This window comes from Pseudomonas sp. HD6515, from assembly GCF_024971855.1.
Lineage (GTDB): Bacteria > Pseudomonadota > Gammaproteobacteria > Pseudomonadales > Pseudomonadaceae > Aquipseudomonas > Aquipseudomonas alloputida.
Map to the genome: position 1 here is coordinate 5,538,014 of NZ_CP079827.1, position 230,686 is coordinate 5,768,699.

General features: G+C 61.5%; 197 protein-coding genes, 2 tRNA genes, 3 pseudogenes and 1 riboswitch (1 of these 203 only partly in view). Of the genes and pseudogenes, 90 read left to right on the forward strand and 112 right to left on the reverse strand.

Annotation, left to right across the window (positions count from 1 at the left end; translation table 11 throughout):
- From KW568_RS25530 to KW568_RS25540, 3 genes are all read right to left on the reverse strand, one after another.
- A protein-coding gene (locus KW568_RS25530; RefSeq protein ID WP_004576857.1) for a PolC-type DNA polymerase III crosses the window boundary here: on the reverse strand, positions 1-535 show its 5' portion. It extends 101 nt beyond the left edge of the window; the window shows 535 of its 636 coding nt (coding positions 1-535); its start codon is at positions 533-535; its stop codon lies beyond the left edge, outside the window.
- A 9-nt stretch (positions 536-544) separates the two neighbouring features.
- Positions 545-1,024 (reverse strand): NYN domain-containing protein, encoded by a 480-nt coding sequence (locus KW568_RS25535; RefSeq protein WP_004576858.1) that lies wholly within the window; start codon positions 1,022-1,024, stop codon positions 545-547.
- A gap of 161 nt (positions 1,025-1,185) precedes the next feature.
- Complete coding sequence (locus KW568_RS25540; protein WP_003249808.1) at positions 1,186-1,944, reverse strand: DUF2076 domain-containing protein; 759 nt, start codon at positions 1,942-1,944, stop codon at positions 1,186-1,188.
- Positions 1,945-2,111: 167 nt separating this feature from the next.
- Here KW568_RS25540 and KW568_RS25545 point away from each other — a divergent pair, with 167 nt between their 5' ends.
- Together KW568_RS25545 and KW568_RS25550 are read left to right on the forward strand one after the other, a co-directional pair.
- Positions 2,112-2,768: a YciC family protein gene (locus KW568_RS25545; RefSeq protein ID WP_004576859.1), complete on the forward strand. Its 657-nt coding sequence runs from the start codon at positions 2,112-2,114 to the stop codon at positions 2,766-2,768.
- A gap of 86 nt (positions 2,769-2,854) precedes the next feature.
- Positions 2,855-3,373 carry a hypothetical protein gene (locus tag KW568_RS25550; RefSeq protein ID WP_003249804.1) on the forward strand — a complete coding sequence of 173 codons (519 nt, stop codon included), beginning with the start codon at positions 2,855-2,857 and terminating at the stop codon, positions 3,371-3,373.
- 69 nt (positions 3,374-3,442) lie between these two features.
- Here KW568_RS25550 and hrpB read toward each other — a convergent pair whose 3' ends face one another.
- Positions 3,443-5,971 (reverse strand): ATP-dependent helicase HrpB, encoded by a 2,529-nt coding sequence (gene hrpB, locus KW568_RS25555; protein WP_004576860.1) that lies wholly within the window; start codon positions 5,969-5,971, stop codon positions 3,443-3,445.
- A gap of 115 nt (positions 5,972-6,086) precedes the next feature.
- Between hrpB and KW568_RS25560 the strand changes: the two genes are divergently transcribed.
- Positions 6,087-6,506 carry a hypothetical protein gene (locus tag KW568_RS25560; protein ID WP_003249801.1) on the forward strand — a complete coding sequence of 140 codons (420 nt, stop codon included), beginning with the start codon at positions 6,087-6,089 and terminating at the stop codon, positions 6,504-6,506.
- A 22-nt stretch (positions 6,507-6,528) separates the two neighbouring features.
- Positions 6,529-7,401 carry a cation diffusion facilitator family transporter gene (locus KW568_RS25565; protein WP_003249799.1) on the forward strand — a complete coding sequence of 291 codons (873 nt, stop codon included), beginning with the start codon at positions 6,529-6,531 and terminating at the stop codon, positions 7,399-7,401.
- A 27-nt stretch (positions 7,402-7,428) separates the two neighbouring features.
- Here the strand turns inward: KW568_RS25565 and KW568_RS25570 are convergent, their stop codons facing one another.
- Entirely contained in the window at positions 7,429-8,265 is an 837-nt protein-coding gene (locus tag KW568_RS25570; RefSeq protein WP_004576861.1) for a DUF6515 family protein, read from the reverse strand.
- 395 nt (positions 8,266-8,660) lie between these two features.
- Between KW568_RS25570 and KW568_RS25575 the strand changes: the two genes are divergently transcribed.
- Together KW568_RS25575 and KW568_RS25580 are read left to right on the forward strand one after the other, a co-directional pair.
- On the forward strand, positions 8,661-9,137 hold the full coding sequence (locus tag KW568_RS25575) for an Lrp/AsnC family transcriptional regulator (protein ID WP_003249795.1): 477 nt from the start codon (positions 8,661-8,663) through the stop codon (positions 9,135-9,137).
- Positions 9,138-9,191: 54 nt separating this feature from the next.
- Positions 9,192-9,395 carry a DUF2788 domain-containing protein gene (locus KW568_RS25580; RefSeq protein ID WP_003249787.1) on the forward strand — a complete coding sequence of 68 codons (204 nt, stop codon included), beginning with the start codon at positions 9,192-9,194 and terminating at the stop codon, positions 9,393-9,395.
- A gap of 114 nt (positions 9,396-9,509) precedes the next feature.
- On the opposite strand, the gene KW568_RS25585 is transcribed toward KW568_RS25580, so the two are convergent.
- The 4 genes from KW568_RS25585 to KW568_RS25600 all read right to left on the reverse strand — a co-directional run bounded on the left by KW568_RS25585 (position 9,510) and on the right by KW568_RS25600 (position 15,570).
- Positions 9,510-10,142: a pseudouridine synthase gene (locus tag KW568_RS25585; protein ID WP_003249785.1), complete on the reverse strand. Its 633-nt coding sequence runs from the start codon at positions 10,140-10,142 to the stop codon at positions 9,510-9,512.
- A 6-nt stretch (positions 10,143-10,148) separates the two neighbouring features.
- Positions 10,149-11,612, reverse strand: a complete 1,464-nt coding sequence (gene amn, locus KW568_RS25590; RefSeq protein ID WP_003249782.1) for an AMP nucleosidase — start codon at positions 11,610-11,612, stop codon at positions 10,149-10,151.
- A gap of 105 nt (positions 11,613-11,717) precedes the next feature.
- Positions 11,718-13,370: an acyl-CoA dehydrogenase family protein gene (locus KW568_RS25595; protein WP_004576862.1), complete on the reverse strand. Its 1,653-nt coding sequence runs from the start codon at positions 13,368-13,370 to the stop codon at positions 11,718-11,720.
- A gap of 211 nt (positions 13,371-13,581) precedes the next feature.
- Positions 13,582-15,570: a hybrid sensor histidine kinase/response regulator gene (locus KW568_RS25600; protein ID WP_004576912.1), complete on the reverse strand. Its 1,989-nt coding sequence runs from the start codon at positions 15,568-15,570 to the stop codon at positions 13,582-13,584.
- Positions 15,571-15,835: 265 nt separating this feature from the next.
- Between KW568_RS25600 and KW568_RS25605 the strand changes: the two genes are divergently transcribed.
- The 4 genes from KW568_RS25605 (at position 15,836) to KW568_RS25620 (ending at position 19,360) form a co-directional block, all read left to right on the forward strand.
- Positions 15,836-16,633, forward strand: coding sequence for a hydroxymethylpyrimidine/phosphomethylpyrimidine kinase (locus tag KW568_RS25605; protein ID WP_003249777.1), 798 nt, complete (start codon positions 15,836-15,838; stop codon positions 16,631-16,633).
- Positions 16,634-16,646: 13 nt separating this feature from the next.
- The gene (thiE, locus tag KW568_RS25610; RefSeq protein ID WP_004576913.1) at positions 16,647-17,270 is read left to right on the forward strand and encodes a thiamine phosphate synthase; all 624 of its coding nucleotides are present in this window, start codon (positions 16,647-16,649) and stop codon (positions 17,268-17,270) included.
- 16 nt (positions 17,271-17,286) lie between these two features.
- Positions 17,287-18,570, forward strand: a complete 1,284-nt coding sequence (gene hemL, locus KW568_RS25615; RefSeq protein ID WP_003249773.1) for a glutamate-1-semialdehyde 2,1-aminomutase — start codon at positions 17,287-17,289, stop codon at positions 18,568-18,570.
- A 244-nt stretch (positions 18,571-18,814) separates the two neighbouring features.
- Positions 18,815-19,360 carry a tetratricopeptide repeat protein gene (locus KW568_RS25620; RefSeq protein ID WP_004576914.1) on the forward strand — a complete coding sequence of 182 codons (546 nt, stop codon included), beginning with the start codon at positions 18,815-18,817 and terminating at the stop codon, positions 19,358-19,360.
- A 3-nt stretch (positions 19,361-19,363) separates the two neighbouring features.
- On the opposite strand, the gene KW568_RS25625 is transcribed toward KW568_RS25620, so the two are convergent.
- The gene (locus KW568_RS25625) at positions 19,364-19,690 is read right to left on the reverse strand and encodes a DUF1820 family protein (protein WP_003249769.1); all 327 of its coding nucleotides are present in this window, start codon (positions 19,688-19,690) and stop codon (positions 19,364-19,366) included.
- A gap of 232 nt (positions 19,691-19,922) precedes the next feature.
- Between KW568_RS25625 and KW568_RS25630 the strand changes: the two genes are divergently transcribed.
- From KW568_RS25630 to lnt, 4 genes are read left to right on the forward strand one after another with little or no spacing between them, the layout of a single operon-like run.
- Positions 19,923-20,921, forward strand: coding sequence for a PhoH family protein (locus KW568_RS25630; protein ID WP_004576915.1), 999 nt, complete (start codon positions 19,923-19,925; stop codon positions 20,919-20,921).
- A complete protein-coding gene (gene ybeY, locus KW568_RS25635) occupies positions 20,914-21,387 on the forward strand; it encodes an rRNA maturation RNase YbeY (RefSeq protein ID WP_003249763.1) in 474 nt (157 codons plus the stop codon). The genes KW568_RS25630 and ybeY overlap by 8 nt, the downstream gene beginning before the upstream one ends.
- 25 nt (positions 21,388-21,412) lie before the next feature.
- Positions 21,413-22,252 carry an HlyC/CorC family transporter gene (locus tag KW568_RS25640; RefSeq protein ID WP_003249762.1) on the forward strand — a complete coding sequence of 280 codons (840 nt, stop codon included), beginning with the start codon at positions 21,413-21,415 and terminating at the stop codon, positions 22,250-22,252.
- A gap of 8 nt (positions 22,253-22,260) precedes the next feature.
- Positions 22,261-23,778 (forward strand): apolipoprotein N-acyltransferase, encoded by a 1,518-nt coding sequence (gene lnt / locus KW568_RS25645; protein ID WP_004576916.1) that lies wholly within the window; start codon positions 22,261-22,263, stop codon positions 23,776-23,778.
- Between the two features lie 146 nt (positions 23,779-23,924).
- Here lnt and KW568_RS25650 read toward each other — a convergent pair whose 3' ends face one another.
- Complete coding sequence (locus KW568_RS25650; RefSeq protein WP_004576917.1) at positions 23,925-24,686, reverse strand: YdcF family protein; 762 nt, start codon at positions 24,684-24,686, stop codon at positions 23,925-23,927.
- Positions 24,687-24,820: 134 nt separating this feature from the next.
- The gene (locus tag KW568_RS25655) at positions 24,821-25,135 is read right to left on the reverse strand and encodes a hypothetical protein (protein ID WP_003249755.1); all 315 of its coding nucleotides are present in this window, start codon (positions 25,133-25,135) and stop codon (positions 24,821-24,823) included.
- 227 nt (positions 25,136-25,362) lie between these two features.
- Between KW568_RS25655 and leuS the strand changes: the two genes are divergently transcribed.
- The 5 genes from leuS to KW568_RS25680 all read left to right on the forward strand — a co-directional run bounded on the left by leuS (position 25,363) and on the right by KW568_RS25680 (position 31,740).
- Entirely contained in the window at positions 25,363-27,969 is a 2,607-nt protein-coding gene (gene leuS / locus KW568_RS25660; protein WP_004576918.1) for a leucine--tRNA ligase, read from the forward strand.
- Positions 27,970-28,030: 61 nt separating this feature from the next.
- Positions 28,031-28,636 carry an LPS assembly lipoprotein LptE gene (gene lptE / locus KW568_RS25665; RefSeq protein ID WP_004576919.1) on the forward strand — a complete coding sequence of 202 codons (606 nt, stop codon included), beginning with the start codon at positions 28,031-28,033 and terminating at the stop codon, positions 28,634-28,636.
- Between the two features lie 39 nt (positions 28,637-28,675).
- A complete protein-coding gene (holA, locus tag KW568_RS25670; protein ID WP_259537164.1) occupies positions 28,676-29,713 on the forward strand; it encodes a DNA polymerase III subunit delta in 1,038 nt (345 codons plus the stop codon).
- Positions 29,714-30,198: 485 nt separating this feature from the next.
- Entirely contained in the window at positions 30,199-30,363 is a 165-nt protein-coding gene (gene arfA / locus KW568_RS25675; RefSeq protein WP_003249747.1) for an alternative ribosome rescue factor ArfA, read from the forward strand.
- A gap of 60 nt (positions 30,364-30,423) precedes the next feature.
- The gene (locus KW568_RS25680) at positions 30,424-31,740 is read left to right on the forward strand and encodes a lytic murein transglycosylase (RefSeq protein WP_003249746.1); all 1,317 of its coding nucleotides are present in this window, start codon (positions 30,424-30,426) and stop codon (positions 31,738-31,740) included.
- Between the two features lie 33 nt (positions 31,741-31,773).
- Here the strand turns inward: KW568_RS25680 and KW568_RS25685 are convergent, their stop codons facing one another.
- The 13 genes from KW568_RS25685 to KW568_RS25745 all read right to left on the reverse strand — a co-directional run bounded on the left by KW568_RS25685 (position 31,774) and on the right by KW568_RS25745 (position 44,157).
- Complete coding sequence (locus KW568_RS25685) at positions 31,774-32,712, reverse strand: LD-carboxypeptidase (RefSeq protein ID WP_004576855.1); 939 nt, start codon at positions 32,710-32,712, stop codon at positions 31,774-31,776.
- A 98-nt stretch (positions 32,713-32,810) separates the two neighbouring features.
- The gene (gene lipA, locus KW568_RS25690) at positions 32,811-33,827 is read right to left on the reverse strand and encodes a lipoyl synthase (RefSeq protein WP_003249742.1); all 1,017 of its coding nucleotides are present in this window, start codon (positions 33,825-33,827) and stop codon (positions 32,811-32,813) included.
- A 2-nt stretch (positions 33,828-33,829) separates the two neighbouring features.
- Positions 33,830-34,477 carry a lipoyl(octanoyl) transferase LipB gene (gene lipB / locus KW568_RS25695; RefSeq protein ID WP_003249738.1) on the reverse strand — a complete coding sequence of 216 codons (648 nt, stop codon included), beginning with the start codon at positions 34,475-34,477 and terminating at the stop codon, positions 33,830-33,832.
- Complete coding sequence (locus KW568_RS25700) at positions 34,477-34,752, reverse strand: DUF493 domain-containing protein (RefSeq protein WP_003249736.1); 276 nt, start codon at positions 34,750-34,752, stop codon at positions 34,477-34,479. The genes lipB and KW568_RS25700 overlap by 1 nt, the downstream gene beginning before the upstream one ends.
- Positions 34,753-34,825: 73 nt before the next feature.
- Positions 34,826-35,986, reverse strand: coding sequence for a D-alanyl-D-alanine carboxypeptidase family protein (locus KW568_RS25705; protein WP_003249733.1), 1,161 nt, complete (start codon positions 35,984-35,986; stop codon positions 34,826-34,828).
- 220 nt (positions 35,987-36,206) lie between these two features.
- On the reverse strand, positions 36,207-37,208 hold the full coding sequence (locus tag KW568_RS25710) for a septal ring lytic transglycosylase RlpA family protein (protein WP_003249731.1): 1,002 nt from the start codon (positions 37,206-37,208) through the stop codon (positions 36,207-36,209).
- A complete protein-coding gene (gene mltB, locus KW568_RS25715; protein WP_003249729.1) occupies positions 37,208-38,218 on the reverse strand; it encodes a lytic murein transglycosylase B in 1,011 nt (336 codons plus the stop codon). The genes KW568_RS25710 and mltB overlap by 1 nt, the downstream gene beginning before the upstream one ends.
- Before the next feature lie 17 nt (positions 38,219-38,235).
- Complete coding sequence (gene rodA, locus KW568_RS25720) at positions 38,236-39,339, reverse strand: rod shape-determining protein RodA (protein ID WP_003249727.1); 1,104 nt, start codon at positions 39,337-39,339, stop codon at positions 38,236-38,238.
- A gap of 38 nt (positions 39,340-39,377) precedes the next feature.
- The gene (gene mrdA, locus KW568_RS25725; protein ID WP_003249725.1) at positions 39,378-41,267 is read right to left on the reverse strand and encodes a penicillin-binding protein 2; all 1,890 of its coding nucleotides are present in this window, start codon (positions 41,265-41,267) and stop codon (positions 39,378-39,380) included.
- 16 nt (positions 41,268-41,283) lie between these two features.
- Positions 41,284-41,751: a 23S rRNA (pseudouridine(1915)-N(3))-methyltransferase RlmH gene (rlmH, locus tag KW568_RS25730; protein ID WP_003249722.1), complete on the reverse strand. Its 468-nt coding sequence runs from the start codon at positions 41,749-41,751 to the stop codon at positions 41,284-41,286.
- A gap of 10 nt (positions 41,752-41,761) precedes the next feature.
- Positions 41,762-42,181 carry a ribosome silencing factor gene (gene rsfS / locus KW568_RS25735; protein WP_003249719.1) on the reverse strand — a complete coding sequence of 140 codons (420 nt, stop codon included), beginning with the start codon at positions 42,179-42,181 and terminating at the stop codon, positions 41,762-41,764.
- Positions 42,182-42,224: 43 nt separating this feature from the next.
- Complete coding sequence (gene nadD, locus KW568_RS25740; protein WP_010955423.1) at positions 42,225-42,917, reverse strand: nicotinate-nucleotide adenylyltransferase; 693 nt, start codon at positions 42,915-42,917, stop codon at positions 42,225-42,227.
- Entirely contained in the window at positions 42,886-44,157 is a 1,272-nt protein-coding gene (locus tag KW568_RS25745) for a glutamate-5-semialdehyde dehydrogenase (RefSeq protein ID WP_004576854.1), read from the reverse strand. The genes nadD and KW568_RS25745 overlap by 32 nt, the downstream gene beginning before the upstream one ends.
- Before the next feature lie 330 nt (positions 44,158-44,487).
- Here KW568_RS25745 and KW568_RS25750 point away from each other — a divergent pair.
- The 4 genes and pseudogenes from KW568_RS25750 to KW568_RS25765 all read left to right on the forward strand — a co-directional run.
- Positions 44,488-44,778 (forward strand): annotated as a pseudogene (locus tag KW568_RS25750) (DNA-3-methyladenine glycosylase); the annotation flags it as partial.
- Between the two features lie 43 nt (positions 44,779-44,821).
- Positions 44,822-46,465 (forward strand): recombinase family protein, encoded by a 1,644-nt coding sequence (locus KW568_RS25755; protein WP_079390327.1) that lies wholly within the window; start codon positions 44,822-44,824, stop codon positions 46,463-46,465.
- Positions 46,466-46,759: 294 nt separating this feature from the next.
- Positions 46,760-47,134 (forward strand): plasmid mobilization relaxosome protein MobC, encoded by a 375-nt coding sequence (gene mobC / locus KW568_RS25760; RefSeq protein WP_207385569.1) that lies wholly within the window; start codon positions 46,760-46,762, stop codon positions 47,132-47,134.
- Between the two features lie 11 nt (positions 47,135-47,145).
- On the forward strand, positions 47,146-49,080 hold the full coding sequence (locus KW568_RS25765; RefSeq protein ID WP_161791718.1) for a relaxase/mobilization nuclease domain-containing protein: 1,935 nt from the start codon (positions 47,146-47,148) through the stop codon (positions 49,078-49,080).
- Positions 49,081-49,728: 648 nt separating this feature from the next.
- Here KW568_RS25765 and KW568_RS25770 read toward each other — a convergent pair.
- Both KW568_RS25770 and KW568_RS25775 read right to left on the reverse strand, forming a co-directional pair.
- A complete protein-coding gene (locus KW568_RS25770) occupies positions 49,729-51,309 on the reverse strand; it encodes a replication endonuclease (protein ID WP_259537172.1) in 1,581 nt (526 codons plus the stop codon).
- A 224-nt stretch (positions 51,310-51,533) separates the two neighbouring features.
- Positions 51,534-51,767, reverse strand: a complete 234-nt coding sequence (locus KW568_RS25775; protein ID WP_131727727.1) for a hypothetical protein — start codon at positions 51,765-51,767, stop codon at positions 51,534-51,536.
- A gap of 728 nt (positions 51,768-52,495) precedes the next feature.
- Between KW568_RS25775 and KW568_RS25780 the strand changes: the two are divergent.
- Both KW568_RS25780 and KW568_RS25785 read left to right on the forward strand, forming a co-directional pair.
- Positions 52,496-52,885 (forward strand): annotated as a pseudogene (locus tag KW568_RS25780) (DNA-3-methyladenine glycosylase); the annotation flags it as partial.
- A gap of 2 nt (positions 52,886-52,887) precedes the next feature.
- Positions 52,888-54,204 (forward strand): bifunctional DedA family/phosphatase PAP2 family protein, encoded by a 1,317-nt coding sequence (locus KW568_RS25785; RefSeq protein WP_004576853.1) that lies wholly within the window; start codon positions 52,888-52,890, stop codon positions 54,202-54,204.
- A 43-nt stretch (positions 54,205-54,247) separates the two neighbouring features.
- On the opposite strand, the gene KW568_RS25790 is transcribed toward KW568_RS25785, so the two are convergent.
- The 3 genes from KW568_RS25790 to KW568_RS25800 are packed head-to-tail and all read right to left on the reverse strand — an operon-like array spanning position 54,248 to position 55,923.
- Positions 54,248-54,838 carry an LON peptidase substrate-binding domain-containing protein gene (locus tag KW568_RS25790; RefSeq protein WP_003249708.1) on the reverse strand — a complete coding sequence of 197 codons (591 nt, stop codon included), beginning with the start codon at positions 54,836-54,838 and terminating at the stop codon, positions 54,248-54,250.
- A gap of 9 nt (positions 54,839-54,847) precedes the next feature.
- A complete protein-coding gene (locus KW568_RS25795) occupies positions 54,848-55,564 on the reverse strand; it encodes an LrgB family protein (protein WP_004576852.1) in 717 nt (238 codons plus the stop codon).
- Positions 55,561-55,923, reverse strand: a complete 363-nt coding sequence (locus tag KW568_RS25800) for a CidA/LrgA family protein (RefSeq protein WP_004576851.1) — start codon at positions 55,921-55,923, stop codon at positions 55,561-55,563. Before KW568_RS25800 ends, KW568_RS25795 begins: the two co-directional genes overlap by 4 nt.
- Before the next feature lie 143 nt (positions 55,924-56,066).
- Here KW568_RS25800 and KW568_RS25805 point away from each other — a divergent pair, with 143 nt between their 5' ends.
- From KW568_RS25805 to KW568_RS25845, 9 genes are all read left to right on the forward strand, one after another.
- On the forward strand, positions 56,067-56,522 hold the full coding sequence (locus tag KW568_RS25805; protein ID WP_003249703.1) for a MaoC family dehydratase: 456 nt from the start codon (positions 56,067-56,069) through the stop codon (positions 56,520-56,522).
- Between the two features lie 117 nt (positions 56,523-56,639).
- Entirely contained in the window at positions 56,640-57,518 is an 879-nt protein-coding gene (gene prmA, locus KW568_RS25810; RefSeq protein WP_004577055.1) for a 50S ribosomal protein L11 methyltransferase, read from the forward strand.
- 42 nt (positions 57,519-57,560) lie between these two features.
- The gene (locus KW568_RS25815; protein WP_004577054.1) at positions 57,561-58,916 is read left to right on the forward strand and encodes a DUF3426 domain-containing protein; all 1,356 of its coding nucleotides are present in this window, start codon (positions 57,561-57,563) and stop codon (positions 58,914-58,916) included.
- Positions 58,917-59,123: 207 nt separating this feature from the next.
- Positions 59,124-60,137, forward strand: coding sequence for a tRNA dihydrouridine synthase DusB (gene dusB, locus KW568_RS25820; protein WP_003249695.1), 1,014 nt, complete (start codon positions 59,124-59,126; stop codon positions 60,135-60,137).
- Positions 60,134-60,454, forward strand: coding sequence for a DNA-binding transcriptional regulator Fis (gene fis / locus KW568_RS25825; RefSeq protein WP_003249693.1), 321 nt, complete (start codon positions 60,134-60,136; stop codon positions 60,452-60,454). Before dusB ends, fis begins: the two co-directional genes overlap by 4 nt.
- An 81-nt stretch (positions 60,455-60,535) precedes the next feature.
- The gene (purH, locus tag KW568_RS25830) at positions 60,536-62,143 is read left to right on the forward strand and encodes a bifunctional phosphoribosylaminoimidazolecarboxamide formyltransferase/IMP cyclohydrolase (RefSeq protein WP_003249687.1); all 1,608 of its coding nucleotides are present in this window, start codon (positions 60,536-60,538) and stop codon (positions 62,141-62,143) included.
- A 146-nt stretch (positions 62,144-62,289) separates the two neighbouring features.
- Positions 62,290-63,585 carry a phosphoribosylamine--glycine ligase gene (gene purD, locus KW568_RS25835; protein WP_003249685.1) on the forward strand — a complete coding sequence of 432 codons (1,296 nt, stop codon included), beginning with the start codon at positions 62,290-62,292 and terminating at the stop codon, positions 63,583-63,585.
- Positions 63,586-63,720: 135 nt separating this feature from the next.
- Positions 63,721-66,492 carry a hybrid sensor histidine kinase/response regulator gene (locus KW568_RS25840; protein WP_259537183.1) on the forward strand — a complete coding sequence of 924 codons (2,772 nt, stop codon included), beginning with the start codon at positions 63,721-63,723 and terminating at the stop codon, positions 66,490-66,492.
- A 75-nt stretch (positions 66,493-66,567) separates the two neighbouring features.
- Positions 66,568-67,164: a MarC family protein gene (locus tag KW568_RS25845; protein WP_003249681.1), complete on the forward strand. Its 597-nt coding sequence runs from the start codon at positions 66,568-66,570 to the stop codon at positions 67,162-67,164.
- Positions 67,165-67,182: 18 nt separating this feature from the next.
- Here the strand turns inward: KW568_RS25845 and KW568_RS25850 are convergent, their stop codons facing one another.
- The 7 genes from KW568_RS25850 to cobG all read right to left on the reverse strand — a co-directional run bounded on the left by KW568_RS25850 (position 67,183) and on the right by cobG (position 73,741).
- Positions 67,183-67,839, reverse strand: a complete 657-nt coding sequence (locus tag KW568_RS25850) for a hypothetical protein (protein ID WP_004577052.1) — start codon at positions 67,837-67,839, stop codon at positions 67,183-67,185.
- Positions 67,832-68,521, reverse strand: coding sequence for a hypothetical protein (locus KW568_RS25855; RefSeq protein ID WP_004577051.1), 690 nt, complete (start codon positions 68,519-68,521; stop codon positions 67,832-67,834). Before KW568_RS25855 ends, KW568_RS25850 begins: the two co-directional genes overlap by 8 nt.
- Before the next feature lie 51 nt (positions 68,522-68,572).
- On the reverse strand, positions 68,573-69,256 hold the full coding sequence (locus tag KW568_RS25860; RefSeq protein ID WP_003249674.1) for a hypothetical protein: 684 nt from the start codon (positions 69,254-69,256) through the stop codon (positions 68,573-68,575).
- 118 nt (positions 69,257-69,374) lie between these two features.
- The gene (cobJ, locus tag KW568_RS25865; RefSeq protein WP_259537186.1) at positions 69,375-71,072 is read right to left on the reverse strand and encodes a precorrin-3B C(17)-methyltransferase; all 1,698 of its coding nucleotides are present in this window, start codon (positions 71,070-71,072) and stop codon (positions 69,375-69,377) included.
- Positions 71,060-71,794, reverse strand: a complete 735-nt coding sequence (locus KW568_RS25870) for a precorrin-2 C(20)-methyltransferase (protein WP_176393456.1) — start codon at positions 71,792-71,794, stop codon at positions 71,060-71,062. Before KW568_RS25870 ends, cobJ begins: the two co-directional genes overlap by 13 nt.
- The gene (locus KW568_RS25875) at positions 71,791-72,417 is read right to left on the reverse strand and encodes a precorrin-8X methylmutase (protein ID WP_003249670.1); all 627 of its coding nucleotides are present in this window, start codon (positions 72,415-72,417) and stop codon (positions 71,791-71,793) included. The genes KW568_RS25870 and KW568_RS25875 overlap by 4 nt, the downstream gene beginning before the upstream one ends.
- The gene (cobG, locus tag KW568_RS25880; RefSeq protein WP_033726902.1) at positions 72,410-73,741 is read right to left on the reverse strand and encodes a precorrin-3B synthase; all 1,332 of its coding nucleotides are present in this window, start codon (positions 73,739-73,741) and stop codon (positions 72,410-72,412) included. Before cobG ends, KW568_RS25875 begins: the two co-directional genes overlap by 8 nt.
- A 243-nt stretch (positions 73,742-73,984) precedes the next feature.
- Here cobG and KW568_RS25885 point away from each other — a divergent pair, with 243 nt between their 5' ends.
- The 5 genes from KW568_RS25885 (at position 73,985) to KW568_RS25905 (ending at position 78,446) form a co-directional block, all read left to right on the forward strand.
- On the forward strand, positions 73,985-75,196 hold the full coding sequence (locus KW568_RS25885; protein ID WP_004577048.1) for a bifunctional cobalt-precorrin-7 (C(5))-methyltransferase/cobalt-precorrin-6B (C(15))-methyltransferase: 1,212 nt from the start codon (positions 73,985-73,987) through the stop codon (positions 75,194-75,196).
- The gene (locus KW568_RS25890; protein WP_004577047.1) at positions 75,189-76,283 is read left to right on the forward strand and encodes a cobalt-precorrin-5B (C(1))-methyltransferase; all 1,095 of its coding nucleotides are present in this window, start codon (positions 75,189-75,191) and stop codon (positions 76,281-76,283) included. Before KW568_RS25885 ends, KW568_RS25890 begins: the two co-directional genes overlap by 8 nt.
- Entirely contained in the window at positions 76,280-76,999 is a 720-nt protein-coding gene (locus KW568_RS25895; protein ID WP_004577046.1) for a cobalt-precorrin-6A reductase, read from the forward strand. Before KW568_RS25890 ends, KW568_RS25895 begins: the two co-directional genes overlap by 4 nt.
- Positions 77,000-77,127: 128 nt before the next feature.
- The gene (locus KW568_RS25900) at positions 77,128-77,565 is read left to right on the forward strand and encodes an NfeD family protein (RefSeq protein ID WP_003249659.1); all 438 of its coding nucleotides are present in this window, start codon (positions 77,128-77,130) and stop codon (positions 77,563-77,565) included.
- Between the two features lie 26 nt (positions 77,566-77,591).
- A complete protein-coding gene (locus KW568_RS25905) occupies positions 77,592-78,446 on the forward strand; it encodes an SPFH domain-containing protein (protein WP_012053830.1) in 855 nt (284 codons plus the stop codon).
- 111 nt (positions 78,447-78,557) lie between these two features.
- Here KW568_RS25905 and KW568_RS25910 read toward each other — a convergent pair.
- Positions 78,558-79,912, reverse strand: a protein-coding gene (locus KW568_RS25910; protein WP_085983016.1) for an IS3 family transposase whose coding sequence is annotated in 2 segments (ribosomal slippage) — positions 78,558-79,436 and positions 79,439-79,912 — 1,353 coding nt in all. Because the reading frame shifts where the segments join, the coding sequence is not laid out codon by codon here.
- Between the two features lie 190 nt (positions 79,913-80,102).
- On the opposite strand from KW568_RS25910, the gene KW568_RS25915 reads away from it, so the two are divergent.
- From KW568_RS25915 to cycA, 6 genes are all read left to right on the forward strand, one after another.
- Positions 80,103-80,492: a DUF2946 domain-containing protein gene (locus tag KW568_RS25915; protein ID WP_003249655.1), complete on the forward strand. Its 390-nt coding sequence runs from the start codon at positions 80,103-80,105 to the stop codon at positions 80,490-80,492.
- 47 nt (positions 80,493-80,539) lie between these two features.
- Positions 80,540-81,025 carry a copper chaperone PCu(A)C gene (locus KW568_RS25920; protein ID WP_004577044.1) on the forward strand — a complete coding sequence of 162 codons (486 nt, stop codon included), beginning with the start codon at positions 80,540-80,542 and terminating at the stop codon, positions 81,023-81,025.
- 22 nt (positions 81,026-81,047) lie between these two features.
- A complete protein-coding gene (locus KW568_RS25925) occupies positions 81,048-81,479 on the forward strand; it encodes a DUF2946 domain-containing protein (RefSeq protein WP_004577043.1) in 432 nt (143 codons plus the stop codon).
- A 66-nt stretch (positions 81,480-81,545) separates the two neighbouring features.
- Positions 81,546-83,612 carry a TonB-dependent copper receptor gene (locus KW568_RS25930; RefSeq protein ID WP_004577042.1) on the forward strand — a complete coding sequence of 689 codons (2,067 nt, stop codon included), beginning with the start codon at positions 81,546-81,548 and terminating at the stop codon, positions 83,610-83,612.
- A gap of 56 nt (positions 83,613-83,668) precedes the next feature.
- Positions 83,669-85,036 (forward strand): PepSY domain-containing protein, encoded by a 1,368-nt coding sequence (locus tag KW568_RS25935; RefSeq protein WP_004577041.1) that lies wholly within the window; start codon positions 83,669-83,671, stop codon positions 85,034-85,036.
- A gap of 220 nt (positions 85,037-85,256) precedes the next feature.
- Positions 85,257-86,663 carry a D-serine/D-alanine/glycine transporter gene (cycA, locus tag KW568_RS25940; protein WP_003249645.1) on the forward strand — a complete coding sequence of 469 codons (1,407 nt, stop codon included), beginning with the start codon at positions 85,257-85,259 and terminating at the stop codon, positions 86,661-86,663.
- Positions 86,664-86,745: 82 nt separating this feature from the next.
- Here cycA and KW568_RS25945 read toward each other — a convergent pair.
- Positions 86,746-88,100, reverse strand: a protein-coding gene (locus KW568_RS25945; protein WP_085983016.1) for an IS3 family transposase whose coding sequence is annotated in 2 segments (ribosomal slippage) — positions 86,746-87,624 and positions 87,627-88,100 — 1,353 coding nt in all. Because the reading frame shifts where the segments join, the coding sequence is not laid out codon by codon here.
- 321 nt (positions 88,101-88,421) lie between these two features.
- Here KW568_RS25945 and urtA point away from each other — a divergent pair.
- From urtA to KW568_RS25975, 6 genes are all read left to right on the forward strand, one after another.
- Positions 88,422-89,687 carry an urea ABC transporter substrate-binding protein gene (urtA, locus tag KW568_RS25950; RefSeq protein ID WP_003249642.1) on the forward strand — a complete coding sequence of 422 codons (1,266 nt, stop codon included), beginning with the start codon at positions 88,422-88,424 and terminating at the stop codon, positions 89,685-89,687.
- Between the two features lie 140 nt (positions 89,688-89,827).
- The gene (gene urtB, locus KW568_RS25955) at positions 89,828-91,315 is read left to right on the forward strand and encodes an urea ABC transporter permease subunit UrtB (protein WP_004576469.1); all 1,488 of its coding nucleotides are present in this window, start codon (positions 89,828-89,830) and stop codon (positions 91,313-91,315) included.
- The gene (urtC, locus tag KW568_RS25960) at positions 91,315-92,394 is read left to right on the forward strand and encodes an urea ABC transporter permease subunit UrtC (RefSeq protein WP_004576470.1); all 1,080 of its coding nucleotides are present in this window, start codon (positions 91,315-91,317) and stop codon (positions 92,392-92,394) included. Before urtB ends, urtC begins: the two co-directional genes overlap by 1 nt.
- Complete coding sequence (urtD, locus tag KW568_RS25965) at positions 92,391-93,248, forward strand: urea ABC transporter ATP-binding protein UrtD (RefSeq protein WP_003249637.1); 858 nt, start codon at positions 92,391-92,393, stop codon at positions 93,246-93,248. The genes urtC and urtD overlap by 4 nt, the downstream gene beginning before the upstream one ends.
- Before the next feature lie 153 nt (positions 93,249-93,401).
- A complete protein-coding gene (gene urtE / locus KW568_RS25970; RefSeq protein WP_003249634.1) occupies positions 93,402-94,100 on the forward strand; it encodes an urea ABC transporter ATP-binding subunit UrtE in 699 nt (232 codons plus the stop codon).
- Between the two features lie 31 nt (positions 94,101-94,131).
- Positions 94,132-94,647, forward strand: coding sequence for a GNAT family N-acetyltransferase (locus tag KW568_RS25975; RefSeq protein WP_003249631.1), 516 nt, complete (start codon positions 94,132-94,134; stop codon positions 94,645-94,647).
- A gap of 143 nt (positions 94,648-94,790) precedes the next feature.
- Here KW568_RS25975 and KW568_RS25980 read toward each other — a convergent pair whose 3' ends face one another.
- Entirely contained in the window at positions 94,791-95,096 is a 306-nt protein-coding gene (locus KW568_RS25980; protein WP_003249630.1) for a chaperone modulator CbpM, read from the reverse strand.
- A gap of 2 nt (positions 95,097-95,098) precedes the next feature.
- Positions 95,099-96,058, reverse strand: coding sequence for a curved DNA-binding protein (cbpA, locus tag KW568_RS25985; protein WP_003249627.1), 960 nt, complete (start codon positions 96,056-96,058; stop codon positions 95,099-95,101).
- A 164-nt stretch (positions 96,059-96,222) separates the two neighbouring features.
- Here cbpA and KW568_RS25990 point away from each other — a divergent pair, with 164 nt between their 5' ends.
- Positions 96,223-97,494 carry an Hsp70 family protein gene (locus KW568_RS25990; protein ID WP_004576471.1) on the forward strand — a complete coding sequence of 424 codons (1,272 nt, stop codon included), beginning with the start codon at positions 96,223-96,225 and terminating at the stop codon, positions 97,492-97,494.
- 504 nt (positions 97,495-97,998) lie between these two features.
- Here KW568_RS25990 and KW568_RS25995 read toward each other — a convergent pair.
- From KW568_RS25995 to KW568_RS26005, 3 genes are all read right to left on the reverse strand, one after another.
- Positions 97,999-99,006 carry an AI-2E family transporter gene (locus KW568_RS25995; protein WP_003249623.1) on the reverse strand — a complete coding sequence of 336 codons (1,008 nt, stop codon included), beginning with the start codon at positions 99,004-99,006 and terminating at the stop codon, positions 97,999-98,001.
- A gap of 69 nt (positions 99,007-99,075) precedes the next feature.
- On the reverse strand, positions 99,076-99,363 hold the full coding sequence (locus tag KW568_RS26000) for a PsiF family protein (protein WP_004576959.1): 288 nt from the start codon (positions 99,361-99,363) through the stop codon (positions 99,076-99,078).
- 63 nt (positions 99,364-99,426) lie between these two features.
- Positions 99,427-100,215 carry a helix-turn-helix transcriptional regulator gene (locus KW568_RS26005; RefSeq protein ID WP_003249619.1) on the reverse strand — a complete coding sequence of 263 codons (789 nt, stop codon included), beginning with the start codon at positions 100,213-100,215 and terminating at the stop codon, positions 99,427-99,429.
- A 224-nt stretch (positions 100,216-100,439) separates the two neighbouring features.
- On the opposite strand from KW568_RS26005, the gene KW568_RS26010 reads away from it, so the two are divergent.
- Entirely contained in the window at positions 100,440-101,321 is an 882-nt protein-coding gene (locus tag KW568_RS26010) for a DMT family transporter (RefSeq protein ID WP_004576960.1), read from the forward strand.
- A gap of 1 nt (position 101,322) precedes the next feature.
- Here KW568_RS26010 and KW568_RS26015 read toward each other — a convergent pair whose 3' ends face one another.
- A complete protein-coding gene (locus KW568_RS26015) occupies positions 101,323-102,213 on the reverse strand; it encodes a triacylglycerol lipase (RefSeq protein ID WP_003249615.1) in 891 nt (296 codons plus the stop codon).
- 123 nt (positions 102,214-102,336) lie between these two features.
- Here KW568_RS26015 and osmE point away from each other — a divergent pair, with 123 nt between their 5' ends.
- The gene (osmE, locus tag KW568_RS26020; protein WP_004576961.1) at positions 102,337-102,678 is read left to right on the forward strand and encodes an osmotically-inducible lipoprotein OsmE; all 342 of its coding nucleotides are present in this window, start codon (positions 102,337-102,339) and stop codon (positions 102,676-102,678) included.
- Positions 102,679-102,721: 43 nt separating this feature from the next.
- Positions 102,722-103,252, forward strand: coding sequence for a bacterioferritin (locus KW568_RS26025; RefSeq protein WP_004576962.1), 531 nt, complete (start codon positions 102,722-102,724; stop codon positions 103,250-103,252).
- A gap of 39 nt (positions 103,253-103,291) precedes the next feature.
- Here the strand turns inward: KW568_RS26025 and KW568_RS26030 are convergent, their stop codons facing one another.
- A complete protein-coding gene (locus KW568_RS26030; protein ID WP_004576963.1) occupies positions 103,292-105,358 on the reverse strand; it encodes an AsmA family protein in 2,067 nt (688 codons plus the stop codon).
- Between the two features lie 340 nt (positions 105,359-105,698).
- Here KW568_RS26030 and KW568_RS26035 point away from each other — a divergent pair, with 340 nt between their 5' ends.
- From KW568_RS26035 to KW568_RS26050, 4 genes are all read left to right on the forward strand, one after another.
- Positions 105,699-106,106 (forward strand): hypothetical protein, encoded by a 408-nt coding sequence (locus KW568_RS26035; protein WP_004576965.1) that lies wholly within the window; start codon positions 105,699-105,701, stop codon positions 106,104-106,106.
- Between the two features lie 122 nt (positions 106,107-106,228).
- Complete coding sequence (locus tag KW568_RS26040; RefSeq protein ID WP_003249603.1) at positions 106,229-106,864, forward strand: TetR family transcriptional regulator; 636 nt, start codon at positions 106,229-106,231, stop codon at positions 106,862-106,864.
- Positions 106,865-106,916: 52 nt separating this feature from the next.
- Positions 106,917-108,017 carry an AGE family epimerase/isomerase gene (locus tag KW568_RS26045; protein ID WP_004576966.1) on the forward strand — a complete coding sequence of 367 codons (1,101 nt, stop codon included), beginning with the start codon at positions 106,917-106,919 and terminating at the stop codon, positions 108,015-108,017.
- A 94-nt stretch (positions 108,018-108,111) separates the two neighbouring features.
- The gene (locus KW568_RS26050; RefSeq protein ID WP_004576967.1) at positions 108,112-108,360 is read left to right on the forward strand and encodes a hypothetical protein; all 249 of its coding nucleotides are present in this window, start codon (positions 108,112-108,114) and stop codon (positions 108,358-108,360) included.
- Positions 108,361-108,409: 49 nt separating this feature from the next.
- On the opposite strand, the gene KW568_RS26055 is transcribed toward KW568_RS26050, so the two are convergent.
- The 6 genes from KW568_RS26055 to KW568_RS26080 form a co-directional block, all read right to left on the reverse strand.
- The gene (locus tag KW568_RS26055; RefSeq protein ID WP_004576968.1) at positions 108,410-109,174 is read right to left on the reverse strand and encodes an SDR family oxidoreductase; all 765 of its coding nucleotides are present in this window, start codon (positions 109,172-109,174) and stop codon (positions 108,410-108,412) included.
- Between the two features lie 593 nt (positions 109,175-109,767).
- Complete coding sequence (locus tag KW568_RS26060) at positions 109,768-110,484, reverse strand: ABC transporter ATP-binding protein (RefSeq protein WP_004576969.1); 717 nt, start codon at positions 110,482-110,484, stop codon at positions 109,768-109,770.
- A complete protein-coding gene (locus KW568_RS26065) occupies positions 110,481-111,356 on the reverse strand; it encodes an ATP-binding cassette domain-containing protein (protein ID WP_004576970.1) in 876 nt (291 codons plus the stop codon). Before KW568_RS26065 ends, KW568_RS26060 begins: the two co-directional genes overlap by 4 nt.
- A complete protein-coding gene (gene livM, locus KW568_RS26070; RefSeq protein ID WP_003249592.1) occupies positions 111,353-112,654 on the reverse strand; it encodes a high-affinity branched-chain amino acid ABC transporter permease LivM in 1,302 nt (433 codons plus the stop codon). Before livM ends, KW568_RS26065 begins: the two co-directional genes overlap by 4 nt.
- A gap of 2 nt (positions 112,655-112,656) precedes the next feature.
- Positions 112,657-113,571, reverse strand: coding sequence for an ABC transporter permease subunit (locus KW568_RS26075; RefSeq protein WP_003249590.1), 915 nt, complete (start codon positions 113,569-113,571; stop codon positions 112,657-112,659).
- Between the two features lie 154 nt (positions 113,572-113,725).
- Positions 113,726-114,862, reverse strand: a complete 1,137-nt coding sequence (locus KW568_RS26080; protein ID WP_003249588.1) for a branched-chain amino acid ABC transporter substrate-binding protein — start codon at positions 114,860-114,862, stop codon at positions 113,726-113,728.
- 512 nt (positions 114,863-115,374) lie between these two features.
- Between KW568_RS26080 and pncB the strand changes: the two genes are divergently transcribed.
- Together pncB and nadE are read left to right on the forward strand one after the other, a co-directional pair.
- Positions 115,375-116,580: a nicotinate phosphoribosyltransferase gene (gene pncB / locus KW568_RS26085; protein WP_004576971.1), complete on the forward strand. Its 1,206-nt coding sequence runs from the start codon at positions 115,375-115,377 to the stop codon at positions 116,578-116,580.
- A 3-nt stretch (positions 116,581-116,583) separates the two neighbouring features.
- Positions 116,584-117,411, forward strand: coding sequence for an ammonia-dependent NAD(+) synthetase (gene nadE, locus KW568_RS26090; protein ID WP_003249583.1), 828 nt, complete (start codon positions 116,584-116,586; stop codon positions 117,409-117,411).
- A gap of 102 nt (positions 117,412-117,513) precedes the next feature.
- Here nadE and azu read toward each other — a convergent pair whose 3' ends face one another.
- A complete protein-coding gene (gene azu / locus KW568_RS26095; protein WP_003249580.1) occupies positions 117,514-117,963 on the reverse strand; it encodes an azurin in 450 nt (149 codons plus the stop codon).
- A 350-nt stretch (positions 117,964-118,313) separates the two neighbouring features.
- On the opposite strand from azu, the gene KW568_RS26100 reads away from it, so the two are divergent.
- A complete protein-coding gene (locus tag KW568_RS26100) occupies positions 118,314-118,901 on the forward strand; it encodes a TIGR00730 family Rossman fold protein (RefSeq protein WP_003249578.1) in 588 nt (195 codons plus the stop codon).
- A gap of 364 nt (positions 118,902-119,265) precedes the next feature.
- Entirely contained in the window at positions 119,266-120,594 is a 1,329-nt protein-coding gene (locus KW568_RS26105; RefSeq protein ID WP_004577239.1) for an IS110-like element ISPpu9 family transposase, read from the forward strand.
- Between the two features lie 125 nt (positions 120,595-120,719).
- Here the strand turns inward: KW568_RS26105 and KW568_RS26110 are convergent, their stop codons facing one another.
- Together KW568_RS26110 and KW568_RS26115 are read right to left on the reverse strand one after the other, a co-directional pair.
- Entirely contained in the window at positions 120,720-123,020 is a 2,301-nt protein-coding gene (locus KW568_RS26110) for a YgiQ family radical SAM protein (protein WP_003249577.1), read from the reverse strand.
- Between the two features lie 284 nt (positions 123,021-123,304).
- On the reverse strand, positions 123,305-123,520 hold the full coding sequence (locus KW568_RS26115; RefSeq protein WP_019438726.1) for a DUF3077 domain-containing protein: 216 nt from the start codon (positions 123,518-123,520) through the stop codon (positions 123,305-123,307).
- Positions 123,521-124,150: 630 nt separating this feature from the next.
- On the opposite strand from KW568_RS26115, the gene KW568_RS26120 reads away from it, so the two are divergent.
- Positions 124,151-125,305, forward strand: coding sequence for a YcaO-like family protein (locus KW568_RS26120; RefSeq protein ID WP_004577526.1), 1,155 nt, complete (start codon positions 124,151-124,153; stop codon positions 125,303-125,305).
- 1 nt (position 125,306) lies between these two features.
- Positions 125,307-126,962, forward strand: coding sequence for an ATP-binding cassette domain-containing protein (locus KW568_RS26125; protein WP_004577527.1), 1,656 nt, complete (start codon positions 125,307-125,309; stop codon positions 126,960-126,962).
- 24 nt (positions 126,963-126,986) lie between these two features.
- Here the strand turns inward: KW568_RS26125 and dnaB are convergent, their stop codons facing one another.
- The 7 genes from dnaB to rnr form a co-directional block, all read right to left on the reverse strand.
- Entirely contained in the window at positions 126,987-128,384 is a 1,398-nt protein-coding gene (gene dnaB, locus KW568_RS26130) for a replicative DNA helicase (protein WP_003249571.1), read from the reverse strand.
- Positions 128,385-128,497: 113 nt separating this feature from the next.
- A complete protein-coding gene (gene rplI / locus KW568_RS26135; protein WP_003249568.1) occupies positions 128,498-128,944 on the reverse strand; it encodes a 50S ribosomal protein L9 in 447 nt (148 codons plus the stop codon).
- Between the two features lie 20 nt (positions 128,945-128,964).
- Positions 128,965-129,828, reverse strand: coding sequence for a hypothetical protein (locus KW568_RS26140; RefSeq protein ID WP_003249565.1), 864 nt, complete (start codon positions 129,826-129,828; stop codon positions 128,965-128,967).
- A gap of 33 nt (positions 129,829-129,861) precedes the next feature.
- A complete protein-coding gene (gene rpsR / locus KW568_RS26145; RefSeq protein ID WP_003249563.1) occupies positions 129,862-130,092 on the reverse strand; it encodes a 30S ribosomal protein S18 in 231 nt (76 codons plus the stop codon).
- A gap of 28 nt (positions 130,093-130,120) precedes the next feature.
- Positions 130,121-130,546 (reverse strand): 30S ribosomal protein S6, encoded by a 426-nt coding sequence (gene rpsF, locus KW568_RS26150; RefSeq protein ID WP_003249557.1) that lies wholly within the window; start codon positions 130,544-130,546, stop codon positions 130,121-130,123.
- A gap of 290 nt (positions 130,547-130,836) precedes the next feature.
- Positions 130,837-131,583, reverse strand: coding sequence for a 23S rRNA (guanosine(2251)-2'-O)-methyltransferase RlmB (gene rlmB, locus KW568_RS26155; protein ID WP_003249554.1), 747 nt, complete (start codon positions 131,581-131,583; stop codon positions 130,837-130,839).
- Positions 131,580-134,153, reverse strand: a complete 2,574-nt coding sequence (gene rnr / locus KW568_RS26160) for a ribonuclease R (RefSeq protein ID WP_003249552.1) — start codon at positions 134,151-134,153, stop codon at positions 131,580-131,582. Before rnr ends, rlmB begins: the two co-directional genes overlap by 4 nt.
- A gap of 272 nt (positions 134,154-134,425) precedes the next feature.
- On the opposite strand from rnr, the gene KW568_RS26165 reads away from it, so the two are divergent.
- The 4 genes from KW568_RS26165 (at position 134,426) to KW568_RS26180 (ending at position 137,511) form a co-directional block, all read left to right on the forward strand.
- A tRNA-Leu gene (locus tag KW568_RS26165) sits at positions 134,426-134,512 on the forward strand.
- A gap of 88 nt (positions 134,513-134,600) precedes the next feature.
- Positions 134,601-134,687: transfer RNA gene (locus KW568_RS26170), tRNA-Leu, on the forward strand.
- A 245-nt stretch (positions 134,688-134,932) separates the two neighbouring features.
- Entirely contained in the window at positions 134,933-135,946 is a 1,014-nt protein-coding gene (locus KW568_RS26175) for an extracellular solute-binding protein (RefSeq protein WP_003249550.1), read from the forward strand.
- Positions 135,946-137,511: an iron ABC transporter permease gene (locus KW568_RS26180; RefSeq protein WP_003249548.1), complete on the forward strand. Its 1,566-nt coding sequence runs from the start codon at positions 135,946-135,948 to the stop codon at positions 137,509-137,511. Before KW568_RS26175 ends, KW568_RS26180 begins: the two co-directional genes overlap by 1 nt.
- 82 nt (positions 137,512-137,593) lie before the next feature.
- Here the strand turns inward: KW568_RS26180 and KW568_RS26185 are convergent, their stop codons facing one another.
- The 14 genes and pseudogenes from KW568_RS26185 to KW568_RS26245 all read right to left on the reverse strand — a co-directional run bounded on the left by KW568_RS26185 (position 137,594) and on the right by KW568_RS26245 (position 152,810).
- A complete protein-coding gene (locus tag KW568_RS26185) occupies positions 137,594-138,061 on the reverse strand; it encodes a DUF2867 domain-containing protein (protein ID WP_004577528.1) in 468 nt (155 codons plus the stop codon).
- A gap of 184 nt (positions 138,062-138,245) precedes the next feature.
- Complete coding sequence (locus tag KW568_RS31245; RefSeq protein WP_371044508.1) at positions 138,246-139,130, reverse strand: methyl-accepting chemotaxis protein; 885 nt, start codon at positions 139,128-139,130, stop codon at positions 138,246-138,248.
- A gap of 21 nt (positions 139,131-139,151) precedes the next feature.
- Positions 139,152-139,844: pseudogene (locus KW568_RS31250) on the reverse strand (methyl-accepting chemotaxis protein); the annotation flags it as partial.
- A 677-nt stretch (positions 139,845-140,521) separates the two neighbouring features.
- Positions 140,522-141,814 (reverse strand): adenylosuccinate synthase, encoded by a 1,293-nt coding sequence (locus KW568_RS26195; RefSeq protein ID WP_003249542.1) that lies wholly within the window; start codon positions 141,812-141,814, stop codon positions 140,522-140,524.
- 56 nt (positions 141,815-141,870) lie between these two features.
- Positions 141,871-143,058: an ATP phosphoribosyltransferase regulatory subunit gene (locus KW568_RS26200; RefSeq protein WP_003249540.1), complete on the reverse strand. Its 1,188-nt coding sequence runs from the start codon at positions 143,056-143,058 to the stop codon at positions 141,871-141,873.
- A 301-nt stretch (positions 143,059-143,359) separates the two neighbouring features.
- On the reverse strand, positions 143,360-144,229 hold the full coding sequence (gene hflC, locus KW568_RS26205) for a protease modulator HflC (protein WP_003249538.1): 870 nt from the start codon (positions 144,227-144,229) through the stop codon (positions 143,360-143,362).
- A complete protein-coding gene (hflK, locus tag KW568_RS26210; protein ID WP_003249536.1) occupies positions 144,229-145,410 on the reverse strand; it encodes an FtsH protease activity modulator HflK in 1,182 nt (393 codons plus the stop codon). The genes hflC and hflK overlap by 1 nt, the downstream gene beginning before the upstream one ends.
- A 96-nt stretch (positions 145,411-145,506) precedes the next feature.
- Complete coding sequence (gene hflX / locus KW568_RS26215) at positions 145,507-146,808, reverse strand: ribosome rescue GTPase HflX (protein ID WP_003249534.1); 1,302 nt, start codon at positions 146,806-146,808, stop codon at positions 145,507-145,509.
- Positions 146,809-146,820: 12 nt separating this feature from the next.
- The gene (hfq, locus tag KW568_RS26220; protein WP_003249532.1) at positions 146,821-147,081 is read right to left on the reverse strand and encodes an RNA chaperone Hfq; all 261 of its coding nucleotides are present in this window, start codon (positions 147,079-147,081) and stop codon (positions 146,821-146,823) included.
- 94 nt (positions 147,082-147,175) lie between these two features.
- The gene (miaA, locus tag KW568_RS26225; protein ID WP_004577530.1) at positions 147,176-148,147 is read right to left on the reverse strand and encodes a tRNA (adenosine(37)-N6)-dimethylallyltransferase MiaA; all 972 of its coding nucleotides are present in this window, start codon (positions 148,145-148,147) and stop codon (positions 147,176-147,178) included.
- Between the two features lies 1 nt (position 148,148).
- Entirely contained in the window at positions 148,149-150,047 is a 1,899-nt protein-coding gene (gene mutL, locus KW568_RS26230; RefSeq protein WP_004577531.1) for a DNA mismatch repair endonuclease MutL, read from the reverse strand.
- Complete coding sequence (locus KW568_RS26235) at positions 150,047-151,477, reverse strand: N-acetylmuramoyl-L-alanine amidase (RefSeq protein ID WP_003249525.1); 1,431 nt, start codon at positions 151,475-151,477, stop codon at positions 150,047-150,049. The genes mutL and KW568_RS26235 overlap by 1 nt, the downstream gene beginning before the upstream one ends.
- Before the next feature lie 11 nt (positions 151,478-151,488).
- Positions 151,489-151,947, reverse strand: a complete 459-nt coding sequence (gene tsaE / locus KW568_RS26240; protein ID WP_373419674.1) for a tRNA (adenosine(37)-N6)-threonylcarbamoyltransferase complex ATPase subunit type 1 TsaE — start codon at positions 151,945-151,947, stop codon at positions 151,489-151,491.
- Positions 151,948-151,949: 2 nt separating this feature from the next.
- Positions 151,950-152,810: an NAD(P)H-hydrate dehydratase gene (locus KW568_RS26245; protein ID WP_004577533.1), complete on the reverse strand. Its 861-nt coding sequence runs from the start codon at positions 152,808-152,810 to the stop codon at positions 151,950-151,952.
- Positions 152,811-152,875: 65 nt separating this feature from the next.
- Here KW568_RS26245 and queG point away from each other — a divergent pair, with 65 nt between their 5' ends.
- The gene (gene queG / locus KW568_RS26250; protein WP_004577534.1) at positions 152,876-153,940 is read left to right on the forward strand and encodes a tRNA epoxyqueuosine(34) reductase QueG; all 1,065 of its coding nucleotides are present in this window, start codon (positions 152,876-152,878) and stop codon (positions 153,938-153,940) included.
- A gap of 140 nt (positions 153,941-154,080) precedes the next feature.
- Here queG and KW568_RS26255 read toward each other — a convergent pair whose 3' ends face one another.
- On the reverse strand, positions 154,081-154,692 hold the full coding sequence (locus tag KW568_RS26255) for a trimeric intracellular cation channel family protein (protein ID WP_003249516.1): 612 nt from the start codon (positions 154,690-154,692) through the stop codon (positions 154,081-154,083).
- Between the two features lie 91 nt (positions 154,693-154,783).
- Positions 154,784-155,326, reverse strand: a complete 543-nt coding sequence (gene orn / locus KW568_RS26260; RefSeq protein WP_003249514.1) for an oligoribonuclease — start codon at positions 155,324-155,326, stop codon at positions 154,784-154,786.
- Between the two features lie 152 nt (positions 155,327-155,478).
- Between orn and rsgA the strand changes: the two genes are divergently transcribed.
- Complete coding sequence (rsgA, locus tag KW568_RS26265; RefSeq protein WP_004577535.1) at positions 155,479-156,510, forward strand: small ribosomal subunit biogenesis GTPase RsgA; 1,032 nt, start codon at positions 155,479-155,481, stop codon at positions 156,508-156,510.
- A 307-nt stretch (positions 156,511-156,817) separates the two neighbouring features.
- On the opposite strand, the gene motB is transcribed toward rsgA, so the two are convergent.
- The gene (motB, locus tag KW568_RS26270; RefSeq protein ID WP_003249509.1) at positions 156,818-157,858 is read right to left on the reverse strand and encodes a flagellar motor protein MotB; all 1,041 of its coding nucleotides are present in this window, start codon (positions 157,856-157,858) and stop codon (positions 156,818-156,820) included.
- 3 nt (positions 157,859-157,861) lie between these two features.
- Positions 157,862-158,713: a flagellar motor stator protein MotA gene (gene motA / locus KW568_RS26275; protein WP_003249507.1), complete on the reverse strand. Its 852-nt coding sequence runs from the start codon at positions 158,711-158,713 to the stop codon at positions 157,862-157,864.
- A gap of 130 nt (positions 158,714-158,843) precedes the next feature.
- Between motA and KW568_RS26280 the strand changes: the two genes are divergently transcribed.
- From KW568_RS26280 to asd, 3 genes are read left to right on the forward strand one after another with little or no spacing between them, the layout of a single operon-like run.
- The gene (locus KW568_RS26280) at positions 158,844-160,379 is read left to right on the forward strand and encodes an HDOD domain-containing protein (RefSeq protein WP_003249505.1); all 1,536 of its coding nucleotides are present in this window, start codon (positions 158,844-158,846) and stop codon (positions 160,377-160,379) included.
- A 44-nt stretch (positions 160,380-160,423) separates the two neighbouring features.
- The gene (locus KW568_RS26285; RefSeq protein ID WP_003249503.1) at positions 160,424-161,233 is read left to right on the forward strand and encodes a rhodanese-like domain-containing protein; all 810 of its coding nucleotides are present in this window, start codon (positions 160,424-160,426) and stop codon (positions 161,231-161,233) included.
- 9 nt (positions 161,234-161,242) lie between these two features.
- Entirely contained in the window at positions 161,243-162,106 is an 864-nt protein-coding gene (gene asd, locus KW568_RS26290) for an archaetidylserine decarboxylase (protein WP_003249501.1), read from the forward strand.
- A 76-nt stretch (positions 162,107-162,182) separates the two neighbouring features.
- On the opposite strand, the gene serB is transcribed toward asd, so the two are convergent.
- Positions 162,183-163,397, reverse strand: coding sequence for a phosphoserine phosphatase SerB (serB, locus tag KW568_RS26295; protein ID WP_003249498.1), 1,215 nt, complete (start codon positions 163,395-163,397; stop codon positions 162,183-162,185).
- A gap of 134 nt (positions 163,398-163,531) precedes the next feature.
- On the opposite strand from serB, the gene KW568_RS26300 reads away from it, so the two are divergent.
- Positions 163,532-164,989 carry an AhpA/YtjB family protein gene (locus KW568_RS26300; RefSeq protein ID WP_004576414.1) on the forward strand — a complete coding sequence of 486 codons (1,458 nt, stop codon included), beginning with the start codon at positions 163,532-163,534 and terminating at the stop codon, positions 164,987-164,989.
- 560 nt (positions 164,990-165,549) lie between these two features.
- On the opposite strand, the gene KW568_RS26305 is transcribed toward KW568_RS26300, so the two are convergent.
- From KW568_RS26305 to KW568_RS26345, 9 genes are all read right to left on the reverse strand, one after another.
- Positions 165,550-166,260 (reverse strand): membrane integrity-associated transporter subunit PqiC, encoded by a 711-nt coding sequence (locus tag KW568_RS26305; protein ID WP_003249494.1) that lies wholly within the window; start codon positions 166,258-166,260, stop codon positions 165,550-165,552.
- Between the two features lie 172 nt (positions 166,261-166,432).
- The gene (gene parC, locus KW568_RS26310) at positions 166,433-168,691 is read right to left on the reverse strand and encodes a DNA topoisomerase IV subunit A (RefSeq protein ID WP_003249492.1); all 2,259 of its coding nucleotides are present in this window, start codon (positions 168,689-168,691) and stop codon (positions 166,433-166,435) included.
- A 10-nt stretch (positions 168,692-168,701) separates the two neighbouring features.
- On the reverse strand, positions 168,702-169,220 hold the full coding sequence (locus tag KW568_RS26315; protein ID WP_004577399.1) for a TIGR02281 family clan AA aspartic protease: 519 nt from the start codon (positions 169,218-169,220) through the stop codon (positions 168,702-168,704).
- Positions 169,217-170,203 (reverse strand): esterase-like activity of phytase family protein, encoded by a 987-nt coding sequence (locus KW568_RS26320; RefSeq protein ID WP_004577398.1) that lies wholly within the window; start codon positions 170,201-170,203, stop codon positions 169,217-169,219. Before KW568_RS26320 ends, KW568_RS26315 begins: the two co-directional genes overlap by 4 nt.
- Positions 170,200-172,104 (reverse strand): DNA topoisomerase IV subunit B, encoded by a 1,905-nt coding sequence (parE, locus tag KW568_RS26325; RefSeq protein ID WP_003249486.1) that lies wholly within the window; start codon positions 172,102-172,104, stop codon positions 170,200-170,202. Before parE ends, KW568_RS26320 begins: the two co-directional genes overlap by 4 nt.
- A gap of 35 nt (positions 172,105-172,139) precedes the next feature.
- Entirely contained in the window at positions 172,140-172,748 is a 609-nt protein-coding gene (locus KW568_RS26330) for a YqiA/YcfP family alpha/beta fold hydrolase (protein ID WP_003249484.1), read from the reverse strand.
- A gap of 240 nt (positions 172,749-172,988) precedes the next feature.
- Positions 172,989-173,789: a 3',5'-cyclic-AMP phosphodiesterase gene (gene cpdA, locus KW568_RS26335; RefSeq protein WP_004577397.1), complete on the reverse strand. Its 801-nt coding sequence runs from the start codon at positions 173,787-173,789 to the stop codon at positions 172,989-172,991.
- Between the two features lie 85 nt (positions 173,790-173,874).
- Positions 173,875-174,327 carry a DUF1249 domain-containing protein gene (locus KW568_RS26340; protein WP_003249480.1) on the reverse strand — a complete coding sequence of 151 codons (453 nt, stop codon included), beginning with the start codon at positions 174,325-174,327 and terminating at the stop codon, positions 173,875-173,877.
- Positions 174,318-174,935, reverse strand: a complete 618-nt coding sequence (locus KW568_RS26345; RefSeq protein ID WP_003249478.1) for an NUDIX domain-containing protein — start codon at positions 174,933-174,935, stop codon at positions 174,318-174,320. Before KW568_RS26345 ends, KW568_RS26340 begins: the two co-directional genes overlap by 10 nt.
- Before the next feature lie 185 nt (positions 174,936-175,120).
- On the opposite strand from KW568_RS26345, the gene KW568_RS26350 reads away from it, so the two are divergent.
- On the forward strand, positions 175,121-175,867 hold the full coding sequence (locus KW568_RS26350) for an RsiV family protein (protein ID WP_004577396.1): 747 nt from the start codon (positions 175,121-175,123) through the stop codon (positions 175,865-175,867).
- Here KW568_RS26350 and cytX read toward each other — a convergent pair.
- Positions 175,836-177,119 (reverse strand): putative hydroxymethylpyrimidine transporter CytX, encoded by a 1,284-nt coding sequence (gene cytX, locus KW568_RS26355; protein ID WP_003249474.1) that lies wholly within the window; start codon positions 177,117-177,119, stop codon positions 175,836-175,838. The genes KW568_RS26350 and cytX overlap by 32 nt on opposite strands.
- 165 nt (positions 177,120-177,284) lie before the next feature.
- Positions 177,285-179,165: a phosphomethylpyrimidine synthase ThiC gene (gene thiC, locus KW568_RS26360; protein ID WP_003249473.1), complete on the reverse strand. Its 1,881-nt coding sequence runs from the start codon at positions 179,163-179,165 to the stop codon at positions 177,285-177,287.
- Between the two features lie 155 nt (positions 179,166-179,320).
- A riboswitch (TPP riboswitch) is annotated at positions 179,321-179,427 on the reverse strand.
- 160 nt (positions 179,428-179,587) lie between these two features.
- Between thiC and KW568_RS26365 the strand changes: the two genes are divergently transcribed.
- Positions 179,588-181,021: a TolC family outer membrane protein gene (locus tag KW568_RS26365; RefSeq protein WP_003249472.1), complete on the forward strand. Its 1,434-nt coding sequence runs from the start codon at positions 179,588-179,590 to the stop codon at positions 181,019-181,021.
- A gap of 134 nt (positions 181,022-181,155) precedes the next feature.
- On the opposite strand, the gene KW568_RS26370 is transcribed toward KW568_RS26365, so the two are convergent.
- The 6 genes from KW568_RS26370 to KW568_RS26395 form a co-directional block, all read right to left on the reverse strand.
- On the reverse strand, positions 181,156-186,567 hold the full coding sequence (locus KW568_RS26370) for a S8 family serine peptidase (RefSeq protein ID WP_232435461.1): 5,412 nt from the start codon (positions 186,565-186,567) through the stop codon (positions 181,156-181,158).
- Between the two features lie 5 nt (positions 186,568-186,572).
- Positions 186,573-187,346 carry a hypothetical protein gene (locus KW568_RS26375; protein WP_127644108.1) on the reverse strand — a complete coding sequence of 258 codons (774 nt, stop codon included), beginning with the start codon at positions 187,344-187,346 and terminating at the stop codon, positions 186,573-186,575.
- Positions 187,347-187,372: 26 nt separating this feature from the next.
- Positions 187,373-188,791: an HlyD family type I secretion periplasmic adaptor subunit gene (locus KW568_RS26380; protein ID WP_033727065.1), complete on the reverse strand. Its 1,419-nt coding sequence runs from the start codon at positions 188,789-188,791 to the stop codon at positions 187,373-187,375.
- The gene (locus KW568_RS26385; RefSeq protein ID WP_004577392.1) at positions 188,788-190,932 is read right to left on the reverse strand and encodes a type I secretion system permease/ATPase; all 2,145 of its coding nucleotides are present in this window, start codon (positions 190,930-190,932) and stop codon (positions 188,788-188,790) included. The genes KW568_RS26380 and KW568_RS26385 overlap by 4 nt, the downstream gene beginning before the upstream one ends.
- Positions 190,933-191,170: 238 nt before the next feature.
- The gene (gene waaA / locus KW568_RS26390) at positions 191,171-192,442 is read right to left on the reverse strand and encodes a lipid IV(A) 3-deoxy-D-manno-octulosonic acid transferase (RefSeq protein WP_004577391.1); all 1,272 of its coding nucleotides are present in this window, start codon (positions 192,440-192,442) and stop codon (positions 191,171-191,173) included.
- 11 nt (positions 192,443-192,453) lie between these two features.
- Complete coding sequence (locus KW568_RS26395) at positions 192,454-193,344, reverse strand: LysR family transcriptional regulator (RefSeq protein ID WP_003249460.1); 891 nt, start codon at positions 193,342-193,344, stop codon at positions 192,454-192,456.
- Positions 193,345-193,430: 86 nt separating this feature from the next.
- On the opposite strand from KW568_RS26395, the gene KW568_RS26400 reads away from it, so the two are divergent.
- The 4 genes from KW568_RS26400 (at position 193,431) to KW568_RS26415 (ending at position 196,863) form a co-directional block, all read left to right on the forward strand.
- Complete coding sequence (locus KW568_RS26400) at positions 193,431-193,763, forward strand: multidrug efflux SMR transporter (RefSeq protein ID WP_004577390.1); 333 nt, start codon at positions 193,431-193,433, stop codon at positions 193,761-193,763.
- An 88-nt stretch (positions 193,764-193,851) separates the two neighbouring features.
- Positions 193,852-195,027 carry an FAD-binding oxidoreductase gene (locus KW568_RS26405; protein ID WP_003249456.1) on the forward strand — a complete coding sequence of 392 codons (1,176 nt, stop codon included), beginning with the start codon at positions 193,852-193,854 and terminating at the stop codon, positions 195,025-195,027.
- Positions 195,024-195,836 carry an aldo/keto reductase gene (locus KW568_RS26410; protein WP_004577389.1) on the forward strand — a complete coding sequence of 271 codons (813 nt, stop codon included), beginning with the start codon at positions 195,024-195,026 and terminating at the stop codon, positions 195,834-195,836. The genes KW568_RS26405 and KW568_RS26410 overlap by 4 nt, the downstream gene beginning before the upstream one ends.
- A gap of 58 nt (positions 195,837-195,894) precedes the next feature.
- A complete protein-coding gene (locus KW568_RS26415) occupies positions 195,895-196,863 on the forward strand; it encodes a hypothetical protein (RefSeq protein ID WP_003249451.1) in 969 nt (322 codons plus the stop codon).
- A gap of 81 nt (positions 196,864-196,944) precedes the next feature.
- Here the strand turns inward: KW568_RS26415 and hldE are convergent, their stop codons facing one another.
- From hldE to KW568_RS26430, 3 genes are all read right to left on the reverse strand, one after another.
- Entirely contained in the window at positions 196,945-198,366 is a 1,422-nt protein-coding gene (gene hldE / locus KW568_RS26420) for a bifunctional D-glycero-beta-D-manno-heptose-7-phosphate kinase/D-glycero-beta-D-manno-heptose 1-phosphate adenylyltransferase HldE (RefSeq protein WP_003249449.1), read from the reverse strand.
- A 130-nt stretch (positions 198,367-198,496) separates the two neighbouring features.
- Positions 198,497-200,305, reverse strand: a complete 1,809-nt coding sequence (gene msbA, locus KW568_RS26425) for a lipid A export permease/ATP-binding protein MsbA (protein WP_003249447.1) — start codon at positions 200,303-200,305, stop codon at positions 198,497-198,499.
- Between the two features lie 15 nt (positions 200,306-200,320).
- Positions 200,321-201,496: an O-antigen ligase gene (locus KW568_RS26430; protein WP_004576601.1), complete on the reverse strand. Its 1,176-nt coding sequence runs from the start codon at positions 201,494-201,496 to the stop codon at positions 200,321-200,323.
- A gap of 100 nt (positions 201,497-201,596) precedes the next feature.
- On the opposite strand from KW568_RS26430, the gene KW568_RS26435 reads away from it, so the two are divergent.
- A complete protein-coding gene (locus KW568_RS26435) occupies positions 201,597-202,202 on the forward strand; it encodes a hypothetical protein (RefSeq protein WP_003249444.1) in 606 nt (201 codons plus the stop codon).
- A gap of 2 nt (positions 202,203-202,204) precedes the next feature.
- Here KW568_RS26435 and KW568_RS26440 read toward each other — a convergent pair whose 3' ends face one another.
- The 9 genes from KW568_RS26440 to putP form a co-directional block, all read right to left on the reverse strand.
- Complete coding sequence (locus KW568_RS26440; protein WP_003249442.1) at positions 202,205-203,296, reverse strand: glycosyltransferase; 1,092 nt, start codon at positions 203,294-203,296, stop codon at positions 202,205-202,207.
- A gap of 37 nt (positions 203,297-203,333) precedes the next feature.
- Positions 203,334-204,107, reverse strand: coding sequence for a glycosyltransferase family 2 protein (locus KW568_RS26445; RefSeq protein WP_033726749.1), 774 nt, complete (start codon positions 204,105-204,107; stop codon positions 203,334-203,336).
- 65 nt (positions 204,108-204,172) lie between these two features.
- Complete coding sequence (locus KW568_RS26450) at positions 204,173-205,129, reverse strand: glycosyltransferase (protein WP_003249439.1); 957 nt, start codon at positions 205,127-205,129, stop codon at positions 204,173-204,175.
- Positions 205,130-205,177: 48 nt separating this feature from the next.
- Entirely contained in the window at positions 205,178-206,581 is a 1,404-nt protein-coding gene (locus tag KW568_RS26455; RefSeq protein WP_004576604.1) for a PIG-L deacetylase family protein, read from the reverse strand.
- Positions 206,578-207,474, reverse strand: a complete 897-nt coding sequence (locus KW568_RS26460) for an antimicrobial resistance protein Mig-14 (RefSeq protein WP_003249434.1) — start codon at positions 207,472-207,474, stop codon at positions 206,578-206,580. Before KW568_RS26460 ends, KW568_RS26455 begins: the two co-directional genes overlap by 4 nt.
- A complete protein-coding gene (locus KW568_RS26465; RefSeq protein WP_004576605.1) occupies positions 207,474-208,604 on the reverse strand; it encodes a glycosyltransferase in 1,131 nt (376 codons plus the stop codon). Before KW568_RS26465 ends, KW568_RS26460 begins: the two co-directional genes overlap by 1 nt.
- The gene (locus tag KW568_RS26470; RefSeq protein ID WP_003249431.1) at positions 208,588-210,345 is read right to left on the reverse strand and encodes a carbamoyltransferase; all 1,758 of its coding nucleotides are present in this window, start codon (positions 210,343-210,345) and stop codon (positions 208,588-208,590) included. Before KW568_RS26470 ends, KW568_RS26465 begins: the two co-directional genes overlap by 17 nt.
- A 192-nt stretch (positions 210,346-210,537) precedes the next feature.
- Entirely contained in the window at positions 210,538-211,374 is an 837-nt protein-coding gene (locus tag KW568_RS26475) for a 23S rRNA (adenine(2030)-N(6))-methyltransferase RlmJ (RefSeq protein ID WP_003249430.1), read from the reverse strand.
- Between the two features lie 106 nt (positions 211,375-211,480).
- Complete coding sequence (putP, locus tag KW568_RS26480; RefSeq protein WP_003249420.1) at positions 211,481-212,959, reverse strand: sodium/proline symporter PutP; 1,479 nt, start codon at positions 212,957-212,959, stop codon at positions 211,481-211,483.
- Between the two features lie 355 nt (positions 212,960-213,314).
- Here putP and putA point away from each other — a divergent pair, with 355 nt between their 5' ends.
- Positions 213,315-217,268, forward strand: a complete 3,954-nt coding sequence (gene putA, locus KW568_RS26485) for a trifunctional transcriptional regulator/proline dehydrogenase/L-glutamate gamma-semialdehyde dehydrogenase (protein WP_004576606.1) — start codon at positions 213,315-213,317, stop codon at positions 217,266-217,268.
- 537 nt (positions 217,269-217,805) lie between these two features.
- On the opposite strand, the gene KW568_RS26490 is transcribed toward putA, so the two are convergent.
- Positions 217,806-218,489: a hypothetical protein gene (locus KW568_RS26490; RefSeq protein ID WP_004576607.1), complete on the reverse strand. Its 684-nt coding sequence runs from the start codon at positions 218,487-218,489 to the stop codon at positions 217,806-217,808.
- 142 nt (positions 218,490-218,631) lie between these two features.
- Between KW568_RS26490 and KW568_RS26495 the strand changes: the two genes are divergently transcribed.
- From KW568_RS26495 to yccS, 7 genes are all read left to right on the forward strand, one after another.
- The gene (locus tag KW568_RS26495; protein WP_003249414.1) at positions 218,632-220,434 is read left to right on the forward strand and encodes an acyl-CoA dehydrogenase; all 1,803 of its coding nucleotides are present in this window, start codon (positions 218,632-218,634) and stop codon (positions 220,432-220,434) included.
- A gap of 31 nt (positions 220,435-220,465) precedes the next feature.
- A complete protein-coding gene (locus KW568_RS26500) occupies positions 220,466-221,908 on the forward strand; it encodes a TldD/PmbA family protein (protein ID WP_004576608.1) in 1,443 nt (480 codons plus the stop codon).
- Complete coding sequence (locus tag KW568_RS26505) at positions 221,908-223,227, forward strand: TldD/PmbA family protein (protein WP_004576609.1); 1,320 nt, start codon at positions 221,908-221,910, stop codon at positions 223,225-223,227. The genes KW568_RS26500 and KW568_RS26505 overlap by 1 nt, the downstream gene beginning before the upstream one ends.
- Positions 223,228-223,336: 109 nt before the next feature.
- A complete protein-coding gene (gene mdtD / locus KW568_RS26510) occupies positions 223,337-224,764 on the forward strand; it encodes a multidrug transporter subunit MdtD (RefSeq protein ID WP_003249408.1) in 1,428 nt (475 codons plus the stop codon).
- A gap of 112 nt (positions 224,765-224,876) precedes the next feature.
- Entirely contained in the window at positions 224,877-226,214 is a 1,338-nt protein-coding gene (gene dbpA / locus KW568_RS26515) for an ATP-dependent RNA helicase DbpA (RefSeq protein ID WP_230065385.1), read from the forward strand.
- A 121-nt stretch (positions 226,215-226,335) separates the two neighbouring features.
- The gene (locus KW568_RS26520) at positions 226,336-227,517 is read left to right on the forward strand and encodes an NAD(P)/FAD-dependent oxidoreductase (protein WP_004576610.1); all 1,182 of its coding nucleotides are present in this window, start codon (positions 226,336-226,338) and stop codon (positions 227,515-227,517) included.
- Positions 227,518-227,600: 83 nt separating this feature from the next.
- On the forward strand, positions 227,601-229,784 hold the full coding sequence (yccS, locus tag KW568_RS26525) for a YccS family putative transporter (protein ID WP_003249401.1): 2,184 nt from the start codon (positions 227,601-227,603) through the stop codon (positions 229,782-229,784).
- Positions 229,785-229,802: 18 nt separating this feature from the next.
- Here the strand turns inward: yccS and KW568_RS26530 are convergent, their stop codons facing one another.
- A complete protein-coding gene (locus KW568_RS26530) occupies positions 229,803-230,540 on the reverse strand; it encodes an ABC transporter substrate-binding protein (RefSeq protein ID WP_004576611.1) in 738 nt (245 codons plus the stop codon).
- Positions 230,541-230,686: the final 146 nt, after the last annotated feature.

Consider the following 230,686-nt stretch of genomic DNA (forward strand, 5'->3'; position numbering starts at 1 on the left):
GCGACAGTTGCTGAACCCCGTGGTCCTGGTGCAACACACCCGCCAGATGCTGCAGCAGGTTGGCGGCCATTTCGGCATCGGCCATGGCCCGGTGCGCGGTCCCCGTGTCTGGCAACCCAGCCCAGCGTGTCAAAGTGCCCAGCTTGTGGTTCGGCGCGGCGGGCAGCAGGCGCCGTGACAGCAACAGGGAACACGCGAAGGGCTGGCTGCGGCTGCGGCCAATACGGCTCAGCTCGTAATCCCAGAACTTCTGGTCGAAAGCAGCGTTGTGCGCCAACAATGGGGTGCCACCGACGAACTCGGCCACCTCGTTCATCACTTTCTCCACCGGCGGCGCACTGCGCAGCATGGCGGTGGTGATGCCGGTCAGCCCTGCGACGAAGGCCGGCACCGGCACGCCAGCGTTCATCAGGCTCTGGTAGCGCTCGACAATGCGCCCACCCTCAAGCATTACCACCGCCACCTCGGTGGCACGGCAGCCGGTACCGGGGGAAATGCCGGTGGTTTCAAAGTCGATGACAGCGATACGTTCCATGAAAAGACCTTAGTGTTTGAGCAACAGCGCGCCTTCGATGGGCACGTAGCGGGTGGCAGCACGGATCAGTGACAACGCCGTCAGCCCCGGCACGCCATACACCACCGCTTCGGTGCCATGGCGCTGGATTACCCGCTCCAGCAGCAGGTCGAAGTCACCGTCACCGGAGGCCAGCACCACCTGGTCGACCCGGCTGGCCGCGTCGATCACATCCAGGGTAATGCCCACATCCCAGTCACCTTTGGCCGAGCCATCGCTGCGCTGGATGAACGGTTTGAGGCGCACATCGAAACCGAGGTTGCGCAAGATCTGCTGGAACTGCTGCTGTTTGCTGTCGCCACGGTCGATGGCATAGGCCACGGCCTCGACGATCTGGCCTTCGCGGCTGACATCGGCCCACAGGGCCGTGTAGTTGAAATGGCAGCCGTGGGCCTGGCGCACGGTGTAATAGAGGTTCTGCACATCGGCGAACAGCGCGATCTTTTTCACCTGGGAACCTCATTTTTGGCCTGGAGTGCTGGGGGGGCTGCTGCGCAGACCTTCGCGGACACGCCCGCTCCCACAGGTATCGCGCGTACACCTGTGGGAGCGGGCGTGCCCGCGAAGGGGCGCAAAGCGCCCCCGGAAATGCCAGCAGTATGCCAGACCTGTCAGACGTAAGAATCGTCGTCCGAGAAGAACCCACCGTCATCGCTGCCAAAACCACCGTCGGCGTATCCGCCCTGGTCACTGCCCCAGCCACCGTTGTCAGCCACTTGCTGCTGCCCGCCCTGGTCGTTCCAGCCGCCACTGTCGCTGGCTGGCGCCGGCTCTTCCTTGATGACCTCGACCACTTCTTCCGGTTGCGAGTTGTGGTTGAACAGGCTGCTGATACCCTGCGCCAGCAGCACACCACCGGCCACACCGGCGGCGGTCTGCATAGCCCCGCCAAGGAAGCTGCTGGCCCCGCTGCGCGCAGGCGCGGCGCCATAGCCAGGCTGCGGCGCCTGAGGTTGGCCAAAACCAGGGGCCGACGGCTCGCGCCAGCCACCACCGGACGCTACAGGGGGCGCCGAAGGGCGCTGTGGCTGCACCGCCGGCGCTGCGTTGCGCCCACCCGAACCAAAGATGCTGGACAAGAAACCACCCCCGCCATTGCTCGGCGCACTGCTGGTGGCTTGTGCCGCCTGAGCCTGGGCACGGGCCTGCTGCAGCTCGGCTTCCAGCTGCTTGTTCTGTTCGTCGAGGCGCTTGATCGCGGCCTCCTGCACCAAAATCGCCTGGGCCATGTAGTAAGGCGCCGCCGGTTGCTGACGCACGTGCTGCTCGATGCACGCCTGGGCTTGCGCGTCACGCGGCTGGCTCGGGTCTTCGGCTTGCTTGAGGCGGCCGAACAGGCCGTCAATCAGGGTTTGTTCTTCAGTGTTCATGGGGCGACCTCGTGGGGTAGCGGGACATCGGACAGCGTCAAAGATGGGGCGTACAGGCGCGGGATTCAATCACTGCTGCGGTGAAACTTTTTTCAGCAAGTGACAGCCCCAGGCCTGCTTTGGGCTAAAGTTAGGCCCCTGTTTTTACTGCCATGCGATGTTGACTGATGAATCCGCTGAGCGTTTTGCGCGACTCCTTGTACTTCTTCCGCCGTCACCTGCCAAACATCCTGCAGCTGTGCCTGCCGCTGGTGGTGGTGGAAGCCCTGGTTACCCAATTGCTGTACCGGCAGCTGGGCGACCAGGCATCACCGGCCTACGGCATGCTGGTCAGCCTGTTGTTCTACCCGCTGTACAGCGCAGCCCTGATCCTGTACCTGGACACGCGCAGCAACGGCCAGGAAATCGCCAAGCGCGACCTGTTCGCCCGCGCCCTGCAGCTGTGGCCGCAACTGGCCCTGCTGATCCTGATCAGCTCGCTACTGATCATGGCCGGCCTTGCGCTGTTCATCTTCCCGGGGGTGTGGATCATGATCAACCTGGTGTTCGCCGAGTACCTGCTGGTGCTGCGCGGCCGGCCGGTGGTACAGGCGATGCGCGACAGCGCAAGCATGACCACCGGGCATTTCATGCGCATCATGATCTGCGTGGTAGGCGTGCTAGCACCGATCTGGCTGATCGACGGGCTGCTGCTGATGGCCTTCCCCGAGCCATCACCTGGGATGGAACTGGCCATGGACAGCCTCAGCGGCTTCCTGCAACTGTTCAGCACCGTGGTGCTGTATCGCCTGTTCATGTTGCTGGAAGGCGAAGCCAGCACCTGAGGCCACCGGGGAATGTTTTCGGCCTGCCGGGCTGCCCAGCCTTGGCGCCAGAGTGCACATCCTCAATGCTGTTCTAGGAGTGCACCATGAACGAAACCATTCAGGCCAGGTACGCCAGGTCTTTTCGCGGCAAGTTGTACATGCGCGCCGTCGACCGGGACATCCCACTACGCCTCAGCCGCAGTTCAGACAAGTTCAGCTGGGGCATTACCCCAGAGGATGACTGGTTGCAGGCGGGGGGAAGGCAGGACTCGCCGGTGATGGACTTTCATTACCACTCGCGGACCAACGATCGCCTGCACTACCGCATCAGCATGCCTGGGCGCCCGGAGACCAAGAAACTAGGGGTCAGCCGCAATGGTTATCTGGGCTTTTACTGGCATGCAGACGTTAGCGAATACTGGAAAATCGAGCCGCTGGCGCTGACAGATGAAGGCCTTGTCTGCCATCTGCGCGACCAGCGGGGCTACAGGGTCGGCGCCCTCACGGATACGCCGCACAGGAGTGGGGAGTGGGTAGCCTTGCTCAACGTCGAGGAAGGCGAAGTGATCACTTTCCTATTGAGGCAAGCAGATCAAGCTTCACTGGCGGGTGCAATACGATGAATGGCACGACCACTGACACGTCGTGCCCAGCACATGATTTTTTCGGCCTGCCGCACTCGGTGCTGTGCATCAGCGCCCTCTCGGCTTGGCCCGCGCCGTAGCCTCGGCCACCAGAGGGTCGTCCGGCCAGTAATGCTTCGGATAGCGCCCTTTCAGGTCTTTCTTCACCTCGGCATAGGTCGTGCGCCAGAAGCTGGCCAGGTCCTGGGTCACCTGCACCGGCCGACGTGCCGGTGACAGCAGGTGCAGCTTGACCTGCTGCCGGCCGTTGGCGATGCGCGGGGTATCGGCAAGGCCGAACAGTTCTTGCAGACGCACGGCGAGAATCGGCGGGGTTTCGCTGTAATCCAGGCGGATGTTCGAGCCGGACGGCACGGCCAGATGCGCCGGGGCCTGTTCTTCCAGGCGTTGCGGCAGCGGCCAGGGCAGCAGGTTGCGCAGCATCGACGGCAAGTCCAGCGCGGCAAAGTGGCTGAGGCGCGATACTTTGCTCAGGTAAGGCTGCAACCAGTCTTCCAGGCTGGCCAGCAGGGCTTCGTCCCCCAGGTCAGGCCATTCGCTGTGGCCATCCTTCTGCAGGTCGAGCTGACGCAGCAGCGCCACACGTGCCTGCCATTGCCGCAGTTCCGGCGTCCAGGTCAGCAGGTTCAAACCTTTGCGCCGGACCAGGCCAAGCAGCGCTCGGGCCCGGGCTTCATCATCCAGCCCGGGCAGCGGCTCGCGGCTGAGGACCAGTTCGCCAACCTTCACCTGGCGCTCGGCGCGCAACACCTGCTCGCGCTCGTCCCAATCAAGGATATCGACCCGCTCGACCTGTTCGGCCAGCACACCCTCGAGCAACGCCGGATCGAATTCGGCGGCCAGATAGATCCGCTCCTCACGCTGCCCCTGGCGGCTACCCAGGTCGGCGATCACCAGCCATGGGCACTTCATCAATGCATCGACTTCGCCAAACAGGGCCGCACGGCCGTTGGCGAGCCGATACTCCGCCCCGCCCGCCCGGCGCTGCTGGGCGACCCGGTCAGGGTAGGCCAGCGCCAACAGGGCGCCCAGCCAGCGTGGGTGGTCCGGGTCGGCAACCGGTGCACCGACCTTGCCACGCAACAGGCCACGGTATTGCCGGGCCAGCTGACGAGCACGCTGCACACCCCCCTGGCCGCCACGCGCAGCCTTGCTCTCACCGCTGACCAGCGCAAGCCGGCTGTGCAAGTCGGCACCACCGCCACGCTGGATGTCCCGCTCCCCCAGCAGTGCAGCCACATCGCAGGCCATCTGTGCCAGGCCCAGGTCCTGACCCCGCAGCAACAAGTGCGCGATGCGTGGGTGAGCCGGCAGTTCGGCCATGGCCTGGCCATGTTCGCTGAGGGTGTCGCGGCTGCCCGGCCGGAAGGCGCTGAGTCGCGCCAACAGGTCCTGGGCCTGGGCGAACGCTGCAGCTGGCGGCTGGTCGAGCCAGCGCAACTGCTCGGGGGTTACACCCCAGCGCGCCAACTGCAGGGCCAGCCCGGCCAGGTCGGCCTGGAGAATCTCGGCACTGCCATGGGCGGCCAGCTGGTCATGCTGGGCCTCGGACCAAAGGCGGTAGCACACGCCGGGCTCCAGGCGGCCGGCACGCCCAGCGCGCTGGGTGGCACTGGCGCGGGAAATGCGCTGGGTGTCCAGGCGGGTCATGCCGCTGCCGGGGTCGAAGCGCGGCACCCGGGCCAGGCCTGCGTCGATCACCACGCGCACGCCATCGATGGTCAGGCTGGTTTCGGCGATGTTGGTGGCCAGCACCACCTTGCGCAGGCCCTTGGCCGGCGGGTCGATAGCGGCGCGCTGGGCATTGAGGTCGAGCTCGCCATGCAGCGGGCACAGCAGAATCTCGGGGCGCGCCCCCAGCGCCTCCTGAAGGCTTTGGTGAACCCGGCGGATCTCGGCTTGCCCAGGCAGGAACACCAGCACGCTGCCGGCCTGGTCAGCCAGCGCATGCAACACGCTGTCCACCACCCGTGGCTCGATGAACTCGCCTGGCTGGAACGGCCGCCCCCAGCGGATATCCACCGGATGCATGCGCCCTTCGCTGCTGACCACCGGGGCGTCGTCCAACAGCCGCGACAGGCGCTCACCTTCCAGCGTCGCCGACATCAGCAGAATCTTCAGGGGCGGGTCGTCACGCAGCAACTCGCGGCCGTTAAGGCTCAGCGCAAGCGCGAGATCGGCATCCAGGCTGCGTTCGTGATATTCGTCGAAAATCAGCAGGCCCACCCCTTCCAGCGCCGGGTCGGCTTGCAGGCGGCGTGTGAGGATGCCTTCGGTCACCACTTCAATACGGGTTTTCGGGCCGACCTTGCTGTCCAGACGGATGCGGTAACCCACCGTTTCCCCAACCTGCTCGCCCAGCTCACTGGCCAGCCGTTCGGCCGCTGCCCGCGCAGCCAGGCGCCGTGGCTCCAGCATGAGGATGCTCTGCCCGGCCAGCCACGGTTCGTGCAGCAGCGCCAGTGGCACGCGGGTGGTCTTGCCAGCGCCAGGCGGCGCTTCAAGCACCACTTCGTCACGCTTTTCCAGAGCCTGGCGCAGGGCGGGCAAGGCAGCATCAATGGGTAATGAAATCATGGTGGTCCTCGAACAGTCTCGCGAGTATAACGGCGAACCCAGCCTGCTCTATCATGGTCTTAGCATCAGGCGCAGGCGCTTCGCTTGCCCTGCTGAATACTTTTCGGAGATTTACATGCGTATCTCGACCCGCGTCATCGGTGGCGCCCTCATCGCCACCCTGCTGACCCAACTGACGGCCTGCGGCACCATTTTCTACCCGGACCGGCGCGGCCAAATCGGCGGCAAGATCGACCCTGTGGTTGCCGCCATGGATGCCATTGGCATCCTGTTCTATGTAATCCCGGGGCTGATTGCCTTCGGTATCGACTTTGCCACCGGCGCCATCTACTACCCAGGTGGCCGCACTGCCCAGGTTGACCCGGCCAAACTGCAAGAAGCCGTCAGCCCGGATGGCAAGGTCGACAACCTGAAGCTGCAAGCCATTCTGGAAAGCGAACTGGGCCAGCGCCTGCCGCTGAACGACCCACGGCTGATCCAGCACCGCGGCAGCATCGAACAACTGGCCAGTATGGGCCTGGTACCGGCAGCCTGAGCCACACGGACACTGACCACGGATGATCACTACTCCGGCTGAACACCAGCGCCTGCTCCGCCTGGCCACGCGCGCGTCACTGGCGGTGGCCAGCATCTTGGTGCTGAGCAAGGCGCTGGCCTGGTGGCTGAGCGGTTCGGTGAGCCTGCTGGCCGGGCTGACCGACTCGGCACTGGACGCAGTGGCCTCGTTCCTCAACCTGCTGGCGGTGCACTACGCCCTGCGCCCGGCAGACGACGATCACCGGTTCGGCCATGGCAAGGCCGAGGCCTTGGCCGGTATGGCGCAGGCGCTGTTCATCGGTGGCAGTGCGGTGCTGATCGGGGTGCAGGCGGTCGAGCGCCTGTCCACCCCGCAACCGCTGGGTGATACCTCAATCGGAATCGCGGTGATGCTGCTGTCGCTGGTGCTGACGGTCGCCCTGCTGGCGCTGCAGTACAAGGTCATCCGGCTCACCGGCTCTACTGCGGTACGGGCAGATTCCCTGCACTACCGTTCTGACTTGTTGCTCAACGGCAGCATTCTGCTGGCCCTGTTGCTGGCGCGTTTTGGCTGGCCGCAGCTGGATGCGCTGTTCGGCCTTGGCATCGCCTTTTACATCCTTTGGAGCGCGCTGCAAATTGCCCGCGAAAGTACGGCGATCCTGATGGACAAAGCGTTACCCGGCGACGTTGGCGAGGACATGGCCGCGCTGGTGCTGGCCGTTGCAGGCGTGAAAGGCGTGCATGACCTGCGCACGCGCGTGTCGGGCAACCAGTGGTTTGTGCAACTGCACCTGGAGCTGCCGGGGCAACTGCCGCTGCATGAGGCGCACAGCTTGTGCGTGGAGGCCTCGCGGGTGATCCGCCAGCGTTACCCACAGGCAGACGTGATGGTGCACGCCGACCCGGTATGAGGTAATTAATCCCTACCCCTGCAGGGTTCAGTTGATGCTGTAACCCCGACCACTGAAACAGGCCCCCAGCGCCCGCTGGTAGTGGCTGAGCACAGTTGCCGCCGGTGCGTACGTCGCCGTCGCCGGGTCGAAGCCTGACTGGCTCACCGCCCAGCGATGGCACTGGTAGCGGTCCTGCTCCTGCTGTTCCTGACCCTGGCCATACATCGGATAGGCCACCACGTCATACCCACCATTTGCCGGGGCCACCGGCACGGGCGACGGCACGCCGACCGGCGGATTGACCACCACATATTCCTGGCTGTCTGCCAGGTACTGGTAATAGGTATCGGCCACCAGAAAGAACAGCGCGCCCCCCAACCACACTTCCCGCGCATAAGGCGGCAGGTAATTGACCCGCACGCCGTACGGCGGGGTCACCACGATGTAACTGCCCCCGTGCGGGCGGTACCAGTAACCCCCGGAGTAGAAATAGTCAGCGCCCCGGTAGGGTACTTTCCAGTAGCGGTCAGAAAAATGGTCCACCGTGTGCCCCGGGCGATACTGCGGCCCAGGCCCCCAGCCATTGCCGTGGCCATCCGGGCGCCCGTGCCAGTCGCCACCGGGCCGTTGCCCCGGGCCACCGGCTTGCCAGTGGTGATCATCACCGTGGCGGCGGGGAATGTCCTGGTAATACCCCTGGCGCGGCGGTTGGGTCTGGCGCACTTCGTCGCGCGAGTTGAGCGAGCGCCCCGGCCCACCCTCACCTTGCACCTGCTGGCCACGTTCACCGGGCCCTTCGCCGGGCCCTTCAGCCAAGGCCCCAAGGCTGATGCTCAAACCCAGCAAACCAACACCTGCCAACTGCCAGATGCGCGACGTCATGGTGTTCCTCTCGGTAGAAAAAACTGCAACCAACGCCAGTCTACCGCGCCCACCACACAGGCCAATTAAAATTCCCGACATGAAAAAAGGGAGGCCACAGGGCCTCCCTTCAGGAATTGTCGTCCGTGCTCGGCACTTGTGGCGCCGGCTCACCTCACACCGTCTTCTGGAAGGTGTGTAGCCCGGGGGCCTGCAGATCCTGTTGGATGGCTGGCCGCAACCGCCCGCCTAGGGCGCGTCGCCGTGGACTGATGTCCGGGCAGTGATTCTGGTGATAAAGATACCGGACGGGTTGCGACAGAGGATTGCGAAGATTGCTCAGATAAATAGCACTTGCGCAATTTTTCACCCTGGATTGATAATTCGCAGCAATCCGAACAGAAAAGGCAAATGCCATGAGCAAACTTGACCGCTACGACCTGAGCATCCTCGCCGAATTGCAGCGCGATGCGCGCATTTCCAACCAGGAATTGGCCGAACGCATCGGCCTGTCGCCATCGCCATGCTCGCGTCGGGTCAAGCAACTGGAGGATGACGGCTACATTTCGCGCCAGGTGGCCCTGCTCGACCGCAAGAAGCTGGGCCTGAGCCTGACCGCCTATGTATTGATAGGCATGGACCGCCACACCCCGGAACGCTTTGAAACATTCGAGGCCGCCATCCGCAACCTGCCACAGGTGCTCGAATGCAGCCTGGTCACCGGCATGGATGCGGACTATCAGTTGAAAGTGGTGGTGCCGGACATGGACCACTACCAGAAACTGCTTCTAGGCAGCCTGACGCGTATCGAAGGCGTCACCAGCGTGCGTTCGAGCTTCGTGCTCAACCAGGTGTTGGCCAGCACCGAGCTGCCATTGACCCACCTGCGTTAAATGCTCACGCCAGCCGGCGTATAATCGGACGTTCAACCCGCCTGGAGAACATCGATGGATCCCGCCGTATTCGAAGAATGGATGATGATCATCCTGGTCACCGTGTTGATCGGGTTCATGGGCTTCATCGTCTGGGACCTGGCGAAAAAGTCCAAGGCGGGTAAGTTCGGGACGCTGATCCTGTTCTTTGTGCTGGGGCTTGGGGTGCTGGCCTTTATCATCAAGAGCGTGGTGGTGGGGTTTCTGGAAGGCGTATAAAAAATGTTGGGGACATTCGCGGTCACGCCCACTCCAACAGCGTTGGCGCTGCCTTCAAGTACTGCGCCGTCCCTGTGGGAGCGGGCGTGCCCGCGAACAGGCCCCTGACCTGAACTAAAGCTTGGCAGGGACCTCCCGCCAGCAACCCTGCTCCAGCCCATCCAGCGCCCAGTCACCAATGCGCACGCGCACCAGGCGCAAGGTCGGCAGCCCCACCGCCGCCGTCATACGCCGCACCTGGCGGTTACGCCCTTCGCGAATCACCAGCTCCAGCCAGCTGGTCGGCACACTTTTGCGAAACCGTACCGGCGGGTTGCGCGGCCACAGTTCGGGTTCTTCCAGGCGCCGCGCCTCAGCCGGCAAGGTCGGCCCATCATTCAGCGCCACACCATCGCGCAAACGCTGCAACTGCTCGTCACTCGGTTCGCCTTCTACCTGGACCCAGTAGGTCTTGGCCAGCTTGTGCTTCGGGTCGGCAATCCGCGCCTGCAACCCGCCATCGTTGGTCAACAACAGCAAGCCTTCACTGTCACGGTCCAGCCGCCCGGCCGGGTACACGCCCGGGATGTCGATGAAGTCCTTGAGCGTCGCGCGCCCTTCACCGTCGCTGAACTGGGTCAGCACGTCGAACGGTTTGTTGAACAGGATCAGGCGAGGCTCGGCAGGTGGCGCCTTGGCCTGGCGACGCGGGCCGGCGGCAGGCCGCGCCTGGGGGCGGCGCGGCTTGTTACGGGGTGGCAGTGACATGGATCCTCAGCGGAACGGCGGCTCATCGAAGCTGCGCAGTTTACGCGAGTGCAGCGAGTTGAGCTCGGTGCGCAGCAGGTCGAGGGCAGCAATGCCGATCTTCAGGTGCTGGCTGACCGCTCGGTTGTAGAAGGCGTTGGCCGAACCTGGCAGTTTGATCTCGCTGTGCAGCGGCTTGTCGGACACACACAGCAAGGTGCCGTAAGGCACGCGCAAACGGTAGCCCTGGGCAGCAATGGTGCCGCTTTCCATGTCCACCGCCACGGCACGCGACAGGTTGATCAGCGGGCGTTCCTGGGCCCAGCGCAACTCCCAGTTGCGGTCGTCGTAGGTCAGCACGGTGCCGGTGCGCAGGCGCTTTTTCAACTGCTCGCCACGCTCGCCAGTGACCTGTGCGGCAGCCTCCTGCAAGGCCATCTGCACTTCGGCCAGGGCCGGGATCGGGATATTCGGCGGCACGACCCGGTCGAGAATGCCGTCACGGCGCATATAGGCGTGTGCCAGCACGTAGTCGCCGATGGTCTGCGACTGCCGCAGGCCGCCGCAGTGGCCGATCATCAGCCAGCAATGCGGGCGCAGCACGGCCAGGTGATCGGTGATGTTCTTGGCGTTGGACGGGCCGACACCAATGTTGACCAAGGTAACGCCATTGCCGTCGGCGGCGATCAGGTGGTAGGCCGGCATCTGGAAGCGGTGCCAGACCACGCTGGCCACCAGAGCCTGGGTTTCGCCATGGTCCATGCCCTTTTCGATCACGACGTTGCCCGGCAGCACCATACGCACGAAGCGCGAGTCGTCACGCAGCTGTTCCAGGCCATGGCTGATGAACTGGTCGACATAGCGGTGGTAGTTGGTCAGCAGGATCCACGGCTGTACATGGCGCCAGTCGCTGCCGGTGTAGTGCACCAGGCGGCGCAGCGAGAAGTCGACCCGCGCGGCATCGAACAATGCCAGTGGCATGATTTCAGCATGGTCCCAGTCGTACAGGCCATCAGCGATGTTGTCGGTGGCCGCCGACAGGTCGGTGCTGGGGAACACCCGCGCCAACTGCGCAGCGGTAATGCCGCTGCCAGCCAATTCGTCGCCCTGGTCGACCACATAGGGATAAGGGATGTTCTGCTCGCTGACGCCAACTTCTACCGTAACGGTGTAGTCATGCATCAGCGGGCGCAGTTGCTCCAGCAGGTAGCCACGGAATGCAGCGGGCTGGGTGACGGTGACGCTGTAGGTGCCGGCAACCTGGACCTTGGCATAAGCGCGGGTGGTGGCGGCGACTTCGCCATGGCTGTAGTAGGTCAGGCGCAGTGCCGGGTAGCGGAACAGGTCGCGCTCATCGGTATCGGGCTCGGTACGGTCCTTCAGGTAACGCTTCAGGGCCTGACTCAGGGCACCTGTGGCCTGTTCATGCAAGGCCGCCAGACGGTCGACGGCCTGTTCTGGGGTATCAACGACTACAAAAGCGTGGCTCACACTGTGCTTCCTGTCTGGACATGCATGTGATCCATCTTGCCTGCCTTCTTGGTTAAATACACCCCCATTGATCGGTGTTGGGTGCATTCGCGGGCAAGCCCGCTGCTACAGCGGCCAGACAGGCGTAGCCCTGGTTACCAATGCCATCACATCCACACCTCGCGGCAGCGCCCCGTACACCCGGCCACCACCGGCCAAGCGGCTGCCGATAAACGCATCACTGACCTCCGTATTCCCCGCCTCCAGCAGCAGCTTGGCCTGCAACGCCAGGGCAATATCCTCGGTCAGTTGCCGCGCGCGGTACTGTATGTCACCGGTGTCGGCAAACGCCCCCTTGAGGTTGCCGATATGCGCTGCCAGGCGCGGGTCGCCATGCCCGTCACCCAGCTCGACAAACAGTGCATCGAGTACGCCCGGCTCCTTGGACAAGGCCCGCAGCACATCCAGGCACTGCACGTTGCCCGAGCCCTCCCAGGTCGAGTTGACCGGTGCCTCGCGGTACAGCCGTGGCAGAATGCTGTCTTCCACATAACCCGCGCCACCCAGGCATTCGGCGGCCTCGTTGATCATGGCCGGCGCACGTTTGCAGATCCAGTACTTGCCCACCGCCGTGACCAGCCGGGCGAAATGCGCCTGCTGCGGGTCGTCCAGTTGCTCCAGCGCCTGGCCCATGCGCAAGCTCAGGGCAAGCGCAGCCTCGCTTTCCAGGGCCAGGTCGGCCAGCACGTTCTGCATCAGAGGTTGCTCATTGAGCACCCGCCCGCCGACCTTGCGATGCGCGCAATGGTGGGCCGCCTGCGTCAACGCCTGGCGCATCAGTGCGCTGGAGCCGACCATGCAGTCGAACCGGGTCATGGCGACCATCTCGATGATGGTCGGCACGCCGCGTCCCTCTTCGCCAATCATCCATGCCAGCGCACCGCGGAACTCCACCTCGCTGGAGGCGTTGGAGCTGTTGCCCAGCTTGTTCTTCAGGCGCTGGATATAGAACTGGTTGCGGTTGTCATCGGGGCGGTGGCGCGGCAGTAGGAAGCAGCTCAGGCCTTTTTCGGTTTGCGCCAAGGTCAGAAAAGCGTCGCACATCGGCGCCGAGCAGAACCACTTGTGGCCAACCAGCTCATAAGCCTGCCCCGGGCCTGGCGCACCGACCGGATAGGCCCGGGTAGTGTTGGCGCGCACATCGGTGCCGCCCTGCTTTTCGGTCATGGCCATGCCCAGGGTGACCCCGGCCTTGTGCCGGTCGCCAATGTTGCGCGGGTCATATTCGCAGGCAAGGACCTTCGGCAGCCAGTATTCAGCCAGCTCAGGCTGCAAGCGCAATGCCGGCACGGCGGCAAAGGTCATGGTCAGCGGGCAACCGGTGCCGGCCTCGGCCTGGCTGTGCAGGTAGGTCATCGACGCCCGTGCAACATGGGCGCCAGCACGGGGTTCGGCCCATGGTAAAGAAGGCAGGCCATGTTCGACGGCGGTACGCATCAGCTCATGGTAGGCCGGGTGGAACTCGACCAGGTCGATGCGATGGCCATAGCGGTCGTGGCTGCTGAACTCGGGTTTGTGCGCGTTGGCCAGGAAGCCTGCTTGCATCAGCGGGCCGCCGGCCAGGGCACCATAGGCGTCGATCCGCGACTCGGCCCAGCCCGCGCCAAAACGCCTTGACCATTCTTGCAATGGCAGGTCGAGGCGGTACAGGTTGGCACCGTCGAGCGGCGGCGGCTGGTTGGTGACTTCGTGGGTTTCAGCGTACTGGTGCAGGCTCATCGGGGGGCTCCTGGATCCGGGTAGGCTTGAAAGACCCAGTGAAGCACTGCTTGCGGGGTAGTCAAAGGGGTATTAATGACTAAACGTGTGGTTGCAGGCGTGCGCGCGCGCGTAGAAGCGGGTTTACCCGCGAATACGGTGGCGGCGGCAACGGTGAACGGCGGGTGGATATCGGCCAGCAGACCCGGCCCTTTCGCGGGTGAACCCGCTCCTACAGCGAGCGCCGCACCTGCAGCAGGTTCGGGCTCATCTGCACCTGCGAAATCGCCATGTTCAAACTCAACTCGAAGCGGCTACCCAGCCCGCGCGTCGATTCATGCGCCAATCTGGCCCCCAGCAACTCCCCCATCTGCCGGCAAATCGACAACCCAATCCCCAAACCGCCATACCGCCGGGTCATCGAACCATCGACCTGGAAGAACCGCTGGTACAGGGTCGACTGCTCCAGATCATCGAAACCGATACCGCTGTCGCTGACGGTAAAGGTCAACGCCAGATCATCCGGCCCCACCCGGCGGCCGCGCACCTGGATCATCACACCGCCCTGATGGGTGAACTTCAAACCGTTGTCCACCAGGCAACCCAGGCAGTGCGCCAGCTTCTGCCCGTCACCGAGCAACCCGTCCGGCAGGTCGGCCGGAATGTCCAGGCTCAGGTACAGGCCTTTGCCCAGCGCCTGCCCCGCATAACCGGCGCGCAAGCCCTGCAACAGGGTGCGTAGGCTGAACGGTGCCGGCTGCGCCCGCAGGCGGCCGGCCTGCAGTTCGGACAGGGTAAGAATGGCATTGACCATATCCATCATGCCTTGGGCAGACCCCACTGCCGTGTGATGGTACTGAGCCATTTCGGTATCCATCGGCAGGGTGTGCATCAGCTCGAGCGAGCCAATCACCCCATTCATCGGGGTGCGCAGTTCATGCGTCACGCTGGCCAGGAACTCGTCCTTCAGGCGATTGCTCCTGGCCAGTTGCAGGTTCAGTTGCTCCAGCGTACGCCCAGTGTCGCGCAAGGTCTGTGCCTGCTGCTCGCGCAGGCTGTTGATGCGGTCGGCCAGCGCCAGCGACAGCAAAGCCACTTCCAAGGCCGAACCGAGCTGGCTGGCATACATGGTGATGAACACGTTCGGCAGGTAGCCCAGCACCATCAAGGTGTTGACCAGGCCACCCAGCAGGAACGCCGTCCAGGCGATGATGAACCAGCGCGCCACTCGCAAGCCGCGCCACCAGGCATACAGGCCGGCGCTGAAGACGCTTATGGTGAACAGCAGTGCCAGCAGCGTCGCCATGCGCAGCGCAATGCCGTAGGGCATGCTCACCGCCAGTACCATGACCAGCGCGCCACCCAGCATCAGCAGTTGCAACAGGCGATCGAAGCCACGGCTGATGCTGCCCAATTGCAGGAAGTGCCGGGCGAACTGGCAACCGAACAGGCCGGCAGCACCGATGAACAATGGCGTGGAGGCATTCGCCCACCAAGGGCTGTCTGGCCAGAAATAGGCTACACCGGCGCCATTCACCGAGACCTGGTAAAGGCCGAACGAAGCGATGTAAAGGATGTAATAGAGGTAGCTGACGTCACGCACGCTGAGGTAGATGAACAGGTTGTACACCAGCATCACCAGCAACACGCCGTAGATCATCCCCAGCACATACAGGCGCGTGGGCTGCTCTTCCAGATAGGCTTCAGGGGACCACAGCGCCAGCGGCGCTTGCACCGAACCCTGGCTTTGCAGCCGCAGGTACGCAGTGGTCACCTTGCCAGGTGGCAGTTGCAGTTCGAACAAGTAGTTGTTCTGCCGGATCTGCCGGCTGTCGTAGGGCAAGGCATCGCCCGTGCGCTGCGCCAGGCGGTACAAGCCGCTGCTGTCAGGCAAATACAGTTCGAGGTGATCCAGCGGCGGGTAGGCCAGCTCCAGCAGCCATTGCCGCGGGGCAGCGCTGGGCGCGGCAACGGGGCGCAGCTCGACCTTGAGCCAGAACACCGAGGTGGAGTAACCGGCGTTCAGCACATCCTCACGGTGGGGCTGAAAGTATTTGGCAAACCCGGGGGCACTGACCTGAGCGATGCTGGCATTGCCATCGGGGTCTTCATAAACCTGCATGGCCTTGCCCAGTGGGAGATGCCGGGTAGCGACGTCGAAATCGACCGCTCCGGCCAGCACGGGCAGCAAACCCATAAGCACAATCAGCAAATAGCGCATACAGCCCCAGCATGGCCTGCCCGGTCGCGTCGCGGTAGCCTCCCATCCGTTTGAGACGACGTGATCCTGCAGCACCCGTTTGTCGAGTTATCCGAGCACTCTAGCATAGCCTCACAACCTGGCAATCGGCCACATAAAAACACAAAGAAAAGGCTCTAAATCAATGCTTTCAATAGAAAAACAAACAACAACCTGACCGAACGATCAGTAAAACTCGTTTGTCGGACGATCCGCCCAAACAGGTTTGGTGGTAAGCTCGCCGACCATGAATACCTACAGCTCCCGCCCCGTTGTCCTCTGTCTCTCCGGCCACGACCCCAGTGGCGGCGCCGGCTTGCAGGCAGATATCGAAGCCCTGATCGCCCAAGGCTGCCACGCTGCACCTGCAGTGACCGCCCTGACCGTGCAGGATACCGTCAACGTTTCCGACTTCCGCGTGCTCGACCGCGAGTGGGTGCTGGCCCAGGCCAACGCCGTGCTGGCCGACTCCACGGTTGCCGCCGTCAAGTTGGGCATGCTCGGCTCGATCGAGATGGTCGACACCGTCGCCGAACTGCTGGCCGCCCACCCCCACCTGCCGCTGGTCTGCGACCCGGTGCTGCGTGCCGGTGGCGGTGGCCGCCTGGGCAAGGACGAAGTGGGCTATGCCCTGCGCGAACGCCTGCTGCCGCTGGCGACCATCGCCACGCCGAACCTGCCCGAAGCACGCATCCTCGCCGAACTGCCCGAAGGCAGCGCTGACGAATGTGCCGAGAAACTGTTGCCGTTCTGTAGACACCTGCTGATTACCGGCGGTCACGGCGACGAAGACGAAATCCACAACCGCCTGTACACCCAGGACGGCCAGCACTTCACCTGGACTTGCCAGCGCCTGCCAGGCAGCTACCACGGCTCGGGCTGCACCCTGGCCAGCGCCCTGGCCGGCCGCCTGGCGCTCGGCGAGCAGCTGGAAAGCGCCGTGCGCACCGCCCTGGACTACACCTGGCGCACCCTGCGTGACGCCGAGCAACTGGGCAAGGGCCAATACGTGCCGCGCCGCCTGCCCCTGGACTTCTGCTCCTGATACGAGGCCTTCAATGAAGCTACGCGGTCTGTACGCCATCACCGACAGCCAGCTGCTCGCCGGCCGTTTCCTGTCCCATGTCGAGGCGGCCCTGGAAGGCGGCGTGTGCCTGCTGCAGTACCGCGACAAGAGCGACGATGCAGCGCGCCGCCTGCGTGAAGCCGAAGGGCTGATGAAGCTCTGCGAGCGTTACGGCACCCAGTTGCTGATCAACGATGACGCCGAACTGGCCGCCCGCCTGGGTGTCGGCGTGCACCTGGGCCAGACCGACGGCCCACTGACCCCGGCCCGCGCATTGCTCGGCCGTCAGGCAATCATCGGTTCCACCTGCCACGCCAGCCTCGAACTGGCCGCCCAGGCTGCCAGCGAAGGCGCCAGCTACGTGGCCTTTGGCCGCTTCTTCAATTCTGTCACCAAGCCGGGCGCGCCCGCTGCCAATGTCGGCCTGCTTGAGCAGGCCCGCGCCCAGGTGAAACTGCCGATCGCCGTGATCGGTGGCATCACCCTCGACAACGCCGCCCCGCTGGTCGCCCACGGTGCCGACCTGCTGGCGGTGATCCACGGCTTGTTCGGTGCCGACAGCGCGCAGGAAGTCACCCGCCGCGCCCGCGCCTTCAACGCCTTGTTCGCATCCTGATTCGAGAGATACTTCCATGTCCCGTTCCGAAGCCCTGTTCGCCCAAGCCCAGAAGCACATCCCTGGCGGTGTCAACTCGCCAGTCCGCGCTTTCAAGAGCGTTGGCGGCACGCCGCTGTTCTTCAAGCATGCCGAAGGCGCCTATGTCGTTGACGAGGACGACAAACGCTACGTCGACTACGTCGGCTCCTGGGGCCCGATGATTCTCGGCCACGGCCACCCGGACGTGCTGGACTCGGTACGCAAGCAGCTGGAGCACGGCCTGTCCTACGGCGCGCCGACCGCCATGGAAACCGAGATGGCCGACCTGGTCTGCTCGATCGTACCGTCGATGGAAATGGTGCGCATGGTCAGCTCGGGCACTGAAGCCACCATGAGTGCCATCCGACTGGCCCGTGGCTACACTGGCCGTGATGCCATCATCAAGTTCGAAGGCTGCTACCACGGCCACTCCGACAGCCTGCTGGTAAAAGCCGGCTCCGGCTTGCTGACCCAAGGCGTGCCAAGTTCGGCAGGCGTGCCAGCGGACTTCGCCAAGCACACCCTGACCCTGCCGTTCAACGACATCGCCGCCGTCGAGAAGACCCTGGCCGAAGTTGGCCAGACCGTGGCCTGCATCATCGTGGAGCCAGTGGCCGGCAACATGAACTGCGTACCACCGGCACCGGGTTTCCTCGAGGGCCTGCGCGAGCAATGCGACAAGCATGGCGTGGTGCTGATCTTCGACGAAGTGATGACCGGTTTCCGCGTCTCGCTCGGCGGCGCCCAGGGCCATTACGGCATCAAGCCGGACCTGTCGACCTTCGGCAAGATCGTCGGTGGCGGCATGCCGGTCGGCTGTTTCGGCGGCAAGCGTGAAATCATGGGCTGCATCGCCCCGCTCGGCCCGGTCTACCAGGCCGGCACCCTGTCGGGCAATCCGCTGGCCATGGCCGCCGGCCTGACCACCCTCAAGCTGATCAGCCGCCCAGGCTTCCACGCCGAGCTGACCGACTACACCAGCCGCATGCTTGACGGCCTGCAGCAACGCGCCGATGCCGCTGGCGTGCCATTCGTCACCACCCAGGCCGGTGCCATGTTCGGCCTGTACTTCAGCGGCGCCGACGATATCGTCACCTTCGAAGACGTGATGGCCAGCGATGCCGAGCGCTTCAAGCGCTTCTTCCACCTGATGCTCGACGGTGGCGTGTACCTGGCACCGAGCGCATTCGAGGCGGGCTTCACCTCCATCGCCCATGGCGACAAGGAGCTGCAGATCACCCTGGATGCGGCTGAGAAAGCCTTTGCTGCCCTGAAGTGATGGCCAGCCTGTACCGGCCTCTTCGCGAGCAAACCCACGCCTACACTCATGAAAGCGACGCCCCCTTGTAGGCGCGGGCTCACCCGCGAAGAGGCCGGTACAGGCAATAATTACGCACGCACAATCAGCTGACTTCCCCAACCAAGCAGAAATTCGAGTAAAACTTTGTAAGGTTGGCGCTGCTTATCCCATAATGTGCCACCAGAGACATTGGCCGCAGCTTTGCAGAGGTAAGTCGATCCCCATGAACCGCACCGGCCGCGCCCTGACCCTGGGCTGCCTGTTGCTTCTTCAGCCCCTGCTGGCCCTGGCGGAGGGCGGTAACTCGTTGCTGATTCCGGCGACGGGCCGCTGCACCTTGAACGTTCAGCCTGAAGACCTGGCAAACGCCCTCAAGGCCTGCGAGCAGACGGCGACTGCGGGGGATGCCCAGGCGCAATTCGAACTGGGCGAGTATTACTACACGCAAACGCCAAAAAACCTGGGCAAAGCCCTGGACTGGTTCCAGAAGGCATCGCTGCAAGGCCAAGCCGACGCCCAATACCGTCTGGGTGCCATGTTCTTCCATGGCGAAGGGGTCAAGGCCAACAACGTACAGGCCTACATCCTGCTGAAAATGGCTGCGGTCAATGGTGCCGAAGATGCGCTGGACATGGCCGACGAAGTAACCGAGCAAATGCCCCGTGACGAACTGGAGCATGCCACCCAGGTGCTCGGCCAGATTTTCCGCAAGTACCTGCTCGAACTGCAGAACGCCGAAGGGCGCACGCCGTTCTCGCCGCTTCCCTGAAGGTCACTTTTCCGGCATTGGCATCGGGAACGGCATCACATTGCCGCCGCCCTTGGCCTCGCTGATCTTCGCCGTGCCCAGGCGCTCCACCTCATCGATGCGCACAATCGAGTGCATCGGCACGAAACTGCGGACCACTCCGTCGAACTGGCTCTTGAGCTTCTCCTCACTCGGGTCCACTACCAGTTGCGAGCGCTCTCCGAACACGAACTCCTCGATTTCCAGAAAGCCCCACAGGTCACTCTGGTAGATCTGCTTGGCGTACATCTCGAAGACCTGGCCCTGGTTCAGGAAGATCACTTTATAGATGGCGGGTTCGCGTTTGCTCATGTTCGACCAGATAACACATGCGTAAGAAAAGGTGGGCATGATACCTGTTCTGGCCTGTTCACGGGTGAACCCGCGCCCATAGGATCCCCACCGGCCTTGCCGGAGTGGGTTGACCCGCGGGAAGGCCAGAACAGCCCGTACATACCGTTGAACGTTTCAGTGCTTTCGCCACTGCCATTCAAGGGTTATTCTTGAGTTCAACTCCATCGCCGTCGAGCGGCTAAAAACGACCTTGAACGCACCCATAGAACCCCATCGTTTCATCCTCGAACCCTTCGAGGCCCACCGTTTCGCCAACTTGTGCGGCCAGTTCGACGAGCACCTGCGCCTGATCGAACAGCGCCTGGCCATCGAGATCCGCAACCGCGGCAATCAGTTCGAACTGATCGGCGAACCCAGGACCACCTCCGCTGCCGAACAGCTGCTGCGCCGTCTCTATCGCGAGACCAAGGCCACCGACCTGTCACCGGAAACCGTGCACCTGTACCTGCAGGAATCGGCTGTCGAAAACATCGACAACCCGGCCGTCAACGAGGTCAGCGTGTCGCTGCGCACGCGCAAGGGCAATATCCGCCCGCGCGGGCTCAACCAACAGCGCTACGTCAAGGAAATCCTGGCCAACGACATCAATTTCGGCATCGGCCCGGCCGGTACCGGCAAGACCTACCTGGCCGTAGCCTGCGCCGTGGACGCGCTGGAGCGCGAACAGGTGCGCCGCATCCTGCTGGTGCGCCCGGCGGTCGAGGCGGGTGAAAAGCTTGGTTTCCTGCCTGGCGACCTGGCACAGAAAATCGACCCGTACCTGCGCCCGCTGTACGACGCCCTGTACGAAATGCTCGGCTTCGAACACGTGGCCAAGCTGATCGAACGCCAGGTGATCGAAATCGCCCCTCTGGCCTACATGCGTGGCCGCACCCTGAACAACAGCTTCATCATCCTCGACGAAAGCCAGAACACCACGCTCGAGCAGATGAAGATGTTCCTGACCCGCATCGGCTTCGGCTCCACCGCGGTGATCACCGGTGACATCACCCAGGTCGACCTGCCCCGTGGCACCAAGTCGGGCCTGGCGCACGTCATCGAGGTGCTGAAGGACGTTCCGGGGATCAGCTTTACCCATTTCCAACCCAAGGATGTGGTTCGTCACCCACTGGTGCAGCGTATCGTCGAAGCCTACGACCGCTTCGAAGCCCGCCAGTCCAAGCCCGAGGCGCCCGGCAAAGATGCTTGAACTTGATATCCAACGGGCCACGGATGCTGCCACTCCAGAAGACGCCGCCTTGCGCCGCTGGTGTGAATTGGCGTTGCGCCAGCGCAGCGCCGACTCGGAAATGACCATTCGCCTGGTCGACGAAGCCGAAGGGCGGGAGCTGAACCACACCTACCGGCACAAGGACTACGCGACCAATGTGTTGTCGTTCCCGGCCGATGTGCCCGATGAGCTGCTCGATATCCCGCTGCTGGGCGACCTGGTGATCTGTGTAGCGGTGGTCGAGCGCGAAGCGGCCGAACAAGGCAAATCGCTGGAAGCGCACTGGGCGCACCTGGTCATCCACGGTTGCCTGCACTTGCTCGGCTATGACCACATCGAAGATGAGGAGGCCGAGGAAATGGAAAGCCTGGAACGGGAATTGCTGGCAGAACTGGGTCACCCTGACCCGTATGCCGATGATGAAACCGACTCAATCACACACTGATACACGAAGGATCACGAGAACCGCCATGAGCGAAGATCGATCGAGCAACGGGCAGAAGTCCTGGCTGGGTAAACTGACCCAGGCTTTTGCCCATGAGCCGAAAAACCGCCAGGAGCTGCTTGAGCTGCTGCGCGAAGCCCATCAGAACAAATTGCTGGACAGCGAAGCGCTGACCATCGTCGAAGGCGCCATTCAGGTCGCCGACCTGCAGGTTCGCGACATCATGGTGCCGCGCTCGCAGATGAACAGCATCAAGGCCGGCCAGTCGCCTCGCGAGTTCCTGCCGGCGGTGATCGATGCCGCGCACTCGCGCTACCCGGTAATCGGCGAAAGCCATGACGATGTGCTCGGGATCCTGCTCGCCAAAGACTTGCTGCCGTTGATCCTCAAGGAGAACGGCGACAGCTTCAACATCAAGGACCTGCTGCGCCCGGCCACCTTCGTACCCGAGTCCAAGCGCCTGAACGTGTTGCTGCGTGAATTCCGCGCCAACCACAACCACATGGCCATCGTCATCGACGAATATGGCGGCGTGGCGGGCCTGGTCACCATCGAGGACGTGCTGGAACAGATCGTCGGCGATATCGAAGACGAGCACGACGTCGAGGAAGACAGCTACATCAAACCACTGCCCAGCGGTGATTTCCTGGTCAAAGCGCTTACCCCGATCGAGAACTTCAACGAGTTCTTCGACAGCGAGTTCTCCGATGACGAGTTCGACACGGTCGGCGGCCTGGTGATGAGCGCCTTTGGCCACCTGCCCAAGCGCAACGAAACCACTGAGATCGGGTCTTACAAGTTCCGTATTCTCAACGCCGACAGCCGGCGGATACACTTGCTGCGCCTGACCCCGATCACCCGTTAAGGATAAACATGCGTTGGATCACCCGCCCCGGCTGGCCCGGTAACCTGCTGGCCCTGGCGGCCGGTGCTTCCACCCTCCTGGCCCTGGCGCCGTTCGACATCTGGCCGTTGGCGGTGTTGTCCATCGCGGTGCTCTACCTTGGCCTGCGCGAGCTCAGCCCGCGTCAGGCCATGTGGCGTGGCTGGTGGTTTGGGTTTGGCCTGTATGGCGCCGGCACCTGGTGGATCTACGTCAGCATGAACACCTACGGCGGCGCCTCGCCGCTGCTGGCAATCGTGTTGCTGCTGGCGTTCTTCGCCGCACTGGCCTGGTTCTTCGCCCTGCCCACCTGGCTATGGGCGCGCTGGCTACGCCGCAACGAAGCACCACTGGCCGACGCCTTGTGCTTCGCCGCCCTCTGGTTACTGCAAGAGGCCTTCCGCGGCTGGTTCCTGACCGGCTTCCCCTGGCTCTACGCCGGCTATAGCCAACTGGACGGCCCGTTGGCCGGCCTTGCGCCGCTGGGCGGCGTCTGGCTGATTTCCTTCACCCTCGCCCTCACCGCCGCCCTGCTGTGCAACCTGCACCGCCTGCGCACCCGCCCCTCGTTCCTGGCCGTGGCCAGCGTGCTGTTGCTGGCCCCCTGGGTGCTGGGCCTGGCGCTCAAGGGCCATGCCTGGACCATTCCGGCAGGCGAGCCGCTGAAAGTGGCAGCGATCCAGGGCAACGTCGAGCAGGACCTGAAATGGGACCCCGCGCACATCGACGCGCAACTGGCGCTATACCGCGACCTGAGCTTCAGTTCCAGGCCGGTGGACCTGCTGGTGTGGCCGGAAACCGCCGTTCCGGTGCTCAAGGACCAGGCCCAGGGCTACATCGACGTGATGGGCCGCTTCGCCGCCGAGCGCCACTCGGCGCTGATCACGGGCGTGCCGGTGCGTGAAGAAGTGCACCACCAGCGCCGCTACTACAACGGCATCACCGTCACTGGCGAAGGCGATGGCACCTACCTCAAGCAGAAGCTGGTGCCATTTGGCGAGTATGTGCCGCTGCAAGACGTGCTGCGTGGGGCCATCGAGTTCTTCAACCTGCCCATGTCGGACTTCGCCCGCGGCCCGGAAGATCAGCCGCTGCTGCAGGCCAAGGGCTACCAGATTGCGCCTTACATCTGCTACGAGGTGGTCTACCCCGAGTTCGCCGCCGGCCTGGCTGCGCGTAGCGACCTGCTGCTGACCATCAGCAACGACACCTGGTTCGGCAAATCGATCGGCCCCTTGCAGCACCTGCAGATGGCGCAGATGCGCGCGCTGGAAGCCGGCCGCTGGATGATCCGAGCCACCAACAACGGCGTGACCGCGCTGATCGACCCGTTTGGCCGCATTACCACGCAGGTTCCGCAGTTCCAGCAGGCCGTGCTGTATGGCGAGGTGGTGCCGATGCAGCAGCTGACGCCTTACCTGCAATGGCGCTCATGGCCGTTGGCAATTGTCTGTGCGTTGCTGCTGGGCTGGGCCTTGCTGGCAGGGCGTATTGCAAAAACCGTCTGATTGGCGATACGCGGCCACTGTAGGAGCGGGTTTACCCGCGAATACGGTAGTCGCGGCAACGGTGAACGGCGGGTGTAGATTGGCCGGCAGGGCAGGCCCTTTCGCGGGCAAGCCCGCTCCTACAGGGGATTATGTAAGCCGGTGAATCAGTAGAACACCCGATACCCCACCAACCCCACCACTTCATTGAACAACTGCCCGCTCTGCCACATCGCCCGGCTCTCTGGCAGCAGACCGCCAAACGGCCGCGCATGATCGCGCCCAAGGAACCCCACCGGCGCCGGCACCACCTCAAAACCCGCCTTTTCAAAACTCCAGCGGGAACGCTGCATATGCCAGGCCTGGGTCACCAGCACCACCCGGCGAAATCCCAGAGGCTGCAGCACTTTGGCCGTGAGCTGAGCATTTTCCCAGGTCGTGCGGCTGGCCTCTTCGCGCCATTTCACCTCGACCGCGAAATCTTCATGCAAGCGTTCCGCCATCAGCCTCGCCTCGCTGGGCGGCGTGCCGTAATGCAACCCACCACTGGTCAACACTGGCAGGCCCGAGGCCTTGGCCAGCCGCGCGGCAAAGCGCATACGTTCCAGTGCCGTGGCCGTGGGCTGGTCACTGCCACCCCAGGCCGGGTCCCCGCGCTCGCGCCCGGCGCCCAGCACCACAATGGCATCCGCCCGGCTCGCCAGGCCGGCCCAGTCGCTCACGGCCAGCGGCGGCTCACTTTCCAGCACACGGGCGGTTTCCTGCACCACCAGCGGCAGGCTCATCAACCACAGGCCACCCAGCCCTACGCTAAAGCAAAGCGCCGCCAACCGTGGCCGCCGCGTACGCAGCCACCATGCCGCAAGCAGCAGCAAGAACAGCACGCCCGGCGGCATCAGCCATTGTTTGATGAAGAATCGGATCGGCATCGGCCACACCTCCTTGGCAGGCGTGCAGCCTAGAAGGATCGACGCCGGTCAACAAGTGTGTACCGGCGTCGATCTTGAGTTGTGTGATAGTGAAGAACCGGCGCGCGATAGCCTGCGCCTGGCGTCCTGAACGGCTAGCGATGTGGCAGCGTCCTGGATCTCGCCGTACTGGCGGGGCGTTTCTTGTCCTTGAGCCAGATGATCTTGGCCGATGTCGGCTCCGCTTGTGGGTAACTGCCGACAGCGGCATTGTGGCGCTCCGGGAGGGAATCCAGGTAGGCCTTGATCACTTCGAACTCTGCGTGGCTCAAGCCACGCAACTCAAGCTCAGCTGGCATCTCGTCGCGCAATCGCACCGAGGTCCTGGCCGTTTCCAGTGCCAGGCCAAGCCGGTCGATCAGGCGCTCGTAAAGCTCCGGTCTGATTGCGGGTAGCTGCGTCTCTCCCATCCGTTCACCTCATTGAAGGTAAGAATATCTCCCCCCACACCTGAGCTTAGCGTCGCTGCAAAAAGCAGCCGTGCGCCGCGACCAGCGGCCATTCGCAACGAAGGTTTCCCACGATGCGCGGCGCTGCTGTATGCTACGGCGTTCACTCTAAACGACACCGGAGTGCCGGACGCAGCGAGGTTCCGCTGCCTGGAACAAGGTCTCTTCTCTCTCAGCCAAAAGTAGCCATGCACGAACAATACACGCCCCGTGATATCGAAGCCGCCGCCCAGAAGTTCTGGGACGAGCAACAATCGTTCGCTGTTACCGAACAGCCAGGCAAAGACACCTACTATTGCCTATCGATGTTCCCGTACCCGAGCGGCAAGCTACACATGGGCCACGTGCGCAACTACACCATCGGTGACGTGATTGCCCGCTACCAGCGCATGCTGGGCAAGAACGTCCTGCAACCGATGGGCTGGGACGCTTTCGGCATGCCCGCGGAAAACGCGGCGATGAAAAACAACGTCGCCCCGGCCAAGTGGACGTACGAAAACATCGACTACATGAAGACCCAGCTCAAGAGCCTGGGCCTGGCCATCGACTGGGCACGTGAAGTCACCACCTGCAAACCCGACTACTACCGTTGGGAGCAGTGGCTGTTCACCCGCCTGTTCGAAAAAGGCATCATCTACCGCAAGAACGGTACCGTGAACTGGGACCCGGCGGACCAGACCGTACTGGCCAACGAACAAGTCATCGACGGCCGTGGCTGGCGTTCGGGCGCGCTGATCGAAAAGCGCGAAATCCCGATGTACTACTTCCGCATCACCGATTACGCCGACGAGCTGCTGGAGAGCCTCGACGAGCTGCCGGGCTGGCCTGAGCAGGTCAAGACCATGCAGCGCAACTGGATTGGCAAATCGCGCGGTATGGAAGTCCAGTTCCCGTACGACCAGGCCAGCATCGGCCACGAAGGCACCCTCAAGGTCTTCACCACCCGTCCGGACACGCTGATGGGCGCCACCTACGTCGCCGTCGCCGCCGAGCACCCGCTGGCCACCCAGGCTGCGCAGGGCAACCCGGCGCTGCAGGCGTTCATCGATGAGTGCAAGAGCGGCAGCGTTGCCGAAGCCGACATGGCCACTCAGGAGAAGAAAGGCATGGCCACTTCCCTGCTGGTCGAGCACCCGCTCACTGGCGAGAAGCTGCCAGTATGGGTCGCCAACTACGTGCTGATGCACTACGGTGATGGCGCGGTCATGGCCGTGCCGGCCCACGACGAGCGCGACTTCGAGTTCGCCCACAAGTACAACCTGCCGGTCAAGGCCGTGGTGCGCACCAGCGCTGGCGATGAAGTCGGCAGCGAGTGGCAGGCCGCCTATGGCGAGCACGGCCAGCTGATCAACTCCGCCGAGTTCGACGGCCTGGACTTTGCTGGCGCCTTCGACGCCATCGAAGCGGCCCTGATCCGCAAGGAACTGGGCAAATCGCGTACCCAGTTCCGCCTGCGCGACTGGGGTATCAGCCGCCAGCGCTACTGGGGCTGCCCGATCCCGATCATCCACTGCCCGTCCTGCGGCGACGTCCCGGTGCCGGAAGACCAGCTGCCGGTCACCCTGCCGGAGAACGTGGTGCCGGACGGCGCCGGTTCGCCACTGGCGCGCATGCCTGAATTCTACGAATGCAGCTGCCCGAAATGCGGTGCTGCGGCCAAGCGCGAAACCGACACCATGGACACCTTCGTCGAGTCGTCCTGGTACTTCGCCCGCTACGCCTCGCCAAACTACGACAAAGGCCTGGTCGACCCCAAAGCCGCCAACCACTGGCTGCCGGTAGATCAGTACATCGGTGGTATCGAACACGCGATCCTGCACCTGCTGTACGCGCGCTTCTTCCACAAGCTGATGCGTGACGAAGGCCTGGTCACCTCGAACGAGCCATTCAAGAACCTGCTGACCCAGGGCATGGTGGTCGCCGAGACCTACTACCGCGTTGCCAGCAACGGCGGCAAGGACTGGTTCAACCCGGCCGATGTCGAAATCGAGCGTGATGCCAAAGCCAAGATCATTGGTGCCCGCCTGAAGACCGACGGCCTGCCGGTGGAAATCGGTGGCACCGAGAAGATGTCGAAGTCGAAAAACAACGGCGTCGACCCGCAGTCCATGATCGAAGCCTACGGTGCCGACACCTGCCGCCTGTTCATGATGTTCGCCTCGCCGCCCGACATGAGCCTGGAATGGTCCGACTCCGGCGTCGAAGGTGCCAGCCGCTTCCTGCGCCGTGTCTGGCGTCTGGCTCAGGCTCACGTCAGCCAGGGCCTGCCAGGCAAGCTGGATGTTGCCGCCCTGGACGACGCGCAAAAGGTCATCCGCCGCGCCATTCACGCTGCCATCAAGCAAGCTAGCACCGACGTGGGCCAGTTCCACAAGTTCAATACCGCCATCGCCCAGGTGATGACCGTGATGAACGTGCTGGAAAAGGCCCCGCAAGCCACCGAACAGGATCGCGCCCTGCTGCAGGAAGGCCTGGAAGCCGTCACCCTGCTGCTGGCGCCGATCACTCCGCACATCTCTCACGCGCTGTGGCAGCACCTGGGCCACGCAGGCTCGGTGATCGATGCCGCCTGGCCAAGCGTCGACGAACAGGCGCTGGTGCAGGACTCCATTACCTTGGTGGTTCAGGTCAACGGTAAGCTGCGCGGCCAGGTCGAGATGCCTGCCGCTGCCAGCCGCGAAGAAGTCGAAGCCGCTGCCCGCAGCAACGAGAATGTCCTGCGCTTCATCGATGGCCTGACCATCCGCAAGGTCATCGTGGTACCGGGCAAGCTGGTCAACATCGTCGCCAACTGATGAAAACGCCCACCCGCATTGGCTGCGGGTGGGCGGAACAGGCCCAAAAGGGAGCAACAACATGATCAAACGCAATTTGCTGGTAATCGGCCTGGCGGTCATGCTCAGCGCCTGCGGTTTCCAGCTGCGCGGCACCGGCTCCACCGAGCTGAGCGTAAAGGAAATGGACGTCAGCGCGCGCAATGCCTATGGCCCGACCGTGGTCCAGCTGCGTGAAGTGCTGGAACGTAGCGGCGTCAACGTGCACGCCGGCGCACCGTATCGCCTGGTGCTGACCAACGAACAGGAGCGCGAGCGCTCGGCTACCTACAACAGCGGCAACCGTACCGCCGAGTACGAGCTGACCACCAAGCTGGACTACAGCATTCTGGGCCTGAACAACCTGGAGCTGATGAGCGACAAGCTGGAGGTGCGCAAGGTCTACGTGCGTGACGGCTCGAACATCACCGGCTCCGAGCAGGAAGCCAAACGCGCCCGCGAAGAAATGCGCCGCGACCTGGTCAACGCCATGGTCGTACGTTTGCAAATGCTGTCCCCATCCCAGCTGGATGAGCTGCAGCGTAAAGCCGACGAGCGCGCCAAAGCCGAAGCTGCCGCGCTGGAGGCTGCCCGCCGCCAGCAAGCCGAGACGCCTCAGCAATCGCCACTGGAAGTACCGGGCAACTAAGCCCGCGAGGGGCGCCCTCGGGCGCCCCACCTGTTCCCCATGAAACTTGCCCCCGCCCAACTCAACAAGCACCTGCAAGGCGCCTTGGCACCGGTCTACGTGGTCAGCGGCGACGACCCGCTGCTGTGCCAGGAAGCCGCCGACGCCATCCGCAATGCCGCGCGTCAGCAAGGTTTCGATGAACGCCAGGTATTCAGTGCCGACGCCAACTTCGACTGGGGCACCCTGCTCCAGGCCGGTGCAAGCCTGTCACTGTTCGCCCAGCGTCGCCTACTGGAACTGCGCCTGCCCTCGGGCAAGCCCAGTGACAAGGGTGCCGCCGCCCTGATGGAATACTGCGCCAACCCCGCCGAAGACACACTGCTGCTGATCAGCCTGCCCAAGCTCGACAGCAGTGCGCAGAAGACCAAGTGGGGCAAGGCATTGATAGAAGGCGCCCATTGCCAGTTCATCCAGATCTGGCCGGTGGATGTGCACCAGCTCCCGCAGTGGATCAACCAGCGCCTGCAACAGGCCGGCCTGTCGGCCCAGCGTGATGCCGTCGACCTGATTGCCGCGCGCGTGGAAGGCAACCTGCTGGCAGCCGCGCAGGAAATCGAAAAACTCAAGCTACTGGCCGAAGGCAGCCAGATCACCGTGGAAACCGTGCAGGCTGCCGTCGCCGACAGCGCTCGCTTCGATGTCTTCGGCCTGGTCGATGCCATTCTCAACGGCGAGGCTGCGCATGCCCTGCGCATGCTCGAAGGCTTGCGCGGTGAAGGTGTGGAGCCGCCAGTCATCCTCTGGGCCTTGGCCCGTGAGCTGCGCCAACTGGCGGGGCTAGCCCAGCAGTTCAGCCAAGGCGTGCCATTGGACAAGGCGTTCAGCCAGGCCCGCCCGCCCATCTGGGACAAACGCCGACCGCTGGTCAGCAAAGCCCTGCAGCGCCTCTCGGCGCAACGCTGGGCGCAATTGCTGCAGGATGCCCAGCGAATCGATGCGCAGATCAAAGGGCAGGCTGAAGGTTCGCCGTGGATTGGCCTGGCGCGGCTGTCGCTGTTGATGGCTGGCCAGCGCCTGGCCCTCCCTCCCGAGTAACTGCGGCCACTGGTAGGAGCGGGTTTACCCGCGAAGAGGCCGGACCTGCTAATCAATCTCCACCCACCGCTCACCGTTGCCGCCGCCACCGTATTCGCGGGTAAACCCGCTCCTACACACGCATCGGTGGTTGGACGCAGGCCGTCGTAGGAGCGGGTTTACCCGCGAAAGGGCCGGGCCTGCTAACCAATCTCCACCCGCCGTTCACCGTTGCCGCCGCCACCGTATTCGCGGGTAAACCCGCTCCTACACACGCATCGGTGGTTGCGCACAGGCCGTCGTAGGAGCGGGTTTACCCGCGAAGAGGCCGGGCCTGCTAACCAATCTCCACCCGCCGTTCACCGTTGCAGCCGCCACCGTATTCGCGGGTAAACCCGCTCCTACACAAAGGCACCAGCGCCTCGACCATATACACAATCAATTGGCCCCCACCCTTCGGGGAGCCTACAGTGCGCCCGAAACTCACCCAACCCGGGAAGCCCACCATGAGCAAAAAGCCGAAAAAGCACGGCCCTAACAAGGCCAAGTCCATCGTTGCCCAGCCACTGTTCCGCTGCCGCCAGGAACAACCGAACAAGGGCAAAGGCAGCTACCGCCGCGAAGCCTTCCAATCGAGAGATTGGGAGGCTTCCTACTTTTTGGCTGCATGAAAGCATCGCAAGCGCAGGCATGATATGGTCGTCACCTGACCTGCAACTCTGGATCTGTGCATGCTCTTCCGTCTTATCCCCCGCTGGGAAACCCGCCAGCTGATCGCGGCCTCCAGCTTCATTCTGCTCGTGGCCTGTGCGGAAAAGCCCACCGCCGCCGACGCGCTGCCGCTGGCCCCTGCCCAACCCAATCCCGTGGTGACCGTGCCCGGCGCAACGCCCGACGTCAGCACTGACATCCAGCCCCTGCAAACCTTCGCCCAATGGCAAGCAGGCTTCCGCGAGCAGGCACTGCAAGCCGGCATTTCGCCGAGCACCTTCGACCGCGCCTTCCTCGGTGTCACCCCCGACCTGGACGTGATCAAGGCAGACCGCAGCCAGCCGGAGTTCACCCGCCCGGTGTGGGAATACCTCGAAGGCGCCCTGTCGCCCCTGCGTGTGCGCAACGGCAAGAAGCTGCTGGAGCAGAACGCCGAGCTGCTGACTCGCCTTGAGCAACGCTATGGCGTGGACCGCCAGGTGCTGGTCGCGGTGTGGGGCATGGAAAGCAACTTCGGCCAGTTCCAGGGCAACAAGTCGGTGATCCGCTCGCTGGCCACTTTGGCCTATGAGGGCCGCCGACCACAGTTCGCCCAGGACCAGCTGATTGCCGCGCTGCAGATCATCCAGCACGGTGACATCCAGCCTGAAGCCATGCGTGGCTCGTGGGCCGGCGCCATGGGCCAGACCCAGTTCATCCCGACCACCTACAACACCCATGCCGTGGACTTCGACGGCGATGGCCGCCGCGACATCTGGAACAGCACACCAGACGCCCTGGCCTCAACAGCGCACTACCTGCAAAGTTCGGGCTGGAAACGCGGCCAACCGTGGGGCTTCGAGGTACAGGTGCCGGCCGGCTTCGACTTCTGGCAGGCCGATGGCGCACTGCGCAAACCGGTGAGTGAATGGCTGGCGATGGGCGTGAAACTGCCAGCGGGTACCCAGCTGCCGCCAGGTAGCAACCAGCTGTCTGCCGCCCTGCTGCTGCCGGCCGGTGCACGCGGCCCGGCGTTCCTGGTGCTGGACAACTTCCGCGCCATCCTCAAGTACAACAACTCGTCGTCCTATGCCCTGGCGGTGAGCCTGCTCGGGGATCGCTTCAGCGGCTGGGGCTTCATTGCCGGCAGCTGGCCGAAAGAGGACCTGCCGCTCAGCCGCAGCGAGCGCATGGAGTTGCAGAACTTGCTGAACAGCCGCGGGCATGATGCGGGTAATGCCGATGGCATTATCGGGGCCAATACCCGCAAGGCAATCCGCAATGCCCAGCAAGGGCTGGGATGGCCGGCGGATGGCTACCCGACCCATAAGCTGCTTGAGAGCCTGCGCCAGCAGTAAGCATTCCGGGGCCGCTGCGCGGCCCCGGTAATCTCACGCCCTGACCAGATCCTGCTCCAGCACCAGTGTTTGCTGAACACTGTCCAGCCTCACCCGAGCCCCCAGGGGCAAGCATACATTCGGGTCACAGTGCCCGCTGCGCCAACCCGCCAGCACCGGCACACCCAGCGGTGCAAACGTATCCTCCAGCAACGGCGTCAGCGCCGCGGTGGTAATCCCGGCAAAGTCGCCCACCAACACGCCTTTGATCCCCTCCAGCTTGCCTGCCAGGCGTAACTGGGTCAGCAGCCGATCCACCCGGTACAACGGCTCGTTGACGTCCTCGATGAACAGGATGCAGCCCTGGGTATCCAGCTCGGCAAGGGTCCCCATGGTCGCCCCCAGCATCGACAGGTTGCCACCCAGCAGCGGTCCGCTGGCCCCCCCCGGCAGCACGCAGTCCAATGCGAAGCCCGCCGGGTGCGCGACCTGCTCGCCTGCCCTCACATGCCCACCCAGTTGCGCCAGCAACGACGACTCGGTCGGTGGCAACTTGGCCCCCAACAGGTCGGCATTGAGCATCCCCCCATGGAAGGTCAGCAGCCCGGCATGCCGGTAGATCGCCGTATGCAGCGCGGTGATGTCGCTGTAGCCGATCAGCGGCTTGGGGTTGCGCCGGATCAGTTCAAAGTCGAGCTGGTCAAGCAGGCGCATGCTGCCGTAGCCCCCACGCATGCACAGAATGGCGTCCATGGCCGGATCGGCAAACGCTGCATGCAAGTCCTGCAGGCGCTGCTGGTCCGGCCCCGCCAGGTAGCCCTGCGCCTGCAGGGCACCCGGGTAGATACGGCACCGGTAGCCGCGGTCAACGAACCACTGGCTAACCTTCTGCGCATCAAGCCGCGCCGCGCCCGCCGGGGCGACAATGGCAAAACATGCGTTGGCCGGCAGCGCGGCTGGCAGGGTGGGTTGGAAGGTTTTGGCGCAATACATCGCGACTCCTTGCAGCGCATGGGACACAAACAAAAATGCCGATGCCGCCCTTGGGCGCGCATCGGCATCTGTGGCTCTGCTCTAGGCTAGCGCATAGCTCAGAGCTTGATCTTGGCTTCGTGGGCCTGCTGGTCGGCGTGGTACGAAGAACGCACCAGCGGGCCAGAGGCAACGTTCTTGAAGCCCATCTTGTAACCTTCCTCGGCGAACCAGGCAAAGGTGTCCGGGTGAACGAAACGCTGCACCGGCAAGTGGCTACGCGACGGCTGCAGGTACTGACCAAGGGTGAGCATGTCGATGTCATGCTCGCGCATGCGATGCATCACTTCGATCACTTCCTCGTCGGTTTCGCCCAGGCCGAGCATCAGGCCGGACTTGGTCGGTACGTGTGGCACCAGCTGCTTGAATTTCTGCAGCAAGTCCAGCGACCAGTCATAGTCCGAGCCCGGGCGCGCGGCCTTGTACAGGCGCGGTACGGTCTCGAGGTTGTGGTTGAACACATCTGGTGGCTCTTGCGCGGTGATTTCCAGGGCAACGTCCATACGGCCACGGTAGTCCGGCACCAAGGTCTCCAACTGCACGCCCGGCGACAGCGCGCGGATTTCCCGGATGCAGTCAGCAAAGTGCTGGGCACCGCCGTCACGCAGGTCGTCGCGGTCCACCGAGGTGATCACCACATACTTCAGGCGCAGGTCGGCAATGGCAACCGCCAGGTTTTTCGGCTCGTCCAGATCCAGCGGCTTCGGTCGGCCATGGCCAACGTCGCAGAACGGGCAACGACGGGTGCAGATGTCACCCATGATCATGAAGGTGGCGGTACCACCCGAGAAGCACTCGCCCAGGTTCGGGCAGGAGGCCTCTTCGCATACGCTGTGCAGTTTGTGCTTGCGCAGCAGTTGTTTGATGCGGTCTACCTCGGGCGACACCGGGATACGCACGCGAATCCAGTCGGGCTTCTTTGGCAGCTCATCGGTAGGGATGATCTTCACCGGGATGCGCGCGACTTTGTCGGCACCACGCAGCTTGACCCCAGCTTCCACCTTCTTCGGCGCTGGGCGCGGGGTGGCATCCTGGGTAGGTATCAGGTTCGGCACGGCTTCTTGCACAGTTGTCATATTCAGTCGATTCCGCCCGTGAGGGTCGTCTGCTCAGCGTAGTCGAGGTGCTTGACCAGCTGTCCGCGCAGCCTTGTCCTGACCTCGTCGAGTTCGATCGGACCTGCCAGATCGCGCAGCTGGGTCATCGCCAGCCCCGCATAGCCGCAGGGGTTGATTCGGCGGAATGGCGCAAGGTCCATGTCCACGTTCAGGGCAAGGCCGTGAAACGAACGGCCGTTGCGAATTCGCAGGCCGAGGGAGGCGATTTTCGCTCCGTCGACATAGACACCCGGGGCATCGGGCTTGGCAGACGCCTGAACAGCATAGCTGGCGAGCAGGTCGATGAGGGCCAGCTCGATACGGCTGACCAGCTCACGCACGCCAAAGCCCAGCCGGCGCACATCCAGCAGCAGGTAGGCCACCAGCTGCCCGGGGCCATGGTAAGTGACCTGGCCGCCGCGGTCGGTCTGCACCACCGGGATGTCGCCCGGCACCAGCAGGTGCTCGGCCTTGCCGGCCTGCCCCTGGGTGAAGACCGCAGGGTGCTCGACCAGCCAGATTTCATCCTGGCTGTCCGGGCTGCGCTGCTCGGTAAAACGACGCATGGCCTCCAGCACCGGTTCATAGGGCTGCAGGCCAAGCTCGCGAAAACCGAGGCAGGCGGACATCAAAGCACCATTTTCACGATGCCGGTAGCGCGCAGGGCGCTGTTGATATCGTGCAACTGGTTCTCGCTTTCGGCAACGATGTGCAATTGCACGGTGGTGTACTTGCCTTCCTTGCTCTGGCGTTCGGCCAGGGTGGAAAGGTCGACTTTGGCGTGCTTGCTGAGAATCTCGATGACCGTGTCCTTGAAACCGACAACGGTGTCACCGATGACCTTGATCGGGTAATCGTCGCAAGGGAATTCGATCTTGTGCGACTTGACGTCTGGTTCGCTCATGGCGGAAACGGCCTCGTAAGCCGTGGCAACAACAACACCCCCGCGGTAGGCGCGGGGGCATGCAGGTCACGTATCAGTTGAACAACCCGTAGAAGAATAGACGGATGCTATCCCACATACGGCGGAAGAAACCACCTTCCTCGACGCCATCAAGGGCGATCAGGTCGGCGCTGTGAACCACTTTCTCGTCCAGTTTGACTTCCACTTTGCCGATCACGTCACCTTTGGCGATCGGTGCGGTGAGCTGCGGGTTCATGGTCATCGAAGCCTGCAGGCGCTTCAATTGGCCTTTAGGCATAGTCATGGTCAGGTCGTCAGCCAGGCCAGCCTTGATCTGGCTGGTAGCGCCCTTCCAGACCGGGGCCTGGGTCAGCTCGGTGCCCTTCTGGTAGAAGGTCTGGGTTTCGAAGAAGCGGAAACCGTAGGTCAGCAGCTTCTGGGTTTCGGCAGCACGCGATTGTTCGCTGTTGGTACCGAACACCACGGCGATCAGGCGCTGGCCGTCACGAACGGCCGACGCCACCATGCAGTAGCCGGCTTCGTCGGTGTGACCGGTTTTCAGGCCATCGACGGTCTTGTCGCGCCACAGCAGCAGGTTGCGGTTAGGCTGCTTGATGTTGTTCCAGAAAAACTCTTTCTGCGAGTAGATGGCGTAGTGGGCCGGGTCGACATTGATGATCGCACGGGCCAGGGTTGCCATGTCGTGCGCCGACGAGTAGTGCTCGGGGTTCGGCAGGCCGGTCGGGTTCATGAAGTGGCTGTTGGTCATGCCCAGGTCGGCAGCCGTCTTGTTCATCATGTCGGCAAAGGCGTCTTCGCTGCCGGCGATGTGCTCGGCCAAGGCGACCGAGGCGTCGTTACCGGACTGGATGATGATGCCGTGCAGCAAGTCGCTGACCGTGACCTGGCTGCCAACCTTGATGAACATGCGCGAACCGCCGGTACGCCAGGCGTTTTCGCTGACGGTAACCGGGTCGCTTTCACCGATCTGGCCGCGGCGGATGTCCAGGGTGGCGATGTAGGCGGTCATCAGCTTGGTCAGGCTGGCTGGCGGCAGGCGCTCGTCACCGTTGTTCTCGACCAGCACGTTGCCGCTGGACGCGTCCATGAGTACGTAGGACTTGGCTGCCAGTTGGGGTGGCGCAGGCGTCATCTGCTCCGCCGCGAAGGCGGCAGGCGTGATCAGCAGCAGTACAGGCAGGCAAAGTCGTTTGGCAAGGTTGGTGATGTTCATCCGTCTCTCGAAAATCGCTAATGGTCTGAGATGTTCCCTGGGCAAGATCATGTGCCCAGCGCCAGTCAGTCTAGTTTTATGGCCGTTGGCCTGGCCCGCGAACGTGCGGCTTTATGTCGCTGCGGGCAAAAGCGGTCATTGTACATGGCCGCGACCGGCAATTCATGACAAAACCGACAGTTTGGTGTTGCCGTCTTCACAGACGCGCCCGCCCCCACAGTCAGTCTGCTGTGACCAGCTTTGCCTGCCCCAAGTTCGCCAGGCGAATGCTGTCTTGTGCTTGCTGGATCTCACCCTGGCTGCCGATCGGCCCCAGGCGCACGCGGTGCAGGGTCTGCTGGTTACGCACGATCGAGCTGATGAACACGGGTGCATTGACCATGGTGCTGAGCTTGGCGCGCAGCAACTCGGCAGCGTCCGGGTTGGCGAACGCGCCTACCTGCAAGAAACTGCCACCGCTACCGCCGGGCACGTTATTGCCACCCACCTGCACCGGTACCACGGGCGCGGCGTGCTGCTGTGGCGGCGGGGTCCATTGCTCGACACGCCCGGTACTGGCCGGTATTGCCTGGGTCTGCGCCACTTGCGGCTCTTTCAGCACCATAGGTGGGGTCTGGCCACGCTGGGCCCACCACTGCTGCGGGTCGATGCCCTCGACGCGCACGTGCGCGGTACCGATCTCGGCATAACCGAGCTTTTTTGCCGCAGCGTAGGACAAATCGATGATGCGGTCGGAATAGAACGGGCCACGGTCGTTGACCCGCAGGATCACGCTGCGGTTATTGGCGAGGTTGGTCACCTTGACGTAGGCCGGCAGAGGCAGGGTCTTGTGAGCCGCGCTCATGCCATACAGGTCGTACAGTTCGCCATTGGCGGTGTTCTGCCCATGGAACTTGGTGCCGTACCACGACGCCGTACCCTCGGCGCGGTAGTTGCGCGAGTCCTGCATCGGGTAGTAGGTCTTGCCAAGCACCGTGTAGGGGTTGGCCTTGTAGTTACCGGTGTGCACGGTCGGGGTGGCATCGGGGATCTTGTTCACATCCACGTCCCACCACGGTGCGCCGTCCTTGTGCGCCCGGTTGATGTCCAGGCCCGGCTGGCTGCGCACGACGTTACCACTGCTTTTCGGGGCCGGCCGGTTGGAAGAGCAGCTGGCCAGCGCCACACCGACGGCGAGGCAGGTGAGCAGCTTGAAAGCGTTGCCAGAGATGATTGCGCGCATTACTTGACGCCCCGTACTTGAACCAGCTGTTCCGCAAGCTGATGTACCGCCATGGCATACATCACGCTGCGGTTGTAGCGAGTGATCGCGTAGAAGTTCTTCAGGCCCATCCAGTACTCGGGGCCGCTCTCGCCCTCGAGACGGAAGGCGGTAACCGGCAGATCATCGCGCAGCGAATCATGAACCGACCAGCCAAGCGTACGCAACTCCCCTACCGTTTTCACCGGCTCGATGCCGGTGGTCAGGCCCTCGTCGGCGCGCATGCCTTCCACCCAGGCGCGGCTGACCACACCCTCGCCGGCCACCCAGCCGTGGCGCTTGAAGTAGCTGGCCACACTGCCGATGGCATCGTCAGGGTTGTTCCAGATATTGATGTGGCCGTCCCCGTCGAAGTCCACCGCGTAGTTGCGGAAGCTGCTTGGCATGAACTGCGGCAGCCCCATGGCGCCAGCGTACGAGCCCTTGAGCGTCAAGGGGTCGAGCTGCTCATCCCGGGCCAGCAGCAGGAACTCACGCAGCTCCTTGCGGAAGAACTCGGCCCGTGGCGGGTAGTCGAAGCCCAGCGTCGACAGGGCGTCGATCACCCGGTAGTTGCCGGTATTGCGGCCAAAAAAGGTTTCCACGCCGATGATTGCGACAATGTACTGCGCAGGTACGCCGTACTCCTGCTCGGCACGTGCCAACACAGCCTCGTGCTGACGCCAGAAATCCACACCGCGAGCGATACGTGCATCGGTGATGAACATCGGCCGATAGTCCTTCCACGGTTTGACCCGCTCGGCCGGGCGCGATATGGCGTCGAGGATCGACTGCTTGCGCTGTACCTCACGGAACACACCCATCAGTTGCTCAGGCGCAAAACCATAGTCGCGGCTCATTTCGCCAACGAACGCGGCTACCTGGGGCGAGCCGTCGTATTCGCCGGCATGGGCCAGCTGTACAGCGCCGAACAGGCCCACCGCACCGATCCAAGGCGCACAACGGGCAGCCCAGTTACGCACTGCTTGCATGAAATTGTTCACCTTATTCAAACCTGCGCGATCCATTTGCGGTGCGTATGGATCGACATCAAAACGCCAAACGCTGACAGCAGCGTCACCAACGATGTTCCGCCATAGCTGATGAAAGGTAGCGGCACGCCCACCACGGGCAGAAGGCCACTTACCATTCCGATATTGACGAACACGTATACAAAAAAAGTCATGGTCAGGCTGCCCGCAAGCAGCTTGCCGAACAGGGTCTGCGCCTGGGCGGTGATCACCAGACCACGGCCGATCAGCAGCAGGTAGACAATCAGCAGCAGGCAGATGCCAACCAGGCCGAACTCCTCGCCGAGCACGGCGATGATGAAGTCGGTGTGGCTTTCCGGCAAAAAGTCCAGGTGCGACTGCGTGCCAAGCAGCCAGCCTTTGCCAAACACCCCGCCCGAGCCGATCGCCGCCTTGGACTGGATGATGTTCCAACCGGTGCCCAACGGGTCGCTTTCAGGGTCGAGGAAGGTCAATACCCGCTGCTTCTGGTAGTCGTGCATGACGAAGAACCACATGGCCACCGCGACGGGCACGGCTGCCGCCAGCACGCTGAGGATCCAGCGCCAGCGCAAGCCGCCCATGAACAGCACGAAGGCACCGGAGGCCAGGATCAGCAGCGCAGTCCCCAGGTCGGGCTGACGTACGATCAGCATGAACGGCACGCCGATCAGCACCAGGCTGATCGCCACGTGCTTCAAATGGGGCGGCAAGGTGCGCTTGGACAGGTACCAGGCGATGGTCGCCGGCATGATGATCTTCATGAATTCCGAGGGCTGGAAGCGGATCACCCCCGGAATGTTGATCCAGCGCGTGGCACCCATGGCGTTGTGGCCCATCACGTCCACCACTACCAGCAACAGCACCCCGGCCAGGTAGGCCAGCGGCACCCAACGCGCCATGAAGCGCGGCTCCAGCTGGGCGATGACGAACATCGACACCAGACCGATGCCAAACGAGGTGGCTTGCTTGAGCAGCAGGTCCCAGTTCTTGCCACTGGCCGAATACAGTACGAACAGGCTGCCGGCCGCAAGGGTCAGCAGAATGATCAGCAAGGGGCCGTCGATATGAATGCGTTGCAGAAAGCTCGCACGCCGACGCATCACATCCTCGCTGGAGAGCATGCGATCGAAATTGTTCATCACAGGGCCGATTCCTGGGTAACGGTGGCGGGCGCGAACTCGGGTTTGAGCCGGCCGTTTTCGTCGAGCAGCCAGGCGTCCATGATCTGGCGAACCACCGGAGCGGCGACACCCGAGCCGGACTCACCGTTCTCGACCATCACCGAAACCACGATTTTCGGGGCTTCGGCTGGGGCAAAAGCGACGAACAAGGCATGGTCGCGGTGGCGCTCCTGGAGTTTGTTGCGGTCATACTTCTCGCCCTGCTTGATCGCCACCACCTGGGCGGTGCCGCTCTTGCCGGCAATGCGGTACTGGGCACCGGCTGCTGCCTTGCGCGCGGTACCGCGGGCGTTGTGCATCACCTGTTCCATGCCATGGGTGACCTTGGCCCAGTCGGACTTGTCACGCAGCACGATGTCTTCCATGGGGTTGTCGTCCACCGGCGGCAGGCCTTCGATGGTCTTGGCCAGGTGTGGGCGGTTCCACACACCTTTGTTGGCGATCAATGCAGTGGCCTGGGCCAGCTGCAGCGGCGTGGCCTGCATGTAACCCTGGCCGATGCCGAGAATCAGGGTTTCGCCGGGGAACCAGGCCTGGCGTCGGGTGGCACGCTTCCATTCGCGCGACGGCATCAACCCGGCAGACTCCTCGAACATATCGAGGGATACCCGCTGGCCGATACCGAACTTGTTCATGTAGCTGGACAACCGATCGATGCCCATCTTGTGCGCAAGGTCATAGAAGTAGGTGTCGTTCGAGCGCATGATGGCGGTGTCCAGGTCGACCCAGCCATCACCGGAGCGGTTCCAGTTACGGTATTTATGGTCGTAGTTGGGCAACTGGTAGTAGCCAGGGTCGAACACCCTGCTGCTGGCATTCACGACGCCACTGTCCAGACCGGCAATAGCCACCGCCGGCTTGATGGTCGACCCCGGCGGGTACAGGCCACGCAGCACGCGGTTGAACAGCGGCCGATCGATCGAATCGCGCAATTCGGCATAGGCCTTGAAGCTGATGCCGGTGACGAACAGGTTGGGGTCGAAGCTAGGCTGACTCACCATCGCCAGTACCTCGCCGGTGCGCGGGTCGAGCGCAACCACTGCACCACGCCGGCCTCCCAGGGCGGCTTCAGCGGCCTCCTGCAGCTTGATGTCCAGGCTCAGCACAATGTCCTTGCCCGGCTTCGGGTCGGTGCGCTTGAGCACCCGCAGCACACGGCCACGGGCGTTGGTCTCGACTTCCTCGTAACCCACCTGACCGTGCAGGGCGGCCTCGTAGAAGCGCTCGATGCCGGTCTTGCCGATATGGTGGGTACCGCTGTAGTTCACCGGGTCGAGCGTTTTCAGCTCTTTCTCGTTGATCCGCCCTACATAACCCACCGAATGGGCAAAATGCGCACCCTGCGGGTAATGCCGCACCAGCTGGGCCACCACCTCGACACCCGGCAGGCGGAACTGGTTTACCGCCACGCGGGCAATCTGCTCTTCGTTGAGCTCGAACAGGATTGGCACCGGCTCGAATGGCCGGCGGCCTTGGCGCATGCGCTTCTCGAACAGGGCACGGTCGTCAGCGGTGAGCTCAAGCACTTCGACGATGGTATCCAGCACTTCCTGCCAGTTACCCGCACGTTCGCGGGTCATCGACAGGCTGAAGCTGGGCCGGTTGTCGGCAACGATCACCCCGTTGCGGTCGAAGATCAACCCGCGGGTCGGCGGGATCGGCTGCACATGCACCCGGTTGTTCTCCGACAGCGTGGAGTGGTAGTCGTACTGGATGATCTGCAGGTAGTACAGCCGTGCGATCAACACGCACACAAGCAGCATGATCGCGACTGCGCCGACCACGACGCGGTTGCGCACCAGGCGGGCGTCTTTCTCGTGGTCCTTGAGACGGATCGGCTGCGACATCGGACTGCTTACAGGCTCATTTGTGGTAAGGGTGCCCGGACAACACGGTCCAGGCGCGGTAGATCTGCTCGCCGATGAGTATCCTTACCAACGGGTGCGGCAACGTCAGCGGCGACAGCGACCAACGTTGCTCGGCGCGCGCGCAAACCTCAGGCGCCAGGCCCTCCGGGCCGCCCACCATCAAATTCACCGTGCGCGCATCCAGGCGCCAGCGGTCCAGCTCGGTGGCCAGCTGTTCGGTACTCCAGGGCTTGCCATGGACCTCGAGGGTGACAATGCGTTCCCCAGGCTGCACCTTGCTCAGCATGGCTTCGCCCTCCTGACGGATCAGGCGGGCGACGTCGGCATTCTTGCCACGGGTATTCAGCGGGATTTCCACCAGCTCCAGCGACAGCTCGGCGGGCAGGCGCTTGGCATATTCATGCCAGCCTTCCTCGACCCACTTCGGCATGCGCGAGCCGACCGCAATCAGGCGCAGACGCACAGCGCTTTCCTTATTCGCGGTCTTTGAGCTTGTCGGAGTACTCGTGGGCATGGTCCGGGCTGTGGTGCTTGCCATCGGCGGCACGGCTTTGCTCGGCACCCTGCCACAGGCGCTCAAGGTCGTAGAACTGGCGGGCAGCGGCGGTCATCATGTGCACGATGACGTCGTTCAGGTCCAGCAGCACCCAGTCGCTGTCGCCCTTGCCTTCTTCACCCAGTGGCTGGGCGCCTTTGGCCTTGACGGCTTCACGGACCTTTTCGGCCATCGCATTGATCTGGCGGTTGGAGGTACCGGTGGCAATGATCATGTAGTCGGTCAGGCTGTGCTTGTCGCGCACGTCGATGACCTGGATGTCCTGGGCCTTGACGTCTTCCAGCGCTGCCTTGGTCACTGCGACCAGTTCTTCGCCGTAAATTTTCTGCTTGGTCATATAAAACTCGTTCAACTCGTTGGATGAGGCGCCAGAGGCACCGTCAGTTGGGCGCACGATACAGTTCGTGCGCCTCGATATAGGCCAGTACGGCGTCCGGCACCAGGAACCTCACCGATTTGCCGCTGGCCAGCAGCTGTCGGATCTGTGTAGCCGACACCGCAAGCGGCGTCTGCCAGACGAACGAAATATTTCCCGCCGGGCCGGACATGGCGGTGGGATCGCTCTCCGAGCGCGCAGCCAACAGGTTGCGCAACTCGTCAGGGGGTTCTACGTCGGCATCCGGACGTTGCAGTACCAGGATGTGACAGTGTTGCAGCAATTCTTCCCAGCGATGCCAGGCGGGCAGACCACAGAAGGCATCCCAACCCAGCACCAGGAACAGCTGGTCGTGGCCGGACAGCTCGGCGCGGATCGATTCCAGCGTATCGATGGTGTACGACGGCTTGTCACGTTCCAGCTCGCGGGCATCGACGCTCAGGCAAGCGACGCCCTGCACCGCTTCACGGACCATGGCCAGGCGATCCTGCGCGGCCACCTGTGGCGTGTCGCGGTGCGGCGGCCGGGCATTGGGCAACAGGCGTAGCTCATCCAGCCCCATGAACTCGGCCACTTCCAGCGCGCTGCGCAAGTGGCCGATATGCACGGGGTCGAAGGTACCACCTAGAATGCCGATACGCCGGACTGCCTGGGCCTTGCTCAACTCAGCAGGACCCCTGGCCGCGCAACTGGCCATCGCCGATCACCACGTACTTCTCGCAGGTCAGGCCTTCCAGGCCGACAGGGCCGCGGGCATGCAGCTTGTCGGTGGAAATACCGATTTCCGCACCCAGGCCGTACTCGAAGCCGTCGGCAAAGCAGGTCGGGGTGTTGAGCATGACCGACGCCGAATCGACCTCAGCCATGAACTGACGGGCTTCACCCTGGTGTTCGCTGATGATCGAGTCGGTGTGGTGCGAGCCATAGTGGTTGATGTGCTCGATGGCCTGGTTCAGGCCGTCGACCACGCGAATCGACAGGATCGCATCGAGGTATTCCGTGTGCCAGTCGGCTTCGGTGGCCGGTTTGGCGCTGATGATAGCCTGGGTACGCTCGCAACCGCGCAGCTCCACGCCCTTCTCCACGAAGCGGCGGGCCATTTCTGGCAGGAAGCGCTCAGCCACTTGTTGGTCGACCAGCAGCGTTTCCATGGCACCGCAGATGCCGTAGCGGTAGGTCTTGGCGTTGAAAGCCACATTCCAGGCCTTGTCCAGGTCGGCATGCTGGCTGACATAGATGTGGCAGATGCCGTCCAGGTGCTTGATCACCGGCACGCGGGCATCGCGGCTGATGCGCTCGATCAGGCCACGGCCTCCGCGCGGTACGATGACATCGACGAATTCCGGCATGCTGATCAGCGCGCCCACCGCTTCGCGGTCGGTGGTTTCGACCACCTGCACCACCGCCGCCGGCAGGCCGGCTTCGGCCAGGCCACGCTGAATGCAGGTGGCAATGGCGCGATTGGAGTGGATGGCTTCGGAACCGCCACGCAGGATGGTTGCATTGCCCGACTTGAGGCACAGGCTGGCGGCATCAATGGTCACGTTCGGGCGCGATTCATAGATGATCCCGATCACCCCCAGCGGGGTACGCATCTTGCCTACCTGAATGCCCGATGGGCGGTAGCTCATGTCGCGAATGGCACCGACCGGGTCCGGCAGGCTGGCCACCTGGCGCAAGCCGGTGATCATGCCGTCGATACGCGCCGGGGTCAGCGCCAGACGGTCGAGCAGTGCGGGCTCCAGGCCACTGGCGCGGCCGGCGGCCAGGTCCAGCTCGTTGGCAGCGGTGAGCTCGGCACGAGCAGCGTCCAGCGCGTCGGCGGCGGCTTGCAGGGCGCGGTTCTTCTGCGCGGTGCTGGCACGGCCAATCACCCGGGAAGCCTCACGGGCAGCGCGACCCAGGCGGGTCATATAGTCAAGAACGGACTCAGTCATGGGTTCGGTGTCTTGGCGAAGGGGAAATCGGCTGATTATAACTGCCGCGCAGGTGTACGCCCAGCGGCGGGTGGCGGATGGTCGAAAATGGATGGGGCAATGTGTAGGAAAGATGTAACCGGGGTTATCGAGATTTCCATCGCCTGTTGCGGCCCTTTCGCGGGCACGCCCGCTCCCACAGGGATTTCACAAGGCCTGGGCCTATGCACCACCAGTGGGAGCGGGCATGCCCGCGAAAGGGCCGGCACTGCCAACATCACCCTCCAATTCAGCCTCGATTAAGCCATTCATTGCTATCATCCCCGCCTCTCCAGCCACGAACTGCCCCGCATGCCAGCCCTGCCCGACAGCTTTTTCGACCGCGACGCCCAGACCCTGGCCAAGGCCCTGCTGGGCAAGGTCATCCGTCACCGCCACGGCGACCTGTGGCTGGCCGCGCGGATCATCGAGACCGAGGCCTACTACCTTTCCGACAAAGGTAGCCACGCTTCGCTCGGCTACACCGAAAAACGCAAGGCGCTGTTCCTGGATGGGGGGCATATCTACATGTACTACGCCCGCGGCGGCGACTCGCTGAACTTCAGCGCCCACGGGCCGGGCAACGCGGTGCTGATCAAGTCTGTCGTATAATACCTGTAACGCCAAGGCTCACAGGTATCAAGCAATGCCGCGTCTAATCTCATACGTTCGTATGTCCACAAGCGAGCAGTTAAAGGGGTTTTCGCTGGAACGTCAGCGAAACCTGATTGCAGATTTTGCCCGAAAAAATGGGCTGTCGCTTGAAGATAGTCATATTCTTGAAGACATTGGACGTTCATCGTTTTCAGATGATACAGAGCAAAAAGAACTTACAAAATTCTTTGAAGACCTTGGAAATGATAAATTTCAAAAAGGTGATGTTTTTGCATTAGAAAATATTGATCGTCTTACACGTCGTGGTCCAATTGACGCTTTAATGAAGGTTAATCAAATAATTTCAAAGGGTTTGAAATTAGCGATTATCAGTGATAAAGAACAACGTATCCTTGAAGAAATTGACGTTTTTTCAATTATCACATTGTCTATTGACGCATCCCGTGCAAATAAAGAAAGTCAAGTTAAGTCAGATAAGGGATTACAGAATTGGGCTTTTAAGCGTGAGCTTGCTGCTACTCATAAAATTGCTATGACAGCCCAAGCACCAGCTTGGATTGATACAGAAACCTATTACATAATGGACGAAACAAAGAACAAGCAAGTAAAGCGTCGTCGTTATGTTTTGAATGAAGATCGAGCCAAAACGGTAAAACTGATTTTTGAACTATTCCAAAATGGTAATGGTTCATTGAAGATCAAGAATATTCTCAATGAACAAAATATCCCAACATTTAAAGGCATTGAATATTGGGAACCTTCTACCATCTCAAAGATAATTCGAAATCCAGCAACATATGGAATGTATCAACCAAAGAAACAAAACACCGGAAAACGTGACTTGGTGGCCATTGGTGAACCAATTGAAAACTATTTCCCAGCAGTGATAGGCAAAGAAGTTTTTGACCAGTGCCAACAGATTACAGCCACCAACACCACCAGAAAAGGACGTAGAGGTAAACTATTCACAAACCTTTTCACAGGTTTATTGAAGTGTGCCGATTGTGATGGTCCTATTCATTTGCTTAACCCCGGCATTGATAAACGTGCAAAAAACCCAAAACCCGTAAACTACTTGATTTGTAAAAAAGGTAAGTTTACCAAAGAGTGTATTACCAAAAGACTTCGCTATGAAGATTTTGAGAATGCAATGCTCAAAGCTATTCAAGAAATCAATCTTGCAGATGTTTTGCATGAAAATAATCCTCTTGAAAATCTAATCAAAAAACAAAGAAATCTACAAGCGGATATTGATAAAAAGAAAAAACTACTTGAAAACTTTGAAAGGAATTTTGTGGAAAACGATGGTGACTTACCATCGTTTATGATTGCACAAGCTAAACAAGCAGAAATTGACATTAAAGCTCTTGATATTGAAATCAAGTCAACTCAGTTTGAAATATCGCAATTGAATGTCTACAACTCAAACATAGACAATGCTATTGATGAATTAAAAACCAATGGCACCTATGAGGCACGTTCAAAAATCAATCTCATACTGCATGAAATAATTAAATATATTGTCATTGATTTTGAACTTGATGATTATGGTGTGATGTTTAAAAATGGTGCCAAAAGATTTATCAATAATGGCATTGTTCAAAATGTGTTCAGGACAGAAAGTAATAAACAACGTGATGATGAAATCAACGAGATTTTGAACCATAAGATTTGATTTGCCATCTGCTTTTTATTTCCAGAATTCAGCCACCTTCTTAGGTGGCTTTTTTATGCGTGCTATACGTTGCTATACGTTGCTATACACTTTCATTCTTTGTTATCTGGCTTATTGAAAGCTATACAACTTGAAAACATTTTAATATATGTTAACTTGATATTAGTAGTTCGAAAACATTACAGGCGAGCAATGTAAATGTATAGCAAGTTCACTTCGTTCACTTACTAACATTTACGCTCGATTTTTCGCACTACGTTTGAAAAATGTATAGCAATCAATATGGAGGATTGTATGAATAACAAAGTTAGAAAAAGTAATCAGTTGAATTTTAGACTTCCACAGGAAGATATTTTACTGCTCGAAAAGCAGAGAGCTACATTGAAAATGACTCAGGTAAAATTCATTTCTCACATTATAAATAATGGAGTAAATGAAATCATAGAAGTAAGCAGCCCAAAGTTAAGAGAGGATATAGTCACCATTGAAAAAATATTCAGCCAGATTGGCAACAATCTTAATCAAATAGCAGCAGCGTTGAATTCAGGGAAGCAACCAAGCCAAGACGTTTTAGATGTTCTGACTAAATTAGATAAGAACATGGGCTTATTGACGCAAAGACTTAACAGTTTGAAAAAGGAGAAAATAACAATCAAAGGCGATATATGATAAGGAAAAGATTGAGCACCCAGAAAAGCAGGTCAGGAGTATATAAAGCTTCTAAATACTTCCACAAAGATGATGGATGTGTATTGTTCGAAAGCAACATTTACACACCTATGAACTCATCTAAAAGACAAATTGCGAATGCCATTGCAACATCAATCGAAAATGATGTTGCTGTTAGAACAAAGGGCAGAAAGCAATCAGTTAGAAGTCAGCACGACATGGTCAGCTTTCACACCAATGATAACGTTACTACTGAACAAGCGAAGCAGATTGTAAAAGAACTATATGAAAAGACGCACAATCTATCAAACAGAAAGTATGCGTTAGGCGTTCATGTTGATACAGATGAGGTTCATGTTCATATTGTGTGGTCTTTAAAAGACTTCAATGGCAAGTGTTATAACGTCAGCAATGACTACCGAGTTATTGAAAGAGAATGCGAAAAGCTCGAACAAAAATATAATTTGATAGTTCCAGAAAATCGAATTTCAAGAGATATGGACGAACTCGACAAGATAAAAGACTTAACACTAGAAGAAAAGAAAAACATCATCAGTAAAAAATATAAAGACAAACATCCGCCATCCAATGAAAGAATGCTTGAAGTCCGAGGCATAATTTCGAACAAGCAACAGATGAAAGACGCCTTAAACGTTTACATTAATAGCTCTTCAAGCCCTTCCGATTTTATCAGCAGGATAACCGAGAATGGGTTTAATATCATTCACAATGGTAAATCATCTTTCTCCATTCAATATGAAGACCAGATATTCAAAGCTTCCGAGCTTAGCTTGTCTTACAAAACACTTAAAGTCAAATTAGGTGATGATACTGGCTTTGAGCAGACTTTGAAAAATAAGCACAACATTAAGAAATACGAAGATTGTTCTATTGCTTCAAATGAAGCAACCCCCGACTACATGAAAAAGATTAACCCGAAATCAGTGCTTGCCACGAAGTTCAAGTTTATTCAGCATAGTGACAAGGTTGAATATTTCTATAATTCAGCCAGTAGCAAAAAATCATTCGAGTATTACAAAGACCCGTCAAAGGTTTCATTCCATGATTTATCAAGACAGTCAGCAAAGGCTGGCATTCAAAGGCTTGTTGCTGACGCTAAACCACCACAATCATTCACAGTGAATGGCCCTGATTTCTTTAAGAAAAACATATGGCTTGAATTTCAATTGATGGGATTGGAAGCCAAAGGGTTCAAGCTCGAAGGTTACAAACCTACCCCAGCAGATTTAGAAGAGTTGAAGAAAATTCAAGAGCAATATGCTTCGATGAATAAGAAGCCAGATCCTAAACCAAAAGCTCCTACGGTGGCCGTAGAGCCACCTAAACCAGTTGAGCCTGTCGTGCCTACACCCGTTGAGAACGCACCAGAGAAGGCCACAGAACCAACAAGTCAGGTGGATCAGCACAAGGTGGCAGCCAGCAATGATGATTTGATTGATGACTTGATGAAAGAGTTTGAGCCAGCCACCCCTACACCAGTCGCACAAGCTCATAAGGAAGCCATAGAACCGTCAAAATCAACCGAGCCTGTCGTAGATGACCTTTACACACCGATGGCACCAGAGCCGCTTGCAGAGCCTGAAAACCATAAGGTCGATGGCGACTATTCAACATATTCGAATGATGAAATTGTTGAAGAATTTGAATGGTTGCAATCGAGACTAACGAAAAGCTTATTTCCGGGCAGCAGCACGCGAGACATTGCGGGGCATAGAGAAATGGACAACATTCCAGACAATCGTAATGGCATAAAAACTGGCGAGGTTAAGCGACAATATGAATTTAGGCAGAAGCTTTATAATCTATTTGATGAAATTAAAGAAAGAGACCCGTCAGCCGCAAAACAGCTTGAACAAGCTTTTAAAGCACAGATGGCAAACAAAAGAGTGGTTACGTTTGACTTAAAGCCGCAGTTAAACAAATAGCCCTATCAGGGCTTTTATTTGTTTTGGAAATTTCTAATCCCTACATGCAGCATAACGTCCTTTTGAAAGTCTCGACCACTACTCACGTTCAAATATTCTTTCATGCAATCATTTAAAAAGCGAGACAAAGGGAACTTGTGCTCCTTCGCGACCGCCTTGAATTGATTGAGTGTTTCGGCGTCTAATATAATAGTGCAGGATTTTAAATTGGCTTTTGCTTTTGGCTTTCTCATAATGCTCCTTTTCTTATATGTATATATTCATTAGAGCACAAATAAAAGCAAAGTCAAATAAATACATATATTTATCATCATAAATACGGGCACAAAAAACAGCGTTAGCTGGCTGGCAGAATTCAGGTGGATTACACCTTTAAGCAGTTGTCCCAATATTGATATGGTACTTTACTTTGGTCTACTAAGGCTTTAAATTCGCCGTCAACGGTATCATAAAACAAGTCGCACTCGCTGTTATTGTGTATACTTCTAATATCCTCATACATACCATCTAGACCAAGTTTCTTAATAAACCTTAAGACTTCTTTCTTGCCGCTGGCCACTCGTATTAATTTCATGTTTATTGTTCTCCAGTTCGTTGGTTACAATATAACATGCTATTGATTTAAATCAATAGATAAATATATATTTATTAGGCGGCTGCCGCATCAAACGATGAAGCATCTACTATCTTGCAAGTTGATTTGATATCAATTACTTCGTTCGTCCCCAAATCAATTATGTATTTGCCAATTAGGCTTTTGCTAAATACATTGCCCAGCAAATCATCTTTCATGATTTGTATTTCATTGAAGACCCTCATTATTTTGAGCTTTCCATTAACAAACATCGAGAAGCCTATAAAGTCGTTTTTCTCAACAAACATAAATGCTTTATCAAGGGTTTCATTTTTGCCTTTAAAAAATGGTTTTCTTTTTAGTTCTCTCCATAGCGATAACGTGTTATTAACACCGAACATTGCATATCTACGCACACCCCACAATGCTTGGACTGCTCTAACTTTCTTGTGATTTGAGATTTCCAGCTTATCTATATTTAGAACGCCGTCTTTTAATTCAAAGTCCATGTTGAATGATTTTGTTAGATACTTCATTACGTATGATGTAGCCTTGCTTTTCTTTGTGTCAATTTCTTCAATTCTCACAGCGTTTTCCGAGTGTCTAAAATGTTTGTTAATTAAGATTGCTAATTCGTCATAATGCTTCTTATTAACATACATTAAAGCGTGCTTGTGAAAGCATTGGTCTTTGTGTGGTTCGACTGCCCAGAAACCATTCATCTCAATTTTATACCTATGGATGTCTTTTCTAAAAGCATTCCATAAGCCTTTCAAGTAATCATTACTTTCTTTTGGAGTTGAACCATCCCAAGAACTCACCCCATTTGAAGGCTTTGGGTGAAATCTAGCGGGTGCAGTGAACGTGATGAAAAGTGGCTTGTAATCAAGTTGCTTGGCATAGGCGTCTAATGATGTAACTTGAATATATATCTCAGCAAATCTTTGTTTTTCAGTACTTACTACTTTTGATAGCGGGATTTTTCTATGGTCTGCATAAACAACGTATTTGCTCAATATGTATTCATATTGTTTTTGCTCGTCAGCTTCTCTATTGCGAACAACCTCATCACTACAAATTTCATATGCTTGACCTGCACCAATCAAACCTGAGTGCAGCTTTGAAAGTTCGCTTCGTTGCTTTTGTATCCTTTTTATTTGCGATTTGAGCTTTTTCTCATCAGTAATATTGATTAGCTTGTCTTTTGTTGTTGACCCTTTGATATCTTTTATTTTGATGCCGTAGCCGATATTCCAATTATGATTTATATGTGAGAGCACGTTTTCGCCGCAATCGTCATTTTTGAGATTTCTTTTCTTTATAATTAGGTTTTCTTGAATTTTCTTGAAAACGAACGTGATATTCTTGACGATTTCGTCCAAGTCGCCAGTAAGTGCATACTTGTTTTGTATCTTCCAGCATTTATATTCGTCGCACGATGCAACCCAAGTGATTTTTTGTTTAAGGTTTCGTATTTCTTTGACTAAGGCTTCATGCTTTCTTTCTGATGAATTATTTAACTTGTTTTCATAATATTCTTTCGAGGTCAGTTTCTTTTCGATAGCTCGCTCAAAAATATACTGTCTTTCGCATTCTGCAAAGAAGAATTCAGGTGTAAGATTTTCAAGAATTATTGTTTGTGGAAGAAATATCATGCGAGCCTTTTTTGTTTACTTACTAATACTAATATCACGCCATATTAGATTGTCAAATAAATACATAGTTTTTATTAATCGAATTTAAGAGATGCTAGTTTTTTCAAAATCAGAAACGGTCAGAAAACCTTGTAAAATCAGCTTGCGACACTTATTTAAGAGTTATCCAAGGAGAGCAAAATCAAAATCAAAAGCAAAAAAAAACCAGCATTTTGCTGGTTTGTTTAAATTATTTCTGTTTGGGTTATGTGATATGCAGCAACGAAATGCGTTAAAAATTTCGTTCCGTTTCGTGTTCCACCCCTTCCACTAACAACATAAGCAATAGGCTTGGCATTAGCCTTTACTTTTCTATTATTTAATCTCCAATATCCCGCAGTATCAATATCTTGCGGCTTCACATTAAAAAGCAAACCTTTTTGTCTTTCGTAAAATTTCAGTTGTGGATTATCCTGCATCAATCTCTCTTTTTCATTTATCAATCTGTCAATTACTGCTTTTCTTCTCATATTGTTATATATATATTGCCTTGCTATCAATATAGCATTTTTTTATAAAAAATCAAATCGCATGTAACTATAAGTAATATTCAAAAGCATCAAAGTCAAAAGCATCTGGGTATTGCGAACTTTGTTCGCTAATTAAAACCATGGCGTCGATGTTTAGTAACATTCCTGAAAGTCAATTTTATAACTGTTCTTTGGTTCGGGGATATGTCCCCGAGCCTCAAAAGAATTTGGTGCTTCAAAAGTCATCAAGGCTAGTAATTTTTCTAAAAATTAAAATTCATAAAATAGCCCTTTTTAGAGCTTGAAATTTCTTTCGTGTATAACAATACCGATAATAAAAACGTAGCGTATTTTGTCCGATTCCGTTAGTTCATTGAAAATTAAGTTCGACGTTATTTTCTTTTTTTATGAACTTTTTTTGAGTTTTAAGTTTTGAGGGCAGTCAATAAATGGCTTAAAATCAACTAAATATCGTGTCAATAGCAAATTGAAAATATATTTAAGGTTGGATAGTAATTGTCAAAATTTAAAAATTAGCGTTCGACCTTAATCGGTGCTTTTATATAAAATTTTATATGTGCTCAATTTTCATGCTTGAACAAGTTCAACCACAAAAATCGACCTTGAGTAAAATGGCGGCGAATGCAGACGATTCCTACAGGTAAAATATGGACGACTTGATCAAGTCTGCCTATCCTTGGCAGGACGCCCTCTCGGGACCCGACAGCCTGGCGCAGATGCAACTGAACAACCCCGATGCAAGCGGCAATATCCGCCCGCAAGAGCGCCTGTGCGCCGGCCAGACCCTGCTATGCCGGGCCCTGGGCCTGAAAGTGCCGCATTGGGACGCCCAGCGTTTCGACGCCGAACGCCTGTACGTCGAGGACTGCGGCAACGCCGTGCCCCGAGTGATCCAGGCCGCTCGCCTGGGCATCCCGCACGGGCGCGACGAGCACCTGCCGTACCGCTTCGTCGATGCCGGGTACGCCCGTTTCTGCACACGGAACCCGTTACGTCGCGGCCAAGTCGAAGGCCGTGATTTCTTCATTCTCGAACAAGGAAGCTGAACATGGGCCAATGGCTCGACAGCCTGACCGGCTGGCTCAGCGCCAACCCACAGTGGCTTGGCCTGGCGATTTTCCTGGTGGCCTGCATCGAATGCCTGGCCATCGCCGGCATTATCGTGCCGGGCACCGTACTGCTGTTCGCCGTGGCGGTACTGGCCGGCAGCGGCACGTTCAGCCTGGGCGAAACGCTGCTCCTCGGCTTTCTCGGCGGCCTGCTGGGCGACGCCTTGTCTTACACAGTGGGCAAGTACTTCCACCAGAACATCCGCCGCCTGCCGCTGCTACGCCACCATCCGGAATGGATCGGCAGCGCCGAAAGCTACTTCCAGCGTTATGGCATCGCCAGCCTGCTGGTAGGCCGCTTCATCGGCCCGCTGCGGCCGATGCTGCCAATGGTCGCCGGCATGTTCGACATGCCCCTGCCGCGCTTCATCGCCGTCAGCCTGCTGGCGGGTGCCGGCTGGTCGGTCGCCTACCTGCTACCCGGCTGGGCCACCGGCGCCGCCATGCGCCTGCCCCTGCCGGAAGGCTTCTGGCTGGACGCCGGGATCATCGCCGGCGCCCTCGCGGTGCTGATCGGCCTGAGCCTGAATACCAGCCTGCGAGACCAACGCCACGGCACCCGGCTGGTTGCCGCGCTCAGCTTCATCACCCTGGCCGGTGTATTCCTCGGCTGGCCCTACCTCCATGAGTTCGACCAAGGCGTGATGACACTGGTCCAGGAGCATCGCAGCCAGGCCATCGACAGCACCGTGGTGCTGGTGACACGGCTAGGCGATTTCCGCACCCAGTTGTTCCTCGGCGGCCTGCTGACCGGCCTGCTGCTGCTTGCCCGTCAGTGGCGACACGCATTTTTCGCCGCTGGCGCGTTGATGGGTACGGCGATCGCCAACGGCACACTGAAATGGCTATTTGCCCGGGCCAGGCCGGAAGTACTGACCGACCCACTGACCAGCTACAGCATGCCCAGCGGGCACAGCTCGGCATCGTTCGCGTTCTTCCTGGTCATGGCCGTACTGGCGGGGCGTGGGCAGCCACCACGCATGCGCCTGACCTGGGTGATGCTGGGGTGCATTCCGGCGCTGGCGATTGCCCTGTCGCGGGTGTACCTGGGGGCGCACTGGCCAACCGATATCCTGGCTGGGGCCCTGCTGGCCTGTTGCGTATGCGCACTCAGCCTGACATTGGTGCAACGCCAGCAGACCCTGCCAGCCCTGCCGCTGCGGGTGTGGTGGCTGGTGTTGCCGGCATGTGTGGCGCTGCTGACGTTCTTCGCCATGCATGCGCTGCCGCAAGCGTTGGTCAGGTATCAATATTGATGTTGCCTGTGCCGGCCTAGCCGACACAGGCAATGCAGATCCATCAGGCGAACAACTCACCCTGAATCCGCTCCAGCAGCTTCTGGATTTCCCCCAGCCGCTGCTGCGGCGAATCGAGGGTCAGCAGGTCCAGCTTGTCTTCTTCCATGAACGGCAACAAGTACGCCAGCTGATTGGCCAGCGCCTGACGCCCGTCCACCGGGCGCGGCATGCCCAGCGCTTCGACCATGGGGTGCTCACCCAGGGCCACCAACAGCGCCAGCAGGTCGTCATCGGCCTCCAGCAACGGGCTGTCGGCCTGCTCGGGCAGCCATTGCACCTGGCCCACCAGCAACTGGTCCTTCTGCACCTCGGAGCTTTCCAGATTGAAGCGCCGCACGCCCTCGACGCGAATACCCAGCAAGCCATTATCCTGCTGCACGAAGTCGCGGATCACCGCTTCACAGCCGATCGAGGCGACCACCGGCGGCGCCTTGCCAACTTGTTCGCCCTCAAGGATGCACACCACACCAAACCCTTCGCCCTGCTTCATGCAGCGCCCGATCATGTCCAGGTAGCGTGCCTCGAAAATCTGCAAATCGAGGAAGCAGCCAGGAAACAGCACGGTATTGAGCGGAAACAGCGGTAGCGTCATCACAATTCCTCAAGCCACCAGGCTGACTGCCAGCGGCAGGAACACCGCTGTAGCCACCCCCATCAGGCTCATCGCCAGCGCGGCAAAGGCGCCGCATTCGTCACTTTCCTGCAGGGCCACCGAAGTGCCCACTGCGTGTGCGGTCACGCCCAGCGACATGCCGCGCGCCTCAGGGCTGTGCACGCCGAAGCGGCTCAGCAACGCCGGGCCGAAGATCGCCCCGATCACCCCGGTAATCAACACGAACACTGCCGCCAGGGCCGCCACGCCGCCAATCTGCTCAGCCACCAGCATGGCGATCGGCGAGGTGACGGACTTCGGCGCCATGGTCATCAGGATCATGTGCTCGGCACCGAACCACCAACCCAGCACCAGGCAGCAGAGCGTGGCAAACAGGCCTCCGACTACCAGCGTAGTAAATGTCGGCCAGAACAGCTGGCGGATACGCCGCAGGTTGAGGTAGAGCGGCACAGCCAGGGCCACCGTAGCGGGCCCCAGCAGGATGTTCATGATTTCGGTGCTTTTGCGGTATTCGCTGTAATCGATACCGCACAGCAGCAACACACCGATCACCAGCAGCATCGACACCAGTACAGGTTGCAGGAAGATCCAGCGGGTTTTCTCGTAGGCTGCCAGCACGACCTGATAGGCCCCCAGCGTGATGCCAATACCGAACAATGGGTGGTGAATGACCGCATCGAGTGCGCCCTGCCAGTCGAGCATCATGGCTGCTCCTCACGCTTGCCCTGGCGCTGGATGAGCTTTTGCATCAGCACACCGACGAACACAAGGGTCATCAGACAGGAGATCAGCAAGGCCCCGACAATCGCCCAGAAGTCGGCGGCAATGTCCTTGGCATATACCATCACCCCGACTGCCGGCGGTACCAGCAGCAGCGGGAGATAGCGCAGCAAGCTGCTGGCGGCCTCGTTCAGCGGCTTGCCGACCTCACCGCGAGCCATGAGAAAGAGCAGCAGCAACAACAGGCCGATGATCGGCCCGGGCAAAAACGGCACAAACAGGTGATTGATCGCCGTCCCCAGCAGCTGGAACATTACCAGCCAGGTCAAACCACGCAACAGCATAAGCATCTCCCTCGGGCATGGCCGCCATTATAAGCACGCTCAGCTATAGACCGATATTCGCCGAAAAGCGGGCAACTTGACTGAAACGGTTCGCCGTGCTGATCTTGTACTTTCGTACCAATTGACAACTCGGAGAGTCCGCGATGCCCCATGTACCGGTTACAGAGCTTTCGCAGTACGTTGGCAAGGAGCTGGGCCACTCGGAGTGGGTGAAGATCGACCAGCAGCGCATCAACCTGTTCGCCGAGGCGACCGGCGACTTCCAGTTCATCCATGTCGACCCTGAGAAGGCAGCAAAAACCCCGTTTGGCGGCACGATCGCCCATGGTTTCCTGACCTTGTCGCTGATCCCCAAGCTGATCGAGGACATCCTCGTTCTGCCGCAAGGGCTGAAGATGGTGGTGAACTACGGGCTGGACAGCGTGCGCTTCATTCAGCCGGTCAAGGTCGACAGCCGGGTTCGGCTGAAGGTAAAGCTGGGCGAGGTGACCGAGAAAAAACCGGGGCAGTGGCTACTCAAGGCGATTGCCACGCTGGAGATCGAGGGTGAAGAGAAGCCTGCTTATATAGCCGAGTCGCTGTCGCTCTGTTTTGTCTGATACATGCCCGGGGGGCTGCAGTGCAGCCCCCGATCCACAAATCCCCCGCACTCGCGTAAACTGCCAGCCTTCGCGCAGCCTAGGGCTGCCCCTGTCGATTTATCAAAGGTGCCCGCCATGCCCTGGCTGCAAGTACGCCTGGCCATCAGCCCGGAACAAGCCGAAACCTATGAAGATGCGCTGCTTGAAGTAGGCGCCGTCTCGGTCACGTTCATGGATGCCGAAGATCAACCGATCTTCGAACCAGACCTCAACACCACCCCGCTGTGGTCGCACACTCACCTGCTGGCGCTGTTCGAGGCCGATGCCGACCCTGAACAGGTGTTCGCCCACTTGCGCCTGCTGACCGGCGCCGAGCTGCCCGAGCACCAGGCCGAGGTGATCGAGGATCAGGACTGGGAGCGCAGCTGGATGGACAACTTCCAGCCGATGCGCTTCGGCGGCCGCCTGTGGATCGTGCCCAGCTGGCACGATGCCCCGGAAAAGGACGCCGTGAACCTGCTGCTCGACCCGGGCCTGGCCTTTGGCACCGGCACCCACCCCACCACGGCCCTGTGCCTGGAATGGCTCGACGGCCAGCAGCTTGAAGGCACCCAGGTGCTGGACTTTGGCTGCGGTTCGGGCATCCTGGCCATCGCTGCGCTGCTGCTGGGCGCCCGCGAAGCGGTAGGTACCGACATCGACGTGCAGGCCATCGAGGCTTCGCGCGACAACGCCCAACGCAACGGCATTGCCGACGAGAAACTGGCGCTGTACCTGCCCGAACACATGCCGGCGATGCAGGCCGACGTGCTGGTTGCCAACATCCTCGCCGGCCCGTTGGTGTCGCTGGCGCCACAGTTGTCCGGCCTGGTTCGCCCAGGTGGCCTGCTAGCGCTGTCGGGCATCCTCGCCGAGCAAGGTGAAGACGTGGCCGCAGCTTATGCCGCCGACTTTGAACTGGACCCGATCGTCGTGCGCGACGGCTGGGTGCGCATCAGTGGTCGGCGTCGCTAAGCGGGCCTAGAATACTTTTCTGCACAGCTCCCGGATCGCCGCATGACCGACAGTTTCGTCACCCAGTGCCCGCATTGCCAGACCAGCTTTCGCGTCACCCACCACCAGTTGGGCGTGGCGCGTGGCGTGGTGCGCTGCGGTCACTGCCTGCAGGTATTCAATGCCGCCAAGCAGCTGCTGGAGCAAAACCGCGCCGCTACCACCAGCGCCCCCGTGGTGCCGGCACCGGTACCTGCAGTGCCTGCCGAGCCGCTGGCCGAGCTGGCGCCAGAGCCTGCCATCAGTGTACGCGGCACCCCTCCTGACCAGGACTGGGCGCTGACTGCCCAGGCGCTTGACGAGCTCGACCTCGACAAGGAACTGGAGCGCCTGGAGCGTCGCGGCCAACCGGCCCCGACCCACCCGGCCAGCCAGGATGACAAGCTGCAGGCACGGCGCGATGAACTTCACCCGGACGAGCACGCAGAAGACCTTTTCGGTACGGCTACCGATGAGCCCTACGCGCCGCAGGAACCGGCAGAGCCTACCCCGGTGCTACTGGAACCGGAACCTTTGGAGCTGGACCTGGAGCCTGCCCCCGGCGAGCGTACCGAGCCTACCCTGGGCAGCAACCTTGACCTGGACATCGATGGCGAGCCGCCTGTGCACCGTGCGGCCGAACGCGATGACCAGCCCGCATTCAGCGAACCGCTGCGTATCAGCGATGACGAAACCCCGGAAACGGGCCTGAGCGCCCGCGACGACGAGCCACTGGCGCTGCGCCTGTCGGCGCATGACGACGAGCCCGTCGAGCCGCTGCCCGGAGAGCGCTTGGAACCAGGCTTTGCTGGCAAGCCCGAGCGCCCCTCGCGCAAGGAGCCGCTGGTCGATGTGGTCGATGACCCGCTGCAGCTAGGCTGGGAAAAACCCGCACCCAACTGGGGCAAGCGCCTGCTGTGGGGCTTTCTGACCCTGCTGGCTGCCGGCCTGCTGGCGTTCCAGTACGTGTGGTTCCACTTCGACGAAATGGCCCGCCAGGACCAGTATCGGCCGATTTTCCAGCAAATCTGCCCGATGCTCGGCTGCCAGGTCCCTACCCGCGTCGATATTGCACGCATCAAAAGCAGCAATCTGGTGGTGCGCAGCCACCCGGACTTCAAGGGCGCACTCATTGTCGACGCGATCATCTACAACCGCGCACCGTTCGCCCAGCCATTCCCATTGCTGGAGCTGCGCTTCGCCGATCTCAATGGCCAACTGATCGCCAGCCGTCGCTTCAAGCCCAGCGAGTACCTGTCGGGGGAACTGGCAGGGCGTGGCGAAATGCCCAGCCAGACGCCAATCCACATTGCCCTGGACATCCTCGACCCTGGGCCGAAGGCCGTGAATTACAGCCTGAGCTTCCGTTCGCCGGAGTAGGCGACAAGCGGCCAGCAGCAAGCGACAAGACAAGAAGCCCCAACCGCGACCGCTTTTTGTCCTGTCGCTTGCTGCTTGAAGCACAAAGGCATAAGCCGACAACTGTTCAGATTTTATCCAAATCCATCTTTATCCAGTCATCGAGAGCGGGTATCATGCCAACCCTTTTTCGAACTCCAAGATTCGGCCCCACAACAGGGATCACCTATGTCGGCGGTACGCATCGGCCAATACACACTACGTAACAACCTGATCCTCGCGCCCATGGCCGGGGTCACGGACCAGCCTTTCCGTACACTTTGCCAGCGCCTGGGCGCCGGCATGGTGGTGTCGGAAATGGTAAGCAGCGACATGAGCCTGTGGAACAGCCGCAAGTCGAGCCTGCGCCGCATCCATGAAGGTGATCCCGAGCCACGCTCGGTGCAGATCGCCGGCGGTGATGCGCAGATGATGGCAGCGGCGGCAAAGGCCAATGTCGAAGCGGGTGCCCAGATCATCGACATCAACATGGGCTGTCCGGCAAAAAAAGTCTGCAACAAAGCCGCAGGCTCTGCTTTATTGAGAGATGAAGCCTTGGTCAGCGAGATCCTCCACGCCGTGGTCAGCGCTGTGGACGTACCGGTGACCCTGAAAATCCGCACCGGCTGGGACCGGGCGAACAAGAACGGCCTGAACGTGGCGAAGATCGCCGAACAGGCTGGCATCCAGGCGCTGGCGGTGCATGGCCGCACACGTGCCGACCTGTACACCGGCGAAGCCGAATACGACACCATCGCGGCCATCAAGCAGGCGGTGTCAATCCCGGTTTTTGCCAACGGCGATATCACCTCGCCAGAAAAGGCCCGGGCGGTGCTGGAAACCACCGGGGTCGATGGCCTGTTGATTGGCCGGGCTGCCCAAGGGCGGCCATGGATCTTTCGCGAGATCGAGCATTACCTGCGCACTGGCGAACATCTGCCAGCGCCGCAACTGGACGAAGTGGAACGCATCCTGCTGGAGCATCTGGCCGCGCTGCATGCCTTCTATGGCGATGTGATGGGCGTACGTATCGCCCGCAAGCACGTTGGCTGGTACCTGGCAACACGACCCGGCGGCAAGGAGTTTCGCGCCCGGTTCAACGCTTTGGAAGACACACAAGCGCAGTGCGCCAACGTTCGCGCGTTTTTCAGCGAACGTCGACAGAGCCTTGAGACAGAGGACGGACAAGGGGTGGCCGCATGACGATGATGACCGAGAATTTTGTGAGTGGAACAACGCCCGTGAGCGACAACGCCAACCTGAAACAGCACCTCAACACGCCGAGCGAAGAGGGCCAGACCCTTCGCGACAGCGTCGAGAAGGCGCTGCACAACTACTTCGCCCACCTGGAAGGCGCGACCGTGACGGACGTGTACAACCTGGTGCTCTCCGAAGTCGAGGCGCCCCTGCTCGAAAGCGTGATGAACTACGTGAAGGGCAACCAGACCAAGGCCAGCGAGATGCTCGGGCTGAACCGAGGCACCCTGCGCAAGAAGCTCAAGCAGTACGACTTGTTGTAAGCCAGAATCCCATCCAGAAAAGGCGACTCCCTGAACAGAGGCGCCTTTTTTGCTGACTCCACCGCGTTATTGGAACCCGAAATGACCGACCAGACTACCCGCCTGCCAGTCCGCCGCGCCCTGATCAGCGTCTCCGACAAGACCGGTATCCTCGAATTCGCCCGTGAGCTGCAGCAGCTCGGTGTCGAGATCCTGTCCACCGGCGGCACCTACAAGCTGCTCAAGGACAACGGCGTAAACGCGGTGGAAGTGGCCGACTACACCGGCTTCGCCGAAATGATGGATGGCCGGGTCAAAACCCTGCACCCGAAGATCCACGGCGGTATCCTCGGCCGTCGTGGCACCGACGACGCCATCATGAACGAGCACGGCATCAAGCCGATCGACCTGGTTGCGGTCAACCTGTACCCGTTCGAAGCCACCATTTCCAAGCCTGGCTGTGACCTGCCGACCGCCATCGAGAACATCGACATCGGCGGCCCGACCATGGTCCGTTCGGCAGCCAAGAACCACAAGGACGTGGCCATCGTGGTCAACGCCAGCGACTACGCCGGCATCGTCGAAGGCCTCAAGGCCGGTGGCCTGACCTATGCCCAGCGCTTCGATCTGATGCTCAAGGCGTTCGAGCACACTGCCGCCTACGACGGCATGATCGCCAACTACATGGGCACCATCGACCAGGCCAAGGACACCCTGAGCACCGAGGCGCGCAGCGAATTCCCGCGCACCTTCAACAGCCAGTTCGTCAAGGCACAGGAAATGCGTTATGGCGAGAACCCGCACCAGAGCGCGGCGTTCTATGTCGAAGCCAAGAAAGGCGAAGCCAGCATTTCCACCGCTGTCCAGCTGCAAGGCAAGGAACTGTCATTCAACAACGTGGCCGACACTGACGCCGCGCTGGAATGCGTAAAGAGCTTCGTCAAGCCGGCCTGCGTCATCGTCAAGCACGCCAACCCGTGCGGCGTGGCGGTAGTACCGGAAGACGAAGGCGGCATCCGCAAAGCCTACGACCTGGCTTACGCGACCGACACCGAATCGGCGTTCGGCGGCATCATCGCATTCAACCGTGAACTGGACGGCGAAACCGCCAAGGCCATTGTCGACCGCCAGTTCGTCGAAGTGATCATCGCCCCGAAAATCTCCCAGGCCGCCCGCGACGTGGTGGCTGCCAAACAGAACGTACGTCTGCTGGAGTGCGGCGAGTGGCCAGCCGAGCGCGCTGCCGGTTGGGACTTCAAGCGCGTCAACGGTGGCCTGCTGGTGCAAAGCCGCGATATCGGCATGATCACCGCCGATGACCTGAAGATCGTCACCAAGCGTGCCCCGACCGAGCAAGAGATCCACGACCTGGTATTCGCCTGGAAAGTGGCCAAGTTCGTCAAGTCCAACGCCATTGTCTACGCCAAGCAGCGCCAGACCATCGGCGTCGGCGCCGGCCAGATGAGCCGCGTCAACTCCGCCCGCATCGCTGCAATCAAGGCCGAGCACGCTGGCCTGCAGGTGCAGGGCGCGGTCATGGCGTCGGATGCATTCTTCCCGTTCCGTGACGGCATCGACAATGCAGCTAAAGTGGGTATCAGCGCCGTGATCCAGCCGGGTGGTTCGATGCGTGATGCTGAAGTCATCGCTGCTGCCGACGAGGCCGGCATCGCGATGGTCTTCACTGGCATGCGCCACTTCCGCCACTAATTACGCGGATCCCGAGGCGAGTCGAGATCCTGTGGGAGCGGGCTTGCCCGCGAATACGATGGTGGATTCACCGCCGCATTCGCGGGCAAGCCCGCTCCCACAGTGTTCGGCGCAAGCCACGGGATCACTTGAATCGAGGTTTTGACATGAAAGTTTTGATCATCGGCAGCGGCGGCCGTGAGCACGCCCTGGCCTGGAAAGTCGCCCAGGACCCACGCGTCGAGAAAGTCTTCGTTGCCCCGGGCAACGCCGGTACCGCCATTGAAGCCAAGTGCGAGAACGTCGCCATCGACGTGTGTGCCCTGGAGCAACTGGCCGACTTCGCCGAGAAAAACGTCGACCTGACCATCGTCGGCCCGGAAGCACCGCTGGTTATCGGCGTGGTCGACCTGTTCCGCAGCCGCGGCCTGGACTGCTTCGGCCCAACCAAGGGCGCGGCCCAGCTGGAAGGCTCCAAGGCCTTCACCAAGGATTTCCTGGCACGTCACAAGATCCCGACCGCCGACTACCAGAATTTCACCGAGATCGAGCCAGCGCTGGCCTATCTGCAGGAAAAAGGCGCGCCAATCGTGATCAAGGCCGATGGCCTGGCGGCAGGCAAGGGCGTGATCGTCGCCATGACGCTGGAAGAAGCCGAAGCCGCCGTGCGTGACATGCTGGCTGGCAACGCCTTCGGTGAAGCAGGTTCGCGTGTCGTGATCGAAGAGTTTCTCGACGGCGAAGAAGCCAGCTTCATCGTCATGGTCGACGGCCACAATGTGCTGCCCATGGCCACCAGCCAGGACCACAAGCGCGTCGGCGACCAGGATACCGGCCCGAACACCGGCGGCATGGGCGCCTACTCCCCTGCCCCGGTGGTTACCGCCGACGTGCACCAGCGCGTGATGGACCAGGTGATCTGGCCAACCGTGCGCGGCATGGCCGAGGAAGGCAACGTCTACACCGGCTTCCTCTACGCCGGCCTGATGATCGACAAGGCGGGCAACCCCAAGGTCATCGAGTTCAACTGCCGCTTCGGCGACCCGGAAACCCAGCCGGTCATGCTGCGCCTGGAGTCGAGCCTGGTACTGCTGGTGGAAGCTGCGTTCGCCAAGGCACTGGACAAGGTCGAAGCACAGTGGGACCCGCGCCCGAGCCTGGGCGTGGTCCTGGCAGCGGGCGGTTACCCGGGCGACTACGCCAAGGGCGACGTGATCAACGGCCTGGACGCTGCCGCCAAGATCGAAGGCAAGGTATTCCATGCCGGTACTGCGCTCAAGGATGGCAAGGTAACCACCAACGGCGGGCGCGTGCTGTGTGCCACCGCCATGGGCAGCACCGTTGCCGACGCGCAGCAGCAGGCTTATCGCCTGGCCAAGGAAGTCAGCTGGAACGGCAGCTTCTACCGTTCCGACATCGGCTATCGGGCCATCGCCCGCGAGCGCGGTGAGCACCAGCAGTAAGTACTACCGGTATGCCGTAGCGGTTTCAGCCTGCGGCATCCGGCTCGTCGACAGGGCCCGGAATGGGCCTTGCCTTCGACTTCGCGCGCCGCGCATAGTGAGTACCCGGCACATCGGCCAAGAAGGGATTTCGTAGTGCGTCGGCTTCGGATTGCCTCAGCTCTGATCGTCAGCTTGCTGACCCTGCTCTGCATGTTTCCGGTTGCGGCCGAACATGACGGAGGCTGGACCGTTCTGCTCGACGAACAGGCCAACCTGCAACTGAGCGATGTGCGCTCCGAGCGCTATCGCAACCAGTTCAGCCCACTGCCTCTCGCCGACCTTGATGCTGCCCCGGCTGGACAGGCCTTGTGGCTGCACTATCGTCTGGCACCAGGTGACCAGGAGCAGCTGCTGCGGGTATTTGCCCCGGACCTTTCTGGCCTGGACCTCTACGCCCTCGAAGGCGAACAACTTCTACGTCAGCTGCACCACGGGCGCCAGGCCGGCAATGCCAGCCCGACCCTGCGTGGCAGCGACCATGTATTGCCCCTGCCCAACAGCAGGCAACCGCTGGACATCTACTTGCGCCTGGCCTCAGAGCACCAGCTGCGTCCGGCCATCAGCCTTGAACCTGCGGCCGAGGCAGCCTCGGATCAACGCCAGCCGCTGTGGTTCGGCATGCTGTTCGGCGGCCTGATCATGCTGATCATGCACAACCTGATCCGCTTCCTCTACACCCGCTCCAGCACCACCCTGATCCTGGCGCTGTACCACGGCCTGATGCTGCTCAGCGGCCTGATCCTGCTGAACCTCAGCGGCCCTTGGTGGCATGTGTGGCACAGTGCGCAAACGCCTGCCGCCTATCTGACGCTGGTCCTGGCCGGCCTGTCCGGGTTGTACTTCACCCAACATTTCTTTTCGCCGTGCAATTCGCCACGGCTTAACCGCCTGCTGCAGGGTGAGATGCTGATTGTCGGGCTCAGTGGCCTGGTGCTGCTGTTCGTCGATACCCTGCCACTGAACCTGATGACCTACGCCCTGATGGCGCTGGGCAGCGTGAGCATGCTGCTGGTCAGCAGCTACCACTGGTACAAGGGCTATGCACCCGGACGCCTGTTCAGCCTGGCCATGGTGGTGTTCAACCTCGGAGGCCTGGTCCTGCTGCCAGCCCTGCTGGGCCTGACACGCACCTCGACACCCTGGCTGCTGTGCATCCTGCTGGGCCTGACCGTGGTCAGTGGCCTGCTGCTCAACCTGGCAGTCAGTGAACGGCTGCGGCGCATAAGCGAGGAGCGTTTCAGCGCCAGCCGTGCACTGGCCGCCAGCGATGCAGAAATCAACGCCAAAGCCGAGTTCCTGGCCAAGATCAGCCACGAAATCCGCACCCCGATGAACGGCGTGCTCGGCATGACTGAACTGCTGCTGGGCACACCGCTGTCGGTGAAGCAACGTGACTATGTGCAGACCATCCACAGCGCGGGCAACGAGCTGCTGACGCTGATCAACGAAATTCTGGACATTTCCAAGCTGGAATCCCGGCAAATCGAGCTGGATGATGTGCAGTTCGACCTTAACGCGCTGATCGAGGATTGCCTGAACATCTTCCGCGCCAAGGCCGAGCAACAGAACATCGAGCTGATCAGCTTCACCCAGCCACAAGTACCGCGGGTTATCAGCGGAGACCCGACGCGCCTGCGCCAGGCCTTGTCGAGCCTGCTGGAAAACGCCCTGAAAAACACCGACCAGGGCGAGATCCTGCTGGTGGTGGCGCTGGATCAACGCGGCGAGGTGCCACGCCTGCGTATCGCCGTGCAGGACAGCGGCGAGCCGTTGCCCGCTGCCGACCGTGAAGCCTTGCTGCAGGCCGAGTTGCACAGCCACCACTTCCTTTCCAGCAACAAGCTGGGCGGCCACCTGGGGCTGGTCATCGCCAAACAGTTGATCGGTCTGATGCAGGGCGAGTTCGGCATCAAGAGCAACACCGGCATGGGCAACACCCTGTGGCTGACCTTGCCGCTGGACCCTTCACGCCTGGAACAGCCACCGGCGGACCTCGACAGCCCGCTGCGCGATGCTCGCGTGCTGGTAGTGGACGACAACGACACGTGCCGCAAGGTGCTTGTACAGCAGTGCAGCGCCTGGGGCATGAACGTCAGCGCGGTGCCGTCGGGCAAGGAGGCTCTGGCCCTTTTGCGCACCAAGGCGCACCTGCGCGACTACTTCGACGCGGTGCTGCTGGACCAGAACATGCCCGGCATGACCGGCATGCAGCTGGCCGCCAAGATCAAGGAAGACCCGAGCCTGAACCACGACATTCTGGTGGTGATGCTCACCGGCATCAGCAATGCGCCGAGCAAAGTCATCGCGCGCAACGCCGGGGTCAAGCGAATACTGGCCAAGCCGGTGGCCGGTTATACGTTGAAGACCACCCTGGCCGAGGAGCTGGCCCAGCGCGGCCGCGAACAGGCGATGCCTGCCAGCCTGCCTGGCATCCCGCAGGCGCTGGACCTGCCAGGTGACTTCCGCGTGCTGGTCGCCGAAGACAACAGCATCTCGACCAAGGTGATCCGCAGCATGCTCGGCAAGCTCAACCTCAAGCCCGATACCGCCTGCAATGGCGAAGAGGCCTTGCAGGCGATGAAAGCGCAGCATTATGACCTGGTGTTGATGGACTGCGAGATGCCGATACTGGACGGTTTCTCGGCCACCCAGCAGTTGCGGGCCTGGGAAGCTGACAACCAGCGCCAGCGCACGCCGGTGGTGGCACTGACAGCGCACATACTGGCCGAACACAAGGAGCGCGCGCGGCTGGCAGGCATGGACGGACACATGGCCAAGCCGGTGGAGTTGTCGCAGTTGCGCGAGCTGATTCAATACTGGGCCAATCACCGGGAAGCCAAGGTGGACCCGGCACATACGTCCTGACCGATATCCAATGCTCTTGCAGGAGCGGCCTCGCAACACAAGGCCGCGCCGGCATAAACCCAAGGAACACTGCTCATGCTCCATGAGTTGTTCAGCGTCTACCTGAAAATGCTCGTGCTCTACAGCCCGTTCTTCGTGCTGTCGTGTTTCATCAGCCTGACCCGCGGCCACTCCAGCAAGGAGCGCAAGCAACTGGCCTGGAAGGTCGCGTTCGCAGCCTTGGTCGCCAGCGTGATGCTGTACCTGTTCGGGCGGGCGATCTTCGGAATTTTCGGCATCACCGCCGATGCCTTTCGCATCGGTGCCGGCAGCGTGCTGTTCATTTCAGCCCTGGGCATGGCCCAGGGCAAGCCGGCGGTACAGGCCGACAACGTGCAGCAGGATGTGACCATCGTACCGCTGACCATTCCGCTGACCGTTGGCCCCGGTACCATCGGTGCCCTGTTGGTGATGGGGGTAAGCCAGCCGCACTGGGATGAAAAACTGCTGGCCATCGTCAGCATTGCCTTGGCCAGCTTTACCGTAGGCCTGGTGCTGTATCTATCGCACCGTATCGAGCGCCTGCTCGGTGACCAGGGCTTGCAAATCGTCAGCCGCCTGATGGGGCTATTCGTCTGTGCCCTGGCAGCACAGATCATCTTTACCGGGATTCGCGGTTACCTGCTGCCCTGAGCTTTCCAAGCCGGGCGCCTACAATTGCAGCTCAAGGATCGCCTTGCCATTTTGCTTGTCGACACTGGCCTGGGCCCGCTTGCGGTAGTCTTCGCGGAACCCCTGCAAGTTGAAGTGGATCACTTCGACACGCATGTCCAGGATTTTTACTTCACTGCTCAACTGCATGAACAGGAAGTCCTTGGAGGTCTTTTTCACCGACATTTCCATGTGGACCAATACCATGTCGATGAAGCCGCTCGACTGCTGAGAGCAAGGCAGCAACTGAAAACGTCCAACAGCTTTCGAGACTGCCCGGGATTCAAACGCGGTCAAGGTCTGGCTGTGATTACGCAGTGCCTGAAGCGACGACTGGGCAGATTGATAATGACCGGCAGAGCCTTTCTGACGAACCTGGGCAAGCGCCTGCTCGGCAAGGCTGGACCTGTCCGGCCCCGGTCGAGTCGCAGTAGGCGCGAGCTTGCCATCAAAGCCCAGAAACGCGAGGTTACGCCAGTAGTTCCTGAACCAGTCCGGCTCCAGGCCTTCGTTATAGTCCCCCCAGGCAACTTGCTGGGCAAACGCATTGGCCAACAGGATATCGTCACGGGCTTCGCGGCTAACACCTGGCAAGAATGACAGCAGGCTGCTGTGGACGAGTTTGCCACTGGCGGCATTTAGATTGAATTCACTCATTGTCGACTCCTGATGATGTCGCAAGTTTTACCTGGCTGCGGTACTGCAATTGCTTGACCTTGATAGCGTCATGCAAGCCTGCACTTATCGAACTGATCACCTTTTCATGGGTGAAATAACTGGCATCGAACTGCTGAGTGGCATGGGCACTTGCAAGATTCAGCGGCTGCCACAGCCAATCCATCGCCAGATGCTCTGCTGTGCTAAAGCCCAACTCGGTACTGATGACGCCTGAATCGGCCAGTATCAGGCGCAATTCCATACGTACATGGCTCATGCCTTTATCGTCCGGGGGCCGAACACATTCGGCCCATAACAACTGTTCTATGGCACCGTCGGGTTGGGCGGAATAGGCGTCGAGGCATGTGGCTACCGACCCCTGCAGGGCGCTGGGCACACCTGCCAAGAGACTGCTCCGCAGTATCTTCCACGGCGCACAGGCCACTGCGGGTGCAGCAGGCACAGCGTTGGAATGCAAGGTCGCGACAGTGCAGCCGAAGTTACCCTGAATTCGCAGATATTCCTTGTGCCACCCAGCGTCCTGAAGGGCGTACCCCTTGTTAGCGGTCAGGTAGGCTGCCAATTGAACATCCAACAGCGCTTCTACTCGTGAAGCACTGACGGAGTTGTCGATCAATACCAGGCTATTGCCGTTCAACCACAACGTGTAATTGGCGTGCATCAGTATGCCCTCCAGGCCCGTCGACGCCGTGTCGACAGGCCAACTTCATCGTCAGAGTTCCAGTGCCAGCAGGACCTGCAGGGCATTGTCGTCAAGTTTGGTTTCTACAATGGCGCGAACTTTGTCGTATTGGCGCTTATCGAAATTCAACACCGCACCACAAGCAAAGTTGGAAGTACCGTTGCTTTCCCACTTGACCAGCAGATAGTTGGCAGCCTTGTCAGGCTTGGCGTCGGTCTGGATCGCACTGACCAGCATCGCCACTTGGCCGCCGTCCGTTTGCTCGCACTTGGCAAGGCTCAGCCCGGTTCGGTCATCTTCGACCGACTTGCGGTCGAGCAACTCGACGTTTTTGGTGCTGGCGGCCAAGGCTGAAACAACCGTTTTGCCGAGATTGTCCAGGGCGGTTGCCACATCGCCAGTGAAAACGCCATATGCCGCCTGCAGGCCCTTGCCCAGCAAGTTGCTGATCTCAAGGCGCATATTGCGTTCAGTGACCTGCTGTACATCGACATTGGTCGGCGCCCAGCCCATCTTCGACATCAGGTAGATGTAGTGTTTGAACCAGAGTTGCGTTTCACGGATAGGGTCATGCTGCTTGTTGGCACCTTGCGTGGCCAGGGCATGACAAGCCTTTGCAGCATCGCGGTTTTGCTCACCCATCAGGTCGGGGAACACGAACAGATTCTTGTCCGGCAGAACCTGAAGCTGCAGCTTCTCTTTATCGGTCGTCATGGGAAAGGTCTCCAGGAAGGGTACGGTTGGAGCCAAATAGCTCCAGCCGCAAACCTACCTGTGACCTTTACCTCAATCTGCCACGAAGCAGTTCCTCATCTGCCCGCGCTGCCGCCGCTTACGGCTTTGCGCCATACCAGCGCGGGGTATAGACCCAAACCCCACCCGCTGCGCGGTCGAAAGTGCAGGTAGTGGAAGACCCAACCAACACCATGGTGCGCATGTCGACCATTTCTGGCAGCAGTTCGGCCAGGGTGACTACCTTCAGTGTCTGCCCCGGCCTACCGATGTCACGGCCAAGGACTACAGGCGTGTTCCCGTCACGGTGGCGGCGCACAACCTCCAGGGCGACACCGAGCTGGTGCGGCCTGGCCTTGGAGATCGGGTTGTAGAAGGCCAGCACCAGGTCGGCCTGGGCAGCCAGGTCCAGGCGCTTTTCAATGATCGACCAGGGCTTGAGGTTGTCCGACAGCGACATCACGCAGAAGTCATGCCCCAGCGGTGCACCTGCCTGGGCGGCGGTTGCCAGCGAGGCTGAAACCCCCGGCAAGATCTGCAGGTCGACGCAATGCCAGGCAGGGTCACTGGATTCGTGCAATGCTTCGAGCACCGCAGCGGCCATGGCGAAAACGCCCGGGTCACCTGACGACACCACCACCACCGAACGGCCTTGGGCCGCCAGTTCGAAGGCATGTCGGGCGCGCTGCATCTCTTCGCGGTTGTCGGTGCAGTGCAGCACCTGGTCGTCGCGGAACGGGCCAGCCATGCGCACGTAGGTTTCGTAACCGAGCACATCTTCGGCCTGCGCCAGTTCGGCCTTGACCGCCGGCACCATCAGTTCCGCCGCACCTGGGCCAAGGCCGATGACCGCCAGGCGACCGCGACGGCGGCCGACCTGCACTACGTCGACCGGGGCAGGCGCCACCGCGACCACGACTTCTTCAAGCGCTATCAACTCGGCATCGGGCACTGCCGCAGCGACCATGCTGGCCACATCGCCAGGGCCGGTGGCAAAGCGCAAGGGGACCCCCAGGGCCTGCGCAGCTTCGTGCAGGGCGCTGTCGGCCATGGTTGCCTCGTCGGCCAGCACGCAGGCTACCGAGGGCTCGGCGATGCCGGCCTGCTGCAGTGCTGCGCGAATACTGCGCAGATTGCCACCTGCAACGCCCACGACCACCTGGCGCGGGTGGATCAGCAGCTCGTCGCGGTTGGCCGGACGCGCCTGATGCCCCACATGGATGGTGCGCTGTGCCGTCTCGCTGGCGGGCAACTGCGCCAGCTGCAGCCACGGTGCGTTACCTTCGATACGCACGGACTCACCTGCCAGCAGGTCGGATACAAAGCGCTTGCCTTGCTCGATATCGGCCAATGCATAGCCCTGCGGCGGGTTCAGCAGGCAAGTACCGAAGCGCAGCTCGCCACTGGTGGTGATGGCCGCGGAAACGCCCAGCGCATCAGCGATTTCCCGCGCCATCACGTTCACCCCACCGAGGCCTCCGAGCAACGGCACTACCGCGCTACCATCCTCGGCCACGGCCAGTACCGGCGGCTCGCTGCCCTTCTCGCAGAGCAGAGCGGCCAGGCTACGGATAACGATACCCGCGGCGCACAACGCAATGATCGGCGTATCTTGCTGGTACAACCCGCGCAGGGTATCGCCGAACGACACGTACGACTGGTCTGCACCCTCGACACGCCCCTCGAGGCCATGGATCGTGGCCTGCGGATAACAGGCCTGGATACGCTGCGCCGTCGCCAGGCTGCCCGGGCCGAGAATGACGATGGCCGGTGCCCTGTGCATGTTCAGCCCTGCCATTTTTCCCCCGGCACGATGATCAGCGAGAAGTACGGCGACGACTGCGGGTCGACCTGGTCCAGCGGCACGATCTTCTGGTTGGCCATGGTCGCCCGTTCCACATACAGCGCACGCCCATCCAGGCCCAGGTCGGCCAGCACTTCGCGCACCTTGGGGAAGTTGCGCCCAAGTTTCATGATCACCGCTGCATCGGCGTCGGCCAGACGGCGCTTGAGCTCTTCAGCGGGCAACACCCCGGACAACACCGACAGGCTCTGGTTGCGGTACACCAGCGGCGCCCCCAGCACCGAAGCGCCACCGAGCATGGAGCAGACACCGGGAATCACTTCTGCCTCGTAGCGCTGCGCCAGGCGGTCATGCAAGTACATGTAGGAGCCATAGAAGAACGGGTCGCCTTCGCAAATCACCGCCACGTCGCGGCCGGCATCCAGGTGCTCGGCCACCTGTACGCTGGCTGCGTCGTAGAAGTCGCTGATCACTTGCTCATAGGACAGCGGCGCCGGCAGCACTTCGGTGGTGACCGGGTAGACCAGCGGCAGCAGGGTCTGCTCGGGCTGCAGGTGCGCCTCGATAATGCCGAAGGCATTGCCACGCTTGCCCTTGGCCACGAAGTAGCCGACCACCGGCGCCTCACGCAACAGGCGCAGGGCTTTGAGGGTAATCAGTTCAGGATCGCCAGGGCCCACGCCCAGGCCAAGCAGTCGTCCGCGCGGGGCCATCATTCCACCTCCGTGGCCAGGGCGTTGACCGCCGCGGCGGCCATCGCGCTGCCGCCCAGGCGGCCTTGCATGATCACGAACGGCACGCCACGGCTGTCGGCGGCGAGCATGGCCTTGGACTCGGCAGCGCCGACGAAACCGACCGGGAACCCGAGGATCAGCGCCGGCTTGGGCGCACCGGCATCGAGCATCTCCAACAGGTAGAACAACGCGGTAGGGGCATTGCCGATGACCACCACGCTGCCCTCCAGGTAAGGGCGCCACAGCTCCAGGGCTACGGCGGAGCGTGTGTTGCCGGCGTCTTTGGCCAGGCCCGGCACGCTGGGGTCACGCAGGGTGCAGATGACTTTGTTGTCAGCTGGCAAGCGCGCCCGGGTGATCCCTTCGGCCACCATGTGCGCATCGCAGAGGATCGGCGCGCCGTTGAGCAGCGCCTCGCGCCCGGCCCGGCCGGCACCGTCTGAGAACTGCAGGCCATCGATGGCGTCGACCATGCCACACGCGTGGATCACACGCACGGCGAGCTTTTCAAGGTCTGCGGGGATCCGCTCGAGTCGGGCTTCCTCACGGATGATCCGGAAGGAGTTGCGATAGATCTCCTGACCATCGCGGATGTAGTCAATCATCAAGGTGCTCCGTCGGCAGGTCGAGCATGGCGCCTGCTTCATTCAAGGTAAGGTCGGTGGCGCGCAGGGCACCGAAACCCGGCTGGCGCGCATCACGCAGGTACAAGTCGTAACGGCCCGGCGAACGGGCCAGCAAGGTGGCCGGGGCAACATGGGCCACAGCACAGGAACGGGGGCAGCCGGACAGGTGCACGCTGGCCGGCACGCCAGGGCCCAGCAGCGCGGCCAGGACAACGGCGTCAGCCTTGGTCTCGGCAAGGGCCTTGGCGCAGCCGCTGGCACCGGTGCAGGCGCTGATACGCGCCAGGGGTTCGCGGTCGTGGCACAGCAACCCCAGCGCAGACAGTTCGGCCAGGGCCTGATCGATGTGCTGCGCTTGCAGGTTGGTCAGCACCAGGCTTTGCCAGGGGCTAAGGCGCATGCTGGCATCGCCCTTTTCACGGGCAATACGTGCGGCGCCACGCAGCATCGTGGGGGTCAGGCGGCCTTGCGGCGGGGCAACGCCAAGGGCAACACCCTGCGCCTGGGGCAACCTGCCCAACCACGAGGCGCGGTGCTGTTCACGCCGCCACGTGAGCACGGCGGCATCGCGGCGGATGTCCAGGCCGAGCCCAGCGACAAAATCAGCTGGCGGGTACACCTCGAGCAGCTGGCGCATGCGCGTCTGCGTCGGGGATGCCAGATCGAGGAAGCGCTCCAGCACGGCGCGCACCAGCATCAGGCCCTGCGCCAGCGGCACCGCACCGAGCGCCTGGCCCTCTGCCGGGCAACCTGCCAGGCCAAACGCCAGCCAGGTCTGCTGATCCAGGTGCAGGGGCGACAGCCACAGGTCATGGGGGTGTTCGAGCATCGCCAGGCGCTCGCCGGCATCCAGCTGCACAGCGAACTTGGCCGACAGCTGGTGAAAGCGCGGGGTGCCTTCCAACAGGTCGAGGATCTGCCCGGCCAGCGGCCGGGCGTCCAGCAGCATGAGCGGGTCATGCCCGGCCAGCGGGCTGAGCATCACGTTGCGCACATCGTCACCCGCGGCATCGCGTGGTCCCAGGCCGGCTTCGAGCAGTGCCTCGACCAAAGCGCGATGCTCGCTGCCAATGCCGCGAATCTGCAGGTTGCCACGGTTGGTGGCCTCGATCACGCCGCCAGCAAAACGCTCCGCCGCCGCCGCCACGGCTTCAGCCTGCTCGGCCAGCAGCAGGCCACCCGGCAGCTTGATGCGGCAGATACCGCCATCACGGGCACTGACAATGCGCCACAACCCCGGGCAGGCCGAGGGGCGGGGCGATACGTGGGGGGCATGGGCCTGCGTCAAAGGGGCATCCGGCAGTCTGTGAAAATGCGCTTGAGTGTAGAAGGCGCGGTATTATGCCTGCTTTGTCCGGCGGCATGAAAAGCCGGTGGTCGAGCATCCTCGGCGATTAAGTAGAATTTCAGGACCGCGTCGCCTTCTTCGCGGGCTCGCCCGCTTCCACAGCATCACTGCAGGCTGCACAGGCTGCCCTGTATCTGTAGGAGCGGGCTTGCCCGCGAAGGGGCGCGAAGCGGCCCCAAAAATGGCGGATCGAAATACATGACACCCTGGCTGACAGTAGTAGGCATCGGCGAAGACGGCTTCAGCGGCCTGGGCAAACAGGCCCGGCGCGCCCTGCTGGGCGCTGGGCGGGTCTTCGGCAGCCCACGCCAGCTGGCCTTGCTGCCACGTTGCGTGACCGCGGAACAGCTGGCCTGGCCCAGCCCGTTCTCGTTGGCCCCGGTGTTGAACCTGCGCGGCGAGCCGGTGTGCGTGCTGGCCAGCGGTGACCCTATGTTCTACGGCGTCGGTGCCAGCCTGGCGCGCCAGGTGCCTGCTGCAGAAATGCGCGTGCTGTCGATGCCCTCTTCCTGCGCCCTGGCCGCTGCCCGCCTGGGCTGGCCGCTGCAGGACCTGCAGGTGGTGTCGCTGGTGGCCCGCCCCCTGGCAGCGCTCAATGCCCACTTGCACAGCGGCATGCGCCTGCTGGTGCTGAGCAACGATGGCGACAGCCCGGCGGCAATTGCCGCGCAGCTGCGCGGGCAAGGCTTCGGCCCAAGCCGCCTGCAGGTGTTCGAGCACTTGGGGGGCGTGGACGAACGTGCACTGGCCGGCACCGCCCAGGACTGGCCGCACACCGGTATCGCGGCGCTCAACCTGGTCGCCATCGAATGCCTGGCTACGCCCGATACGCCCCGCCTGCACCGGCTGGCCGGGCTGCCAGACGCCGCATACCGGCACGATGGCCAGTTGACCAAGCGCGATGTCCGCGCCATCACCCTGGCGCGCCTGGCACCGCAACCCGGCGAACTTTTGTGGGATGTCGGTGCGGGCTGCGGCTCGATCGGCATCGAATGGATGCGCGCCCACCCGGCATGCCGCGCCCTGGCCATCGAGGCCGACGAAGGCCGCCAGGGTTTGATCGAGCATAACCGCGATGCATTGGGTGTACCCGGCCTGCAACTGGTTCGCGGCAAGGCGCCAGCGGCGCTGCAAGGCCTGGAACAACCGGATGCAATCTTCATCGGAGGCGGCGTTACCCGCGCAGGTGTACTGGACCTGTGCTGGGCAAGCCTGCGTCCCGGCGGCCGCCTGGTGGCCAACGCCGTCACCCTGCAAAGCGAACTGGCCCTGGCGCACTTTCGCGAACAGCACGGTGGTGAGCTGACCCGTATCCATGTCGCTCATGCCCAGCCCTTGGGTGCGTTCGACACCTGGCGCCAGGCGCTGCCGATCACCCTTCTGGAAGTACTGAAACCCGCCGATGCGTGAAGAAACCCGCGAACAGCCCGCGCCTCTGCGCAGCGGCCTTACCACCGGCAGCTGCGCCACCGCCACCAGCCTGGCAGCGGCCAAGCTGCTGCTCACCGGGCAGCGTGATGATGCGGTGGACATCACCTTGCCCAAAGGCAAGGTCGTGCAGATGCGCCTGGAATTCTGCCGCCTGATCGGCGAGTGCGCCGAAGCCGGCACCCTCAAGGATGCGGGTGACGACCCGGACGTGACCCACGGTGCCCTGCTCTATAGCCAGGTGCGCCTGCTGGCGGAACCTGGCATTGGTTTTGTCGCTGGCAGCGGCGTGGGCACGGTGACACGCCCGGGGCTGGTGCTGGCGGTGGGTGAACCGGCCATCAACCCGGTGCCTCGGCGCATGATCAGTGAACACCTGCAACGCCTGGCCGACGCGTGCGGCTACCTTGGCGGCTTCGAGGTCACGGTCAATGTGCAAGGTGGTGAGCAACTGGCCCTGAAAACCATGAACCCGCGTCTGGGCATCCTCGGCGGGCTGTCGATCCTCGGCACCAGCGGCATCGTCCGGCCGTTCTCTTGCGCGGCCTACATTGCCTCGATCCACCAAGGCATCGACGTGGCCCACACCAACGGCTACACGCACATAGCCGCGTGCACCGGCAACGCCAGCGAAGACACCATGCGCCGCGTCTACGGCCTGCCGGAAATCGCCCTGATCGAAATGGGCGATTTCGTCGGCGCGGTGCTCAAGCACCTGCGCAAGGTACCGGTGCCGCGCCTGACCCTGTGCGGCGGCTTCGGCAAGATCAGCAAACTGGCCGCCGGGCACATGGACCTGCACAGTCGTCACTCCAGCATCGACTTGCCGCAACTGGCAGGTTGGGCCGCAGACATTGGCGCTGACGAGGCGTTGCAGGCTGCCATCAGCGGCGCCAACACCAGCCAGCAAGCGCTCGCCCTGGCTCATGCGGCCGGCATTGCCCTGGGTGACGCGGTGTGTGCCCACGCCCTGGCCTTCGCCCGTAGCGTCGTGCCGGCGCAGGTGCACGTGGAGGTGTTCGCCATCGACCGCCAAGGCGGCATCGTCGGCCAGGCGGGTGTGCAATGACTGCGCGCATCCTGTTGCTGGGGGGGGTCACTGAAGCCCTGGCGATGGCCCGCCAACTCGGGCCTCGACATGTCTACAGCCTGGCCGGTATCGGCCGCGTGCCGCAGGGCTTGCAATGCCAGGTGCGGGTCGGGGGCTATGGCGGTGTCGAGGGCCTGACCCGCTACCTGCGCGAGGCGGGTATCACCCTGCTGATCGACGCCACCCATCCCTATGCCGCGCAAATCAGCCGCAATGCCGCCAGCGCCGCACGCAACGTCGGCATCCCGTGCTGGGCCTTGCGTCGTCCCGCCTGGCAGGCGCAAGCAGGGGACGACTGGCGAGAAGTCGAGGATTGGGCAGGGTTGATCGAAGCACTGAAGCCGTTCCGCAGGCCACTGTTCACGCTAGGACGCGAGCCGCTGCAGCACCTGGACGAGATTCCGCCAGAGCAGTTCTGGACCTTGCGTGCGCTGGAGGCGTGCCCTGGCAACGAGCGCTGTGAAGTGATTGGCGCACGTGGGCCGTTCCATATCGAAGATGAACGGGCGTTGTTCCAGCGCCGCCACATCGATGTGCTGATCAGCAAGAACAGCGGCAGTGTGGCGACCGAGCCGAAGCTGGAGGTAGCACGGGAGCTTGGCGTGCCGGTGCTTGTCCTGAAACGTCCGACACTGCCGGAGGTGGACCGGACATTCGACTCACTGGCGGACCTGGCAACAGCGCTCGCCCTCTAGGCGCTGCCCTTTCGCGACACACAGGCACTCCTACAAAGATTTCAGACTTTTCTTGCAACTAACCCAGTGGCCCGTTGCCGCTCTGCTGCCTTAAACTCGACGCCCCTCCCCCGGAAGGTTTCACCCATATGGAAATGCAATGGTGGATCTGGCTGGTCTTCGGCATCGCGCTGATCCTGCTTGAACTGGTCCTCCCAACGTTCTTCATACTCTGGTTCGGCATCGGCGCCGTGCTGGTCTCGCTTATCTCGCTCGCCGCACCCAGCCTGCAACTGGACATGCAGGTCCTGCTGTGGGTACTGCTGTCGTCGGCCACCACTGTGCTGTGGTTCAAAGTGTTTCGGCGCAAGCAGCCGGATGTGCGCTGGACCGCCGACAGCGTGATCGGCGAAGTGGGCCTGCTGACCGCTCCCGTGTCGGAGTTCCAGAAAGGCCGCGTACGCTTCCAGAAGCCGATCCTCGGCAACGAAGAATGGACCTGCATCGCCGATAGCCAGATCGCCGCCGGCGAGCGGGTACGCCTGACCGCCATCGAGGGGAACACCGCCCGCGTTATCCGGGCCTGAATCCGCATTAAAAGGAATTTTGCAGCATGACCAGCCTCATCGTCGTCGGCGCCATTGCCCTGTTCGTCCTGATCACCGTGTTCAAGGGGGTGCGCATCGTGCCCCAGGGCGAGGAGTGGATCGTCGAACGCCTGGGTCGCTACCACAGCACCCTCAAGCCGGGCCTGAACATTGTCATCCCCTACATGGACGTGGTCGCCTACCGCCTGCCGACCAAGGACATCATCCTCGATGTGCAGCAGCAGGAAATCATCACCAAGGACAACGCGGTAATCGTCGCCAACGCCCTGTGTTTCGCCAAGGTAGTCGACCCGCAGAAAGCCTCGTATGGCGTGCAGGACTTCTCGTTCGCCGTCACCAGCCTGACCATGACCTCGCTGCGCGCCATCGTCGGTGCAATGGACCTCGACGAGGCGCTGTCCAGCCGCGAGCAGATCAAGGCCCGTCTGCGCGATGCAATGTCCGAGCAGACCGAAGACTGGGGCGTGACCGTGCGCTCGGTGGAAATTCAAGACATCAAACCTTCGGAAAACATGCAGTTGGCCATGGAACGCCAGGCCGCAGCCGAGCGTGAGCGCAAGGCCGACGTCACCCGCGCCGAAGGGGCCAAACAGGCGGCGATCCTCGAAGCAGAGGCGCGCCTGCAGGCGGCCAGGCTGGATGCCGAGGCGCAGATCAGCCTGGCCGAGGCCTCGGCGCGGTCGATTTCGCTGGTGAAGGAAGCGGTGGGCAACGAGACCGTACCGGCGATGTACCTATTGGGCGAACGCTATGTGGGCGCGATGGAGAACCTGGCGGGCAGCAGCAATGCCAAGGTGGTGGTGTTGCCGGCTGACCTGCAAGAGACCGTGCGCGGGTTGATGGGCCGCAACAAGGTTTGAGAGTGTCGGGGGCGCTTTGCGCCCCTATCGCGACACAAGGCCGCTCCCACAGGACAGCGCAGTATTCGAGGCTGCCGCAATTCTGGACTGCCCCCCAAAAGTTGGACAGTTTTAAGCTGCAGCCTGAGCCCTGTACTCCACAGGGCTCAGGCCATTGAGCCTCAGCTTGATGCGATCATGGTTGTAGTAGTGAATGTACTCATCCAGACCCGCTCTCAGCTCATCAATGCTCTCGAAACGCTTCAGGTAGAAAAACTCAGACTTGAGCGTGCCGAAGAAGCTTTCCATGGCCGCGTTGTCCAGGCAATTGCCTTTTCGAGACATGCTCTGCTTTACCCCACATTCGCTTAGCTTACGGCGGTATTGCGCCTGCTGGTAATGCCATCCCTGATCCGAATGCAGCACGAGCTTCGGTTTCTCTCCCAGGCAATCGAGCGCTTTGCCAAGCATGTTCCCAACCAGGCTATAGCACGGGCGGCTGGCCATTTCGTAGGCCACGATTTCGCCGTTGTACAAATCCATCACGGGCGACAGATAGAGCTTCTGTTGAGCTACTTTGAACTCGGTTACGTCAGTCACCCACTTTTGGTTTGGGCGTTGAGCGATAAAATTTCGCTCCAGTACATTCGCTGCCACTTTACCGACGGTACCTCGATAGGAGCGATATTTCTTGGGGCGCACTACTGATTTCAATCCCTGCTCAGCCATCAGCCGTTCAATGACCTTCTTGTTCACCCGCTTTTCCTTCCTGATTACGAGTGCGATACGGCGATAACCATAAAGCCCTTTCTGCTCGTGGTAGACGCGATGCACCAATGCCTTGAGCTCAGCATGCCGATCTGGCTTCTGCTGAGCTTTGAGCTGGTAGTAGAAGGTGCTGCGCGCCAGCTCGACCAGTTGAAGGAGGTCAGGCAAAGGAAACCTGCGCTTGAGTTTGGAAACGATCAGGACTTTTTCCCGCGTGTTCGTTCCTTTTCCTCGCGCAGAGCCTTGAGCTCCTTTAGGACAGCATTCTCCATGCGCAGGTACTCAAGTTCAGCCATCAGCTGATCTCGAGACTTCTGATCATCATTGGTATCGGTGGGTTTGGCAGGCTTGATCTTCTTCGACACGTCGATTGGCTTTCTTGGCTTGATGGCAGTAGAGGGTGCAGGACTGCCACTGTAGTACTGCCGCTGCCAAATGCCTATCTGAGAAGACTGCCCAAGACCAAAGTGGGCAGCGGTCTGGCGCAGCGAAAGCCGATGCTCGTGCATATAGCTAAGCACCTGCTGTTTGAAATCACTGGTATAGCGCCGCCCATGCGAGCCTGGACCAATGCCATTATTGGCCTGATAACTGGCCACCCAGCGTCGAAGCAGGCTGAAATCGATACCTAAGTGTTGAGCCACCTTTCGGAAACCGTTGCTGCCATCCAGGTAGGCTGTGATCGCTGTGAGCTTGAATTGCTCGGTGTACTTACCCATAGATCCCCCAAGGGTTGGATTGGTGTCCAACTTCTTGGGGGCAGTCCATTCTGTGGGAGCGGCCTTGTGTCGCGATGGGCTGCACAGCAGCCCCCATTACCAGGCCACCTGCGTCACTTCACCGCACCCCGGCATTTTTACCTATACTCCGCCTTACAATAGCCACCACGATTCCTGACCGGATCTCTCCATGCCCCCACGTCGGCACATTGCCTGGGTAGCCTGCCTTGCAGTGCTATTCAACTTGCTGGCCATGCCGCTGTCTTCTGCTGCGCCCAAGGGCCCGGCCGAGCAGCTGCTGTGGGGGGCTTTCTGTTCCAGCATGGCCAACAAGGCCAACGTCGACGTTCAGGCCCTGGCCAAGATCGACCTCGGCCCGCAAAGTGACGACAGCGCCGGCATGATGAACTGCTGGTGCTGCTCCGGTGCCGTGCCGTTGCTGGCCCTGCCCGGCTACCCGCCACAGTTGCACCACCCGCCGACACTGCTCAGCGGGCTGCTGCCGCCACCTGCCAAGTACACACCCACGCCCCGCCAGCTCTGGCCTGGGCTGAATCCTCGTGCCTCTCCGCTAGCCTGAGTTCATCACGCTGTCTGCCTGAACCAGAACGGAAACGGAGATTCACCATGCTCAAGCACGCCCTCGTCATGGCCGCCCTGCTGCTGCCTGGCGCCTTTGCCAATGCCCACGAATACAGCGTGGGTGACCTGCACATTGCCCACCCGTGGTCGCTGCAATTGCCACCCAACGCGCCTAACGTCGCTGCGTATTTCGTGGTGCACAACAAAGGCCAGGCCGATGACCGCCTGCTCAGCGTCGACAGCCCCATCAGCGATGACGCGCAACTGCACGAGCATGCCATGAGCGCCACTGGCGCCATGAAGATGCAACAGGTGCCCAGCGTGGTAGTGCCTGCCGGCAAGGACCTGACCTTTGCCCCTGGCGCCTACCACGTGATGCTGATGCAGCCCAAGGACCGTAGCCTGCTCAGCGACGGCAAACGCTTCCCGTTGACCCTGCACTTCGAAAAGGCCGGCGACATCACCGTTGAAGTGGCCGTGCAGAAGCAGGCGCCAGCGGACCAGCCGCAAGCCCACGAACACGCGCACTGATACCTGCTGACAGGCACGCGCCATGAGCCTGCCGCGCCACAGCATCGGCCGTACCATCCGCCCTGACCTCAGGCGCGCCGGTGGCGGATGGCTGAGCCTGTTCGCCATGTGGATGATCTTCATCGGCCCGCTGATTTCCCAGTCGATGCCGATGGACCACCACGCGGGCATGAACACGCCGATGGACATGCCGATGGCGGCTGCCCATCAGCACGGCGGCGACGCCCACCACGGTCACGGCGGCGATGGCCAGCTGCATGTGATGTGGGAAAAGTGCGGTTACTGCAGCCTGTTGTTCAACTGCCCGGCCCTGCCCCAGGCCCTCAGCCCGCTCAGCGCCGGCAGCATCGTCCCCACCAGCCACCTGCTTGCGCCAACGCACCAGGGCCATGCCCGGCAGGCTGTATTCCCTGGTGCGCGCAGCCGCGCCCCGCCTTCTTCGATCAACGTCTGAAACCACATTTTGCGCACGAAGCCAGGAGGCTTCGCGCTAACTCATGACTGATCGACTGGAATCATTATGTCCGGCTGCACCCCTGTTTTTGCCTTGTCCCTGCGTGGGACCATCGCCGCCCTGTGCGGTTCGCTGCTCGCACCCATGGCCCTGGCCGCCGACCCTGGCCATGAAGGCCATGTGCACGACGCACCCGAGCTGAGCCCGACGGTGATCACCGCCGTGGCCCCGAGTTCACCGCTGACCGTGGTCACCAACCCGAAAGACCCGCGCCAGCCAGTGCCGGCCAGCGACGGCGCCGACTACCTGAAGACCATCCCCGGCTTCTCGGCAATCCGTGCTGGCGGTACCAACGGCGACCCGGTACTGCGCGGCATGTTCGGCTCGCGCCTGAACATCCTCACCAACGGTGGCTTGATGCTTGGCGCTTGCCCCAATCGCATGGACGCGCCCACGTCCTATATTTCGCCAGAAACCTACGACCGCCTGACCGTGATCAAAGGCCCGCAGAGCGTCATCTGGGGGCCCGGCGGCTCGGCCGGCACCATCCTCTTCGAGCGCGAACCGGAGAAATTCGGCACCCTCGGCAGCCGCGTCAACGCAAGCCTGCTGGCCGGCTCCAACGGCCGCTTCGACAAGGTGCTGGATGCTGCGGCTGGCAACAGTCAGGCCTATGCCCGCTTCGTCGGCAACCAGTCACGCTCGGACGACTACCACGATGGTAACAACGACACCGTGCCGTCGCGCTGGGATAAGTGGAACGGCGATGTCGCCCTCGGCTGGACACCCGACCAGGACACCTTGCTGGAGCTGACTGCCGGCAAGGGTGACGGCGAAGCCCGCTATGCCGGGCGCGGCATGGACGGTTCGCAGTTCAAGCGCGAAAGCCTGGGCCTGCGCTTTGAAAAGTCCAACCTCGGCGAGGTGCTCGACAAGGTCGAGGCGCAGGTCTACTACAACTACGCCGACCATGTGATGGACAACTACAGCCTGCGCACGCCGTCGGGTAGCGGCATGATGGGCATGCCGATGGTCAGCAACGTCGACCGCCGCACCATGGGTGCACGCATCAAGGCCACCTGGCGCTGGGCCGACGTGCAGCTGATCAGCGGCATCGACGCGCAAACCAACGAACATCGCAAGCGTGGCGGTATGGGTGTGGACGCACACAAGGGCCAGGCCTGGACCAAGGACGCCGACTTCCACAACTACGGCGCCTTCAGCGAACTGACCTGGTACGTCAGCGGCGAGGACCGCTTGATTACCGGCGCCCGTCTGGACCGCGCCTCGGCGCGTGACTTCCGCAAAACCAGCGCCACCGAAGGCGACACCCGTGCCGACACCTTGCCGAGCGGTTTCATCCGCTACGAGCACGACCTTGCAGCCATTCCAGCCACCACCTACATCGGCCTCGGCCACGCCCAGCGCTTCCCCGACTACTGGGAGCTGTTCTCACCCAAGCTGGCACCCGCCGGGGCAGCCAACGCCTTCGACGGCATCAAGCCAGAGAAAACCACCCAGCTCGACTTCGGCATCCAGTACCGCACCGAGCGCCTGGAGGCCTGGGCTTCGGGCTATGTCGGGCAGATTCGCGACTACATCCTGTTCGACTACCGCACCGGCATGATGGGCATGAGCACCTCGCAGGCGCAGAACATCGACGCCCGCATCATGGGTGGCGAACTGGGCGCCGCCTACCAGCTGACTGACAACTGGAAGGCCGACGCCACGCTTGCCTACGCTTGGGGCAAGAACAGCAGTGACGGCAAGGCGCTACCTCAAATGCCTCCCCTGGAAAGCCGCCTGGGCCTGACGTACAGCCGCGATGTGTGGAGCGTCGGCGCACTGTGGCGGCTGGTGGCGGCGCAAAACCGCATTGCCGAAAACCAAGGGAACGTCGTTGGCAAGGACTACGACAAGAGCGCCGGCTTCGGCGTGTTCTCCCTGAACGGCGCCTACAAGGTGAACAACAACCTCAAGCTCAGCGCAGGGGTCGACAACCTGTTCGACAAAACCTACGCCGAGCACTTGAACCTGGCCGGGAACGCCGGGTTCGGCTACCCGGCTACAGATCCACAGCCGGTCAACGAGCCAGGCAGGACCTTCTGGACCAAGGTCGATTTCAGCTTCTGACAACAACGGGCGCAGCTTCGGTTGCGCCTTTCAGCTGGTCAAATAAGGAGGTTCCCATGAGAGGAACACGCGTCTCTTTCTATAACCTGGCCTGGCGTTGGCATTTTTATGCGGGGCTGTTCGTGGCCCCGTTCATGATCCTGTTGGCAATCACCGGGATCATCTACTTGTTCAAGCCCCAGCTCGACCCGCTGCTGTACCGCGAGCTGATGGTGGTCGAGGCCGGCCAGCACCGGCAGGGCGCAGACACGATGCTGGCTGAAGTGCGCCAAGCCTACCCAAAGGGCCACATCGCCCAGTACTTGCCGCCACTGAACGCCGCGCGCAGTGCGCAGTTCGTGGTGCATGACGGCGGGCGCGAACTGAACGTGTTCGTCGACCCATACAGCGGCAAGGTCCTCGGCGAACAGGACGGCAAGCAGAACCTGCAGGCCATCGCCCGCGCCCTGCATGGCGAGCTGATGGTCGGCACGGTCGGTGACCGGCTGGTGGAACTGGCGGCGGGCTGGGGCATCGTGCTGGTGGTATCGGGCCTGTACCTGTGGTGGCCGCGCGGGCGCAGTGGCGCTGGCGTGCTTTGGCCGCGGCTGTCGGCGCGCGGCCGGCTGTTCTGGCGAGACCTGCACGCGGTAACCGGTTTCTGGGGTTCGGCCTTGCTGTTGTTGATGCTGGTCAGCGGCATGACCTGGACCGGCTTGTGGGGCAAGCAGTACGCTGATTTGTGGAACCGCTTCCCGGCAGCCATGTGGAACGACGTGCCCACGTCGGACCAGCAGGCGCGTGAGCTGAACAGCGCACACCGCCAGACCGTACCCTGGGCCATGGAAAACACGCCGATGCCACAGTCCGGTGCACACGCCGAGCACGGCGGGCACCACATGATGTCGGACCTGCCCGCAGCGCCCCAGGTGAGCGTGCAGCAAGTCGAAGACATTGCCACTTCGCGTCAGGTCGAGCCGGGCTACAGCATTACCCTGCCCACCACTGCCGACGGGGTGTTCACCATTGCCGTGTTCGCCGACGACCCGCGCAACGACGCCACCCTGCATGTCGACCAATACACCGGCAAGGTTCTGGCCGATGTGCGCTGGCAGGACTACAGCCCGGTTGCCCGCGCCACCGAGCTGGGCGTGATGCTGCACGAAGGCAAGATGTTCGGGGCGCTGAACCAGATCATCATCCTGCTGGTGTGCCTGATGATCCTGCTGGGTTCGGTGAGCGGGCTGGTGATGTGGTGGAAGCGCCGGCCGGACGGCGGCCTGGGCGTACCGCCTTTGCGTCATGACCTGCCACGCTGGAAGGCGGCGGTGGCAGTGATGCTGGTGCTGGGGGTGATGTTCCCGCTGGTAGGGGTGTCGATGGTGGTGATGTGGGGGGTGGATAGTTTGGTGGTGAGGCGCCGCAGGGTCTTGGCCAGCGCTTGAGCCTTGTGTTGCCTGTGCTGGCCTCTTCGCGGGTAAACCCGCTCCTACAGCGGACCGCGTTGCCTTTGTAGGGCGGGTTTACCCGCGAAGAGGCCGGTACAGGCCAAATGCTGAGCTGCAAATGGAGAGTCGATCTGTCGCGCCCCGAACTGGAACGCGCGTGTTAGCCTAGCCGGCTACCTCTGACAAGAAGACTGGCCTTTACAAGGGAATGCAGCCTATGACGCAAACCTCACCCATAGCGACAGATGAACCGCACCTGCAACGCAACCTGACCAACCGCCACATCCAGCTGATCGCCATCGGCGGCGCGATCGGTACCGGCCTGTTCATGGGCTCAGGCAAGACCATCAGCCTGGCCGGGCCATCGATCATCTTCGTCTACATGATTATCGGCTTCATGCTGTTCTTCGTCATGCGCGCCATGGGCGAACTGCTGCTGTCGAACCTGAACTACAAATCGTTCATCGACTTTTCCGCCGACCTGCTCGGCCCCTGGGCCGGCTACTTTACTGGCTGGACCTACTGGTTCTGCTGGGTGGTCACCGGCATTGCCGACGTGGTCGCCATCGCCGCCTACACGCAGTTCTGGTTCCCTGACTTGCCGCAGTGGATACCGGCGCTGACCTGCGTAGGGCTGCTGCTGTCGCTGAACCTGGTCACCGTAAAAATGTTCGGCGAAATGGAGTTCTGGTTCGCCCTGGTCAAGATCGTTGCCATCCTCGGTCTGGTCGCGACCGGCCTGTACATGGTCATCACCGGCTTCACCTCGCCCAGCGGGCGTACCGCCCAGCTGGCCAACCTGTGGAATGACGGCGGCATGTTCCCCCATGGCCTGATGGGCTTCTTCGCCGGTTTCCAGATCGCCGTGTTCGCCTTCGTCGGCATCGAGCTGGTGGGTACCACCGCCGCCGAAGCGAAGAACCCGGAACGCACCCTGCCGCGGGCGATCAATTCGATCCCGATCCGCATCATCGTGTTCTATGTGCTGGCGCTGATCGCGATCATGGCCGTGACCCCGTGGCGCGACGTGGTGCCAGGCAAGAGCCCATTCGTTGAGTTGTTCGTGCTGGCAGGCCTGCCGGCGGCAGCGAGCATCATCAACTTCGTGGTGCTGACCTCGGCGGCCTCCTCGGCCAACAGCGGCGTATTCTCCACCAGCCGCATGCTCTACGGCCTGTCGCAGGAAGGTGACGCGCCCAAGGCCTTTGAAAAACTGTCGAGCCGTTCGGTGCCGGCCAACGGCCTGTACTTCTCGTGCACCTGCCTGTTGCTCGGTGCGGTGCTGATCTACCTGGTGCCGAACGTGGTCGAGGCATTCACCCTGGTCACCACCGTGTCGGCGGTACTGTTCATGTTCGTGTGGACGCTGATTCTGCTGTCATACCTGAAGTACCGCAAAGACCGCGCGGCGCTGCACCAGGCATCGAACTACAAGATGCCGGGCGGGCGCTTCATGTGCTACGTGTGCCTGTCGTTCTTCGCTTTCATCCTGGTGTTGCTGAGCCTGGAAGCGGATACCCGTTCAGCGCTGGTGGTGACGCCGATCTGGTTTGTGGTGCTGGCGGTGACCTACCAGCTCGTACGCAGCAGGCGCCATCCCCGCACGGCCGTGCGTAACGGCTGATGGCCTCGGGGCTGCGTCGCAGCCCTTTCGCGACACGAGGCCGCTCCCACGAAGTGGACTGCCCCCCAAAAGTTGGACAGTTTTAAGCTGCAGCCTGAGCCCTGTACTCCACAGGGCTCAGGCCATTGAGCCTCAGCTTGATGCGATCATGGTTGTAGTAGTGAATGTACTCATCCAGACCCGCTCTCAGCTCATCAATGCTCTCGAAACGCTTCAGGTAGAAAAACTCAGACTTGAGCGTGCCGAAGAAGCTTTCCATGGCCGCGTTGTCCAGGCAATTGCCTTTTCGAGACATGCTCTGCTTTACCCCACATTCGCTTAGCTTACGGCGGTATTGCGCCTGCTGGTAATGCCATCCCTGATCCGAATGCAGCACGAGCTTCGGTTTCTCTCCCAGGCAATCGAGCGCTTTGCCAAGCATGTTCCCAACCAGGCTATAGCACGGGCGGCTGGCCATTTCGTAGGCCACGATTTCGCCGTTGTACAAATCCATCACGGGCGACAGATAGAGCTTCTGTTGAGCTACTTTGAACTCGGTTACGTCAGTCACCCACTTTTGGTTTGGGCGTTGAGCGATAAAATTTCGCTCCAGTACATTCGCTGCCACTTTACCGACGGTACCTCGATAGGAGCGATATTTCTTGGGGCGCACTACTGATTTCAATCCCTGCTCAGCCATCAGCCGTTCAATGACCTTCTTGTTCACCCGCTTTTCCTTCCTGATTACGAGTGCGATACGGCGATAACCATAAAGCCCTTTCTGCTCGTGGTAGACGCGATGCACCAATGCCTTGAGCTCAGCATGCCGATCTGGCTTCTGCTGAGCTTTGAGCTGGTAGTAGAAGGTGCTGCGCGCCAGCTCGACCAGTTGAAGGAGGTCAGGCAAAGGAAACCTGCGCTTGAGTTTGGAAACGATCAGGACTTTTTCCCGCGTGTTCGTTCCTTTTCCTCGCGCAGAGCCTTGAGCTCCTTTAGGACAGCATTCTCCATGCGCAGGTACTCAAGTTCAGCCATCAGCTGATCTCGAGACTTCTGATCATCATTGGTATCGGTGGGTTTGGCAGGCTTGATCTTCTTCGACACGTCGATTGGCTTTCTTGGCTTGATGGCAGTAGAGGGTGCAGGACTGCCACTGTAGTACTGCCGCTGCCAAATGCCTATCTGAGAAGACTGCCCAAGACCAAAGTGGGCAGCGGTCTGGCGCAGCGAAAGCCGATGCTCGTGCATATAGCTAAGCACCTGCTGTTTGAAATCACTGGTATAGCGCCGCCCATGCGAGCCTGGACCAATGCCATTATTGGCCTGATAACTGGCCACCCAGCGTCGAAGCAGGCTGAAATCGATACCTAAGTGTTGAGCCACCTTTCGGAAACCGTTGCTGCCATCCAGGTAGGCTGTGATCGCTGTGAGCTTGAATTGCTCGGTGTACTTACCCATAGATCCCCCAAGGGTTGGATTGGTGTCCAACTTCTTGGGGGCAGTCCAAAGGCACGGTGTACGCCGTCCGATGTGGGAGCAACTGTCTTGCTCAATTTCTAAAAGCTGGCGCCTTCCCTGTGGGAGCGGCCTTGTGTCGCGATGGGCCGCACCGCGGCCCCAATCCTGTGCACACAATTCCGGCAGGCACCAACCTGGATCCAACCAACGCCCCAACACCTCGCACAGCCCCTCTAAACCGTACCTTTTGCCACTAGGCACACCCCTTGCAACGCCCTCCCCGCTTGCCCAACACCATAAAAAACTCAGCGGAGAGAGCACATGAAGCGTCGCAGTCTGATCAAGGCCCTTACCCTCAGCGCATCGATTGCGGCGATGGGCCTGAGCTGGAGTATCCAGGCCGCCGAGACCATCAAGGTCGGTATCCTGCATTCGCTTTCCGGGACCATGGCCATTTCCGAGACATCGCTCAAGGACATGGCGCTGATGACCATCGAGCAGATCAACGCCAAGGGTGGCGTGAACGGCAAGATGCTGGAACCGGTGGTGGTCGACCCGGCGTCCAACTGGCCGCTGTTCGCTGAAAAGAGCCGCCAACTGCTGACCCAGGACAAAGTGGCCGTGGTGTTCGGCTGCTGGACCTCCGTGTCGCGCAAGTCCGTTCTACCGGTGTTCGAAGAACTCAACGGCCTGCTGTTCTACCCGGTGCAGTATGAGGGCGAAGAGATGTCGCCGAACGTGTTCTACACGGGCGCCGCCCCGAACCAGCAGGCCATACCGGCCGTGGAATACCTGATGAGCGAGGACGGCGGCAGCGCCAAGCGCTTCTTCCTGTTGGGCACCGATTACGTCTACCCGCGCACCACCAACAAGATCCTGCGCGCATTCCTGCACAGCAAAGGCGTGGCCGACAAGGACATCGAAGAGGTGTACACGCCCTTTGGCCACGCTGATTACCAGACCATTGTCGCCAGCATCAAAAAGTTCTCCGCCGGCGGCAAGACCGCTGTCATATCCACAGTCAACGGTGACTCCAACGTGCCGTTCTACAAGGAACTGGCCAACCAGGGCCTGAAGGCCACCGACGTGCCGGTGGTGGCCTTCTCGGTGGGCGAGGAGGAACTGCGCGGCATCGATACCAAACCGCTGGTGGGCCACCTGGCGGCATGGAACTACTTCGAATCGGTGGACAACCCGGTCAACCAGAAATTCGTCGCCGACTGGAAGGCCTACGCCAAGGCCAAGGGCCTGCCGGGTGCCGATAAGGCCGTGACCAACGACCCCATGGAAGCCACCTACGTGGGCATCCACATGTGGGCCCAGGCTGTCGAGAAAGCCAAGTCCACTGACGTTGACAAGGTCCGCGAAGCACTGGCCGGGCAGAGCTTCGAGGCGCCGTCGGGCTTCACCCTGACCATGGACAAGACCAACCACCACCTGCACAAGCCGGTGATGATCGGCGAGATTCAGGATGACGGCCAGTTCAGCGTGGTGTGGGAAACCGAGCAGCCGCTAAGGGCGCAGCCTTGGAGCCCGTTCATTCCGGGCAATGACAAGCGGCCAGATTACGCCGTGAAAGGTAACTGAGTGCATGGGGCTGCTTTGCAGCCCATTCGCGGGTGAACCCGCTCCTACAAGGACCGCGCAGGTTTCAAACCTTGCACCGTCTCTGTGTAGGCGCGGGTTCACCCGCGAAGAATCCAACACCGATTTTCAGGATTGCCCGCATGCTCAGACTCCTGCTCACCCTTCTCCTGCTAATGCCCTTGGCAACCCACGCCAGCGAGGGCGAATTCTTTCTCACCGCCAAGCCCGCCGAGCAAGGCCGCCTGCTCGAAGGTTGGGCAGCACAACCCGATGCTGCGCGCCTGCCGCTGCTGGAAAACCTGCGCCAAGGCCGCATCGCTGCCGACGACACCCGCAAGGTGCGCCTGAACAACCGCCTGCGCGGCCTGATCGACAACGCCCTGGCCAGCCATCAGTTGCTCAGCGACAACAGCGACACCCGCCTGGCCGCGGCCCAGCAATTACAGAAAAGCGCACAACCCGCGCAAATGGCCTTCCTCGACCGGCGCTTCGCCGCCGAGCCGGACGCCGCTGTACAGGCCGCCCTCGGCCTGGCCCTGGCCAACCTGCAACTGGGCGCCAGCGAGCCCGCAGTGCGCCTGGCCGCCGTGCGCCTGCTGGGTGAAACCGGCGACCCGCTGGCCCGCACCCGCCTCGAAGCCCTGCTGCAGCCCGATGCGGAACGCGACCCGGGCGTGCGCACAGCCGCCGAAACGAGCCTGGCCCAGGTCAAGCGCAAACTGCTGGTAGGCGAACTGCTCGGCCAGGCCTTCAGCGGCCTGTCGCTGGGTTCTGTCCTGCTGCTGGCAGCGCTGGGCCTTGCGATCACCTTCGGCCTGCTTGGGGTGATCAACATGGCCCATGGCGAGATGTTGATGCTCGGCGCCTACAGCACCTACATGGTCCAGGTACTGCTGCAGCGCTTCGCCCCAGGCGCCATCGAGTTCTACCCGCTGATTGCCCTGCCGGTGGCGTTCGCCGTCAGTGCCGGGGTAGGCATGGCGCTGGAGCGCACGGTGATCCGCCACCTGTACGGCCGGCCACTGGAAACCCTGCTGGCCACCTGGGGCATCAGCCTGATCCTGATCCAGGCCATCCGCCTGCTGTTCGGCGCGCAGAACGTCGAGGTGAGCAACCCAGCCTGGCTGTCTGGCGGCATCCAGCTGCTGCCCAACCTGGTGCTGCCATACAACCGCCTGGTCATCATCGGCTTCGCCCTGGCCGTGGTGCTGCTCACCTGGCTGCTGCTCAACCGTACCCGGTTGGGCCTGAACGTGCGCGCAGTCACCCAGAACCGCAACATGGCCGCCTGCTGCGGCGTGTCCACCGGGCGCGTCGACATGCTCGCCTTTGGCCTCGGCTCGGGCATCGCAGGGCTCGGTGGCGTGGCCTTGAGCCAGGTGGGCAATGTCGGCCCGGACCTGGGCCAAAGCTACATCATCGATTCATTCCTGGTGGTGGTGCTCGGCGGCGTCGGGCAACTGGCCGGTAGCCTCTGGGCCGCGTTCGGCCTGGGCATCGCCAACAAGCTGCTGGAGCCGCAGATCGGTGCCGTACTCGGCAAGATCCTCATCCTTGCGTTGATCATTCTGTTCATCCAGAAACGCCCGCAAGGCCTGTTCGCCCTCAAGGGACGGGTAATCGACTGATGAACCAGCCACTGCTTGTCACTGCTACGCAAAAGGCCGGCCCACGCCTGACCCTTACCCTCGGTGCCGTCGTCGTCCTGCTGCTGGTGGCTTTGCCACTGTGCTCACTGCTGCCGGCAGACCATACCCTGCACGTGTCGGCCTACACCCTGACCCTGGTCGGCAAGATTCTTTGTTACGCCATCGTCGCCTTGGCCCTGGACCTGGTTTGGGGCTATGCCGGGCTGCTGTCACTGGGCCATGGCCTGTTCTTCGCCCTGGGCGGCTATGCCATGGGCATGTACCTGATGCGGCAGGCCGCCGGCGACGGCCTACCCGGGTTCATGACCTTCCTGTCGTGGACCGAGCTGCCCTGGTACTGGGCCGGTACCCAGCATTTCGCCTGGGCCCTGTGCCTGGTGGTGCTGGCGCCCGGGCTGCTGGCGCTGGTGTTCGGCTGGTTCGCTTTCCGCTCGCGGATCAAAGGCGTGTACTTCTCGATCATGACCCAGGCCCTGACCTTTGCCGGCATGCTGCTGTTCTTCCGCAACGAAACCGGCTTCGGTGGCAACAACGGCTTCACCAGCTTCCGCACCATCCTCGGCTTCGACATTGCAGCCCAGGGCACCCGCGCGGTGTTGTTCCTGCTGACCGTGGCCCTGCTGCTGGCCAGCCTGTACCTGTGCTGGCGCCTGACCCGCAGCAAGTTCGGCCGCCTGCTTACCGCGGTGCGTGACGCTGAAAACCGCATGATGTTCTGTGGCTACGACCCGCGCGGCTTCAAGTTGCTGGTGTGGGTACTGAGCGCCGTGCTGTGCGGCCTGGCCGGTGCGCTGTACGTGCCGCAGGTGGGCATCATCAACCCCAGCGAGATGTCGCCGACCAACTCGATCGAAGCCGCCGTCTGGGTAGCCTTGGGCGGGCGCGGCACGCTGATCGGCCCGCTGCTCGGTGCCGGCCTGGTCAACGGTATGAAAAGCTGGTTCACCGTGGCCTTCCCCGAGTTCTGGCTGTTCTTCCTCGGCGCGTTGTTCATCCTCGTTACCCTGTACCTGCCCAAGGGCGTGGTCGGCCTGTTGAAGAAAAGGAGCCAGCCATGAGAGGCGTGCCCCCAGTCCACCCGGAGTTCATGCTGGAACCGGTATTCGACAACCTCGGCGCCGGGCGCGATGCCATCGGCCTGGGCCACAGCCGCAAGGCCGGCCTGGATACCCGCCACGGTACGGTGCTGAGCCTGGAAGACATCAGCGTCAGCTTCGATGGTTTCAAGGCGCTCAACGCGCTGAACCTGTACATCGGGGTGGGCGAGCTGCGCTGCATCATCGGCCCCAACGGTGCCGGCAAGACCACGATGATGGACGTAATCACCGGCAAGACCCGCCCCGACAGCGGTACGGCTTACTTCGGCGATACCCTCGACCTGACCCGCATGAGCGAATACCAGATCGCCCAGGCCGGCATTGGCCGCAAGTTCCAGAAGCCCACAGTGTTCGAAGCGCTGACCGTGTTCGAGAACCTGGAACTGGCGCTGAAGACCGACAAGTCGGTGTGGGCCAGCCTGGCCGCGCGCCTGAGCGGTGACCAGCGCCAGCGTATCGAGGACGTGCTGACCACCTTGCGCCTGCTGCCGCTGGCCCAGCGCCAGGCCGGCTTGCTGTCGCATGGGCAGAAGCAGTTTCTGGAGATCGGCATGCTGTTGGTGCAGGAGCCGCAACTGCTGCTGCTCGATGAACCGGTGGCCGGCATGACCGATGCCGAGACCGAATTTACCGCCGAGCTGTTCAAGGGCCTGGCTGGCAAGCATTCGCTGATGGTCGTGGAGCATGACATGGGCTTCGTCGGCAGCATTGCCGACCATGTGACCGTGCTGCACCAGGGGAGCGTGCTGGCGGAAGGCTCGCTGGAGCAGGTGCAGGCAGATGAGCGGGTGGTCGAGGTGTATCTGGGCCGGTGACCGGATTTGAATTTTTGGCGCCTGTGCCGGCCTCTTCGCGGGTAAACCCGCTCCTACAGGGGGCGTAATGCCATGGGGCGGTTCCCGTCGTAGGAGCGGGCTTGCCCGCGAAGAGGCCGGCACAGGCACAGTATCCCTTTCAGGAACTCTCACATGCTCAAGATCGACACCCTGCACCAGTACTACGGCGGCAGCCACATCCTGCGCGGCCTGTCCTTCGAAGCCAAGGTCGGCGAAGTGACCTGCCTGCTGGGCCGCAACGGCGTGGGCAAGACCACCTTGCTGCGCTGCCTGATGGGCCTGGTGCCCGCCCGCGACGGCAGCATCGAATGGGAAGGCAAGCCGATCACCGCGTTCAAACCACAGCAACGGGTGCAGGCCGGCATCGCCTACGTGCCCCAGGGCCGCGAGATCTTCCCGCGCCTGACCGTCGAGGAAAACCTGCTGATGGGCCTGTCGCGCTTCCCCGCCCGCGAAGCCCGCGAGGTACCAGCCTTCATCTACGAGCTGTTCCCTGTGCTGGAGCAGATGAAACAACGCCGCGGTGGCGACCTGTCTGGCGGCCAGCAGCAACAGCTGGCCATCGGCCGCGCCCTGGCCAGCCGCCCGCGCCTGCTGATTCTCGACGAGCCGACCGAGGGCATCCAGCCGTCGGTGATCAAGGAGATCGGCGCGGTCATCCGCCGCTTGGCCGAGCGTGGCGACATGGCAATTTTGCTGGTGGAGCAGTTCTACGACTTTGCCGAAGCGCTGGCTGACCAGTACCTGGTCATGGCCCGCGGCGAAATCATCCAGCGCGGCCGCGGCGAAAACATGCAAGCCGAAGGTGTACGCGGGCTGGTAACCATTTAATCTGCGAGCAACGACCTTGCGAGACGCTGTCATGAGCTACGAAATCCGCGATGCCCGGCCCACCGATGTGCCGGGCATACTGGACATCTACAACGACGCGGTGCTCAACACCACGGCGATCTGGAACGAAACCCCGGTGGACCTCGGCAACCGCCAGGCCTGGTTTGAAGCGCGGGCGCAGCAGGGCTACCCGATTTTGGTAGCTACAGATGAGACGGGCGTGCTGGGGTATGCTTCGTTTGGCGACTGGCGGCCGTTCGAGGGCTTTCGCCTGACTGTGGAGCACTCGGTGTATGTCCGTGGCGACCAACGGGGCAAGGGATTGGGGCCGGTGTTGATGGCCGCGCTGATCGAGCGTGCGAAGGGGTGCGGCAAGCATGTGATGGTGGCGGCCATCGAGAGTGGCAATGCGGCGTCGGTTCGCCTGCATGAGCGGCTGGGCTTCGTGGTGACCGGCCAGATGCCGCAGGTGGGGGTAAAGTTTGGCCGCTGGCTTGATCTGACCTTCATGCAACTGGTGCTGAACCCGGGCGCCGAACCGACCTGAAATACGGTCCATTGTGGGAGCGGCCTTGGGTCGCGAACGGGCTGCAAAGCAGCCCTGGCAATGTTGCGGTGGAGCAAAGATCTGGGGCTGCTGCGCAGCCGATCGCGACACAAGGCCGCTCCCACAGATGCCGGCAAGGGAACCTACATCTGAATAAACCGGCCCAGCCGCTGCTTCAGCATGTTGTTCTCACTGCGCAACTGCTGCACTTCCTGCAGTAACTCCAGCGCCAGCGCCACCCCTTCCCACTCCAGTTCCAGCTCCTGATGCAGCTTCACCGCTCGTTTGGTCACCAGCGGCGCCTGATCGTCAAACAGCCAGTCCTCCGGCGTTCGCCCGGAAGGTTCGACAATGCCATGTTCGACGATTTCGATCACGCATTCAGCCGTGACATCGGCTTCCTGACACAGGGTACGCATGTCCAGTTGAACGATCAGGGTGCTGCTCATGATCACTTACTCCATTGTGTCCTCGGGTTGAACGCAGCTTTCTCGGAAAGCTTGGTCCAGAGTTCGCGGGCAGATTCGTCCGACGCAGGCGGCATCACCACCTTGAGCTGCGCATAAAGGTTGCCGCGCTCTCCCTGCTTGTTGACCAGGCCCTTGCCCGGTACACGCAGGCGCTGGCCGCTCTGGCTGTCAGGACGGATGGTCAGGTTGATCTTGCCATCCAGGGTCGGAACCGCCACCTTGGCGCCCAGGGCCGCCTCCCACGGTGCCAACGGCACAGTGATGATCAGGTCATGACCTTCGACATCGAACAGCGGGTGCGGTGCCATGCGGATGGTCAGGAACAGGTCACCATTGGCCCCGCCACCGCTGCCCGGCGCACCCTGGCCCTTGAGGCGGATGCGCTCGCCGTCGGTCACCCCAGCCGGAATCCTCACGTTCAAGGTCTTGGTGGTGAAGCCGGTGCGCTGGCCCATGGCATTGGTTTGCGGCACCTGGAAGCTGATCTGCTTGGACTCCTTGCTCAGGGTCTCTTCAAGGAACACTGCCAGTTCAAGCTCCACGTCCTGCCCCCGCCTGCCGGCACTGCGTTGCTGCTGCCGGGCGCCACCGAAGGGGTTGCCACCCGCACTGCGCCCACCGAAGATCGAGCTGAAGAAGTCGGAGAAGTCGCCGCCTTCGAAGCCGCCGCCACCGCCACGGTTTTCCCAACCCGGTGGGGCCTGGAACGGCCGGCCATGCTGGCCGCCGTACTTGCGGATTTCGTCGAACTCGGCACGTTTCTGCGCGTCGCCCAGCACCTCATAGGCCTCGTTGGCCTCCTTGAATTTCTCCTCGGCGTCGCGCTCCTTACTGACATCGGGGTGATACTTGCGCGCCAGTTTGCGGTACGCGGCCTTGATCGCCTTTTCGTCCGCAGTGGGCTCTACGCCGAGTATCTTGTAATAGTCTTTGAAGTCCATTTGTGGATCACCAATGTGAATGTGCGTGTTGCAACTGAAGATAGGGGTCAAGCATAGCCTTTCAAGACCGACTTGGGTTTGCCTCAAGGCAGACGACTGGTCTTGATTCTGTAGCCAACTGGCATACACTGCGCGGCCGTTTTGCCTCCGGAAGCCCATTTCCCATGTCTGACGTATCCCCGGCCCGCGCCCTGGGCATCGACTTTGGCACCTCCAACTCCACGGTCGGTTGGCACCGGCCTGGCGTCGAGTCGCTGATTGCCCTGGAAGACGGCAAGATCACCTTGCCCTCGGTGGTGTTCTTCAATATCGAAGAGCGGCGCCCGGTGTATGGCCGCCTGGCGCTGCACGAGTACCTGGAAGGCTACGAAGGCCGCCTGATGCGCTCGCTGAAAAGCCTGCTGGGCTCGAAGCTGATCAAGCACGACACCAGCGTGCTGGGCAGCGCCCTGCCGTTCAAGGACTTGCTGGGCATGTTCATCGGCGAGCTCAAGAAGCGCGCTGAAGCGGCCGCTGGCCGTGAATTCGACCAGGTGGTGCTGGGCCGCCCGGTGTTCTTCGTCGACGAAGACCCGGCTGCCGACCAGGAGGCCGAGGACACCTTGGCCGAAGTGGCGCGCAAAATCGGCTTCAAGGACGTGTCGTTCCAGTACGAACCGATTGCCGCAGCCTTCGACTATGAGTCGAGCATCAGCCGCGAAGAGCTGGTGCTGATCGTCGACATCGGCGGTGGTACCTCGGACTTCACCCTGATCCGCCTGTCGCCCGAGCGCCACCTGGTCGCCGAGCGCCAAAGCGACATCCTCGCCACGGGCGGTGTGCACATTGGCGGTACCGACTTCGACAAGCAACTGAGCCTTCAGGGCGTGATGCCGTTGTTTGGCTACGGCAGCCGCATGAAGAGCGGTGCGCTGATGCCGACCAGCTACCACCTCAACCTGGCCACCTGGCACACCATCAACGCCTTGTATTCGCAGAAACCACAGTTGGCGCTGGGTAGCATGCGCTATGACATCGAGGACAGCTTCGGCATCGATCGCCTGTTCAAACTGATCGAGCAGCGCGCTGGGCACTGGCTGGCGATGGAAGTAGAAGCCAGCAAGATCGAGCTGACCGAGCATGACAGCCGCCACATCGACCTGCGGCGCGTCGAGCCCGAGCTGACTGCGGAACTGACCCGCGCGCTGTTCGAAGAGGCGATCGAAGGCCTGCTGGAGCGCGTGCGCGGTAGCGTGACCGAGCTGCTGGCCAAGGCTGGGGTAAGCGAAGACCAGGTCGATACGGTGTTCTTCACCGGTGGTTCAAGCGGCATTCCGGCGCTGCGCAACAGTGTTTCGGCGATGCTGCCGAATGCGCGGCATGTGGAAGGCAACATCTTTGGCAGCATTGGTAGCGGGCTGGCCATCGAGGCGCGCAAGCGTTACGGCGCGGCCTGATTTGTCGTTTAGCCTGTAGCCGCGAACGGGCCGGCCCTGCTGGCCAATCTCCACCCGCCTTTCACCGTTGCCGCCGCTACTGCATTCGCGGGTAAACCCGCTCCTACGCACCGATCGGGGGTGGACACACATCGGTGATTGGCCGCAGGCCCCTGTAGGAGCGGGTTTACCCGCGAAAGGGCCGGCCCTGCTGGCCAATCTCCACCCGCCGTTCACCGTTGCCGCCGCTACCGTATTCGCGGGTAAACCCGCTCCTACGCACCGATCGGGGGTGGACACGTCGGTGATTGGCCGCAGGCCCCTGTAGGAGCGGGTTCACCCGCGAAAGGGCCGGCCCTGCTGGGGCCAATCTCCACCCGCCTTTCACCGTTGCCGCCGCTACTGCATTCGCGGGTAAACCCGCTCCTACGCACCGATCGGGGGTGGACACACATCTGTGATTGGCCGCAGGCCGCTGTAGGAGCGGGTTTACCCGCGAAAGGGCCAGTACAGGCCACTACATGATCAGACCAGCTCCGCCCGCTTCAGCTCACTCTTCAGATAGGCATAGTAGATGGGCCCCGCCACGACACCGGGCAGCCCGAACGCCGCCTCGAATACCAGCATCGCCAGCAGCAATTCCCACGCCTTGGCACTGATCTGCCCACCCACGATCCGCGCGTTGAGGAAGTACTCGACCTTGTGGATGACGATCAGGTAACCCAGCGCCGCCGCCGCCACCCAGATCGACAGCGACAGGCCGACGATGGTGATCAAGGTGTTGGACATCAAGTTGCCGATCACCGGCAGCAAGCCCAGCAGGAAGGTCAGCACGATCAGCGTCTTGGTCAGCGGCAGGTGCACGTCGAACAGTGGCATCACCACGGCCAGGAAAATGCCGGTGAAGATCGTGTTGAGCAGCGAGATCTTGATTTGCGCGAACACGATGTTGCGAAACGCCTTCACCAGCAGGCTAAGACGTTCGAACAGCGCCGCCGCAAGGGGCTTGCGCCGGGAGATATCGGGAATACGCTGCAAAGCGATGATGGCGCCGAGGATCATGCCGATCAGCATCGTCACGAACATGTGGGCCATACCCTTGCCCACCAGCTGCAAATCGCTCAGGTGGCTCTTGATCCAGTCACCGATGGCCACCTTGAACTCTGCGGCACTGGCAGGCAGGTAGCCCTCGATGAAGGGTGGCAGCTGACCGCGAGCACGCTCGACCAAGGCCATGAACTTGTCCAGCGAGGCGCCGGGGTTTTCCGCCTCGTGCAGCAGGAAGCTGAAGGCACCGGCAATCAGCAGTGTCAGGGTGCTGACCACCAGCGTGCCGAGCAGCGCCACGGCCAGCCAGCGCGCGCGTTGGCCAGCAAGCAGCGGTTGCAGGCGAGGGGTCAGCATGTTGACCAGTTCGAACACCAGCAGACCGGCCAGCAGGCTGGGCAGCAACTTCAGGGGCAAAGCCAGCAGCAGCCCAGCCATGACGATGATCAGGCTGGCCAGGGTGATCTGACGGGGAGTAAAGGTCATACAGCCTCGACGGCAGACAGCGGGAATGCCGCAGTCTGCCAGCCTTGGCGGCGCAGGCATAGGCGCAGGTCATTTCTTCTTCAGGCAATCGCTCATAAAGGCCTTGCGCTCGTCCCCCTTCAGGGCTTTGGTGGTGGCGTCAGCATTGCAGGTCTTCATTTTGTCTTGCTGGGTTTGTGGCACCTCCTTTTTCAGGCAGGTGCTCATGAACGCTTTGCGTTCATCGCCCTTGAGGGCCTTGGCGGTGGCGTCAGCGTTGCAGGTTTTCATCTTTTCCTGCTGCGCGGTATTGGCAGCGAAACCTTGGGCACTGAACAACACCGCCAGGGCCAGTAACGGGATTTGCAGCACTTTCATGGAGTGGTCTCCTTGGCTCCGCGCCCGATGCACGGGGATCGAGCTGAGTGTAGCCAAGAATGTTCAGTGCCCCGCCCGCGCCTGCCGGCGGTACTGCTCGGGCGTACACCGGGCCTGACGCTGGAACATGGCGATGAACGCCGAAGCGCTGCTGTAGCCAAGGTCGAAGGCGATGGCCTGAATCGGCAGGCCGGCTTCCAGCGCTTCGATGGCACGCAGAAAACGCAGGCGCAGGCGCCATTCGCCAAAGCTGATGCCCAGCTCGCGCAGAAACTGGCGGGCCAGGGTGCGTTCGCTGACGTGCACGCGGGCGGCCCAGTCGGCCAGCGGGCGGTTGTCCCCCGGCTCGGCGCTGAGCGCGTCGAGCACCTGGCGCAAGCCATCGCTGTGGGCAAACGGCAAGTAGCAGGCCAGAGTGGGCGCCAGCAGCAACTGGTCAAGCAGTACCTGTACCAGGCGCTGGTCACGCTCGTCCTCGGCCACCTTGAGATTGCGCCGGGCGAAGTCACCGAGGATAGCCTTGAGGATGTCACTGATCATCAGGCTGCACGGGTGCGATGGCAGCGCTGCGCACAGGCTGCGGTCGAGGTAGATGGAACGGTAGACGATGGCCTGGGGGTTGTAGCAGCCATGCTCGGTGTCGGGCGGCACCCAAACGGCGTAGTGCGGCGGCGACAGGAAGCGCTGGCCGGCCACATCCAGATGCATTACGCCGTGGGCGGTGTAGTTCAGTTGGCCCCAGCCGTGTTGGTGCACGGCGCTGTGGGTGTCGGCAACGAACTCGTCGTGGCGGAAGTACACCGAGGCCGGCAGTTGGGTGAACTGGGGGATATCAAGGTATTTGCGCGGCATGCTGTCTGCTTTGCAGGGTCGATTGTCTGGATAGAAGTATAGGCTTGTTAACAGACATTCGATAATACAGGCCTATCGAGGGCCTGCCTTGCAGGCCTTCGCGGGCTCGCCCGCTCCCACAGGATCTGCGCCAGCCTCCAGGCCTGTGTATCCCCATGGGAACGGGCAAGCCCGCGAGGGCGGCAAGGCAGTCCCAATCCAGGCCCCAATGAGTGACCCGCTACATGAATTACCTGTTCCCCCTCACCGCCATCCTCATCTGGGCCGGCAACACCGTGGTCACCAAGATGTCCGCCGGCGCCATCCACCCTGCGGAGATCGGTTTCTACCGCTGGTTGCTGGCCGCCTTGCTGTTCACGCCGTTCATGCTGCCCGCCGTGTGGCGCAACCGCGCAGCCATCCGCCCGCACCTGACCCAGGTGTTCGTGCTCGGCGTGCTGGGCATGGCGATGTACCAGAGCCTGGCCTACTTCGCCGCCGGCATCACCAGTGCCACCAATATGGGCATCATCCTCTCGCTGATGCCGCTGATGTCACTGGCGCTGTCCATCGCCTGGCTGGGCCAGCGCCTGAGCTACGGTGCCCTGCTGGGCGCGGTGGTGTCATTCTTTGGCGTGCTTGAAGTGGTCAGTGCCGGCCACCCTGCCAGCCTGCTGCAGCATGGGCTGAACAGCGGCGACCTGTTGATGCTGGTGGCTACATTGGCCTATGCGCTGTACAGCTTCCTGCTGAAGAAATGGCAGCTGCGCCTGCCGCCGATGCAGCTGCTGTACCTGCAGGTTCTGGTGGCCATCGTCGTGTTGCTACCGCTGTTCTTGCTGTCGGACAAGACCGGCCTGAACAGCCACAACATCGGCCTGGTCCTGTATGCCTGCGTACTGGCCTCGATGATCGCGCCACTGGTGTGGATGCAGGCCGTGCACCGCCTGGGGCCCAGCCGCACCACACTGTTCTTCAACTTGCTGCCGCTGGTCACCGCGCTGATCGCCGCCGTGGTGCTCGATGAGCAACTGGCCAGTTACCACCTGGTCGGCGGCTTGCTGACCCTGGCCGGGGTAGTGCTGGCCGAACGCTGGACCACGCCGATCCGCCGCCAACGCACTTGAGCTAAAGCCCCGCCGCCTTGAGCCGGGCGGCATGTTCGGTGAACAGCCGCACCGGCTCCGCGCCTTTGCCCACGGCACCGAGCGACTGGTTGACGATGTCCAGGTGATCGAGCGGGTAATCGTCGCCGATCACCTGCCCCAGGTGCGAACTGAAACGCCCGACCATGCCGTCGCAATGGCCCTTTTCCTTGATGAAACTGCGTGCGAACAGGCGGCAGAAGCGGCTACTGCCGTCAAAGCGGTTGCGCCCCTGGTCTGTCAGGCCGGGTTGCAACGTGCCGGACCAGGAGTAATAGCGGACGCCATTGACCTCATAGGCCCCTTCCCCACCCCAGGTTTGCGGCAGGCCCTGTGGATAAGCCTGGTTGAACAGCGCCACCCCGGCGCTGGTCAGCGACTGGTGCGAGGCGTGCACATCTACCGGCAGCGGGTCACGACGCCAGCCGGTTTCCAGCCACACCAGCAGCACGGCAAACCCATGCAGCACGGCCTTGAGGACGCGCCCCTGGGGTGAATGGCCCGGTGCCGTGCGTTCCAGGTGGTCGGCCAGCTCAGAACCATGGTTGGGCCCCGCCACCGAGGTGACCGACGCCACCCGCTCCGGCCGTTTGGCCGCTGCGTAACGCGCGCTCAGAGCGCCCTGGCTGTGGCCGATGAGGTTGACCTTGTCGACGCCGGTACGTTGGCAGATATCGTCGATGATCGCCAGCAACTGCTCGCCGCGCACCTCGCTGGAATGCAGCGGCGAAACCTGCACCGGAAACACCTGCGCCCCGCCCTTGCGCAAGGCCGGCACAATGCCGAACCAGTAGGGGTAGAGCACCATCCGGACAAACCCGAGCATGCCTGGCACCAGCACCAGCGGGTATCGCGTTGCCAAATCCTGCTGCATTGCCGCAGCTCCTTTGCGTGTACGACGGGCCAACACTACAGCGGCCATCATGACCATCGCAATCGAACTCCTGGCGCGCGCTGTGGTTCAAAACCACACAGACCCTTTGCAAGGAGCGGGACCATGTACAAGCAGACCCTGGCAATCCTTCTGGCAAGCGCCACCCTGGCCGCCTGCGGCAGCCGCCCGGAAAACCCGGTGGATTACGTCACCTACCGCGATGAGCCGCTGGTCAAGCAGGTGGAGAACGGTATGACCATGCAGAAGGTCATCGCCATTGGCGGCAGCCCGTCGAACGTGATCGACCTGCCGCATGGGGGTACCTGCAACGACTACATCCTTAACCGCGACGGCAAGCAGCAGCCCTATTACGTGCGCTTCGACGCCACCGGCCATGTCGATGCCAAAGGCTTCAAGACCTGCAAGCAACGCCAAGAGGACAGTGACGCCCTGCATGGCGCGTAAGCCTGCGCCCCAACCTGACCCTGACCCCTGCTGGAGATAACCCATGAGCAATGTTGAACTGACCGATGTGAAAACCCTGCGCGAGCGTGCACGCCAGCATGTGGAGCAAGGCGCAGTGACCGAGGGTTACCACGCCGACCGTGAACAGATCCTGCGCCTGCTTAATGAATCGCTGGCCACCGAGCTGGTCTGTGTGCTGCGCTACAAACGCCACTACTTCATGGCCAGCGGCATCAAAGCCAGTGTGGCTGCCGAGGAATTTCTGGAACATGCCAACCAGGAAGCCGAACATGCCGACAAATTGGCCGAGCGCATCGTGCAACTGGGCGGGGAGCCGGACTTCAACCCCGACAACCTGACCAAGCACTCGCATGCCCAGTACGTGGCTGGCAATTCGTTGAAAGAGATGGTGCTGGAAGACCTGGTGGCAGAGCGGATTGCCATCGACAGCTACCGCGAGATCATTCAGTACATCGGGGATAAAGACCCGACTACCCGTCGTATCTTCGAAGACATCCTGGCGCAGGAAGAAGAGCACGCGGACGATATGTCCGACCTGTTGCAAGGCCTTTGATTTCTGACACCCTCAAGGGGCCGCTTTTGCGGCCCCTTGCTATTTCCGTGCTTTCACAGCTGCCGGCGCCTTGCCTGCCTTCATCTGCTGCAACAACGGTGTGCACTGGTTCGGGTCATCCCCGCTGCTGGGCGCAATCAGCGCCAGCAACCCCGCCGCCGGCCCAGCCACCACACCCAGCGCCACCATCCCTGCGCCACGCAACGCCAGTGGCAATGCCTGCACACCGGCGTTCGGTTTGGCAAACGGTCCGCGCACATACAGGGGTGAACGCAGCGAGAACAACCGCAGCCCTTTCGATTCCGGGGTGATGTTCAAATCCAGTTGCTCGGAAGCGAAATTCGCCGTGCCGTCGATGTAGATGATCGCGTTCTCGGTATCGAAGATGAACAGCCGCGTAGTCGCCAGGCCATCCTTGATGCCCACATCGGCCGCCGCACAGTTGATCTTCACGTCCTCATCACCAAACAGCTTGCCGACCACATAGTTGCCCACGTTCAAGCCGGCAATTTCCATCAGGCTGCGGCTGATGGCGCCATCGTTGATCAGCATGCGCAAGTCGCCATTGGCTGTACCCAGCAAGGCGGCTACCGAGTTGCCACGGCCGCTGATGTCGGCGTCGCCATTGAGCTCACCAAAGCTGGTCTGCATTGGCGCGAAGGTAGGGAACAGTTGCTTGAGCTTGAAGCCACGCGCAGTCAACTTCGCGCGCCCCTGCAAGGGCACGCTGCGCCCGTCCAGGCGGATGTTGGAGGCCAGGCTGCCGCCGGCCACGCCAAAGCGCAGGGGCTCCAGGCGTAACAGGCCGTCTTCGAGCACCACATGGGCCGACAGGTCAGTGAACGGCAGTTGCGCGCTGTGCACGATGCGCTTGCCAGCAAAGGTGACATCAGCGTCCATTGCCCGCCAACGCTCGGTGCGAAACGCCTCCACTGGCAGCACCTTGCCTGCAGGCTGCTCGCTGGCACCGCCGCGGGCCTTCTGTTCGGCATTGGAGTCGGCACCGATCAGCGGCGCCAGGTCCTTGAACAGCAACTGGTTCGATACCAGGTTGCCGGACAGTCTGGGCCGTGGCTGGCTGGCAACGAAGGCCAGGTCCCCATGGATATCGCTGTCGCCGATCTTGCCGTTGAAGCCCTGGTAATTGAACGACGCCCCTTGCGCCGCCTGCAGGTTGGCGCTTAGGCGGCCGTCGGTGGAATAGGCCGGGGTGTCAGGCAAGGTGACGCCGGTCAATGGGTAGAGGTTGCCCAGGCTGGCACCCGACAAACGCAGGCGCAGGTCGAGGGCACCAAGGTTGCGCGGGTCGGTGAGGGTGCCGGCGAGCACCACATGGGTGTCGGCGATGCGCACGTCGGCCTGCAGCGGGAACGGCTGGCTGGCGTCCTGCAGGGCCAGCAGGCCGCCGATCTTGCCGGTGCCGGACACTGGCTGGCCTTTGTAGCGGCCTTGGGCCTTGAGGCCGAAGGCATAGTCCTGCGCACCGCCGGCCTTCTCGGCGCTGGCCTTGCCGACAATCTCACTGAACGGGATTGGCTTGCCAAGCGGGTCAATCTGCACCTTCATGCTGGTTTTGAGGGTCTGGTCGTCGAAGCTGACGTTGCCTTGGTCAAAGCCGATGGCGCCGATGTCCAGCTGCCAGTTGGAAGGTTCAGCGTTTTCATCCTTGGGGCCGAAGTCGAAGACCCAGTTGGCGCGGCCATCGGCCAGGCGAGTGAGGCTGGCAGTGGGCTTGGTGAGGTTGATGCGGGGTATGCTGATCTGCTGGAACACCAGCGGTAGCGGCGCCAGGCGAAACTCCACGCGCTCAAGGCCGACCATCTTCGGCTCCTTGAGCCACTCGGGGTTGCCCAGCGTCAGGTCTTCGGCAATAAAGTGCGGCCAAGGCACCCAGGCACGCCAACCGCCCTCTTCGGGCTCGGTACGCCAGTGCACGGCGAGGTTGCCGTTGATCGCGAAGGGCCGATGCAAGGCTTCGGAGACCTTCTCGTTGAGCAGTGGCTTGACGCGGTTCCAGTCGAAGGTGGCAATCACTACCACCAGGATCGCCAGCACGGTAAGCAGGCTGGCGAGGGTCCAGACGAGGATTCTGGCGGGACGCGTCATTGCGTATTTCTCCTTGCGGCATGACAGAAAACAGGCGCAGCGATGGCCTCAATAACTCCGACTGATGAAAACCCGTGAGGTTTTATCGGTGGCGCCATGATAGCGAAGTTTTTCCTGGCCTCTTGCTCAGAAATTTGTCTTACCAGACTGCACATGTTACCCACCGCCAACCGGGCAAGGGGATTGCCTGCATGGCTGCAATGGCCGGAATAGACGCCCTGAAAACCTCTATCAATATGGTCGATTGTTACCATTACCCGTATGAACTTCTCTCTGGCGTTACGCGGCGTAGCATTGGCTTCGTACCCACTTTCCAGCCCCCGAGAGGAGCACCGAAATCATGAAACGCCATCTGCTGACCCTGACCCTGTCCCTTCTGGCCGCCAACGCTTTCGCCCTGCCAGCGTCCGAGCAACACCTGACGTCCGAAGCGCGCTCCAGCGCTGCCGAAATCGCCCAGCCGCTGAAAACCGTCGCTGAAGGCGGCTCCGATCGTCTGATCGAACGTTCTGGCCGTGTTGCCGAAGGTGGCTCCGATCGCCTGATCGAACGTTCTGGCCGCGTTGCCGAAGGTGGCTCCGATCGCCTGATCGAACGTTCTGGCCGCGTTGCCGAAGGTGGCTCCGATCGCCTGATCGAACGTTCCGGCCGTGTTGCCGAAGGTGGCTCTGATCGCCTGATCGAACGTTCTGGCCGCGTTGCCGAAGGTGGCTCGGATCGCCTGGTTGAACTCAGCCGTGTGAGCTGATCGCCATGGCCGAAAAGAACAACTTCTGTCACAACGCTTGCTCCCCTCCAGGCCCGGTCCATTGACCGGGCTTTGTTTTTTTATCTAGAGTGCCCAGCCTGACCGTTACAGAAGCCCGCATCATGCTGCCGCGCGCCGAACAGAAGCTACAGACCCGCCAGGCCCTGCTCGATGCCGCCTGCCTGCTCATGGAGAGTGGCCGTGGTTTCGGCAGTATCAGCCTGCGCGAAGTGGCGAAGACAGCTGGCATCGTGCCGACCGGCTTCTATCGGCATTTCTCCGACATGGACGCTCTGGGCCTGGCCCTTGTCGCCGAAATCGACACCACCTTCCGCCAGACCATCCGCCTGGTGCGCCAGAACGAATTCGAACTGGGCGGCATCACCGACGCTTCGGTGCGCATCTTCCTCGACGTGGTCGCCGCCCATCGCGCGCAGTTCCTCTTCCTGGCCCGCGAGCAATACGGCGGTGCACAGGCCGTGCGCCAGGCCATTGCCCGCCTGCGCCAGGATATCAGCGACGACCTTGCCACCGACCTTGCACGGATGAAGCGCTGGCAACACCTGGACAGCGCCGCACTTGCGGTGATGGCCGACCTGGTGGTGAAGACCGTGTTCGCCACCCTGCCCGAGCTTATCGACAACCCGGAAGCGGGTTATCCACAGGCCCTGACGCCCCAGGAAAAGATCACCCAGCAGTTGCGCTTCATCTTTGTCGGGGCGCGGCATTGGCAGGGGCTCGGCAACCCAGGCTACTGAAAACCCCACTTCTGCTACCATGGCGCCCTGCCCGACAGCGACGAGCGCCGAAATGTCCGACCCCCGCCCCACCCTGCCCGAACTGGCCCGCTTCAACCAGCACTTCGCCGAACGCATCGTGCCGCTGTGGCAAGGCCCGGGCTGGAACGCCGACATGGCTCTGCCCTACGAAGCGCTGGACGCCCAGCACCATCCGTTGCCGGTGCAGCGCTACCGCGCCATGGCCTGTGCACGCCAGCTGTATGTGTTCAGCAGCCGTATCGGGCAACCGGGCGCTGCGGAGCGTGCCGCAGCCCTGTTTCGCTCGCTGCAAAAGCACTTCCACGATGCCGAGCACGGTGGCTGGTTCTACAGCATCGACGCCCAAGGCAAGCCGCTGGACCGGCGCAAGGACCTGTATACCCACGCCTTCATCGTGTTCGCCTGCGCGCACTACTGGGGCAAAGTGCGCGAAAGCCTGGTGGAGTCCACGTTGAATGCCGCGCTGGACATCATCGACCAACAGTTCGCCCGTGACGATGGCCTGTACGAAGCCTGCCTGGGCGAAGACTGGGCCGACCTCGGCAGTGGCCCGCTGCAGAACCCGCAGATGCACCTGGCCGAAGCGTTCCTGCAAGTACTGGCAGTGCGTGGCGACGAACATGTCCGCCAGTCGCTGCTGCAATTGTGTCAGGCGCTCGAGGCGCATTTCATTGAACCGGCCCATGGCCTGATGCTGGAAAAGCCACACGGGGCTGTGGATAACTGGTTCGAGCCTGGGCACCAGTTCGAGTGGTTCTATCTGCTGCATACCTCCCCGCTGCTGCGTGACACGCCGCTGCATGCGTCGATAGACCGGGCCTTCGGCTTTGCCGAGCAATTCGGGGTGAAGGATGCGGCCGTACTGGCCATGCTGAATGTGGATGGCCGGGTGCTTGATGCCTCCCAGCGTATCTGGGCGCAGGCCGAGTACCTGCGGGCGCTTACATTGCGTGAAGGCAGTGAAGCAAAGCTCGCGGGGCAGTTGGGCGCCCTTTCAGCGCGGTTCCTGCGTGACGCCGGCTGGTATGAGTGCCGAGGGGGTGACGGCGCGGTGAGCAGGGATGACATGCCATCGACCACGCCTTATCACTTGGCTACCTGCCTGGAAGGGCTGAATCAGTTGAACACCTAAAGAATCTGTCAGGGGGGAACGTTTCCTGCTGCCGGCAGCATCTCCCCCACACCTATGTTGGTGCTCCTTTCTCGAACGTTCAGGAGTTATCAACATGGAAGCAGAAGCCTTCAAGGCATTTGTTGAAGAGCAGATCAACCGAGCGGCACAAAAGATCATCGATAGCGGCCACCGCTATGATGAGCACTCCCATGGCAAACTCAGCTACCTGCTAAGCCTGCGCCGCGTCATCAATAGCAAAGCATCGGCCGAGGACCTAGGCCGGCATGACGGCATCAATGATGTCCTTCAAGCGTTAGGCATCATCCCTGAAGACAGAACGTACTTGTCCTATATCAACTAAGCCATCCAGCTGCACCGCGAACCGGGCCTTCCCGGTTCGCGCCTCGTGCTTAGCCTTTTGATCGGTCGATCGAGAACCCTGCCCAGTCCTGGCTCACCGGCATCAGTTCCAGGCTGTTGATATTGATGTGCGCCGGCTGGTTGAGGATCCAGAAGATGGTCTCGGCAATATCCTGTGGCTGGATCGGCTCCGCACCCGCGTAGGTAGCATCGTACTTGGCCTGGTCACCCCCGAAGCGCACCAGCGAGAACTCGCTCTCGCACAGACCCGGCTCGATGTTGCTCACACGCACACCGGTACCGCGCAGGTCGCAACGCAGGCTCAGCGAGAACTGGCCGACGAAGGCCTTGGTGCCGCCATACACGTTGCTGCCCGGGTACGGGTAGTTGCCCGCCACCGACCCGACGTTCAGGATCGACGCGCCGCGGCCATGGGCGATGAGCCGTGGCAGCAGCAGGCGAGTGGTGTACATCAGGCCCTTGATGTTGGTGTCGACCATGGTTTCCCAGTCGTCCAGGCTGCAGTTCTGCGCAGCATCCACACCCAGCGCCAAGCCGGCGTTGTTGACCAGACCGCGAATCTTTTCAAAGCCGACCGGCAGATTGGCAATAGCCTGCTCCATGGCTTTGCGGTCACGCACGTCCAGCACCAGGCCATGCACTTCGGTCTTGGCCGACAGTTCAGCGCACAGGGCGTCCAGGCGCTCTTTGCGGCGCCCAGTGAGTACCAGCTTCCAGCCGGCTTCTGCGAAGCGGCGGGCAGTGGCCTCGCCGAAACCGGAAGTCGCGCCAGTGATGAATACGGTGGACGTCATGCTGTGTTCCTCACGGTAGGTTGTCATGGCAGCTTTGCAGCATGCCCGCGCCTGGCCTTGGCAGCAAGCCGTTCAGGGGCTGTTCATTTTTTGTTCATATTCTGCAAACCCTTGCAGCAGAGGGCTCGCCGCCAGGTATACGCATGTTATCCACAAGGCTTTCCCCACAGATTGGGGGCAACTTGTCCACCGCACGGAACCCTTTCAGCGGGTTGTGGTCGGTGGATATCTTGGCGGTGATGGCGCAAGGCTTTCAAACATGCCGCCTGCAGCGGTCTGTCCAAGGTTTTTACACAGAGTTATCCACAGGATTATCGCGACACTTCAAGTGCACGCAGAGATTTTGAACGCTTGGGGAAATCATCCACAACGGGGATATGAACAAAAAATGATCAAATCGCTACAGGGCTTGATACTCAAGGGCTTGAGCGATATGCCACCATGTTTTCCACAGGCGGCTCCACACTATCCGTGGAAAAGAGTTGGCCTGTGGAAACAATGGCTTGCGAAGGAATATGGGTGTGTTTCGGGAGAAGGGAACGACAAGTTTTCCACATTGAGAAGGGGGCTGCATTGCAGCCCCTGCATACAACTCAGTGCCCGCCCAGATAAGCGTTACGCACTTCCTCATTGACCAACAGTTCCTGCCCGGTCCCGGTCATGCGAATCTGCCCGTTGACCATCACATAGGCCCGGTCCGACAGTTTCAGCGCATGGTTGGCGTTCTGTTCCACGAGGAAGATGGTCATCCCGGTCTTGGCCAGTTCTCGCAGGGTCGAGAAAATCTGCTTGACCACAATCGGCGCCAGCCCCAACGAGGGCTCGTCCAGCAGCAGCAACTTCGGCCGGCTCATCAGCGCCCGGGCAATCGCCAGCATTTGCTGCTCGCCACCCGACATGGTCATGGCCCGCTGGTTACGCCGCTCCTTCAACCGCGGGAACAGCTCATACATGCGCTGCATGTCTTCGTCGGCATGCTTGTCGCCGATGGGGATGGTACCCATCATCAGGTTTTCCTCGACGGTCATGTCGGGAAACACCCGGCGCCCCTCCGGCGACTGGGCAATGCCGTTGGAGGCGATGTAGTGCGAGGATTTGCGGGTAATGTCGGTGCCGCGGTACACGATATGCCCGGATGCCGCCCGCGGCTGGCCGAAAATCGACATCAGCAGGGTCGACTTGCCGGCACCGTTGGCGCCGATCAGGCTTACCGTCTCGCCCTCGTTGATGTGCATCGAGACTTTCTTCAGTGCCTGGATCGGCCCATAGAACACGTCCAGGTCTTTCAGCTCGAGAATGGGTGCACTCATACCAGTTCCTCTTCGTCTGCACCCAGGTAGGCGGCAATCACCGTCGGGTTGTGGCGGATGTCCTGCGGCGCACCTTCGGCAATCACATTGCCGTGGTCCAGCACCACGATATGGTCGGAGATGCTCATGACCATGCCCATGTCGTGCTCGATCAGCACCACAGTGATGTCGTGCTCGTCACGCAGCACACGGATCATGCGGCTGAGTGCTTCGGTTTCCTGCGGGTTCAGGCCCGCCGCCGGTTCGTCCAGGCAGATGATCTTCGGCCGCGTGCACATGGCCCGGGCAATTTCCAGGCGGCGCTGCTGGCCGTACGACAGCTCGCCGGCCAGGCGGTTGGCGCAATCGACCAGGTCCACTACTTCCAGCCAGTAGAAGGCGTGGTCCAGCGCATCGCTTTCGGCCTTGCGGTAGGCCTTGGTGTTGAACACACCTGCCAGCAGGTTTCGGTTGACCCACATGTGCTGCGCCACCAGCAGGTTCTCCACCACCGACATTTCCTTGAACAGCCGGATGTTCTGGAAGGTGCGTGCCAGGCCGGCGCGGTTGACCAAATGGGTACCGCCGAACATCTTGTAGTACATGCGGTTGGCAAAGCGCGCAGGCGAAACGAAGTCCGCCGCCTGGAAGCGCTCACCGAGCAGCTGGATCACGTTGGTATGGCTGCCGCGCACGTTCAGCTCGATGCGCCCGCCACTGGCCTTGTAAAAGCCGGTCAGGCAGTTGAACACCGTAGTCTTGCCGGCGCCATTGGGGCCGATCAGGGCGAAGATCTGGTTGCGCCGGACCTTCAGGCTGACATCGCTGAGCGCCTTGATGCCACCGAACTGCATCATCAGGTTGTCGACCGAGAGAATGATATCGTCGCTCATGGCGCCACTCCTTTACGCGGGGTCACACCGGTACGGCTGATGCGGATCAGCCCACGCGGTCGCCAGATCATCATCAGCACCATCAGCACGCCGAACAGCAGCACCCGGTATTCGGAGAAGCTGCGCAGCAGCTCTGGCGCCACGGTCAGCACGAACGCCGCAATGACCACGCCCACGGTCGAGCCCATACCCCCCAGTACGACAATGGCGAGGATCAACGCCGACTCGAAGAAGGTGAATGAAGACGGGTTGACGAAACCCTGGTAGGTGGCAAAGAACACCCCGGCCAGGCCGGCGGTAGAGGCGCCAAGGGTAAACGCCGAGAGCTTGACCAATACGTGGTTCAGGCCCATCGAACGGCAAGCGATCTCGTCTTCGCGCAGCGCTTCCCAGGCCCGGCCGACCGGCATGCGGGTCAGGCGGTGCTTGATGTACAGCACCGCCAGCACGACCATGAACAGCACCGCATAGATGAACACGAACTTGAGGTTGGCGTTGTATTCGAAGCCGAAGAACTCATGGATCGGCACCCCACCGTCCTTGGCGCGGCGGCCGAACTCCAGGCCGAAGAAGGTTGGCGATGGCGCCGGCATGCCGTTGGGGCCACCGGTGAACGACAGCCAGTTGTTCAGCACCAGGCGAATGATTTCGCCAAAGCCCAGGGTCACGATCGCCAGGTAGTCACCGTGCATCCGGAGCACCGGGAAGCCCAGGATGCACCCCGCCAACGCCGCCGCGATGGCCGCCAGCGGCAGCACGCTCCAGAAGCCCAGGCCAAGGTATTGGTACCCCAGCGCCAGGCCGTAGGCACCGATGGCGTAGAACGCTACATAACCCAGGTCGAGCAGGCCGGCCAGGCCCACCACGATGTTCAGGCCCAGGCCCAGCAGTACGTAGATCAGGCCAAGAATGACCACAGTCAGCAGGTACTTGTTGGCGAAAATCGGGAAGACGATGGCAATCACCACCAGCGCCGGGATGATGTAGCGTAGCCGCGACACATAGTTCGGCGCGCGCACATGCACGCCCGAGCCGCCACTGTCGAAGCCCTCGAGCATGCGCCGCCCGGCAGCGGTCTGCACGTACAGGCTGAGCAGGAAACGCCCGAGCATCACCCCGCCGACCAGCCAGGCAACCCGACGAGGTTCGGCGTTGAAGGTATAACCGTCGAGCACCACGCCGACGATCGGGCCGAAGACAATCAGCGCCAGCAAGCCGGCAACGATGGTCTCGAGCAGGCTGCGCTTGATATCGAAACCTTTGGTTTCAGAGGCAGAGGCAATTTTGGCAATCGACATGTTCACACCTTAGCCACGAGCGGGCGACCCAGCAGGCCTTGTGGGCGGAAGATAAGGATCATCACCAGCAGCGAGAAGCTGAACACGTCCTTGTAGTCGGAGTTGATCAGGCCGGAGAACAGCGACTCGGAAATACCCAGGATGATCCCGCCGAGCATCGCGCCAGGCAGCGAGCCGATGCCACCGAGCACAGCAGCAGTGAACGCCTTGATACCGATGATGAAGCCGGCGTAGAAGTCGAAGGTGCCGTAGTTCATGGTGATGAGCACGCCGGCCAGGGCGGCCATCACTGCACCGATGACGAACACGTAGGAGATTACCCGGTCGGTGTTGATACCCAGGATCGAGGCCATCTTGCGGTCTTGCTGGGTAGCACGGCACATGCGGCCGAGCTTGGTGTACTTGATCACGTAGGTCAGCAGGCCCATGCCGACAAAAGCCGCCACCAGGATGAAGATCTTGGTATAAGTCAGTTGCACGAAGCCGGACCCGACTTCGACACGCATAGCACCTTCCAGCAGGGTTGGCACGCCTTGCTGGCGGGCGCCCTGGCTGATCTGTGCGTAGTTCTGCAGGATCAGCGAAATGCCGATGGCACTGATCAGCGGTGCCAGGCGGGTGGAGTTACGCAGCGGTTTGTAGGCGATGCGCTCGATGGTGAAACCATAAACGCCGGTGACGACGATGGTGAACAACAAGGTGCCCAGCATCAGCAGGGGGAACGATTCGACACCGAAGTAAGCCAGCAATGCCAGGCTGATCGCCGCGAGGTAAGCGGAGATCATGTACACCTCGCCGTGCGCGAAGTTGATCATGCCGATAATGCCATAGACCATTGTGTAGCCGATGGCGATCAGGCCATAGACCGACCCGAGGGTCAGGCCGTTGACCAGTTGCTGCAGGAAAATACCATCCATAACGCAATCTCACCTGATTGAGATTGCACGAGCGCCGACCACGGCGCGGGCCACCTGTGCGGGGCCCTCGCAGCGCAGAACTGTGCAGATCTACGAATAAAGACAGGTACCGCGGGGCTTGGGCCCGAGCAACCGCCCGGGCCGCGGGCCGTTGTTATTTTTGTTTTTCCAGCTGGTGGTATTTACCGGTCTTGTCCCACTGGTAGACCACGTAGTCGGACACGGTCAGGTCGCCCTTGCTGTCCCACTTCTTCTCACCCATGACGGTCTGCACCGGGTTGGCCTTGAGCCACTTGGCAGCGTCTTCGCCCTTGTTCGACTTCGCGCCATTGAACGCGGCAGCCAGAGCCTGCAGCGAAGCGTAGGCGTACAGGGTGTAGCCCTCAGGTTCGGTGCCCGCCTTGCGGAACTCCTCCACCACCGCCTTGCTGTCTGGCAGCAGGCGCGGGTCGGCACCGAAGGTCATGTACACGCCGTCAACGTATTGCGCGCCGCCGGCGGTAGACACCAGTTCGTCGGTGACGATGCCATCATCGGACATGAACTTGACGTCCTTCAGGCCCTGCTCGCGCAACTGGCGTACCAGCGGGCCGGCTTCCGGGTGCAGGCCGCCGAAATAGACCACGTCGGCACCGGTAGAGCGGATCTTGGTGACCACAGCGCTGAAGTCTTTCTCGCCACGGGTCAGGCCTTCGTACAGCACAGGCTTCACGCCGCGTTTTTCCAGCTGCGCCTTGGTCGCGTCGGCCAGGCCCTGACCGTAGGTGTCCTTGTCGTGCAACACCGCGACCTTCTTGCCCTTGAGCACGTCGACGATGTAGTCGCCAGCGACGATACCCTGCTGGTCGTCACGGCCGCACATGCGGAACATGGCGCTCAGGCCGCGCTCCGTGACCTGTGGGTTGGTGGAGCCTGGGGTGATGGCGATCACGCCCGCCTCGTCATATACCTCGGACGCCGGGATCGTGTTGGAGGAACAGAAGTGGCCCACTACGCCGATCACCTTGTCCTGGTCGACCAGTCGGTTGGCCACGGCCACGGCTTGCTTCGGCTCACAGGCGTCATCGCCTTTGACCAGGACGATTTTCTCGCCATTCACGCCACCGGCGGCGTTGATCTTGTCGGCCGCTGCCTGCGCACCTTTCATGTACTGCTCGCCAAACGCTGCGTTGGCACCGGTCATTGGGCCCGCTACACCGATCTTGACGTCGGCCTGAACATACGAAGAAACACCCAGTGCCGTAGCTACGGCCAGAGCCAGGAAACCTTTCTTGTAAAACGTCTGCGACATGAGGTGGTGCTCCTAGAGTTTTTTTGGTTGGCACTACAACTACTCAGCCCTGTGCTCAGAGCAAGGGCCGTGCCATCGGTTTTGTCTTCCGGGAAAACACACTGTGCAGGGTGCCTGTAGGCGACGGGCGGCCTCTTCTTTATTGAGCGTGCAACCGTCTGCCACGCGGCAGGCGCCACCACACGTACAGACAAGGAGCAACCGTCGAGTGCCATCATTGCAACCCTGGCAAGTGTTTACGTGCAACCGCCCTGTAACAGCGGACGTCACCGAACTGCACACCGCTGGTGCGCGACTGCTACAGGCGGCACCGTTTCAAGGCTAGCTGGTGCACGGAAAAACACCTCTGTTTTGGCTGTTTCGGCCTCTTCGCGGGCACGCCCGCGCCTAAAATAGGAACAAGGCCGCGCACCGTGTGGGGGCGGGCTTGCCCGTGAAGAGGCCGGAACAGCCACACAAGGGGTAAAAGGCTGGCACAATGGCCGCCAATCGCCGCTTCCGGAGCCCCCTTGATGAGCGAAAGCGCATTCGCCGAGCGCATCGTGCACAACTTGCTCGACACCGACTTCTACAAACTCACCATGATGCAGGGAGTGCTGCACAACTACCCGGACGCCGACGTCGAATGGGAATTCCGCTGCCGCAACGGTGAGGATCTGCGCCCCTACCTCGGCGAAATTCGCAATGAGCTCGAACAGCTTGGCGACCTCACCCTGGACGATGGCCAGCTGGCCTTCCTCGAACGCATCAGCTTCCTCAAGCCCGACTTTTTACGCTTTCTGCGACTGTTCCGCTTCAACCTGCGCTACGTGCACGTCGGCATCGAAAACGACCAGCTGTTCCTGCGCCTGAAAGGTCCGTGGCTGCATGTGATCCTGTTCGAAGTGCCGCTGCTGGCCATCATCAGCGAAGTACGCAACCGCAATCTGCACCCGCACATGCGCCTGGCCGAGGCGCGGGATCAGTTGTACCGCAAGTTTGACTGGCTGCGTGCACATGCCAGCGACGACGAGTTGGCCGAACTGCAGGTGGCCGACTTCGGCACCCGCCGGCGCTTTTCCAGCCGCGTGCAGGAGGAAGTGGTAAGGGTGCTGCGCGACGACTTCCCCGGCCGTTTTGTCGGCACCAGCAACGTCGACCTGGCATGGAAACTGGATATCAAACCGCTGGGCACCATGGCCCACGAATGGATCATGGCCCACCAGCAGCTCGGCCCCCGGCTGATCGACAGCCAGATCGCCGCGCTGGACTGCTGGGTACGCGAGTACCGCGGCTTGCTCGGCATCGCCCTGACCGACTGCATCACCATGGATGCCTTTCTCGGCGATTTCGACCTGTACTTCGCCAAGCTGTTCGACGGCCTGCGCCATGATTCGGGCGAGCCGGTAGCCTGGGCGGAAAAGGCCATTGCCCATTACCAGAAACTGGGTATCGACCCGATGACCAAGACCCTGGTGTTTTCCGACGGCCTCAACCTGACCCGCTCGCTGGAAATTTTCCGCGCCCTGCGCGGCCGCATCAACGTCAGCTTTGGCATCGGCACCAACCTGACCTGCGACATCCCTGGTGTGGCACCCATGAGCATCGTGCTTAAAATGACCGACTGCAACGGCGCGCCGGTGGCCAAGATCTCTGACGAAGCCGCCAAGACCCAGTGCCGCGACGAGAACTTCGTCGCCTACATGCGTCACGTATTCAAAGTCCCCAGCAAGGAGTAACCCATGCAAGCGGTTCAGCAAGAGATTGCCCAGGCGCTGAAGGTACAGCCGCCGTTCGCCGACGCGGCAGCGCTCGAGGCCGAAGTCGCCCGACGGGTGGCGTTCATCAAGGACTGTCTGGCCAATGCTCGACTCAAGACCTTGGTGCTGGGCATCAGCGGTGGCGTCGACTCACTGACTGCCGCCCTGCTCGCCCAGCGCGCCATCAACGAGCTGCGCGCCGAGACCGGCGACAAGGCCTACACCTTCATTGCCGTGCGCCTGCCTTACCAGGTACAGCATGACGAGCATGACGCCCAGGCATGCCTGGATGTGATCAAGGCAGATGAAGTTCACACGGTGGATATCGCCCCGGCAGTGCGTGCATTGGCAGCTGAAGTGGCGGCGTTGAAGAATGGCTCGCCGACGTTGGTGGACTTCGTGGTTGGCAACGTCAAGGCACGTACCCGAATGGTCGCCCAGTACACCATCGCTGGCGCCCGCGCAGGTCTGGTGATCGGAACCGACCACGCCGCCGAGGCGGTGATGGGCTTCTTTACCAAGTTTGGTGATGGTGCCTGCGACCTGGCGCCGTTGAGTGGGCTGGTGAAGAATCAGGTGCGGGCGATTGCGCGCAGCTTCGGTGCGCCGGAGTCACTGGTGGAAAAGGTGCCAACGGCCGACCTGGAAGACCTGGAGCCGGGCAAGCCGGACGAGGCGTCACATGGCGTGACCTACGCGCAGATCGATGCCTTCCTGCATGGGCAGCCGGTTGACCAGGCAGCGTTCGACATCATCGTCGCCACCTACCGCAAGACCCAGCACAAGCGCGAACTGCCGTTCGCTCCTTGATAAGTGGCCTGCAGGAGCGGGTTCACCCGCGAATACGAGGGTGAACCCACCGACGCATTCGCGGGTGAACCCGCTCCTACAGGGTTCGCCGTCAGCCTTTGATTACTTGACGATGACCTTGCCTTTCATCATCGAGATGTGGCCCGGGAAGGTGCAGAAGAAGCTGTAGTCACCACCGGCTTCCAGCTTGGAAGTGTCGAACTTCACTTCGGTTTCTTTCTCAGGCGCGCCGATCATCTTGGTGTGGGCGATGATCGCGGCGTTGTCAGCCTTCAGGTAGTCCTTATCCAGACCCTGGCTCATGCCTTCGGTGGCAATGGCCTGCATGTCGGCAGTCTTGCTGATCACCAGGTTGTGGCCCATGACGTTCTTCGGCAGGTTGCCAGAGTGGGTCAGTTTGACGGTGAATTCCTTGCAGCTCTTGTCGACAGTGAATTCCTTGCTGGTGTAGGACATCTGGTCAGTCGAGTCGACAGTGACCGAGCACTCGGCGGCGAAGACAGAAGCGCTGGCGAGGGTCAGCAGGGATACCGCTACAGCTTTCGCAAACATCATGAATCTCCTTGGCAGGGTTTTATCAATTGCGAGACTGCCTGAAACCGTTCAGCCCCTTGCTGATATGGGTCAAGGGGGGTGTCAAGCGGTCAGCCAGTAGAATTGTTCAATGGATTGTATACAACCAATCTAAGGGCACATCATGCCCTTTTATTAGACGATGGGACAACCTCTCATTTAGGAGCAATACCAAATGCCCATCTCCAACTTCCTCAATAGCCTGCTCGCTGCCTACGCCCACGGCGCCACAGGAGCCATCTGCGAATTCTCCCGACCAGAATGAACCCGGCCTTGGAAGCGACGGGCATGCGCCGTACCCTGTGCGCCTGAGTGACAGGAGATGAGCAATGCCCGTACGTTCCGTTTGTGTGTTCTGCGGCGCCAGCATGGGCGCCAACCCTGCCTACCGTGAAGCAGCCGTCGCGCTAGGCCAGGCCATTGCCCGCCGTGGCTTGACCCTGGTGTATGGCGGTGGCGCGGTCGGCTTGATGGGCGTGGTGGCCGACGCGGCCATGGCGGCCGGCGGCGAAGTGGTCGGGATCATTCCGCAGAGCCTGCTGGACGCTGAAGTCGGCCACAAAGGCCTGACCCGCCTGGAAGTGGTGGATGGCATGCATGCGCGCAAGGCCCGCATGGCCGAGCTGAGCGATGCCTTCATTGCCTTGCCGGGAGGGCTGGGTACGCTGGAGGAACTGTTCGAAGTGTGGACCTGGGGGCAACTGGGCTATCACGCCAAGCCACTCGGGCTACTGGATGTGAACGGTTTCTACGACAAGCTGGGCGGGTTCCTCGACCATATCGTCGAAGAAGGCTTCGTGCGCCCGCAACACCGGGCGATGTTACTGCTGGGGCAGCAGCCGGACGAGCTGCTGGACGGGATGGACAGCTTTGTGGCGCCGGTCGCGCCTAAGTGGGTCGACAAGCAGCCTGACTGACCCAGATGGATGGGCCGAACACTGACCCTGTAGGAGATCACCCAGCCCTTCCGGGCTGCGCTGTCGCGCAGCAAACATGAGGTGTACGGCTTCAGTTCCGCAGCGACGCTGACATTTTGAAAAAGAAAAGGCGGTTGGCCCGGTAGGGCCAGCCGCCTTTTGCTTTGTTAGGGTTCGTGTGCGCGGGACAGAGATCGTAGCCAGCACTGGTGTGTGTCCGCACACCCGCGTAGGAGAGTGATCCGCACGGTATCGGCGTGAAGTCCCTGTAGGCATCAGCTGATTCAGCTGTGACCACGTATGAGAGAGTGAACCCTTTCGCCACCGTGTGCCCCGCGCGCCCTTTATCCTGCGAGGATTCATCATGGCGCGCAAGCCTTCCAAGCAACGCTTTACCGTCGTCCATCCCGATTGCGCGGCGATCGATGTCGGTGGTCGAGAACATTTCGTGGCGGTCGATCCCCGGCACGAAAATCCCGTCCAGTCGTTCACGTCCTTTACTGACGACCTACTCAAGATGGCTAACTGGCTTGAAAGCCTGGGGATCAAGGTCGTTGCCATGGAATCCACGGGGGTTTATTGGATTCCAATTTACGAGATTCTCAGCGAGCGCGGTTTTGAGGTTTATCTCGTCAATGCCAGAGCAACTCGGCAAATCACGGGCCGTAAATCAGATGTGTTGGATTGCCAGTGGATTTGGCAGCTGATGACTCATGGACTGCTCAGAGGCGCATTCCGCCCCGATGATCTGACCTGCTGCGTCCGGTCATTGGTCAGGCAGCGTGCTTCCAAAGTGAAAGACCAGGCGCAGACGCTGAACCGTATGCAAAAGGCCATGAGCCAAATGAACATCCAGCTGGCCAATGTCATCAGTGATATTTCCGGTGTAACTGGCATGAAGATTTTGCGAGCCATCTGCGCAGGTGAACGGGACCCAGTGCAACTGGCTGAACTGACCGACCGCCGCATCAAGGCAGGCAAGGAGGCTGTCGCTCGGAGTCTTCATGGCAATTGGCGGCGCGAGCATTTGCATGCGCTAACTCAGGAATTGGCTGCCTATGACTTCCTGGAGCAGCAAATTGCTGATTGTGACGACGCCATAAAAGCCGCGTTAGAGCAGTTGCCGGTGCTGCAAAACAAGCCAGAGCCATCCAATAAGCCTTTACGGAGCCCACACCGAAACGGTGTCCAACAGACTGAATTGCATCAGACATTGTGGAAAGTTCTTGGCGTGGACCTAACCGCAATTCCAACCATTGGGGTGGACACTGCATTAGTGCTGGCAGGGGAGATCGGTACAGATCTATCACGCTTCCCGTCCTCACAGCACTTCTGCTCTTGGTTGGGACTGGCTCCCCCTACCCGAATTTCCGGCGGTCATCGACTGGCAGGTGGCGGGCCCAAAATAGTCAATCGAGCAGCTCAAGCACTCAAGCAGGCCGCATCCAATGCCCGTAACGACAAGGGTTTCATTGGTGCATCACACCGAGCCAGACTGACTCGAATGGATACCAGCTGCGCCATCAAGGCCACTGCGCATCAGTTGGCACGTCTGGTGTACAACCTGTTAACCAAGAAGCAGGCTTATGTTGAACAAGGTCTTGAGGAGTTTGAAACCAGAAGCCAAGACCGGCAGGTCCGGGCTTTGCTTCGCAAAGCCCGGAAACTGGGGTATCAACTGGTGGCCGCTTGAGTGTTTAGAAAACAATGGGTTGCATTTTGTTTGATGAGAGCGGGTTCACCCGCGAATCGATAGTGGATCTACCGACGCATTCGCGGGTGAACCCGCTCCCACAGGGCTCTATGTAGCCTTCAAGATCAGCGCGGAATGACAGGCTGACGCGGCTTCTTGTTGCCCTTGCCACCCTTGCTCGCCTCTTTGCGCTCCTTGGCCGCCTGCTGGTTACGCGCAAACGCCTCGGCCTTGGCCTTTTCGCGCTTGTCCCACGGCTTGCTGCCATCGCTGCCACGCGGTGGCAGGCCGGTGTGCTGGGTGAGGATCTTCTGGTCCTTGCCCACCTTGTGGCTCCCCGCCGGGGTCGAGTTCTTGCGGCGCGCGCTCTGGTAGCTGTCGGTCTGCGGCTGGTGCGCCGGAATCAGCTGGTGCTTGCCCGGCCCGATCAGGTCGGCGCGGCCCATTCGCTGCAGCGCTTCACGCAGCATCGGCCAGCCCTTCGGGTCGTGATAGCGCAAGAACGCCTTGTGCAGACGGCGTTGCTCGTCGCTCTTGACGATCTCCACCCCTTCGCTCTTGTAGGTCACCTTGCGCAGCGGGTTCTTGCCTGAGTGGTACATGGCCGTGGCCGAGGCCATTGGCGACGGGTAGAACGCCTGTACCTGGTCGGCGCGGAAGCCGTTGCCCTTCAGCCACAGGGCCAGGTTCATCATGTCTTCGTCAGTGGTACCGGGGTGCGCGGCAATGAAGTACGGGATCAGGTACTGCTCCTTGCCCGCTTCTTTCGAGAATTTCTCGAACATGCGCTTGAAGCGGTCATAGGTGCCGATACCCGGCTTCATCATCTTGTCCAGCGGGCCACGCTCGGTGTGCTCCGGGGCAATCTTCAGGTAGCCGCCAACGTGGTGGGTGACCAGTTCCTTGACGTACTCCGGCGATTCCACCGCCAGGTCGTAGCGCAGGCCGGAAGCAATCAGGATCTTTTTCACACCCGGCAAGGCACGGGCCTTGCGGTACAGCTCGATCAACGAGCTGTGGTCGGTATTGAGGTTTTCGCAGATACCCGGGAATACGCACGACGGCTTGCGGCAGTGCTTCTCGATTTCGGGGCTTTTGCAGGCGATGCGGTACATGTTGGCAGTCGGCCCGCCAAGGTCCGAGACCACGCCAGTGAAGCCCGGCACCTTGTCACGCATCTCTTCGATTTCGTGCAGGATCGACTCATGCGAGCGGTTCTGGATGATGCGGCCTTCGTGTTCGGTGATCGAGCAGAAGGTACAGCCACCGAAGCAACCACGCATGATGTTCACCGAGAAACGGATCATCTCGTAGGCCGGGATGCGCTCCTTGCCATAGGCCGGGTGCGGCACACGGGCGTAAGGCATGCCGAACACGTAGTCCATTTCCTCGGTGCTCATGGGGATGGGTGGCGGGTTGAACCACACATCCACTTCGCCGTGCTTCTGCACCAGCGCGCGAGCGTTGCCTGGGTTGGTCTCCAGGTGCAGCACGCGGTTGGCATGGGCATAGAGCACCGGGTCGTTACGCACCTTTTCGAACGATGGCAGGCGGATCACCGACTTTTCCCGGGTCACGGCCGGGCTGTCGAGAATCTGCACCACCTTGGCTTCGTTCGGGTCTTCCTGGTCGCCCTTGGCCTGTTCGATGGCACAGGCCTGGGTGTCCTGGGTGTTCACGTACGGGTTGATGATCTTGTCGACGCGCCCTGGGCGGTCGATACGGGTGGAGTCGATCTCGTACCAGCCCTGCGGGGTATCGCGGCGCACGAAGGCGGTGCCGCGTACGTCGGTGATGGTCTCGATCTTCTCACCGTTGGACAGGCGCTGGGCCACCTCGACCACCGCACGCTCGGCGTTGCCGAACAGCAGGATGTCGGCGCTGGCGTCGATCAGGATCGAGTGACGAACCTTGTCCTGCCAGTAGTCGTAGTGGGCGATGCGGCGCAGCGAAGCCTCGATGCCGCCGAGCACGATCGGCACATGCTTGTAGGCCTCCTTGCAGCGCTGGCTGTACACCAGGCTGGCACGGTCCGGACGGCTGCCGGCCAGACCACCCGGGGTGTAGGCATCGTCGGAACGGATCTTCTTGTCCGCGGTGTAGCGGTTGATCATCGAGTCCATGTTACCGGCGGCCACGCCGAAGAACAGGTTCGGTTCGCCGAGCTTCATGAAGTCGTCTTTCGACTGCCAGTTCGGCTGGGCGATGATGCCCACGCGGAAGCCCTGGGCCTCCAGCAGACGGCCAATGATGGCCATACCAAACGACGGATGATCGACGTAGGCATCACCGGTCACGATGATGATGTCGCAGGAATCCCAGCCGAGCAGATCCATCTCCTCCCTGCTCATTGGCAGGAAAGGTGCTGGCCCGAAGCATTCGGCCCAGTACTTGGGATAGTCGTAGAGTGGTTTGGCTGCTTGCATGTCAGTGACCGGTTCTGGTGTGCAGGGAAATCGCGGGCGCGGAATATAGCACAAATTTTGACCAAATCCGACTGGATTCGTGGGGATTGGTGGGCGGGGCGACGGTTGGGGGATGGACGTGGCAGGTGGTTGGGTTGAGGGGTGTAGTGGGGTTGCCAGGTGTTCGACAGAATCCTTGCAGCGCCTGTGAGATCAAGCGCCGCGCGGGCGGCGCTCGATCTCATAGGCGCTGAAACTGTTGCGGCGAACTCCTGGCGGCCTTCATGCAACCTGAAGCCAACCCCTCACTGCCTCATCCACAGCTCAGCATCATCCATCAGCGCCTTGGCCATCGCACTCAGGTAATGGGCAGCCCAGATCATCATCGGCTTCTCATCCATCAACCCAGTGATGGTCAGTTCGCGCACATAGCCCATCAACTCCGAAGACTGCTCGCGGGCGTCTCTACACTGGATCCCGGGCTCGATGCGGAACAACGGGTGGGGTAAACCCGCTCCCACAGGTACGGTGCAACTCTTGAAGCCTATGGTGAACCTGTAGGAGCGGGTTCACCCGCGAAAGGGCCAGCCCAGGCAACACATCAACGAATCTTTACAGCAGGCCCCTGCCCCTGCATCGGGTTGTCTTCAAGAAAAGGGGATCGTGGGGTGGATCGGGGCAAGGCAATTACTCACAGGAATACCTGAGCCTGCTTACACCAATGGCGATCGCGCCCCCTGCTGAGCGATCGCAATTCCTTCAGATTTTTACTGAATGTTTAGCCTATCCAACCCTGAGAAAGTGCTAACCAGCTAATTATTGGTGCTTTTTTCTTTATCTCTTAAGAATTGTAGGAATCGACCTTCTAGTCTTAGTAAAAAATCCTACATTAACTTTCCTCAACAAATCCCGAGAAGTTCTTGAACCCCCAAAAAAACAAGTGCTACAACAATGACGCGCTGAAAGGCGCACTCAAACCAACTCTATAGGAGCACTAGCCATGGGACGTCGTCGTTCTGAAATCCACACTCTGCAGATCCCACGCGTGATGAACTACACATTCACCGAGTCCGAGGTTGAATTTCTCAATCTTCTGTAAGTGACAAACCAGAAGGGGCTTAGCCCCTTCTGGCTCTACCAAGGAGCAGAACATGATTACCGAACGCGAGCTGAACATAGAAGAGGCCTATAACCGTCTGACAAGGCTGCATCATCACTTAGGGCTTCAATCGAAAACAGCACTATCAAAAAAGAGTAGCCTGGTCGCCACATGCCACTTATACGACAGCGCCTACAAAGAAGTTTCTTGCGGGGCAGGAAAAGGGGAACATTGCGAACTAGGAGCCCTTGCTGAGAGCCTAGAGCACTACTTCGTCGACAAGAGCACTCCACCACTCATCGAAAGCGACCAAATTTTGCAATCGATAGCCCCATTTGACGATTGGCTCCTAAAATCCATTCCCCCGGATTGCCGAATACCTTATTTCAGTCTTCAGGCATTGAACAGCTACGACGAAATAGCCATTCCCGCGATATTGATAGCACCTTCCTCCAGAAACATTGATGAAATCGAAAAAACTGCAGCGGGCTTTCTTTCCAAATATTCGACTAACTCTGGTACAGCACTTGGCTGCACGGAGAACGAGGCTCTGCTCCACGCCATCAATGAAGCTATCGAACGTCACGCACTTTCTATGTACTACCTATCACTTTGTGGCCTGACTTCCCCACCCAAACTTTACCAACCTTCGAGTTCTTTTCTGGAAGAAACATTTGCCCATGATACCGAGCTTCTCCGCCGGGCCAAAAAACTAGAAATATACTTGACGCACGACTTTTACGAAGTTTCATTTTGCATTGCTGTTTCTCGTAGTAAAAAAGAAGGTGCACTCAGCAGCATTGGCTCCGGCAGCTCCATCAACCCCTCCATTGCAATGTACCGCGCCGTAACGGAGCAGGTTCAGTGCGAGCAGCTTTCTGGGGCCACAGAAAAACAAGAAGATCTCTCTGCTGAAAAAATGCTTACTCATTCAACCCGCCTTTCAGCACTTATACACCCATGCCCCACATATGCTGTACCCGCCTTTCACCCTCCGCATACCGTTCTCAGCGTGCGCGGGCAAGTCAAGCGAACACTGATCAACTTGGAAAAACATAATAAGGTCGCATTCTATCGCACACTTTATGAGCACCCGAATCTCGCTACGGTTGTTCAGGTGTTCATACCCGGACTTGAACGCTTCCACCTGATCAGATCAGGTATTCCAGTCGCGCCACAGCGTGCACTCAAAGGCATAAGGCAATGACATGCAAATCTATAGAGGAATTCTCGCCGCCCTCGGCGCGACACTGCTCCTGAAAATCACGACCGTCGTACCTGCTCTAGTCTTGGCCGACATCATTGACAACCTGGCCACCTCAGCCGCGTCTTCCCAGCTTCTGCTCGGAGCTTTCATATGCCTCGTCGCATTACAAGCCTCAATGACCCCTCTACAAGCCTGGTGCCTGGCGCGGCTTTGCCAGGAACGCGTGAAGCAACTTTCCATCCGCTGGTGCCGCGAATTGCTGGACAAGCGCTTCGAGGCCTATGGACAACTCCATGGCGGAACACTGGTAAAAGTACTGGATAGGGGCATTACTGCACAGGAGCGGTGGTTAGGCTTTTTGATTGGCTCGGCATGGCCGGTGCTAGCCGAAGCTGCAGTGCTGATAACGCTCTTCGCTTACCTGGGGGCTACTTCGGTATTGATCGGCCTCATCCCTTTGAGCCTGGCCTACCTGTGGGCCAACGATCGCCTGGTGCGCTGGCGCCGGCCACATATCGAGGCAGTGAACGCGCGCGAGGATGAACTGGCGGAACAATGGGTCGATACCTTCGCCAGCGCGGCAACGGTCAAACTGGAAAAGGCCGAGGATGCCGCAATGCTCCCGGTCAACCAGACACTTTCGCACTATGCCGACTCAGCAGTGCAGGTAGCTCACAGTGGGGGTTGGATTCAGAGCCTGCGTACCCTGTTCATAGGCCTGGGCAGTGGCGGTTTGCTCATGTGGGGTATCCATGATCAGGCTCTGGCAACACCGCAATTGAGCCTGGGCGAGCTGGTTGCTCTCTTCACCTTGGTGAGCGGATTGCTGGCAGGGGTTGCGCAACTTGCTGAGGCCTGGCGATTGCTAGACCAGTTTCGGCTAGACAAACGCAAACTCGAACACTGGCTCCAGCTCCCCTCGTTCGGCCCAGCATGCACTACTGAGGCGAAGTCCCAAGACCAGGACGCTGGCCTAAGCATCGCCCCGTGCCAGTTGAGCGCTCGAGATACTGTACAACTTCACATCGAAGAACCCTTGGTACTGCACAAAGGAGAACGGGTCGCACTGATCGGGCCCAGCGGATGTGGTAAATCGACACTTCTGCATACGCTGGCGGGAACGATATTCCCGTTGCGCAAGGATGTGCACCTGCACGGCAGGTGCCTGGCGTCGCTCGACGCTAGTGAACAATTCAGTCGATTACGACTCTGCCCTCAGGATGCGCATTTCATACCCGGCCCCCTGCCCCGCGCGGTGCTGTTCGAGCAAGCTCATGATCGCGCTCAAATCGAACGATGGCTTGAACGGTTGGGACTGAGCAAAGACTGGTACGAACTTGATCTGGATGCACGCGCAGAATCGATATCGGGCGGCGAAGCACGCAGGCTGACGCTGCTACGCCTTCTTAATCAGCCTGGGGAATTCAATTTCTTTGACGAACCCACAGCCGGGCTCGATGCCGCGTCGGCAGAGCGAACCTGGGACCTGTTGTTCGAAGCATTTAAAGGGCGAGGGCTGATTTGCGTGACGCATGATCAGAGCGCACTGTCGCGGTTTGACCGGGTGATCACCCTGAGCGAGGGGCGGATCATCAGCCAAGGGCAAACGAACATCGCTCAGATTTCAGAGCTAGCAGGCGCACCGCAAACCTTGTAGGAGCGGCCTTGCTAGCTCAATGGGTTATTCATCATCATCAAAGTTGTACATCCCCGGCGCCAAGTTCTCGAACCGGGTGTACTTGCCGATAAACGCCAAACGCACGAAGCCGATGGGGCCGTTACGCTGTTTGCCGATGATGATTTCCGCCACGCCCTTGTGCTCGGTCTCGGGGTGGTACACCTCGTCGCGGTACACGAACATGATCACGTCGGCGTCCTGCTCGATTGCACCGGATTCACGCAAGTCGGAGTTCACCGGGCGTTTGTTCGGGCGCTGTTCCAGCGAGCGGTTCAGCTGCGAAAGGGCAATGACCGGGCAGTTGAATTCCTTGGCCAGGGCCTTGAGCGAGCGGGAAATCTCGGAAATTTCGTTGGTACGGTTGTCACCGGCCGACCCCGGAATCTGCATCAGCTGCAGGTAGTCGACCATGATCATGGCGATTTCACCATGCTCACGGGCCAGGCGGCGGGTACGTGCGCGCATTTCCGAGGGGCTGATACCCGCTGTATCGTCGATGAACAACTTTCGGTCGTTGAGCAGGTTCACTGCCGAGGTCAGGCGCGGCCAGTCGTCGTCATCCAGCTGGCCGGAACGGACCTTGGTCTGGTCGATACGCCCCAGGGACGAAAGCATACGCATGATCAGCGACTCACCTGGCATCTCGAGGGAGAACACCAGCACCGCCTTGTCGGTCCGCAGTACGGCGTTTTCTACCAGGTTCATGGCGAAGGTGGTCTTACCCATCGACGGACGGCCGGCGACGATGATCAGGTCGGCTGCCTGCAGGCCGCTGGTCTTCTCGTCCAGGTCGGTGTAACCGGTGGAGATACCGGTGATGTCACTGTCGGAGTTGAACAGCGTATCGATGCGGTCGATGGCCATGGTCAACAGCTCGTTGACGCCTACCGGGCCGCCGGTTTTAGGCCGTGCCTCGGCGATCTGGAAGATCTGCCGTTCGGCATCGTCGAGAATCTCGGCAGCGTTGCGCCCCTGCGGGTTGAACGCGTTGTCGGCGATGTCGGTACTGATGCTGATCAGCTGGCGCAACGTGGCCCGCTCGCGAATGATCGCGGCGTAGGCCTTGATGTTGGCCACCGAAGGGGTGTTCTTGGCCAGCTCGGCCAGGTAAGCCAAACCGCCGATCTGCGAGGACAGGCCTTCCTTGTCCAACTGCTCGTGCAGGGTCACCACGTCGAATGGCTGGTTGGCGTCGGCCAACTTGTGCACAGCGCGGAAGATCAGCCGGTGGTCATGCCGGTAGAAATCGCCGTCCGACACCTGGTCCAGCACCCGCTCCCAGGCATTGTTGTCCAGCATCAGGCCACCGAGCACGGCCTGTTCGGCCTCGATGGAATGCGGCGGTACCTTCAGGGCTGCGGTTTGCAGGTCAAGCTGTTCGGAGGTGGTGATCTCGTTCATGGCCACGAAAGAATTCTGGAGGATGAAAAAGACAAAGGGCACGGCCTGTCGAAAACAGGACCGTGCCCGATGTTAACCGCCTGACTCGCAAGGAGCCAGCCAGTTAGCGCAGCTTAGGCAGCTACGACGACCACGCGTACGGTGGCTTCAACGTCGCTGTGCAGGTGCACGGCTACGTCGTATTCGCCAACCTGACGGATGGTGCCGTTCGGCAGACGAACTTCAGCCTTGGCCACTTCAACGCCGGAGGCGGTCAGGGCGTCAGCGATGTCGTGGGTGCCGATCGAACCGAACAGCTTGCCTTCGTCGCCAGCGGTGGCAGTGATGGTCACTTCCAGCTCGGCCAGTTGGGCAGCGCGGCTTTCAGCCGAAGCTTTCTTGTCAGCGGCTGCTTTTTCCAGCTCGGCACGACGCTCTTCGAACGCAGCCAGGTTGGCGGCGTTGGCAACGGTGGCCTTGCCGAATGGCAGCAGGAAGTTACGGCCGTAACCAGCCTTAACTTTTACTTTGTCGCCCAGGTTGCCCAGGTTAGCGACTTTTTCCAGCAGGATCAGTTCCATTTGGTAAAACCTCTTAACTTTTAACCTTCACCGTTCGCGGAGTCTTTCCCCGGAGGGGACTTGCGACCGCGAAAATCAATCAGGCTGTCGACAATGGCCAAAACCATCAGCAACGGATAAATCAGCTGCATGATCAGCGGTAGCGTCACGTACATCCCCACCAGCCAGAAACCGGCCAGTCGGCCCTGTGCCACCAGCCCGTGCATCAAGGCGATGCCGGCCAGCACCAGTACCAGGCTGGAAGCCGATGCCAGGATGATGAACTGCGGGCCGATAAACGGCGCCACCACCATCACTGCCACCAAGACCGCCATGGTCTGTTTCGGCAACTTCAGTTCGCGAAACTCGCGACCGAAGCCTCCAGGGTTGTACAACGCTGCCTGCCAATAGCGCGCCAGCATCAACGCCAGCACACTGAACAATTGCACCGTCACTGCTGTGGAAGCGACCAGCACAGGGCGGATCAGCTCACCGGAGAGCACCGGTTGCCCTTCGATTTTCGGCATGGCTTCGGCAAACGCCTTGGCCAGCACATCGAAGGTTTGCGCCAGCGCCAGATCAAGCACGAGGCTGAAAGCCACGGCGAACACGGCACTGGCGAGCAACACCCGGCTCCAGGGATGCTCGGCACGCAACATGGCGGCCAGGGCCAAGGCACCCGCAATCACCAGAAAGGTGATGGGATCGCCCATGACCCACACGGCCAGCCCGGCCAGCAAGCCGCCGGCGATGACCGATGTAGCATCCTTGAACCCACGCCGCAGCAGCACAAGGCTGCCGGCAGCGGCACTCAACCAGAACAGCAGCGGCAGTACCGCGCTGATGACCACCACCAGGGTGGCCTGCACACGACCGCGCATGATGAAACTTGCTAACGCTCGCATGCTAATCCCTTACTGCTTGTCGACGACCCGGTCTCAGCGGCCGTGGCTGTCGGTGTAGGGCAGCAGGGCCAGGAAGCGGGCGCGCTTGATAGCGGTAGCCAGCTGACGCTGATAACGAGCTTTGGTACCGGTGATACGGCTTGGAACGATCTTGCCGGTTTCGGATACGTAAGCTTTCAGGGTGTTGAGATCTTTGAAGTCGATCTCTTTCACGTCTTCAGCAGTGAAGCGGCAGAATTTACGACGACGGAAGAAACGTGCCATTTAATAGGCTCCTCTAAAGGTCCGTGGATTACTCGTCAGCGTTATCGCTGGAGTCGCTGTCATTGCTGTCGTCGCCTTCGGCGGAGTCAGCATGCTCAGGACGCTCGCGACGCTCACGGCGCTCGCTGCGGTTCTCTTCAGCCTTCAGCATCTCGGACTGGCCGGTAACGGCTTCGTCGCGACGGATGACCAGGTTACGGATAACGGCATCGTTGTAGCGGAAGTTGTCTTCCAGCTCGGCCAGGGCCTTGCCGGTGCATTCAACGTTCAGCATCACGTAGTGAGCCTTGTGAACATTGTTGATTGCGTAGGCCAGTTGACGACGGCCCCAGTCTTCCAGGCGGTGGATTTTGCCACCATCTTCTTCGATCAGCTTGGTGTAACGCTCAACCATGCCGCCGACTTGTTCGCTCTGGTCCGGGTGAACCAGGAAGATGATTTCGTAATGACGCATGAATGCTCCTTACGGGTTAGTAGTCTGCCAGTGAATCTGGTCAGACAAGGAGTGAATGACACTGTATGTCTTGCACGGAGGGGAGGCACATGAGCGCCTGCCAGCTCGGCAAGGGGCGCAATTGTAGAGAAGCCGGGGCGCACAAGCAAGGTGATTGGTGAATATTTGAACAGCCTGAAACATATTTACAGGCTGCGGGCCTCTTCGCGGGTGAACCCGCTCCTACAGGGGAACGCAATCACCCTGTAGGAGCGGGTTCACCCGCGAAGAGGCCGGAACAGGCCTGAGAATCAGCGCTTGGCCTGACGCTGACGCACGGCTTCGAACAGGCAAACCCCGGTCGCCACCGACACGTTAAGGCTGCTGACGCTACCCGCCATCGGCAACTTCACCAGGAAGTCGCAATGCTCACGGGTAAGCCGGCGCATGCCCTTGCCTTCCGCCCCCATGATCATCACCAGTGGCCCGGTCAGGTCTTGCTGGTAGATCTCCTGCTCGGCCTCGCCAGCAGTACCCACTACCCACAGGCCACGCTGCTGCAACTTCTCAAGCGTACGCGCCAGGTTGGTCACAGCCACCAGCGGAATGACTTCGGCCGCCCCACAAGCCACCTTTCGCACAACCGGCGTCAGCGTTGCGGACTTGTCCTTGGGCACGATCACTGCCGTGGCACCGGCCGCATCCGCGGTACGCAGACAAGCGCCGAGGTTGTGCGGGTCGGTCACGCCGTCCAGCACCAGGATCAGCGGCGGCGTTTCTGTGCGCTCAAGCAGCTCTTCGAGCATCAGCTCGCCCCACACCTGGCTCGGACTGACCTCGGCTACAACGCCTTGGTGCACGCCTTCGACCCAGGCATCCATCTCACGGCGCTCGGCCTGGCCGACCGGCACGCGGTTTTCCGCGGCCAGCGCCAGCAAGGTCTCGAGGCGTGGCTCGCTGCGCCCTTCCGACAGCCAGATCTGCTTGACCCGCTTTGGATGATGCTGCAGCAATGCCTGCACGGCGTGTACGCCGTAGATTTTTTCCAGCTGACTCATGAATTGCTCTTGTTTTTGCGTGGTGCGCCGGACTTCGGCGGGCCTTTACGGTGCTTGGTCGGTTTGCCGGACGGCTTGCCACCTTTCTCCGATTTGCTGCCAGCACTGCTGCGCGCGTCGGTCATCAGCGCTTTTTTCATCTCGCGGCTTTTACGCACTTCAGCGTTTCGCTGCACAGCATCCTTGGGGAAGTACGCTTCGGACGCTTCGCTTTTGCGGCTGCGCGGCTTGGGCGTGGCTTTCGCTTCGGTTGCCGGCTGCTGCTCGGCTTTTTCGGCAACCGGCGCGGCGCCACGCTGCTTGCGGCCGATCGGTGCGGCGAGGGTCTTTTCCGACACTTCGAAGTCGATCTTGCGCTCATCCAGATCAACACGCATGACCTTGACTTCGATGGTGTCGCCCAAGCGGAAGCTGCGACCGGTGCGCTCGCCAGCCAGGCGATGGTGTACCGGGTCGAAGTGGTAGTAGTCACCTGGCAACGCACTGACGTGCACCAGGCCCTCTACATAGATATCGGTCAGCTCGACGAACAGGCCGAAACCGGTCACCGCCGTGATCACACCCGGGAAGGTCTCGCCCACGCGATCTTTCATGAACTCGCACTTGAGCCAGTTGACCACGTCACGGGTGGCCTCGTCGGCCCGGCGCTCGGTCATCGAGCACTGCTCGCCGAGTTGCTCCAGGGTGTTTTCGTCGTACGGGTAGATACGCGCCTTGGGGATGCTCATGGCGCCGGCACGCTTGACGTGCGGGGTATCGACCTTGGAGCGGATGATGCTGCGGATGGCGCGATGCACCAGCAGGTCCGGGTAACGACGGATCGGCGAGGTGAAGTGGGTGTACGCCTCGTAATTCAGGCCGAAGTGGCCGTTGTTCTCGGTGCTGTACACGGCCTGGCTCAGCGAGCGCAGCATCACCGTCTGGATCAGGTGGAAGTCCGGGCGACCGGCAATGCTCGCCAGCAGGGCCTGGTAATCCTTCGGCGACGGGTCCTTGCCCTTGTGCAGGCTAAGGCCCAACTCGCCTAGGAAGGCGCGCAGTTTTTCCAGGCGCTCCGGCGGCGGGCCGTCGTGCACGCGGTACAGGGCCGGTACGCCGTGCTTCTGCAGGAACTCGGCGGTGGCCACGTTGGCCGCCAGCATGCATTCCTCGATCAGCTTGTGAGCATCGTTGCGCACGGTCGGGCGGATTTCGGCGATCTTGCGCTCGTCGCCGAAGATGATGCGGGTTTCCTGGGTCTCGAAGTCGATTGCACCCCGGGTGTGACGCGCCTCCACCAGCACCTTGTACAGGTTGTACAGGTTCTTCAGATCCGGCACGACCTCCTTGTACTCTTCGCGCAGCGCCTTGCCCTCACGGGTACGCGAGTGCTCGAGCATGCTGCTGACCTTGTTGTAGGTCAGGCGGGCATGGGAGTGGATCACGCCTTCGTAGAACTGGTAGTCGACCATCTGGCCGGCTTTGTTCATGGTCATTTCACAGACCATGGCCAACCGGTCGACATGCGGGTTCAGCGAGCACAGGCCGTTGGACAGCTCTTCGGGGAGCATCGGCACCACGCGCTCGGGGAAGTAAACCGAGTTGCCGCGCTGCTGGGCTTCGACATCCAGGGCAGAGCCCAGACGCACGTAGCTGGACACGTCAGCGATGGCCACGTACAGGCGCCAGCCACCGGAGAACAGACGCAGCTTGCCCAGCGGTTCGCAATAAACAGCATCGTCGAAGTCGCGGGCGTCTTCACCGTCGATGGTGACGAACGGCAGATGGCGCAGGTCGACACGCTTCTCTTTGTCCTTCTCCTCGACTTCGGAGCGGAACTTGCGTGCCTCCTTGACCACATCATTGGGCCAGACGTGCGGAATGTCGTAGCTGCGCAGGGCAACGTCGATTTCCATGCCCGGCGCCATGTAGTTGCCGATGACCTCGACCACATCGCCTTGCGGCTGGAAGCGCGGCGTTGGCCAGTGGGTGATCTTGATCTCGACGAACTGGCCGATCTTGGCACCGCCGTTACGCCCGGCAGTCACCAGCACTTCCTGCTGGATCTTCGGGTTGTCCGGGGTTACGTAACCGATGCCGCCTTCTTCGAAATAGCGGCCGACCACGCTTTCGTGGGCACGGGAGATGACTTCGACCAGCACGCCTTCACGGCGGCCACGGCGGTCGACACCGGAGACGCGGGCCAGGCCACGGTCGCCGTCGAACACCAGTCGCATCTGCGACGGGCTGAGGAACAGGTCTTCGCTGCCGTCATCGGGAATAAGGAAGCCGAAGCCGTCGCGGTGGCCGGAGACGCGACCGCAGATCAGGTCCAGCTTGTCTACCGGGGCATAAGTGCCGCGCCGGGTATAGATAAGCTGGCCATCGCGCTCCATGGCACGCAGGCGGCGGCGCAGGGCTTCGATCTGGTCTTCTTCATACAGACCGAACTCTTTTGCCAGCTCCTCGCGGGCAGCAGGTTCGCCTCGGTCGGCGAGACGCTGCAGGATCAGCTCACGGCTGGGAATGGGGTTGTCGTATTTTTCCGCTTCGCGAGCGGCCTCGGGATCGAGGGATTGCCAATCGGCCATCAGAAGGGGTTCACCTTGGGGTATATAGATATGAATTCTGGCATAGGCGTATTGAAACCGGAAATGTCTGCCTTGGACAGCCCCCGCTGCAGTGCATAAACAGCAGAAATAGGCTTGTGGAATCAACAAGTTGAATTTTTTGAATTTTTTTTCGATTGGGGGCTTTACAGCCTTGGGGAGCGTCCGTATAGTGCGCACCACAACGACGGACAACCCCGAAGTTGTAGTAGAGATGAACGACGCTGTAAAGCATCAAGTAACCTCGAATGTGTGCCCAGGTGGCGGAATTGGTAGACGCGCTGGTTTCAGGTATCAGTGACCGCAAGGTCGTGGAAGTTCGAGTCTTCTCCTGGGCACCAAGTATTTTCAAGTAGCAGATGACCAAGGATCTGTTACTACTGTGTGAAAGCGAACGATAGTCGCCTTCTGCAGATGATGTAAAGCTTTGCCCAGGTGGCGGAATTGGTAGACGCGCTGGTTTCAGGTATCAGTGACCGCAAGGTCGTGGAAGTTCGAGTCTTCTCCTGGGCACCATACAAAAACCCACTAGCTTGCTAGTGGGTTTTTTCTTGCCTGCGATTTTTGTGCCCCCTCCCCCGATACCCGCACGTCGTAGGAGCGGGTTCACCCGCGAAGAGGCCCGTACAGGCAACACACGCCCAGCGCCCCCCCCCTTGCACCATGGTCTGACCATGAATTTCTCGTCACCCGGCCACTTGAGAAACAATTTCGTTTACCATTGTTTCCAAATATGTAGCCGTAAGCGAGGAAGTACCCGCATGACGATCCGCCCGCAACCGCTGATGCGTACCCTGGCCGCCGCAGTGCTGAGCCTGGTCATCGGCGCTCCGGCCGCCATGGCAGACGCACCGGTCACGCTGACCATGTACAACGGTCAGCACAAGGAAATCGGCGAAGCCATTGCCAAGGCCTATGAGGCCAAGACCGGCATTCACATCGACATCCGCAAAGGCAGCAGCAACCAGCTGGCCAGCCAGATCATCGAGGAAGGCGACCGTTCGCCAGCCGACATCATCTATACCGAAGAGTCCCCGCCCCTGAACAACCTGGGCGAGCTGGGCCTGCTGGCCAAGATTGACGACGCCACGTTGAACATGATGCCCAAGGAGTACGTTGGCGCCAACGGCACCTGGATGGGTATCACCGCCCGTACGCGCATCGTCGTGTACAACCCGAAGAAAGTCGACGAGAAAGACCTGCCGACCACGGTGATGGACTTCGCCAACCCTGAGTGGGAAGGCCGCGTCGGCTACGTACCTACCAGCGGTGCGTTCCAGGAGCAGGCCGTGGCCATTCTGAAGATGCACGGGCGTGAAGCCACCGAAGAATGGTTGACCGGCCTGAAAGCCTTCGGCAAGACCTACACCAACAACATGGTCGCCCTGAAAGCCGTGGAAAAAGGTGAAGTGGCTGCGGTACTGGTGAACAACTACTACTGGTACGCGCTTGAACGCGAACGCGGCAAGCTGGACACCAAGCTCTATTACCTGGCCGACGGCGATGCTGGCAACCTGGTCACTATCTCCGGCGCAGGCGTGGTCAAGGCCAGCAAACACCCGAAAGAAGCCCAGGCCCTGCTCAACTGGATGGCCAGCGAGGAAGGCCAGCGCGTGATCACCCAGACCACCGCCGAGTACCCGCTGCACAAGGGCATGGTTTCTGACCGCGGCCTGAAGCCGTTCGACGAACTGCGCCCGCCGAAGATCTCGCCAGCTGACCTGGGCAATGCCGAGGAAGCCATCGAACTTGAGCGTGAGGTCGGCCTGCTCTGATGACTGCCGCCCTGTCCGAACCGGTGCCGGTACGCTTCGTACCGCGCCGCAAGCGCCCTTCCATCTGGGTAGTGCTGCCTGTGCTGTTCCTTGTGGCAATGAGCTTGCTGCCACTGGCTTATGTCGCCATCAAAGCCTGGGAGGCCGGCTGGCGCGAAGCTTTGCACCTGCTGTGGCGGCCCTTTGTCTGGGGGCTGATGCGCAACACCCTGATGCTGATGGTCGGGGTGACGCTGACCTGCATGGTGGTCGGCCTGGCACTGGCCTGGCTGCTGGAGCGCAGCAACCTGGCCGGCCGCCGGTTGTGGGGCGTGGTGCTGTGCCTGCCATTCGCCGTGCCGTCGTTCGTCAGCAGCTTCACCTGGGTGTCGCTAAGTTCGGACTTTGAAGGCCTGGGCGGCGCGATCATGGTCATGGCCCTGTCCAAATACCCACTGGTGTTCCTGCCCGTTGCCGCGACCCTGCGCAACCTCGACACGTCGCTGGAGGAGTCGGCACGCACCCTGGGTTGCAGCCGCTGGGGGGTGTTCAGCAAAGTCACCCTGCCGCTGCTGTGGCCGTCGATGCTCGGCGGTGCGCTACTGATTGCCCTGCATATGCTGGTAGAGTTTGGCGCGCTGTCGATACTCGGCCTGCAAACCTTTACCACGGCGATCTACCAGCAGTTCGAACTGGAGTTCAGCAACGCCAACGCGGCCATGCTGTCTGCCGTGCTGCTGGCGATGTGCCTGGCAATGCTGTGGCTGGAACTACGGGTGCGCGGCAAAGCCCGCCATGTACGCATCGGCCAGGGCGTAGCCCGGCGTGCGCAACCGGTGCGGCTGCGCGGCTGGGCGGTGCTGGCGCAACTGTTCTGCGTGGGCCTGGCGGTGCTGGGCAGCGGCATTCCGCTGGCGATGCTCGGTTACTGGCTGAGCGTGGGTTCGTCGGCGGCATTCCCGGTGGCGGCCATCTCGAAGGCGTTGTTCACCTCGCTGTCGGTATCGCTGGGCGGTGCCGGCTTCTGTGTGCTGCTGGCTCTGCCTATCAGCTTTTTGGTGGTGCGCTACAAAGGCCGCCTGGCGATTTGGGCCGAGCGTCTACCCTATCTGCTGCACGCCCTACCCGGCCTGGTGATTGCCCTGACATTGGTGTTCTTCGCCCTGCACTACGTGCCGGCGCTGTACCAGACCACGGCCTTGCTGCTGTTGGCCTATGCGCTGCTGTTCCTGCCGTTGGCGCAATCACCGGTGCGCACCGCGCTGAACAAGGCTTCGCCGACGCTGGAAGAAGCCGCGCGCACGCTTGGCGCGAGCAGCTTTGCCGCGTTCTGCCGGGTGACCTTACCGATCATCTTCCCGGCCATGGCGGCAGCCTTTGCGCTGGTGTTCCTGGATGCCATGAAAGAGCTGACGGCTACCCTGCTGCTCAGCCCGACCGGCATGACCACCTTGGCCACCGAGGTGTGGGCACACACAGCCAACGTCGAGTTCGCGGCAGCGGCGCCTTATGCTGCGTTGCTGATCGTGGTGTCGGGGTTGCCGGTTTACTTGCTGACTACGCGGATGTATCTGAACAAGGCATAAACTTCTTCGCGGGTTTGCCCGCCTCCACAAGCACAGCGCCGTTCTCAGGACCTGCGCTGTACCTGTGGGGGCTTGCCGGCCATCAGATGTTACGCAGCATGCGCCGCACAATTGGCCCATGGGCCTTGCCGACCGGCAACATGTAAAGCCGGCCGAAGGTGTTGAAGCACTGCACCGAGGTGGTCACGCCCAAGCGCTGACACCCCTCCCCCTGATCATCTAGATCCACACTCACCATTACAGCCAGGTGCGTATCACGCGAGGTCAGGACCAGTTGCTGGTCGCTGATGGCCTCGACAGTGAAGAAGTCCAGGCGCTCACCGACGGCTGGCACATGCGTTGGATCGCCGCGAGTGAAGCCGTGGATATCGGCGACATTGAAACGGCGTGAGATAAAGTCGCGAATGCGGAAAGCCCGGGCCAGCCAGCCGGGGACGTCCGAGGTCATGGCGCAGTAGGCTTGCAGGGCGGTCATCGGGTCAGTGAGCTGTACGCTGTCACTGTGCAGGAAATTCAGGTCGGCCTGGGCAGCGATTAGTTGGGCGGACATGAGCAACTCCTTTTGTCATGTGTCGCCGACAGCATAGCAACACCGCTCAGGTGTGGGAGCGGCCTTGTGTCGCGAAAGGGCCGCATAGCGGCCCCGGCAATTTCCGCGTTTATGCAACAAACTTGGGGCTGCTATGCAGCCCTTTCGCGACACAAGGCCGCTCCCACAAAGAACCGCCCAGGATTCAGGCCCGGAACTGGCCCAGGCTGGCGCGCAGCTGAGCCGCCAGATCATCCAGCACCTTGCTGCTGGCCGTGGTCTGCATCACCACCTCAGCCGAGCGTTCGGCCTGGGCATGGATGTTCTCCACCCGCCCCCGCACCGCCTGAGCGCCATGGGCCTGTTGTTCGGCAGCGCGAGTCGCCAAACCAATGGCCGCGTGCACCTGCTCCACCGCAGCCTGCACCGACTGCTGGCGACGCTCGTTGTCACGCAGCACCAACAACCCTTCACTCGCCTTGAGCCCGGCCTGACTGATGGTGGCCACTGCTTCCTTGGCACCTTTTTGCAGCGCGGTAATGTGCGCCTGAATGTCGCCGGTAGAGCTTTGCGTCTTGCTCGCCAGCGCCCGCACCTCATCGGCCACTACAGCGAATCCGCGGCCAGTTTCACCAGCGCGCGCGGCTTCGATTGCAGCGTTGAGGGCCAGCAGATTGGTCTGCTCGGCAATGCCATGGATGACAGTCAGCACCACTTCAATCTGTTCGCTCTGCTTGGCCAGGCGCTCGATCACCTGAGAGCCCGTTTCGACCTGCCCGGCAAGGTTCTCGATCAGGCTCGCCAGTTGCGTAGAGGAACGGCTGTTCTCATCGGTCGCCTGGCGAATGTCCACCACCTGCTGCAACGCCGCCTGCATGGCATGGCTTTCAGCCTGAGCCTCGTCAGCCATGCTCGACAGGTCGCGCAGGCTAGCGGCCACTTCGTCACGCTGCAACGCCGCCGCGGCATCGGCACCGGCATTGCGCTGGGCCATGGCGCCGATCTCGACGCCGGTACGTTGGGCCACCTCGCCGGCCTCGCGGACGATGGGCTGCAGCTTGTCGACAAAGCGATTGACCGCCGACGCCATGTCGCCGATCTCGTCGCGGCTGTCGAGGGTCACGCGCTTGGTCAGGTCGCCTTCGCCAGCGGCAAGGTCGTTGAGCGCTGCGATCAGCAGGCGCAGTTTGCTGAGCACCCGGCGGCCTAACACTAAAGCGACCACCAGCAGCACACCCAGGCCCACCACCACCAGGCCCAGGCCAATCCGCCAGCGCAGCTCGGCAGCCGCATCGCGCACGGTCTGTGCAGTGTTGGCCTGCATCGCGGTGGCGCTGGCCTGCGCAACTTCCAGGCGCTCGCGCAGGGCCTTGCCACTGTCGGCAGCCGCCGCGCCCAGGCTATCGCCAACCAGTTGCTCGCCACTGGCGATCAGGGCACTGAAGCGCTGGTCGAGCGCCTTGAGCTCCTGGTCAATGCCGGCTGTAGAAACCCCCATCAGGACTTTGCCGATCTCGGCGCCATTGGGGTTGATAGAGGCTTCGACGAAGTACACCGACGGATCACGACGCGCGGCATCGAGCACCTTGTCCAGCGCTCGTTCGCCCTGGCCCTTCTCGATGAGCGTCTGGTTGATCGGGTTCTGCCGGTTCAGGTAACGGGTCAGGTGCTGGCCCTGTGCATCGTCATAGATCACGAACAGCACGTTGGGGTTGCGCTGGGCACGCCGGGCAAAGTCGGAGAGCACTGGCACATCGTTGTCCCAGATCGCTCGCGGCGCAACCGAAGCCAGCAGCTCGGCCATGTCGTTGGCGGAGTCCTTGAGGTTCTTCTCCAGGGTGCTGCGCAGTTGCTGCTGTTCGCTTTGCAGGCGCTCCGACAACCCTGCGCTCAGGCGCTGGCGGGTACTGCTGGACAGGCCGTCGAGCCCAGAGCGCACATCTTGCCCGGCTTGCTCCAGATCGCTTGCGAGTTGGCGACTGTCATTACCCAGTCGCTCGCCAAGGTCAGCCTCCAGGGCGGTGACCGTGCTTCGGGTGAGCGCAACGGCAACCAGCACCTGCACCAAAAGAGCGATACCAAGGGCAACAAACACAGGCCGCAAGAGGCGGCTTCGTAACAGTGAGAGGATGGCAGACACGGTGTAACCCTCGTGTTTTCTGGCGCCACTATTTTGATGGCATCTACAGAAACTTCTTACAGCAAGGGTTGTGCCGTAGGCAGCGGGGAAATGCGCCAAGGTCTAGCAATGGGGTTTCGTGTGCCGGCCCTTTCGCGGGTGAACCCGCGCCTACAACGGCCTGCGCCCAACCGCCGTTGTGTGCCCACACCCAACCAGTGTAGGAGCGGGTTTACCCGCGAATACGGTAGCGGCGGCAACGGTGGATTGCCGGAGGATATTGGCCAGCACAGACATGCCCACAAATGAAAACGCCGCGGCCCTTCTCAGGGCCGCGGCGTCAGATCAGCCTGGAGGGCAGATCAGGCGAACGGATGACGCAGCACGATGGTCTCGTTGCGGTCCGGGCCGGTCGAAATGATGTCGATCGGCGCGCCAACCAGCTCTTCGATGCGCTTGATGTAGTCACGCGCAGCTTGCGGCAGCTCTTCCAGGGTTTTCACACCCAGAGTCGACTCGCTCCAGCCTGGCATCTCTTCGTACACAGGCTCCAGGCCAATGTAGCTGTCGGCATCGGAAGGCGCGTCGATGACGGCACCGTTCTCGTTCTTGTAGCCAACGCAGATGTTGATGGTTTCCAGGCCGTCCAGTACGTCCAGCTTGGTCAGGCAGATGCCCGAGATGCTGTTGACGTCGATGGCGCGACGCAGGATCACGGCATCGAACCAGCCGCAACGACGGGCACGGCCGGTGGTGGAACCGAACTCGTGGCCACGCTTGGCCAGGGTAGCACCAGTCTCATCGAACAGTTCGGTCGGGAACGGACCGGAACCTACGCGAGTGGTGTAGGCCTTGGTGATGCCGAGGATGTAGTCGAGGTACATCGGGCCGACGCCGGAACCGGTGGAAATACCGCCAGCCGTGGTGTTGGAGCTGGTGACGTACGGGTAGGTACCGTGGTCGATGTCCAGCAGCGAGCCCTGGGCACCCTCGAACATGATGTCCTTGCCGGCGCGACGCAGGTTGTGCAGCTCGGCGGTGACGTCGAGCATCATCGGCTTGAGCTGTTCGGCGTAAGCCATGCACTCGTCCAGCGTCTGCTGGAAGTCGATGGCTGGCTCTTTGTAGTAGTTCACCAGCTGGAAGTTGTGGTAATCCAGCAGCTCACCCAGCTTGGCGGCGAAACGCTCGCGGTGGAACAGATCACCCACGCGCAGGCCGCGACGTGCCACCTTGTCCTCGTAAGCTGGGCCGATACCACGGCCGGTGGTGCCGATCTTGGCTTCGCCACGGGCTTTTTCGCGGGCCTGATCCAGGGCCACATGGTACGACAGGATCAGCGGCGCAGCCGGGGAAATGCGCAGGCGCTCGCGCACCGGTACGCCTTTCTCTTCCAGCTTGGTGATTTCACGCATCAGTGCATCCGGGGCAACGACCACGCCGTTACCGATCAGGCACTGTACGCCTTCACGCAGGATGCCGGATGGAATCAGGTGCAGAACGGTCTTTTCACCGTTGATCACCAGGGTGTGACCCGCATTGTGGCCACCCTGGTAGCGCACTACGGCGGCAGCATGTTCGGTCAGCAGATCGACGATCTTGCCTTTGCCCTCATCACCCCATTGGGTGCCCAGGACGACGACATTCTTACCCATTACATTGGTCCTCATTCACGCAAACTTGGTTGCCGGCCTGTTGCCGACGCAGAAACTCACTGGGCCAGCGGCAGAACCTGCCAGCGCCCGTCTTGCTGAATCAATTGCCGATCACAATCCGCCTCGAGAGCAGCACTCAACGGCTGGCCAGGCAGAGCCTGAACCACACGCTGGCCCTCGTTGCGCAACTGGCAGACTTGCTGCCAGAGGGCCGCATCGCCACTGTCCGGCATCCAGATGCCGCCAGTTGGCAATACGACCTCCGCTCGCCCCAGTGTGACCAGGGTCTTCAAATCCGTGGAGAAACCAGTGGCCGGGCGCGCCCGGCCAAAGTCGGCGCCGATATCGTCGTAGCGCCCGCCCTGGGCGATCGATTGGCCTTCGCCTGGCACGAACACGGCGAACACCACGCCCGTGTGATAGTGGTAACCACGCAGCTCGCCGAGGTCGAAGTACAGCGGCAGGTCCGGGTAGCGCGACGCCAGGCGATCAGCGATCGCCAGCAGGTCGTCCAGCGCCGCCAGCACGCTGGCCGGGGCGCGACCGAGGCGCACGCGGGCTTCAGCCAGTACTTCACGACCACCGCACAGCTCGACCAGGGCGCGCAGCATGTTGCCCAGGTCTTTCGGCAGGTCGGCGGTCAGCGCCTGCACTTCATCGACAGCCTTGCGTTGCATGGCGTCGAACAGCTGCTGTTCGACCGCGCCAGACAGGCCGGCGGCACGGGCCAGGCCGCGGTAAATACCGACGTGGCCCAGGTCCATGTGCACATCCGGCACATCGGCCAGTTGCAGCGTGGCGAGCATCAGGCTGATGACTTCGACGTCGCTGGTAGGGCTGGCATCGCCGTACAGCTCGGCACCCAGCTGGATCGGGCTGCGCGAGGTGGACAGGGCACGCGGCTGGGCGTGCAGCACGCTGCCGGCATAGCACAGGCGGCTCGGGCCCTCACGGCGCAGTGTGTGCGCATCGATACGCGCTACCTGCGGGGTGAAGTCGGCGCGGAAGCCCATCAGGCGGCCGGACTGTGGGTCCACTACCTTGAAGGTGCGCTGATCCAGGTCCTGGCCGGCGCCGGTAAGCAGCGACTCCAGGTACTCGATATGCGGGGTGACGACCAGTTCGTAGCCCCAACTCTGGAACAGGTCCAACACCTGGCGGCGCGCGATTTCGATGCGCGCAGCCTCAGGTGGCAGTACTTCCTCGATGCCATCTGGCAGCAGCCAGCGGTCTACCGTTGCCATTACGCCATTTCCCCTCTGGTCCGGGCGGCTTGCCAGCAGGCAAACCGTCAGAAAAGCCGGTATCGCGCACAGCAGCGGGCAGCACTGATCCCAGCGCAGCCACCGTACCCGACACCCTCAAATTGCCTTGCGAGCTGACCAAACTGTCAACCGGCGCTGTGCCAATCAACCTTGCAGACGCAAAAAAGCCGGGAAATTTCCCGGCTGCCTCATCATACACCCCTTTTCATTCAGGATGCACCCCGCCTGGTGCATTAGCTGCCAGGCGGGGTGCCGCTGCATGAAAATCAGGGCCTGAGCATCACGGTCTGCTCTTGTCCAGGTAACGGAAGAATTCGTTCTTCGGGTCCAGGACCATCACGTCGCTCTTGCTCGAGAAGCTCTCGCGGTATGCCTGCAGGCTACGGTGGAACGCATAGAAATCAGCATCCTGGCTGTAAGCCTTGGCATAGATAGCGGCCGCTTGGGCATCGCCATCACCACGGGTTTCTTCTGCTTCGCGATAAGCCTCGGCCAGCAGCACACGGCGCTGACGGTCGGCATCGGCACGGATACCCTCAGCCAGCTCGTTACCCTTGGCACGGTGCTCGCGGGCTTCACGCTCACGCTCGGTGCTCATGCGGTCGAACACGCTGCGGTTGACTTCCTTCGGCAGGTCGATGGCCTTGACGCGCACGTCGACCACCTCGATGCCCAGTTCCTTGCTCGCCATGCGGTTCAGCGATGCAGTGATGTCAGCCATCAGTGCATCACGTTCACCGGAAACCACTTCGTGCAGGGTACGTTTACCGAACTGGTCGCGCAGGCCACTTTCCAGACGACGCGACAGACGCTCGTCGGCGATCTGCTTCATGCCGGACGTGGCGGTGTAGAAGCGTTCAGCGTCCTTGACGCGCCACTTGGCGTAGGCATCGACCATCACCGCTTTCTTTTCCAGGGTCAGGAACCGCTGGGTAGGCGCGTCGAGTGTCATCAGCCGGGCGTCGAACCTGCGCACCTGGTTCACGTACGGAATCTTCACGTGCAGGCCTGGCTGAACATCCGCCTGGACCACCTTACCGAAACGCAGCAGTACCGCCCGCTCGGTCTGGGACACGATGTAGAAGCTGTTCCAGGCCACAATGGCCAGGACCACGGCGGCGATCAGGGCGATCAGCGATCTATTGCTCATCAGCGGCTCTCCCTAGTACGCAGCGGCTGCTGTTGCTGTTGCATGTCCTGCGCGGCACGAGCGGCCGCATCGTTAGCCGATGGCGACGCGCTGGTGGTTGGCACGGACGGCTTGCGGCTGCCTTCGACCATCTTGTCCAGCGGCAGGTAGAGCAGGTTGCTCTGCCCGTCCTTGGTTGCCACCATGACCTTGCTCGAGTTGCTGTAGACCTCTTGCATGGTCTCCAGATACAGACGCTCACGGGTTACGTCAGGTGCCTTGCGGTACTCGGCAAGCAGCTTGGTGAAGCGGTCTGCCTCACCCTTGGCGCGGGCAATGACTTCGTCGCGGTAACCATTGGCATCCTCGATGATGCGCTGGGCCTGACCACGGGCTTCCGGCACCACGCCATTGGCATAGGACTCGGCCTGGTTGCGGGCACGCTGCTCGTCTTCGCGGGCGCGGATCACGTCGTCGAAGGCTTCCTGCACTTCACGCGGGGCTGCCGCGCTCTGTACGTTGACCTGGGTAACGGTGATACCGGTGCGGTAGTTGTCGAGGAAGCGCTGCAGGCGTTCGCGGATATCCACGGCCATCTGCTCACGACCTTCGGTCAACACCTGGTCCATCGAAGTGGAACCCACCACGTGGCGCAGGGCGCTGTCGGTCGCGTGCTGCAAGCTCACCTCAGGCTGGTCGACGTTGAGCACGAAGTCCTGCAGGTTGCTGATCTTGTACTGGACGGTCAGCGGCACCTCGACGATGTTCTCGTCTTCGGTCAGCATCTGGCCCTGCTTGGTGTAGGCACGCTCACGCGTGACGTTTTCCATGTACTTGCGATCAATCGGCGGGAAGTAGATGTTCAGGCCGGGACCGACCGTCTCATAGTACTTGCCGAAGCGCAGCACAACCGCCTGCTCCTGCTCGTCGACCACATACACGGCGCTGTACAGCCAGATTGCAGCCAGCACCGCCAGGCCGATGCCCAGCAGGCCCAGGCCACCGCCCTTGCCGACATTGCGATCACCGCCGCCACGTTTCTTGCTGCCGCCGAACATGCCATTCAGGCTGTCCTGCAGTTTGCGGAAGGCCTCGTCCAGATCCGGTGGACCTTTCTTGTCACCACCGCCGCCACCGCCACCGCGGCGGCCGCCCCAGGGATCCTGATTGTTCGAGTTGCCACCCGGCTCGTTCCAAGCCATAGCGCTCTCCATCTGATAAAGCAAAGACGCGCCCACGGCGCGCCGTCCAATGCTACAGAATGCCTGTCACTGCTGCCCGGCGACCTCGACGAGCATTTATTGCAAAGTGTGTTGCTGGACAAACACTTGCGGCTCCATGCCTTCGCGGCTGACCAGGCGATTCAGTTCGACCATGGGCAGTCGCACGCTCAGCAGGCTGCGCCCTTCTTCATCATGCTCTTCACTCTGCACGGCACCCAAGGCAAAGAATTGCGCGCGCAAGCGGGCAAAACGCTGCTCCAGGCACAGGGTACCGACAAACAGATCATCCCCCAGCAACTCGGCAACCGCCTGGCCAACCAGCTCCAGGCCACGCCCATCGCGTGCCGATACCCAGACCCGTTCCGGCTTGCCATCGGCATTGCGCTGGATCTGTGGCTCGACATCTTCGAGCAAGTCGAGTTTGTTGTACACCTCCAGGATCGGCAACCCCTCGGCACCAATCTCGCCCAACACCGCCAGCACCTGCTCGATCTGCTCCATGCGCTCTGGCTCATGGGCGTCGATCACATGCAGCAGCAGGTCGGAGTTGCTCGACTCTTCGAGCGTAGCCCGAAATGCCTCGACCAGCTTGTGCGGCAGGTGGCGAATGAAGCCTACGGTGTCGGCCAGCACGATCGGCCCCAGGTCGTTGAGCTCGAGCCGGCGCAGGGTCGGGTCGAGGGTGGCGAACAACTGGTCCGCGGCATACACCTCGGATTCGGTCAGGGCGTTGAACAGCGTGGACTTGCCGGCGTTGGTATAACCCACCAGCGACACCGAGGGGATATCCGCGCGCTTGCGCCCGCGACGCGCCTGCTCACGCTGGCTGCGCACTTTCTCCAGGCGTGACTTGATCTGGCGTATACGCACCCGCAACAGGCGGCGGTCGGTTTCCAGCTGGGTTTCACCCGGGCCGCGCAGGCCGATACCACCTTTTTGTCGCTCAAGGTGAGTCCAGCCGCGCACCAGCCGCGTGCTCATGTGCTCCAGCTGGGCCAGTTCGACCTGCAGCTTGCCTTCATGGGTACGCGCCCGTTGGGCGAAGATATCGAGGATCAGCCCGGTACGGTCGAGCACACGACACTCGAACACACGTTCAAGGTTGCGCTCCTGACTGGGCGTGAGGGTGTGATTGAAAATCACCAGGTCTACCTGTTCGGCATGGACCAGGTCGTGCAACTCTTCGACCTTGCCACTGCCAATCAGGTATTTGGCGGAAGGCTGATGCCTTGTCACCGTGACCAGCGAGACGATGTCGGCACCGGCCGACAATGCCAACTCCTGAAACTCCTGCGGGTCTTCGCGCGCCTCAGGGTTCTGACCTTCCAAGTGAACGAGCAACGCCCGCTCACCACCACCGTGGCGCTCAAAGAACAATGCAGGCTCCTATCAGGCGTTGCCTGGCTCGCTGTCGCCGTGCTCGCTGTCGGTCGGGCTTGGCAGGCGGACCGGACGGGCCGGAACTACGGTCGAGATGGCGTGCTTGTAGACCATCTGGCTGACGGTGTTCTTCAGCAATACCACGAACTGGTCGAACGATTCGATCGAGCCCTGCAGTTTGATACCGTTGACCAGGTAAATGGATACCGGGACCTTTTCTTTTCTCAAGGTATTCAAGTAAGGGTCTTGTAGCGAATGCCCTTTTGACATATGCCGCACTCCTGTAAGGATAAATAATAGAAAATCAATAAAAACGATAAATTAGGCCGCCCCTTCGCAAGAATAGACGGCAATCAGCAGGGACTCAGCTCAATATGGAGATGGCCCCAAGGTATTTCAAGGTGCGGGACAGATTGTCGCAGGCCAGGCTGTCAAGCCAGTGCACGTCAGGCCAGCCACGCAACCAGGTGAACTGCCGCTTGGCCAGCTGCCGGGTAGCAATGATACCGCGTTCACGCATCTCATTCTCAGTCAGCTTGCCATCCAGGTAATCCCACACTTGCCGATAACCCACTGCCCGTATAGACGGCAGCCCGGCGTGCAAGTCACTTCTGGCTCGCAGCGATCGGACCTCGTCAACGAAGCCCTGTTCCAGCATCTGCGAAAATCGTAACGCAATTCGCTGATGCAAAATGTGACGATCTGTAGGAGCAATCGCCAAACTGGCGACAGTATAGGGCAAATGTCCGCCGGCGCCTGCGTCTGCGCCGCGACTTTCCGCGAATTGACGCCGACGATGAGCTGTCATGCTCTCGCCGCTCACCCGGTACACCTCCAAGGCCCGGATCAACCGCTGCGGGTCATTGGGGTGGATACGTGCCGCGGACTCCGGGTCGACTTCGGCCAACTGGCGGTGCAGCTCGGCCAGACCCAGGGCTTCAGCCTGCGCTTCCAGCTCGGCGCGCACCGCCGCATCGGCGGCCGGCATATCGGCCAGGCCATCGATCAACGCCTTGTAATAGAGCATGGTGCCGCCGACCAGCAGCGGGATCTTGCCGCGCGCGGTGATCTCGGCCATGGCCTCCAGCGCGTCGGTACGGAACTGCGCGGCGGAATAGCTCTGCGCCGGGTCGCGAATGTCGATCAGCCGGTGCGGGTGCGCAGCGAGGACTTCTTTCGACGGCTTGGCCGAACCGATATCCATGCCACGGTACACAAGTGCCGAATCGACGCTGATCAGTTCACACGGCAGCACCGTGGTCAGTTCGATGGCAAGGTCGGTCTTGCCGGCCGCCGTCGGACCCATCAGGAATATTGCAGGGGGCTTGCCGCTCATTTCATCGACCGCGCAGGAAAAGTTTGTCCAGATCGTCCAGGCCCATCTGAGTCCAGGTAGGACGGCCATGGTTGCACTGGCCGCTGCGCTCGGTGTTTTCCATGTCGCGCAGCAGGGCGTTCATCTCGGGAATTGCCAGGCGCCGGTTGGCGCGCACGGCACCGTGGCAGGCCATGGTACCGAGCAGTTCGTTGAGGTGCGCCTGAATGCGATCACTGGTGCCGTACTCCATAAGGTCGGCAAGCACGTCCTGCACCAGGCGGTTGGCTTCAGCCTGCTTGAGCAAGGCCGGGATCTGGCGAATCGCCAGGGTCTCAGGGCCCAGGCGCTGCAATTCGAAGCCCAGCCGCTGAAACCACTGTGCATGCTCTTCGGCACAGTCGGCTTCACGCTGGCTAAGGGCCAGGGTCTCCGGCACCAGCAGCGGCTGGCCACTCAGGCCCTCGCTGGCCATGGCCACCTTGAGGCGCTCGTACATTATCCGCTCGTGGGCAGCGTGCATGTCCACCAGCACCAGGCCAACAGCGTTCTCGGCCAGGATGTAGATACCCTTGAGCTGCGCCAGGGCATAGCCTAGCGGGGGAATGTCGCCCTGGCTTTCGGGCAGTGCCGTCGCAGGCGCTGCACCGGTTTCCAGCGGCTTATAGAACTCGCGGTACACCGCCTGTGCCTCTGCGGCCGGCAGCGGCTGTGAGGGACGTGGGGTGTATTGATACTGGTAACCGGCGCCACTGCCACCATTGGAAAACGACTGTTGTGGGGCTCGAGGCTGTTCAAGCACCGGCGAGGCCAGGCGCATTTCACCCTGGGGCCCGAACTCACCGGCCTGCTGGCCCGTGGGCCGAACCAGCTCAGGTACGGCAGCAGGTGCGGCCAGCTGGTCTTCCGGACGTACATCGGCCAAGGCACGGTGCAAGGTGCCATACAGGAAGTCATGCACCGAGCGCCCTTCACGGAACCGTACTTCATGCTTGGTAGGGTGCACGTTCACATCGACGCCGTTGGGCTCCAGCTCCAGGAACAGCACGAACGTGGGGTGGCGGCCGTTGAACAGCACGTCCCGGTAGGCCTGACGCACGGCATGGGCGACCAGTTTGTCGCGCACTGCCCGGCCATTGACGAAGAAGTACTGCAGGTCTGCCTGGCTGCGCGAGAACGTCGGCAAGCCGACCCAGCCCCAAAGGCGCAGGCCGTTGCGCTCGACGTCGATCGGCAGTGCCTGCTCCATGAAGCCCGGGCCGCAGATGGCACCCACCCGCCGTGCACGGGCGGTTTCGTCGTGGGCCTCGTGCAGGCTGAGGATGCTCTTGCCATTGTGGCGCAGGTGGAAGCCGACATCGAAACGGGCCAGCGCCAGCCGCCGGATCACTTCCTGCAAGTGATCGAATTCGGTTTTCTCGGCTTTGAGGAACTTGCGCCTGGCCGGGGTATTGAAGAACAAATCGCGCACTTCCACCGAGGTACCGACCGGGTGCGCCGCCGGCTGCACGCGCGGCGTCATGTCACGGCCTTCGGTTTCTACTTGCCAGGCCTCACTGGCACTGGCGGTACGCGAGGTCAGGGTCAGGCGTGCCACCGAACTGATCGAGGCCAAGGCCTCGCCACGGAAGCCCAGGCTCAATACCCCTTCAAGGTCTTCCAGCTCGCGGATCTTGCTGGTGGCGTGTCGGGCCAGGGCCAGCGGCAGGTCGTCGGCAGAAATACCGCTGCCATCGTCCCGCACCTTCAGCAGTTTGACGCCGCCCTGCTCGACTTCGATATCGATGCGCCGGGCACCGGAGTCCAGGCTGTTTTCCAGCAGTTCCTTGGCTACAGACGCCGGCCGCTCGACAACCTCGCCGGCGGCAATCTGGTTGGCCAGCCGCGGGCTGAGCAGCTGAATTCGCGAACCGCCACTCATCATTGCGCGGCCAAGGTTGTGGCGGGTACATCGAGGCGCTGGCCAACCTTCAGCTCATCGGTCTTCAGGCTGTTGATGCTGCGCAGGCTGGCCACGCTGACCTGGTAACGCACGGCGAGCATCGCCAGGGTTTCGCCAGGGCGCACGGTGTGTTCACGCGGGCCGGCGGCAATCTTGCCGGTGTCACGCAACCAGGCGATGTAGGTGCCAGGTGGCGGGTTCTGCTGGAAGTACTGGTGCACCCCAGTGCGGATCGACCGGGCCAGCGCCTGCTGGTGGCTGGAGGAGGCCAGTTTGGCTGCTTCGTTGTTGTTCGAGATGAACCCGGTTTCAACGAGGATCGACGGAATATCCGGCGACTTCAGCACCATGAACCCGGCCTGTTCCACACGCTGCTTGTGCAACGAAGTGACACGCCCCATGTTGCCCAATACCTTTTGCCCCACGTTGAGGCTGGAGCTGAGCGTAGCGGTCATCGACAGATCAAGCAGCACGCCCGCGAGCATGCGGTCCTTGTCGTCGAGGCTGACATTACCCGCACCACCGATCAGGTCAGAACGGTTTTCCGTGTCGGCCAGCCAGCGCGCCGTCTCGGAGGTGGCGCCACGATCGGACAGGGCGAACACCGAGGCGCCAAAGGCTGCGCGCGACGGGGCCGCGTCGGCGTGAATCGAAATGAACAGGTCGGCGCCTTTCTTGCGGGCGATTTCCGTACGCTTGCGCAGCGGAATGAAGTAATCACCGGTGCGGGTCAGCTCTGCACGGAAACCTTTTTCGCTGTTGATCTGACGCTGCAGCTCCTTGGCGATCTGCAACACGATGTCTTTTTCGTGCTGGCCACGCGAGCCGGAAGCGCCAGGGTCTTCGCCGCCGTGCCCGGCATCGATGGCAACCACAATGTCACGCTTGCCACTGGGTACCGGTGGCAGCTTGATCGCCGGCTGGGTCGGCGTCACTGGCACCGCGGGCGTTGTCGCAGGCGTTTGTACCGGGGCCGGCGCAGGTGGCGGCGTGCTGGCCGCGATAGCGTCAGCCTCCTGGTCATACAGGTCGACCACCAAGCGGTTGCCGTACTGTGCGTTGGGCGCCAGGGTGAAGCTTTTCGGGGTAACCGACTTTTTCAGGTCGACCACAACCCGAAGGTCGGTTGGCGTACGCTGAGCCGAACGCACACTGCTTATCGGCGTGTTGGAGGTGGCCACATTCAGTGGCGCGGCCAGTGTTGCGCCATTGATGTCGATGACCAGGCGATCGGGTGCGCTCAGGGTGAAGACACTATGCTGCACGGGGCCAGACAGGTCGAAGACCAGCCGCGTGTTGTCCGGTGCGCGCCACAGGCGCATGCTCTTGACTTGAGTGACGGCCAGAGCCTCAACGGTCACCGTTGTCAGCAGCAGCCCAACGATGGCGACCAGTGCGCGTATGCGCATACCTACCCCACTTACTGTTTATAGTGTTCGGCCAGTGCCACGCACCAGGCCTCGCCGCGAGCCCCCTGCGGCGAAAGGTTCAGCGAGCGTCCACTCGCTTGGGGGCTTATGGTAATGGTCAGGTCAGGCTTTGGCAAAACGCCCGCACCCTTTTGTGGCCATTCGAACAGGCACAGCGGGTCGCCCTCGAAATAGTCACGAATGCCCATGAACTCAAGCTCCTCCGGGTCGACCAGGCGATACAGGTCGAAGTGAAAGGCTCGGAGCTCGCCGATTTCATAGGGTTCGACCACGGTGAACGTCGGGCTTTTCACAGCCCCAGTATGGCCCAGACCGCGGATCAGGCCACGCGACAGGGTTGTTTTACCCGCGCCCAGGTCGCCCTCAAGGAAAATCACGCCGCGACCGCCGGTCACCTCGGCCAGTGCTGCACCGAATTTGACCGTGGCCTCTTCATCGGCCAGAAACAGATTTAAGCCAGACACGCAGAATGCTCCTCCAACAACTCACGAATGACCGGCGCCAGATCACTGGCCGCCAGGCCTCTACCTTTTTTCCCAAGGCGCTCGCCGGCACAGGCGTGCAGCCACACCCCCAGGCAGGCTGCGCCCCAGGCATCCAGGCCTTGGGCCAACAGGGCTGCCAGCACGCCAGTCAGCACATCGCCCAGGCCGGCGCCGGCCATCGCCGGGTGCCCGCGCTCGCACAACGCCAGCTGCCCGCTCGGGGCTGCCACCAGTGTGCCAGCCCCTTTGAGTACACAGACGCTGTTATAACGCCGCGCCAGCTTGCGCGCAGCGCCAGGGCGGTCGGCCTGCACGGCCTCAGTGGCAATGCCCAGCAGCCGCGCCGCCTCCCCCGGGTGCGGAGTAAGGATGCTGCCACTGGGCAGGGCCAGCGGGGTTCGCGCCAGCAAATTCAAGGCATCGGCATCCCACACTTGCGGCCGCTCGGCGTTGGCCACCGCCGACAACAGGCTGCAGCCCCACGCCGCCTGCCCCAGGCCGGGCCCGACCACCAGGACCGAGGCGCGCTCCAGCACACCCATCAGTTGGTTGGCCGAACGGACACCCAGGCACATGACCTCGGGCAGGCGCGCCAGGCTGGCCGACACGTGCTCGGGCCGGGTTGCCACGCTGACCAGCCCGGCGCCGCAACGCAGGGCGGCTTCGGCACTGAGCAACACAGCGCCTCCGGTACCCAGGTCGCCACCGACCACCAGTACATGGCCGAAGTCGCCTTTGTGGGCATGCGCCTGCCGCGCCGACAGGCGGGCAACCGTCACGCTGCTGAGCAATTGTGGGGCATTACTGGGGTGTTTGGTCTGCGGCATGGGGTCAAAGGCTCCAATGTCTGGCAGAATTATACGCACCTGAGCCCGTATTGCCTTGCCCATCCATGTCCGCCTCTATACCTGACCTCGCCCAACTGGCCCAATCGATCAAGATTTGGGGCCAGGAACTCGGTTTTGCCCATGTTGGCATCGCCGGGGTCGACCTTGGCGAACACGAACACCACCTGCAGCGTTGGCTCGACGCCGGTTATCAGGGTGAAATGGAATACCTGGGCGCCCACGGCAGCAAAAGGTCACATCCCGACCAGCTGATCCCCGGCACGGTACGCGTGGTCTCGCTACGTATGGACTACCTGCCCGGCGACACGCAGATGGCGCAGCGCCTTGCCCAGCCCGAGAAGGCCTACGTGTCACGCTACGCGCTTGGCCGGGACTACCACAAGCTGGTGCGCAAGCGCGTGCAGTTCCTCGCCGACCGCATCCAAGAAGCCATCGGCCCGTTCGGCTACCGCGCCTTTGTGGACAGCGCCCCGGTACTGGAAAAAGCCCTGGCCGAACAGGCTGGGCTGGGCTGGATCGGCAAAAACACGCTATTGCTCAACCGCAAGGCGGGTAGCTACTTCTTCCTTGCCGAACTGTTCGTCGACCTGCCGTTGCCGGTGGACGAAGCCACCACCAGCGAGCACTGCGGGCGTTGCCAGGCCTGCCTGGACATCTGCCCGACACAAGCGTTTGTCGGGCCCTATGTGCTGGATGCGCGACGCTGCATCTCATACCTGACCATCGAGCTGAGGGGCGCGATCCCTGTCGAGTTACGCGCAAAGATGGGCAACCGAGTGTTCGGTTGCGACGACTGCCAGATCGTCTGCCCCTGGAACCGCTTTGCCAAGCACAGTCAGGAGCAGGATTTCCAGCCACGGCATGGGCTGGAAAATACCGACCTGGCGGCGATGTTCCTGTGGGATGAACGCACCTTCCTGCGCAAGACCGAGGGCGGGCCTTTGCGGCGTGCGGGGTACGAGCGGTTCTTGCGCAACCTGGCGGTGGGGTTGGGCAATGCGCCCTCCACGATTCCGGTGATCGAGGCGCTGAAGGCCAGGCGTGACGATGAATCGGAATTGGTGCGCGAGCATGTGGAGTGGGCGCTGGCCCGACACGGAGCTCAATAGCGACCAGCCTCAGAGCATGCGCCATCCTTGTGGGAGCGGGCGCGCCCGCGAAGCAGGCAACACAGGGAATGGGACCGGCTTCGCCGGTGTTCGCGGGCACGCCCGCTCCCACATGGGCCATGTTGCGCTTGTAAATTGCGTCACTGCTGGTCGTTGTAGTGGAACTTGGGCATTTCCCAGTGGAAGCGTATCGCCAACAGGCGCACCAGGAAGCCGCCAAACAGAGTCAGCAACATCGCCTGCTCCGCCGGCACCTTGAAATACACGCATCCCAGATAGAACCAGGCCGCCGCAAATGACACACTGGCATACAGCTCACGGCGGAACACCAGCGGGATGTCGTTGCAGAAGATATCCCGCAGGATCCCGCCAAACACCCCAGTGATCACCCCGCTGATCGACGCCACCAGCATGCCCTGCCCCATCTCCAGCGCCGTCATGCAACCTATCAGGGTAAACGCCACCAGCCCCAGGGCATCGAGCACCAGGAACAGCGAGCGAAGGCGGCGCATCATTGGCGCGATGAAAATGGTCAGCAGCGCCGCAAAACTGGTCAGCACCAGGTACTCAGGGTGCTTCACCCAGGTCAGCGGGTAGTGCCCGAGCAGCACATCACGCACCGAGCCACCCCCAAGCGCAGTGACGCAGGCGATCAGCACCACGCCAAACCAGTCCATGCCGCGACGCCCGGCAGACAGCGCGCCAGTCATGGCTTCGGCGGTAATGGCGATAAGGTAGAGCATCAACAACATGGTGCGGGTCCGTGCGGGAAAGGCGCGCAGTCTAACCAGTTGCCCAAGGCACCAAAAGGGGGCGCAGAAACAATATCTGCGCCGTTTCGACTCACAGCTTGATGAAGTGCTCGCGATAGTGACGCAGTTCGGCGATCGATTCGCGGATATCGTCCAGCGCCAGGTGGGTATTGCCCTTCTTGAAGCTGTCACGCACGTCCGGCGCCCAGCGCGCGGCCAGCTCCTTGAGGGTGGAGACATCCAGGTTGCGGTAGTGGAAGTAGTTTTCCAGGTTGCGCATGTGGCGGTAGAGGAAACGACGATCCTGGCAGATGCTGTTGCCGCAGATCGGCGACTTGCCCTTAGGCACCCACTGCTCGAGGAAGGCGATGGTCTGTGCCTCGGCTTCGGCCATGCTGACCTTGCTCTCGCGCACGCGCTGGGTCAGCCCCGAAGCGCCATGGGTGCGGGTGTTCCACTCGTCCATGCGCGCCAGCACTTCGTCACTGTGGTGGATGGCGATCACCGGGCCTTCGGCCAAGGTATTGAGCTCGCTGTCGGTGACGATGGTGGCCATTTCGATGATGACGTCGCTGTCCGGATCCAGGCCGGTCATTTCCAGGTCGATCCAGATCAGGTTCTGTGGGTTTTGCATGCAGGGGCTCCTCATATAGGCGGTCATATTAGCCTAGTGGCCAAGGCACGCCCATTCACGGCACAAAGGTGAGCAGAATAGTCCAGCGGCTGGCGTGCTAAACTGCCTGCCGTTTTCAATGCCCCACGCCGGGCCTCTCTTACGGTACCTTCATGGCCAAACGCCAGCTCAATCGCCGCCAAAACTGGCGGATCGAAAAAATCCAGGGCGAGCGCGCCGCTCGCGCGGCCAAACGCGAGCAGCATGCACTGCAGGAACTGGAAGGTGGCGACCTGGGGCCGGAGCAACTGGGCCTGGTGATCGCGCACTTCGGCGTGCAGGTAGAAGTTGAAGCTCAGGATGGCGAAACCGCAGGCCAGGTGTTCCGCTGCCATTTGCGCGCAAACCTGCCAGCACTGGTCACCGGCGACCGTGTCGTGTGGCGTGCGGGTAACCAGGGCATCGGCGTAATCGTGGCGCAGATGCCGCGCAGCACCGAGCTGTGCCGGCCGAACAACCATGGTCAACTCAAGCCGGTGGCAGCCAACGTCGACCTGATCGTGATCGTGTTCGCCCCGGCGCCAGAGCCGCACCCGAACCTGATCGACCGCTATCTGGTAGCGGCCGAGCACGCCGGCCTGCGCCCGCTGCTGCTGCTGAACAAAGCCGACCTGATCAACGACGAGAACGGCCCCGGCCTGCATGCGCTGCTGGAGGTCTACCGCGAACTGGGCTACCCGCTGCTGGAAGTTTCGGCACACCACGGCGATGGCATGCAGCGCCTGCAGCAACAACTCGACGGCCATATCAGCGTGTTCGTCGGCCAGTCGGGGGTGGGCAAGTCGTCGCTGGTCAACAGCCTGCTGCCAGAGGCGGGCACCCGCGTCGGCGACTTGTCGGAATGGTCAGGCCAGGGTACCCACACCACCACCACGGCGCGGCTTTACCACTTCCCCAATGGCGGGGACCTGATCGACTCGCCGGGTATTCGCGAGTTCGGCCTTGGCCATGTCAGCCGCGACGACGTGGAGGATGGCTTCATCGAGTTCCGCGACCTGTTCGGCACCTGCCGCTTCCGCGACTGCAAGCATGACCGCGAACCGGGCTGCGCGCTGCTCAAGGCACTGGAAGAGGGGCGCATCAAGCCGCAGCGCATGAACAGCTACCGCTCGATCATCGCCAGCCTGGCAGAAGACAGCTACTGAAAGGCTCGAAATGAAAGTTGCCGCGCCCCCTTGTAGGAGCGGGTTTACCCGCGAATACGGTGGCGACTGCAACGGTGAACGGCGGGTGGAAATTGGCCAGCAGGTCCGGCCCTTTCGCGGGTGAACCCGCTCCTACGACGGCCTGCGCCCAATCACCGATGCGTATGTAGGAGCGGCTTTAGCCGCGAACACCGGCAACGCCGGTGCCATTCACCGCACTGGCGGCTTCGCGGGTAAACCCGCTCCTACAGTGATCGCGCCAGCGTTCAGGTGGTGGGTAGCACAGTTGCCCCCCCCAAAAAGCCGCTTACTGATCCTTGGCTTCATCCATCTTCAGCGTGCCATCTTCAAAGATGTTCAGCTTCTGGCGCAGCTCGCGCGGTTGCATCGGTGCCTGTTCAGTTGCCCCTGGGTCAGCCGGTGCCGAAGCCCCTGGCGCAGCACCACTGGCTGGCGCTGCAGGTGCCGTTGGCGCAGCTGGCGGTGTTTCCGGCGCACCCTGCTCACCTTCGATATTGCGCTGGGCTTTCTTGGTCAGCACGATGATGTCGATACGGCGGTTGACCGGGTTGAACGGGTCCTTGCGGTCGAACAGTGACGACGAGGCGTACCCCACCACCCGTGCCACCTGGCCGTCCGGGTAACCACCCGCCACCAAGGCACGCCGCGCGGCGTTGGCGCGGTTGGCCGACAGCTCCCAGTTACCGTATTCGCCAGTGCCAGCATACGGCTTGGCATCGGTATGGCCGCTGATGCTGATCTTGTTCGGCACCGCCTTGATGGTGTCGGCCATGGCCAGCAGGATATCTTCGAAGTAAGGCTGCAGGCGCGCGCTACCGATGTCGAACATCGGTCGGTTCTCAGCATCCATGATCTGGATGCGCAGGCCGTCCTGGGTGATCTCGAACAGGATCTGGTCCTTGAACTTCTGCAGCTGCGGGTTCTCTTCCACCTTGTTCTGCAGTTCCTGCAGCAACAGCTCCAGACGCTCGCGCTCGACCTGCTCGGCCATGGTCTCGACCTGGTCCTTGTTCAGCTGAGTGGGGGACTGCTGCGTCGGCTCGGTCTTCACTTCCGGATTGATCGTTTTGTCCGGCGCCATCTCCGGGGAACCCCCCAGGTCGATGACATAAGGCGTGCCACTCTCGGAGAAACCAATAGGGTCCTGGAAGTAGCCGGCAATGGCGATCTTCTGCTCAGGCGTGGCCGTGGACAACAGCCACAGCACCAGGAAGAACGCCATCATCGCCGTGGCGAAGTCGGCAAAGGCGATTTTCCAGGCGCCACCATGGTGGCCGCCGCCAAAGCGCTTGACGCGCTTGACGATGATGGGCTGATTGTTCTCCATGACTCAGCGACCGCGAACCGCTTGTTCCAGTTCGGCGAAGCTTGGGCGGTGCTTGGGGTACAGCACCTTGCGCCCGAACTCGACCGCCAGCGAAGGTGGCATGCCCGACGCCGAGGCCACCAGCGAAGCCTTGATCGATTCGTAGAGGTTCAGCTCTTCCTTGGCATCGTGCTCGAGGCACTTGGCCAAAGGGCCGAAGAACCCGTAAGCCGCCAGAATACCGAAGAAGGTACCCACCAGCGCCGCACCTACGTGCATACCGATGGCCGCCTGATCGCCATCGCCCAGCGAGGCCATGGTCACCACGATACCCAGTACCGCCGCAACGATACCGAACCCGGGCATACCGTCGGCGATGCCGGTCACCGCGTGGGACGGGTGCTCCAGCTCTTCCTTCATGCTCAGCAGTTCCATGTCGAACAGGCCCTCGAGTTCGTGCGGGGCCATGTTGCCGGTGGACATGATGCGCAGGTAATCGCAGACGAAGGCGGTCATGCGCTCATCGGCCAGTACCGTCGGGTACTTGGCGAAGATCGGGCTGGCTGCGGCGTCCTCGATGTCGGCCTCGATGGCCATCATGCCTTCGCGACGGCTCTTGTTGAGGATTTCGTAAACGAGGCCCAGCACCTCCAGGTAGAAGGCATGGCTGAAGCGCGAGCCGAACATCTTCATCGACTTCTTGATGACGTGCATGGTCATGTGGCCAGGGTTGGCCTGCAGGAATGCACCAAAGGCCGCACCGCCGATGATCAGTACTTCGAACGGCTGGATCAGCGCTGCGATCTTGCCGTGGGAGAGCACGTAGCCGCCGAGCACGCTCGCGAATACGACGATGATGCCGATAATTTTAGCCATAGGTTCAAAGCACTTGCTGTCGTGGTCAGGGGAAGAGACGGGAGCTTTAAAACTCTTCTTCTACTTATCGGCAGAACTGCGCCAGACTATAGCCACTCAATGCGAAAAGCCAGTTCGGACTGATGTCAAAATGCCAATTGAAACCAAGGTGCCCACTCAGGCCCCGCGTACGCTAGAGGCCTGGGTAAAGCTGCTCGAGAGTGTTCGCATCCCCGTGCCGAAGCACAGCTACGACCGGGTCATGGCTGCCATCCACGATAGCCGTCGCTCGCTGCGCGATATCGCCGAACTGATGCAGGATAGCCCGGCACTGGTGCTGTCAGTGATGCGCGAAGCCAATCACCCCACCAATGCCAGCCTTGCCGAACCCGCCGAAAGCCTGGAAGTCGCCCTCAATCGCCTGGGCCTGGAGCGCAGCGAGCAGCTTCTCAAACGCTTGCCGGCACTGCCCGTGGAGGAAATTCCGCCGGTATTGTGCCAGTTCCAGATGATCAGCCAGCATGCGGCACAGCAGGCCAGCGGCCTGTTCGCCAGCCGCCTGGCACGGCTGTGGCAAGAGATTCACTGGGGCAGCCTGCTGTTCCTGTCGCCACTCTGGCCACTGGCACTGGCCTACCCCAAGCTGCTCGACACTTGGGAGCTGCGGGTTATCCACAAAGGTGAAGACGCCGCCCACGTCGAGGAAGAACTGTTTGGCGTGCGCATCATGGCGCTGTGCCAGACCATGGCCGAGTATTGGCGCCTGCCCCAATGGGTCACCCAGGGTTATCGCCTGCTACTGGAAGAGCGCGAACAACTGGCCCAGGTGCTGAATATCGCCCGCGACGAAGACCTGCTCAGCCAGCAACACCGCCTGGACGCCGAGCCCGGCCTGCGGCGCTGGTTCAACCAGCCGGCCAATACCGTACTGCTGGCCAACAACCTGGCCCTGGCGGCACAGGTCGGCTGGGACAACCCGCACCTGCTGCGCTGGCAACTGCTGACCGCGCTGTACCTGCAAACCTCGCTGGAAGATGTGCAGCAGCAGGTGCACCAGCAGGCTGCCGCCAGCGCCCGCCGCCACGCTCGGCATGCCCTGTTCCACCCGGCCGAGGCCTTGATCTGGCCGTGGCACCAACGCCGCCCTCACCCGGACATGCTGGCCCCGCCACCGCCCAGCAGCGACGACCTGGCACGCTGGCGCACGCTGTGCCAGCACCTGCTGGCCCAACCCAGCCCGTTCACCAACACCGTGCACCTGGCCACGCAGGCCCGTGAGGCCCTGCTGGCCTGCGGCATGCAACGCATCATGCTGCTTAGCCTGGACAAGGCCAGTGACTACCTGCGCGTGCAGCAAATTGCCGGCCTGCCCAAGGAGGCCGGGGCTCTGGCCCTGCAGGTATCGCAGAACAAGCTGCTGCAAAAGCTGCTGAGTCAGGCCGGGCAGTTGCGCATCACACCGGAAAACCACAGCCAGTTCTCGGCGCTGTTGCCCGCCCCGCTACGCACCTTGTTCCGCAGCGAACATGTACTGCTTCGCTCGCTGGCTGCGAACGACCAGGTGCTGATGCTGTTGGTGGCCGACCAGGGCTGCCGGCCTTTGGCGGATATCAGCGTGCAAGCCTTCGGCAAGACCGCACAATGCATCGAGCGGGCCTTGTCGGTGTTTACCAACCGCAAGGGTTGAGCCTTGCGCTACAATCGCCCCTCTTTCCACACTGGAGACCGTGGATGACCGACTTTTCCGGCCTGCCCCTGGTGATCGAAGCTGCAGACCTGCTGCCACGCCTGGATTCGCCGCAGCTGATCCTGGTCGACCTGAGCAGCGCCAACCGCTATGTCAGCGGGCATATCCCCGGCGCGCGCTTTGTCGAAGGCAAGCGCACCCAGCTCGGCCAGCCCCCGGCGCCCGGCCTGCTGCCAGCCCTGGGCGAGCTCGAAAAACTGTTCAGCGAACTCGGCCACCGCGCCGATGCCGTGTATGTGGTGTACGACGATGAAGGCGGCGGCTGGGCCGGGCGCTTCATCTGGCTGCTCGATGTCATCGGCCACGAGCGCTACCACTACCTCAATGGCGGTATCCAGGCCTGGCCGGCAGACAAGCTGTCCACCGCAGTGCCTGCCATTGGCAGCGCCCCGGTGCACCTGCACATAGACAGCGCACCCACTGCCACCCGCGAGTACCTGCAAAGCCGCCTGGGCGCCGATGACCTGGTCATCTGGGACGCACGCGGCCCGCAGGAATTCAGCGGCGAAAAAGTGCTGGCAGCCAAAGGCGGCCACATCCCCGGCGCGATCAACTTCGAGTGGACCGCCGGCATGGATTTCAACGACCACCTGCGCATCCGCCAGGACATCGCTGAAGTCCTCAAGCAACTGGGCATCACCCCTGACAAGGAGGTGATCACCCACTGCCAGACCCACCGCCGCTCCGGTTTCACTTACCTGGTGGCCAAGTCCCTCGGTTACCCACGCGTCAAGGCCTACGCCGGCTCGTGGGGCGAATGGGGCAACCACCCGGACACGCCTGTAGAAGTCTAAGGAACCTGCATGAAATCCCGTCTGTTCATCATCAGCCAGTACCTGCTGCCGCACCACCTGCTGTCGCGGCTGGCCGGCTGCATCGCCGAGTGCCGCGTGCGCTGGTTCAAGAACGCCTTCACCGCATGGTTCGCCAAGCGCTACCAGGTGAACATGAGCGAGGCGCTGGTCGAAGACCTGAGCGCTTACGAGCACTTCAATGCGTTCTTCACCCGCGCCTTGAAACCTGGTGCCCGTCCGCTGGACGAAACCCCGGGCGCCATCCTGTGCCCGGCCGACGGTGCGGTCAGCCAGCTTGGCCCGATCGAGCACGGTCGTATCTTCCAGGCCAAAGGCCACGGTTTCAGCGCGCAAGAGCTGCTGGGCGGTGATCCGGCCATGGCCGCGCCGTTCATGGGCGGCGAGTTTGCCACCATCTACCTGTCGCCCAAGGACTACCACCGCGTGCACATGCCGCTGGCCGGCACCCTGCGCGAAATGGTCTATGTGCCGGGCCGCCTGTTCTCGGTCAACCAGACCACCGCAGAGAATGTCCCCGAGCTGTTCGCTCGCAACGAGCGCGTGGTCTGCCTGTTCGATACAGAGCGTGGGCCAATGGCTGTGGTACTGGTCGGCGCGATGATCGTCGCCTCGATCGAAACGGTATGGGCCGGGCTGGTCACGCCGCCCAAACGTGAGCTGAAGACCTTCCGCTACGACGAAGCCAGCCGCACGCCGATCCACCTGGAGAAAGGTGCCGAACTAGGCCGCTTCAAGCTGGGTTCGACCGCCATCGTGCTGTTCGGGCCGGAGCAGGTGAAGTGGGCTGAGAGCCTGGGTGCGGGTTCTGCAGTGCGCATGGGGCAGCAGCTGGCGGCGCCTGTGCAGGCTTGATTCGAGCCATATGAAAAAGGCCCTGCATAGGCAGGGCCTTTTTCGTTGGGCCGCCATGCGGCCCCAGATTCACGGATCAGCCGCGGGCGTCGCGATCACGCAGGCCCAGCAGATACAGCACCCCGTCCAGCCCCAAGGTGGAAATCGCCTGCTTGGCCGACTGGCGCACCAGCGGCTTGGCACGAAACGCCACGCCCAAACCGGCCAGCGACAGCATCGGCAGGTCATTGGCACCATCGCCCACGGCGATGGTCTGCTCCAGTTGCAAGCCTTCGTCACTGGCCAGCTTCTTCAACAAATCGGCCTTGCGCTGGGCATCGACAATCGGCTCAACAGCCACGCCCGTCACCTTGCCATCGACCACTTCAAGTTCGTTGGCGAACACATAGTCGATACCCAGGCGCGCCTGCACCTGACGAGCGAAATAGGTAAAGCCACCGGACAGAATCGCGGTCTTGTATCCCAGGCGCTTGAGCTCGGCAAACAGGTTCTCGGCACCCTCGGTCAGGCGCAGCGATGCCCCGATCTCGTCCAGTACCCCCACATCCAGGCCCTTGAGCAGCGCCATGCGCTCTTTGAAGCTGGCGCGGAAGTCCAGTTCACCGCGCATGGCGCGCTCGGTGATCGCCGCCACCTGCTCACCCACACCCGCCGCCTTGGCCAGTTCGTCGATGACTTCGGCCTCGATCAGCGTGGAGTCCATGTCGAACACCGCCAGGCGGCGGTTACGGCGGAACAGATCGTCCTTCTGGAAGGCAATGTCGACGCTCAGCTCTTCAGCCAGGGCAAAGAAGTCGGCACGCAGGGCCTGGGCATCGCTCGGTACACCGCGCACGGAGATCTCGACGGCTGCCTTACCCTTGTCGGTTTCGGCATCCAGTGCCACCCGGGCCGACAGGCGCTCGATACGCTCGATGGTCAGGCCGTACTGGCTGATCACCGCACTCACCCGCTGCAGTTGCTCGGGAGTAATCTTACGGCTGAGCAGGGTAACGATGTGGCGCGCTTCGCCATGCCCATCAGCCCAATGCTGGTAGTCCGCCTCGGAAATCGGCGTGTAACGGGCCTGCAGGTTCAGTTCGTGGGCTTTAGCCTGCACGCTTTGCAACAGCGCGGTAGCCACTTCGTTGTCCGGGATGTCGACCAGGATGCCAAACGACAAGGTGCCGTGCATGACCGCCAGGCCGATGTCGAGGATACTCACACCGCCCTGTAGCAGGACGCCGGTGATAGCCGCAGTGAGACCGGGACGGTCCTCACCGGTGATGTTGATCAGGACGATTTCGCGCACAACCTGGCTCCGACTTCGATGAAAAATGCGCATTCTACCGATTTTCCATGACCATCGGGCGCCAACGATACTTTGCCGACAAAACCCGGCTCGCTATACTCCCCCCACTTTCATGCCATTAAGAGCCGAGCTCTGTGAACCGGCCCACGCCAGTCAAACCAGACAATTTCTTCCTGATGATCTATCGCGCCCTGAGTCAACGTCGCGTGCCGCTGGCACTGCGCATCGCCTGCACCAACATTTTCCTGGTGGCGCTGGCGCTGGTGATCTACGCCTGCGTGATGGGCCTGCAGTTCAAGCAGGCCATGCATGAGCAGGCCGATGCCTTGGGCCAGAGCCTGACCACCCAGACGGCCACATCGGCCACCGAGCTGCTGGTGTCCAATGACATCCTCAGTCTCAACGTGCTATTGGGCAACCTGGTTAAAAACCCGCTGGTGGCCCATGCCGCAATCTACAGCGTGGATAACCGCATCCTCGCCGAAGCGGGCCAGCGCCCGCGCAACAGCCTGCTGGGCGAGGCCGAAGGCCTGTACCAGACCAAAATCACGTTCCAGGACGTGACGGCCGGGCAGCTGCGCATCAGCCTGGACATGAGCCAGTTCCAGCAACCGATGCTGATCAGCCTGCAGAGCATGGGCATTCTGGCCGCTATCCTGCTGGCCCTGGCCTTGGCCCTCAGCTTGCGTCAGGGCCGCTTCATCACCCTGCCACTGCTGCAACTGCGGGTATGGCTGCGCGACCCGCAGCCCTATACCCCGGCCACCGACCGCCAGGACGAAATTGGCGACATCGCCCGCCAGCTGCATGCACGCCTGGCCCCGCCTCCGCCCCCGGAGCCGGAGCCTGAGGAAGAAGACGACGAGCAGTTCGACGACCTGCCCGCCGCTGCCCCGGCACCCAAGGCCGTACCGCGCGCCAAGGCTGCCCTGGAAGACGAGGATGACGACGAGGCCTTCGCCGGCCTGCTGGACGACGACACTGCACCCAAGGCCGCCGCAGAGGTCGAGTCCGACGAGCCGCAGTACAGCGCCGTACTTGCCGTGCAGCTGGGCTCGCAGGAGCAACTGCGTCGCCTGCCACGCACACGCCTGGCCGAGCTGACCGAGCGCTACCGCGATTGCCTGGAGCACGCAGCCTCGCTCTACGACGGTGAAACCCACACGCTGAACGACGGCAGCACCTTGGTGCTGTTCCACAGCCGCGAGTGTGGCGAGGACTACCTGACCAACGCCATTTGCTGTGGCGAACTGTTGCGCGCCCTGGGCCACGCCCTGCAGATCGAGGTAGCCGACAGCGGCATTACCCTGCAACTGCAGCTAGGCCTGGTCTTGGGCAACGACCTGCATGGGCTGGAACTGGTTGACCTGTTGATGGCCGAGAAGGTCCAGGATGCCCTGGCACTGTCGCAGCACAGCCGTAACCTGTTGCTGGTAGAGCGGCAGATCAACGATGACGCCCTCATTCGCCAGCGTGCGCGTATTCGCCCGATCGCCAGCCCCGAAGGCGCCTGCTGTGTGGAGCGACTGATGGAGCCCTACCCGTCAATGCTGGAACGGCAACTGGCACGCATGCATGAGCACCGCGCCTGACAGGCATACGCTGCATCTACAGCGCATGTCTTGAGCCAGGCTCGTTTCCTTGCGATCACGTGCCTGGCGCAAGATCCAGCCGATAGCGCCACCCCCGGTAGGAGCGGGTTTACCCGCGAATACGGTGGCGGCGGCAACGGTGAACGGCGGGGGAAAATTGGCCAGCAGGGCCGGCCCTTTCGCGGGTAAACCCGCTCCTACAGCGGCCAGTATCAACCCCCGATGTGTATCCACCCCAATCAGATGTAGGAGCGGGTTTACCCGCGAATACGGTAGCGGCGGCAACGGCGAACGGCGGGTGAAAATTGGCCAGCAGGGCCGGCCTCTTCGCGGGTAAACCCGCTCCTACAGCGGCCAATATCAACCCCCGATGTGTGTCCACCCCAATCAGATGTAGGAGCGGGTTTACCCGCGAATACGGTGGCGGCGGCAACGGTGAACGGCGGGTGGAAATTGGCCAGCAGGGCAGGCCTCTTCGCGGGTAAACCCGCTCCTACGAAGACCGGCAGATACAAAAAAGCCCGCAGCGAATGCGGGCTTTGTCGTATCTGGCCGTTTGATCAGAATCGATAAACTTCCATATCGGTGCGAATCGGCGAGGCCATCGGGATTTTGGGTTTCTCCGGCCCCTTCTTCACCTGCGTCGGTGCAGCGGGCTTTTTCGGTGCTTCTTCGGCAATCGCCGGCTGGTTGGCCAGCGGCTTCACCGCCGTGCTCAGCTGTTCCGCCAGCTTCTGCAGCAGTTGGCCCTGAGCCTGCACCTGCGACGACTCACTGCCCTCGTGCTGCTGCTCGAGGTGAATGATACGGTTGTCACGCACACGGCCACGGCGGTCAAGCAGACGCCACTGGGCATCCAGGATGGCCGGCTGGTTCTTGCCCGAGTCCAGGCGTGTAATCGACAACAGCACTTGCACGTCCGGGCTGAAGCCTGCGGTCGCCGGGGCCAGTACTACGCGTTGGCTGTCCAGGCGCCAGGCCAGTTGACGCACCAGCAGCTGGTCGATATCCGATGAAAGGCTGCCAGCCCAACGACCGTCGGTCGCCGCGCTCAGGCTGCCATCAGGTTGACGCTGCAGAAACGTCTCACGCTGAAGGTAATCGGCCACCGATACCGGGCCGAGTACCACGGCCATGCCCGCACTCTGCGACGGCTGGCCAGGATCACCACTGTCGAGCTGATACAGGGCAACCGGCTGATGCATGGTGCACCCGCCAAGGCCCAGCAGGCCAGTCATCAACAGCGCAAATGGAAGGCGCAGAAATTTCATCATCCCATCCAGGCGGCTGCCACAAGGCACACCGCAGTGATACATGTAGATTCAAACGGGCACACGGCCACGCCGGCACCGCAAGGGGCATATCATCCGCGAAATAACCGTCCGACTCCAGCATTTCTGCCCGAAACGGCGTTGAAATTGCCGTTCCAGACATTACAACCGGTTATGTCGGCACTTCCACCTGCAACCCATCGACGCGCTGGAACCCGCGTGGCAGCTTGCTGCCGCGCCGACCGCGCTCGCCCTTGTAGTGCTCCAGGTCGTCCGCCTTCAAAGACAGGGTACGCTTGCCGGCCTGCAATACAAGGGTCGCGCCTTCGGGAATCACGGCCAGATCGGTGACAAATTCTTCACGGCTGGCCACCCGGTCACCCGGCACGCCAATGATCTTGTTGCCCTTGCCTTTACCCAGCTGCGGCAAGTCGCTGACCTTGAACACCAGCAGGCGGCCTTCGGTGGTCACGGCCGCCAACCAGTCCTGCTCGCGATCAGCCACTGGACGCGGGGTCATGACCTTGGCCCCGTTGGGCAAGCTGAGCAAGCCCTTGCCGGCCTTGTTCTTGGCCTGCAGGTCTTCACCCTTGACCACGAAGCCGTAACCGGCATCCGAAGCCACCACGTACAGCGCATCGTCGTCAGGCAACAACACACATTCGAAAGTCGCCCCCGGTGGCGGCGTCAGACGTCCAGTCAGCGGCTCGCCCTGGCCACGCGCCGATGGCAGGCTGTGGGCCGCCAGCGAGTAGCTGCGACCGGTGGAATCGATAAGCACGGCAAACTGGTTGGAACGCCCGGCCGCAGCAGCCTTGAATCCGTCGCCGGCCTTGTAGGAAAGGCCAGTGGCGTCAATATCGTGGCCCTTGGCGCAGCGCACCCAGCCCTTCTCCGACAGCACCACGGTGACGGGCTCGGTCGGCATCAGCTCGTTTTCCGACAGGGCCTTGGCTTCGGCACGCGCTACGATCGGCGAGCGACGATCATCGCCATAGGTTTCGGCATCCTTGATCAGCTCGCTGCGCACCAGCTTGCGCAGTTTGGCCTCGCTCCCCAGCAAGGCCTGCAGCTTGGCTTGCTCCTTCAGCAACTCATCCTGCTCACCGCGGATCTTCATCTCTTCCAGGCGCGCCAACTGCCGCAGGCGGGTCTCGAGGATGTAGTCAGCCTGGATCTCGGTCAGCTCGAAACGTTCGATCAGGGCCTGCTTGGGGTATTCCTCAGTACGGATGATGTGGATCACTTCATCCAGGTTGAGGAATGCGGTGAGCAAACCGTCCAACAGGTGCAGGCGCCTCTCGACCTTATCCAGACGGTGCTGCAGGCGGCGACGAACGGTATTGGTGCGGAACTCCAGCCACTCCACCAAGATGGTTCGCAGGTTTTTCAACTGCGGCCGGCCGTCCAGGCCGATGATATTCACGTTGACCCGATAGGTGCTTTCCAGGTCGGTGGTAGCGAACAGGTGCTGCATCAGCTCGTCGACATCGACGCGGTTGGATCGCGGGATGATGACAATACGGCACGGGTTCTCGTGGTCCGACTCGTCGCGCAGGTCGGCGACCATCGGCAGCTTCTTGGCCTGCATCTGCGCGGCAATCTGCTCCAGCACTTTGGCCCCGGAGACCTGGTGCGGCAGCGCAGTGACGACGATATCGCCATCCTCGACGCGGTACACGGCACGCATGCGGATCGAGCCGCGGCCGCTTTCGTACATCTTGAGAATTTCAGCCCGCGGCGTGACGATCTCCGCCTCGGTCGGATAATCCGGCCCCTGGATGTGCTCGCACAACTGCTCGATGGTTGCCTTGGGCTCATCGAGCAGTCGCACACAGGCACTGGCCACCTCTCGCAGGTTGTGCGGCGGCACGTCGGTGGCCATGCCCACGGCGATACCGGTGGTACCGTTGAGCAGGATGTTGGGCAGGCGCGCAGGCAGCACGGCCGGCTCCTGCAATGTGCCGTCGAAGTTCGGCACCCAGTCCACGGTACCCTGGCCGACTTCGCTGAGCAGCACTTCAGCGTAGCGTGACAGCCGCGCCTCGGTGTAGCGCATGGCGGCGAACGACTTCGGATCATCCGGCGCACCCCAGTTGCCCTGGCCATCGACCAGGGTGTAGCGGTAGCTGAACGGCTGCGCCATCAGCACCATGGCCTCGTAGCAGGCCGAATCGCCATGGGGATGGAACTTGCCGAGCACGTCACCGACGGTACGTGCCGACTTCTTGTGCTTGGCATCGGCATCGAGCCCCAACTCGCTCATGGCGTAGACGATGCGGCGCTGCACCGGCTTCAGGCCGTCGCCGATATGCGGCAAGGCACGGTCCATGATCACGTACATGGAGTAGTTGAGGTAGGCCTGTTCGGTGAAGTCAGCCAGCGAGCGGCGTTCTACGCCGTCCAGGCTGAGTTCCAGTGAGTCGCTCATGCGGGCCTCGTCATTTCAGGTTCTGGCGCAGCAGCATGGTGCCACCGCGCTGGGTAAATTCAAGTTGTTGCAGGGCACTCATACCCAGCAGTACGGTGGACCCATCCAGGCCCGGCACCACGATGGCGCGTACGTTCTGCAGGCGGATATCGCCCAGTTGCAGGCTGGTCAGGCGCGTGCGGTAGCCTTCGGTGCGGCCATTGGCGGTGCTCAGTAGCACCGGGCTACCGCGCTCCAGGCTCAGTTCATGAGCCAACGCCTCCGGGATCGCCACATCGGTGGCGCCGGTGTCGAGCATGAAATGCACCACCTGGCCGTTGATGGCACCATCCACCACGAAGTGGCCCTGGCCATTACTCAGCAGGCGCACTTCGATAAAGCCTTGACCATGCTCGGATTGCACCTGGCTGTTGGGATTACGCTGGCTGTCTTCCCACTGGCCGAAAAAACGCGTGGCAAGAAACAGCGCCGCCGCCCAAGCGACGATCATCAGCAACTTGCCCGCGCGCTTGCCCGGCGCCTGGCTCATGGTTTGGCGCTCCAGCCACCTTCCGGTGCGTCGAAGCGCCAGACGACTGGGCGGATTTCACCGTCGGCACGGGCGCCGTTGTTGTTGTCCAGGCCAATCCAGGCGCCCTTGGCATCGATCACCAGTGCTTCGGCCAGGCCAAACGGCTGCGCGTAGCGCCGTGACTCGACCAGCGCATCAGCAGCGAACGACCAGCACCGCTCGACCTTGCCACTGTCGACATCACGTCGGCACACCCGGTAGGCGTTGCGTTCGAGGGTAAACAGCTTGCCCTCGAACCAGGCCAGGTCAGCGAAGTCGCGCGACAGGGCCCTGGCATTGGGCATCTGCGCGGGTTGCATTTCGACCCCCGCCTCGCTCAGCAGCACGCAACCACGCCCGCAGGTCCAGACCGACTGCTGGCGCTCGATAGCCAGCAGGCCACGGCGCTCACGCTCGGCAGCCAGCCACAGGCGGTCACCCGCGGGGTTGATCGCCAGGCCTTCGAACAGGGCATTGAAGTTCAGCAGCATGCCGCTTGCCCGGGCCTGGCGCACCATGGCCGAGTCGATCCTCAACCAGTCCGGCTCGCCTTCCAGCGGCAATTGCAGCACCGCGGCATGCGCCTCGCTGACCAGATAGAGGTTACCCGCCTGATCACAGGTGATACCTTCGAAATCCAGCTCGCCACCGCGAATGTACGATGCCGCCCAGTTGCGCGACTTCAACCCCCATGGCAGGCCGCTTTCCGGGACAGCCGGCGGGGTGAAGGTAAGCGGCTGCGCGCGCCAGGTGGGGTTCTGCTGATCGAAGCGGTAGATACGGTCGTCGTCACGGTCGGACACGCCCCACAACCCGCCCCGGCATTCCACCAGCCCCGACAGGTTGCCACCGCGCATACCGTCGATCGGGTGCTCGGCTGTCATCTTCAGCTCTGGCCAGTTGCCCGCCAGGGAAGGCAGGGCAACCAGCGCCAGGCAAACGGCAAGTACTTGCCGAATCAAACCATGACCTCGGCCAGGTTGCCCTTGGTTTCCAGCCAACTCTTGCGGTCACCGGCGCGCTTCTTGGCCAGCAGCTTGTCCATCAGCTCGCAGGTGGCTTCTACGTCGTCCAGGGTCAGCTGCACCAGGCGCCGGGTGTTCGGGTCCATGGTGGTTTCGCGCAACTGCGGCGGGTTCATCTCGCCCAGGCCCTTGAAGCGTGTTACCTGCGGCTTGCCGCGCTTCTTCTCGGCCACCAGGCGGTCGAGGATGCCGTCACGCTCGGCTTCGTCGAGGGCGTAGTAGATTTCCTTGCCCAGGTCGATGCGGTACAGGGGCGGCATGGCCACGTAAACGTGCCCAGCTTCGACCAGTGCCCGGAAGTGCTGAACAAACAGCGCACACAGCAATGTGGCGATGTGCAGACCATCGGAGTCAGCGTCGGCGAGGATGCAAATCTTGCCATAGCGCAGCTGCGCAAGGTCGGTTGCCCCCGGATCGACGCCAATGGCCACGGCAATGTTGTGCACTTCCTGGCTGGCCAGGACTTCGCCACCATCTACTTCCCAGGTGTTGAGGATCTTGCCGCGCAGCGGCAGGATGGCCTGGAATTCCTTGTCCCGCGCCTGCTTGGCCGAACCACCGGCCGAGTCACCCTCGACCAGGAACAACTCGGCACGCATCGGGTCCTGGCCCGCACAATCGGCCAGCTTGCCGGGCAATGCCGGGCCCTGTGTGATGCGCTTGCGCTCGACCTTCTTGCTGGCCTTGAGGCGGCGACCGGCGTTGCTGATGGCCAGTTCTGCCAGTTGCATGCCCAGCTCGGGGTGGGCGTTGAGCCACAGGCTGAAAGCATCCTTGACCACACCGGAGACGAACGCGGCGGCCTCGCGCGATGACAGGCGCTCTTTGGTCTGCCCGGAGAACTGCGGGTCCTGCATCTTCATCGACAGTACGAAGGTGATGCGCTCCCAAACGTCTTCCGGCGCCAGCTTCACCCCGCGCGGCAGCAAGTTGCGGAACTCGCAGAACTCACGCATGGCATCCAGCAGGCCCTGGCGCAGGCCGTTGACGTGGGTGCCGCCCTGGGCGGTGGGGATCAGGTTGACGTAGCTTTCCTGAATGCTGTCGCCGCCTTCGGGCAGCCACAGCAAAGCCCAGTCAACCGCTTCCTTGTTACCCGCCAGGCTGCCACAGAACGGCTCGTCGGGCAGGCGCTGAAATTCGTTGACCGAGTCGACCAGGTAGGAGCGCAGGCCATCCTCGTAGTGCCATTCCACCTTTTCGCCGCTGGCCTTGTCCTCGAAGCTGACCAGCAGCCCCGGGCACAATACCGCCTTGGCCTTGAGCACGTGCTTGAGGCGGCTGATGGAAAACTTGGGCGAGTCGAAGTACTTCGGGTCTGGGCTGAAGTACACGCTGGTGCCGGTGTTGCGCTTGCCGACCGAGCCGACCACTTCCAGCTCGCTGGCCTTGAAGCCATCGGCAAAGGTCATCTGGTATTCATTGCCGTCACGCTTGACGCGCACACGCACCTGCGTCGACAAGGCGTTGACCACCGAGATGCCCACCCCGTGCAGGCCGCCGGAAAACTGATAGTTCTTGTTGGAGAACTTACCGCCGGCGTGCAGCTTGGTAAGGATCAGCTCGACCCCGGACACGCCCTCTTCCGGATGGATGTCCACCGGCATGCCGCGGCCGTCGTCGCTGACTTCCAGCGAATGGTCGGCATGCAGGATGACCTGCACCGAGCGCGCGTGGCCGGCCAGTGCTTCGTCGACACTGTTGTCGATGACTTCCTGGGCCAGGTGGTTGGGGCGGCTGGTATCGGTGTACATGCCCGGCCGCTTGCGGACCGGATCAAGGCCCGAGAGGACTTCGATGGCGTCTGCGTTATAGGCGCTAGCGCTGGGATTGGCCATAGGGTCTCGTCGTCAGTCTGGTGAATGCAAAAAAGTCAAAATACAGAAAAATCGAGCGCCGCATACTGCCCACGGGCAATGCCGGCGAAGGCCAGCAGTGCCGGCAGGCGCTCGGCGAAGCCCTGGAAGCTGTGGTCGCCACCGGCCTGGATACGCAGGGCACAAGCACGGTAATAGCGCTCGGCGTGGCGATAGTCCAGGGTTTCATCGGCGGTCTGCAGCCACACTTGATAGCGGTCGGCATCGGCCGGGGCCGCGACTTCCAGTTCGGCCAGGGCCTGAACGTGATCGTGGGTCAGTTCCCAGGTTTCACCGCTGTAATGGTTGCGCTGGGTGCCCAGGTAACCGTCGAAATGCTTGTGCGGGGTTACCGCCGGGTTGACCAGCAGGGCCTTGAGGCCATGGCGCTCGGCCAGATGGGTGGCATAGTAGCCGCCGAGCGAACTGCCCACCAGCAGTGGCGCACCCAGTTCGGCGATGGCCGCTTCGAGCTGGACCATGGCTTGCCGTGGGTGGTGGTGCAGGGCCGGCACTCGCAGCTGGTCGGCCAGGCCGAGCTGCTGCATGACTGCCTCCAGCTGACGCGCCTTGGTCGAAAGCGGCGAGCTGTTGAAGCCATGGATATAGAGGATGGAACCCGACATGCTGCCCCCGGAATCTGTGGCTTCGCGCCTGATAATGCGGGCGCAGGGACGCGCAGTGTAGCGCGTTCGCCGGGTTTTGGCGCCGCACAGGGGTTTTAGCAACACATTCTTCAACAGCTTTGAGAGTGCCGGGGGCGCTTTGCGCCCTATCGCGACACAAGGCCGCTCCCACAGGGGTACGCGATCTCCTGTGGGAGCGGCCTTGCGTCGCGATAGGGCTGCGCAGCAGCCCCAAAATCATCAATAACCAGGGCTATCGAAGTCGAGCTGCACCTCGAAATCCAGCGCCCGCTCCACCCCGGTTTCCAGCCGCCCGTCGGCATGCAGGCGCAACCAGCGGTACCCCGGATGCTCTTCGCTCACCTGAAAGTCTTCGCTGCGCGCCGCGAACTGAATGCAGGTCGACGGCGTGGCCAACAGGCGCCGCCCCCCTCGGACCTCATCCCATTCCTGATGCACATGCCCCCATAGCAAAGCCCGTACCTGTGGATATCCTTCAACGATATCGAACAGCGCCTGGGCATTGCGCAAGCCGATCGGCGCGATCCAGGCGCAGCCGATGTCCACTGGCTGATGGTGAAAGCACACCAGGCAATGCCGCTCGCCAGCCTCTTTCAAGGCGGCTTCCAGCACGGCCAGTTGGTCATCTTGCAGAAACCCGTGGGTAGCACCGTGCACGGCGGTGTTGAGCATGACTACCCGCCATGCGCCAATATCGGTCACCGCCTGCACCAGTTCCGGCGCCACCTGCGCCATCACCTGAGCCTCGTCATGGTTGCCCGGCAGCCAGCGCGTGGGCACGGCAAACGGTGCGGTCAGCTCCCGAAACGCTTCATAGGATGCCACGCTGGCATCCTGGGACAGGTCGCCCGTGCACAGCAGCAAGTCGACAAGCGGCTGCTCGCGCCGCACCTGGGCCACCACGTGGCGCAGGCTGTCTCGGGTCTTGAGGCCCAGCATGCTGCCAGCCGGGTCGGCGAACAGGTGGGCATCGGTCAGTTGCACCACATGCACGGGGCGGGATTGGTCTGGCGGCGACAACGGCCATCTCCTCGAATGGATTCAGCGGGAATTATGGCTGTGCGACGGTGACGAGCAAACACCCGCAACCGACTCACGTCACAATTCAGCGAACACTTGCCAGTTCGTGGCCGCAGGCCAGGCAGTGGCTGAGCCATTCACCCAGGAACAGGTTGAGCTGGGCCTTTTCGTCCGGCTGGTGCATGGCATCGTTCGGATACGGGTAGATGCTGCGCAGGCGCCGGGTGTGTTCGGCGCTGACCACTTCGGCCATGCGCGCATCGTGATACACCTGCACTTCCAGGTGTGGCACTGGCAACCAAGGCAGGCTGTGTTCCTGGCGCACATGCAGGGTGGTGGTGTACGGGCAGGCCAGCACCACGTCGAGCACCAGCACGCCAAGCATCTGGTCACCCTGGGTCATGCCGATGCGGCGCGAGCTCTGGGTGGTGCGCATGTCGGGCAACAAGCGCATCAGCCGGGCGTAGTTGGCCTCGCAGGCTGCCTGCAGCCCGACCAGGTCGACTCGATAGCGCTCGCGCAGCAGGTTCACTTCCACATACCTCTTACTTCGTCACGGTTCAGCGCCAGCCATTGCAGGCCAATGATGGTGGCCGCATTGCAGATGCGCCCGTCGCGCACCGCCTGCAGGGCATCCTCGAACGCCCACACGCGTACGCGAATGTCTTCGCCCTCTTCCTCCAAGCCATGCAGCCCTCCCGCGCCCTCGCTGCTGCAACGGCCGAGGAACAGGTGAACGTATTCGTCACTGCCGCCAGGCGACGGGAAGTAGCGGGTCATCGGCCACAGGGCGCTGAACGTCAGGCCTGCTTCTTCTTCAGCCTCGCGATGGGCGACTTCCTCGGGCTGCTCGTCTTTGTCGATCAGCCCGGCAACCATCTCGATCAGCCAGGGGTTGGCGACCTTGTCCAGTGCGCCCACGCGGAACTGTTCGATCAGCACCACTTCATCGCGCGCAGGGTCGTACGGCAGCACGCATACCGCATCGTGGCGCACAAACAGCTCGCGACTGATCTCGCGCCCCATGCCCCCGGCAAATAGCTCGTGGCGCAGGCGTAACTTGTCGAGCTTGTAAAAGCCCTGGAAGCAATTGGCCCGCTCGATGATTTCGAAGCCCTTGGGCACAGCGTTCAACGCGTCTGACATGGAAATCCTCATTACCTCAAATACTGCTTCGCGCCATCCTACTCCGCACGCCTGTTGGTTTCACCCCTTTCCAGCAACCGCCGGCGCACTCGGGACAGCAGCCCTTCACTCTGTTAGCTTAGTGGCGAACTGAAGGCCGCGCAGACGGTCAAAGGCCGACTTTTCCCTGTTCTGCAAGGATCATCATGACACTTGTCAAACTGACTTCCGTGGCCGTGCTGGCACTCGCTCTGGGCGCCTGCCAGAGCCTGTTCACGCCCAACTACCGGGCCCCGCTCGAGGTCAAGCGCGACGCCTGGGAGCATGTCAAACCCGGCTGCAGCGAGAGCGACTGCCCGCTGGTGAACATCGACATGATCCACTTCCCGGCCCTGCCCAAGCTCGACGGCATCGTCGAAAAACGCCTGCTGCAACTGACCGAAGACAATCAGCATGGCATCGCACCAGCCACCCTGCAGGCCTACGAACAGCAATATCTGGCCAGTGCCGACAAACGTAACAGCAGCTACTTGCAAGCCAAGGTACGCGAGCAGCATGACGGGCTGGTGATCATCGAGTTGTCCAGCTACCTGGACAGCGGTGGCGCCCACGGCATGCCCGGGCGCGGCTTCATCAACTATTCACGCAAGCTGGACAAGGTGCTGACCCTGCAGGACATGCTGGTGCCCGGCCAGGAAGACACCTTCTGGAAAACCGTCGAAGAATCGCACCGTGCCTGGCTGATGAGCGTGGGAATGGACAAGGATGCCGAGTTCGTCAAGACCTGGCCGTTCAAGAAATCGCCGCACGTCGCCCTGACGTACGGCGCGGTAGTGGTCAAGTACGAGGTCTATGCCATCGCGCCCTATTCCATGGGCCACGTGGAACTGAAGATCCCCTACCCGCGCCTGAATGGCGTACTCAAGCCTGAACTGTTTCCCGGCCGCGGCTGAGGCTTAGCAGCCCATGCAGCACACCTGCCAGCAGCAATGCGGGCAGGGTAGCGCCCAGTTCCGGCGCCTTGGCGGCAATCAGGTGATAGGCCACCGCCCCGGCAAACCAGGCCACCAACGCCTGCCAGTGCAAGCCATTGACCTGCGCTGGCAGACGGCGTCGACGGACCACGTAGTGGTCCATCAGCACCACGCCGAACAGCGGTGCGAACACCGAGCCGATCAGCAACAGGAAGTTTTCGTACTGTGCCAGTGGCGCCAACAGGGCGATCAGGGTGCACAACACGCCGATGGCCAGCGCCAGGTGCTCGACCTTCAGCGGTAGCAGCACACCGGTGGAAACCGCCGCCGAGTGGATGTCGGCGAAGGCCTTTTCCGACTCGTCCAGCAGAATAAGCAGCAGCGGAATCCCCATGCCGGCGCCTGCCAGGGCCAGCAGCAGGGCATTGACTTCGCCACTGGCGGCGAACGCCAGCGTGTACGCCACGCCCAGGCTCATCAGCCAGGTGTTGCCGATGAAGTAGCCAACGACCGTGCCGCCGAACACATGCTTGCCATTGCGAGCAAAGCGCGAGTAGTCCGCGATCAGCGGCAACCAGGACAGCGGCATGGCGATGACGATATCGAAGCCAACCGCCAGCGACATCGAACCATCCCCGGCACGGTTCCACAGTTCGGCCAGGTCGGCCTTGGCGAACAGGTTCCAGGTCAGCCACAGGCAAGCGCCCAGCAACAACCAGATCCCCCAGGCGCGCAGCACCTTGCGCACGAAGGCCAGTGGCCCGCTGACGGCCAGCAGGGTGGCCAGGGCACCGAAGCACAGCGTCCAGAGCATGGGGCTGTTCCAGGCACTGTCCTCACCGAACGCTCGCGCGCCCAGCAAGCTGGCAGCATCGCGCATGACGATAATCTCGAAAGCGCCCCAACCCACCAGTTGCAGCAAGTTGAGCAGCGCCGGCAAGCGCGCGCCATGGCTGCCCAGGCTGAGTTTCAGGGTGCCCATGGCGGACAGACCGGTGTCGCTGCCGATAACCCCCGCCGCACCCAGCAACAGCACACCGACACCGGTGCCCAGGGCGATGGCCAGCACGGCGCCAGCAAGGCCCAGGCCTGGCGCCAGCATGGCGCCGACCTGCAGCACCATCAGGCCGATGCCGAGGGAAAACCACAGTGAAAACAGGTCGCGAGCACCGAAGATGCGCTGCTGGATGGGGATTGGATGGTCGGGAGAGAACTGGCTGGGTGATGTCATGGTTGGCGCTCGCCGGCAATATTGTTGGTGTTCCTGGCGAGGACTTCGTCCTCGTATCGCGACGCAAGGCCGCTCCCACAAAAACCACGCAGGCTTCGAGGCTTGCGCGGTCCTTGTGGGAGCGGCCTTGCGTCGCGAAAGGGCCGCAAAGCGGCCCCAGCGTGCTTAGACTTTGTGGTACAGCTGGCTGCCTTCCTGGCGGAACCGCTCGGCCTGCTCACGCATGCCTTGCTCGACCGTCACATCCACGGCCTCGATCTTGGCAGCGTACTCACGCACTTCCTGGGTGATCTTCATCGAGCAGAACTTCGGCCCGCACATCGAGCAGAAGTGCGCGACCTTGGCCGATTCCTTCGGCAGGGTCTCGTCGTGGAAAGCGCGGGCGGTGTCCGGGTCGAGGCCCAGGTTGAACTGGTCTTCCCAACGGAACTCGAAACGCGCCTTGGACAAGGCGTTGTCGCGAATCTGTGCACCCGGGTGGCCCTTGGCAAGGTCGGCGGCATGCGCGGCGATCTTATAGGTGATGATGCCGGTCTTGACGTCGTCCTTGTTCGGCAGGCCCAGGTGCTCCTTCGGCGTGACGTAGCAGAGCATGGCGCAACCGAACCAGCCGATCATCGCCGCACCAATGCCCGAGGTGATGTGGTCGTAACCCGGCGCGATGTCGGTGGTCAGTGGGCCGAGGGTGTAGAACGGCGCCTCGTCGCAGCACTCCAGCTGCTTGTCCATGTTCTCTTTGATCAATTGCATCGGCACGTGGCCGGGGCCTTCGATCATGCATTGCACGTCGTGCTTCCAGGCAATCTTGGTCAGCTCGCCGAGGGTTTCCAGCTCACCGAATTGCGCGGCGTCGTTGGCGTCGGCAATCGAGCCAGGGCGCAGGCCGTCGCCCAGCGAGAAGCTGACGTCGTAGGCCTTCATGATTTCGCAGATTTCGTCGAAGTGGGTGTACAGGAAGTTTTCCTTGTGGTGCGCCAGGCACCACTTGGCCATGATCGAGCCACCGCGGCTGACGATGCCGGTGACGCGCTTGGCGGTCAGGGGCACATAGCGCAGCAACACACCGGCGTGAATGGTGAAGTAGTCCACGCCCTGTTCGGCCTGCTCGATCAGGGTGTCGCGGAACAGTTCCCAGGTCAGGTCCTCTGCCACGCCGTTGACCTTTTCCAGGGCCTGGTAGATCGGCACGGTACCGATCGGCACCGGCGAGTTGCGAATGATCCACTCGCGGGTTTCGTGGATGTGCTTGCCGGTGGACAGGTCCATGACCGTGTCCGATCCCCAGCGGATGCCCCAGGTCAGCTTGGCCACCTCTTCCTCGATCGAGGAACCCAGGGCGCTGTTGCCGATGTTACCGTTGATCTTCACCAGGAAGTTGCGACCGATGATCATCGGCTCTACTTCCGGGTGGTTGATGTTGGCCGGAATGATCGCGCGGCCACGGGCGATTTCCTGGCGAACGAATTCAGGGGTGATTTCTTTCGGGATGTTGGCACCGAAGCTGTGGCCGGCATGTTGCTCATTCAGCAGGCCGGCGGCGCGGGCCTCCTGCAGCTTCATGTTTTCGCGGATGGCCACGTATTCCATTTCGGCGGTGATGATGCCCTGACGGGCATAGTGCATCTGCGAGACGTTGGCGCCGGCCTTGGCACGACGCGGGTTGCGCACATGGGCGAAACGCAGCTTGGCCAGCTCTGCATCGTTCAGGCGCTGCTGGCCGAAGTCGGAGCTCAGGCCTTCCAGGCGCTCGGTGTCACCGCGGGCTTCGATCCACGCCGAACGCACATCGGCCAGGCCTTTGCGCACGTCGATGATCACGTCGGGGTCGGTGTACGGGCCAGACGTGTCATACACCAGCACCGGGGCGTTGGACTCGCCGCCGAAATCGGTCGGGGTGTCATCCAGGCTGATTTCACGCATGGGGACGCGGATATCCGGGCGCGAGCCTTCGACATACACCTTGCGCGAACGCGGGAAGGGTTGCACGGACTGCTGATCGACTTGTGCCGATTCGCTGAGGTTGATCGCTTTTTCTTGTTTGGTCATCACAGGCTCTCCTGACGGCTTCCTAGCAGTGGAATGTCGGGGTGAACCTGAAACGCGCGGACGCACCCTCTTTGGGTGCAGTGCCGGACATGGGGGGTGCCTGAAGCTGTATGCAGCTGTGACAATCCCGGACCTGGCACAAGAGGCTCCCCGGGAAGGCGAGCAATCTTGTTCCCTACGCAGGCGCTAACCTGATCAGGTTCAACGGGATCCGCACCTCTGCGATCTCAGCCTTTGCTTCAAGGCACCCCGACAAGAACATGCGCAGTCTAGACTGGAGTGGTCAGCAAAGCCAAGCAGGTAAATGCGCGGATGATGAAAGGCACACCGAGCGATTGTTGCCGGGTGCGCATGGCACTACACTGGCCCATCGCTCGATACTCAACAGTTCAGTAATTAAATTTCGTACAAGGATTGCCTCTATGCTGCGCAAACTCTCACTGGCGATAGCCGTGTCTTGTGCGTCCAACGGAGTGGTCTGGGCAGCGGACGTGCCTTCGACAGTCAAAACCGATCTGGTCAGCGTCTACCAGGAAGCAGTGGACAACAACGCCGACCTGGCTGCAGCACGCGCCGATTACGGGGCACGCCGCGAAGTGGTGCCGCAGGCCCGCGCCGGGTTGCTGCCAAACCTGTCGGCCGGTGCCGAGATGATGAACACCCGCACCAAGCTGGACGAGCCGTCCATGACGTCCAATCGCAGCGGCAACGCCTGGAGCGCGACCCTGGCTCAGCCGATCTTCCGCGCTGATCGCTGGTTCCAATTGCAAGCCGCCGAAGCAGTCAACGAACAGGCAGCACTGGAGCTGTCGGCGACCGAGCAAAACCTGATCCTGCAAACCGCGCAAAACTACTTCGCCGTCCTCCGCGCCCAGGACAACCTGGCCGCCACCAAGGCAGAAGAAGCCGCCTTCAAGCGCCAGCTGGATCAGTCCAACGAGCGTTTCGACGTGGGCCTTTCGGACAAGACCGACGTGCTGCAATCGCAAGCCAGTTATGACACTGCACGGGCCAACCGGATCATCGCCGAACGCCAGGTGCAGGATGCCTTCGAGGCCCTGGTAACCCTGACCAACCGTGAGTACACCTCTATCCAGGGCGTGGTGCATAGCCTGCCGGTACAAGTGCCAACGCCCAACGATGCCAAAGCCTGGGTCGAAACCGCCGGGCGCCAGAACCTCAACCTGCTGGCCACCAACTACGCGGTTTCTGCCGCAGAAGAGACCCTGCGTCAGCGCAAGGCTGGGCATGCACCGACACTGGACGCCGTGGCCAAGTACCAGAAGGGCGACAACGACAGCCTTGGCTTCACCAACCCATCGCAACTGGGGGTGCGCTACAGCGGCGACGTCGAGCAGACCAGCGTTGGCCTGCAACTGAACATACCGATCTACAGTGGCGGCCTGACCAGCTCGCAGGTACGCGAGGCTTACCAGCGCCTGAGCCAGAGCGAGCAACAGCGTGAAAGCCTGCGCCGCCAGGTCGTGGAAAACACCCGCAACCTGCACCGCGCAGTGAACACCGATGTGGAACAGGTACAGGCGCGCAAGCAGTCGATCATTTCCAACCAGAGCGCGCTGGAAGCCACTGAAATCGGCTACCAGGTCGGTACCCGCAACATCGTCGACGTGCTTGATGCCCAGCGCCAGCTGTACACCTCGGTGCGCGACTACAACAATAGCCGTTACGACTACATCCTCGACAACCTGAGCCTGAAGCAGGCAGCCGGCACCCTGAGCCCGCAAGACCTGCAGGACCTGAAGCGCTACCTGAAACCTGACTACAACCCGGACAAGGACTTCCTGCCACCGGACCTGGCGGCAGCAGCGGCCAAGAACTTCGAGCGCAGGCCTTGAGGTAGGGGCTGGACCATTCGCGGGCAAGCCCACTCCCACACGTACCGTGCCAGGCCTGAAGGCATGATGCACCTGTGAGAGCTGGCTTGCTGGCGATAGGCCGCCAATATCACTCCAGACATGTACGACAACGCCTAGGCGGCTACGGCAATCGTCGAGTCGATGCGTTGAGCCGACATATCACCGATAAGCACAGGCCCCGCAGGTTCAGGGGCGAACGCAGCCATTGCGTCAACAAGATTCCCCAGGCTCGGTAGCGAGTGCTCGACAGCAACCAGCGATGACCCTGCTGAAAGGGCGGAAATCTCTGGCACGGCAACCGCTTCAGATGTGACCATTGCCGGCTGCGCAAAGATAAAGTCCTCCGCTGTCACCTGCGCAACTTCGAGCGCATCCAGGTACAGCATCTTCACAATACCTTCCTGCCCCGGCACTGCCTGGGTATCAACGGCTACACCGTGAATCTGCGCAAAGTCATTGAGTTTGAAGCGCTGGACTTTGCTGACGTGCAGATCCTCGAAGCGACTGATGCCTACCTGGGTCAGGTCAATCTTGTCGATACCGTGTCGGAACCCCCGAAGGGTGTTCTTGTAGTCGCTCACACCTTCTTGTTTTGTCACCAGAAACACGCTGGGCGCAACCGTCGGCGGGGAATATACCGTGCCTGCCAAAGAAGCCACCAACTGCCCGGATGCGTCACTGGCAAGCGACACGCCACCTGCACCACCGGTAAGCAGAACATTCGCGGTGACAGGCGGGGTCGTCTGCCCTTCAGGGCTGCCCTCGAAATAACCTGGCGCAGCGGTGAAAGCGTCAAGGAAACGGAAGTTCGCTGACCGCAGTTCGGCAATCGTAGTGTCCGCAATCGTCAGCTTCTGCCCACTGCCAAGGTCGAGCACAGTCGAATTACCGTCCTGTTGCATCTGCAAGTCAGCAAACCCTGAACCACCAAAGCCGACCAGGTCGATCACCTCACGCGAAGTCTCGAACTGCTTGAGTACATCGTTACCGCCTGCACGCCTGTGGATGACAAAGCGGTCGGTACCCTCACCCCCCTTGAGGAGATTGTACCCACGGCCACCATCCAGTAATGCCCCGGCGGGCCCGGCGATCAAGGTATCGTCGCCATCACCACTGATAAGGTTTTGCACCGAACCAGGGGCTATGGTGAGCGCCGCACCGGCAATACTGGCGCTGCCGCTGGCCAGATCCACCGAGATACTGCGACTTACTGCAGCCGCGTTCAACGTATTGCGCCCGCCAGCGGTGCCGCTGATGGCATCGTCTAGCTTCGCGCGCCCTGGGTTTTCTGCCACCAGGTTCGCGTAGTCGTCGGTGAAGAAATAGACATCATCGGTGGTGCCGGGGCTGCCGACGAGGCGCAGCGTCCAGCGATCAAGCGTTAACGGTAAGCCAGCAACAGCATTACGCACCTCAAGCTTCCACTCCCCAGCCGAGCGCTCTGCGCGATGATGGGTCGACATGAACCCATATTTGAACGCCCCTGAACGCGAATCGCCCAGATCGTCATCACCAGAGCCCGGCGCCTTGCCTGTGCGATCGAGCAGTACGCTGCGCGTGCCGCCAGGCGACACCAGCGTGAGCGTCATGTCGCCAAGGCGGCCGACCATCGAGTGGACATCGACCTCCACATGCTCCACCAGCAAATCAGCCGGCAGGGTCAAAGACAAAGTCGCAACCTGCCCCGCCGCAACCTGTTGAGCCACTGGTGCACTGCTGGCTGTCAGCAGCCGTTCATTGGCCTTGGTCGCCCGGCTCCCCCAGGACTCGGCAAGGCGCACCGCGGCGCGGGCGTCGATCATGCCAAAGCCGTAGTCGTGGCTGGCGTGCATGCCACCGCCATTCCAATTGCGCCCTGCGTTGTAAGCCCATTGGGTTGATGCGTCATCCACTTTGCGCGCAGACAGTGCGAGGATCTGCTGAACATCCCGATAACCCAACCCCGGGTTGGCCTGCAACATCAACGCCACCACGCCTGAGACGATCGGCGCGGCGAAGCTGGTGCCCTGAGTCGTGCTGTAGGCGCTGCCGACCGACGCACCGCGCTCCGCTTCAAGGCTGACGCCACTGGATAGAACATGGCTCCCCGGTGCAGCGACCAGCAAGCTGGAGCCTGGATTGGAAAAGGGTGCCGTGGCAGCTTGCAGTACCGAGAGGTCTGCCTTTGCGTTGATGGCCGCCACTTCAATGGCGTGGCGGTTGTTGTTGGTCAGCGAGCCCTGTGCATTACCGCCTTTATGGCGCTGGTTGCCACCAGAGGCGACGACGATGGTGCCTAGCCCACCACGGCCGTTGGTGGCGGCAAGCGTAGTGCTGAATGCCAGCGCCAGAGCAGTATCGACTTTTCCTTCTGGAACATTTGTAAGTCCGAAGTCCGTTTTGAAACCCCAACTGTTGTTGGCTATGTCGTAGTTGACCATTTGCCCCAGATTGGTCAGGTCATCGCCTTTGTTGGCCAGGTAGTGCCCGCCGATCTTCGCCTCATATGCGATGCCGATCCCTCCTTGATCATTGCGCGCGCCAACCATGACCCCAGCCACTTGAGTGGCATGATTGGACGCCAAAGCGGGCAGCGTGCCATTGGTGCGTTGGGTTTTCAGCCAGATGGGATCGATATTCGGCTTGAGATCGGGGTGCCCGATGTCGAAGATTTCCGGCGCCACGGCAAACTCCCCTCCCGGCTCGAACTGCCCTATCCTCACCCCCTTGCCCGTGAAGTCACGCCATACCGGCGCGACATTGATCTCGTCCAGATACCACTGCCGCCCCGACAGCGGGTCAGCGGGGGATTGTTCATGGCGCAACGTTACCGTTGCCCGCAAGGGTGCTGATGCAGCACTGCCCACCTCGGTCACACTCATGGACGCGTTGCCGGCAGCATCGACCAAGTCGTAGCGGAAACTGACATCACCGTCATGGCCTGGCAACGGCGTGACCTCCACATCACCCTGCTCATTCAGCCGCACTGTTGCACCCTTGCCAGCGCTGACTGAGGCGATGCGCAATGGCCCGCTGCTGCCAAGTGGCTGGTCATTGCCCAGCAGCGCCGTTGCGGGGACTATCAGCGCCGTGTCAGTGGTGGCGAATGTAGCCAGTTGCTCAGGCGAGAGCCTGTCGCCGATTGGCATGGCGCCCCCGCCGAGAAGATCGACGGCAGCAATGTCGGCGAAGCTGAGTTTCTGGATGTTGCTCAAGCTCAGACGGCCATCTCGTCCCGCCACGGTGTCGGTGATCAGGTGGCCCGATTCGGTACGTGTGATCAGGTACTCGTCGTGAGCACCATGCAAACTGACCAGGTTGGTGCCCGCGCCTCCGTCGATCGTGGCATCGCCGCGTCCGGCCTCGATCACGTCATCGGCAGCACCGCCTGTAATCCGATCAGCGCCACCACCGGCGTAAATGATACTTCCGCCCGCCGAGGCCTGAATGCGATCCCCCTTGGGGCCCGCATAGATCACCGACTTGCCGGTACCACCGATGATGTCGTTACGGCCCGTACCGCCAACCAGCACATCGTTGCCGCCACCGCCAATCAGCAAGCTGTCGCCCGAGCCGCCCTTGATGAAAACTCCGCGTTGACCGCCGCTGGCGATGATGTCCTTACCCCGCCCGCCTTGCGCAATGGTCAGCCCGGCCTTGGCCATGTTCAGCCCAACGCCATGCTCCCCCACGATCAGTGCCGTGTCGCGCCCACCATTGCCCTGCATGTTCGCCCAATCGTCGCTGGCACTGATCACGAATACATCGTCGCCCGCCCCGCCGTGATAGGTGTTGCTGCCACCGCCACCAACCAGCCAACTGCCCTCTGGGGCCGCGGTCAAGACATCATCGCCCGCGCTGCCGTACAGCGTCTGTACGCCGAGCGCTGCGGCGTCCAGCGTGCTGCCTTGAGCACTCTGGCTGATGTAGGCCCTTCGGGAAGTGGGCCCGCTTGACGAAGTCAGTAGAGTGCCACCCTCCTGGGCCTCGATCCGATTACCGACGGTATCGGCGAGAAACCTCACCGCCAGTACTTCCCGGTCCTCACCATTAACAGTGAAAGCGCCTCGGGAAATGACCTCGTTACCCTGACGCACCTCTCCTACCGGCTCGACCTGGCCGAGCTTGATCTGGCTAATGCCATGCTCCTGCAATGCCCTTAGCTCACCGGCATCGGCACGCCCGTCGTGGTTGCCATCGACCCACACTTTCAATTGCGCCCACACGGCGTCTTCAACGTTGATGACGCCATCGGCGTTGGCGTCAACACTTGCCAGGGCGGCGAAGCCATCCTTGAACGGTGTTTCACCAGAGCTGCCGTCGCTGCCTGCCTTGCCGCCGTAGTATTCGGAGAACAGCTGGCTGACGTTGCTCACCTGGCCGGTACCGTTGTCATGCACCAGCATGCCGGTCACCCGGTCTGCCCAGCCGGTGCGGCGCAGTGAACCACTGTTATCGATATCGAACAGTACGCCTTCCTCGATACCCGTCAGGCCAACGCCCTTGCCGCTGAGGTCGAGCAAGAGCGGGTCGACAAACGTGTTCACCGTAGTCATTGCTGCCAACCCGTTGAGTACCACGGCATTGCGCAGGCTGAAATCCGGTTGTTCATTGCCATCACGATAGAACTGAGCCAGATGCTGATTAGGTCGCACGTTGGGGTCGATCTGGAGCTCGCCGGGGCGAACACCACCGGTGGCCAAACTGCCCAACTGAGCGGAGGTGAAGTCGGTGTTGTCGAGGGTGCTGTCGGTGAATGCGATACTGTGGGTCAGGCGACGATCGACGTAGCCGTTGGAGACGTCATTGCGGATATCGTCCTGGCCTTGGAGGTCGCGGCGGGATTCGGTTGTGGGGGTGATTTCGATTTTGATTGAGGCGTCTGATGCACCTCCACCTAAACCAGTATCTTGATGTATGAAAAAATCAACCAGTTTGTCGAAAGTAGTTGACGCAAGATCGAACCATCCCGTGGGTGCTTCGATATGATGAAACCACTTTCTAGCAGCTCCAATTACCTCTTTTGAACCCAACACACTTTTTTGGCTCATAAAAGCATGGGTACGCCCTGCCAGCTCTAGCTCCTTCGCGGGATCCCCCGCAGAGGACAAAACCAGTCCCCAATATATCTGTTTACTTTCTTCTGGCAATCCTAAAAATATGGGATAAAGGGTCCAAGCGCTTTCAGGATATCCGGAACCTTCAAATACTTGCTTATGGAAATTCGCTATAGCAGTTTGAGGTATTGGCCCTAAAACAAAACCATCCACCGCATGCGCCTTTAACGCATTCAGATATTCCTTAGCCATATTAAAACGGATGGCTTCAACATCTTCATCGCGCATTGGCATACCTGCTTCTGCGGCGACGCCTTTCATGTAGTTTATCGCCGCCACACCTGCAATGCTGTTCCCCCGAGCCACACCATTTGCGAGCACCGCATATTTATCACCTTTTTCGGCTAATTTATCATACATCGCCGACGGACCTTCTTTTGTTAACAACTCGCTTGCAAGCTCGATATCAGAATGGCTTAATTTCATCATAAAAATTATCCTTGTATACCATTAGAAGCTAAGAAGATTTTTACACGCGATGCTATCTCACCCCACTCGCTTAATTCGTCCCATCCAAAATCAATCTTTACAATAGCTTTACTGTCCTCCAGCAAATATCTAAAATGACACCGATGGTATTTAGACCTATACTTACTCCAACTACACCTTCCAATCTGCTCCATATGCCCATTTCTTTCAGACCAGAAAATCATTCGTGGTGAATTGGGGAAAACGCTATCAACACCTTCCACTCGATTCAAACCTAATTGTCTATCAAACACGTTGGCCTCTCGCTGCTTATAAGTTGCCTCGGAAATGAAAAAATCAAAGGTTTCGCGCAGTCCCCTCTCACCAGCGGGCCATGGTTCAAGCGTCACTACGATTCCACTAAACGTCTCTGAGAAATAGTTTCCCGGCGTTAACTCAGGCCAGTTCATGGCCAGACTTAAAGAATATAAATTTGATTCACACCCTCTATCAACGCCGCCAGACCCTCTCTTATAATTTCCTTCATCCTCATATTCCGGCCAGAAAGGAACATATTCGCTTGAAAACTCATACATAACACCGGACACCACACCACATACTTTTGGCGCAGGGGGTGCGACCGGCTTCGATTTCTCGCTTAAAGCAACAGTCGCCACTGCTAAAGCAACACAGCTCGCGGGAAGACACAACGCGACCGCTGCGCTAACCCTCAGTGCATTCCATATAATTTCGTACAGCATTCTCCAGCCGCTTTTTTCTCGTAGCCGATTCGCGTCCATCTGTTATCACCCTCACCAGTAATCACTTAGCGCTCCGTTAAACTTTCCTGCACATGTCGCCGCAAAGGCCTTAGAAAATAACTTATAACCTTGCGCTTATCCGTAATAACCTCCGCACGCACTGACATACCCGCCGTCAACGGAACATCCTGTTTTCCTACACGCATTATTTCCTTACCCAGGCGGACTCGAGCGCTATAAACCAACCCTCGCTTCTCATCTTCAATGGCATCGTCAGAAATACTCTCCACCACCCCCGGGACAACCCCGTACTGGGTAAACGTGAACGTCTCAACTTTCACTTCCACTGGCTGCCCCGGATATACAAAGCCGATATCTTTGTTCTCGACTTTCACTTCCACTTCCACCGGCTCGCCCGTCGGCACAATGACCATCAGTGTCTGCGCGGGTGTAACCACCCCGCCCTGTGTATGGATCGCCAACTGCTGGACGGTGCCGTCAACGGGGGATGTCAGTACCTTGAGGCGATGCCGCTGCTCGGCCTTGTTCAACTCCTGCTCAAGGGTTGCAATGCGCCGTTGCGCCTCACCGTGAAGGTCGAGCATGGCTCTGCGCAGTTGGGCAATGGCACCGCTACGGCGGTGCTGAGCAGCAAGCCGTGCAGCGTTCAGTTCGTCGATGCGCGAGCGCTGGAGTGCCAGTTCGCGTTCCTGCTCCAGGCGGGCCTGCTCCTTTTCCAGGTAGGTGTGCTTGGCCACGGCCGATTCGCTGAACAACAGCTTGTAATCCGCCGTCAGTTGGCGGGTGATCACCAACAGTTGCCGGAGCGCGTCAGCCCGGCCCTGGGCGGAACGGATTTCGGCAGCGCGTTGACCGATTTCGGCATCGGCCTGTTCCAGCGTGGCCTGCAACTCCAGGTATTGCCCCTCCAGCCAGCGCTGCGCGACTGCCTGCTGCGCGGCCGTGGCCTGCGGTATCAAGGGTGCCAGGGAGGCAGGTGCCACATCGCCGTCCAGCGCACTCAGCAGTGTGCTGGCGCGGGCCTGGTCGATCTGTGCAGCCAGCAGTTCGCTGCCCAAACGCTTGATGTCAGCCTCGGTCAACTGCCCTTCCAGCTCGACCAGCACATCGCCTTTGCGCACCGGCTGGCCATCGACGACGTGGATCGACTGCACCACCGCGACTTCGCTGGCCTGTATCAACTTGCTCCTGCCACTGGGCACGATCTTGCCTTCGGCACTGGCGATGACATCGATCTCACCGATGCAAGCCCAGGCAAGCGCCAGCCCGATGAACATCAGCAGGCTCCACTGCAGGTAGCGCGGCAAGGGATGCACTGGCGTTTCCTGCAAGGACAGTGCCGCAGGTAAAAAGGCCAGTTCGTCGGGCTCACGTACGGGGCCGTCCATGCTCCGGCGCTTTCGCCATGCCGTTATCCACGCATCCCGGTAGCGCTCGGCAAGGTCTTTGAACGCCACACTCATACGGCGGCCCCGAGCTGCAGTTGATGCAGGTAGGCATAGGTGCCCTGTGGATAAACCAGCAGCTCATCATGAGTCCCTTGCTCGATGATCTGCCCACGCTCCATGACCACGATGCGGTCGGCATGGCGTACTGCCGAAAGCCGATGGGCAATGATGATGACCGTGCGCTGCGCGCAAATCCGCGCCATGTTCTGCTGGATGATCCGTTCGGACTCATAGTCCAGCGCACTGGTGGCTTCGTCGAAAATGAGGATGCGTGGGTTGCCGAACAGCGCTCGGGCGATGGCTATGCGCTGTCGCTGCCCACCCGACAGGCTGGCACCGTGCTCACCAATCAGGGTTTCGTAGCCATCCGGTAATTCGAGGATGAACTCGTGAGCACCCGCCAGCGTCGCTGCGGCGATCACTTCTTCAAGCGGTGCTGCTGGGTTGCCGAGGGCAATGTTCTCGCGCACGGTGCGCCGAAAAAGCACGTTGTCCTGCAACACCACGCCGATCTGCCGACGCAGTGACGCCACATCGGCTACCGCCAGGTCAGCACCGTCGAGCAATACCCGCCCCCGCTCAGGTGAGTACAGCCGCTGAATCAAGCGTGTCAGCGTGCTCTTGCCTGACCCCGAGCGACCTACAACGCCTATCACTTCTCCGGCGGCGATCTTCAGGCTGACATCGCGCACCACTTCGCCCCCGTCCGGCCGATAGCGAAAACACACACGATCGAGCTCGATCTGCCCGACAAGTGTGGGCAGCACCGTGCCCTTGCCTTGGTTGACCTCGGTACGGGTGTTGAGAATGTCGCCCAGGCGTTGAATCGATACCCCTGTCTGCTGGAAGCTGGTCCAGAGTTGGGCCAGGCGGATGATGGGCTGCGACACGCGCCCTGCGAGCATGTTGAAGGCGATCAGCTCGCCCACCGTGAGTGCGCCTTCGATGACCAGCCGGGCCCCCAGCCACAAGGTGGCTACCGTGACCAGCTTGCCGATCAGGCCGACGCTTTCATTGGCGAGACTGGAAAGGTTCTGGGTCTTGAAACTGGCAGATACATAAGCGGCCAGCTGATCATTCCAGCGCCGGGTAACCTGAGGTTCCACGGCCATCGACTTCAGTGTGTCGATGCCGTTGACCGCCTCGACCAAAAAGGCCTGGTTCTCGGCGCCGCGTTGGAAGCTTTGATCAATCAACGCCCGCAGTAGCGGAGTAACGACCAGGGATACGAGAAAGTAGAAAGGCAGCGAGCCAACGACGACCAGCGTCAACCATCCGCTATAGAGGAACATGACAGCGATGAAGACCACCGAGAACAGCACATCCAGCACTAGCGTGATGCTGTTGTTGGTCAGGAAACTTCTGATGTTCTCCAGTTCTCGCACTCGGGCAACCGAGTCACCGACTCGCCTGGCGTGAAAATAGGCGGTGGGAAGATCGATCAAATGCCTGAACAGTTTTGCACCCAGTTCGACATCGATTCTTGACGCTGTATGAGCTGCCACATAGGTACGCAACCCACTCAGCAATGTTTCAAATAGAACGACGACCAATAAACCCAAGGCGATAACATCCAGCGTGGTCAAACCGCGATGCACCAGGACTTTGTCCATTACCACCTGAAAGAACAAAGGCGTCAGCAAAGCCAGTATCTGAATGACCAGGGAAACCACGAGCACTTCGCCAAATAGCCGCCTGTACTTCACCAGGGCAGGAATGAACCAGGTAAAGTCGAAGCGCGACAGCCCGAGGGGCAACTGGGCATCGGAGCGAACCAGAATGAGTTCTCCCGACCAGCGCACCACCAGTTCCGCGAGGGTCAGCGCTTGCGGCGCGCGGGAATGCGGGTCCTGCACCAGAACCTGCTCGCCCTCCACGCGCGCGATGATGAAGTATTCACCACGCGTATCCACTGCAATAGCGGGCAAGGGCGTCTGCTGCAGCCGGGCCGGATCGACGCTGCGGTGTTTGGCCTTGAGGCCAAGTTGCTGAAATGCCCGAAGTAGTGTGCCGGTAGAGAACCGCTCACCCGCTGCTGCATGATCGTGCTGCAACTGCTCGGCAGAGACGGCAACACCATGGTAACGCGCCAGCGTGATAAGACACACCAGCCCACTTTCAATAGTGTTGGCATTGCCATCAGATAAATCAGCCATCACGCCACCTCTTATGAAAGCCGGACATGAGGCGATACTAGCCCGAAGCAATAGGACAAACGTCCTACAAGCTTCCGACGCAAGCGTGTGACACTTCTGACTTTTAAAGTCTATTCGTAGGAAGTTTCCTAACGGCGAGAAATCCAGTGTAGGAAGTTATAACTTACGCCGTAGGAATAAATAACCAGAATCAGACATATCCACTCTAGACCGGGTCTTTGAGTGGATATGTCGGTTATCAGCGGATCAAGGCCCCTAGCCCCTCGAGCAATCGCTGCAGCGCCCCCTGATTGGCCCGCATCACCGCCCTGCCCGCCTCGCCCATGCGCTGGGCGTCCTGCGGCAGTTCCACCAGACGGCGCACCGCACCGGCCAGCCCGTCAGCATCATCCACCTGCTGCAACGCCCCCGCCTCGCGCAGCATCGCGCTGATTTCGAGGAAGTTGAACACATGCGGCCCCATGAGCACCGGCAAGGCCAGCGCCGCAGGCTCCAACGGATTGTGCCCACCGGTCGGCACCAGGCTGCCACCGACGAAGGCAATGTCGGCCAGGGCATACAGGAACAGCAGTTCGCCCATGGTGTCGCCCAGCAATACCCGCGTTTGCGCATCGACCAGCGTGCCGGCAGAGCGGCGCACGGTGGTGAACTGCTCGCTGCACAGCGCATGCACTGCATTGAAGCGCTCGGGGTGGCGCGGCACCAGGATCAGCAAGGCATCGCCATGCACCTGCAACAACTGCCGATGCGCCTGCAGGATCAAGGCATCTTCCCCTTCATGGGTGCTGGCGGCGATCCACACAGGGCGCTGGCCGCCCCCCCACTGTTCACGCAATGTCCTGGCGCGCGGCAGCAGCTGTTCGTCGATCGTCAGGTCGAACTTGATCGAACCGGTGACTTGCACGCGCTCAGGGCGTGCACCCAGGTCACGGAAGCGCTGGGCCTCGGTTTCGGTCTGCACGGCAATCAGGCTCATCTCGGCCAGCATCGGCCGGGTCAGCCTGGCAAAGCGCCCATAGCCACGGGCCGAGCGCTCAGACAAGCGCGCATTGGCCAGCGCCACCGGAATGCCGCGCCTGGCACACTGGTGAATGTGGTTGGGCCAAAGCTCGGTTTCCATGATGATGCCCAGCTTAGGCTGCACATGATCGAGAAAACGCCCCGCCGCCCAAGGCAGGTCGTAGGGCAGGTAGCAATGCTGCACGCGTGGTTCGTTGGCGAACAGGGCGCGAATGCGTTCAGAGCCGGTAGGGGTCATGCAGGTCAGTGTGATCGGCAGCTCCGGGTAAGCCTTGAGCAAGGCACGCACCATGGGTGCGGCAGCAATGCTCTCGCCCACCGATACCGCATGTACCCAGATACCACCCTGGCGCATGGCCGGCAGCTTGAAAGCAAAGCGCTCGCCGATGCGCTGGCCATAGGCCGGCGCCTTGCGCGCGCGCAGGTACAGGCGCAGCGCAACCAGCGGCAGGCCCAGGTGAAACAGCAAGGTATAGAGAGTTCTGTTCATGGCGGCTAAGTCTACCCGATCGCGCGAAGGTGCACTGCAAAGCGCTCGGCCAGCCACTGCGCGGCCGGGCCCAGAGGTTCATCGCGGCGCCAGGCCAACTCTGCCACCAAGGCCGGCGGCCGCCAGTCGCTGTCCAGTTCGACCATGTGCGCCTGGTAGGTCGGGTACTGCACCACATGCCGGGGTAACCAGGCCCAGCCCAGGCCGCGCATCAGCAGTTCGGCCATGGCGTAGAAGCTGTCGGCACGCCATACCTGCGGGCTGATCGCCTCGCCGCCGGGGTAACCGCTTTGTTGTGGCGTGATCAGCAACTGCCGGTGGCGGGCCAATTGTTGGCGAGTGACCCGGCCTTCGCCCGCCAGCGGGTGGCCGACCGCGCACACCGTGACCATCTCCACGCTGCCCAAGGCACGGCGTTCCAAGGAAGCCGGGATGCTTTCGTGGAGGAAGAACAGGCCCAGATCGGCGCGCCGCTCCACCAGCTTGCGCGCCACATCGCCCTGGGCTCCGCTGGCCAGTTGCACCTCCAGGAACGGGTAGCGACTAGCCAGTTCGTCGAGGCTGTCGATCACCGGCTGATACGGCATGGCTTCGTCCTGCGCGACCCGCAGCAAGGCCTCCTGCCCGCGCATCAGGGCCAGGGCGCGGCCATCCAGGCGTTCGCACTGGCGTAACAATTCGCGGGCGTCTTCCAGCAAGGCGCTGCCGTTTTCAGTCAATTTCGGTTGCCGGCCGCTGCTGCGCTCGAACAAGGTGACCCCTAGGTCGGTTTCGAGCAGCGCGATGGCACTGCTGATCGCCGACTGGGCTTTGTGCTGCTCACGTGCCACCGCGGAGAACGAGCGCAGTTCTGCAACGCGCAAAAAGGTACGCAATTGTTCAAGGTTCCACTGCTCGGCCATCAACCTATCTCCCACATTGATAGGTAATGACTTTACCCCATCCAGGCAACGTCTAGAATGCCCGCTCAGTAACGGAGGATCCCGCCATGAATGCCTACACCTACCTCGCCATTGCCATCTGCGCCGAAGTCATCGCCACCGCCTCGATGAAAGCGGTGAAAGGCCTGAGCACGCCGTTGCCACTGCTGCTGATGGTGGTTGGCTATGGCATTGCGTTCTGGATGCTGACGCTGGTGGTCCGCAGCATTCCGGTGGGGATTGCCTACGCCATCTGGTCGGGCCTGGGGATTGTGCTGATCAGTGTGGCGGCGCTGGTGATCTATGGGCAGAAGCTGGATATGCCGGCAATGCTTGGCATGGCCATGATCGTGGGTGGCGTGGTGGTAATTCAGCTGTTCTCGAAGACCGCTGGGCATTGAAAGCCCGTGTGCGGGGCTCGCCGACGATAGGGCCATCTCAGGTATAGCCTGTATACTTGCCAGCTGTCCCAGTCTTCGAGGTACCGCCATGCCATCTGCCATTTCCACTGACGTGCTGATCGTCGGCGCCGGGGTCGCAGGCCTCTGGCTCAATGCCCGCCTGCGCCGCCTGGGCTACTCGACAGTGCTGGTGGAGCGCGCCAGCCTTGGCGGCGAGCAGACCATCAAGTCGCAGGGCATCATCCACGGCGGCACCAAATACGCCCTGCATGGCGCCCTGACCGGTGCCTCGGAAGCCATCGCCGACATGCCGCGCCGCTGGCGCGAGGCCTTGGCCGGCAACGGCGAACTCGACCTCGGGCGTACCCGCCTGCTCTCCGATGCCCACTACCTGTGGTCGCCGGGCACCTTGGCCGGCAACCTCACAAGCTTCTTCGCCAGCAAGGCCGTGCGCGGCCGGGTCGACCAGGTCAAGGGTGACCAGCTGCCACCGGCACTGCAGGACCGCGCGTTCAAGGGCAAGGTGTATCGCCTTGCGGAACTGGTGATCGATGTCCCGAGCTTGCTGGCCAACTTGGCCGAGCTGGCCGGCGAGTCCTTGCTGGCAGGTGAACGCATCGAACCCTTGCGTGAAGGTAATGCGTTGGTCGGCCTGCGCGTGGACGACCGGGAAATCCGTGCCCAGCGCATCGTATTGAGTGCCGGAGCCGGCACCGAAGGCTTGCTGCAGGCGCTGGGCCTGGATCAGCCGGCCATGCAAACCCGCCCGCTGCACATGGTCATGGCCAAGGGCCCGAACCTGAAACCTTTGTACGCCCACTGCCTCGGCGGCGGGCCCAAGCCGCGGGTAACGGTGACCACCCATCCGGCAGCCGATGGCCAGTGGGTCTGGTACCTCGGTGGGGACCTGGCCGAAGCCGATGGCGTGGCGCGCGAGCCTGCAGCGCAGATTGCTGCAGCGCAGAAGGAAATCGCCAACCTGCTGCCCTGGGTCGATCAGAGCCTGGTGCGCTGGGCCACACTGCGCGTCGACCGCGCTGAGCCTGCACAATCCGGCCTGGCACGCCCGGACAACGCCTTCCTTGCTGACCAGCAGCGCCTGCTGGTGGGCTGGCCGACCAAACTGGCACTGGCACCGGATTTCAGCGACCGGGTAATCAGCCACCTGGAGCGCGACGGCATTCGTCCACAAGCACAGGCCGACCTGGCCGACCTCCCACGCCCTCCACTGAGCGTACCGGCCTGGGAGCAGTTGCTGCCATGAGCCTGCCAACCCTGCACGCATTCCATCGCCCGCTGGGCAGCACCGGCCTCACGGTCTCTCCACTGGGCCTCGGCACGGTCAAGCTGGGCCGCGATCAGGGCGTGAAGTACCCCACTGGCTTCACGATCCCTGGCGATGAGGAAGCCCGCCTGTTACTGGCCCAGGCCCGCGAGCTTGGCATCAACCTGATCGACACCGCCCCGGCCTACGGCCGTAGCGAAGAACGCCTGGGCCCGCTGCTGCGCGGCCAACGCGATGAATGGGTAATCGTCAGCAAGGTCGGTGAAGAGTTCGAGGAAGGCCTGTCGCATTTCGACTTCAGCGCTGCCCACACCCGCCGCTCGGTGGAGCGCAGCCTGCGCCGGCTCGAAACCGACCGCATCGAACTGGTGCTGGTACATTCCGACGGCAACGACCTGGCCATCCTCGAACAGCAGGAGGTCTACCAGACCCTGGCCGAACTCAAGCAGGAGGGCAAGATCCTCGGTTTCGGGCTGTCCGGCAAGACCGTCGCCGGCGGCCTGAAGGCACTGGAGCAAGGCGACTGCGCCATGGTCACCTACAACCTCAACGAACAGGCAGAACGCCCGGTGCTGGACTACGCTGCCGAACACGGCAAGGCCATCCTGGTAAAGAAGGCCTTGGCGAGCGGGCATATCTGCCTGGCCCCGGGCGTCGACCCGGTGCAGGCCAGCTTCGAGCTGCTGTTCGCCCACCCGGGTGTCAGCAGTGCTATTGTCGGCACCATCAACCCGTTGCACCTGGCCCACAACGTGGCCACCGTCGCCCGTATCCTGGGCCAGCCTTGAGTTACCTCAGGCTCCCGATTCAGGGACTGGAGACTGACCCGACGCAAGGAGGAGCCTCGTGGCGCGAACGCTGATCCGCAAGAACCCGAGCAACTTCAAGACACTGCCACTGCATGTCGAGGCCACGCCCGAAGGCTTGATTTACCAAAGCATCGGCATGCCGCTGAACTTTGCCCAGACCCAGCAACGGCGCAAGGCCATCCAGTTACCCGATACACAACACTTCGTGGTCGAACTGGCCAACCTGGGCGTGTCAGTGCGCCTCACGCTGCATTGGCAGAACCGCGATTACTGGGTACTGGTGCGTCAGCGCCGACAAGACCGTGGCGATGTGGTACTGAAACTGATTTCCGGTTATGTACCGGCGCAGGAGCTGAACCTGCCGCTGCACACGGCCGTACAGGAAGTGGCCGAGGAGTGCCTGCTGGAAACCCCGGAAGGTTGGCTGGGCGGGCGCTTCAACGACACCTGGCTGCCCATCCCCTACGCCGCCGCCCTGCACTACCGCGAAACACCCCACTTCGTGCTGGCTCCGGAGTCCGGTGCCGCACGCCCGGTGCATTGCGGCAAGCTGATGCTCCTGGAGCGCCCACGGGCCTATGTGCACCTGCCCACCGCTTCGCTACAGCTGATCTATGACATGCGCCTGCAAGTGCCCCGGGATGCCAAGAAACTCAGCTTGTTCCACGTTGACGAGCGGCTGGAGGGCGACCAGCTGGTGGCGCGGCTCAACCGCAAACGCCCCGACCTGTACCTGATGCCATTGAAGGACGGCCAGCCACTGGCAGAGCTGTACACGCTGAAAAAGGATGAGCTGGTGCCGGCGAGTACGCGTGGGCTGTACCTGGCAGAAAGTTTTGCCCGGCAGGAAGGCTGGGTGGTGGCAGATGAACGGGTACGCTGGAAGGATTGGGTGAAGCAGCAGGGGTTGGTGGAAAGCAAGCCCGCAAGGGCGTCGCACTTGCAAAGGTTTGGCGACAAGGCGCGAGCGCTGCTGGAGCGGGCGCGGACCTCGCTGAACAAGTGACATCCCGGGAGCTTTCGCCTGCTTGCTGGGGCGGGTAAACCCGCCCCAGCCGAGGGCCGCCACAACGGCCCCAAGGTCAGATCAGTTCTTGCGAATTTTCTCGACAATCGCCGTGGTCGAGCTGTTCTCGACCAGCCCCAGCACCTTCACGGTGCCGCCATAGCCCTTGACGATATCAGCGCCAACCACCTGGTCGATGCCATAGTCTCCACCCTTGACCAACACATCCGGCTTGACCTGGCTCAGCAGGTTTTCCGGGGTGCCTTCCGGGAAACTGATCACCCAGTCCACCGCGCCCAAACCGGCCAGCACGGCCATACGCCGGTCAACGCTGTTGATCGGCCGGCCCGGCCCTTTCAGGCGGCTGACCGAGGCATCGTCGTTTACCGCAACGATCAGGCGATCACCCTGGGCCCGCGCCTGTTCCAGGTAGGTGACATGCCCGGCATGCAGGATGTCGAAGCAGCCATTGGTAAAGACAATCTTCTCGTTGTGCGCCCGCGCGTCATCAATGGCCAGCAGCAGTTGCTCAAGGCCCAGCACGCCGCGTTCGGAGCCTTCCTCACGCTGGATGGCCCGACGCAGCTCAGGGGCGCTGATGGCAGCCGTACCCAGCTTGCCGACCACAATGCCCGCCGCCAGATTGGCCAGGGCCACCGCATGGGGCAGGTCCTCACCCGCGGCAATGGCTGCGGCAAGGGTGGAGATGACAGTATCGCCGGCACCGGTCACATCGAACACCTCGCGTGCCCGTGCAGGCAGGTGCAACGCCGGCTGACCAACGCGCAGCAGGGTCATGCCATGCTCGCCGCGGGTGACCAGCAGGGCGCCCAGGTCCAGGTCCTGCAGCAACTGCAAGCCCTTGGCGACCAGTTCGGCCTCATCGACGCAACGGCCAACGATGGTCTCGAACTCGCTGAGGTTCGGGGTAATCAGGCTGGCGCCACGGTAGATGGAAAAGTCCTTGCCCTTGGGGTCGGCCAGCACCGGAATGCCCTTGGCCCGCGCCGCCTGGATCAGGTTTTGGTGGTTCTTCAATGCACCTTTGCCGTAGTCGGACAGGACCAGCACCTTGACGCCTTCGAGCAGGCTGTCGACCTCCGCGCCCAGCGACAGTGGGTCGGTGGCGAACGGCTCTTCGAAATCGATACGCAGCAGCTGCTGGTGACGGCTCATGACCCGCAGCTTGACGATAGTCGGCTGGTGCGCGATGCGCTGGAATACCGAACGGACACCGGCAGCCTGCAGGCTGTTGGCCAGGCTGTCGGCAGCCTCATCCTGGCCGGTGACGCCGATCAGCGAAGCCGGCGCGCCCAGCGCAGCAATGTTCAAGGCAACGTTGGCCGCGCCGCCGGGGCGATCCTCGATTTGATCGACCTTGACCACCGGGACTGGCGCTTCAGGCGAAATACGCGAAGTACCGCCATGCCAGTAGCGGTCGAGCATGACATCGCCGACCACCAGTACCGGGGCTTGATCGAAACGCGGCATGGACAACTTCATGGGCAACCCATATGGAAATAATGAACAGGGGCAGGATATTAGCACAGGGTAGTCAATGGCTTTATGGCCAGATCATCCCTGGAAAATTCCCGTGACAATCGGGGCCATAACGGCCCCGATCAAGGAGGGTTCAGGTGATATCGGCCTTGGCCGGCTCATCCAGCCCCATGGCATGCAGACGGGCATAATGGCCATTAGCCGCAAGTAACTCGGTGTGAGTACCGCGCTCGACCAGGCGGCCCTGGTCCATGACCAGGATCTGGTCGGCCTTCTCGATGGTCGAAAGGCGATGGGCAATCACCAGCGTGGTACGGCCTTGCATCACGTGGTCCAGGGCGGCCTGGATATGCCGCTCGGACTCGGTGTCCAATGCCGAAGTCGCTTCGTCGAGGATCAGCAACGGCGCGTTTTTAAGCAGCGCACGGGCAATTGCCAGGCGCTGGCGCTGGCCCCCGGAAAGCAGTACACCGTTCTCACCCACTTCGGTATCGAAGCCCTTTGGCAGCCGGTCGACGAATTCCTTGGCATAGGCATCGGCCGCGGCGGCTTCGATGTCTGCGCGCGGCGCGCCGGCCAGATCGCCATACGCGATGTTGTTGGCCACGGTGTCGTTGAACAAGGTGACATGCTGGGTGACTTGCGAAACATGGCGACGCAGGTTGCGCAGGCGATAGTGCTCGATCTCCACGCCATCGAGCAGGATCTGCCCCTTGTCGTGGTGATAGAAGCGTGGAATCAGGGCCGCCAGGGTAGACTTGCCACTGCCGGAGCGGCCGACCAGGGCGATCATCTGCCCGGGCTCGGCGACAAAACTGATGTCGCTCAACACTTCACGCTCGGTACCCGGGTAGGTGAAGCTCAGGTTGCGCACTTCCAGGCGCCCTTCCACGCGCTCCTTCTCGACCGTACCAGTGTCCACTTCAGGCGCTTCGTCCAGCTGCTCGAAGATGCTTTCGGCACCTGCCAGGCCCTTCTGGATGGTCGAGCTGACTTCCGACAACTGACGAATCGGCTTGGGCAGCAGGCCGGCAGCGGTGATATAAGCCACCAGGTCACCGGCAGTGGACTCACCGCGCAGGAACAGTACCAGGAACATCAGCGCAGCCATGGCGCTGTAGATCACCAGCTGAAGCATCGGCGTGTAAAGCGAGCCGGTCTTGGTCATGCGCAGTTGCTTGTCGGTGTTGCTCTGGCTGGCCTGGCCGAATCGCTGCTGCTCGTAGGCCTCGCCACCGAAGCTACGGACCACGCGGTAACCCTGGATGGTTTCCGAGGCAACGTGGGTGACGTCGCCCATGGCTACCTGGATCTTCTTGCTCTGCTTGCGGAATTTCTTGCTGGCGATGCTGACCATAACCGCGATCACCGGCAAGATGGCAACCATCACCAGGGTCAGGTGCCAGTTCATCCAAAGCAGGTAGGCAAACAGGAACACCACGGTCAGGCCTTCGCGGATTACCACCTTGATGGCGTCGGTAGCGGCGCCAGTGACCATGGTCACATTGAAGGTAATACGCGAAATCAGGTGCCCGGAGTTGTGGTTGTCGAAGTAGCGGTTGGGCAACACCAACAGCTTGTTGAACAACGCCACCCGCAGGTCATGCACCAGGCTCAGAGAGACCTTGGCCAGGAAGTAGTTGCCGAGGAACGAGCCCAGGCCCTGCCACGCAGCGATCAGGATGATCAGCAGAGGCACCGCCTGCAGCAATTGCAGGTCACGCAGGTAGGGGACGTTGGGGAACAATACCGCTTCGGGGTTGCTCAGCCCATCGACGAAGTACTTGAGAATGCCGGCCAGCATTGGCTGGGTCGAGGCAAAGATCACGAAACCGACAATGCTCAGCAGGAAAATGCCGACATAGGGTTTCACATAGCTCAACAGCCGGAAGTAGATCTTCAGGCTGGAGGTGTGCTCCGCTGGTCGCGGTGTTTCGGCCATTATCGAGCTCGCTGTTCAGGTTGAACCGGCAATTTTACCACAGGCGTCATTTTCGGCACGCCCCCATGGCAGCAACATGGCAAGGCCCACCGGCAGCCAGCTGATGAACCATTCGGCACGTGGCGTACCGGTGAGGCTGGCGGCATCGAACTGCATGGCCAGGGTCGAATAGACCCAGAAGCCCAGCAGGACCTTGCCGAGCAGGGTGCCACGGGCGCGCACGATTTCGCCCAGCGTGAACAGCCACACCATTACCCACAGCAACATGCCGGGCAAGCCCATCTCAACGGCAACATGGGTGAACATGTTGTGGGTGTGATCGAAGTGCATGCCGACGGCGCTCACTTCGTAAGCAGCCCCCAGACCAAGACCAGTCCAAGGGTGCGCGGCTATCATCTGGACCACGGCATGGAAAATTTCCGGCCGGTAGGACGAGCCCCGTTGGGCGATAACGTCGTACACGGCCAAAAAGGCCAGGCCGGTGGCAAGCAGTGCCAGAACAGAGAACACCCGGCTGTGGCGGTCACGGAACCACAACGGCGCCATCACCACGGTAATCACCAGTGCCAGAACCGCACCACGGCTCTGGCTGAGCATGGCGAAGGCCCCCAGGCAAGCCAGTGCCGCCAGCCACAACACCTGTAAGCCACGCCGCCGAGGTGGCTCGTAGAGCATCAAGAGCACAGCCGAACCAATGACATAGGCCCCCAGGATGGGGTGGGATATTTCGCCGATACCCGCCAGCCTGAACAGCAGAGGCGCACGCTGCACCCCATAGAACTTGATGATGGAGACTAACGCAGCGATGGCCAGCAGCGCGCTGCCGAGCAGCAATAACTGACGAATGCGGGCTTGGCCAAGCTGGGCCAACAGCGGAAACGCCAGCAGGAACACCAGGATGTAGAGCAAGCGCTTGAGCTCGCGCATGGGCTCCTCGGCGGGCGACCATGCCAGGCTCAGGCCGCTCCAGGCCAACAGCAGCAGCACACTCCCCCACAGCGCCGGTTGCCGCCTCCAGGCTTGCACCAGCACACCTCGGGCCGACCAGGCCAATACCAGCGTTGGCAGCCATAAGAACAACACCAGACCTTGCTGATAAACCTTGTTGCTGGGTGCCAGGGCAATCGCCGCCAGGAACCAGACCAGGCCCAAACCTAACCACGCTTGTGCCCAGTTTTTTTGATACAACATCCTTTCCCCCGATGAATCAGAAACACCATCCATGGTGCTACAGCATTATTTTCGGCATTATTGCCGGTCATTTTGATCGCCAGACGACAAGGCTCTATTCATGCAATGCTCCCGGCTCACCCAGGTCGACTTCGATCAGCTGACACTCGGCGCACAGGTGCTTGAGGCAGACAGCCATGGCGCCAAAGTCTACCTGCTCACAGATGGAAATTTCCTCAAGGTTTTTCGTAGGAAGCGGCTGATTTCATCTGCACTGCTACGTCCTTACTCGCAGCGTTTCGTCGATAACGCCGCGCGCCTGGCGCAACTGGGCATCCCTACCCTCGAAGTGATCAGCCAGCACAAGCTCGACCTGCCGGGCCGCACTGCGGTGCTGTATCGCCCGCTACCTGGGCGGACGCTGCTGCAGATGTCGCGCGATGACGGCTTCAGCTGGGACACTTACCTGCCACGCCTGATCGAACTGATCCGCCAGTTGCACCGCAGCGGCGTTTATTTCCGCTCGCTGCACTTGGGCAACGTGGTGGTCACCCCCGACCAGCGTCTGGGCTTGATCGACGTGGCCGACATGCGCTTTCTGCGCCCGCCACTGTCAGCCCGCATGATTCGACGCAATGTGCAGCACATGGTGCGCTATATCGAGCGGGAGAACCTGGGCGACCGGTTCCCCCTTGCCGCCTTCGAGGCAGCCTTGCTGACACGCTGAGCTCAACTGCGCAACAGGCTCTGCGAGCCGCTGCAGAACGCCTGCCAGGCCTGCTCCGGTGCCAGTGCCTGGCGCTGCTTCGCGGCGATCGTCGATGCACTGAGCACCGCACAGCGCTCGATCGCCTCAGCCCAGGCGCTTTCGTCGGCAACCGGCAGGTAGCCACCCGTGTCGCGCAACTGCTCGCGGAACACCTCCAGGTCGCTGCACACCACCGGTACGTCGGCCATCACCGCCTCTTGCACCACAAGCCCCAGGCCTTCGGAACGCGAAGGTACCAATAGCCAGTCGAATGCCCGATACAGCTGCTGCAGGTCTTCGCGGTGACCGCGCAGATGAACGCGCTCGGCCAGGCCCAACGCGTCGATACGCTGCTGCAGCACGGCATGCTGCGGCCCCTCGCCAATGATCGCCAGCTGCAAGCCCGGTTGCCGTGCACTGGCCCTGGCGAATGCCTCGATCAGCATTTCGAAGCCTTTGCTCTCTACCAATCGCCCTACCGCACCCAGCATCACCTCGGCGCCCTGAGGCAACTTCAGCGCCTGCCTGGCCTGGTCCCGGTTCAGCAAAGGCTCGACGAATGCAAGCGGGTCGAGCGCCATGCGCAGCGTCTGCACCGGCCTGCCCAGGTCACGCTCCAGCGACTCGGCCAACGTCTGTGATACCGCCGCGATACTCAGACGCTCGGACGGAAAACTCTGCAACAAGCGGATATCGCTGGCATGCAGACGCGTCTTGCCGTGGAACAGTACCTTGGCACGCACGTGCGTGATGCGCTGCAACAACGGCAGCACCAACCGGGCGACACCAATACCGTCGAGCAGCACCACTTCTGCCCCGGCCTCGGCCAATGCCTTGCGCAAGCGCATGCGCAGCCACGGACGCAGCAAGCGCCACAAGTGCCGCCCTTTGAGCGCACGTGAGGGCATATGCCATTCCCGGGTCGAACCGAGCCCACAGCAGAGCCCGCTCCCCAGCAACAGCCAGTTACTGATCCGGGCATCGGCACCCGCATTCGACAAGACCTGCCGATGCACCTTGTGGATGGACATGTAAGGCGTTCCACCCGCCCACATCATATTGACGATGTTCATGGGCCCTCTCCCGCTCAAGTCAGGTGGGACAGCGACTTCATTGAACAAAAATGGTGATTCCCATGCCGATCAAGGCACCCGCAACCAGCGTCAATGCCAGCTTCATCCGATCACGTTGACGGCGCTTGGCCTTACGCTCCACCTCGATAGGCAAGGTCACGTGATTGCCAAAACCAGTGTGCAATACTGCATCACCCTCCAAGGTGACCGCTGTCAGATTTAACTCAGCGTAGCGGCGGGAAAGCGCCTTTTCTCCAGCATAGGCGGCAAATGGCGCACAGCGCTGGTAATCGCTCAATCGGCGCAGCCCAGGGTTGAGCGAGAACGCCTGCCACTCGGCCTTGTCGGACAGCAGCGGATAGCACGGCACCCCGGCGATCACCTGGCGATCGCCCAAGTGGATGTACGGGCTGTGGATGGCCAGGTCGTGGGCATGGCTGCGCAACCACACCTGCAAGATGTTGGGTCTGACATCCAGGATGGCCTGCGAGTCTTCGACAAAGCCTTGGCGATAGAATTGCCAGTCGTCTTCGCAGTGAAAAATGTACGGCGTCTTGACCTGGCTGTAAGCCAGGTCGATAGACGGCAACTGGCCAAGTTTGGGCCGGTTGACGAACACCTTGCAGTACGGCTTCCAGTGCGCCGGCACAGCGGCATGCACAGCATCGTCGCCAGAGTCTTCGGTGATGAATACCTCGCGAATGGGCGCGGTGTTGTAGCGATCGAAACTCTCAAGGGTGTCTTTGAGCAGATCGAACCGCCCACAACTGGTCACGACAAGCGTGACGTCACTCTCATTTGAAAAGCGCACCGGATTCCCTCCGCATTACGACTGTCGGCCTTCAACAACCCGCTCCTGGGCGTGAAAGCTCTTATTTAGATGCCCAGCTTCAGACGCAGCCGCTGCCACGCAGACAGTGGCGGATGGGGCCTGAGCGCAGGGCGCATGTGGTCGACGATGCTACGTCCAACTGCGCCGAAACTAAAACGGGAAACCGCCAGATGGCGGCCATTTTCTGCAATCTGCCGTGCTAGCTCGGGGTTGGCGCGCAAGCGACGGAGTTTTTCCTGAAGGGTCGGGATGTTGTCATAGAACACCACGTTGTGCATGTCTTGCAGGCCCAGCGCACGGTTCTCTTCCTCGCCCTGGTCGTATGCCAGCAACACACAGCCACAGGCCATGGCTTCGAAGTTCTTGATCATGTACTCGCCCATGCCGACATCGGCACTGACGAAGAAACGAATACGGTTGAGCGTGTTGCAGTAGTCCTCACCCGACTTGGTACGGGTTACCAGCAGGTTCTCGACCTGCCCCAACTCGTCCAGCAGTGCCTTGCGGCCACTGTAGGCCACGCTGTTGACGCTGCCGACAAAGGCCAGTTCGATATCACGCTCTCGCCCTTGGTCGGCCAGCAACTGCTCGTCATAGCCCTTGGGCACGAACACCGCGTCAAAACCTTCCTGGCGCAAGCGCTCGCTGACCATGTAGCCGGAGCTGATCACCCGTGCCCATGGCAACTGACGGTAATGAGCGCTGAACTTGCCGGTGTACTTGCACGGGATGTAGTTCTGGTAGGCGTCGTGCTCGAGAATCACCAGGTTCGGCACAGTGCGGATGAAGGCCACCTGACGGATCTCCTGCTTGAAACGCAGGAAGAACACGATGCGGTCATAACGCTCGACCTGCACCTCACGCTTGAAGTAACGGCGCAGGTTGCGCTGATCCTGGCTGGTCAGCCAGCGCAGGTCGCACTCGCAGTTGGCCGCGACGCCATCGTACAGGCGGTCAAGAATCGCCCGCTGTTCCTTCTGCACCAGAAATAGGACTTTCATTGCTTTCCTTGGGCGCTCTGCGCCTTCGCGGTCAACCATGGGGCGTGCTTACAGCTCACGCCGCCAGAACAGTTCGTGTCGGCGCACGGCCTTGCGGAAGAATTCGTTCTCCCCATAAGGCGATGGCTGTCGCCCGGCAAGCCAGCGTTGCAGCAGGCGGCGCAGGCGGCGCTTGAACGGTGCCGGCGGCTGCAGGTCGTGCATCATGCCCAGGGCCATGGCCTTGTCGCGCTGGGTCGCGCAGTCCAGCACCAGGCTGCAGGGTGCCCAGGCCTGGGCAGCGCTCAATTGCGGCGGCAAAGCCACGCCATCGCCACTGTCGCCCATCGGCCAGCGGTCGTTATCGTGCAGGTGGTTGGCGTAGCACAGCAAGGTTTGTGGCTGCCAGGTCATGCCTTGCAAGGCTTCCAATACCGCCGCCTGAGCGCAGATATGGTCCGGATGGGGGTCTAGCTGCGGGTGCGGCATCACCAGGACCTCTGGCTTGGCCCGCTCCAGCAAGGCTCGCAGGTCGGCCAGCAGGTTATGCCAGGTGGGTGCGCCATCACGGTCGCCCGGTAACGGGAACGGGTTGAACTGGCGGAACACGCGGATATCGGCCAGGTCGGCTTCACGTGAGGCGGCCGGCTGGTCGGGGGCGGCCTGCATGGCAGGCAGCTGCAGGCAAAAGTAGCCCAGCTGTATGCAATGCGACTCCGGCACCCCGGCCCAACGCGGCACGGCGATGCTGTCCCAGGCACGCAGGCGCCCCTTCAGGCGCGCGGCCTCGGCCTTTGCCAGGCCCATCTGCTGATAGTGCTCGGCCTCTATCTCACCGGCGGTCAGGGTCACCACCCAGCTTTCGTCGGCCTGGCTGTACAAACCATACGCGGCCAACTCGGCGTCGTCGGCATGTGGCGCGATCACCATCACTCGGCGCCGCTGCAGCTCGACCGAGGGGGTTATCCACAGACGCAGCTGACCCTGCAGCCGGCAATGCCGGCCGCGCAGTCGCAACGTACCGGCCTGCAGTGGCGCTGCAAGGCCGGTCAGGTTAAGGAAGCGCACCCCATCGACGCCACGCTCGAACGTTTGCCGATCGGCCTGTTCACCAGCCAGCAGCTCGACCCGAGGGTCGAGAAAGCGCCCCAACCAGCTGCTCTTTAGCCGCAGCTCAAGCACCAGGGTTTCGTCGCCCTGCAACGTGCAATCAGCCTTGAGCCAGCCATCGTGCAGGCTGGTAGGAACCTGCCGCACCTGATCGCCGAAGTCGTAGGCATAGTCCTCACCCGGTGCATAGAACAGGTGGTCGGCAAACCAGGCCTCATGGGCAGCCCAGAGCAGCGGCAACAACAGCAGTGGCAACCACCACCAACTGAATACACCGAGGGCGACCAGCGCAACCAGGCCCGCCAGCAGCCCCAGGCGTTTGTTGCGCCGGTGGCGCTTGAGCAACTGCTGCTTGCGGCTCACGCTTGATACACCGGCACAGGGTTGCACCAGCGGTCCTTGTACTCACGGTCAGCACGGCCGAATGAGAACCGCAGCGGCTTGTTGCGCGCCCGGGCGTCTTCCCAGGCGGCCTGGGTATTGAGGAAGCTCAACACGCTGCCTGGGCTGAAGGCCTTGGTTTCAGGGTCGACACCGCCATTGATGTACTCGACGCTAATCCATTCCGGCGCTTCGACGCGGTACACCAGCTGGATGGCAATCGGTTTACCGTCCAGCAGCAGCACCGAGCCGATCAGCAGCTCGCGCAAGCGGCCCAGCACATCGGCCATACGCTCGGCACCGGTGGCAGGGAACCCCCAGCGGCGCAGGAACAGGTCGCAGTACATGCTGGCGATTTCCTGAGCACTGAAGTCGCTGATCGGGCGTACCACACCACCCGCTTCTTCCAGCAGGCGAAGTTCACGGCGCTGGTTGTAGCGGAACTTCTTCGACAGGTCTTCAGGCGCCCGGGCCATGGCCAACTGCTCCTTCTGCGCCTTCAGGCCGCTGAAGCGGCCCTGGTTCAGTTCGGACAGGTAACGCATTGTATGGCGCAACGGCGCAGCGGCATCAGACGCCGCCGGCAGAATGATCTCGGCATTACCGAGGTCGAACAGGGCCTTCTTGCCAGCACGCTTCAGCACGTCCTTGGACAGCGCCAGGTGACGCCCCCAGACCGGGATGGCGGCTTTCAGCTCGCCAGCCTGGTGCCAGCCCAGGTAACGCACCGGGATCTGTGCCAGGTCCGCCAGTTGCTCGACCACCAGCGGATGGGTGGCAACACTGCCGCCAAAGCGCGCCCACGCCTGGGCATAAGCCTTGGCATCGATAGCTTGCCAACCGCGTTCGCGGAAGGCCTGGATACGATTGAGCATCAGGCCTGCCCCACCAACGCGCGCACCTGCGGGAGTTGCCAGAAGGCCTCGCGCACCGCCTGGTCAGAGAAACGCTCACGCAGGCGCTGCAGCATGTGCCTGCCACAGGCCTGGCGCTGCTCAGCGTCCAGTACGGCCATGTGCTTCAGGCCCTGAGCCAGCTGCGCGGCGTCGCCCAGCGGGAACAGCACGCCAACGCCCTCGACCACTTCGCGGGCACCGCCACAGGCCGTGGCCAACACCGGTACACCGGCAACCATCGCTTCGAGCAGGACCATGCCGAACGGCTCGTGATCGGAACTCAACGCGAACACGTCGAACGCCTGGAAATAACGGCGCGCATCCGGTACCTGGCCAAGAAAGTCGACTTGCCCGGCAATACCAAGTTCGGCGGCCAACGCCTTGAGCTTGGCCTCCAGGCGCCCCTTGCCGAGGATTGCCAGGCGGGCGCCAGCCGGCAGCCCCGGCAATGCCTGGGCAAAACCGCGCAACAGGGTGGCCTGGTCCTTGTCCGGGTGCAGGCGCCCGACGTTGCCGACGATCCACGCCTGAGCATCCAGGCCCAAGGCCTGGCGTGCGTCAGCGCGCGGCACCAGAGCTGCTTGCAGGGCGTCGATGTCGATGCGGTTGTACAGGGTCTGGATGCGTTCGGCCGGCCACTGCGGCAAGCAACGGCGCATATCGTCACGTACCGCGTCCGAAACACCCAGCAGGCTCAGACGCTTGCCGAACAGGTTCGCGAACAGGCGGCGGCCTTTGCGCTGGTAGTCGCCAAAGGCATGGTGCACACCAATCACTGGCAGGCCGGTCCCCAGCAGGGCAACGTAGATCGGCTTGAAGCGATGGGCGATGCAGAAAGCGAAATTGCGCTCGGCCGCAATGCGCCGCAATGCGCGGATGGCGCCGAGTTTCAGGCCACGCACGGCCTTGGAGCTGAACTCAAGGAACAGCACCTCGTCCGACGCACAGCCAGCCGCCACCTGCGCGTCGGCGGCGCCGGTGAGGAACACCGTAGTCACCCGGTACCCACGCCCCTGAAACAGGCTGGCGTACTGACGGGCGCAGTCCAGGAACGGCCCGTCATAGCCATGGCAGAACTGCAGGATGCGCGGTTCAGAGCGGCTGGTCATACGGGGCCGCGCCGTCCTTCACAACCAGGATGTCTTCCATGATCAGGTACTGCAGGTCCGAGCCGAAGAACATGTTCAGGGCATCGGTCGGCGAGCAGATCATCGGTTCACCACGACGGTTCAGCGAGGTGTTCAGCGACACGCCGTTGCCCGTCAGGTCTTCCAGTGCCTTCATCATGTCGTAGTAGCGCGGGTTGTACTCGCGCTTGAGCACCTGGGCACGCGAAGTGCCGTCCTCGTGCACCACTTCCGGCACGCGGGTTTTCCACTCTTCAGCAACTTCGAAGGTGAAGGTCATGAACGGCGCGGGATGGTCGACCTTGATCATCTGCGGGGCGACAGTGTCGAGCATCGACGGGCAGAAAGGTCTCCAGCGTTCGCGGAACTTGATCTGGTGGTTGATGCGGTCAGCCACGCCTTCCACGCTTGGGCAGCCGATGATCGATCGGCCACCCAGGGCACGCGGCCCGAACTCCATGCGGCCCTGGAACCAGGCAACCGGGTTGCCATCGACCATGATCTGGGCGATCTGCTGCGGCATGTTCTCGAGTTTGCGCCACTTTGGCTGGTTCGGGTGACGGGCGCAGGCGGCGATCACGTCTTCGTTGGAGTACGACGGGCCGAGGTAGACGTGCTCCATCTTCTCGACCGGAACGCCACGGGCGTGGGACACATAGGCAGCGGCGCCAACGGCAGTCCCGGCGTCGCCGGAGGCCGGCTGAACGAACAGCTCTTTCACGTCCGGACGGGCGATGATCTTCTGGTTGAGCTTGACGTTCAGCGCACAGCCGCCGGCGAAGGCCAGCTTGCCGGTTTCACGCAGGGTGTCGCCCAGGTAATGGTCGATCATCTGCAGCGCCAGTTTCTCGAACAGCGCCTGCATGCTGGCGGCGTAATGGATGTACGGCTCGTCGGCGATGTCGCCTTCGCGCTTGGGGCCCAGCCATTCGATCAGCTTTGGCGAGAAGTAGAAGCCCTTGCCCTTCTCTTTGTAACGGCGCAGGCCGATAACGTTGGCGTACTCGGTGTTGATGACCAACTCGCCGTTTTCGAAGCTGGCCAGACGCGAGAAATCATACTTGCTGGCGTCGCCATACGGCGCCATGCCCATGACCTTGAACTCGCCATCGAGCATTTCGAAGCCCAGGAACTCGGTGATGGCACCGTAAAGGCCACCCAGCGAGTCCGGGTCGAAGAATTCCTTGATCTTGTGGATCTTGCCGTTTTCGCCGTAGCCAAAGAAGGTGGTGGCGTACTCGCCCTTGCCGTCAATGCCGAGGATTGCGGTTTTTTCCTTGAAGCCCGAGCAATGATAAGCACTGGAAGCGTGGGCCAGGTGGTGCTCGACCGGCTCGATCTTGACCTTTTTCGGGTCGAAGCCCAGTTGCTCCAGGCACCAGACGATCTTCTTGCGATAGCGCTTGTAGCGACGGTTGCCCATCAGGATGGCATCGAGCGCACGATCCGGGGCGTACCAATAGCGCTTGGCATAGTGCCACCGCGCCTTGCCGAACAGGCTGATCGGGGCGAACGGGATGGCTACCACGTCGACGTCGGACGGCTTGATGCCTGCCTGTTCCAGGCAGAACTTCGCCGACTCGTAGGGCATGCGGTTCTTCGCATGCTTGTCACGCACGAAGCGCTCTTCTTCGGCGGCGGCAATCAGCTTGCCGTCAATGTACAGGGCCGCGGAAGGGTCATGGCTAAGGGCGCCGGACAGGCCAAGAATCGTCAATGCCAAGGGATTAGCCTCTTCATTCGGTAAAAATGCGCCAGCGGCCTCTTGGGCGGATGGCGGCTAAAGGGCGGGATTATAACGCAAACATTGGAGGCACACCGCCCCCTTGTAGGAGCGGGTTCACCCGCGAAGCAGGCAACGCGGTGGATGGCACCGGCGTCGCCGGTGTTCGCGGGTAAACCCGCGCCTACAGGTTTACTCGGCGATCAGCCAGTCCATGCGGTAACTGCCGGCAGTCTGTGCCAGCTCTTTGGCCAGCCATGGCAGCAGTTCCTTAAGTTCATCCTCCAGCCCCCACGGCGGGTTGGCGATGGCCAGGCCAGAGCCGTTCAGCCCCTGAGGGCTGTCCTGGTGATGCACATACAGCTCAACCCGCAACAGTTTCGGCGCGCCAGTGCTGGTCAGGTCCTGGTAATAGCGGGTCAGCGAACGCTGGTCTTTGATCGGGTACCAGATGGCCACAACCGTCTGGCGCATGCGGCCGATCGCCTCTTTCATGGCAGTGGTGCAGCGCTTGAGCTCATCGGCCTGCTCGAACGGCGGGTCGATCAGCATGATCGCGCGCTTTTCCTGCACCGGCAGCAAGGCCCGCGGCACATGCCAGCCTTCACCCAGGTGCACGGTCACGCGCGGGTCTTTTTTCATGTTTTCTTTAAGGAGCGGCCCGTCTTCGGGGTGCTTCTCGTTGAGCAGGGCGCGGTCCTGCTGGCGCATCAGGCGACGGGCCAGTTCGGGCGACCCCGGGTAGTAGCGCAGCTCGCCATCGGCATTCAGGCGCTTGATGATGCGCAGGTAGTCGTCGGCCATGGCCGGCAGGTCATCGCGATTCCACAGGCGGGCTACGCCTTCCAGGTACTCGCCGGTACGGCTTGCCTGATCGCCCTGCAGGTCGTACAGGCCGAGCCCTGCGTGGGTATCGATATAGGCGAACGGCTGCTCCTTGCGCGACATCAGGGCGATGAGGCGGGTCAGCACGATGTGTTTGAGGACGTCGGCGTGGTTGCCGGCGTGGAAGGCGTGACGATAGTTCATGGCAACTCCTGCGAAGGCGGCAAGTTTACCTTGCCTTGCAGGCGGAGTCAGGCCTGGCTGCTGATTGGCGGCACCCGCAAAGCAGGCACCGCCAATTCAACGGGTGTTACTTGTCGGCGTGATACGCCGCATCAGCTGCTTCGAAGCGCTTGACCATCGCCTGCGAAGGGCTGCCCAGTTTGCTCACCAGAACAATGGCGATGCTGGCGAACAGGAAGCCCGGGATGATTTCGTACAACCCGAGGGTGTCGAAGTTCTTCCACAGGATCACCGTCAGCGCACCCACCACGATACCGGCCAGCGCACCGTTACGGGTCATGCCTTTCCACAGCACCGAAATCAGCACCACCGGGCCGAAGGCGGCACCGAAGCCGGCCCAGGCATAGGCCACCAGGCCCAGCACGCGGTTTTCCGGGTTGGAGGCCATGGCGATGGCGATCAGGGCCACGGCCAGCACCATCAGACGGCCGACCCACACCAGTTCGACCTGCGAAGCATTCTTGCGCAGGAAGGCTTTGTAGAAGTCTTCGGTCAGGGCACTGGAGCACACCAGCAGCTGGCAGCTCAGGGTACTCATGACTGCGGCCAGGATGGCCGACAGCAGGACACCCGCAATCCATGGGTTGAACAGGATCTTGGCCAGCTCGATGAACACACGTTCGTGGTTCTCGCTAACCGGGCCTGCCAGTTCAGGATGAGCCGAGAAGTAGGCGATGCCGAAGAAGCCAACGGCGCAGGTACCCGCCAGGCACAGGATCATCCAGGTCATGGAAATGCGGCGCGCCTTGGCGATGGACTTCACCGAATCAGCGGCCATGAAGCGCGCCAGGATATGCGGCTGGCCGAAGTAACCCAGGCCCCAGCCCATCAGCGAGATGATGCCGATGAAGGTGGCACCCTTGAGCATGTCGAAGTTCGCCGGGTTCACCGCCTCGATAGCGGCGAAGGTCTGGTCGAAGCCACCGGTGGAGATCAGCACGATTACCGGGGTCAGGATCAGCGCGAAGATCATCAGCGAAGCCTGTACGGTATCGGTCCAGCTCACCGCCAGGAAGCCACCAACGAAGGTGTAGGCGATGGTCGCCGCTGCACCAGCCCACAAAGCGGTTTCGTACGACATGCCGAAGGTGCTCTCGAACAGACGGGCACCGGCCACTATGCCGGAGGCACAGTAGATGGTGAAGAACACCAGGATGACGATGGCGGAAATGATACGCAGCAGCCCGGTATTGTCTTCGAAACGGCTGGAGAAGTAGTCCGGCAGGGTCAGCGCGTCACCGTTGTGCTCGGTCTGCACGCGCAGCCGGCCGGCCACGAACAGCCAGTTCAGGTAGGCACCCACCGTCAGACCGATGGCGATCCAGGCCTCGGACAGGCCCGCGAAGTAGATGGCACCGGGCAGGCCCATCAGCAGCCAGCCACTCATGTCGGAGGCACCGGCAGACAGCGCGGTAACCACGCTACCGAGGCTGCGACCGCCCAGAATGTAATCGGAAAGGTTGTTGGTAGCGCGATAGGCGGCGAAGCCGATCAGCACCATTGCTGCGATGTAGATCACGAAGGTGATCGTTAGTGGATTGCCCATGCGTGTGCCCTGGCGTTTGTTTTTATCATGCGCAACCACAGCGATGGCGGTTGCACCCAGGCGGCGAATGCTATGCAACAACGCAAAGAAGGTGCAACCATTTTTCTTTTGCAAGTTGCACCTACCCGTGCATTTTCCGACAAAGCCCGCTTCTTGCTCCTTTCGGGAGCAAAAAACCGCTTTTTCAGAATAAATCGCACCGAAAACGCCCCTTTTCAGGGTATGGGAATAGCTGTCGGACGAGTTGCACCTTCCACACGAAAAATTAGGGTTGCACCTGGTTGCACCCGAATTGTCCTACAGATACTCTTGACGCCAGCTTAGGCCACAACCGTGGCAATAACGAGGATAAGAAATGGCGACTACCACCCTTGGGGTCAAACTCGACGACCCGACCCGTGAGCGACTCAAAGCAGCTGCGCAGTCCATTGACCGCACGCCGCACTGGTTGATCAAGCAAGCGATCTTCAACTATCTGGAGAAGCTCGAGGGTGGCGCCACCCTGACCGAACTCAACGGTCATGTCAGCAACCTGGCCGACGATGCCGGTGAAGTCCAGGCCGACCACAGCCACCAGTGCTTCCTCGAATTTGCCGAAAGCATCTTGCCGCAGTCGGTACTGCGCTCGGCGATCACCGCTGCCTACCGCCGACCGGAGCAGGAAGTGGTGCCGATGCTGCTGGAGCAGGCGCGCCTGAGCGCGCCACTGGCCGAAGCCACCAACAAGCTGGCCGCGGGCATTGCCGAAAAGCTGCGCAATCAGAAAAGCGCCGGCGGCCGTGCCGGTATTGTCCAGGGCCTGCTGCAGGAATTCTCGCTGTCGTCTCAGGAAGGCGTGGCGCTGATGTGCCTGGCCGAAGCCCTGCTGCGCATCCCCGACAAAGGTACCCGTGATGCGCTGATCCGCGACAAGATCAGTACCGGCAACTGGCAGCCGCACCTGGGCAACAGCCCGTCACTGTTCGTCAACGCCGCCACCTGGGGGCTGCTGCTGACCGGCAAGCTGGTCAGCACCCATAACGAAACCGGCCTCACCTCCTCGCTCACCCGCATCATCGGCAAGAGCGGCGAACCGATGATCCGCAAGGGCGTCGACATGGCCATGCGCCTGATGGGTGAGCAGTTCGTCACCGGCGAGACCATTGCCGAAGCCCTGGCCAACGCCAGCCGTTTCGAGGCCAAAGGCTTCCGTTACTCCTACGACATGCTCGGCGAAGCCGCACTGACCGAGCACGACGCGCAGAAGTACCTGGCGTCCTACGAGCAAGCCATCCACTCGATCGGCAAGGCCTCGCATGGCCGTGGCATCTATGAAGGCCCAGGTATCTCGATCAAGCTGTCGGCACTGCACCCGCGCTACAGCCGCGCCCAGTACGAGCGCGTGATGGAAGAGCTGTACCCGCGCCTGCTGTCGCTGACCCTGCTGGCCAAGCAGTACGACATCGGCCTTAACATCGACGCCGAAGAAGCCGACCGCCTGGAGCTTTCGCTGGACCTGCTCGAACGCCTGTGCTTCGAGCCATCCCTGGCTGGCTGGAACGGCATCGGCTTCGTTATCCAGGCCTACCAGAAGCGCTGCCCGTACGTGATCGACTACGTCATCGATCTGGCCAAGCGCAGCCGCCACCGCCTGATGATCCGCCTGGTAAAAGGCGCCTACTGGGACAGCGAGATCAAGCGTGCCCAGGTCGAAGGCCTGGAAGGCTACCCGGTCTATACCCGCAAGGTGTACACCGACGTGTCCTACGTCGCCTGCGCCCGCAAGCTGCTGGCCGTGCCAGAAGCCATCTACCCGCAGTTCGCCACCCACAACGCCCACACCCTGTCGGCTATCTACCACATTGCCGGGCAGAACTATTACCCGGGCCAGTACGAGTTCCAGTGCCTGCACGGCATGGGCGAGCCGCTGTACGAGCAAGTGGTCGGCAAGATTGCCGATGGCAAGCTGAACCGCCCGTGCCGCGTGTATGCACCGGTCGGCACCCATGAAACGCTGCTGGCCTACCTGGTGCGCCGCCTGCTGGAAAACGGCGCGAACACCTCGTTCGTCAACCGCATCGCCGACCACTCGATTTCCATCCAGGAACTGGTCGCCGACCCGGTGGCCAGCATCGAGCGCATGGGTACCCAGGAAGGCAGTATCGGCCTGCCGCACCCACGCATTCCCCTGCCGCGCGACCTGTATGGCACCGAACGGGCCAACTCGGCCGGTATCGACATGGCCAACGAACACCGCCTGGCATCGCTGTCCTGCGCCATGCTGGCCACCGCTCACAATGACTGGAAGGCTGTCCCGCTACTGGCCTGCGCCGCCAGCGAGAGCGCTGCCGCACCGGTGCTGAACCCGGCCGACCACCGCGACGTCGTCGGCCATGTGCAGGAGGCCACCGTTGCCGACGTGGACAACGCCATCCAGTGCGCACTGAACGCCGCACCGATCTGGCAGGCCACCCCACCAGCCGAGCGTGCTGCCATTCTGGAGCGCACCGCCGACCTGATGGAGGCCGAGATCCAGCCGCTGATGGGCCTGCTCATCCGCGAGGCCGGCAAGACCTTCGCCAACGCCATTGCCGAAGTGCGTGAAGCCGTGGACTTCCTGCGCTACTACGCGGTGCAGGCACGTAACGACTTCAGCAACGACGCCCACCGCCCACTGGGCCCTGTGGTGTGCATCAGCCCATGGAACTTCCCGCTGGCGATCTTCACCGGCCAGGTGGCCGCAGCCCTGGCTGCCGGCAACCCGGTACTGGCCAAGCCTGCCGAGCAAACCCCACTGATCGCCGCCCAGGCCGTGCGCCTGCTGCTGGAAGCTGGCATCCCAGAAGGCGTGCTGCAGCTGCTGCCTGGCCGCGGTGAAACCGTCGGAGCCGGCCTGGTCGGGGACGAACGCGTCAAAGGTGTGATGTTCACCGGCTCCACTGAAGTGGCCCGCCTGCTGCAGCGCAACGTCGCTGGCCGTCTGGACAACCAGGGCCGCCCGATCCCGCTGATCGCCGAAACCGGCGGCCAGAACGCGATGATCGTCGACTCCTCGGCACTGACCGAACAGGTCGTGATCGACGTGGTGTCCTCGGCCTTCGACAGTGCCGGCCAGCGTTGCTCGGCCCTGCGCGTACTGTGCTTGCAGGAAGACTCCGCCGACCGCGTAATCGAGATGCTCAAGGGCGCCATGGCGGAAAGCCGCCTGGGCTGCCCGGACCGCCTGGCCGTGGACATCGGCCCGGTGATCGATGCCGAAGCCAAGGCTGGCATCGAGAAGCACATCCAGGGCATGCGCGAGAAAGGCCGCCCGGTCTACCAAGTCGCTATTGCCGATGCTGCCGAGATCAAGCGTGGCACCTTCGTCATGCCAACCCTGATCGAGCTGGACAGCTTCGACGAGCTGAAGCGCGAAATCTTCGGCCCCGTACTGCACGTGGTGCGCTACAACCGCCGCAATCTGGATCAGCTGATCGAGCAGATCAACAACTCCGGCTACGGCCTGACCCTCGGCGTGCACACCCGTATCGACGAGACCATCGCCAAGGTGGTGGAAACCGCCAACGCCGGCAACATGTACGTCAACCGCAACATTGTGGGTGCAGTGGTGGGCGTGCAGCCGTTCGGTGGTGAAGGCCTGTCGGGTACCGGCCCGAAAGCCGGCGGCCCGCTGTACCTCTACCGCCTGCTGTCGACCCGCCCGGCCGACGCCATCGGCCGCCACTTCCAGCAGCAGGACGGCGAAGGCAAGCCGGATCGCACCCTGCACGAACAGCTGGTCAAGCCACTGCACGGCCTGAAGGCCTGGGCCGAGAACAACCAGCTGGCCGACCTGGCCGCGCTGTGCAGCCAGTTCGCCAGCCAGTCGCAGAGCGGCATCGCCCGCCTGCTGCCTGGCCCGACCGGCGAGCGCAACAGCTACACCATTCTGCCGCGTGAGCACGTGCTGTGCCTGGCCGACAACGAAGCCGACCTGCTGGCGCAGTTCGCCGCAGTACTGGCCGTTGGCAGCTCGGCGGTGTGGGTTGACGGTGAACCGGGCAAGGCCCTGCGCGCCCGCCTGCCGCGTGAGCTGCAGGCCAAGGTGAAGCTGGTCGCGGACTGGAACAAGGATGAAGTGGCGTTCGACGCCGTGATCCACCATGGCGACTCGGACCAGCTGCGCGGCGTATGCCAGCAGGTGGCCAAGCGTGCCGGGGCGATCGTTGGGGTGCACGGGCTGTCCAGCGGTGATCACCAGATTGCGCTGGAGCGCCTGGTCATCGAGCGCGCGGTGAGCGTGAACACTGCAGCGGCAGGCGGTAACGCCAGCCTGATGACCATTGGCTAATGGCTGAGGGTTGTTGAAGAAGAAGGAGAGCCTCGGCTCTCCTTTTTTATGCGTACATGTCCTGAAGCAGGGGCTGGACTAACAGGTGCTCACCAGAACGTGGTCATGCCAACGGTGACTTGGGTGTCTTCTGTTGTTACCGTTTATCCCCTGGAATTTCTCGGCTGCCTGGGCCGGTCCTTTCGCGGGTAAACCCGCTCCTATACACATGCACAGGCCGTCGTGTAGGAGCGGGTTCACCCGCGAAGAGGCCGGACCTGCCGGCCAGTTTCTACCCGTCGTTCACCGTCGCCGCCACCACCGTATTCGCGGGTAAACCCGCGAATACACCTGATCAGTGCCGGACACAGGTCGGGGGTTGGACACAGTCCGCTGTAGGGTTTACCCGCGAAAGGACCCGTCCAGACAGACCTATCAAAAAAGCCTTGCAGCAGGCTTCTACCCCAGCATCGTATTGTCTTCAAGGAAAGCGGAAGCGTGGTGTGGATCGGGGACTATCCGGAGCTCCCCTCCGACAGAGCTTCGGCCAAAAATTGCTCAAACCATTGGTGAAAGCGCAATCAAAGCAAACAGCTGTGCTGCCATAAGCGCAATACCCAACAGCATCCAAAGCCAATTGGCCAGCGTGAACCGGCTGTTGGCCTTCCCTTCTTTGTCACCCGCACAGAAATTGATGCCCTTCTGTATGAACACCAGAATGATCAGCCAAGCTGCCTGAATGGCTAAACCCGCAAAATAGGCCGGCCACAGCTGGTCTTCCAACACGACGCTGGCAACCACCCAGACAACGCAAAAACCGTAATAGCCCAGCGTGAGCCCCAGGATGGACCACGGATAGGTTTTACCTGAGTCGCGAATATGGTCATTTACCCTTCTCAATAATGGATAGATGAAGAACACTGCAAAAGCGCTTCGCCAGAACGGACTTACGCGCTCTCCCGTTTTCTCTCTATGCAGACTCCAACTTTGATAGAAGCAATAAACCCAGTAGAAGCCCAAGGTAAAGAAATTCATTACACCAAATTTAATGGGTGAGACTACGAAGAAGGGAACCTGGTTGCCGTTGGCCTCAGCCAAGTCAGCGTGGTGGGCATCACTCATCTGAAACGTTTCCTTGTGAACACCAAAACGCACATTCAAGGCCAACTGATATTCGATCCGCAGCAGTCCATTTCTGATCGGGATTGTGGGAAACGTCTCTATATTCTCCCGAGCAGGCATTACACGACCTGACCTTGCGTTGGTTTCACCAATAACCGGCAGGTTTCCCGGCGTTCTCAACCCATATCACGCAAACCTATTAACCTGTCCCCAGTCTCACCACGCTCCTACACTCGCAGCATCCCGCCTCAGGACCGCCACCATGCCCGAGACCTTGCTCAGCCCCCGCAACCTTGCCTTCGAGCTCTACGAAGTCCTCGACGCCGAAGCCCTGACCCAGCGCCCGCGCTTCGCCGAGCACAGCCGTGAAACCTTCGATGCGGCACTGACCACCGCCCGCACCATCGCCGAAAAGTATTTCGCCCCGCACAACCGCAAGGCCGACGAAAACGAACCACGCTACGTGGACGGCCGCGCCGAGCTGATTCCCGAGGTGAAGCCCGCCGTCGATGCCTTCCTCGAAGCCGGCTTCCTCAACGCCAACCGGGACTTCGAGGTCGGCGGCATGCAGCTGCCCAGCCTGGTCTCGCAAGCCTGCTTCGCCCACTTCCAGGCCGCCAACGCCGGCACCACGGCCTACCCGTTCCTGACCATGGGCGCGGCCAACCTGATCGAGAGCTTCGGCTCCGATGAGCAGAAGCGCCTGTTCCTGCAACCGATGATCGAGGGCCGCTACTTCGGCACCATGGCGCTGACCGAACCCCACGCCGGCTCGTCGCTGGCCGACATACGCACCCGCGCCGAACCAGCAGGCGACGGCAGCTACCGGCTCAAAGGCAACAAGATCTTCATTTCCGGCGGCGACCACGAACTGTCGGAAAACATCGTGCACATGGTGCTGGCCAAGCTTCCGGACGCCCCGCCCGGGGTCAAAGGCATCTCGCTGTTCATCGTGCCCAAGTACCACGTAAACCCGGACGGCAGCCGTGGCCCGCGCAACGATGTGCTGCTGGCCGGGCTGTTCCACAAGATGGGCTGGCGCGGCACCACCTCGACCGCGCTGAACTTCGGCGACAATGGCCAGTGCGTCGGCTATCTGGTCGGCCAGCCGCACCAAGGCCTGGCCTGTATGTTCCAGATGATGAACGAGGCGCGGATAGGCGTAGGCATGGGCGCGGTGATGCTGGGTTACGCCGGCTACCTTTACTCCCTGGAATACGCTCGCCAGCGGCCGCAGGGCCGGCTGCCAGACAACAAGGACCCACACAGCCCGGCGGTGCCGATCATCGAGCACACGGATGTGAAGCGCATGCTTCTGGCGCAGAAGGCCTACGTAGAAGGCGCCTTTGACCTGGGCCTGTACGCCGCGCGCCTGTTCGACGACACCCATACGGCCGCTGACGAAAACACCCGCAAACTGGCGCAGGACCTGCTCGACCTGCTGACCCCGATCGTCAAATCCTGGCCCTCGGCGTTCTGCCTCAAGGCCAACGAATTGGCGATCCAGATTCTTGGCGGCCACGGCTACACCCGCGAATACCCGGTGGAGCAGTACTACCGTGACAACCGTTTGAACCCGATCCACGAAGGTACCGAGGGTATCCAGTCGCTCGATCTGCTCGGTCGCAAGCTGGCACAGCACAATGGTGCCGGCCTCAAGCAGCTGATACGCCTGATCGCCACCACCTGCGAACGTGCCAGCCATCACCCGAACCTTGACCCACTGCGTCAGCCGCTGGAGCAACTGGCCAACCGCCTGCAGGGGGTCACCCTGGTGCTGCTCGGTGACCTCGCCCAAGGCAAAGTCGCTGGTGCCTTGGCCAACTCTGCCTTGTACCTCAAGGCCTTCGGCCACTGCGTGATCGGCTGGCGCTGGTTGGAGCAGGCGGTTCACGCCGAACTTGGTCTGCTCAAGGGAACCGCTGCTGATCGCGACTTCTACCTCGGCAAGCTGCAAGCTGCGCGTTTTTTCCTGACCTGGGAAGTACCGGGCTGCCATAATGAGCTGGCATTGCTCGAGGCACACGACGATACCTGCCTCGGCATGCAAGACGGGTGGTTCTAGGGGGAGCCACCGTGTACACGGAGGCATCCGCATGTTCGATTCCAGCGCCCTGCTGCGCCAGCGCTTTGCTGCGCTGCGCAGTACGGCCGAGTTGTTTTCCCTGCGCCATGTGAAACAGTCGCACCAGGCGCTTTCGGTTCGCCGCAACGTCGCCGAACCACCCTTCTTCAGCCAGGATGAGGGCGCCATGCTCACCGTGCGGGTCAATGGCGTGGAGGCCTACGCTGCCACCGCCGACCTGTCCCAGGCTGGCCTGCAGCGCGCCCTTGAGCAAGCCGAGGCGCTGGCGCGGCAGATCGCCCGGCACAGCCTGCTGGACCTGCGCGAACAAGCCGTGACCAGCGCACGCCACGACCATGTTTCGCCCAACTTCGACCAACCCGTGCCCAGCCTCGCCGACTGCCTTGGCCTGCTCGCCGCCGAATCGGCCAGCGTGCCCAAGGACAGCCGTTTGGTGGACTGGCAGGCCAGCCTGGGGCTGAGCCTGGTCGAGCAAACCTACCTGAACTCGGCCGGCGCCGAACTGCGCCATGCCCAGCGCTTCCTGTTCCCGGGCCTGGGGGTGACCGCCAGCGACGGCCAGGACAGCCAAAGCCGCAGCCTGGGCCGCGACAACTTCGGCCAACAGGGTGGTTTCGAGATCATCGAGCGCTGCGGCCTGGTCGGCGCGGCCAGCCGGGTGGCCGACGAAGCACTGCAACTGCTGCTGGCACCGAACACCCCCAGTGGCCCGCGCGACCTGCTGTTGATGCCGGACCAGATGATGCTGCAGATTCACGAATCCATCGGCCACCCGCTGGAGATGGACCGCATTCTCGGCGACGAGCGCAACTACGCCGGCACCAGCTTCGTCAAAACCAGCGACTTCGGCCACCTGCAGTACGGCTCCAGCCTGCTGAACGTGACCTTCGACCCGACCATTGGCGAAGAGCTGGCCAGCTACAGTCATGACGACGACGGCACCCCGGCCAGCAAAGCGTTCCTGATACGCGACGGCCTGCTGCTGCGCCCGCTGGGTGGCGCGCTGTCGCAGTTCCGCTCTGGCCTGGACGGCGTGGCCAACAGCCGTGCCTGCGGCTGGAACCGCGCGCCGATCGACCGCATGGCCAACCTCAACATCGAGCCGGGCGACCAGTCTTTCGAGCAACTGATCGGAGGCATCGAGCACGGCATCCTGATGCGTACCAACCGTTCCTGGTCCATCGACGATGCACGCAACAAGTTCCAGTTCGGCTGCGAATGGGGCCAGTTGATTGAAAATGGCGAGCTCAAGGGCATCGTCAAGAACCCCAACTACCGCGGCATCTCCGCGCAGTTCTGGCGCAACCTGTCGGCGGTTGGCGACCACAGTACCTTCCAGGTGCTGGGCACGCCCAACTGTGGCAAGGGCGAACCCAATCAGGTGGTGCGGGTCGGCCACGCCTCGCCGGCCTGTGTGTTCCGCCAGATCGATGTATTCGGAGGAGACGCCTGATGAAGCACGCGTTCGAAACCCTGGTCGGGGAGGTGCACGCCGCCCTTCAGGCGGGCGAGCAGTTCACCCTCGGTTACAGTGCCGAGCAATCGCAGTTCGTGCGTTTCAACCATGCCAAGGTGCGACAGGCCGGCGAAGTCAGCCAGGCCAGCGCGCAACTGCGGCTGGTGCGCGATGGGCGCCAGGCGGAGCAGCAGGTAACCTTGAGTGGCGACCTGCAACTGGATCGCCAGCGCCTGAACGTTGCGCTCGAGCAGCTGCGCCAGACCTTGCCGCTGCTGGCACTCGACCCTTACCTGCGCCTGGACGAAAACGCCTGGCACAGCCATAGCCTGCAGGAACACCCCCTGCCCGCACTGAACGAAGTACTGGCCCTGCTTGAGCGTGAAGCAGGTGACCTGGACCTGGTCGGCATCTACGCCGCCGGCCCGGTATGCCGCGGCTTCGCCAGCTCGTTCGGCGCCTTCGGCTGGCACCAGGCCAACAGCTTCAACGTCGACTGGAGCCTGTTCCACGATAATGGCCAGGCAGTGAAGGCCAACTATGCCGGCCAGGCCTGGAGCGCCGACGACTTCACCGTACGCCTGCGCCAAGCGCGAGAGCAGTTGGGTTTCCTCGGCCGCCCGGCAGTTACCCTCAAGCCCGGCACCTACCGCGCCTACCTTGCACCTGCGGCCATGGACGAAGTCGCCGGCATGTTGTGCTGGGGCGGCTTTTCCGCGCAGGCCCTGGCCACTGGCAACAGCGCTCTGCAGCGCCTGTACAACGGCGATGCACGGCTCAGCCCGCTGGTCAGTTTTACCGAGCAGGTCAGCGGCTCGCTTAGCCCGGCGTTTTCCGATGAAGGTGCGCCGCGCCTGGATGTGCCGCTGATCCAGCAAGGTGAGGCCCGGCAGCGGTTGATCAGTGCGCGCAGTGCGGCCGAGTTCGAGCTGCAGGCCAATGGCGCCGACGGCTACGAGTCGCCCTGTGCGCTCAGCCTGGCGCCGGGCAATCTGGCCAGTGCGCAGATCCTTGAGCGTCTAGGCACCGGGCTGTACATCAGCAACCTGTGGTACCTGAACTACTCGGACCTGCCAGCGGCGCGCATGACCGGGCTGACCCGCTTCGCCACTTTCTGGGTAGAAGACGGGCAGATCCAGGGGCCGGTGAGTACCATGCGCTTCGATGACAGCCTGTACAGCTTGCTGGGCAGCCAGCTGGAGGACCTGACCCAAGAGCGCGAGATGATTCTGTCGACCAGTACTTATGGACAGCGCAGTACCGGGTCGAGTCATTTGCCCGGAGCACTGGTCAAAGGCCTGACCCTGACATTGTGACTGGACTTGCCGGCCCTTTCGCGGCTAAAGCCGCACCTACAAGGAACGCGTAACCCTTGTAGGAGCGGCTTTAGCCGCGAAAGGGCCGGCACTGACAAACGAGGACGTCATGCCCGAACGCACCCCGCTGGACCCCGTCACCGCCCGCTGGATCCCTTGGGTGGTGGCCATCGCCTTCTTCATGCAGTCCCTGGACGGCACCATCCTCAACACGGCGCTGCCGGCCATGGCCCGCTCGTTGGCCGAAGACCCCTTGCGCATGCAAGGTGTGATCATTGCCTACATGCTCACCGTGGCCCTGCTGATCCCTGCCTCAGGCTGGATCGCCGACCGTTTCGGCACCAAGCGCATCTTCTTCAGCGCTATCTTGCTGTTCAGCTTTGGCTCGCTGCTGTGCGCCGCAGCCAACAGCCTTGGCTTCCTGATCTTCGCCCGCGTAGTGCAAGGCCTGGGCGGTGCGCTGATGCTGCCGGTCGGGCGGCTGGTGGTGCTGCGCGCCTACCCACGCAGCGAGCTGGTGCGGATCATGAGTTTCATCACCATCCCCGGCCTGCTCGGGCCATTGCTGGGGCCAACGGTCGGTGGCTGGCTGGTGGAAATCCTCAGCTGGCACTGGATCTTCCTGCTCAACCTGCCTGTCGGCCTGCTTGGCTGCATTGCCGTGTGGAAGTTCATCCCGGACTTGCGCGGCGCCGAGCGCACCACCTTCGACGGCCCTGGTTTCCTGCTGTTCGGCGCAGCGATGGTACTGATCACCATTGCCATGGAAGGCCTGGGCGAGCTGCACCTGCCGCACTTGCGGGTAATGTTGCTGCTGTTCGCCGGCATGGCCTGCCTGGCCGCGTACTGGCTGCGCGCCGGGCGCGACCCGGAGCCGCTGTTCTCGCCAAGCCTGTTCCGCGTGCGCACCTTCGCCATCGGCATCCTCGGCAACCTGTTCGCCCGCCTGGGCAGCGGCGCGCTGCCGTTCCTGGTGCCGTTGCTGCTGCAGGTTGCGCTGGGCTACTCACCCGCCCAGGCAGGCATGAGCATGATCCCGCTGGCGGCGGCGGCCATGCTGGCCAAATCCATTGCCCGACCGCTGATCGAACGGTTCGGCTATCGCATCATCCTCACCGGTAATACCTTGCTGCTGGGCATCCTGCTGGCAAGCCTGGGCCTGGTGGACGAGCAGACCCCTTATTGGCTGCTGTTGGTGCAACTTGGCCTTCTGGGGGCAGTGAACTCCATGCAGTTCACTGCGATGAACACAGTGACGCTCATCGATCTCGACGACGCCAGCGCCAGTAGCGGTAACAGCCTGCTGTCGGTGGTCGCGCAACTGTCGCTGAGCCTGGGTGTGGCCTGCGCCGGCGCACTGTTGGGCGGCTTTACTGCGGCAGGCAGCGCCGAGGGCGTGGAAACCACCCTGGGCGCGTTCCAGCTGACCTTCGTCACCATCGGTGTAATGGCCATGCTGGCAGCGGCGATCTTCCTGCAGCTGGCGCCGACGGACGGAAGGCGTGCCCGTCGTCCGGAACAACACATGGAGTCGTAGGGCGAATGGCCACGAGGCTGGTAGACTATGCGGCATTTTTCGCTTCGCACCGCAGGCCCGCCTCGTGACCACCGAATCCACCGCCTTTGCCACCTTGCCGCTGTCCACTGCCATGCTGGCCAACCTGGAGGCCCTTGGCTATGCCTCGATGACGCCGATCCAGGCCCAGAGCCTGCCTGTCATCCTCAAAGGCCAGGACCTGATCGCCCAGGCCAAGACCGGTAGCGGCAAGACTGCCGCCTTCGGCATCGGCCTGCTCAACCCGATCAACCCGCGCTACTTCGGCTGCCAGGCGTTGGTGCTCTGCCCTACCCGCGAACTCGCCGACCAGGTGGCCAAGGAGCTGCGCCGCCTGGCCCGTGCCGAGGACAACATCAAGATCCTGACCCTGTGCGGCGGCGTTTCGCTGGGCCCACAGATCGCTTCGCTGGAGCACGGCGCGCACATCATCGTCGGCACCCCAGGGCGCATCCAGCAGCATCTGGACAAAGGCACCCTGGTCCTGGACGGGTTGAACACCCTGGTGCTGGACGAAGCCGACCGCATGCTCGACATGGGCTTCTTCGACGCCATCGCCAGCATCATCGGCAAGACCCCGTCGCGCCGCCAGACCCTGCTGTTCTCCGCCACCTACCCGGCCGGCATCAAGCAACTGGCCGCCGACTTCATGCGCAACCCGCAGCAGGTCAAGGTCGAGAGCCTGCACACCGACAACCAGATCGAGCAGCGTTTCATCGAGATTGACCCGCAGCAACGCCTGGAAGCCGTCACCCGCGTGCTCGGCCACTACCGCCCGCAGTCGTGCGTAGCGTTCTGCTTCACCAAGCAGCAATGCGAGGACGTGGTCGCCCACCTGACCGCAAAGGGCATCGTCGCCCAGGCCCTGCACGGCGACCTGGAGCAGCGCGACCGTGACCAGGTGCTGACCATGTTCGCCAACCGCAGCAGCTCGGTGCTGGTGGCTACCGACGTGGCCGCGCGCGGCCTGGACATCGATGGCCTGGACATGGTCATCAACGTGGAGCTGGCGCGTGATGCCGAAATCCACGTGCACCGCGTGGGCCGTACCGGCCGCGCCGGCGAGAAAGGCGTTGCGGTCAGCCTGGTGGCACCGGCCGAAGGCCACCGCGCCCAGGCCATCGAAGCGCTGCAGAAGAGCCCGCTGCGCTGGGACCAGCTGGACAGCCTGAAAAACAAGGGCGGCGAGCCCCTGCTGCCGGTGATGACCACACTGTGCATTGCCGCTGGCCGCAAGGACAAGCTGCGCCCTGGCGACATCCTGGGGGCCCTGACCGGTGATGCCGGCATCCCGGGCAAGCAAGTGGGCAAGATCGCCATCTTCGACTTCCAGGCGTTTGTGGCCGTGGAGCGGGCGTTGGCCAAGCAAGCCATGCAGCGACTGAACAGCGGCAAGATCAAGGGTCGCGCCCTGAAAGTCCGCATTATCTAAAGCCAGGCAAAGCCCCCTGTAGGAGCGGGTTTACCCGCGAACGCGGCAGTAAATGCATCGTCGCATTCGCGGGTGATCCCACTCCCACAGGGTTCAGCATTTCAATCTGAAGGTTCATACCGTGCACTCCACCGACGTGATCATCCTTGGCGCCGGCGCCGCCGGCCTGATGTGCGCCCAGCTCAGTGCCCGTCGCGGCCGCCGGGTGCTGCTGCTCGACCACGCCAACAAGCCAGGCAAGAAAATCCTCATGTCCGGCGGCGGGCGCTGCAACTTCACCAACCTGTACACCGAGCCGGCCAACTTCCTTTCGCACAACGCGCACTTCTGCAAGTCGGCCCTGGCCCGCTACACCCAGTGGGACTTCATCGAGCTGGTGTGCAAGCACGGCGTGGCGTACCACGAGAAGAAGCTCGGCCAGCTGTTCTGTGACAACAAGGCCAGCGACATCCTCGACATGCTGATGGCCGAGTGCGACGAGGCCGGTGCCGAGATCCGCATGCACACCAGCATCGAACAGATCGAGAAGACCGAAAGCGGCTACCTGCTGCAGACCAGCGGCGGCCAGTTCACCTGCCAGTCGCTGGTCATCGCCACTGGCGGCCTGTCGATCCCGACCTTGGGCGCCACCGGTTTCGGCTACCAGGTGGCCCGCCAGTTCGGCCACACCCTGCTGCCAACCCGCGCCGGGCTGGTGCCATTCACCATCACCGAGCCCCAACTCAAGGCGATGTGCACCGAATTGTCCGGCACCTCGCTGGACTGCACCGCCAGCTGCAATGGCACCAGCTTCCGCGAAAACCTGCTGTTCACGCACCGCGGCCTGAGCGGCCCGGCGATCTTGCAGATCTCGTCGTTCTGGGAAGCCGGTGACACGGTCGAGATCAACCTGCTGCCCGACCGGGATGCGCTGACCTGGCTGCAACAGATGCAGGCCGAGCGCGCCAATGCCGAACTGAAGACCGTGCTGGGCGAGGTGTTCACCCGCAAGCTGGCCAACTTGCTGGCCGAGCAGTGGTTCGAGTCGAAGCCGATGAAGCAGTACACCCCGGCGGAACTGGCGCACATCGCCGAAAAGCTGGCGAACTGGCAAGTGGTGCCAGCCGGCACCGAAGGCTACCGCACCGCCGAAGTGACCCTGGGCGGCGTGGATACCCGCGAGGTGTCGTCCAAGACCATGGAATCGCTGAAAAGCCCCGGCTTGTACTTCATCGGCGAAGTGCTGGATGTCACCGGCCACCTGGGTGGTTTCAACTTCCAGTGGGCTTGGGCATCGGCGAACGCCGCCGCGCAGTTCGTGTAGAGTAGAATCCTTTCAGCAGCACGGAACGCTTCTTGCTGGCCCGTGCTGCAGTGCATTCTTCGCTCACCGCCTGGCAGGCCATCATGTCATCGAGCTCGTTCCGTCAGTCACTGCGTCGCCTGTGGGGCCAAGACAAGTTCAGCTACAGCATCCGGGTCACCATTGCCCTTACCGGCAGCCTGGCCCTGTGCTGGTACCAGAACGAGATGGCCCTGCTGATCCCGTTGTTCCTCGGCATCATCGCCAGCGCCCTGGCCGAAACCGACGACAGCTGGCAGGGCCGCCTCAGCGCCCTGGCCGTTACCCTGGTGTGCTTCGCCATCGCTGCACTGGCAGTCGAGTTGCTGTTCCCCTACCCCTGGATTTTCGTCATTGCCCTGGCCCTGGCGGCCTTTGGCCTGACCATGCTCGGGGCGCTGGGCGAGCGCTACGGCGCCATCGCTTCGGCCACCTTGATCACTGCGGTCTACACCATGATCGGCGTGGACCAGCGCGGTGGCCAGGTCACCGATTTCTGGCACGAACCGCTGCTGCTGGTGGCAGGTGCGGCCTGGTACGGGCTGTTGTCGGTGCTGTGGCAGGCGCTGTTTTCCAACCAGCCGGTACAACAGAGCCTGGCCAAACTGTTCTTCGAGCTGGGCAGCTACCTGAAGCTCAAGGCCAGCCTGTTTGAACCGGTCCGCACGCTCGACGTCGAGGCACGGCGCCTGGAACTGGCCCAGCAGAACGGCAAGGTGGTGGCCGCGCTGAACGCAGCCAAGGAGATCATCCTGCACCGGGTGGGCAACAGCCAACCAAACTCGAAGGTAAGCCGCTACCTCAAGCTGTACTTCCTGGCCCAGGACATCCACGAGCGTGTCAGTGCCTCGCACTACCCCTACAACGCACTGACCGAGGCGTTTTTCCACAGCGACGTCATGTTCCGCTGCCAGCGCCTGTTGCGTAAGCAGGGCTCATCCTGCCAGGAACTGGCCCGCTCGATCCGCCTGCGCCAACCATTCGTGCTGGCCAGCGGTTATCCAGAAGCCCTCGAAGACCTCAACGCCTCGCTGGAGCACCTGCGCATCCAGAGCAACCCGGCCTGGCGCGGCCTGTTGCGCTCACTGCGGGCACTCGCTGCCAACCTGGCAACACTGGACCGCCTGCTCAGTGCCGCCAGCAACCCGGACAGCCTGGCCGACGCCAGCGACAGCAGCCTGCTCGACCGCTCGCCGCGCTCGCTGAAGGACGTGTGGACGCGCCTGCGCACCCAGCTCACACCGACCTCGCTGTTGTTCCGCCATGCCTTGCGCCTGCCGCTGGCGCTGTCGATCGGCTATGGCATGGTGCACCTGATTCACCCGACCCAGGGCTACTGGATCATCCTCACCACGCTGTTCGTGTGCCAGCCCAACTACGGGGCCACGCGGCGCAAGCTGGTGCAGCGAATCTTCGGCACTGCCGTTGGCCTGACAGTGGGTTGGGCCTTGTTCGACCTGTTCCCCAACCCGGTCATCCAGTCGTTGTTCGCCGTGGTTGCCGGGGTGGTGTTCTTCGTCAACCGCACCACCCGCTACACCCTGGCCACTGCCGCGATCACCCTGATGGTGCTGTTCTGCTTCAACCAGATCGGCGATGGCTACGGCCTGTTCCTGCCACGCCTGTTCGATACGCTGGTGGGCAGCCTGATTGCCATTCTTGCAGTGTTCCTGTTCCTGCCTGACTGGCAGGGCCGACGGCTGAACAAGGCGCTGGCCAATACCCTGGCCTGCGCCAGCGTGTACCTGCGCCAGATCATGCAGCAGTATGCCCACGGCAAGCGCGACGACCTGGCCTACCGCCTGGCCCGGCGCAATGCCCACAACGCTGACGCGGCGCTGTCCACCACCTTGGCCAACATGCTGATGGAGCCGGGGCATTTCCGTAAGGAGGCCGACGTTGGCTTTCGCTTCCTGGTGCTGTCGCACACGTTGCTCAGCTACCTCTCGGGGTTAGGCGCGCACCGCGACACGGCGTTGCCAGCAGAGGTGCAGGAGCAGTTGATCGAAGGCGCCGGGCAAAGCCTGGCCAGCAGCCTGGATGAGATTGCCAACGGCCTGGCCGCACGGCTGCCGGTGGCGATTCACAGTGATGCCGAAGAGGCGCTGGCCAATGCCCTGGAGCAGATGCCGGAAGATCTGGATGAGCATCAGCGGCTGGTGCAGACGCAGCTGGCGTTGATATGCCGCCAGCTGGGGCCACTGCGGACCCTGGCGGCACACCTGATCAAGGAAAATGCCCCGGCCTGATCGTTTTAGTGCCTGTGCTCAAAAGCCATACTGACGCAGCAGCCGGGCATAGCTGCCATCGGCCTTCATCGCCGCTATCGCCTGCTCGAAGCGCTCGACGATCCGATCATGCTCCGGGTGCTTCAGGCTGACCAGAATATGCAGGGTGTTCTCCCCCAGCGGCGGATCCACCAGCATCACCCCATCACGCACATCCTGCGGCTCACGCTGCAGGTTGTAGCGGGCCACGTACTCGTCTTCCACCGCCAGGCTTACCCGCCCTGCCGCCAACATGCGTACCGCAGAAGAAAAGTTGCGCACCGGCACTTTGTGCAGACGGGGATCCCCGTCGAATTCCGGTGAATAGGCGTAATCACGCACTACGGCAATGCTATAGGCATAAAGGTCAGACAGACGCTTGTAGCTAAACGCCTCGCCCTTACGCTGCAGCAGGCGAATACGATTACTCAGGTAGGCGTTGGAAAACTGCCCGATACTGGCGCGCGAGTCGTTGTACCAGGCATTGATCAGCACGTCGTAGCGCCCTTCACCTACCCCCAGCAACGCACGCGCCCACGGCACCTCTTCATAGTCGCTGGCGTAGCCGGCACGCGCCAGTGCCGTGGTAACGATGCTGGTCGCAAGGCCGCCGCCCGGCATCTTGGCATCGGTGAACGGTGGCCAGTTGTCGGCCACCAGGCGCAGCTTGGCGTGACCCGGGGAAGGTGTTGCCAGCATCGTTGCCAGTAAACCCAGAACACAAAGCAGTGGCCGCATGCTCACGTCCTTTCGCAATGGAGGGCAACACTGCCAGTGAGATTACACAAAGCGCTTGCCGAGGGCAGCGGCCAATAGTGTCATTTAGCCTCTATTTTGGCCGAAGCACGTGCAGCATGCGATGATCGAGCCCCATCCAAGGAGTT

Bases quoted from the DNA above. Each gene is read 5' to 3' on its own strand.
- KW568_RS26285 (WP_003249503.1), top strand. From the start codon at position 160,424: ATGACCGACTTTTCCGGCCTGCCCCTGGTGATCGAAGCTGCAGACCTG.
- mobC (WP_207385569.1), top strand. From the start codon at position 46,760: ATGAATAACAAAGTTAGAAAAAGTAATCAGTTGAATTTTAGACTTCCA.
- leuS (WP_004576918.1), top strand. From the start codon at position 25,363: ATGCACGAACAATACACGCCCCGTGATATCGAAGCCGCCGCCCAGAAG.
- KW568_RS25605 (WP_003249777.1), top strand. From the start codon at position 15,836: ATGAATACCTACAGCTCCCGCCCCGTTGTCCTCTGTCTCTCCGGCCAC.
- KW568_RS26375 (WP_127644108.1), bottom strand. From the start codon at position 187,346: ATGGACGCGAATCGGCTACGAGAAAAAAGCGGCTGGAGAATGCTGTAC.
- KW568_RS25995 (WP_003249623.1), bottom strand. From the start codon at position 99,006: ATGACCTTTACTCCCCGTCAGATCACCCTGGCCAGCCTGATCATCGTC.
- KW568_RS25640 (WP_003249762.1), top strand. From the start codon at position 21,413: ATGAGCGAAGATCGATCGAGCAACGGGCAGAAGTCCTGGCTGGGTAAA.
- KW568_RS25560 (WP_003249801.1), top strand. From the start codon at position 6,087: ATGCGTATCTCGACCCGCGTCATCGGTGGCGCCCTCATCGCCACCCTG.
- KW568_RS25930 (WP_004577042.1), top strand. From the start codon at position 81,546: ATGTCCGGCTGCACCCCTGTTTTTGCCTTGTCCCTGCGTGGGACCATC.
- rsgA (WP_004577535.1), top strand. From the start codon at position 155,479: ATGGCCAAACGCCAGCTCAATCGCCGCCAAAACTGGCGGATCGAAAAA.
- KW568_RS25790 (WP_003249708.1), bottom strand. From the start codon at position 54,838: ATGACGCTACCGCTGTTTCCGCTCAATACCGTGCTGTTTCCTGGCTGC.
- asd (WP_003249501.1), top strand. From the start codon at position 161,243: ATGAAATCCCGTCTGTTCATCATCAGCCAGTACCTGCTGCCGCACCAC.
- KW568_RS26235 (WP_003249525.1), bottom strand. From the start codon at position 151,477: ATGCGCATACGCGCACTGGTCGCCATCGTTGGGCTGCTGCTGACAACG.
- KW568_RS26015 (WP_003249615.1), bottom strand. From the start codon at position 102,213: ATGCAGCAGGATTTGGCAACGCGATACCCGCTGGTGCTGGTGCCAGGC.
- lptE (WP_004576919.1), top strand. From the start codon at position 28,031: ATGATCAAACGCAATTTGCTGGTAATCGGCCTGGCGGTCATGCTCAGC.
- KW568_RS26410 (WP_004577389.1), top strand. From the start codon at position 195,024: ATGAGCCTGCCAACCCTGCACGCATTCCATCGCCCGCTGGGCAGCACC.
- KW568_RS26500 (WP_004576608.1), top strand. From the start codon at position 220,466: ATGTTCGATTCCAGCGCCCTGCTGCGCCAGCGCTTTGCTGCGCTGCGC.
- KW568_RS25935 (WP_004577041.1), top strand. From the start codon at position 83,669: ATGAGAGGAACACGCGTCTCTTTCTATAACCTGGCCTGGCGTTGGCAT.
- hldE (WP_003249449.1), bottom strand. From the start codon at position 198,366: ATGAAGTTGTCCATGCCGCGTTTCGATCAAGCCCCGGTACTGGTGGTC.
- KW568_RS26175 (WP_003249550.1), top strand. From the start codon at position 134,933: ATGACGATCCGCCCGCAACCGCTGATGCGTACCCTGGCCGCCGCAGTG.
- KW568_RS25805 (WP_003249703.1), top strand. From the start codon at position 56,067: ATGCCCCATGTACCGGTTACAGAGCTTTCGCAGTACGTTGGCAAGGAG.
- KW568_RS26315 (WP_004577399.1), bottom strand. From the start codon at position 169,220: ATGAGCCAGGCGCCGGGCAAGCGCGCGGGCAAGTTGCTGATGATCGTC.
- KW568_RS26100 (WP_003249578.1), top strand. From the start codon at position 118,314: ATGCCCGTACGTTCCGTTTGTGTGTTCTGCGGCGCCAGCATGGGCGCC.
- KW568_RS25795 (WP_004576852.1), bottom strand. From the start codon at position 55,564: ATGATGCTCGACTGGCAGGGCGCACTCGATGCGGTCATTCACCACCCA.
- KW568_RS25980 (WP_003249630.1), bottom strand. From the start codon at position 95,096: ATGAGCAGCACCCTGATCGTTCAACTGGACATGCGTACCCTGTGTCAG.
- rodA (WP_003249727.1), bottom strand. From the start codon at position 39,339: ATGCGTCGGCGTGCGAGCTTTCTGCAACGCATTCATATCGACGGCCCC.
- KW568_RS25685 (WP_004576855.1), bottom strand. From the start codon at position 32,712: ATGTATTGCGCCAAAACCTTCCAACCCACCCTGCCAGCCGCGCTGCCG.
- mdtD (WP_003249408.1), top strand. From the start codon at position 223,337: ATGCCCGAACGCACCCCGCTGGACCCCGTCACCGCCCGCTGGATCCCT.
- KW568_RS26000 (WP_004576959.1), bottom strand. From the start codon at position 99,363: ATGAAAGTGCTGCAAATCCCGTTACTGGCCCTGGCGGTGTTGTTCAGT.
- msbA (WP_003249447.1), bottom strand. From the start codon at position 200,305: ATGGCCGAAACACCGCGACCAGCGGAGCACACCTCCAGCCTGAAGATC.
- dnaB (WP_003249571.1), bottom strand. From the start codon at position 128,384: ATGAACGAGATCACCACCTCCGAACAGCTTGACCTGCAAACCGCAGCC.
- rplI (WP_003249568.1), bottom strand. From the start codon at position 128,944: ATGGAACTGATCCTGCTGGAAAAAGTCGCTAACCTGGGCAACCTGGGC.
- KW568_RS25845 (WP_003249681.1), top strand. From the start codon at position 66,568: ATGCTCCATGAGTTGTTCAGCGTCTACCTGAAAATGCTCGTGCTCTAC.
- KW568_RS26005 (WP_003249619.1), bottom strand. From the start codon at position 100,215: ATGCCGCGCAAATACCTTGATATCCCCCAGTTCACCCAACTGCCGGCC.
- KW568_RS26140 (WP_003249565.1), bottom strand. From the start codon at position 129,828: ATGCGAGCGTTAGCAAGTTTCATCATGCGCGGTCGTGTGCAGGCCACC.
- KW568_RS25680 (WP_003249746.1), top strand. From the start codon at position 30,424: ATGCTCTTCCGTCTTATCCCCCGCTGGGAAACCCGCCAGCTGATCGCG.
- KW568_RS26385 (WP_004577392.1), bottom strand. From the start codon at position 190,932: ATGGCTGATTTATCTGATGGCAATGCCAACACTATTGAAAGTGGGCTG.
- KW568_RS26245 (WP_004577533.1), bottom strand. From the start codon at position 152,810: ATGCCGCAGACCAAACACCCCAGTAATGCCCCACAATTGCTCAGCAGC.
- KW568_RS26280 (WP_003249505.1), top strand. From the start codon at position 158,844: ATGCCAATTGAAACCAAGGTGCCCACTCAGGCCCCGCGTACGCTAGAG.
- KW568_RS26370 (WP_232435461.1), bottom strand. From the start codon at position 186,567: ATGATGAAATTAAGCCATTCTGATATCGAGCTTGCAAGCGAGTTGTTA.
- mltB (WP_003249729.1), bottom strand. From the start codon at position 38,218: ATGCAAGCAGTGCGTAACTGGGCTGCCCGTTGTGCGCCTTGGATCGGT.
- lipB (WP_003249738.1), bottom strand. From the start codon at position 34,477: ATGTCCGCCTGCCTCGGTTTTCGCGAGCTTGGCCTGCAGCCCTATGAA.
- KW568_RS25860 (WP_003249674.1), bottom strand. From the start codon at position 69,256: ATGACGACCGATAAAGAGAAGCTGCAGCTTCAGGTTCTGCCGGACAAG.
- KW568_RS26040 (WP_003249603.1), top strand. From the start codon at position 106,229: ATGCTGCCGCGCGCCGAACAGAAGCTACAGACCCGCCAGGCCCTGCTC.
- azu (WP_003249580.1), bottom strand. From the start codon at position 117,963: ATGTTTGCGAAAGCTGTAGCGGTATCCCTGCTGACCCTCGCCAGCGCT.
- hemL (WP_003249773.1), top strand. From the start codon at position 17,287: ATGTCCCGTTCCGAAGCCCTGTTCGCCCAAGCCCAGAAGCACATCCCT.
- KW568_RS25625 (WP_003249769.1), bottom strand. From the start codon at position 19,690: ATGAGCAAACGCGAACCCGCCATCTATAAAGTGATCTTCCTGAACCAG.
- KW568_RS25875 (WP_003249670.1), bottom strand. From the start codon at position 72,417: ATGATTGACTACATCCGCGATGGTCAGGAGATCTATCGCAACTCCTTC.
- KW568_RS25565 (WP_003249799.1), top strand. From the start codon at position 6,529: ATGATCACTACTCCGGCTGAACACCAGCGCCTGCTCCGCCTGGCCACG.
- KW568_RS26075 (WP_003249590.1), bottom strand. From the start codon at position 113,571: ATGGATGGTATTTTCCTGCAGCAACTGGTCAACGGCCTGACCCTCGGG.
- putP (WP_003249420.1), bottom strand. From the start codon at position 212,959: ATGGGCAATCCACTAACGATCACCTTCGTGATCTACATCGCAGCAATG.
- KW568_RS26030 (WP_004576963.1), bottom strand. From the start codon at position 105,358: ATGACGCGTCCCGCCAGAATCCTCGTCTGGACCCTCGCCAGCCTGCTT.
- KW568_RS25925 (WP_004577043.1), top strand. From the start codon at position 81,048: ATGAGCCTGCCGCGCCACAGCATCGGCCGTACCATCCGCCCTGACCTC.
- thiE (WP_004576913.1), top strand. From the start codon at position 16,647: ATGAAGCTACGCGGTCTGTACGCCATCACCGACAGCCAGCTGCTCGCC.
- KW568_RS26105 (WP_004577239.1), top strand. From the start codon at position 119,266: ATGGCGCGCAAGCCTTCCAAGCAACGCTTTACCGTCGTCCATCCCGAT.
- KW568_RS26120 (WP_004577526.1), top strand. From the start codon at position 124,151: ATGATTACCGAACGCGAGCTGAACATAGAAGAGGCCTATAACCGTCTG.
- KW568_RS26255 (WP_003249516.1), bottom strand. From the start codon at position 154,692: ATGTTGTTGATGCTCTACCTTATCGCCATTACCGCCGAAGCCATGACT.
- rlmB (WP_003249554.1), bottom strand. From the start codon at position 131,583: ATGAGTCAGCTGGAAAAAATCTACGGCGTACACGCCGTGCAGGCATTG.
- KW568_RS26495 (WP_003249414.1), top strand. From the start codon at position 218,632: ATGCCCGAGACCTTGCTCAGCCCCCGCAACCTTGCCTTCGAGCTCTAC.
- KW568_RS25755 (WP_079390327.1), top strand. From the start codon at position 44,822: ATGCCGCGTCTAATCTCATACGTTCGTATGTCCACAAGCGAGCAGTTA.
- cbpA (WP_003249627.1), bottom strand. From the start codon at position 96,058: ATGGACTTCAAAGACTATTACAAGATACTCGGCGTAGAGCCCACTGCG.
- urtA (WP_003249642.1), top strand. From the start codon at position 88,422: ATGAAGCGTCGCAGTCTGATCAAGGCCCTTACCCTCAGCGCATCGATT.
- KW568_RS25870 (WP_176393456.1), bottom strand. From the start codon at position 71,794: ATGATGGCCCCGCGCGGACGACTGCTTGGCCTGGGCGTGGGCCCTGGC.
- KW568_RS26530 (WP_004576611.1), bottom strand. From the start codon at position 230,540: ATGCGGCCACTGCTTTGTGTTCTGGGTTTACTGGCAACGATGCTGGCA.
- KW568_RS25600 (WP_004576912.1), bottom strand. From the start codon at position 15,570: ATGCGCTATTTGCTGATTGTGCTTATGGGTTTGCTGCCCGTGCTGGCC.
- mrdA (WP_003249725.1), bottom strand. From the start codon at position 41,267: ATGTCGCAGCCGATCCGTCTCAAGGACCACGAGAAAGACGCCCGCCTG.
- putA (WP_004576606.1), top strand. From the start codon at position 213,315: ATGGCGACTACCACCCTTGGGGTCAAACTCGACGACCCGACCCGTGAG.
- KW568_RS26195 (WP_003249542.1), bottom strand. From the start codon at position 141,814: ATGGGTAAGAATGTCGTCGTCCTGGGCACCCAATGGGGTGATGAGGGC.
- KW568_RS31245 (WP_371044508.1), bottom strand. From the start codon at position 139,130: ATGGCGTCGGCGGTCAATCGCTTTGTCGACAAGCTGCAGCCCATCGTC.
- motA (WP_003249507.1), bottom strand. From the start codon at position 158,713: ATGGCTAAAATTATCGGCATCATCGTCGTATTCGCGAGCGTGCTCGGC.
- KW568_RS26180 (WP_003249548.1), top strand. From the start codon at position 135,946: ATGACTGCCGCCCTGTCCGAACCGGTGCCGGTACGCTTCGTACCGCGC.
- prmA (WP_004577055.1), top strand. From the start codon at position 56,640: ATGCCCTGGCTGCAAGTACGCCTGGCCATCAGCCCGGAACAAGCCGAA.
- KW568_RS26345 (WP_003249478.1), bottom strand. From the start codon at position 174,935: ATGTCAGACGCGTTGAACGCTGTGCCCAAGGGCTTCGAAATCATCGAG.
- KW568_RS26505 (WP_004576609.1), top strand. From the start codon at position 221,908: ATGAAGCACGCGTTCGAAACCCTGGTCGGGGAGGTGCACGCCGCCCTT.
- KW568_RS26460 (WP_003249434.1), bottom strand. From the start codon at position 207,474: ATGCTCAATCGTATCCAGGCCTTCCGCGAACGCGGTTGGCAAGCTATC.
- thiC (WP_003249473.1), bottom strand. From the start codon at position 179,165: ATGACCAAACAAGAAAAAGCGATCAACCTCAGCGAATCGGCACAAGTC.
- KW568_RS25785 (WP_004576853.1), top strand. From the start codon at position 52,888: ATGGGCCAATGGCTCGACAGCCTGACCGGCTGGCTCAGCGCCAACCCA.
- KW568_RS26430 (WP_004576601.1), bottom strand. From the start codon at position 201,496: ATGTTGTATCAAAAAAACTGGGCACAAGCGTGGTTAGGTTTGGGCCTG.
- KW568_RS26440 (WP_003249442.1), bottom strand. From the start codon at position 203,296: ATGAACATCGTCAATATGATGTGGGCGGGTGGAACGCCTTACATGTCC.
- KW568_RS26450 (WP_003249439.1), bottom strand. From the start codon at position 205,129: ATGAAAGTCCTATTTCTGGTGCAGAAGGAACAGCGGGCGATTCTTGAC.
- KW568_RS25580 (WP_003249787.1), top strand. From the start codon at position 9,192: ATGGATCCCGCCGTATTCGAAGAATGGATGATGATCATCCTGGTCACC.
- miaA (WP_004577530.1), bottom strand. From the start codon at position 148,147: ATGAGCGGCAAGCCCCCTGCAATATTCCTGATGGGTCCGACGGCGGCC.
- KW568_RS26400 (WP_004577390.1), top strand. From the start codon at position 193,431: ATGAATGCCTACACCTACCTCGCCATTGCCATCTGCGCCGAAGTCATC.
- KW568_RS26010 (WP_004576960.1), top strand. From the start codon at position 100,440: ATGAATTACCTGTTCCCCCTCACCGCCATCCTCATCTGGGCCGGCAAC.
- hflK (WP_003249536.1), bottom strand. From the start codon at position 145,410: ATGGCTTGGAACGAGCCGGGTGGCAACTCGAACAATCAGGATCCCTGG.
- KW568_RS25595 (WP_004576862.1), bottom strand. From the start codon at position 13,370: ATGAGCCTGCACCAGTACGCTGAAACCCACGAAGTCACCAACCAGCCG.
- orn (WP_003249514.1), bottom strand. From the start codon at position 155,326: ATGCAAAACCCACAGAACCTGATCTGGATCGACCTGGAAATGACCGGC.
- KW568_RS25775 (WP_131727727.1), bottom strand. From the start codon at position 51,767: ATGCAGGATAATCCACAACTGAAATTTTACGAAAGACAAAAAGGTTTG.
- KW568_RS26380 (WP_033727065.1), bottom strand. From the start codon at position 188,791: ATGAGTGTGGCGTTCAAAGACCTTGCCGAGCGCTACCGGGATGCGTGG.
- rpsF (WP_003249557.1), bottom strand. From the start codon at position 130,546: ATGCGTCATTACGAAATCATCTTCCTGGTTCACCCGGACCAGAGCGAA.
- dbpA (WP_230065385.1), top strand. From the start codon at position 224,877: ATGCTGGCCAACCTGGAGGCCCTTGGCTATGCCTCGATGACGCCGATC.
- KW568_RS25545 (WP_004576859.1), top strand. From the start codon at position 2,112: ATGAATCCGCTGAGCGTTTTGCGCGACTCCTTGTACTTCTTCCGCCGT.
- KW568_RS26465 (WP_004576605.1), bottom strand. From the start codon at position 208,604: ATGACCAGCCGCTCTGAACCGCGCATCCTGCAGTTCTGCCATGGCTAT.
- dusB (WP_003249695.1), top strand. From the start codon at position 59,124: ATGTCGGCGGTACGCATCGGCCAATACACACTACGTAACAACCTGATC.
- KW568_RS25770 (WP_259537172.1), bottom strand. From the start codon at position 51,309: ATGATATTTCTTCCACAAACAATAATTCTTGAAAATCTTACACCTGAA.
- queG (WP_004577534.1), top strand. From the start codon at position 152,876: ATGTCCGCCTCTATACCTGACCTCGCCCAACTGGCCCAATCGATCAAG.
- KW568_RS25570 (WP_004576861.1), bottom strand. From the start codon at position 8,265: ATGACGTCGCGCATCTGGCAGTTGGCAGGTGTTGGTTTGCTGGGTTTG.
- rnr (WP_003249552.1), bottom strand. From the start codon at position 134,153: ATGGCCGATTGGCAATCCCTCGATCCCGAGGCCGCTCGCGAAGCGGAA.
- nadD (WP_010955423.1), bottom strand. From the start codon at position 42,917: ATGGCCAGTTGCGCGGCCAGGGGTCCTGCTGAGTTGAGCAAGGCCCAG.
- KW568_RS25705 (WP_003249733.1), bottom strand. From the start codon at position 35,986: ATGAACATCACCAACCTTGCCAAACGACTTTGCCTGCCTGTACTGCTG.
- lipA (WP_003249742.1), bottom strand. From the start codon at position 33,827: ATGACAACTGTGCAAGAAGCCGTGCCGAACCTGATACCTACCCAGGAT.
- rpsR (WP_003249563.1), bottom strand. From the start codon at position 130,092: ATGGCACGTTTCTTCCGTCGTCGTAAATTCTGCCGCTTCACTGCTGAA.
- KW568_RS26350 (WP_004577396.1), top strand. From the start codon at position 175,121: ATGACACTTGTCAAACTGACTTCCGTGGCCGTGCTGGCACTCGCTCTG.
- KW568_RS25975 (WP_003249631.1), top strand. From the start codon at position 94,132: ATGAGCTACGAAATCCGCGATGCCCGGCCCACCGATGTGCCGGGCATA.
- fis (WP_003249693.1), top strand. From the start codon at position 60,134: ATGACGATGATGACCGAGAATTTTGTGAGTGGAACAACGCCCGTGAGC.
- waaA (WP_004577391.1), bottom strand. From the start codon at position 192,442: ATGAACAGAACTCTCTATACCTTGCTGTTTCACCTGGGCCTGCCGCTG.
- osmE (WP_004576961.1), top strand. From the start codon at position 102,337: ATGTACAAGCAGACCCTGGCAATCCTTCTGGCAAGCGCCACCCTGGCC.
- KW568_RS25800 (WP_004576851.1), bottom strand. From the start codon at position 55,923: ATGCTGTTGCGTGGTTTGACCTGGCTGGTAATGTTCCAGCTGCTGGGG.
- KW568_RS26045 (WP_004576966.1), top strand. From the start codon at position 106,917: ATGTCCGACCCCCGCCCCACCCTGCCCGAACTGGCCCGCTTCAACCAG.
- urtE (WP_003249634.1), top strand. From the start codon at position 93,402: ATGCTCAAGATCGACACCCTGCACCAGTACTACGGCGGCAGCCACATC.
- KW568_RS26490 (WP_004576607.1), bottom strand. From the start codon at position 218,489: ATGCCTGCTCGGGAGAATATAGAGACGTTTCCCACAATCCCGATCAGA.
- rsfS (WP_003249719.1), bottom strand. From the start codon at position 42,181: ATGACCAAGCAGAAAATTTACGGCGAAGAACTGGTCGCAGTGACCAAG.
- urtD (WP_003249637.1), top strand. From the start codon at position 92,391: ATGAGAGGCGTGCCCCCAGTCCACCCGGAGTTCATGCTGGAACCGGTA.
- KW568_RS25575 (WP_003249795.1), top strand. From the start codon at position 8,661: ATGAGCAAACTTGACCGCTACGACCTGAGCATCCTCGCCGAATTGCAG.
- KW568_RS26305 (WP_003249494.1), bottom strand. From the start codon at position 166,260: ATGAAATTTCTGCGCCTTCCATTTGCGCTGTTGATGACTGGCCTGCTG.
- hfq (WP_003249532.1), bottom strand. From the start codon at position 147,081: ATGTCAAAAGGGCATTCGCTACAAGACCCTTACTTGAATACCTTGAGA.
- KW568_RS26405 (WP_003249456.1), top strand. From the start codon at position 193,852: ATGCCATCTGCCATTTCCACTGACGTGCTGATCGTCGGCGCCGGGGTC.
- KW568_RS26200 (WP_003249540.1), bottom strand. From the start codon at position 143,058: ATGGCAACGGTAGACCGCTGGCTGCTGCCAGATGGCATCGAGGAAGTA.
- KW568_RS26395 (WP_003249460.1), bottom strand. From the start codon at position 193,344: ATGGCCGAGCAGTGGAACCTTGAACAATTGCGTACCTTTTTGCGCGTT.
- KW568_RS25915 (WP_003249655.1), top strand. From the start codon at position 80,103: ATGCCCCCACGTCGGCACATTGCCTGGGTAGCCTGCCTTGCAGTGCTA.
- KW568_RS26110 (WP_003249577.1), bottom strand. From the start codon at position 123,020: ATGCAAGCAGCCAAACCACTCTACGACTATCCCAAGTACTGGGCCGAA.
- KW568_RS26330 (WP_003249484.1), bottom strand. From the start codon at position 172,748: ATGTCGGGTTCCATCCTCTATATCCATGGCTTCAACAGCTCGCCGCTT.
- KW568_RS25920 (WP_004577044.1), top strand. From the start codon at position 80,540: ATGCTCAAGCACGCCCTCGTCATGGCCGCCCTGCTGCTGCCTGGCGCC.
- KW568_RS25855 (WP_004577051.1), bottom strand. From the start codon at position 68,521: ATGCACGCCAATTACACGTTGTGGTTGAACGGCAATAGCCTGGTATTG.
- KW568_RS26025 (WP_004576962.1), top strand. From the start codon at position 102,722: ATGAGCAATGTTGAACTGACCGATGTGAAAACCCTGCGCGAGCGTGCA.
- nadE (WP_003249583.1), top strand. From the start codon at position 116,584: ATGCAAGCGGTTCAGCAAGAGATTGCCCAGGCGCTGAAGGTACAGCCG.
- ybeY (WP_003249763.1), top strand. From the start codon at position 20,914: ATGCTTGAACTTGATATCCAACGGGCCACGGATGCTGCCACTCCAGAA.
- purD (WP_003249685.1), top strand. From the start codon at position 62,290: ATGAAAGTTTTGATCATCGGCAGCGGCGGCCGTGAGCACGCCCTGGCC.
- KW568_RS25900 (WP_003249659.1), top strand. From the start codon at position 77,128: ATGGAAATGCAATGGTGGATCTGGCTGGTCTTCGGCATCGCGCTGATC.
- cytX (WP_003249474.1), bottom strand. From the start codon at position 177,119: ATGACATCACCCAGCCAGTTCTCTCCCGACCATCCAATCCCCATCCAG.
- cobJ (WP_259537186.1), bottom strand. From the start codon at position 71,072: ATGGCAGGGCTGAACATGCACAGGGCACCGGCCATCGTCATTCTCGGC.
- KW568_RS26050 (WP_004576967.1), top strand. From the start codon at position 108,112: ATGGAAGCAGAAGCCTTCAAGGCATTTGTTGAAGAGCAGATCAACCGA.
- mutL (WP_004577531.1), bottom strand. From the start codon at position 150,047: ATGAGTGGCGGTTCGCGAATTCAGCTGCTCAGCCCGCGGCTGGCCAAC.
- KW568_RS25620 (WP_004576914.1), top strand. From the start codon at position 18,815: ATGAACCGCACCGGCCGCGCCCTGACCCTGGGCTGCCTGTTGCTTCTT.
- KW568_RS25540 (WP_003249808.1), bottom strand. From the start codon at position 1,944: ATGAACACTGAAGAACAAACCCTGATTGACGGCCTGTTCGGCCGCCTC.
- KW568_RS25990 (WP_004576471.1), top strand. From the start codon at position 96,223: ATGTCTGACGTATCCCCGGCCCGCGCCCTGGGCATCGACTTTGGCACC.
- urtC (WP_004576470.1), top strand. From the start codon at position 91,315: ATGAACCAGCCACTGCTTGTCACTGCTACGCAAAAGGCCGGCCCACGC.
- KW568_RS25550 (WP_003249804.1), top strand. From the start codon at position 2,855: ATGAACGAAACCATTCAGGCCAGGTACGCCAGGTCTTTTCGCGGCAAG.
- parC (WP_003249492.1), bottom strand. From the start codon at position 168,691: ATGAGCGACTCACTGGAACTCAGCCTGGACGGCGTAGAACGCCGCTCG.
- KW568_RS25895 (WP_004577046.1), top strand. From the start codon at position 76,280: ATGACTGCGCGCATCCTGTTGCTGGGGGGGGTCACTGAAGCCCTGGCG.
- yccS (WP_003249401.1), top strand. From the start codon at position 227,601: ATGTCATCGAGCTCGTTCCGTCAGTCACTGCGTCGCCTGTGGGGCCAA.
- hflC (WP_003249538.1), bottom strand. From the start codon at position 144,229: ATGAGCAATAGATCGCTGATCGCCCTGATCGCCGCCGTGGTCCTGGCC.
- purH (WP_003249687.1), top strand. From the start codon at position 60,536: ATGACCGACCAGACTACCCGCCTGCCAGTCCGCCGCGCCCTGATCAGC.
- livM (WP_003249592.1), bottom strand. From the start codon at position 112,654: ATGTCGATTGCCAAAATTGCCTCTGCCTCTGAAACCAAAGGTTTCGAT.
- KW568_RS26435 (WP_003249444.1), top strand. From the start codon at position 201,597: ATGCAATGCTCCCGGCTCACCCAGGTCGACTTCGATCAGCTGACACTC.
- KW568_RS25890 (WP_004577047.1), top strand. From the start codon at position 75,189: ATGCGTGAAGAAACCCGCGAACAGCCCGCGCCTCTGCGCAGCGGCCTT.
- KW568_RS25650 (WP_004576917.1), bottom strand. From the start codon at position 24,686: ATGCCGATCCGATTCTTCATCAAACAATGGCTGATGCCGCCGGGCGTG.
- KW568_RS26185 (WP_004577528.1), bottom strand. From the start codon at position 138,061: ATGTCCGCCCAACTAATCGCTGCCCAGGCCGACCTGAATTTCCTGCAC.
- KW568_RS25710 (WP_003249731.1), bottom strand. From the start codon at position 37,208: ATGCGCGCAATCATCTCTGGCAACGCTTTCAAGCTGCTCACCTGCCTC.
- pncB (WP_004576971.1), top strand. From the start codon at position 115,375: ATGAGCGAAAGCGCATTCGCCGAGCGCATCGTGCACAACTTGCTCGAC.
- KW568_RS25655 (WP_003249755.1), bottom strand. From the start codon at position 25,135: ATGGGAGAGACGCAGCTACCCGCAATCAGACCGGAGCTTTACGAGCGC.
- holA (WP_259537164.1), top strand. From the start codon at position 28,676: ATGAAACTTGCCCCCGCCCAACTCAACAAGCACCTGCAAGGCGCCTTG.
- KW568_RS26035 (WP_004576965.1), top strand. From the start codon at position 105,699: ATGAAACGCCATCTGCTGACCCTGACCCTGTCCCTTCTGGCCGCCAAC.
- parE (WP_003249486.1), bottom strand. From the start codon at position 172,104: ATGGCCAATCCCAGCGCTAGCGCCTATAACGCAGACGCCATCGAAGTC.
- KW568_RS26055 (WP_004576968.1), bottom strand. From the start codon at position 109,174: ATGACGTCCACCGTATTCATCACTGGCGCGACTTCCGGTTTCGGCGAG.
- arfA (WP_003249747.1), top strand. From the start codon at position 30,199: ATGAGCAAAAAGCCGAAAAAGCACGGCCCTAACAAGGCCAAGTCCATC.
- KW568_RS25850 (WP_004577052.1), bottom strand. From the start codon at position 67,839: ATGAGTGAATTCAATCTAAATGCCGCCAGTGGCAAACTCGTCCACAGC.
- KW568_RS26060 (WP_004576969.1), bottom strand. From the start codon at position 110,484: ATGAGTGCACCCATTCTCGAGCTGAAAGACCTGGACGTGTTCTATGGG.
- KW568_RS26125 (WP_004577527.1), top strand. From the start codon at position 125,307: ATGCAAATCTATAGAGGAATTCTCGCCGCCCTCGGCGCGACACTGCTC.
- urtB (WP_004576469.1), top strand. From the start codon at position 89,828: ATGCTCAGACTCCTGCTCACCCTTCTCCTGCTAATGCCCTTGGCAACC.
- KW568_RS25885 (WP_004577048.1), top strand. From the start codon at position 73,985: ATGACACCCTGGCTGACAGTAGTAGGCATCGGCGAAGACGGCTTCAGC.
- KW568_RS25745 (WP_004576854.1), bottom strand. From the start codon at position 44,157: ATGACTGAGTCCGTTCTTGACTATATGACCCGCCTGGGTCGCGCTGCC.
- hrpB (WP_004576860.1), bottom strand. From the start codon at position 5,971: ATGATTTCATTACCCATTGATGCTGCCTTGCCCGCCCTGCGCCAGGCT.
- KW568_RS25815 (WP_004577054.1), top strand. From the start codon at position 57,561: ATGACCGACAGTTTCGTCACCCAGTGCCCGCATTGCCAGACCAGCTTT.
- lnt (WP_004576916.1), top strand. From the start codon at position 22,261: ATGCGTTGGATCACCCGCCCCGGCTGGCCCGGTAACCTGCTGGCCCTG.
- KW568_RS26065 (WP_004576970.1), bottom strand. From the start codon at position 111,356: ATGAGCGACGATATCATTCTCTCGGTCGACAACCTGATGATGCAGTTC.
- KW568_RS25905 (WP_012053830.1), top strand. From the start codon at position 77,592: ATGACCAGCCTCATCGTCGTCGGCGCCATTGCCCTGTTCGTCCTGATC.
- KW568_RS26365 (WP_003249472.1), top strand. From the start codon at position 179,588: ATGCTGCGCAAACTCTCACTGGCGATAGCCGTGTCTTGTGCGTCCAAC.
- KW568_RS25700 (WP_003249736.1), bottom strand. From the start codon at position 34,752: ATGAGCGAACCAGACGTCAAGTCGCACAAGATCGAATTCCCTTGCGAC.
- KW568_RS25585 (WP_003249785.1), bottom strand. From the start codon at position 10,142: ATGTCACTGCCACCCCGTAACAAGCCGCGCCGCCCCCAGGCGCGGCCT.
- motB (WP_003249509.1), bottom strand. From the start codon at position 157,858: ATGGAGAACAATCAGCCCATCATCGTCAAGCGCGTCAAGCGCTTTGGC.
- KW568_RS26080 (WP_003249588.1), bottom strand. From the start codon at position 114,862: ATGTCGCAGACGTTTTACAAGAAAGGTTTCCTGGCTCTGGCCGTAGCT.
- cycA (WP_003249645.1), top strand. From the start codon at position 85,257: ATGACGCAAACCTCACCCATAGCGACAGATGAACCGCACCTGCAACGC.
- KW568_RS26475 (WP_003249430.1), bottom strand. From the start codon at position 211,374: ATGAACTATCGTCACGCCTTCCACGCCGGCAACCACGCCGACGTCCTC.